The organism is Pseudomonas sp. PVC-5-1 (genome assembly GCF_057444345.1).
The window spans coordinates 3,768,269-3,998,467 of record NZ_CM172024.1; the positions used below are offsets into that span (position 1 = coordinate 3,768,269).

Genomic DNA, 230,199 nt, shown 5'->3' on the forward strand with positions numbered 1-230,199 from the left:
GCTGGTCGGCGCCTTCGACCAGGCCCGTGCCCACGCCGGGGCGCAACCGCGCGTGATCATCTGCGATACCCGCATGGGCAAAGGCGTGCCTTTCCTGGAAAACCGCGACAAGACGCACTTCATTCGCGTCGATGAAAACGAATGGGACCTCGCCCTGAAAGCGCTGGACGCCGGGAGCCAAGCATGAGCACAGTGAACTCACCCAAGAAACGCCTGACCACCTCGGCCATGATCGCCTCGATTGCCGCCGACGGCCAGCCGACCCGCCCTGCCCCGTTCGGCCATGCCCTGGCAAGCCTTGCCGAGCAACGTCAGGATATAGTTGGCCTAAGTGCCGACCTGTCCAAGTACACCGACCTGCACATCTTCGCCAAAGCCCACCCCGAGCGCTTCTATCAAATGGGCATGGCCGAACAGCTACTGATGAGCGCCGCTGCCGGCATGGCACGGGAAGGCATGACCCCCTTTGCCACCACCTATGCGGTGTTCGCCTCCCGTCGGGCCTACGACTTCATCTGCATGGCGATTGCAGAAGAGAACCTCAACGTCAAGATCGTCTGCGGGCTGCCTGGCCTGACCACCGGTTATGGTCCTAGCCACCAGGCCACGGATGACCTGGCCATCTTCCGGGCGATGCCCAACCTGATGATCGTCGACCCCTGTGATGCGCTGGAGATCGAGCAGGCTGTGCCAGCGATCGCCGCCCATCAGGGGCCGGTCTACATGAGGCTGCTGCGCGGCAACGTACCCTTGGTGCTCGATCGCTACGATTACCAGTTCCAGCTGGGCAAGGCACAGGTGCTGCGCGGTGGCCGGGATGTGCTGTTGATTGCCAGCGGCCTCATGACCATGCGCGCGCTGGAGGCTGCCGAGCAGTTGCAAAAGGACGGTGTGGATGTATCGGTGCTGCATGTACCCACCATCAAACCGCTCGATGAACAGACCATTCTCGCCGAGGCACGCAAGCCTGGTCGCCTGGTGGTCACTGCGGAAAACCACTCGATCATAGGGGGCCTGGGCGAAGCTGTGGCCGGCGTACTGCTGCGCAACGGGGTCACACCAACCTTCCGCCAGATCGCGCTACCGGATGCGTTTCTCGATGCAGGGGCACTGCCGACTTTGCATGACCGATACGGGATCTCCACTGACGCTGTGTCGAGGCAGATCAAGGCATGGCTTTGACCGTAGCCGTGGGTCAAACCTGAAGCGCGGCGGATGCAAGCGTGATGGATACCTGGCCCATGGCAGAGGCGCACCGCAGCCCTTGGGATCCAGGCAATGATGAGAAATGCTCCGTAACATTCGATACGGAGCATTTTTTTGGGGCGACGAAACCTGCAGACGCTACCTAACCTCCTGCCACGCTACCGATGAAATTCGCCAGCTCAGCTGTTCGGGGCGCCGCAAAAACCTCGCGTGGATGGCCAGTCTCGTGGACCTTGCCTTGATGCATGAAGACCAGCTTGTCACCGACTTCCCGGGCAAAACGCATTTCGTGGGTGACCATGATCAGGGTCATGCCTTCACTGGCCAGTTGGCGCACCACACCGAGCACTTCGTTGACCAACTCGGGGTCGAGCGCCGAGGTGATCTCGTCGCACAGCAACACCTTTGGCGACATGGCAAGCGCCCGGGCAATCGCCACCCGCTGCTGCTGGCCGCCGGAAAGGCGGTCCGGGTAGGCGTCGAACTTGTCGCCCAGTCCAACCCTGGCGAGCATCTGCTCGGCCAACTGGCGGGCCTCGGCCTTGCCGGCCTTCTTCACCACCTGGGGTGCAAGCATCACGTTCTGGCCCACTGTCAGGTGAGGGAAGAGGTTGAACTGCTGGAACACCATGCCAACCTTCTGCCGCAGCGAGCGCAAGTCGGCGCGGCCGGCATCCAGGTATTCGCCATCCACCTCGATCACCCCATCGCTGATCGACTCCAGGCCGTTGAGGGTACGCAGGAAGGTACTCTTGCCGGAACCGCTACGGCCGATGATGGCGACCACCTCGCCCTCCTCGATCGCCAGGTCGACACCCTTGAGCACATGATTGTCGCCGTAGTACTTGTGCAATGCGGACACTCTAAGCAGGGGCATGCAGCCTCCTCTCCAGGTAACGGGCGCTCAGCGAGAGCGGGTAGCAAAGGACGAAGTAACCCACGGCCACCAGACCGTAGATCAGGAACGGTTCGAAAGTGGCGTTGGCCAACATGCCGCCGGTCTTGGTCAGCTCGGTGAAACCGATGATCGAGGTCACCGCCGTGCCCTTGACCACCTGCACCGAGAACCCGACGGTCGGCGCGACGGCAATGCGCAGGGCCTGGGGCAGGATCACGTGGCGCAACTGCTCCAGACGGCTCATGGCCAGGCTGCCGGAGGCCTCCCACTGGCCATGTGGTATGGACTCGACGCAGCCTCGCCAGATCTCGGCGAGAAAGGCACTGGTGAACAACGTCAAGGCGATGGCCGCCGCCATCCAGGCCGAAACATCGATGCCGAACAGGGCGATGCCGAAAAACACCATGAACAGCTGCATCAGCAGCGGCGTCCCCTGGAACAGCTCGATGTAGCTCCTGGCCGCGCCACGCAGCATCCGGCTATCGGAGATTCGCGCCAACAGCAGCAACAGCCCGGCAATACCACCGCAGACGAACGCCACCAGCGACAGCAGCAAGGTCCATTGCAAACCTGCGAGCAGGTTGCGCACGATGTCCCACAAGGTGAAATCCATTCAGCGTCTCCCCGTCAAAGCGCGCCGGCCGATCCATGCCAGCAGTTGGCGCACCAGGATAGCCATGACCAGGTACAGAGCCGTGGTCAGCAGGTATGTCTCGAAAGCCCGGAAGTTGCGCGACTGGATGAAGTTGGCAGCGAACGACAGTTCTTCTGTGGCGATCTGCGAGCACACCGCCGACCCGAGCATTACGATCACGATCTGGCTCGACAGGGCCGGCCAGACCTTGGCCAGTGCAGGTTGCAGCACCACATGGCGAAAAGCCTCGAAACGACTCATGGCCAATGCCGCCGCAGCCTCCAGTTGCCCTCTGGGAATGGCCTGGATACCCGCCCGAATGATTTCGGTGGAATAGGCCCCAAGGTTGATCACCATGGCCAGTACCGCCGCCTGCCATTCCGTCAACCGAACGCCAAGCGAGGGCAGGCCGAAGAAGATGAAGAACAACTGGACGATGAAGGGCGTGTTGCGGATCAGCTCCACGTAAAGGCCGAACAACGCATCGAAGGGCCGTAGTCGCCAGGCGCGCACCACCGCACCAAGCACACCGATGGCCACCCCGAACAGGGTGCCGATCAACGTCAGCTCCAGCGTGAACACAGCCCCTTCGAGCAGCAGGCCGCCTTGGGCCAGCACCGGGGAAAAGTCAAATTGATAGGCCATGGGTCGGCGACTCCAGGGCCGTTCAAAGGTCGGCCGGCAATGGCTGCTTCAGCCACTTTTCGGCATTGCGGTCGAGGCTGCCGTCGGCCTTGGCCGCATTCAAAGTGGCGTTGACCTTCTCGAGCAAGGCCGGCTCCTGCTTGGCCAGCCCCACGTACACTGGCGAGTCCTTGAGTTTGACCTTCATGACCGGCACCTTGTTCGGGTTCTTCTCGGCAATGACAGCCATTACCACGCTGCCGCTGGCGATCAGCTCGACCTGGCCCGACAGGTAGGCGGCGATGGTCGAGTTGTTGTCCTCGAAGCGCTTGATGACCGCACCCTGAGGGGCGACCGCGGATAACTCCATGTCCTCGATCGAGCCACGCGTGACACTGATGGTCTTGCCGGCAACGGCACCGATATTGTCGATCGACGTCTCGGCCGGCCCGAACACTGCCAGGTAGAACGGTGCGTAGGGGAGGGAAAAATCGATCACCGCTTCCCGCTCCGGGTTCTTGCCCAGGCTGGAAATCACCAGGTCGACCTTTCCGGTAGTGAGGAACGGAATGCGGTTGGTGCTGTTGACCGGGGTCAGCGCCAGCTTGACGCCGAGCCTGTCAGCCAGTAGCTGCGCGGTGTCGATGTCCAGGCCGCGAGGTTTGAGGTCCGGCCCCACCGAGCCGAAGGGAGGGAAGTCCTGGGGTACGGCTACCTTGAGCACGCCCCGGGCAGTGATGTCGGCCAGCGCATCGGCCTGGGCGTGGGAAACGCTCATGACGCCGCCACAAACCAGGGCGGCCAGAAGCAAGGAACGGATGTTTTTCATGGAAAATGCCTCGGGTGCATGCGAAGAAGTTGCCTAGCCCGAAAAGCACAGGCCGTGCCAGCGTTGCCCGGCAGCCCCGGAATACGCTTTCGCCCCTTGGCATCATGCGGTCTTACTGGTCTGAACAGCTAGCGCCTACCCTCTGCCATCGCCCCCCTTTCGTGCAGCCACCTGCCCCGCTGCGTCAGCATGGGGCGATACTTGCCAGGCAACCGGTAAAGCCTTTAAAAAGCGCAGACCCCTTGCCAGCTGGTCTGAACAGATGCTCGACACACTCCCCCGCGCAGTTCCGGAAATCGCCTTGCAGGCTATCCGCAAACTGATCCAGGAAGGCGACTACCAGCCCGGTGATGCCCTGCCCTCCCAACGTGACCTGGCAGAGCAGTTGGGTGTAAGCCGCGCCTCCCTGCGCGAGGCGCTGTCCTCCTTGAGCGCCTTGGGGCTGGTGAGCGTACAACCGGGCAAGGGGGTATTCGTCCAGGCGCCGCCATCCGCCACCGGCTTCTCCTGGCCCTATGCCGAACAGGTATCCGCCGTCGATACCTTCCAACTGCGCTATGCACTCGAAGGGTTCGCCGCCGGCTTGGCGGCGCTGTACCTGACGGCAGCGGACATTGATGCGCTCGAAGCCAATGTCGAGTCGATGCGCCAGGAGCTGCGCGCCGGCAATTTCGAGGCCGCAGCGCGCCTGGACTTCGCCTTTCACCGCCGCCTGCTGGAAGCGAGTGGCAACCACGCCATGCTGCAGGTGATCACCACCAGCCAGGACATTTTCCTGGAGAGCCAGAAGCTGCCTTTCATTCGCCCTGAACGCGCAATGGAGACCTGGCAGGAACACCGCAAGATCCTGCGCCAGCTTGCCCGTGGCAACCAGGCCGGGGCACAGCGTGCAATGCAGGAGCATATCCGCAACGCGGCATCGCGCACGAACGTGGTGTTCCCATGTTGACTAGTTCGCCAAACACCGGAATACCAGGCCTGCCGTGCATGACTGCACACAGCAACATCACCCTCACAGGGTAAGTGGAAAGGTCTCAGCATTGACCTGAATCAATCAAACGCCATAGGCGGTGTTGTAAACAGCACACCAAACATATGGGAATGCAGTTTGATGAGCGAGTCCAACCCGGCAACCAGAATTATCTGCAACAATCTTGAACTGGCCGATCAATTGCGCCAGTTGTTGGCGCCTGTAGCACCCGATTGCGAGGTGCTGAGTACGCCGCGCAATTGCAGCGTCGCCCCTCTTTGCCGCTGGCTCGGTGAAACCCAGTTGGGCTCGGCTGGGCAGATACAGGCTGCCTTGCTGGATGCCACCGAGGTTCTCGAACAGACCCGACACGCCTTCAAATCCCGCGAACTGGGGCTGCTGCGGCGACGCCTGGTTGCATTGCTGGATAAATTGTCGGAAGATCCCCAGTGATGTGAATGTGCCATCACCAGGTTCCGCCCTGCGGGAACCGGCTTTGCCGAGCAGGATAATAGGCCTGAAAGACGAAGCGCCGTGGCAACAAGTTCTTGAGCAGAACTTGTTGCCACGGCGCTTTTTTTTGTTCAGCAAAAAGGAATCTTCTCCAACACCGGGGGATGTGAATGAAGGTGACAAAAGACCTCGAGGAATTACTCAAGCGTATCCGTCTCGACCATGCGGAGATTGTCGAACGCTTTCGCTTTCTCGACTGGAGCGCCGAAGATGCCAGACGACTAGGCGTAGCAGCTCAGTACATGGCCCCGTCCCAGCAAGCTTTCGTCGACCATCTGTACCGTCACCTGGCGGAATTTTCCACGCCGTCCGCGTTGCTTCGCACGCCGGAAGTCACCGCCCGTTTGAAGCAGAGCCAGGCTGAGTATTACCAGCGCTTGTGGAGCGGCCCCTACGATGAAACCTACGTCAACGGCCGCCTGCGCATCGGTGTGATCCATCAGCAGATCGGCCTGGAGCTGAAGTGGTATCTCGGCAGCTATCGGCTTTACCTCGACGACATGCTTGAAAGCGTGTTCGGCGACAGCCCGGATGCCACGCTGTATTCCAGCCTGTTGAAGGCAGTGTTCTTCGACATGACGCTGGCCATCGATACCTACAGTGCGGCCCAGCACAAGGCGCTGGAAGATAGTGAGGCTCGCTTCGCCCGCGCGCTGCGCGGTGCCAACGACGGGCTGTGGGACTGGCATGTCGATCAGGACCGGCTTTACGTTTCAGAGCGTTGGGCCAGCATGCTTGGCCTCAGCCGCGACAGCATCGGCGAGAGCAGTTCCAGTTGGTTCGGTCGCGTGCACCCGGACGACCTGCCGGATTTTCGCCATGCCATCGATGCCCATCTTCAAGGGCAGACATCATCCGTTCACCACGAGTACCGTATCCGTAAGCACAACGGCGACTACATCTGGGTCCTCGTGCGAGGGGTCGCCGAAATGACCAACCCTGGCGAGCTACGCATGGCTGGCTCGCAGTCTGATATCAGTGCACGCAAGGATGCCGAGCAGCGCCTCCAGCATACCGCCCAGCATGACCCGTTGACCGGCCTGGCCAACCGCATCCGGCTTGACGAGCAAATGCAGAAGACCTTCAGGAAGCAGCGCAAGGGCGGTGACTACGAAGCGCTGCTGTTCATCGATCTGGACCGCTTCAAGTTGATCAACGATAGCCTCGGCCACAACGTCGGTGATCGCGTGCTGGTGGAAGTGGCAAGGCGCTTGAAAGAGTCACTGCGCCCCACTGACCAACTGTTCCGCTTCGGCGGAGACGAATTCATCGTTTTGCTTCACGACCTCACCTGCGACCGCGACGCCGAGCAGATATCCCAACGCATCCTCGACAACCTGCACCAACCGCTGCACATGGACGGTCGAACCCTGGTGGTCAGCGCCAGCATCGGCATCGCTCCGTTGCACGACAATGGCAAAGCCCTGGATGTGCTGCAGGCTGCCGACCTTGCCCTCTACCGAGCCAAATCTGCCGGCAAGGCGCGGTACGCCCACTACGACGAAACATTGCAAGATACCGCGCAGCAGCATCTGGAACTGGAATCCGCGCTAGGCCAGGCACTGCAACAGAATGAATTTGAACTGTACTACCAACCGATCTATCACCTGGACCAAGGGACACCTCTGGTGACCGGGGTCGAGGCGCTGTTGCGGTGGCGCCATGGCGAACGCCTGATCTCGCCACTGGAGTTCATCCCTGCGCTGGAGGAATCGGGAGAGATCATCCGCGTCGGCGAATGGGTACTGCGCCAGGCCTGTCGGCAGGCCCGGGCCTGGCAACTGGCCGGGCATGAGCGCCTGCGCTGCTCGGTGAACATTTCCAGCACGCAATTGCAACAAGCCGACTTCACCCTCCGGCTGATCGATATCCTGCAAGAAAGCGGCCTGCCTCCCGCCAGCCTGATCCTGGAGATCACCGAAAGCCAACTGATGCACGACGACATGGACACGCTGGCCTGTCTGCATGAGCTGACCAGCCTTGGTGTTCTGCTGGCGCTGGACGATTTTGGCACGGGTTACTCCTCGCTCGGCTACCTCACGCGCTTTCCGCTGCACATCCTCAAGCTCGACAAGATCTTCATCACCGGCGTTCCTTACGAGAACAAACAGAGCGCGATCAGCCAGGCGATCATCGTTCTCGGCCGTAGCCTCGGCCTGGAAGTAGTGGCCGAAGGCATCGAGAGTTCGGCGCAACTCGAATTCGTGGTCGGTGAAGGCTGCCACTACGCCCAAGGCTACTGGTTCAGCCGGCCACAACCCGCCGCTCAGATACAACACCTGCTCAGCACAGAAGACCGTTTCGAAGGAAGCGCAGTTACCCGGCGCGTACCTGTCAGTTCAGGAGAAAAACAATGAAAACCAATCTTCCGGTCAGTGGTCGTGCCGTCGAATTCAGCGCAAACGCGAACATTCTTTCAACAACCAACCCAAAGGGCGCCATCACTTACGTCAATCCCGACTTCATCAACATCAGCGGATTCAGTGAAGCCGAATTGCTCGGCGTCAATCACAACATCGTGCGCCACCCGGACATGCCGCCAGAAGCTTTTGCGCATATGTGGCAGACACTCAAGGATGGGCGCTCGTGGATGGGGCTGGTAAAAAATCGCTGCAAGAACGGTGACCACTACTGGGTCAGCGCCTATGTCACGCCGATGCAGCGCAATGGCGAAACAGTGGAATACCAATCGGTTCGCACGCTACCGGCCAAAGCGCTGGTGGAGGCTGCTGAACATCTCTATGCACAGTTGCGTAGTGGTAAAAAGACCAACTGCCTGCGTATGTCACGGCTGTCCGTCGGCATGCGCCTGGCACTTGCCAGCACTGGCGTGAACCTGCTGTGCTTTGCTGCCTTGGGCTTGCTGGGTGCGTTGCCCTGGAGCCATGCCGCTTTCTCCATGACGCTATCGAGCTTGCTGCTTGGCGGCGTGTTGCGCTTCAGCCTGCGCCCCCTCGACGCCCTTGCCCGAAAAGCCAGGAATATCGCCGACAATCCGCTGAGCCAGATTCTCTACAGCGGCCGCCGCGACCAGTTTGGCCAGATCGATTTCACCCTGCAAATGCTCGAAGCCGAGACCCGGGCAATAGTCGGACGCATTGCCGATTCGTCCCGCCAGTTGAGCAAGGAAGCCGAAGAGCTTCTGTCTGCAGTGGACAACAACAATTGCGCAACCCTCCGCCAACAGGGGGAAACTGCCCAGGTTGCCAGCGCAATAACCCAGATGGCCAGCAGTGTGCAGGAAGTGGCGCGCAACGCTCAGCTCACCGCCAGCGCCGCGAACCTGGCCAACCAGGAATCCGACCGCGGCCACCAACTGGTCGAGCAGACCCGCCAGCACATTGATAGCCTCGCCAGCGAAGTGCAACAGACCAGCATGGTGATTCATCAACTGGAACAGCATGGCAATGAAATTGACCGCGTACTCGAGGTCATTCAAAGCATCGCCGAACAGACCAACCTGCTTGCCCTCAACGCCGCCATCGAGGCTGCCCGCGCTGGAGAGGCGGGCCGGGGTTTCGCGGTGGTCGCCGACGAGGTGCGCGGGTTGGCTTCGCGGACTCAGCAATCCACTGCTCACATCCAGGGCACCATCGACACCCTGCGGCGTTCCACGGGGGATGCCGTGCTTGCGATGCAGCGCAGTCACAGCAAGGCCGGTGTCAGTGTAGAACAGGCACTGCTGGCTGCCCGGGCGCTGGACGGGATCACCCAGCGCGTAGATGAAATAAGCGGCATGAGCGTGCAGATCGCTGCCGCCGTAGAGGAGCAGAGCGCGGTGGGTGACAGCATCCAGTGCAACCTGGCCGATATCAGTCAAACCACCCAGAAAAGCGTGCACGCCAGCAACCAGAGTCGAACCACTGCCGCCCATGTCGCCAAGCTGGCCGAGCGCCTTCAACTGCTGTCGGCGCAACTTTGGGGGCGCCAGCGCAATGGGTGACCGGTTCGCACCGTACTCCCAAGCCAACCCTCACAAGCCGGCCTGCGTGGTCGGCCCCAGCTTGGGCGACTTCTGCAACAACCCTCGTGGCAACTGGAAACCTTTGAAAGGCTCTTGGGTTATAGGGTTGAAGGCTTTCTGCGCGTTAAGCCTGTAGCGCATCACGCCATCGCCGGTCCTGAAGCTCAGGTCCACGCTGGTCGCCGTGCGCCCATTGAGCGAGCCACGGCTGAGCAAGCGGAACATCGACCAGGGGCCACGGTACTCAAGGCTGCTGCTGTTCCCGTTCTGCCGGAGCAAGGTCAGGTTACTGCGCACCTGCTGCCCCAAGGTATTGGGCCAGACGATACCGGTGATCTGGCTCGGGCCATGGGTGTAGGGAATCAATTGGCCGTCCAGGTCCAGCAAGCTTGTACGCTGGTTGGCACTCAGGCCCAACGGCTCGATGCTGAACTGCACACTCAGGTTGCCGCGCTGATCAAAGAAGGTCTCGCGGATACGATCTGCCCGCTCCAGCTGTTCGAGCACATCACTGCGGATCAGCGACTGCCCCTGCTGGCCGGCCTGCAGGGCTTCGAGGTTATCCCTCAGGAAGACCTTCAGGTATTGATCATGGAACTGCTGCAGCCGCCCCTTCGGCCCGAAGAAGGCCTCAAAGTCGTCCAGCGAGGCGTCGGGAGCTTTCACGACGAAGGGGTAGCGCCCTGCCAGACGCTGCTGGAAGAAGCTGTACACCTCGGCGTCCCAGCGTCGTTCCAACTCGCGCAGGGCTTCGACATTCAGCACCTGTGCTGTTTGATCGGCCATCTTTCTGACCTGGTGGTTGATCGGTTCCGGTAAGCCGGTGGCCACCCGCTGCAGGGTGCCGATGGGGTCTTGCCCTGTCATCGAGAATCGCTGATGCACGGCCTGCAGCGCGGCCTTGCCTCGGTCGGGGCTGTCCTGCACCGCCTTGGCGTAGTCGTGCACGGCTGCGATGGCAGCAAGAGTCTCGTCGTAGTAGCTGGGTTTCTCACCGGTTGCCTGCAACATGGCACTCAGCCCGGCAAAGGCCCGCTGAATGGCCCAGGCCTGTTGTTGATCAGGCCTGCCACTTGTCGGCTGCAACGCTTCGACCTCCCCGGCTGCCTCAGCGACAACGGCTGATGAAAGCGAAGTGTTGTCCCTCACTGTGTCCAACAACCGATGCAGGGGCGCTGCTGGCCCGGTCAACTGCTGCAGGATCGCTACGCCATGATCCAGGTCGTGGAAGTCAGCCACCGAAAAGGCATTCAAGGCACGACGCCAACTGTCAATGAAATCGGCGCTGTACAGGTTACGTAGCCGCTCGCCCAGTGCCTCCCGGTCGGCATCCGAGTAATCGAGCTGGCCACGCTCTCCAAGTGCCCACTGGTCGATCATGGCCATATCTGCAAACCTTTGACTACGTGGTTCGAAGTACTCTTTGAAGCCCTTGGCGGTGAGCATCGGCGCTATCAGGACACCATCGCCCTGCCTGAAGCCAGGAGACGACTGATACACCACATCGAACGCTGGCCCCACCTGATGACGCAGGTCCAGGCCGGCATTCAACTGCTCTCCAGCCTGCTGTTTCAGGCTCGCGTACACCCGCTCTGGCAAAGGTACCTTGCGCAGGACCTGCTGCACCTCTGCAATACGCTGGCGATACTGCGGCAGATCGGTATCGGCATAGGCCAAGGCATACTGCAGGTGCCGCATGAGGTCGCCTTGCAATTGCCCCTGCCCGGGGAACTTCTGTTGCCACTGGCGCGCCATCCAGTCCTCGACCCATTCGGGGCGGCGGCTCTGGCGGTCCTCCAGCATTCGATAAACCCGAAGCGCAGCCATCTGCTGTTCACTGCCCGGCGGCGCAGCGTCCATGGCATCGATCACACCGCTGGCCAAGGCTGGCAGGAAGCGCCTGGAGAGCAAGCTCAGGTAGGCCTCATCGACGCGAGGGCCAATGGCGCGCCCCTGATACAAGCCTAGGTCGGAAACACCCGGCCACGCGGCACGATAGTCGCCAAACACCGACACGGCATCGCGTATCTGGTCCAGCGGTTCCAGCAGGTTGCGTCCGGTGGGGTCCAGACGCTGGTCCACTTCGTGATGACTGTACTCTCTGCTCTTGGCGAGCACGTTGGCGGCCTTGGCGCCATTGATGTCAAAGTAGCGTTGCCAACTGGCGATGGCGACACTGAAGGCCAGCACGCCTACTGCAGACCCCACCCAGAGCAACCGACGTTTGCTGCGCGCTACCTTGATGTTGTCCCCGGCAAGGCCGGCCTCCTGGTAGATGACTCGCCGGAAGGCGTGCTGAATGAAGTAGACCAGCGCCTGCCCCTGCGCCTTGCCTTCACGCAGTGGAAACTCGGTCTTGTACGGCTGTGCCGCCTCACGCACGAACGCATTGAGCATGTCGCCCTGCTGCAAGACCGACGACCAGTACACGCCACGTACCAATGCAGGCGTGGTGAAGCGGTCACTTGCGAGGGTTTCTTTCAGGAAGGCCAACAGTATCGGACGCAGCCCGATCAACTGGGCATGCAACGAGAACAAGCGAACTCGCGACGGCGCACCGGCCAATACATCGAGCCGGTCCACTACCTGTTCAAACAATTGCCTTATCAACCGATCGTAATGATCGCCATATTCATCCAGCCAGGCATCGAACGTGCCGACCGCATCCAGTTTGAAGGTGAAGCCCAGCATGTTTTCCCGCATGGCGGCAGGAAGCCCAGCGTACAGCTGGTCGAAACCGTCCAGCAGATCGAATTTGGCCAGTACCACATACAGCGGCAGGCGCGAGCCCGACTGACTGCTCACTTCATACAACCGCGTGCGTAGCACATGCGCCAAGGCGACACGTTGCTCAGGCGTGCCATGCAGTAGCGCAGGCAGGTCAACGACCAACAGCAAGCCATTTAGTGCTCTCTGGCTTCGGTTACGTACCAGCCAGCCCAGCATGTGTTCCCACAACCTGGCCGAGGTGGCGGGTGGTGCTTTCGACGTGTCTGACTCCTCGGCTGATGAACCTGCCATCGATTCCTGACGGACGAAAGCGCCCGGCGGGTCGATGATCACCGCATCGTTACTGACCCACCAGCCTATCGGATAAGCCAGCACCTGCGCTTGCCTGCCTCGCGCTTGTGCCTTGTCGATGCGGGTCAGGGAAAAACTCTGTTCGGTACGGTCGATGAAGCTGGTCTTGCCGGCCTGTTGGTCGCCCACCACCAGATACCACGGCAGTCGGTACAAGGCACGCCTGCCACCCGCATTGTCCAGATAGCGTGCCAGCCCTTGGTCCAAGGCTTTTTCCTGTGCCTGGACGAAAGGCAACACGTTGTCCAGTTCAGCGTCCACCGCCTGCTTGCGTTCGGCCTGCAAACGGCGAAAACGCCTGCGCAGCACCACAAGCCAGCAGAGTAGCGGCACCAACACCAGCGCCAGGCTGGCCAAACCGCGATGCGCCACGCTAGCCAGCGGCTGCTGCCCGCGCCAGACCCATTGCGGGCCGAGCCACCAGATTGCAACCAGCATCAATGCGGCACCCAGCCCGAGCAGCAGCGGCATGGCCAGGCCAATACGGGCCACCAGGGGCAAGCCCCAACGTTTAAGATGCTTCCACAGTTGATTCATCCTGACTCCCGTTCCTTGTTCCAATCAGCCCTTGATGGACCGTGCACGCGTACTGCTGAAGGTGTTGAAACACCGCAGGCTCCCAGGCGCTGGCGGTGGTTTCCTGCATCGTTCGGGCAACGCCTGCGCACAAGTCCTGGGCCAGCCAGGACACGCCCCGAGCAGCCAGCAGATCAGCCGCGATCACCGTGGTATGGCAGCGCTCACGCAGGCTGCGGAAGTCCGCCTGCATGCCCTGCAGCCTGAGCAACACCGCTTCCACGCCGCTGGTTTCCAGTTGGCAGGCCAGCTCCTCTCGCAACGTGGCGAATTCCTGAGAGGCTGCGTCCGAATCGGATTGCCCTTGTGCCCCCCTGAGCCACGCCAGACATTGGTCATCGACAAATACCTTGCCGTCGCTGAAGCACAACTGCTGCAGCGCGGGCATGCGCTGCACGAACCGCGCGGTTGCAGCGCGAATGGCCTCAGCCACCTCGCCCATCGCCAGCCGCGTGGCAGCGCTCGCTGCCAGAAAGCTGCCGCGAATCCAGTAGGGGCAAGCCGTCACGCTCTTTTCGATCCGCTGCAGCAGGGCCGTGTCGATTGCAGTAGCGGCAATGGCATCTTCATAGTCCCCGGCAATGTCCTGCGGCACCGCCATCAGCTCCGTGCGGTTGCCCTGCCTGGTTTGAGGCGGCGTCTGGATGTGCGCCCACAAGCCGAACCGACGCAACTGGTAGCCAGCAGGATCGTAAGGGTCCTGTTGATTGATCAGCTCGGCCATGGTCAGCATGGCCCTTCGTGATTCGCGCTCGTTGCCCAACGACACACGGGGCGTCGGCGTGGCAATGACCTCGGCCAGTGGCGCAGACTTGAAGGCGTTTGCAGGGGGCTTGTCCGTGGTGGGCTCGGCAAGGCCGTTTGAAAGCTCCGTGTGCTTGCGTAGCAGGCGCTCCAGTTCGCCAAGGGCCGCTTCATCGAGCTGCGCTGCTTCCCGCTGCTGTTGCAGGCGTTGCAGCGCGCCCTGAGCCGCCGCGGCGTGCGCGGGGCTGAACGTGAAGCGGTCCAGGCGCGGCAACGCCACGAGCAAACGGTTAATCATCAGGCCAACCAGCTTGCGCTTGCCGAGGAACCCTTTGGGGCCCGGTTTCGGGTATGCGCTTTCCCAATAGGCTTCGACCATGCCGGCCAGCAGTGCGACGGTAAAACCCCAGCGCTCCCAGCATTGGCTGCGCAGCCAAGCGACACCCAGGTGCGCGACGATGCGCAGGTGCTTGCACTCCTGGCCCAGGTACTGGCGGGACGCTTCTTCGATATAGGCCCAGTCGATGGAAGGCTCCTGCAGCCCACCCAGCTTGACCATTTCCTGGTCAATCGCCTGGTAGGTTTCGTTCTCCACATCGAACAGACCGGCAGGGTTCTGCGCGTCGATGGGGGCAAGCAACCGGGCAATTTCCTGTGCGGTGACCTCTGCTACCAGCGACATGCCTTGCGCGCCTCATCGATGAGTGGGTCCAGCCCCTGAGCGTCGAAAACCAGCCCATCAACGGCTGGGTTGTCGCTCTCGACCTGAATGCGATGGGCCCCGATCAGTGGCTTGATCTGCTCGATGCCCGGCAAGCCCCTGCCAGCGTCAAGCACCTGGCCGTTCTCCGTCACCTGCCAGGGTGTAGCGAGGGTGGAGCCACGCTCCCCCTGCAATCGTACCCTCACCCGGCCGGCATCGATGGGTTGTGCGGTAACCAGTTGCAACCTGGAAATGTTCTGCACACAACTGATCACCAGGTAGGGGTGCGGTGCGACCGAAGCGATTGCGGGCGCCGAGATCATCAGCCCGTCATCCCCTTTTTCGAGGCGAAACGTCAGCTCCTCCGGCGACCGCCCCGCCTCATGGGTCATCACACGACGCAGCGTGGGCGAATCCTGCTCCGGCGCGGACCATTGCAGTTTCGTCACATGTGCCGGGGTGCCAGCGGCCTGGTCGAAACAAGCCAAGCGCTCGACGTTGGAGACGATCTGTGGGCAGTCCCTGGTCTGGCTTGCCAAACTTGGCGCCAGGGAGAGCAACATCGAAAGGCCAACGCCATATGCATAGCGAAGAATCATATTGGCTTTACTCACTCGTAAAATATCGCAACAGTGCCACCCGACTGGCCAGTCACGATTTAATAGCAGTCATCCACACAACTACCGAATAGTGGAGCACCGAAACGAAACAAAGGCTAGTACAGAAAAAATCATATTCACAACCAAATATTTCCTTACACTTTCACGCTCGACGCACAATATTTTTTCGGTGCATGGTTTTTTACACGCACATAGCGAGACTCCAATTACGTTTAAATTTAAACATAACTTTGTAGGACGCTTCCTACATATATCCAAACTTCACGAAGGCTGACATCCATGAATAAAAGCTCAGGCTCCGTTGCACCCAAAGAACGCATAAACATCAAGTACGTACCGGCCACCGACGGCGAACAAGCCGAGGTAGAGCTGCCGCACAAGATGTTGGTACTAGGCGATTTCGGCCTGGAAGATGCCCGCGCGCTGGAAGACCGTTCGATCATGCGAATCGACAAACACAGTTTCAACAATGTGTTGAACGACGCCGATGTCAGCCTCGCCATGTCCGTGCCATCCATGCTCAGCACTGCCCCCGACGCAGAGCTGGCGGTCAACCTCCAGTTCAAGTCCATCAACGATTTCGGGCCAGACAGCATCGCCCGCCAGGTACCGGAGCTGAACAAGCTGCTGGAGCTTCGCGAGGCATTGGTCGCGCTGAAAGGCCCACTGGGCAACGTGCCCACGTTCCGCAAGCAACTGCAGCACCTGCTGAATAACGAACAGGCACGCAAACAACTGGCTGAAGAACTTGACCTGGTGCTCGAGGCGCCAAAAGAAGACTGAGACAACGGAGCGTCCCCATGCCAAAGCAAAACAGCACGACCGTCGCGGTTGAAACAACAACCGAACCACTGAGCAACGCCACCCTGCTCGACCAGATCATGGCAGAAACCAAGTTGGCACCTACTCAAGAGGGCTATCAAGTCGCTCGCCAGGGTGTATCTGCTTTTATCGCCGAAATCCTTAAAAGCCATGACCCTGATCAACTCATCAACAAACATCGTGTCGACCAGATGATCGCTGAACTGGATCGAGTGCTCAGCAAGCAGATGGATGCCATCCTGCATCAACCCGAGTTTCAGCAACTTGAATCCGCGTGGCGCAGCCTCAAACTTTTGGTCGACCGAACCGACTTTCGTGAGAACATCAAGCTTGAAGTCTTGCATGTCAGCAAAGATGACTTGCTCGATGACTTCGAGAATGCCGCCGACATCACTTGCAGCGGCATATACAAGCATGTTTACACCGCAGGTTATGGCCAATTTGGTGGTGAACCCGTTGCTGCGATGGTTGGCAACTACAGCTTCGGCCCCTCTTCTCCCGATATAAAACTGCTGAGTTACATGGCCTCGGTCGGTGCCATGGCACACGCACCTTTTCTCGCGGCGCCCTCTCCTGAGTTCTTCAATCTGAGCAGCTTTGAAGAGCTGCCCAATCTGAAGGAGATCAAGGACATTTTCGCCGGCCCCCGGCATGCCAAGTGGCGTGCGTTCCGCGAAAGCGAGGATGCCCGTCATACCGGGCTGACCGGGCCGCGATTCATGCTCCGCTCTGCCTATCACCCGCAAGAAAACCCGGTCCAGAGCTTCACCTACGACGAGGACATCGCCGGGCGGCACGACAACTATCTGTGGGGCAACTCCGCCTTCCTGCTGGCCAGCTGCATCAATGACAGTTTTGCCCGCTACCGCTGGTGCCCGAACATCATCGGCCCGCAGTCGGGTGGTGCCGTCGAGGACCTGCCGGTGCACCTGTACGAGTCACTGGGTCAGCTGCAGGCCAAGATTCCGACCGAAGTCCTGATCTCCGACCGCAAGGAGTTCGAGCTGGCCGAAGAGGGCTTCATCGCCCTGACCATGCGCAAGGACAGCGACAACGCCGCGTTCTTCTCGGCCAACTCGGTACAGAAGCCGAAGAACTTCCCCAAGACCCCGGAAGGCCTGCAAGCACAAACCAACTACAAGCTCGGCACCCAGCTGCCCTACCTGTTCATCGTCAACCGGCTGGCCCACTACATCAAGGTGCTGCAGCGCGAACAGATCGGTAGCTGGAAAGAGCGCAAGGACCTTGAGTCCGAACTGAACAAATGGATCAGGCAGTACGTCGCCGACCAGGAGAACCCGTCAGCCGATGTGCGCAGCCGTCGCCCATTGCGTGCTGCAAGGGTCGAGGTGTCGGACGTTGCCGGTGACCCGGGCTGGTATCAGGTCTCGCTCGCCGTGCGCCCGCACTTCAAGTACATGGGGGCGAATTTCGAGATCTCACTGGTCGGTCGGCTTGATACCCAATGAGTGGATTTTTCGACCGTTTGGTGACGGATCAACTCGCAAGCCGGGTGCCCTCCAGGCAAGAGAACGCTACCCAGAAGTTCGCCGCCATCAAGCGCCACCTGGAAACGCTGCTCAATGCTCGCCAGGGTTGCTCGCAAAGCAGCCCTGAGCTGGGCCTGAGTGACTTCAACGGGCACGACGCAAGCAGTGGCGACCTGCTGAAACAGGTGAGCGCGGACATCCGCCGCACCATTCAACGCTTTGAGCCGCGTGTGCACGTGCGCGCGCTCAAGGCCGTCCCCGATTGCCATGCCCCGCTGGAACTGCATTTCAGGCTGGACTGCCACGTGCAGGTCAACAACCACACGGAGCAGCTGCAACTGGAGCTGCTGGTCAATGGCCATAACCGCCACACCCGAGTGAGGTGACCTATGTCACTCAAGGACCGATTCAGCGAAGAGTTGCGTTACCTCCATGAACTGGGGAACGACTTCGCCCAGGACAACCCACAACTTGCCCGCCTGCTCGGCAAGGGTGGCAGCGACCCGGATGTCGAACGCCTGATGGAAGCCTTTGCATTCCTCACGGCCAAACTGCGGCTCAAGCTGGAGGACGACCTGCCCGAGCTGACGCACCCCATGCTGCAGTTGCTGTGGCCCAACTACCTGCGGCCCCTGCCGAGCGCCACGATCATCCAGTTCACGCCGCGCAAGCAAGCGCTGAGCCAGTCGCAACCCATCGCCAAAGGCTCGCGGTTGTTCTCCAGCCCCGTGGATGGGGTGCCCTGCGAATTCCGCACCTGCACGGCGGTGGACATTCACCCGTTCGAGATCGAGTCGGTGAACGCTACCCAGACACTCGACAGTTCGGTGGTTCGCATCGGCCTGCAAACCTTGGTCGAGCGGCCGCTGAACACCCTGGGTTGCGCCAGCCTCGACTTTCACCTGAGCGGCGATACCCAAACTGCTCGCACGCTGTACCTGTGGATCGCTCAATACCTCAAGCATGTCTGCGTGACAGTCAATGGTGGGGTACGCCGGCTGCCGGCCAGCAGCATCGTGTTCCCAGGCTTCAGCCCGGACGAAGCGCTGCTGCCTTACCCACAGAACGTCTTTGACGGTTACCGGATCCTGCAGGAGTACTTCGTATTTCCCGAGCGTTTCCACTTCGTCAGCATCACCGGCCTGGAGAAAATCTGGCCTGATCAAGCGACTCAGCGGGTCGGCCTCGAGTTTCACTTCACCCGACAGCTACCGGATTCGCTGCGTGTCGGCAAAGCAGACTTCAGCCTGTTCTGCACCCCGGCGGTGAACCTGCTCAGCCACAGCGCCGAGCCCATCGACCTGTCCAACCGGCCCGCCCAGGTCGAGCTTGTGCCCAGAGGCAAGGAGCGGCACGCCTATGAAATCTTCAGTGTCGATCGGGTCATCAGCACCCGCACCACGACTGACGGAAGTACCGGCGAACACCTGAGAACCTTCCGCCCCTTCGAGTCGTTCGCCCATGAGATCGAGCATGTGCAAGGGCGCACGGCGTTGTACTACCGCTACACACTCGAGGACTCCCTGCGCGGCGATGGCGTCACCCATCGCATCGCTTTCGTGCGCGCCGATGCCAACGCCTACATTGGCGAACTGGAAACAGCGTCCATCGACCTGACCTGCACCAACCGCGACCTGCCGCTGGCGTTGGGTATCGATGACATCAACGTGCTGACCGAGATCACGCCGCCGCTGGCCACCTATACCAACATCCGTGCCCCCACCCGCCCCTACCGGCCGGTGCTGGATGGCCAGTTGCAGTGGGCCCTGATCTCCAACATGTCGCTCAACTACCTGTCGCTGCTCTCGGCCGAGCCGCTGAAAGCGGTCATCCGCGCTTACGACTTCGCGGCCTTGCACGACATCCAGCAGACACGCACCACCCGCAAACGCCTCGATGGCATCCGTGATGTGCAAACAGAGCCGCTGGACTGGCTGATCAAGGGCCAGCCCATTCGTGGCTTGCGCACGCGGCTGAAGCTGGATCAAAGCGCATTCCTCTGCGAAGGCGACCTGTACCTGTTCGGTTGCGTGCTCGCGCACTTCTTCGCCCTGTACGCCAGCATCAATTCCTTCCACCAACTGGAAGTGATCAACACCACCAACAACGAGCACTACACATGGCCAATCCAGACCGGCAAGCAACCGCTGATCTAGCCGACAAGCTGTTCGCCGAGGCGCACCAGTACAACTACTTCCAGTTGCTGGAACGCCTGCACGGCTTGCACGGGGATGACCTGGAACCACGCTGGCCAGATCAGGCCACCCGGCTGAGGGTGCGGCTTGCCAGTGACCCGCGGCTGAGTTTCCCGGTTTCCGACATATACAAGGTCGAACGCATGCCCGGGGAAGCTGACCGCTATCGCGTGTGCACCACCTTCATGGGCTTGCATGGCACCGACTCGCCGTTGCCCACCTATTACCTGGAGCAGGTGGCATACGAGCATGCACAGGGCATCGGTGTGCGGCCGGCGTTCTTCGATTTCTTCAACCACTACCTGCTCAGCTTGCTGCATCGCATCTGGCGTAAATATCGCTACTACATCCGCTTTCAGCCGGGAGCTACCGATGGGTTCTCCCAGTACATCTTTGCCCTGCTCGGGTTGAATGACAGGCAGTTGCGCGGGGACACGGCACTGCCGTGGAGCCGGCTGCTCAGTTTCGCCGGCGTCATTGCCAGCCGCAGCCGTGCGCCGGGCACGGTCGCCGGCATCATCGCCCACTGCTTCGACTTGAAGCAGGTACAGATCCGCGAGTTCGAAACCCGCTCGGTCCCCACTGCCGCCAAGCAACTGGTCAGCCTTGGCCGCAGCAACGGCGAGCTGGGCAGCACCTTCATGGTGGGCAGCCGCACGCGAACACGCAGCAGCAAGTTCACCATCGTGATCAGCGAACTCGACCCAGCGCAATTGCGTGACCTGCTGCCCAGCGGCATCAACTTCGGCCGGTTACGGGCACTGATCGACTTCCTGCTGCGGGATGGCCTGGCCTATGACCTGGAGCTGCGCCTGAAGCAGAACGCACTGCCGCCCTTCTGCCTGCACCGTAGCCTGGGTGCCTACCTGGGCTGGACCAGCTTCGTCGATGACCGTCACGGCCAGAGCAGCCCTGTGGTGCGGTTCCGGGGGCGCTCATGAGCACTTTGACCTTGAGCATCACCAACCTGGATCAGTTGCAACACAACGTCACTGCCCGACATCAGTTCGACTGCACAGGCGGCACCATCGGCAGCGCGAAGGCCACCTGGCGGATCAACGATCGTGAGCAGACCGTTGCACCGATCCATTGCGAGATCCGCTGGATCGAGGGCAGCTTCTGCGTCATCGATCGCTGTCAGCGTACCTACCTGAACGACAGCCTCCACAGCCTGGGGTCGCTTACCGCCAGGCGGCTGCTCGAGGGTGACCAGTTGCGTATTGGCGCCTATCGGCTGCAGGCCCAGCTTGCGCAGGCCGATGCACGCTCACTGGAGGACCTGTTCAGCCCTGAACAGAGAACCCTTGATCACTGGTTGCTGGATGTTCCACCCAAGGCTTCTCACGCCGCTGCAGCCGCCCCCCAGGCTGTCGCGGACATCTGCTCGGCATTCGAACCGGGCATGGGCAACGACCCCTTGGCGGCACTGGACACAGAGGCAGGGCCGGCGCAGCAGAGCCCACTGGAACGCCTGATTTCAGGAGAACGCCCATGATGCGTCCAACATTCGTGGCCGGCCTGCTGACGGCGCTGATCGGGCTCTCGGGTTGCACGTCCCTGAGCAAGATTGGCCAAGTGGTGATGGACCCGTCATTGCCCGTCGGACCGCCCGGGGAACACCCCACCCAGGTCGCGTTCAGCATCAACGCCAGCCCAACGCTCAATGGCAACCCGAACAGCCTTGAGGTCGCGCCCGAGCCCGGGCCGGTTGTGGAGCCCAGCCCTTACGCGGTCAGCCTGAGTGCAGGCGACCCCTACGTGCTGACCGAGAAAGTCGGGGCCTTGTTCGAGTATCTGCTGGAACAGTTCCCGGCCATGTCTCCCGTCGATTTGCCAGTTGACGATGGCGATGATCCGGCGCGCTCTCCCCTGGAAGAAAGTACCCCGGGCAGCTACGACGACCCGACCGTGGTGCTGACCTTGCCGCGCACCACCACCGTGGCCACCGAACCCGTCGCTACGCCCATGGCCGTGAAGATCCTGCAACTACGCGACGACTCTCTCTTGCGCAACAGCGTTTACGAACTGCTGGACAAGGACCCTGCCGAGGCACTGCGCAGCACCTACATACGCGATGACGATTACCTGCTGCGCCCTGGCCAGTTCAAGTTCATCCCCTTTGCGCCCATCGAGCCCGAAACGCGCTTCGTCGCGGTGATCGCCGACTACCGGAACCAGGAAAACGCCACCTGGAGCCAGGTGCTGCGCATTCCGCCCCGCGGGCACCAGATCATCCTGTCGGTGTTGCTCAACGACACGCAGCTCCTGCTCAAGGAGGAAGACTGATGGCGCCTGTAACCCCGCCCTTCTCGCTTACTCACGCTGACATGGAGCGCTCATGAGTTCACGTAATCCTGTCCTGTGGCCGGAAGGCCTGTTCGTCAAACCGCAGCATTTCCAACAGGCCGCCCGTGCCGCCGAAGCGGCCCTGCATCAACGTCTTGGCAGCCTGAACGCAGCCTTCTATGGCTTCAGCGAATTGCAGTTGAACGACGAGTATCTGAGCCTGGGCAAGGTCGCCATCACCCGTGCACGGGGCATCATGCCGGACGGCACGGTGTTCGATATCCCTGCAGACCTGCCACCACCGCCACCGCTGGAAATCGAAGACGACGGCGCGAAGGACAGCGAGATCTACCTGTGCCTGCCGCTGCGCACCGAAGGTGGCCGTGAGGTGAGCTGGCCCGATAACCCCGCCAACTTCCGTTACAGCGCCCAGTCCCTGGAAATCAAGGACACGCACAGCGCCGACGGTGACCTGGTGCAGGTTGACCTGGCGGTGCCCAACCTGCAGCTCAAACGCAAGGCCGACGACAGCAGCGCCTACACCCGCCTGGCCGTGACGCGCATTCTGGAGCGGCGCCCCGATGGCAGCCTGCAACTGGATGAAGGCTTCTATCCCACCAGCGTTTCAGTGCGCGCCGTACCCGCGCTGCAACGGTACCTGGAAGAAATCACCAACTCCCTGCGCGAACGTGCGCGCAACCTCGCCGCCCGCATTGGCGCCTCCGGGCAGTCCGGCATCGCCGACATTCGTGACTTCAACCTGCTGCAGGCCATGAACCGCTGGTGGCCATGCTTCCAGCATCTGGCAAGGCAAGGGCAGACCCACCCCGAACAGTTGTACCTGTGCATGAGCCAGGCCTGTGGCGAGTTCGTGACGTTTACCGACGAGAGCCGGCTGCCGCAGGAATACCCCGCCTATCACCATACCGCGCTGCGCACCTCCTTCAAGCCGCTGGAGGACACGCTACGCCGGGCACTGAGCACGGTGCTGCAACCCCGCGCCGTTTCGCTGCCGCTGGAGACGCTGGAGTACGGCTTGCTGACAACCACGCTGGAGGATCGCCGCCTGATCGACGAAGCCGACTTCATTCTGGCAGTGCGAGCCCACATGCCGCCTCAGACATTGCGTCGAATGTTCGTGCAGAAGGCAAAGGTCGTCTCGCTGGAGTCGTTGAACGAGGTAGTGCCGCTGCAGCTTCCGGGGATTCCACTGGTGCCGCTGCCCGTGGCACCTCGGGATCTGCCCTTCCATGCAGGCTTCACCTACTTCGAGCTGGACCGTCGTTCCCCGGCTTGGGCGGGCATGGAGGCATCCAGTGGCTTCGGTATCCACGTCGCGGGGGAGTTCCCGGGGCTGGAACTGCAGTTCTGGGCGATCAGGAGCGAATGAAATGAAACAAGAAAACAGCCCCCAAACTGATGCCGAACAGGTCGAAAGCGAGCAACTGCACGCGATGCTCGAGGCGTCATTGTCCAACGATTCACCCGCACCGACAGAGGCTGATGGCCCTGAGCGAACGCCAAAGGCAGAGCCGGTGTATGAAGGCTACCCGGCAGACCCAGATTTCCAGCTACGTGGCGGCTACGACAACCTGATGCTGGATGCAGCCGCGCCGCTGTTCGGCCTGGTGATACGCCTGCGCACACTGGATGCCTTGCCCAACATCAAGGAGGTGCACCAGCAGGTGCGCAACCAGATAGAAAACGTACGGGAAGAGATGCGCCAGCACGGCTACGAGCCCGCTCAGTTGCTGGCGTACTCATACGGTCTTTGCCTTTTCATCGATGAAGCTGTCATGGACAGGCCTTGGGGTAAAACCAGCTGCTGGAGCCAGGAACCCCTGCTCAGCATCTTCCACGACGAAACCTGGGGTGGAGAGAAAGTCTTCACCGTACTGTCGCGCCTCATGCAGGAACCCAAACGTTATCAGGACGCGCTGGAGTTCATGTACTTCGCGCTGTGCCTGGGCCTGAAGGGCAAATATGCCATCGCCCCGAAAGGCGAAGAGTCCCTCAACGCATTGATACACCAACTCCACGGGATTATCCGAGAACTGCGCGGCCCGACTCCGGAGACCGTCTGCGACCCGTACACCAACGTCGCCCCAAGCAACTTCCGCATGAACCGGCAATGGCCGTGGTGGAGCCCGTTGGTCATTTCCGCCCTCGCCATGGCGGTGGCCTACGGCATCTACAGCTACCGGCTGCACCTCATTACCACCGAGGTGCTGGAGTCGCTGAACGGCATCTTGCAGCAGTAGCGAGCCCACACACGGCTCACCTGATTTCAAGGAATTAGCGAAGCGTTTGCTTCGTTGACAAGCCCATCGTTCCCGATGGCCACGCCACCCTGGGTGCGCGTGTTTATATCCACATGGACGCAGGAGAAACTGCCATGCCAACACCCGCTTACATCAAGATCATTGGTCAAACTCAAGGCAACATCACTGCTGGCGCATTCACCGCTGAATCCGTCGGCAATGTTTACCAGGAAGGCCATGAAGATGAAATCCTGGTTCAGGAAATCCAGCATGAGGTGACCACGCCTACTGATCCGCAGAACGGCCAACCCACCGGTCAGCGCGTGCACAAGCCGCTCAAGTTCACCAGTTCGCTGAACAAGGCCACGCCTCTGATGTATCAAGCACTGGCCACTGGCGAAATGCTGCCGACCGTTGAAGTCAACTGGTACCGCACTTCAATGGAAGGCAAACAGGAGCACTTCTTCACGACCAAACTCGAAGACGCCACCATCGTCAGCATCAACACCGTGTTACCCCACGCTCAAGACAAGGAGAACGAAAACTACACGCAGCTGATCGAGGTTGCGCTGACCTATCGAAAGATCACTTGGGCGCACGATGTGGCCAATACCGAAGGGTCTGACGACTGGCGCGCACCCGCCGCCTGATATTTACGAATGCTCCGGGTGGGTATACCTGCCCGGACTTTGTATTACTTCAGACGGCGGACAAGGATTGCTTATGCCAAGCCAATCTGATTTGCGTTACAGCTTCCAGCCGCTGGTTGGAAAAGCTGAATTCGAAGTGGTGTCGTTCGAACTCCGAGAGGGGATCAGCATGCCCTTCGAGCTGGAGCTGAAACTCATCAGCTTCGAAAACGATATCGACTTCGGCCACCTGCTCGACAAGCCCGTACTTTTTACCATCTGGGACGGCGAACGCCCGGTGCGCTACGTGCACGGCCTGGTCAGCCGATTCAGCCAGGCTGAAAGTGGCTTCTACCGCACCTACTATCACGCGCTGGTCGAGCCCCAGCTGGCCCGGGCCGACCTGCGCTCGAACTGGCGCATCTTCCAGCAGAAGACCGTTCCGCAAATTCTCGAGCTGATGCTCCAGCGCCAGGGCATCAACCAGTACGAACTGCGCGCCAGCATGGACCATCAGGTCCGCGAGTTCTGCGTTCAGGCCGGCGAGACGGACCTGGCGTTCATCGCCCGCCTGGCTGCTGAAGAAGGCTTCGTCTACCGCTTTGCGCACAGTGAAAAGCTGCACAAGCTGATCATTACCGATCGGCTGCAATCATTCGGGTTGATCAGCCATGGGACCATCAAGGCCGAGGATGACGACGAGGGCTTCTTTGATGCCGACGAGCCTGTAGACCCTGACAGCGTGCTGTATCAAGCCACCGGCGGTGGCGATCAAGCCATGCCGTGCCTTCGCCGCTTGCGCTACAGCGAGCAGGTGCGCACCGCTCGCCAGGTTCAGCGCGACTACACCTTTACCAACCCGGCCTACCGCCAGGAACACAGAGCTGCCGGGCCCTTCCTGGAGCATCAGTCTACAGAGTACGAATTCTTCGATTACCCAGGCCGTTACAAACGCGATGCGGTCGGCAAGCCGTTCACTGAAAACCGAATCACCGCACTCCGCCACGATGTGCGTATTGCCGAGGTTGAGGGTGACGATGTTCGCCTGCAACCGGGCCTGAGCTTCACCCTGACAGGTCACCCACGTGACGACCTCAACGCGCATTGGCGGGTAAACACGGTTACCCACAAAGGCAAACAATTCACCAGCCTGCAGGAAGAAGCCGCTGGCGCAGATGTAAGCACGCACTACGAGCAGACCGCCGTGCTGGTTCCCGGCCGGACCGAATGGCGCCCTGCCCCACTATCAAAACCACGCGTTGATGGCCCGCACATGGCGACCGTGGTCGGCCCGAAGGGAGAAGAGATCTATTGCGATGAGTGGGGCCGGGTGAAGGTCAGCTTTCCCTGGGACCGTGAAAGCCAGAACAACGAGTTCAGCTCCTGCTGGGTGCGCGTGTCGCAAGGCTGGGCCGGTGGCAGCTGGGGCGCGATGGCGATCCCGCGCATCGGCCAGGACGTGATCATCCAGTACGTCAATGGCGACCCCGACCAGCCGATGATTACCGGGCGCACCTATTGCGGTGACCAGCTCCCGCCCTACGACCTGCCCGACCACAAGACCCGCATGACCATCAAGAGCCAGACCCACAAGGGCGATGGTTTCAATGAACTGCGCTTTGAGGACGAACTGGGCAAGGAAGAGGTGTTCATCCATGCCCAGAAGGACCAGAACACCCAGGTCAACAACAACCAGTCTCTCACCGTCGGTGTTGATCGCACCCAGAGCATTGGCCAGGACGAGTCCGTTGCCATCGGCCGCAATCGCCTGCGCGTGGTGAAAGCCAATGACACCCTGAAAGTCGGCGGCGGCAAAAACGACCTCATCGCCGGCGACTACGAGATCGAAGCAGGCAACACCCTGCGACTCAAGTGCGGCAAGACACTGATCGAGATGCAGGCCAACGGCACGCTCAATATCACCTGCGAGACCTTCAACCTCACCGGGCAACAGACCGGACAGATCAACACGCCCGCAGCGAAGCTCGACCTCAACCCTGAGGGCGGAGCGGCGGGTGCCGCAGCGGATGGACGCGATAGCAGTGCACTGAAAGCTGATGTGGATGGGCATTTCAAGTAGCTGCTTGCACTTGCCCGTACGTAAAGACCTCCTGAAAGGACTCCCGCAATGACGGAATACCTGACTCACGACCTGATCCTCAATCTAGGCGAGGAAGCACCTGAAGACCTCACGCTCAACATGCTGCGCTTTCGTGCCCGAGACACCACGTTGGTAATGGCGCGCAGCCCCGTCGCCAATGACAAGACCCTGGACCAAGCCATCGATGACCAACTGCGGATGCTGCGAAAAAAGTCCGGGGCAATGACCATCACACCCACGAAGATCGCGCGTTTGGGGGGCGGTGAACACTCCGTCGAAGCCCGCGAAATGGCCATTGAATTCAAGGTGGGGGACAAGCCCAATTTCCAGCTCCAGGCCGCCTGCATGATTCCAGGTCAGCACCGGCTGCTGGTGATCAACTACAGCAAGCCAAGCCCTTTGAGCAGCGACGACATCGAGCACTGGCGCGCAATCAAACAAAAGCTCCGGTTCACCTGACCCCTTCACCACCCAGGTCAACCTCATTCAGAACTTTTGGAGCTTGTAAGCCATGGCGCAGATCGTTCACGCCGCCCGCATGGGCGATGAAATATTGCATCCGTCCCTGATCGCCGAAATGGTCAGTGCAGTTGCAGAGGCCGTCATTTATGCCGCAGCCACCGCCGCCGTGGCTGCCGCTATCAGCCTGGCCGTTGTCGGTACTGTCGCGACGGGGGGCGCAGCTGGCATCGCCATCGCCGCCGTTGCGGGAGTTGCGGTCGGTGCGATGAGCACCCTTTCGGTCGGTGAAGACCAGACTGTCGGCGATGCCATCTCCCGCTTTTGCGACAGCCTTGGCAACAGCGTGGATGCACCCGACCCCTATGGAAAGATCGAAAGCGGGTCACACAACGTGTTCGTCAACAGCAAGCCCGCCGCTCGCGCAGCCGGTATTACAGGGCCGCCAGGAGGGGGGGCGGCCGACGCAGAGCAAGCAGAGCCTTCGATTCTGGAGAACGTGGGTTCCATGGCCATGGCGGCGGTGCCCTACCTGTTCCCCGTGGTGGGGCTGGGCATGGCGATACGCGACATCTTCAACCCGCCCGTCACCACGCCAAAGGACCCCGGCGCGGAACCCAAAGAGCAGGACAAGATTTCATGCAGCCGCCACCCGCCTTTGCCCGAAAACCATATTGCGCAAGGGTCGGACAAAGTCTTCATCAACGGCCAGCCTGCGGCGCGATCGGGTGACAAGACCACCTGCGATGCCACGATCGATGTGAATGAGAAGGTATCGCCGAATGTGCGCATTGGCGGCGGGACGGCGACGGTTCGGGATATTCGCAATGGCAAGAGCAAGGTTGCGATGTTTACCGGGATCATTGCGGGGATACTCATTTCACGACGTTTTGGGCGCATCAAAGGTTGTAAATTGGGCAACCCCGTTGCGGTCGCCACGGGTAGCAAGTTCCAGGACGGTCCAGAGGATGTTGATTTCAACTTACCTGGCTTGCTGGGAATCCAATGGGCTCGTAGTTACGACAGTAGAGACTTACGCACCGGCGGCCTGTTCGGAAAGGGCTGGAGTGTTCCTTATGAAGTTGAACTGGTCCGCGTCCCGCATCCTGAAGGCGGCGAGTTGTGGATTTACGTCGATGAAGAAGGCAATCGCCTGGAACTCGGGCGCCTGCGCGCCGGCGATGCCTTTGTCAGTGTTGTGGACGGCTTGGCTTTCTTCCAGTTGGAGGATGGCCAAACAGTTGTCGAGGACATTCATGAGGGGCGCTACAAGGTTTTTGATGTCGACCCGCACGAGCCCAGTCGTTCAAGACTAATCAGGCTGAGCGACCGCAATCTCAATTACATAGATGTGCTTTACGACAAACAAGGTCGCCTTCAAGCACTCTATGACAAGTACGGCCAGACGGTTGTCCAGCTTCACTATGATGCTGCGCATACAAGGCGTGTATGCAAGGTGTCGCGGCTCTTCCTGTCAAATAACGGTGAGCCCGCTATCGAGCGGAACGAGCTGCTGGTCAGCTACGGCTATACCGACAGTGGGCAGTTGCAAGAAGTTCTGGATGCAACGGGCCAGGTGGTGCGTAACTTCGGTTATACCGAAGAGGGCTATCTGAAGCGTCACCAACTGGCCAGCGGCGCCGTCCGCGAGTACGAATGGGCACGCTACACCATTCCTGAAAAACGTCCTACACCAAGACGGGCGGACGGAACACCCTATCGCCTGCCGCCTTTGCTTGAGCCGCAACCTGACCACGAATGGCGGGTGGTTCGTCACTGGGGTAGCGATGGGGAGGAGTACAAGTTCGAGTACAACCTCGAAGAAGGCGAAACCCTCGTAACAGACGGACTGGGACGTATAGACCGCTATTTCTGGGGCCCGCTGTACGACGTTTACAAGCATGTCGATGCACTTGGGAACTGCTGGCAAGCAGAGATCGTCGCCGGCCAGTTGGTCAAACGAACTGATCCGCAGGGCGGCGAGTGGGGATACAGCTATGACGATATCGGGCGTCTGATCGAGACACGTGACCCGCTTGGGCGAAGCGAACGCATAAGCTATCTGCGCCACTGGGCTTTGCCCGTTCAGGTCACAGACGGAGCAGGACGTACCCGGCGCTACGGCTACGATGCTCATGGCAATTTGCTGTGGGAGCAGGACCCACTGGGCCGGAGCACACAGTATCAATACAACCCGGAAGGACGTGTTACCCGCGTAACCGATGCCCTCGAAAAGACCAAGCACCTGGGTTGGAACACCCGTGGCCAGTTGCTCAGCTATCGCGACTGCAGCAACAACCAGACGCTGTACCACTACGACTTGCATGGCCGCCTGAGCGAAAGCATCAATGCCCGCGGAGAGCAGACCCACTTCCGCTATGACGCTCGCGGCTATCTCATAGAAAGCGAACGACCCGATGGTCGTATCGACCGCTACGAAGTTGATACCGCCGGCCAGCTGACGCGCTACATCGATCCCGCGCAAAAGATCTTGCAGTTTCGCTATGACCGCAGCGGCCGCCTGGTAAAACGCACCGATGCCATGGGGTACAGCGTGAAGTTTCGCTACGACGCCTATGGTCGCCTGCTGCAACTCACCAACGAGAATGAAGAGTCCTACACGTTTGGCTGGGACAAACTTGACCGCCTGGTGGCACAACAAGATCTGGATGGAAGTGGCCGGATATACGAGTACGACACACTCGACGGTGTCACCAGCCTAACCCATGTCCCCTCTTCATACGAACAGCCACCCCTCTCCGGCAACGCCCCGCCGACACGGGCCACTTCGATTCGCCATGATTTCCAACGTGATGCCGTTGGCCGTCTGCTGAGCAAACGCACCGAGGATGGCATCACCGACTACAGCTACGACACCGCCGACAACCTGTTGTCCATCACGTTCACGGACAACCAGGGTGAGCAACAGCAGCTTGATTACACCTATGACGCGAACGGGCAGTTGCTCAGCGAAACCAACAGTGCCGGGCTGCTGCAATACCGCTATGACGAACTGGGCAATCTGCAGACGTTGACACTGCCTGACCAGCGTCAACTGAACTACCTGCACTACGGCAGTGGGCACCTTCATCAGATCAACCTGAACGGCCGGGTCATCAGTGACTTCGAGCGCGATGCGGTGCACGACGAAGTATTGCGCACCCAGGGAAGCCTGATCACACGTACCCGCTATGACCAGAGCGGGCGACTGAGCAGCAAGGCCATTCACTATCGCGATGCTTCGGTTGAAGTGCTGCCGTTGCTGGAGAAGAGTTACCGCTATGACAACAGAGACAACCTGATTGCTGAGGTATTGACCCAGACCCAACGTAGTAGCTTTGGCGACATTGCAGCTGATGACATCGCGCATCTTGAGCAGATTATTGGCCATTTTCATCGTTCACCTAACACAGGCAAGAGCTACACCGGTAACAACCGTTATGGCTACGACCCGAACGAGCAGCTACAGAGTACTCACCAGTCTCGCCCCAACTGGCGAGCGACACAGGTTGAGGATTTCAAGTACGACAAGGCTGGCAACCTATTCGACGGACCGAAGCTCCACGGCCTGATCAAGCACAACCGTGTGCTGGTCTATCAGGACAAGCGCTACCGCTATGACCGATTTGGGCGTATGTGTGAAAAACGAATCGGCAGCCATCTAGTGCAGCGCTTCGAGTATGACGCCGAGCAGCGGTTGGTATGCGTGGAGCAAGCGCGATACGGGGAGACCGAACGCATTGTGTTCGGCTACGACCCTCTGGGGCGGCGGATCAGCAAGGCGGTGTACAGGCACGGCGAAGCCGAGCCGGTACGCCATACGCTGTTTCACTGGCAGGGGTTGCGGTTACTGCAGGAGGTGCAAAGCGGGCTGCCCAGCCTTTTTGTCCATGCGAGTTTGTACGGCTATGGGCCGTTGGTACGCATAGACGGGAAACCGGGTCAGGAAGACATACAGTATTTCCACACCAACTTGGCCGAGTTGCCCGAGCAGTTGACGGATGAACAGGGCCATACACTCTGGCGCAGTGACTATCAGGGTTCGGGCGCCATACGGGATGAATGGCACAGTCCACGACAAGAGCGTGAGCAGAATCTGAGATACCAAGGGCAATACCTTGACCGAGAGACGGGGCTTCACTACAACACTTTTAGATTCTATGATCCAGATATAGGCAGGTTTACGCAGGTAGACCCCATAGGTTTGGCTGGCGGCATAAATCTTAATATATACGCCCCAAACACACTAACCCATATCGACCCGCTAGGGCTGGCCGTAGAGCAAATTCCATACGGAAGCGGATTAAGTCAAAATGTAATCAACCAAAGAGCTATCGACGGAAACCACACCGCAGCAAAGACAAATTATGCAGCCATCAGATACACTATTAACGACAAGGAGTACGTAGAAGTAATGAGAAATCACGGACCACTCCACTCAGAAGAAAGACTCATCTCAAAATACGCCAACAGGAAAGAGGTGAAAATTATTGAAATATACTCTGAAAGACGACCCTGTACCGGCTGCAATTCTCTTGTGAATCGCTACTCCGCTAAAAACACATACAGCTTCCAATACAGCAGCTCTGGCAGAAGCCTATTGCAGCAAGCCTTGAACAGCATAAAGAAAACCACTTGCCCGTAGGAGAAAAACATGGAGCTTCCTTTCGTGAAATTTCAAGCCCAATACACCAACATGGAAAATGGTGCAATTGATAATTCCGTCGTACTTTCCGACGTACGGAGCAAAGCCTGTCTATTGCCACCCTACAAAAACAACAAAACAGAGTTCTATAATACGCTATACCACATCCCAGCACTGAATAAGCACTTTGCTTTCTTTGGGCACGACTTCACCGGATGTTTCTTTGTCAACAAAGAGGACTCATCCATCGGATACATGTTTGAAAACGACGAGCTGACCAACACTGCATATTGCAACTCCACAATAAATCTCTTCATAACCTTTCACAACCTATTTATAAACCTAATAACTAGAATAATTAGCATTGAAATATTAGATACCGACAAGCAGATCGCCACACTTGAAAAGCTTTATTCCGAGATAGACAGGAGAGCCATGGCTGATGAGAATAACTTTTGGGTCATGCGCCTCTATGAGTTATCAGAAGATTTTTTCCCGCTGGATGACTCGAGAATAAAACTCTACCAATCATTATAGCAAGCACAACTAGCAATCTCACACACGGACAAGTTCGGGGACAAGGCAGTACTTCATAGAGAACTTTTAAACACGAATAGTGTATATGCGAATGGCTCACGCGGAATTTTGGCTCAAGGCGGTGCGACCCCAGACATCGCCGAAAATGGCGCACGACTTTGGGGAATGCAGCCAACAAAACTAGCTCAACCTGACAACCCAGGAAAAACTCTAGCGGAAACAGATGGCAATTACCATGCTGGAAAACATATACATGGGAAATACAACGACAAACAAATATACCAAATTTTACGAAACGCAAAAAAGAAAGGAATCAACTCTATCCGCATCTTGATGCGACATCACAAGACGCATGGAGACAGGGCGATGGAAAAACTTTTACGCATGCGGTGGATAATGAAAATTACAGCCCCCTTCCTACAGAGCCAAATATTAACCCTAAAAGACGAATTTGATCAATACACCACAATGGTCAGACCTACACTTGAAGCATGCAAACTACACGTTACCGAATGGCGACTCTCACTTGGCAAATCCCTAGAATTAATACCGTTTGAACTTATAATCCCCAGCATACTTAATACAAAATTTCGAGCAATTAGCAAACCCACAAAATCAGACTTGAGATCAAAGAACCTAATGAAGTACGGGCTTGACGCTACCGGAGAACCTATCCTATCAATAGGCCGCCTGGACAAGAATATTGATAAATTTGGCGAAATTGTGAGATTCAAATATGACGACCTGATATTAAACTGTCAAATCTTTCCAGTAGACCACAAAAAGGATAGACTCTCATCTATCACCAAAATAATTCACCAAGAAAACATACAATACTATATAACTATAAACCCACCACACAACTGGAGCATTAGAACAGACCTAATCAAACAAGACAAAATACATAGAAGCACGATCATGGCCGCAACTTGGCATCATCAATTAGATTATGATTTTATTTATAACACCGTAGAAAATCTCGAGAAGATCGTCGTCGGAAATCATATACATTGGTCACCCCTATGAAAACTCCGAACAAGTTAGCCCGAGCGCTCAATGAGCAATATATTGACGCCTTAGCGCCGATTTCTCTGACGTCAATTGCCTCAAAGCCAAGGCTTTGCCCTGGTTCGCGGGTACCACAGGCGCACCTCACCCTACAGCGCTCAATAACTGCCGACGCGCCATCGACAGATTCGACAGCGCAAACAATGTCGTCAGTTGCGTCGTATTCTTGGCCAAGCGGCGATAGCGAGACCGAGTATGACGACGAAGGGTTCTACGAAGATAGCGACGGTCAACTCTAGGTTTCATAGCAAAGCGGCGACAGGCTACCAAGTGACGACCTCAACGTATTGGCGGGTGAACCCGGTTGCACACAAAGGCAAACAACTCACCAGCCTGCAGGAAGAAGCCGCCGGCGCAGATGTAAGCACGCGCTACTAACAGACGGCCGTGCTGGTCCCCGGCCGGACCGAATGGCGCCCTGCCCCACTGCCAAAACTACGCGTTGACGGTCCGCACATAGCTACCGTGGTCGGCCCGAAGGGAGAAGAGATCTATTGCGATGAGTGGGGCCGAGTAAAGGTCAGCTTTCCCTGGGACCGTGAAAGCCAGAACAACGAGTTTAGCTCCTGTTGGGGCGGGTATCCTAAGGCTAGGCCGGTAGCTGCTAGGGCTTGATGAAGAGCTCGGAGACCACACCCCACACCTCGTCCGAGTATTCGTAACGCTTAGCCATCACAGAATGCCTTTCCGTCGATGCCGGGGAATTCTGCAAAGTTTCAGCGTTCGGGGCGGTGATTGGGTTATTTGGGATTTCGTACAAAGCCTGGAAAGGCCCGAATGCCCATGGATCCTGATGGATCTGACTGAAACGAAAAAAGACGCCGAAGCGTCTTTTTTCAATGATTTACAGACTTCCAAAGAACCCTGTAAATCTATATTTGGAGCGGGAAACGAGACTCGAACTCGCGACCCCGACCTTGGCAAGGTCGTGCTCTACCAACTGAGCTATTCCCGCGTCGTGATGGGTGCCATTCTAGCGATTTCTAAAACAGCGTCAACCCCTTGATTCAAAAAAACTTTTATTTCTGCTCAGAGCCTTCGCGCAGGTGCGGCCAGGCGGCCAGCAGGTAGTGCACCATCGACCACAGGGTCAGCCCCGCCGCCACCAGCAGCAGCGCGTAACCGAGGATTACCCAAAAGGTCACCGCCGGCGGGTTGCCCAGCAGGATCACCAGCGCCAGCATCTGTGCCGCGGTTTTCCACTTGCCGAGGTTGGACACCGCCACATGCGCCCGCGCGCCCAGCTCGGCCATCCACTCGCGCAGCGCCGAAACCACGATCTCGCGGCCGATGATCACCGCGGCCGGCAGGGTCAGCCAGAAGTTGGCGTGGGTCTGCACCAGCAGCACCAGGGCCACCGCCACCATCAGCTTGTCGGCCACAGGGTCGAGGAAGGCACCGAACGGCGTGCTCTGCTGCAGGCGGCGCGCCAGGTAGCCGTCCAGCCAGTCGGTGGCGGCGGCAACGGCGAACACGCTGCTGGCGGCCATGTAGCTCCAGTGATAGGGCACATAGAACAGCAGGATGAAGATCGGGATGAGCAGGACGCGTAGAACGGTGAGCAGGTTTGGAATATTCATCGGTACGACTGGCCGCAAGTTGAGCCCGCATTCTACTCGCTATGCAGGCTGGCATAAATCGACTCGGCAAGCTTTTTACTGATGCCGGGTGCTTTGGCGATTTCATCGACACTGGCGCGGTTGAGCTCCTGCAGGCCGCCGAAATGTTTCAGCAGGTCGCGCCGGCGCTTGGGCCCTACCCCGGCCACATCCTCCAGGCTGGACACCCGGCGGGCCTTGCCGCGGCGGGCGCGGTGGCCGGTGATGGCGAAACGGTGGGCCTCGTCGCGAATCTGCTGGATCAGGTGCAAGGCCGGTGAGTCGCCCTTGAGGGTGAACTCATGGTGCACGTCGTTCAGGTACAGGGTTTCGAAACCGGCCTTGCGCGTCACGCCCTTGGCCACGCCAAGCAGGGTCAGGTCGCTGAAGCCCAGCTCCTGCATCACGTCACGGGCCATGTTCAGCTGGCCCTTGCCGCCGTCCACCAGCAGCACGTCAGGCAGCTTGCCCTCGCCGTCCTTGATGCGCCCGTAGCGGCGGGTCAGGGCCTGGTGCATGGCGGCGTAGTCGTCACCAGCGGTGACGCCTTCGATGTTGAAGCGGCGGTAGTCGGACTTGAGCGGGCCTTCGGGGCCGAACACCACGCAGCTGGCCACGGTGGCTTCGCCGCTGGAATGGCTGATGTCGTAGCACTCCAGGCGCTGCGGCACCTCGTCCAGGCCCAGCACCTCGGCCAAGGCCTCGAAACGTGCGGCCATGTGCTGGCGGTTGGCCAGGCGGGCATTGAGCGCCTGCTCGGCGTTGGTCACCGCCAGCTGCTGCCAGCGGGCGCGGGTACCGCGTACCCGGTGGCTGATGGTCAGCTCGCGGCCACGCAGGGTCTGCAGGGCTTCGCTGATGGCTGCGAAGTCTTCGTGCACCACGTTGACGATCAGTTCGCCCGGCAGTTCGCGCTCGGCATTGCCCAGGTAGTACTGGGAAAGGAACGCGGCCATCACTTCGGCCACCTCCTCCTCGATGCCTACCTGCGGGAAGAAGTTCTTGCTGCCCAGCACCCGCCCGCCACGCACGCTGATCAGGTGCACGCAGGCGCCACCGGGGTTGACGAAGGCGGCGATAACGTCAACGTCGCCGCTGCCGCCTTCGATGTACTGCTGGTCCTGGACGCGGCGCAGCAAGGCGATCTGGTCGCGCAACTCGGCGGCCTTCTCGAAATTGAGGGCCATGGCGGCCTTCTCCATCTCGGCATTGAGCTCGTTGCCCAGTTGCTGGCTACGCCCTTCGAGGAACATCACCGAGTGGCGCACATCCTCGGCATATTCCTCGGCGGTCACCAGGCCCGTGCAGGGCCCTTTGCAGCGTTTGATCTGATACTGCAGGCATGGCCGGGTGCGGTTGGCGTAGTAGCTGTCTTCGCACTGGCGCACCGAAAAGGCCTTTTGCAGCAGGCTGAGGCTTTCGCGAATGGCGCCGGCGCTGGGGTACGGGCCAAAGTAGCGGCCCTTGGCCTTCTTCGCCCCACGGTGAATGCCCAGCCGCGGAAACTCGCCGTCGGAAAGGAACACGTAGGGGTAGGATTTGTCATCGCGCAGCAGGATGTTGTACGGCGGCCGCCACTCCTTGATCAGGTTCTGCTCCAGCAGCAGCGCCTCGGTTTCGTTGGCGGTGATGGTGGTTTCGACCTGGGCGATGCGGGCTACCAGCGCGGCGGTCTTGGGCGCCAGGCCGGTCTTGCGGAAATAGCTGGCCAGGCGCTTCTTGAGGTTCTTGGCCTTGCCCACGTAAAGCAGCCGGGCTTCGCCGTCGAACATCCGGTAGACGCCCGGGCGACCACTGCAGGTAGCCAGGAATGCGCTGGCATCGAAAACTTGGGACATGAGGTTTTACAGGCTTGCGTCGACCATGCCGTGGCGAACGGCCAGCAAGGTCAGTTCGACGTCGCTGGTGACCGAGAGTTTTTCAAAGATCCGATAACGGTAAGTATTGACGGTCTTGGGCGAGAGGCACAACTTGTCGGAGATGATCTGCACTTTCTGGCAGCCGACGATCATCAGGGCAATCTGGATTTCCCGTTCCGACAAGGCATCGAACGGCGAGCCCTGTGGCTGGAATGGCTTCAGCGCCATCTGCTGGGCAATCTGGGGGCTGATGTAGCGCTGGCCGGCGAAGGCCAGGCGGATGGCCTGGACCATTTCGTCAAGGCCGGCGCCTTTGGTCAGGTAGCCAGCAGCGCCGGCCTGCAACAGGCGCGTGGGGAACGGGTCTTCCTCGCACACGGTCACGGCAACCACCTTGATGTCCGGGTGGCTGCGCAGCAGCTTGCGGGTGGCCTCCAGGCCGCCGATGCCGGGCATTTTCACGTCCATCAGCACCACATCCGGCTTCAGTTCACGGGCCAGCCTGAGCGCCGACTCGCCCGAATCGCCCTCACCCACCACCTGCAGGCCATCGATGTCGGCCAGCATGCGTGTAATACCGGTTCGTACCAGATCGTGATCGTCGACCACTAAGACCCTAATCAAGCACACACCTCGTCAGCAGGGCGATTGGATCCCGCCACCTTAACAAAATTTTTCACGGCGGACCTAACGCATTCCTTCCGTAAGAAACGCCTGACGTTCAACCGTAAGCGGCCTCACTGCCTGCCGGGATTTGTCGTTGTTGGTCAAACGCCGCAACAAGTGCCAGAGTGCTGCCTGATCGTCGCACGACAACTGCCGGAAAGCCCCCAGCAAACCGGACTCATCGGCGCTCAGCCCCTCGAGCGGTGCCGGGGTGCGGATACCGCTGAGCACATAGAGTGCATCCACGCCCCGGGTTGCCAATGCCGCCAGGTAATCGACCCGCGGCGAGCGTTCACCACTCTCGTATTTGCCCTGGGCATTGGGTTCGACCCCACCGATATCGCCAAACACGCGCTGGGTCATCCCCAGACGCTCACGCTCTTCCCGCAGCCGCGGACCGATTCCATTCATGGGGGGCTCCTTATCCCTGATCACACTCATGTACGGCCTACCCGCCTGCAGGCGGCCGTGAACGCCTGAGGTCACTATGCCGATGCTCACCAGTCGCGACAAGCCATCATTGAGCTATTAGTCGATCGCGCGCTGCATGCGCACAAAGCATTCGTCCTCACCCATTTCGACGAAGCCGTGGCGCTGGTAGAGCACACGCGCCGGGTTGCTGCGAAACACCATCAGCCGCAGCAGCGGCAGGTGCCGCTGGCGGGCCCACAGTGCCAACTGCTCCAGCACCCAGCTGCCGACCCCACGCCGACGGTGCTCGGGTAACAGGTGCAACTCGCGGATGAACAGCGCCTGGCGGTCCTGGCTGAGGCTGCAGAAGCCGAGTACCGCGTCGCCTTCGGTCACCAGCCACTGCTCGCGCCAGCCCCAGGCTTCGTCGAAGGCTTCCTCTAGCCATAGCAGGTCATATTCGCGGTAGTACGGCAGCATGGCGCGGCGCGTGAGGTCGCGGGCGAAGGTGCGGTGGGTGTCGTTGGCGGGGGTCAGTTTCAGGGACATCACATTTCGGACTCTTCGGTTTGCCAGGCCCGGCCCTATCGCCGGCAAGCCAGCTCCCACAGGTACAGCGATAGCCTTGAAGGCAGCGCCGTACCTGTGGAGCAACTGTCTTGTGTTGCCTGTTTTGGCCTCATCGCCGGCAAGCCAGCTCCCACTGGTACAGCGATAGCCTTGAAGGCAGCGCCGTACCTGTGGAGCAACTGTCTTGTGTTGCCTGTTTTGGCCTCATCGCCGGCAAGCCAGCTCCCACTGGTACAGCGATAGCCTTGAAGGCAGCGCTGTACCTGTGGAGCAACTGTCTTGTGTTGCCTGTTTTGGCCTCATCGCCGGCAAGCCAGCTCCCACAGGTACAGCGATAGCCTTGAAGGCAGCGCTGTACCTGTGGAGCAACTGTCTTGTGTTGCCTGTTTTGGCCTCATCGCCGGCAAGCCAGCTCCCACAGGTACAGCGATAGCCTTGAAGGCAGCGCTGTACCTGTGGAGCAACTGTCTTGTGTTGCCTGTTTTGGCCTCATCGCCGGCAAGCCAGCTCCCACAGTTACAACGATAGCCTTGAAGGCAGCGCTGTACCTGTGGAGCAACTGTCTTGTGTTGCCTGTTTTGGCCTCATCGCCGGCAAGCCACACACAGGTACAGCGATAGCCTTGAAGGCAGCACCGTACCTGTGGGAGCTGGCTTGCCGGCGATAGGGCCAGCACAACGAATATCAATCATGGGGCATAGCACACGGGCGAACTACCAGGCCCGCGCCGGTCCAGTTCATCTTCCAGCCATTCAGCCAGCACCCGGGCATTGTTGTGCTCGGTATCCTTGCCCGCATAAAGCAATGTCAGCGTGCCCTTTCCGGCCAGGTCCAGCAGCGGGTACCAGTGCTCGGGGTGGGCCGCCAGCTCTTGCTGGTAACGCTGGGTGAAGCCCGCGAAATCCACTTCACCCTGGTGAAACGCCTTGCGCAACTCATCCGAGGGTGCAACTTCGCGCAACCACTGCGCGTGCAGGTCTTCCTTGCGCTTGTTACGCGGCCAAAGGCGATCGACCAGCACGCGCTGGCCGTCGTCTTGCTCAACCGCATCGTAGACACGCTTGCAGCGAATCATGGGTTTCTCCTGCCACTACCGTCCGTCTTGAGCCTAGATAAATCATTGATCGAGGTCACGGCCAGGTTACGAATTGTTTCTATGCTCAAGGCCTTCGGCACCCTTGCCACACCCCAACCGGAGCCATCATGGCAACCCCTTCACTGGCCAGTCTGCCGCAACTGGCCGAACGCGATGCCCGCCCGCAACTTGCCCACAAGCCCGGGCGTGCCACCCTGGTGTTGTTCTTCGGCCTGTTGCTGGCCGGCATTGCCTACACCGCCTGGAGCCTTAAACAGGATGTGACGGCCAGCGGCACGGTAATAACCACGGTCACACCATTCCTGCTGCTGGGCCTGGCGTTGCTGATTGCCCTGGGCTTCGAGTTCGTCAATGGCTTCCATGACACCGCCAACGCAGTGGCCACCGTTATCTACACCCACTCGTTGCCTGCCCCCGTCGCCGTGGTCTGGTCCGGGCTGTGCAACTTCCTCGGCGTGCTGCTTTCCAGTGGCGCGGTGGCGTTCGGCATCATCGCCCTGCTGCCGGTGGAGCTGATTCTGCAGGTCGGCTCCTCGGCCGGCTTCGCCATGGTCTTCGCCCTGCTGCTGGCGGCGATCATCTGGAACCTCGGCACCTGGTGGCTGGGCCTGCCGGCCTCATCCTCGCACACCCTGATCGGTTCGATCATCGGCGTGGGCGTGGCCAATGCCCTGATGCATGGGCGCGACGGCACCAGTGGCGTGGACTGGGCCCAGGCCAGCAAGGTCGGTTATGCCCTGCTGTTCTCGCCACTGCTCGGCTTTGCCTGTGCCGCCCTGTTGCTGCTGGCACTGCGCGCGCTGGTCAAGCGCAAGGCGCTGTACCAGGCGCCGGAAGGCCAGACACCGCCACCGTGGTGGATCCGCGGCGTACTGATCCTGACCTGCACCGGGGTGTCCTTTGCCCACGGCTCCAACGACGGCCAGAAAGGCATGGGCCTGATCATGCTGATTCTGGTTGGCACCCTGCCGATGGCTTACGCATTGAACAAGACCATGCCCAATGAACAGGCCCTGCAGTTTTCCGCGGTCGCCGAGGTAACCCGCCAGGCACTGGCGCGCGGCGCCCCGCAAGCAGCACCGGCCGACCCACGCCAGGTGCTGACCACGTTCATTGCCGAGCCCAAGGCCAACCCGCAACTGATACCGGCGCTGGCGGCGCTGACCGGCATGATCGGCGAAGAGGTCAAAGGTTATGGCTCGCTCAAGCGGGTACCGGCCGAAGCCATGGCCAACGTGCGCAACGACATGTACCTGACCAGCGAAGCCATCCGCCTGCTCGAGAAGAACCAGCTGGTGGTGTTCGATGCAGGCACGCGCCGCCAGGTGCTGCTGTTCAAGACCCAGCTGGACGACGCCACCCGCTACATCCCGCTGTGGGTGAAAGTGGCCGTGGCCATCGCACTGGGGCTGGGCACCATGGTCGGCTGGCGGCGCATCGTGGTGACGGTAGGCGAGAAGATCGGCAAGACCCACCTCAGCTATGCCCAGGGGGCTTCGGCCGAAGTGGTGGCAATGTGCACCATTGGTGCGGCGGACATGTTCGGGTTGCCGGTGTCGACTACCCATGTACTGAGTTCCGGGGTGGCCGGGACCATGGTGGCCAACGGGTCGGGGATTCAGAAGCGCACGCTGGTCAACCTGCTGATGGCCTGGGTGCTGACCTTGCCGGCAGCGATGCTGTTGGCCGGCAGCCTGTACTGGCTGCTGCACCACATCTTCTGAGCCTGAAAACAGTTTCGCCTTCACTGCCCCTATCGCCGGCAAGCCAGCTCCCACAGGAACACCACAGACCTCAAGCCCTGTGCATTACCTGTGGGAGCCGGCTTGCCGGCGATAGGGCCCTTACAGCCAACCTCAACCTGGAATTTTCAGCCCGCGTTGCACGGCCGGCCGCTCGAGGAACGCCGCGAGCACCCGCTGCACTTCCTTGAACTGATCGAAGCCAACCAGGTCTCGGGCGTTGTAACGCTCAACCAGGTTACGCACCCACGGGAAGATCGCGATATCGGCGATGCTGTACTCGTTGACCATCCATTCCCGGCCTTTCAGATGCCGGTCCAGAACACCGAGCAGGCGCTTGGACTCGTTGACATAACGGTCCCGCGGGCGCTTGTCCTCGTATTCCTTGCCAGCAAAGAAATGGAAGAACCCGACCTGGCCAAACATCGGCCCGATCCCACCCATCTGGAACATCAACCACTGCAAGGTCTGGTAACGCTGGGCCGGGTCCTGGCTGAGCAACTGGCCGCTCTTCTCTGCCAGGTACTGCAGGATCGCCCCCGACTCGAACAGCGGCAGCGGCCGGCAGCCAGGGCCATTGGGGTCGAGGATGGCGGGGATCTTGTTGTTGGCGCTGAGCGAGATGAACTCGGGGCTCAGCTGGTCATCGTTGTCGAAGCTGACCTTGTGCGGCTCATAGGCCAGGCCGATCTCTTCAAGCATGATCGACACCTTGACGCCGTTGGGCGTCGGCAACGAATACAGCTGCAGGCGCTCGGGGTGTCTGGCGGGCCACTTGCGGGTAATGGGGAAAGCACTGAGATCGGTCATGATCAACTTTGCCTGGGGAATGAATCTCTCACTCTAGAGACATCCCCGGCCGCTGACCATCACCGACCACTCATCAGCACCGGCGGCTCAGGCCTGGCCGTGGGCCTTGAGCTTGAGCTTTTCGGTATCGACGCGAACGAACACCGAGTCGGCAGTCACTGTCAGCACATCGTCGGCCCAGACTTCGCAGAGCACCCGGGTCTTGCGCCCTACTTCACCTTCCACACGCGCCTTGAGCAACAATTCGACCCCCATGGGCGTGGGCTTGAGGTAGTTCAGGCCAAGGCTGCCAGTGACACAGTCGATGCGCGGCAGGCTGCCCGCTTCGCGACCTTCGTTGCGGTAGTGGTAAGCCATTGCCGTCCAGTTGGAGTGGCAGTCGACCAGCATCGCCAGCAGCCCGCCGTAGACCAGGCCGGGCCAGCCGATGAAGGTGCTGTCGGGCGCGTGCCGGCACACCAGGTGGATGCCGTCGGCGTCCCAATGGCTTTGCAGGTGCAGGCCGCTGGGGTGGGAACAACCGCAGCCGTAGCAAGTGCCGTCGGGTGCGGCGAGGGCCTGGAGGGAAAGGGAGTGGTCGTTCATACGCTTCCTGTGCTTATTGATATGGGGGGGCGCGCAACGCCCCCACATTAAAACAGAAACATCAGGCCGTCTGGGCAACCACCCTGGCGCGCCGCTGGGTCAGCGAAACCAGCAGTATGAACGCGGTCACCCCGGCGGTCATCAGCGTCTCGTAGCGGTAGGCATCGCTGAACAGCATGTAGCCCAGCACCATGACGATGGTGCCGATCACCAGCCAGGTCAGCCATGGGAACAGCCACATCTTCAGCTCCAGCGGCCGCCCTTCGCGCTCGGCACGGGCCCGCATGCGCAGCTGCGAAACGGCAATCACCAGGTACACCAGCAAGGCGATGGCGCCGGTGGTGGACAGCAGGAAGCCGAATACCTTGCCCGGGAACACATAGTTGACGAAGCACCCGGCAAAGCCGGCCAGGGTCGAGAAGATGACCGCCACGGTCGGTACGCCCGAGCCGGAGATACGCTTGGTAACGCTCAGCGCCTGGCCACGGGCGCCCAGCGAATAGAGCATGCGCGACGCAGTGTACAGGCCCGAGTTCATGCAACTGGTCACGGCAACCAGCACCACGATATCCACCAGCAGCTTGGCGCCCGGCACGTTCAGCACTTCCAGCACGCGCTGGAACGAACCTACCGCTTTGAGGCCCGGGTCGTTCCACGCCACAAGCGACACCACAAGGAAGATCGACGCCAGGTAGAAGATGGCGATGCGGTACACAACAAGGTTGGTAGCGCGGCGGATCTTGTCTTTCGGGTTGGCGGTTTCGTCAGCGGCAATGGTGACGATTTCGGCGCCGAAGAACGAGAAGATGGTGATCAGCACGCCACCGAGCACGGTGCCGAAACCGTTGGGCATGAAGCCGCCGTTGTCCCACAACCGGCTGACCCCGGACACCTCGGCCAGCGGCCATACGCCGAATACCGCCAGGCTGCAGACCACGATGAAGGCGATGATCGCCACCACCTTGACCAGCGCGAACCAGTACTCGAAGGCACCGAAATTCTTCACGCTGATCAGGTTGGTACCCGACAGCACCAGCATGATCAGGAAGGCGAACAGCCACGACGGCACGCCAGGGAAGTAGGCATGCAGGATGTCGGCGCCGGCAATGGCCTCGACCGGAATGATCAGTACCCAGAACCACCAGTACAGCCAGCCGATGGTAAAGCCCGCCCAAGGGCCGATGGCTTCGGAGGCATAGGTGGAAAACGAGCCGCTGTTGGGGTTGGCGATGGCCATTTCACCCAGCATGCGCATCACCAGCAAGACCAGCAGACCGGTCATGGCGTAGGAGATGAGGATGGCCGGGCCGGCGGTGGCGATGGCGTTGGAAGAACCGATGAACAGGCCGGCGCCGATGATGCCGGCGATGGAGATCATGGATACCTGACGGGACGTCAGGCCGTGCTGCAGGGAGCGCTGTTTGTTGTTGTTTGGCGAAGCCATGAAGAACCCTCGAATGGGTCGGCCGCAGCGGGGCGGCTGAAGACTGGAGCAGAATTCTTATAAATTTCTGATGTTCGTTTTTGTTGTTTTGCAGATGCCGGAAGCGGGTACTGACCTCCTCTTCGCACGACCGGTTGTAATCGTTGATCCAGGTCAGTATTAATCTATAGGCCGAGGTCAACAAACGACCTTTTCGAAACACATGATTCCGTTATGGAATGAACTCCTTCCTTTTTTGCTCGGTATTTGCCCGTCATGTCCAAACGCCTGATGCCTTCGACCACCGCCCTTCAGTGCTTCGAAGCGGCCGCCCGCCACCTCAGCTTCACCCGCGCGGCCCAGGAACTGCACCTGACCCAGAGCGCCGTCAGCAAGCAGGTGGCGCAGCTCGAGGACATGCTGTCGCACTCGCTGTTCCAGCGCATTCGCCGGCGCCTGCACCTGACCCCGGCTGGCGCGCTGTACCTCACCGAAGTGAACAAGATCCTCACCCAGATCGACATTTCCAGCCGCTACATCCTCAGCTACGGCGACGAGACCGAAGTGCTGCGCATCGCCACCCAGCCCACCTTCGGCGCGCGCTGGCTGGTACCCCGGCTGAAGGGTTTTGGCGACCGCTACCCGCGCATTCACCTGGATATCCGCAATGAGCTGGAGCCGTTCGACCTGGTGCAGGCCAAGGCCGACATTGCGTTTTTCTTCGGCCAGGGCACCTGGCCCGGGGCAACCTGCATCGAACTGTTCAGCGAGGAAGTCGTGCCGGTGTGCAGTCCGCAGCTGCTGGCCAACCACCGGTTCGACAGCGCCCAGGCGCTGACCGAACACCGCCTGTTGCAGTGCGTGTCGCGCCCGGAGGCCTGGCATGAATGGTTCCTGGGGCTGGGGCTGCATAGCCAGAACAGCTACCACGGGCCCCGCTTCGACACGTTCTACCTGTGCATTCGCGCAGCCATTGCCGGCTGCGGCATCGCCCTGATCCCGCGCTACCTGGTGGCCGAAGAGTTGAGCGAGGGCAAGCTGGTGGTGGCCTGGGACCACCCGGTGGCGAGCAATGGCCGGCACTTCATCGCCCATGCCGAGCATGCGGCCGAAGTGCCCAAGGTCAGGGCATTCGTGCAGTGGATTCGGGAGCGGGTGGCCGAGGGGGATTGATTACTTCCTGCACTGGCCCTATCGCCGGCAAGCCAGCTCCCACAAGTACTCCACAGCCATCAAGACCTGTGCCTTACCTGTGGGAGCTGGCTTGCCGGCGATAGGGCCGGAATGGCAGATACAAAAATCAGCCAGTTCACGAATCCAGGGAATGACCGCAATCGAATAATTCGTTTGCGGAATAACCTGCCAACACGCTTGGATAATAAGAAATTCGAACAAAGGTCCGCGTGCCCATGAATCAGGAAAGTATCAGCCAATCCATTGCCATCGTTCACCCGATCACACTTTCCCATGGCCGCAATGCCGAAGTCTGGGACACCGACGGCAAACGTTACATCGACTTCGTCGGTGGTATCGGTGTACTCAACCTGGGCCACTGCAACCCGGCCGTGGTCGAGGCGATCCAGGCCCAGGCCGCTCGCCTTACCCACTACGCCTTCAACGCAGCCCCCCACGGCCCATACCTGGCGCTGATGGAGCAACTGAGCCAGTTCGTACCGGTCAGCTACCCATTGGCCGGCATGCTCACCAACAGCGGCGCGGAAGCTGCAGAAAACGCCCTGAAAGTGGCCCGTGGTGCCACCGGCAAACGCGCCATCATCGCCTTCGACGGCGGCTTCCACGGTCGCACCCTGGCCACCCTGAACCTCAACGGCAAGGTCGCCCCGTACAAGCAGCGGGTCGGTGAACTGCCGGGGCCGGTGTACCACCTGCCCTACCCCAGCGCCGACACCGGGGTTACCTGCGAACAGGCCCTCAAGGCCATGGACCGCCTGTTCAGCGTCGAGCTGGCAGTGGAAGACGTGGCGGCGTTCATCTTCGAGCCGGTGCAGGGCGAAGGCGGCTTCCTCGCCCTTGACCCAGCCTTCGCCCAGGCCCTGCGCCGCTTCTGCGACGAGCGCGGCATCCTGATCATCATCGACGAGATCCAGTCAGGTTTCGGCCGCACCGGCCAGCGCTTCGCCTTCCCGCGCCTGGGTATCGAGCCCGACCTGCTGCTGCTGGCCAAGAGCATTGCTGGCGGCATGCCGCTGGGTGCGGTGGTTGGGCGCAAGGAGTTGATGGCAGCGCTGCCCAAGGGCGGCCTGGGTGGCACCTACTCAGGCAACCCGATCGCCTGCGCAGCGGCCCTGGCCAGCCTGGCGCAGATGACCGACGAGGCCGTCGCTACCTGGGGTGAGCGCCAGGAGCAGGCAATCGTGCGCCGCTTCGAGCATTGGAAGGCCTCGGGACTGAGCCCGTTCATCGGCCGCCTCACCGGCGTCGGCGCGATGCGCGGGATCGAGTTCGTCAATGCCGACGGCAACCCGGCACCGGCGCAACTGGCCAAGGTGATGGAAGCGGCGCGGGCCAAGGGCCTGTTGCTGATGCCCAGCGGCAAGGCGCGGCACATCATCCGCCTGCTGGCACCGCTGACCATCGAGGCCGAAGTGCTCGAGGAGGGCCTGGATATCCTCGAGCAGTGCCTGGCGGAGCTGGGCTCCTGAGAGGAACGGGGGCTTAAAGACCCAGTTCCTGCGGGGTAAGCATGTCGGACTCGAAGGCGATCCAGCCGCCTTCGAGTTCGGCGTGGCCGTTGACGATCGGGCCGTAGTAGGTCAGGCCGTTCTCCAGGGTCACGCAGATGTGCGTGGCGTTCTTTTCGGGGGCTGCGAGCGTACCGACGAAATGCACCTTCTTCAGCCTTTCGGTCACCGCTTCCAGGCCAACGCGCATGTTGGGGTTTTCCGAGGCTTCGGCGTCGCCGCCACGGTCTTCGGCGCTGACGGTGATGGTGGCCATGTACGGGTACTTGGTGCTCAAGCGGGTTACCTCTGTGGGTGTGTAGGCGTATGGGCGCGTAGAGTACGGCAGGTGGTCTCCATTGTCTCTACTGGCCTCTTCGCGGGTAAACCCGCTCCTACAGGGACCGCACATTGCCCAAGGCCTGCGCAGTACCTGTGGGAGCGGGTTTACCCGCGAAGAGGCCGGGCCTGCAAAAGGTGATCTGAAGGGCCCGATCTGTTAGGGTGCCCGCCGATGCACGCCACACCACACGAGGATCCCGAGTGAGCGCCGAAGAACCCCTGATCGCCGACCTGTTCGAGGTCGACAAACGCCTGTCCCTCAAGCCCGTGGTGGACTTCAACAGCTACCTGCGCAACGCCTTCGGCGAAGGCCCGTGCCGTTGCCATCGCTGCACCGAAGGGGGCGACCAAGGCACCTACAGCCACGCCCACACCTTCACCTTCGACGGCCGCCAATGGCACCGCCGCTTTGCCAGCACCTCCGGCAGCGACGTCGCCCAGGCCCTGAAAAAGGCCTGGCTTTCGTACACCAAGGCCGATCTCAACCTGGTCGGCGCACTGGACCTGGCCACTCTCAAGACCTTCACCGAAGCCGCCCTGCACACGCGCCTGCTGGCCCTGCTGCCAGCCAGCGGCCTGGCCCGCGAAGTGGATGGCCAGTGGCAGCTGCAAGCCCAGGCCGACTGACGGCCCGGCGGTAAAGCAGGATTCTCCCGTTCTGCTACCGTGGGAGAATCCGCTCATCCGCAGGTAGTCCGCCATGGCCCGTACAACGCCCATCGAGCTGTACCGCAATATCGGTATCGTCGCCCACGTGGACGCCGGCAAGACCACGACCACCGAGCGGATCCTGTTCTACACCGGGGTCAACCACAAGATGGGCGAAGTGCACGATGGTGCCGCGACCATGGACTGGATGGCCCAGGAGCAGGAGCGCGGTATCACCATCACCTCGGCGGCGACCACTGCCTTCTGGCAGGGCTCGACCAAGCAGTTCGCCCACAAGTATCGCTTCAACATCATTGACACCCCGGGCCACGTCGACTTCACCATCGAGGTGGAGCGCTCGCTGCGCGTGCTCGATGGCGCGGTAGTGGTGTTCAGCGGCGCGGACGGGGTCGAACCGCAGTCCGAGACCGTATGGCGCCAGGCCAACAAGTACCACGTGCCGCGCCTGGCCTACATCAACAAGATGGACCGCCAGGGCGCCGACTTCCTGCGCGTGGTCAAGCAGATCGATCAGCGCCTGGGCCACCATCCGGTGCCGATCCAGCTGGCCATCGGCAGCGAAGAGAACTTCATCGGCCAGATCGACCTGGTGAAGATGAAGGCCATCTACTGGAACGATGCCGACCAAGGCACCAGCTACCGCGAAGAAGACATCCCTGCCGAGCTGCAGGCGCTGGCCGACGAATGGCGCGCGCACATGGTCGAGGCAGCGGCCGAGGCCGATGACGAACTGCTCACCAAGTTTCTCGAAGGCGAAGCGTTAAGCATCGAAGAGATCAAGGCCGGCCTGCGCAAACGCACCTTGAACAACGAGATCGTGCCGACCATTCTAGGCTCGTCGTTCAAGAACAAGGGCGTGCCGCTGATGCTCGACGCGGTCATCGACTACCTGCCCGCCCCGTCGGAGATCCCGGCCATCAAGGGCACCGACCCGGATGACGAAGAAAAGCACCTGGAGCGCCACGCCGACGACAGTGAGCCGTTCTCGGCCCTGGCATTCAAGATCGCCACCGACCCGTTCGTCGGCACCCTGACCTTCGCCCGGGTCTACTCCGGCGTGCTCAGCTCCGGCAACGCGGTGCTCAACTCGGTCAAGGGCAAGAAGGAACGCATCGGCCGCATGGTGCAGATGCATGCCAACCAGCGGGCTGAAATCAAGGATGTGTGCGCCGGCGACATCGCTGCGCTGATCGGCATGAAGGACGTGACCACCGGCGACACCCTGTGCGACATGGACAAGCCGATCATCCTCGAGCGCATGGACTTCCCCGACCCGGTAATTTCCGTGGCGGTGGAGCCAAAGACCAAGGCCGATCAGGAAAAAATGGGCATCGCCCTGGGCAAGCTGGCCCAGGAGGACCCGTCATTCCGCGTGCGCACCGACGAGGAGACCGGCCAGACCATTATCTCGGGCATGGGCGAGTTGCACCTGGACATCATCGTCGACCGCATGCGCCGCGAGTTCAACGTCGAGGCCAACATTGGCAAGCCACAGGTGGCCTACCGAGAGAAAATCCGCAACACCTGCGAGATCGAGGGCCGCTTCGTCCGCCAGTCCGGCGGCCGGGGCCAGTACGGCCACTGCTGGATCCGCTTCGCCCCCGGCGACGAGGGCAAGGAAGGCCTGGAGTTCATCAACGAGATCGTTGGCGGCGTGGTCCCACGCGAATACATCCCGGCTATCCAGAAAGGCATCGAGGAGCAGATGAAGAACGGCGTGCTGGCCGGCTACCCGCTGATCAACCTGAAGGCGGCGGTGTACGACGGCTCGTACCACGATGTCGATTCGAACGAAATGGCCTACAAGATCGCCGCCTCGATGGCCACCAAGCAGCTGTCGCAGAAAGGTGGGGCGGTGTTGCTGGAGCCGGTGATGAAGGTGGAGGTGGTGACCCCGGAGGAGTACCAGGGTGACATCCTCGGCGACCTGAGCCGGCGCCGCGGGATGATCCAGGACGGTGACGAAACGCCGGCCGGCAAGGTGATCCGTGCCGAGGTGCCGCTGGGCGAGATGTTCGGCTACGCCACCTCGATGCGCTCCATGACCCAGGGCCGGGCCAGCTTCTCGATGGAGTTCACCCGTTATGCCGAGGCACCGGCGAGCATTGCCGATGCCATCGTCAAGAAGAACCGCGGGGAGTGATTCGTTCGCCTGTGCTGGCCTCTTCGCGGCTAAAGCCGCTCCCACAGGGAATGCATACCCCCTGTAGGAGCGGCTTTAGCCGCGAAGAGGCCAGCACAGGCACCAACCCTTCTCAGTGCTGCTCCCCAGCCCGCTTCAGCAGCTTCTTGCAGCGCTCGGACAAATGCACCACCCGCAACTGCTTGCCCGCCCTCGCATACCGCTCCCGCAAGGTCTTCAACGCCGCAATCGCCGAATAATCGACAAAGCTCAAATGCTGGCAATCCAGGGTCACCTTGTCCGGGTCGTTAGCCGGGTCGAACTGGTTCAGGAACACCGTAGTCGAGGCAAAGAACAGCGTGCCATGCACCTGGTAATGCTTGCCGTCCTCTGCATCCTCATGGCTGTCGGCATACAGCTCCCGCGCATGCTGCCAGGCAAAGTTCACCGCCGCGATGACGATGCCGAACAGCACGGCCACGGCCAGGTCGGTGAACACGGTGACCACGGTCACCGCGATGATCGCCAGCACATCGCTCAGCGGCACCTTGTGCAGCACCCGCAAAGACGCCCAGGCAAAGGTTTGCTGCGCCACCACGAACATCACCCCGACCAGCGCCGCCAGCGGAATACGCTCGATCAACGGCGACAGGAACAACACGAACAGCAAGACCATAACCCCTGCCACCACCCCCGATAGCCGACCACGGCCATTGGAGCTGAGGTTGATCATGGTCTGGCCGATCATCGCGCAACCACCCATGCCACCGCACAGGCCGGAAACCATGTTGGCCGCGCCCAGCGCCACGCACTCGCGGTCCGGGTAGCCACGGCTCTCGGTGATTTCATCGGTCAGGTTGAGCGTAAGCAGGGTCTCAAGCAGGCCGACCATGGCCATCAGCACCGCATAGGGGGCGATGATCTTGAGGGTCTCGAGGTTCCACGGCACGTCCGGCAGGGCCAGCTGCGGCAGGCCACCGGCGATGCGCGCCATATCGCCCAGGGTGCGTGTGGGCAGGCCAAGCAGGTACACCAGCAAACCAACGCCAAGGATCGCCACCAGCGCTGGCGGCACCGTACGGGTCAACTTCGGCAGCACGTAGACCACCGCCATGGTCAGCGCCACCAGTCCAATCATCAGGTACAGCGGCGTACCGCTGAGCCAGTGCCCGCCCTCCTTGAAGTGTTCCAGTTGGGCCAAGGCGATAACGATGGCCAGGCCGTTGACGAAGCCGAGCATCACCGGGTACGGCACCAACCGCACCAGCTTGCCCAGGCGCAACAAGCCGAACAGGATCATCACCACGCCGCCCAGCAAAACCGTGGCCAGCAGGTACTGCGCACCGTGCTGCACCACCAGCGCAACGATCACCACCGCCATCGAGCCGGCGGCACCGGAAATCATCCCCGGTCGACCACCGAAAAGCGCCGTCAGGGTGCAGATGATGAAGGCGCCATACAGGCCCATCAGCGGGTTCAGGTGAGCCACCAGGGCAAAGGCGATGCACTCGGGCACCAAGGCGAACGAGGTGGTCAGGCCGGCGAGCACGTCGGCGCGAAGTCGGGCGGGTTTCATGGGCATCCTGTGAGGCAATCCGGGCGGACGGTACAAAAACAAGGGGCGCGATGTTACGGAATTTGTCTGACAGCGGCCACCGCTCAAGGGGATCTGTAACGTGAAACCAGCAGAAGCTGGGCAAATTTGCCATCATGAACATTCCACCTGCGGAGATCATGGACATGCCGCTACGCCCCCTATTCGCCGCCTTGCTACTGGCCGCCAGCCTCACTGCCCAGGCCGCCACCGAGGTATTGCCGCTACAACACCGCAGCAGCGCCGAACTGCTGCCCGCCGCCCAGGCATTCATCGGCAAGGACGGCACGGTCAGCGCCTTCGAGAACAAGCTGATCGTCAACGCCAGCCCCGAACGCATCGACGACCTGCGCACCCTGCTGCAACAACTGGATACTGCACCCAAGCGCCTGCTGATCAGCGTCGACAACAGCGACAGCAACTTCCAGGACAACCGTGGCAACGCGCGCGTCATCCACTATGGCACCAGCAACCGTGACGGCGGCATGCAGCAGATTCAGGCCAGCGAAGGCCAGCCGGCGCTGATCCAGATTGGCCAGAGCATCCCGATCACCAGCACCAGCACCGACGGCTACGGGCGCATCCAGAGCAATACCGAATACCGCAACGTGACCCAGGGTTTCTACGTCACCCCCAGCTTGAGTGGCGATACGGTTCGTCTGCAAATAAGCACCAATAATGACCGCATCAGCCAGGAACGTGCTGATGTAGTGAAAGTGCAAAGCACCGACACGACCATCACCGGCAAGCTCGGAGAATGGATCACACTGGCGGGCTACAACCAGCAGAGCCAAGCCGACCGTAGCGCATCAAGCCACAGTTACAGCACCCAACGGGGTGAAAACATGACTTTGCGCGTCAAAGTCGACCTTCTCGACTGATCCCAGGCAATTCAAGGCCTCGACCAAAGGCCTTGAAACTGACTGCCAAGTCGCATTAGACCAAAGATGTAGTAAGTGAAAAAAATCACTACAAAACATTTGACAGGGTCTTTTTCCCAAGGGCATGATGGCCTCGCTCCCGCTAATCAGGGGCCCTGGCAAGGGCCTTCGAGGCGCGCTCCTCCCACCCCTGGAGGCGTCTCGTGTCTATACGGCCCACAAGGCGGTTCGACGGGATTGCGACTGCAACGAAGAAGTTGTCCCGAGGGACGGAAGCGCATCACCGCAGTACTGGCAATCGCGTAGCACCGCAGCAAGGCAACCACGAGCCGACCTGCCGGAGCACCCTTTCGCCTGGCCTGCACACCCTTCCCCTTCGAGCCTTCGCGTTCGCCGCCGCACTCCTGCGAACAGGACAGCCGCCAGCTCCTGATCTGCTCCGAGCATCAGCACAATTACCCCAAGATCGATGCGACGAGGTTTATTTCCATGGCACTGACACGCGAACAGCAAATTGCAGCCCTCGAGAAAGACTGGGCCGAGAACCCGCGCTGGAAAGGCGTGACCCGTACCTACACCGCCGCTGATGTCGTTCGCCTGCGTGGCTCCCTGCAGCCGGAGCACACCCTGGCCCGCCTGGGTGCAGAAAAACTGTGGAAGCTGGTCACCGAAGGTGCCCACCCGTCCTTCCGCCCAGAAAAAGATTTCGTCAACTGCATGGGCGCCCTGACCGGCGGCCAGGCAGTGCAGCAGGTCAAGGCCGGCATCCAGGCCATCTACCTGTCCGGCTGGCAGGTTGCCGCCGACAACAACTCGGCCGAGTCCATGTACCCTGACCAGTCGCTGTACCCGGTCGACTCGGTACCGACCGTGGTCAAGCGCATCAACAACGCCTTCCGCCGCGCCGACCAGATCCAGTGGAAAGCCGGCAAGAACCCGGGCGACGATGGCTACATCGACTACTTCGCACCGATCGTGGCCGACGCCGAAGCCGGTTTCGGTGGCGTACTGAACGCCTACGAGCTGATGAAGAACATGATCGAAGCAGGCGCCGCCGGTGTGCACTTCGAAGACCAGCTGGCCTCGGTGAAAAAATGCGGCCACATGGGTGGCAAGGTACTGGTACCGACCCAGGAAGCCGTGCAAAAGCTGGTGGCCGCGCGCCTGGCAGCTGACGTATCGGGCGTGCCGACCATCATCCTGGCCCGTACCGACGCCAACGCCGCCGACCTGCTGACCAGCGACTGCGACCCTTACGACCAGCCGTTCGTGATTGGCGAGCGCACCCGTGAAGGCTTCTACAAGGTACGCGCCGGCCTCGACCAGGCCATCGCCCGCGGCCTGGCCTACGCGCCGTACGCCGACCTGATCTGGTGCGAAACCGCCAAGCCGGACCTGGACGAAGCCCGCCGCTTCGCCGAAGCGATCAAGAAGGAGTATCCGGACCAGATCCTGTCGTACAACTGCTCGCCTTCCTTCAACTGGAAGAAGAACCTGGACGACGCAACCATCGCCAAGTTCCAGCGCGAGCTGTCGGCAATGGGCTACAAGCACCAGTTCATCACCCTGGCCGGCATCCACAACATGTGGCACGGCATGTTCAACCTGGCGCACGACTACGCCCGCAACGACATGACCGCCTACGTGAAGCTGCAGGAGCAGGAATTTGCTGACGCCAACAAAGGCTACACCTTCGTGGCGCACCAGCAGGAAGTGGGCACTGGCTACTTCGACGACATGACCACCGTGATTCAGGGTGGCGCATCGTCGGTGACTGCACTGACCGGTTCGACCGAGGAAGAGCAGTTCCACTGATAGTGGGTTGCTGTTGAAGAAAGGCCCGAGGCTTGTTGAAGCTCCGGGCCTTTCTTTTTGGTCTGTATCACACCCTTCAAGGACAACAGGTTAGCGCCGAACATGTGGGAGCGGCCTTGCGTCGCGAAAGGGCCGCAAAGCGGCCCCGGCAATCTTGCGATGATGCACAAATCCCGGGGGTGCTTCGCACCCCAATCGCGACGCAAGGCCGCTCCCACAGGAGAAATCGCGCCTGTCGGTAGCACCTCAGTGCTTCATGCCCAGCTCGGCATCATCCATCAGTGCCTTGGCCATCGCGCTCAGATAGTGGGCGGCCCAGATCATCATGGGTTTCTCATCCATCAGGCCGGTGATGGTCAGTTCGCGCACATAGCCCATCAGCTCCGAGGACTGCTCGCGGGCATCCCGACAAGGAATGCCGGGCTCGATGCGGAACAGTGGGTGAGTACCGTTTTCACCTTGGTAGAAGGTGGTTTTGCCGACGGTGAACTGGGTGTCTTCTGTTGTCATTGATCATTCCCCTGAAAACTCTCGACTGCCAGGGCCGGCCTCTTCGCGGGCTCGCCCGCTCCCACAGGTACAGTACAAACCTTGAAGGCTGTGGTGATCCTGTGGGAGCGGGCGTGCCCGCGAAAGGACCGGCCCTGGCAACACATTAATCAGCCCTAGTGTGAAGTCCTGGGCTCTGCGGGCATCTGCACCTGAACCAATGCCGACTCAAGCAAAGCCCGCAGCGCCTCCAGCTCATGCATCGAGGTCATCATCAGGATCGAAGCCGGGGATTTGGGCTGCAGCAGCAAGGCCTGATGCACCACGGTCGCCGCGCACAGCGCGTAGTCGGTGGCCTGGATCAGGGTGTCTTCGAGGGAATGGGGGTTGTGGGGTGGATCGGGGACAACTTTCAGCATGACTCGCTCCTTTCTTTCCTGTTTGGCCACCATCCGCCCGCTGTCAAACGGTTGGGTGGCAGCTATGCGCGGGTTGACAGACCGGTGGAAAGAAAGAAAGACCGGCGCACGCAAGCGTGCCCACACGCACAGCCGCCATTGAGGCAAAGCAAGTGCACCTTCTTTCAATTCCGGCCTGTCAAAGCCGTGTCGTTGATGTGCAACGACACGCCGAGACTAGAGCGCTGCCCCAGCAGCCGCAACGGAAAAAAGGCGACAGGAGTATGTTTGGGAAATGGCCTACATGGAAGGGGACAAATCTGTTTTATGCCGCACTTCGGCAGCGCCTGCACCGGCCTATTCGCGGGTAAACCCACTCCTACATGGACCACCTATCGTTGTAGGAGCGGGTTTACCCGCGAAAGGGCCGGTACAGAAGGAAGCAAAACCCTGGATCAGGTCTATGCTTGAGGCAGCACAGCCGCAAGGACTGCCCATGCTTCGTCCAAGCCACCTGATGATTCTCGCCCTGACCGCCGCCGCCCTCTATATATATGCACTGGCCAGCGACAGCACCCTGCTCGCCCTCCTGGCCAAACCGATCCCGGTACTGACCCTGATCGCCTGGCTGCGCAGCACCCCTGCCACACCTTATCGCCGCTGGATCACCCTCGGCCTGGCCTTCTCGGTACTCGGCGACATCCTGCTGGCCATCCCCGCCGACCTGTTCGTGTTCGGCCTTGCTGCCTTCCTCTGCGCCCACCTGGCCTACCTGCGCGCCTATTGCAGCCAGACCCTGCGCCCAGCCCTGCCCGCACTGCTGCTGAGCGGCATCACCGGCATCACTCTGCTCGGCGTACTGGCCAGCCACGGCCTCGGCCCACTACTGATCCCGGTCGTGCTCTACGCCTTGGCCATCAGCGCCATGCTCTGGCGCGCCCTGGCCTGTGGCGGGCTCGCCGCGCTCGGCGCCTGCCTGTTCGTGCTCTCCGACAGCCTGATCGGTATCGACCGCTTCGTCAGCCCGTTCGCCGCCGCGCCGTACCTGATCATCCTCACCTACTGGCTCGGCCAATGGGCGATCGCTTCATCAGCCAGTCATCGCTCAATCGGTAAAGTATTGACCCAGGGCGGGGCAAGCGGCGTCAGAAGATGCTAGAACAGGCGTTTTTTGCATTTGCAAGTAGGGGGAATCGCCAGATGAACTTTACAAGACACAGAACAACGGAAATATCAGACATCAGATCAAATGATATTAATTATCATTTCGAAACTTGCAATTCGTTACCATTCGCAGGAAACATAATTAACAAAACCGCACGCAATGCCCGAATCTCAAGGCTTTCAGCCAGTTACAAGCGGCTTTTGTACTTAATCCTACGAATAAATTTGCTACAGAAATTTTACTTGCACGGGGTTTACCCATAAAATCAGCGCGATTGATTCAGCTGCGACATTTGGTCACTGCATGTGCGACACCAGGTCGCCGCTCTACACTTATTTCAGACTGCAGAGCTGGGTCTCTGTATAAGGATCTCTAGCATGTCCGATTCGGCAGGACTCATCGCCCACAACTGGGGCTTTGCCATCTTCCTTCTGGGTGTCGTCGGCCTGTGCGCCTTCATGCTCGGCCTGTCCAGCCTGCTCGGTAGCAAGGCCTGGGGCCGCGCCAAGAACGAACCCTTCGAATCCGGCATGCTGCCCGTCGGCAGCGCCCGCCTGCGCCTGTCCGCCAAATTCTATCTGGTCGCGATGCTGTTCGTGATCTTCGATATCGAAGCCCTCTTTCTCTTTGCATGGTCTGTGTCCGTCCGCGAAAGCGGCTGGACCGGATTCGTCGAAGCACTCGTTTTCATAGCAATTCTGTTGGCTGGTCTTGTCTACCTATGGCGCGTCGGGGCACTTGATTGGGCTCCCGAAGGTCGCCGCAAGCGGCAAGCGAAGCTGAAACAATGAGGCTTTGGCATGCAATACAATCTCACCAGAATCGATCCGGATGCGCCCAACGAGCAGTACCCGGTCGGTGAACGGGAAACCGTCACCGATCAACTGCTGGAGGACCAGGTCCACAAGAACATCTTCATGGGCAAGCTTGAAGATGTGCTGCGTGGCGCGGTCAACTGGGGTCGCAAGAACTCCCTCTGGCCGTACAACTTCGGCCTGTCCTGCTGCTACGTGGAAATGACCACGGCCTTCACGGCACCCCACGACATCGCCCGCTTCGGCGCCGAAGTCATCCGGGCATCGCCGCGTCAGGCCGACTTCATGGTCATCGCCGGTACCTGCTTCGTCAAAATGGCGCCGATCATCCAGCGCCTGTACGAGCAGATGCTCGAGCCGAAATGGGTAATCTCCATGGGTTCGTGCGCCAACTCCGGCGGCATGTACGACATCTACTCGGTCGTTCAGGGGGTCGACAAGTTCCTCCCCGTGGACGTCTATGTGCCCGGCTGCCCGCCACGCCCTGAGGCTTTCCTGCAAGGCTTGATGCTGCTGCAGGAGTCGATCGGCCAAGAACGACGCCCGCTTTCCTGGGTTGTTGGTGATCAAGGTATTTACCGTGCCGAGATGCCAGCCCAGAAAGACCTGCGTCGTGAGCAGCGCATTGCAGTAACCAACCTGCGCAGCCCCGACGAAGTCTGATCCAGCGACCTGCCGCCCGCTCCCCTGGAGCCGGCGGCCTGGCTTCATTCTTAACGTTGACCCAAAGCGACCGAGACCATGACAGCGGACAACGCTATTTTCATTCCGCCCTACAAGGCTGACGACCAGGATGTGGTCGTCGAACTGCACAACCGTTTTGGCGCCGAAGCATTCGTCGCCCAGGAAACCCGCACCGGCATGCCCGTGCTGTGGGTCAAGCGCGAGCAGCTCAAGGAAGTGCTCAGCTTCCTGCGCGGCGTAGCCAAGCCCTACAGCATGCTGTACGACCTGCACGGCGTCGACGAGCGCCTGCGCACCCAGCGCCGCGGCCTGCCAGCCGCCGACTTCAGCGTGTTCTACCACCTGCTTTCGATCGAGCGTAACAGCGATGTGATGATCAAGGTGTCGCTCAGCGAAGGCGACCTGAACCTGCCGACCGTGACCGGTATCTGGCCGAACGCCAACTGGTACGAGCGCGAAGTCTGGGACATGTTCGGCATCGACTTTGCCGGCCACCCGCACCTCAGCCGCATCATGATGCCGCCCACCTGGGAAGGCCACCCGCTGCGCAAGGACTACCCGGCCCGCGCCACCGAGTTCGATCCCTACAGCCTGACCCTGGCCAAGCAGCAGCTTGAAGAGGAATCGGCACGCTTCAACCCTGAAGCCTGGGGCATGAAGCGCCAGGGCGCCAACGAGGACTACATGTTCCTCAACCTCGGCCCCAACCACCCTTCCGCGCACGGTGCCTTCCGTATCGTCCTGCAGCTGGACGGTGAAGAGATCGTCGACTGCGTACCGGACATTGGCTACCACCACCGTGGCGCCGAAAAAATGGCCGAACGCCAGTCCTGGCACAGCTTCATCCCCTACACCGACCGTATCGACTACCTCGGCGGGGTAATGAACAACCTGCCGTACGTGCTCGCGGTCGAGAAGCTGGCCGGCATCAAGGTGCCACAGAAGGTCGACACCATCCGCGTGATGCTGGCCGAGTTCTTCCGTATCACCAGCCACCTGCTGTTCCTGGGTACCTACATCCAGGACGTCGGCGCCATGACCCCGGTGTTCTTCACCTTCACCGACCGCCAGCGCGCGTACACCGTGATCGAAGCGATCACCGGTTTCCGCCTGCACCCGGCCTGGTACCGCATCGGTGGCGTTGCCCACGACCTGCCGCGCGGCTGGGACAAGCTGGTCAAGGACTTCGTCGAATGGCTGCCCAAGCGCCTCGACGAGTACGAAAAGGCCGCCCTGCAGAACAGCATCCTCAAGGGCCGTACCATCGGCGTTGCCGCGTACAACACCAAGGAAGCCCTGGCCTGGGGTACCACCGGTGCCGGCCTGCGTGCCACCGGTTGCGACTTCGACCTGCGTAAAGCCCGCCCCTACTCCGGTTACGAGAACTTCGAGTTCGAAGTACCGCTGGCCCACAACGGCGATGCCTACGATCGCTGCATGGTCCGTGTCGAGGAGATGCGCCAGAGTATCCGCATCATCGACCAGTGCCTGCGCAACATGCCGGAAGGCCCGTACAAGGCGGATCACCCGCTGACCACGCCGCCGCCGAAAGAGCGCACCCTGCAGCACATCGAAACCTTGATCACGCACTTCCTGCAAGTCTCGTGGGGCCCGGTCATGCCGGCCAACGAGTCGTTCCAGATGATCGAAGCGACGAAGGGCATCAACAGTTACTACCTGACGAGCGATGGCGGCACCATGAGCTACCGCACCCGGATCCGTACCCCGAGCTACCCGCACCTGCAGCAGATCCCTTCGGTGATCAAAGGCAGCATGGTCGCCGACCTCATTGCGTACCTGGGCAGTATCGACTTCGTTATGGCTGACGTGGACCGCTAAGCATGAACAGCACGCTTATCCAGACAGACCGTTTCGCCCTGAGCGAAACCGAGCGCTCGGCCATCGAGCACGAAATGCATCACTACGAGGACCCGCGCGCGGCGTCCATCGAAGCCCTGAAGATCGTCCAGAAGGAACGTGGCTGGGTGCCGGACGGCGCCATCCACGCCATCGGCGAAGTACTGGGCATCCCGGCCAGCGACGTCGAAGGTGTCGCCACCTTCTACAGCCAGATCTTCCGTCAGCCGGTCGGCCGCCACATCATCCGCGTGTGCGACAGCATGGTCTGCTACATCGGCGGCCATGAATCCGTGGTCAGCCAGATTCAAAGCGAACTGGGCATCGGCCTGGGCCAGACCACCGCCGACGGCCGCTTCACCCTGCTGCCGGTATGCTGCCTGGGCAACTGCGACAAGGCCCCGGCGCTGATGATCGACGACGACACCTTCGGTGACGTGCAGCCGGCTGGCGTTTCCAAATTGCTGGAGGGTTACGTATGACCATTACTTCCTTCGGCCCGGCCAACCGCATCGCGCGCACGGCCGAAACCCACCCGCTGACCTGGCGCCTGCGTGACGACGGCGAGCCGGTCTGGCTTGCCGAGTACGAATCGAAGAACGGCTACGCTGCCGCCCGCAAGGCGCTGGCGCAGATGTCGGCCGACGACATCGTGCAAAGCGTCAAGGACTCCGGCCTCAAGGGCCGCGGTGGTGCAGGCTTCCCCACTGGCGTGAAGTGGGGCCTGATGCCCAAAGACGAATCCATGAACATCCGCTACCTGCTGTGCAACGCGGACGAAATGGAGCCGAATACCTGGAAAGACCGCATGCTGATGGAGCAACAGCCCCATCTGCTGGTCGAGGGCATGCTGATCAGCGCCCGCGCCCTGAAGGCCTACCGTGGCTACATCTTCCTGCGTGGCGAATACACCACCGCAGCGAAGAACCTGAACCGCGCCATCGAGGAAGCCAAGGCCGCCGGCCTGCTGGGCAAGAACATCCTCGGCAGCGGTTTCGATTTCGAGCTGTTCGTGCACACCGGTGCCGGCCGCTACATCTGCGGTGAAGAAACCGCACTGATCAACTCGCTGGAAGGCCGCCGCGCCAACCCGCGCTCCAAGCCGCCCTTCCCTGCCGCCGTGGGCGTGTGGGGCAAGCCGACTTGCGTGAACAACGTCGAAACCCTGTGCAACGTCCCGGCCATCGTCGCCAACGGCAACGACTGGTACAAGTCGCTGGCCCGCGAAGGCAGCGAAGACCACGGCACCAAGCTGATGGGCTTCTCCGGCAAGGTGAAGAACCCGGGTCTGTGGGAACTGCCGTTCGGCGTCACCGCGCGCGAACTGTTCGAAGACTACGCCGGCGGCATGCGCGACGGCTTCAAGCTCAAGTGCTGGCAGCCAGGTGGCGCCGGTACCGGCTTCCTGCTGCCCGAGCACCTCGACGCGCAGATGTACGCCGGCGGCATCGCCAAGGTCGGCACCCGTATGGGTACCGGTCTGGCAATGGCGGTGGACGACAGCATCAACATGGTTTCGCTGCTGCGCAACATGGAAGAGTTCTTCGCCCGCGAATCGTGCGGCTGGTGCACCCCATGCCGTGACGGCCTGCCATGGAGCGTGAAGATGCTGCGCGCACTGGAGAAAGGCCAGGGCCGCGCCGAAGACATCGAGACGCTGCTGGGCCTGGTCAACTTCCTCGGCCCTGGCCGTACCTTCTGTGCTCACGCACCGGGTGCCGTCGAGCCGCTGGGCAGTGCCATCAAATACTTCCGGTCCGAGTTCGAGGCCGGTGTCGCTCCAGCTGCGGCTGGCGATGCCCTGCGCCCCGACCTGGCCAAGCCAATCCAGGCCGGGCCGATCGTGGTCGGCGCATAACAAGATGATTAAGGCGGGTGGTCCGTGCCACTCGCCAGCTTGCCGGCAGGCCCGAGAAATCGTGGCGTGTCGCAAGCTCACCGATTTCCATTAGCCACGCCCGCTCACGCGGGCCAACGAAGAACTTTGAACAATGGCCACTATCCACGTAGACGGCAAAGCGCTCGAAGTCAACGGTGCAGACAACCTGTTACAGGCCTGTCTGTCGCTCGGCCTCGACATCCCTTATTTCTGCTGGCACCCGGCGCTTGGTAGCGTTGGCGCCTGCCGGCAGTGCGCGGTCAAGCAGTACACCGACGAGAACGACACCCGCGGTCGTATCGTCATGTCCTGCATGACCCCTGCCTCCGACGGCACCTGGATCTCCATCGACGATGAAGAGTCCAAGGCGTTCCGCGCCAGCGTCGTCGAATGGCTGATGACCAACCACCCGCACGACTGCCCGGTGTGCGAGGAAGGCGGTCACTGCCACCTGCAGGACATGACGGTAATGACCGGCCACAACGAGCGCCGCTACCGTTTCACCAAGCGTACCCACCAGAACCAGGACCTCGGCCCGTTCATCGCCCATGAGATGAACCGCTGCATCGCCTGCTACCGCTGCGTGCGCTACTACAAGGACTATGCCGGTGGTACCGACCTGGGCGTTTACGGCGCCCACGACAACGTGTACTTCGGCCGCGTCGAAGACGGCGTGCTGGAAAGCGAATTCTCCGGCAACCTGACCGAGGTCTGCCCGACCGGCGTGTTCACCGACAAGACCCACTCCGAGCGCTACAACCGCAAGTGGGACATGCAGTTTGCCCCGAGCATCTGCCACGGCTGCTCCAGCGGCTGCAACATCAGCCCGGGCGAGCGCTACGGCGAACTGCGTCGGGTGGAAAACCGCTTCAACGGCTCGGTAAACCAGTACTTCCTGTGCGACCGTGGCCGCTTCGGCTATGGCTACGTCAACCGCAAGGATCGCCCACGCCAGCCACACCTGGCCGACGGCACCAAGCTGGGCCTGGACGCCGCCCTGGACAAGGCCGCCGACCTGCTGCGCGGCCGTACCATCGTCGGTATCGGCTCGCCACGCGCCAGCCTGGAAAGCAACTACGGCCTGCGTGAGCTGGTCGGTGCCGAGTACTTCTACTCGGGTATGGAAGCCGGCGAACTGGCCCGCGTACGCCTGGCCCTGAACGTGCTGAACAACAGCCCGCTGCCGGTCCCGACCCTGCGCGACATCGAAGACCACGACGCCGTGTTCGTGCTCGGTGAAGACCTGACCCAGACCGCTGCCCGCGTCGCCCTGGCCGTGCGCCAGGCCACCAAGGGCAAGGCCGAGGCCATGGCCGAAGCGATGAAGGTGCAGCCGTGGCTCGACGCCGCCGTGAAGAACATCGGCCAGCACGCGCTGTACCCGCTGTTCATCGCTTCGCTGGCTGAAACCAAGCTGGACGACGTCGCCGAAGAATGCGTGCACGCCGCCCCGGCCGACCTGGCCCGCATCGGTTTCGCCGTGGCCCACGCCATCGACCCGAGCGCCCCTGCCGTCGAAGGCCTGGACGCCGAAGCGAAAGCCCTGGCCCAGCGCATCGCCGACGCGCTGGTCGCGGCCAAGCGCCCACTGGTCGTAGCCGGTACCTCGCTGGCCGACCCCGCGCTGATCGAAGCCGCCGCCAACATCGCCAAGGCGCTGAAGCTGCGCGAGAAGAACGGCTCGCTGAGCCTGGTGGTGCCTGAAGCCAACAGCCTCGGCCTGGCCATGCTCGGTGGCGAGTCGGTCGATGCCGCGCTGGACGCGGTCATCAGTGGCAAGGCCGACGCCATCGTCGTGCTGGAAAACGACCTGTACGCCCGCGTACCGGCCGCCAAGGTCGATGCAGCCCTGGCCGCGGCCAAGGTAGTGATCGTTGCCGACCACTCGAAAACCCCGACTGTCGACCGCGCCCACCTGGTGCTGCCGGCCGCCTCGTTCGCCGAAGGCGACGGTACCCTGGTCAGCCAGGAAGGCCGCGCCCAGCGCTTCTTCCAGGTCTTCGACCCGCAATACCTGGACAGCAGCATCCAGATCCACGAAGGCTGGCGCTGGATGCACGCCCTGCGTGCCACCCTGCTGAACAAGCCGGTCGACTGGACCCAGCTGGACCACGTCACCAGCGCCTGCGCCGAAGCCGCCCCGCAACTGGCCGGCATCGTCAACGCCGCGCCAAGCGCCGCGTTCCGCATCAAGGGCATGAAACTGGCCCGTGAGCCGCTGCGCTACTCCGGCCGTACCGCCATGCGCGCCAACATCAGCGTGCACGAGCCGCGTACTCCGCAAGACAAGGACACCGCGTTCGCCTTCTCCATGGAAGGCTACTCGGGTTCGGCCGAACCGCGTCAGCAAGTGCCGTTCGCCTGGTCGCCGGGCTGGAACTCGCCGCAAGCCTGGAACAAGTTCCAGGACGAGGTCGGTGGCCACCTGCGTGCCGGTGACCCGGGCGTACGCCTGATCGAACCGCAAGGCGACCGCCTGCACTGGTTCAATATAATTCCGGGCGCCTTCAACCCGGCCCGTGGTACCTGGACTGCCGTGCCGTTCTTCCACCTGTTCGGCAGCGAAGAAAGCTCCTCGCGCGCCGCCCCGGTGCAAGAGCGCATCCCGGCAGCCTACGTGGCCCTCGCCAAGTCCGAAGCCGACCGCCTGGGCGTCAACGACGGTGCCCTGCTGAGCCTGAACGTTGCCGGTGTGGCCCTGCGCCTGCCGCTGCGTATCAATGAAGAGCTGGGCGCTGGCCTGGTCGCGTTGCCGAAAGGCCTGGCCGGCATTCCGCCTGCCATCTTCGGTGCATCCGTCGAAGGTCTGCAGGAGGCAGCACAATGAGCTGGTTCACCCCCGAAGTGATCGATGTGATCCTGACCGTGCTGCGGGCCATCGTGGTCCTGCTGGCGGTGGTGGTCTGCGGCGCGCTGCTCAGCTTCGTCGAGCGCCGCCTGCTGGGCTGGTGGCAGGACCGTTACGGTCCGAACCGCGTCGGCCCGTTCGGCATGTTCCAGATCGCTGCCGACATGCTGAAGATGTTCTTCAAGGAAGACTGGAACCCGCCCTTCGTCGACCGCGTGATCTTCACCCTGGCACCGGTAGTGGCCATGAGCGCCCTGCTGATCGCCTTCGTGGTCATCCCGATCACCCCGACCTGGGGCGTCGCCGACCTGAACATCGGCCTGCTGTTCTTCTTCGCCATGGCCGGCCTGTCGGTCTACGCGGTGCTGTTCGCCGGCTGGTCGTCGAACAACAAGTACGCCCTGCTGGGCAGCTTGCGCGCCTCGGCACAGACCGTGTCGTACGAAGTGTTCCTGGGCCTGGCGCTGATGGGCGTGGTGGTGCAGGTGGGTTCGTTCAACATGCGCGACATCGTTGAATACCAAGCCCAGAACCTGTGGTTCATCATTCCGCAGTTCTTCGGCTTCTGCACCTTCTTCATCGCTGGCGTCGCCGTGACTCACCGTCACCCGTTCGACCAGCCAGAAGCGGAACAGGAACTGGCCGACGGCTACCACATCGAGTATGCCGGCATGAAATGGGGCATGTTCTTCGTCGGTGAGTACATCGGCATCATCCTCATCTCGGCACTGCTGGTAACCCTGTTCTTCGGCGGCTGGCACGGCCCGTTCGGCATCCTGCCGCAACTGTCGTTCCTGTGGTTCGCGCTGAAGACCGCGTTCTTCATCATGCTGTTCATCCTGCTGCGCGCCTCGATCCCGCGCCCACGCTATGACCAGGTGATGGACTTCAGCTGGAAGTTCTGCCTGCCGCTGACCCTGATCAATTTGCTGGTGACCGCTGCGATCGTGCTCTACAACACGCCAGCCGTCGCGGCCCAGTGAGGATTTGACCCATGTTCAAGTATATCGGCGACATCGTTAAGGGCACCGGCACCCAGCTGCGCAGCCTGGCAATGGTGTTCTCCCACGGGTTCCGCAAGCGCGACACCCTGCAGTACCCCGAAGAACCCGTGTACCTGCCGCCGCGCTACCGCGGTCGCATCGTCCTCACCCGCGACCCCGATGGCGAGGAGCGCTGCGTAGCGTGCAACCTCTGCGCGGTGGCCTGCCCGGTCGGCTGCATCTCGCTGCAGAAGGCCGAGACCGAGGACGGCCGCTGGTACCCGGAGTTCTTCCGCATCAACTTCTCGCGCTGCATCTTCTGCGGCCTGTGTGAAGAAGCGTGCCCGACCACCGCGATCCAGCTGACTCCGGATTTCGAAATGGCCGAGTTCAAGCGTCAGGACCTGGTGTACGAGAAAGAAGATCTGCTGATCTCCGGCCCCGGCAAGAACCCTGACTACAACTTCTACCGTGTTGCCGGCATGGCAATCGCTGGCAAGCCGAAGGGCTCTGCACAGAACGAAGCCGAGCCGATCAACGTGAAGAGCTTGCTCCCATAAGGACAGAAAGATGGAATTCGCTTTCTACTTCGCATCCGGGATCGCCGTGGTCTCCACCCTTCGGGTGGTGACCGGCACCAACCCCGTGCACGCCTTGCTTTACCTGATCATTTCGCTGATTTCCGTGGCCATGATCTTCTTCGCCCTGGGTGCGCCGTTCGCCGGCGCCCTGGAAGTGATCGCCTACGCCGGCGCCATCATGGTGCTGTTCGTGTTCGTGGTGATGATGCTCAACCTCGGGCCGGCTTCGGTCGCCCAGGAACGGGGCTGGCTCAAGCCCGGTATCTGGGCCGGGCCGGTGATCCTCGCCGCCCTGCTGCTGCTGGAGCTGCTGTACGTGCTGTTCGTCACCCCGAGCGGAGCCGGCATCAGCGGTACCACCGTGGGCCCGAAAGAAGTCGGCATCAGCCTGTTCGGCCCTTACCTGCTGGTGGTCGAACTGGCTTCGATGCTGCTGCTGGCCGCGGCCGTCACCGCCTTCCACCTGGGCCGCAACGAGGCGAAGGAGTAAATCATGGGTGCTATCCCTCTCGAGCATGGTCTGGCGGTCGCCGGCATCCTGTTCTGCTTAGGTCTGGTTGGCCTGATGGTCCGCCGCAACATCCTCTTCGTGCTCATGAGCCTGGAAGTCATGATGAACGCCTCTGCCCTGGCGTTCGTCGTCGCCGGTGCCCGTTGGGTCCAGCCCGACGGCCAGGTGATGTTCATTCTGGTGATCAGCCTGGCAGCCGCCGAGGCCAGTATTGGCCTGGCCATCCTGCTGCAGCTGTATCGCCGCTTCCACACTCTCGACATCGATGCTGCCAGTGAGATGCGCGGATGAACCTTCTCTTCCTGACTTTCGTCTTCCCCCTCGTCGGCTTCCTGCTGCTGTCGTTCTCGCGCGGGCGGTTCTCGGAGAACCTGTCCGCCCTGATCGGCGTCGGCTCGGTAGGCCTTTCGGCCGCCACCGCCGCCTACGTCATCTGGCAATTCAACGTCGCCCCGCCTGAGGGCGGCGCGTACAGCCAGCTGCTGTGGCAGTGGATGTCGGTGGACGGCTTCGCGCCGAACTTCACCCTGTACCTGGACGGCCTGTCGGTCACCATGCTGGGCGTGGTCACCGGTGTCGGCTTCCTGATCCACCTGTTCGCCTCCTGGTACATGCGTGGCGAAGCCGGCTACTCGCGCTTCTTCGCGTACACCAACCTGTTCATCGCCAGCATGCTGTTCCTGGTGCTGGGCGACAACCTGCTGTTCATCTACTTCGGCTGGGAAGGCGTGGGCCTGTGCTCGTACCTGTTGATCGGTTTCTACTACAGCAACCGCAACAACGGTAACGCGGCACTCAAGGCATTCATCGTCACCCGTATCGGCGACGTGTTCATGGCCATCGGCCTGTTCATCCTGTTCGTCCAGCTGGGTACCCTGAACGTGCAGGAACTGCTGGTGCTGGCACCGCAGAAGTTCCAGGCTGGCGACACCTGGATGGTGCTGGCAACCCTGATGCTGCTGGGTGGTGCGGTCGGTAAATCGGCCCAGCTGCCACTGCAGACCTGGCTGGCCGACGCGATGGCCGGCCCTACTCCGGTCTCCGCGCTGATCCACGCGGCAACCATGGTGACCGCGGGCGTGTACCTGATCGCCCGTACCAACGGCCTGTTCCTGCTGGCGCCGGACATCCTGCACCTGGTAGGGGTGGTCGGTGGCGTGACCCTGGTACTGGCCGGCTTCGCCGCGCTGGTGCAGACCGACATCAAGCGTATCCTCGCCTACTCGACCATGAGCCAGATCGGCTACATGTTCCTGGCCCTGGGCGTTGGCGCCTGGGACGCGGCGATCTTCCACCTGATGACCCACGCCTTCTTCAAGGCCCTGCTGTTCCTTGCCTCCGGTGCGGTGATCGTTGCCTGCCACCACGAGCAGGACATCTTCAAGATGGGCGGCCTGTGGAAGAAACTGCCGCTGGCCTACGCCAGCTTCGTGGTCGGTGGCGCTGCCCTGGCTGCCCTGCCGATCGTGACCGTGGGCTTCTACTCCAAGGACGAGATCCTCTGGGAAGCCTTCGCCAGCGGCAACACCGGCCTGCTGTACGCCGGCCTGGTCGGTGCGTTCATGACCTCGCTGTACACCTTCCGCCTGATCTTCATCGCCTTCCACGGCGAAGCCAAGACCGAAGCCCACGCTGGCCACGGCATCAGCCACTGGCTGCCGCTGGGCGTGCTGATCGTGCTGTCGACCTTCGTCGGCGCCTGGATCACCCCGCCGCTGGCAGGTGTGCTGCCTGAAAGCGCCGGCCACGCCGGTGGCGAAGCCAAGCACGCGCTGGAGATCACTTCGGGCGCCATCGCCATCGCCGGTATCCTGCTGTCGGCCCTGCTGTTCCTGGGCAAGCGCCGCTTCGTCAGCGCCGTCGCCAACAGCGGTATCGGTCGTGTCCTGTCGGCCTGGTGGTTCGCCGCCTGGGGCTTCGACTGGATCTACGACAAGCTGTTCGTCAAACCTTACCTGCTGATCAGCCACATCCTGCGCAAGGATCCGGTTGACCGCAGCATCGGCCTGATTCCTCGCCTGGCTCGCGGCGGCCACGTCGCCATGAGCAAGACCGAGACCGGCCAGCTGCGCTGGTACACCGCTTCGATCGCCGTTGGCGCAGTGCTGGTACTCGGCGCTGTGGTAGTGGCCGCGGTATGACCATGAACCTTGCGAACCTTGCGACCCTGCAAAAGGAAACGAACCCGTCATGATTTTGCCTTGGCTGATCCTGATCCCCTTCATCGGCGGCTTCCTGTGCTGGCTGGGTGAGCGCTTCGGCGCCACCCTGCCGCGCTGGATCGCGCTGCTGACCATGTCCCTTCTGCTCGGCATCGGCCTGTGGCTGTGGGGTAACGGCGACTACACCCTGGCCCCCGCTCCGGGCGCCGAGCCTGCCTGGGCCCTGGAATACAAAGTCCAGTGGATCCAGCGTTTCGGCATCAGCATCCACCTGGCCCTCGACGGCCTGTCGCTGCTGATGATCCTGCTCACCGGCCTGCTCGGTGTGCTGTCGGTACTGTGTTCCTGGAAAGAGATCCAGCGTCACGTCGGCTTCTTCCACCTCAACCTGATGTGGATCCTTGGCGGCGTGGTCGGTGTGTTCCTGGCCCTGGACCTGTTCCTGTTCTTCTTCTTCTGGGAAATGATGCTGGTGCCGATGTACTTCCTCATCGCGCTCTGGGGTCACAGTTCGTCGGACGGCAAGAAGACCCGGATCTACGCGGCGACCAAGTTCTTCATCTTCACCCAGGCCAGCGGCCTGATCATGCTGGTGGCGATCCTCGGCCTGGTGCTGGTCAACTACACCAACACCGGCGTGATCACCTTCAACTACAGCGACCTGCTCAAGGCCGAACTGCCAGCCGGTACCGAATACCTGCTGATGCTGGGCTTCTTCATCGCCTTCGCGGTGAAGCTGCCGGTGGTGCCGTTCCACTCCTGGCTGCCTGACGCTCACGCCCAGGCACCGACCGCAGGTTCCGTGGACCTGGCCGGTATCTTGCTGAAGACTGCGGCCTACGGCCTGCTGCGCTTCGCCCTGCCGCTGTTCCCGAACGCTTCGGCCGAGTTTGCGCCAATCGCCATGACCCTGGGCCTGATCGGTATCTTCTACGGTGCCTTCCTGGCCTTTGCGCAAACCGACATCAAGCGCCTGGTCGCCTTCTCCAGCGTCTCGCACATGGGCTTCGTGCTGATCGGTATCTATTCCGGCAGCCAGCAAGCCCTGCAAGGCGCGGTGATCCAGATGCTGGCCCACGGCCTGTCCGCTGCCGCGCTGTTCATCCTGGCCGGCCAGCTGTACGAGCGCTTGCACACCCGTGACATGCGCCAGATGGGTGGCCTGTGGCACCGCATCGCCTACCTGCCAGCCATCAGCCTGTTCTTCGCCGCCGCCTCCCTGGGCCTGCCCGGTACAGGCAACTTCGTCGGCGAGTTCCTGATCCTGATCGGCAGCTTCGCCAGCGTGCCTTGGATCACCGTGATCGCCACCACTGGCCTGGTGTTCGGTTCGGTGTACTCGCTGATCATGATCCACCGCGCCTACTTCGGCCCGGCCAAGACCGACACCGTGCTGGCCGGCATGGACGGACGCGAACTGATCATGGTCCTGGGTCTGGCGGTACTGCTGATCCTGCTGGGCGTGTATCCGCAGCCGTTCCTCGACACCTCTGCCGCCACCATGAGTGGTGTGCAGCAGTGGCTCGGTTCCGCTTTCACTCAACTCGCTTCGGCCCGGTAAGAGCGCTATGGAATTCACCACTCAACACTTCATCGCATTGGCGCCGATGCTGATCACCACCATCACCACGGTGGTGGTGATGCTGGCGATCGCCTGGAAGCGCAACCACTCGCAGACCTTCCTGCTGTCCACCGTGGGCCTCAACCTGGCCCTGCTGTCGATCCTGCCGGCGCTGAAGGTTGCGCCGCTGGCGGTCACCCCGCTGATCACCATCGACAAGTTCGCCTGCCTGTACATGGCGATCATCCTGGTGGCGACGCTGGCCTGCGTCACCCTTGCCCACGCCTACCTCGGCGAAGGCTCCAAGGGTTTCCCGGGCAACCGTGAAGAACTGTACCTGCTGCTGCTGATGTCGGCCCTCGGTGGCCTGGTGCTGGTCAGCGCCAACCACCTGGCCGGCCTGTTCATCGGCCTGGAGCTGCTGTCGGTACCGGTCTATGGCCTGGTGGCGTATGCCTTCTTCAACAAGCGCTCGCTGGAAGCCGGCATCAAGTACATGGTGCTGTCGGCCGCAGGCTCGGCCTTCCTGCTGTTCGGCATGGCCTTGCTGTACGCCGACGCCGGCAGCCTGAGCTTCGACCAGATCGGCAAGGCCCTGGCCGCCACCAGCATGCCAAGCCTGGTGGCCCAGCTGGGCCTGGGCATGATGCTGGTCGGCCTGGCCTTCAAACTGTCGCTGGTACCGTTCCACCTGTGGACCCCGGACGTGTACGAAGGCGCCCCGGCACCGGTCGCCGCCTTCCTGGCAACCGCCAGCAAGGTTGCGGTGTTCGCCGTTGTCGTGCGTCTGTTCATGCTCTCCCCTGCTGCCAGCAGCGGCGCGCTGAGCACCGTACTGGCGGTGATTGCCGTGGCCTCGATCCTGATCGGCAACCTGCTGGCACTGACCCAGAGCAACCTCAAGCGCCTGCTCGGTTACTCGTCCATCGCCCACTTCGGTTACCTGGTCATCGCCCTGGTCGCCAGCAAGGGCCTGGCCCTGGAAGCCATGGGCGTGTACCTGGTCACCTACGTGATCACCAGCCTGGGCGCCTTCGGTGTCATCACCCTGATGTCCTCGCCTTACGGCGGCCGTGACGCCGATGCACTGTACGAGTACCGCGGCCTGTTCTGGCGCCGTCCGTACCTGACTGCGGTACTGACCGTGATGATGCTGTCGCTGGCGGGTATCCCGCTGACTGCCGGCTTCATCGGCAAGTTCTACATCATTGCCACTGGCGTCGAGTCGCACCTGTGGTGGCTGGTCGGTGCCCTGGTGATCGGTAGCGCCATCGGCGTCTACTACTACCTGCGCGTCATGGTCACCCTGTACCTGGTCGAGCCGAACCTGCGTCGCCACGACGCCCCGCTGAAATGGGAACAGCGCACCGGCGGCGTCATGCTGCTGGCCATCGCCATTCTCGCCTTCGTGCTGGGTGTGTACCCGCAACCGCTGCTGGAAATGGTCCAGCAAGCCGGCCTGCAACTGATCGGCTGATCGCCCCGGCAAAACAAGACACCCCGCTTATGCGGGGTGTTTTTTTATCTGCACGCTTTTATCCGTGAGCATGAAGGCTTATTCACCAGGATTGTCCTGGACGGCCCCCGGCAGCGCTGCCTTGCGTAAATCACCGTTGGCCGAAGGCAGGTACACTTCCGGGTTGGGCATGCCGCTGGGCGAGAGCTCATGGGTCATCTCGAACTCGGCACGCACCGACCAGCCACAGGCCTCGTTGGTGCATTGCAAATAGGCGATCCGCAGGAAAATATGACGCCCTTCACTGGTGCGTATACGCATCCGGCTGTGGCAATGCGGGCAAACCAGCTTGTATGTACTCACGGCAAGTACCTGCAAGCATTGTTCGGGCTTACCTTCTGTGAGAATAGTCGTCCGGTTTTGTCAGTATTGGCTGCACATATAGGTGTATTCTTCAGTTTGATGCTTCTCATTGCAGGAATGCTCCTTAAAACGCAGGGCTGTATTCATAACGAGTAGTTTAAGCCCATGGAATATCATTAAACCAGTCATGGATATTAGTTATGAGTACCCACGTACTTGCTTCGGTGCTGACCAGGCTGAAGCTTCTGACCGCTACGGAATCTGACGCCGAGCTGTCCAGAGCGCTCTCGATCAGCCCGCAGACATTGAGCAGCTGGAAGGTGCGCGACAGCATTCCTTATTCACTTTGCATAGACATCGCCAGGCAGTATGCGTGCTCACTGGACTGGCTTCTGCTGGGTGAACCCGAGCGACATCGCGCAGGCCTGGACGACGAAGGCTGGGAACAGGACATGCTCGCGCGCCTGCGCACCCTGTCGCTTGCCGATCGCCAAGCCGTTCTCCTGCTGGTTCAGGACAAGCAACGCATCCAGCAGCTGGAGCGGCAATTGAGCGCGCTGACCAGTCGCTCGCCCAATGCCGGCAGCGGCTAGCCCCGGCGGCGCCAGCGCTGGATGAGTTCACGCGGATCCAGCGTATCCAGCCAGACCATCACCTTGAGGCTGATGGGGATCACCACCACGGCAGCCACGAACCCCGCCATGCCACGGCTCAGCAAGGGCACCAGTGACGAAACCAGCGGCTCGAACAGGTGGCCAACCCCCACGGTCACGAACACCAGCAAGAGTTTCTTGCCCAGCGTCAGGCGCCTGGCCTTGTTGGTGATCAACCGGTCGCGCGCCGCGCTCACCAGCAAAGCCCCCAGCAGCGCGGCGAACAGGACATTGCCATCCACGCCCAGCAACTCCACCAGCGCCGGGGCCAGGCTGTCGAAAACAGATTCTTCAGTCATGGGCAGCCTCTCGGTGTGCGGCGGGCAGGTAGGCGGTCGAGCCCAGGTTACGCATGACCGCGGCTTCGACAAAGCGGATGTAGCACACCTGCAATGCACGCCCGTGGTCATGCCCGGCCACATCCTCGAGGCGCTTGTAGCCCCGCTCTCGCAACACCGCGCGCCAGCGCGCGAATTCGCGTGCCGCGTCGATGGCAGCGCAGCGTGCGGCCACCTCCAGCGCAGCCTCACTGACAGGCCGCTGCAGGTTCAGGCGCTCACGCAGCCTGCCCAGGTCCACCCGTGGCCAGAACGGGTCATGGCAGTCGGCAAAACGCGGTAACCGAGGATCGTTGCCCATGCTTCACCCCCTCACTGCTCGGCCAGCATGCCGTAGCGAATGGCCTTGATCACTGCAGCCACCCGTGTGGGCACATCGAATTTGCGCAGGATGTTCGACACATGGAAGTTCACCGTCGATTCTTTGCATTCCAGGATCTGGCCAATCTCCCACGAGCTCTTTCCGTAGGCACACCACAACAGCACTTGCCGTTCACGTGGCGTCAGGCGAACCGGGGCGTCCGCCAGGGGTTGCTGCGAATGTCGTGCGTTGTCAGTCATGTTTGAACTCCACGGGTGATTGAGCGAGGCATCGCTGCCGGTCTGCAATCACCTTACGAAGCGCGGGTCGCCCAGCTCCATCGCTGCGGCTTGTAAAGAACTTTCGTACAAAACCGTCTGACGAAGGTTGCGCGATATTTGTCGACTTTCCTCGTGCTCCAAGCGGCATTTCGCTCGTCTCAACGCCGTTGTCCATTCGCCTTTCGCCTGGAGTCGTACAATGCGTTGCGTTTTGCCCCCACCATCCTGCCTCGGCCTGCTGGCTGCTTTCGCTGCCTCCCAGCCCGCCCTGGCGGCACCTTCGGTCGAGTTGGGCCAGGTGCTGATCACCGATGAGGAGCAGAACGACCTGACCGCAGCCAGCGAACGCCTGCACGAAGTGCCGGGCGCAAGCAACCTGGTGGACATGCAGCGTGTAGGGCAAGGCCGGGTTGCCAGCAACCAGGATGTACTGGCCTACCAGCCCGGGGTGTTCGCGCAATCGGCGGGCAACGATGGCATCAAACTGTCGATCCGCGGTTCGGGCATCAACCGCGCACCGGGGGCCCACGGTTCCGGGGTGTACACGATGTTCGACGGCCTGCCCCTGACCGGCCCGGGCGGTACGCCCTACGAGCTGTTCGAGCCGCTGTGGCTGAGCCGTGCCGAAGTGCTGCGCGGCGCCAACGGCTTCGACCAGGGTTCCCTCGCCCTGGGCGGTGCGATCAACTACATCACCCACACCGGCTACGACGCCGCGCCGCTGCAGGTGCGCTACGAAGTCGGCAGCCGCGGCTACCAGCATCGGCACATCAGCTCGGGGCAGGTGCTGGGCAACCTCGACTACTACGTGGCCCTGACCGATTCGGAATATGACGGCTACCAGGCGCACAGCAGCGGCAGTGCCAAGGGTGTGGCGGCCAATGTCGGCTACCGCTTCAACCCGAACCTGGAAACCCGCTTCTACCTGCGCTACCGGGAAACCGAGAACGAGTTGGCCGGGCGCCTGACCAAGGAGCAGATCAAGCATCACCCACGCGCGGCCAACCCGGCCTACCTGGCCCGCGACGACAGCCGCCCGCAACCGGGCAGCACCTGGGTGGGCAACAAGACCACCTTCTACCTCGATGACGATGCGCGCCTGGAGGCCGGCCTGGTCTACCACGACTACCCGATGGACCTGCGCGAAGGCCCGATGCGCCTGAAGGTGGCCTATACCGATGTGAGCGGCACCTTGAACTACTTCCGCCGCGACACCCTGTTCGGCCACGAGAGCAAGACCACCGTCGGCTGGCGCACCACCAAGCACCTGCCCAACAGCGGTGCTTCACAGTTCACCCGCAATGGCGACGTGTTCGGTGAGCGCACCCGTGACTTCAGCTACCAGGGTTCGGACACCGTGCTGCATGTGGGCAATGACCTCGAGCTGGTACCGAACCTGTGGCTGACCACTGGCCTGGCGATGATCTATACCCGCCGTGAAAGTGATGTCACCTACCCCGCCGAGGGCGGCAAGGTGAGCATGCATGACTGGGACTACGCGCCACGCCTGGGGTTGCGCTATGACATCAGCCCGGACTTGCAGGTGTACGGCAACCTGAGCCGCTCGGTCGAACCACCCCATCCCTGGGCCCTGATCTGGAGTGCGCCCACAGCCAACCAACCGATCGAGATGCAAAACCAGACGGCCACCACACTGGAAATGGGTGCACGCGGCGAATCGGCATTGGGGCATTGGGACCTGGCGTGGTACTACTCGCAGGTTCGCCATGAATTGCTGGCGGTTGAGATCGTGCAAGGCGCTCCGGCCAAGGAATTCAACGCCAGCGCCACCGTGCATCAAGGCGTGGAAGCCGGCCTCGACAGTACCCTGTGGGAACGCGCCGGTACTGGCAGGCTGAGTTTGCGCCAGGCCTACACCTTCAGTGACTTCCACTACCGCGATGACGACAAGTTCGGCGATAACCGCCTGCCGGGCATCCCCATGCACTACTACCAGGCCGAGTTGCGCTATGACTGGCCGAGCGGTTTCTACGCCGGGGTGAACACGCAGATGGCGTCGAAGGTGCAGGTGGACTACGCCAACAGTTACCACGCCGATGAATATGCCTTGCTCGGCGCACGCCTGGGCTGGGATTCACCGAAGCAGGACTGGCAGACCTGGCTGGACCTGCGCAACCTGACCAACAAGCGCTATGCGGCGACGGTGACACCTGGCTACAACGATGCTGGAAAGGATGAGGCCCGTTCGACGCCGGGCGAAGGCTTTGCCGTGTATGCCGGTGTTTCCTACAGCTTCCGCTAATCCGCTGGGGCCGCTGTGCGGCCCATCACCGGCAAGCCAGCTCCCACACCGACCGCATCGTTCTCAAGCCATGTGAATTTCCTGAAGAAGCAAATCTCCAAAGCCAACGCGGTCGGTGTGGGAGCTGGCTTGCCGGCGATGGGCTGCGCAGCAGCCCCTTTGAAAGCTGACACCGAATGAACAGGCCTCAAACCACCCTGTTCAACTTCACCCAGGAAGCAAACTTGTCGATAAACGCCTGCAAGAACGGCCGGGTCTTGTCATTGAGCTTGCCCGAATCCTCGAACAGGCTAGCCGCGCCGCCAATGTAGGCCTCGGGCATCTGCATGCACGGCATGTCCAGAAACACCAGCGACTGGCGCACGGCATGGTTGGCGCCAAAGCCACCAATGGCCCCCGGCGACACACTGACCACCGCCGCCGGCTTGCCACTCCAGGCGCTTTGCCCGTAGGGCCGCGAACCCACATCGATGGCATTCTTCAGGCCGCCAGGTACCGAGCGGTTGTACTCCGGGGTGACGAACAGCACCGCATCACTGCGGCGGATCTCGTCGCGAAAACGCTTCCACGCTTCCGGCGGTGCTTCGGCCTCGACATCCTCGTTGTACAACGGCAGATCACCAATCTCCACGATCTTCAGGGCAAGGCTGGACGGCGCCAGCTCCGAGAGTGCGCGGGCGACCTTGCGGTTGTAGGAGTCCTTGCGCAAGCTACCGACGACCACCGCTACCGAATACACCTGGCTCATGGCAATTTCCAACCTCTGCTGGGTAAAGGGACGTTGTAGTTATAGATGACCGTTCCTCGGCGCCTTGGTTTTTTTTCCACGGGGCGAAAACTTCCGACGCTGTTACACGGTCTATGCCTGCAGACATTTCCCACGCAATTCAGAGGTTTCCACCCAAATGGCAGCAGTAATGGTCGGCCAATTCCACGCCCGTGACGCCGAAGGCCGCATCTACCCCGTGCACGAGTTCCAGGAGTCGACCCTGCAAACCGACGGCAGCACGCTGGGCGCGCCCATCACCACCTATCGCCTGGCCATCGGCGACAAGGTCAACCATCTGGGTGAAAACCGCTTCGAACTGGCGCGCAGCGGCGTCGAGATCATTCGCATTCCTTGATGCAGTCCACCGTGTAGCGGCCGCTTTCATTCTGCAGGCCGTGCACGTCGGCGACGAAACCTGGGAAGCCCTGGTTGAACGCCCGGGCGAAGGCCAGGTAATCGACTATCGAGCGGGTCGCCTCGGTAAACCGCTCCCCCGGCATGATCAATGGAATACCAGGCGGGTACGGCACCAGCATCACCGCTGCCACCCGCCCCAGCAGCGCCTCGATCGGCACCGCCTCCACCTCACCGCGCACCATCTGGTCATAGGCCCGGGCCGGGCTCACGGCTACCTCCGGCAAGCGCGTGAACAACCGTTTCAGTTGCTTGGCCGTGGCATTGGCGCGGTAGCAGCCATGCAACTGGTCGCACAGGTCGCGCAGGCCCATGCCCTGATAGCGTGAGGCATCGGCAGCCACCACGCTCGGCAGGCAGTTGCTCAGGGCGGTATTGCCGTCATAGTGGCGCTTGAATTCCAGCAACTCGGTGAGCAAGGTGCTCCACTTGCCCTTGGTGATGCCCATGGAGAACAGCACCAGAAAGCTGTACAGGCCGGTTTTCTCCACCACCAGCCCCCGCTCCCAGAGAAACTTGCTGACCACTGCCGCCGGGATACCATGCTCGCCCAGTGCACCGCCCGCGCTCAGGCCCGGCATCACCAGGGTCACCTTCAGCGGGTCGAGCAGCACATAGTCGTCCGCCACTTCGCCAAAGCCGTGCCACTCCGCCCCCGGCTGCAGCAGCCAGTCCTGCGCGGCCAGGCGGTGGATGCCTTCGGCGCTCGGCGGCTGCCAGATGCTGAACCACCAGTCGTCGGCGGCGATGTGCTCGCGCAGGTTGGCCAGGGCACGGCGAAAGCTCAGCGCCTCGTCGAACATTTCTTGCAGCAGCGAACGCCCGGCCGGCCCTTCCATCATGGTCGAGGCCACGTCCAGCGAAGCGAGGATGCTGTACTGCGGCGAGGTCGAGATGTGCATCATGAACGCTTCGTTGAAGCGGTCACGGTCCAGCTGGCGCCTGGCCCCGTCCTGCACATGAATCATCGAGGCCTGGCTGAACGCGGCCAGCAGCTTGTGGGTGGAATGGGTGCTGAACACCAGCGGGCTGTCTGCCGCGCAGGCCGTGCCCATGGCATAGCGCCCGGTGAAGAACTCGTGGAATGCCGCATAGGCGAACCAGGCCTCGTCGAAGTGCAGCACCTCGACACTGGCGCCCAGGGTCTGCTTGATCAAGCCGGCGTGGTAGCACAGGCCGTCGTAGGTGGAGTTGGTCACCACCGCCAGCTTGATGCGCTGCCCGCGATCGCGAGCAAGAGGGTTGGCCTGGATCTTCGCCTGGATCGCCTCGGGGCTGAACTCGCTGAGCGGGATCGGGCCGATGATCCCGAGTTCGTTGCGCTCGGGGCACAGATAGAGGGGAATGGCACCGGTCATGATGATCGCATGCACCACCGACTTGTGGCAGTTGCGGTCCACCAGCACCAGGTCGTCGCGGCCGACCATGGCGTGCCAGACGATCTTGTTGGCCGTGGAGGTGCCGTTGATGACGAAAAAGGTGTGGTCGGCGCCAAAGTTGCGCGCAGCCCTGGCTTCGGCTTCGGCCAAGGGGCCGGTGTGATCGAGCAGCGAGCCCAGCTCCGGCACGGAAACGGACAGGTCCGAGCGTAGGGTGTTTTCCCCGAAGAACTGGTGAAAGGCCTGGCCCACTGGGCTTTTGCGATAGGCCACGCCGCCGCCGTGGCCCGGGGTGTGCCAGGAATAATTGGACTGCGCGGTGTGCTGCACCAGGGCCTTGAAGAACGGCGGCAGCAGGCCGTCCAGGTAGATATGTGCGGCACGCGCCACCTGGCGCGCAAGAAACGGCACGGTGTCTTCGAACAGGTAGAGGATGCCCCGCAACTGGTTGAGCTCGCTCATGGCTTCGGCGGGGGCGTTTTCCAGGGTCACCTGTTCGCCCAAGGCGAAAATCGGCAGGTTGGGGGCGCGCAGCCGGGCCAGGCGGATCAGCTCGGCCATGTTCTGCAGCAGGTGGGTATTCTCGCCGACCCCCTCGGCGGCAATCAGCATGCAGGCCAGGCCATGGTGGGTGGCAGCGACCAGGCAGGCCTCGGCATGGTCGGCGGCGGCGAGGATGGCAAAGCCGTCCTGGCGCAGCTCCTCGGCGATGCCCCGCACACGCTCGCCAGCGACGCTGTCAACCTTGATGGCGCGGTGCACGATGAGGATGGGGAACTTGAGGTCCTTGTACATCAGGTGGCTACCTCCGAAGGACATGGCGTCCATTTCAGGGTAGTAGAACCTGTGTGGTCAGGACCGGTATCGCCTTCAAGACATGCGCAGGATCTGTAGGAGCAGCCTTGTGCTGCGAAGAGGCCATTTCTGCTGAAGAAGATCTGTTGCCCTACCGGCCTCTTCGCAGCACAAGGCTGCTCCTACAGGTACATCACCGGCTTCGGAACTTGTGATGAACCTGTGGGAGCGGGTTCACCCGCGAAAGGGCCGGAGCAAGCGAAAGATCAGCCAGCAGGTGTCTCGGTCAGAGACTGCCACATGGATGGCCCACCCGCCGACTTGGCAATGGCTGCCAGGCGCTCGGCATGCGCCTCCAACTCCTCGGCACTGGCCATGATCACCCGCCCGGGCACACGCCCGGTAATACGGCGAATCTCGCTGCCACCAGCACCCGTCCCTTCATCCCCGGCTTCTGCCCCATGCGCGGCCAGCGACAGGCTGGTCTGGCCACCGGTCATTGCCAGGTAGACGTCAGCCAGCAATTCCGAGTCGAGCAATGCGCCGTGCAGCTCACGGCCCGAATTGTCGATATCGTAGCGTTTGCACAGCGCATCCAGGCTGTTGCGCTGCCCCGGGTGGCGCGCGCGCGCCAGCAGCAGGGTGTCGAGGATGGTGCAGTGCTGCGAAATGTCCGCGCGGTCCTGCTGGCCCAGCAAGGCAAATTCGTTGTTGATGAAGCCAACGTCGAACGCCGCGTTGTGGATGACCAGCGTGGCGCCCTGGATGAACTCGAAGAACTCCTCTGCGACATCGCCAAAGCGTGGCTTGCCGACCAGGAAGGCATCGGTGATGCCGTGGACGTTGATGGCGCCCTCGTCACTCTCGCGGTCTGGCTGCAGGTAGACGTGGAAGTGCCGCCCGGTCAGGCGCCGGCCGATGACCTCGACACAGCCGATCTCGATGATCCGGTGGCCTTCGCTGACCGGCATACCCGTGGTTTCGGTATCGAGAATGACGAACCGTTTATCTTGCTGCTGCTCCACGCGGGGCGCTCCAACTTGCATCAGTTACAAAGGCCGGAATTGTACCCCAGCTCAACGCTTGGCGCGCACTTCATCGACCCCACGGTTGGCCAGCTGGTCGGCGCGTTCGTTGCCGGGGTGGCCGATATGCCCGCGCACCCACTTCCAGGTCACCTTGTGGCGGTTGACCTGCTCATCCAGCTGCTGCCACAGGTCGGCGTTCTTCACCGGCTCCTTGGCCGCGGTTTTCCAGCCGCGCTTCTTCCAGTTGGTCATCCATTCGTTGATGCCCTTCATCACGTACTGCGAGTCGGTGGTCAGCACCACTTCGCATTCGCGCTTCAGCGCCATCAAGCCCTGGATCGCGGCCATCAGTTCCATGCGGTTGTTGGTGGTTTCGCGTTCGCCGCCCCACAGTTCCTTCTCGACGCCCTTGTAGATCATAAGGACGCCCCAGCCGCCAGGGCCAGGGTTGCCCTTGCAGGCACCATCGGTAAACATCTCGACGCTTTCGCTCATGTACCACTCATGTTCAGTGCTTTTCAGTATCCGGGTTGGCCGCCGTGCGGTTGACCTTGGCCAGGGGCAGCGGCAGCAGCTTGCCCATCGGTTCGCGACGCTCCTGGCGCAACGGCCGCAGGCCCACCACCATCTTGCGCGCTACCAGCAGGTACACCCCGCCACCGGAGCTCTGCCAGCCGCCGGCCACCCGTTCCCAGCCCGCCAGGCGTTGCTGCCAGGCCGGTGAGGCAAGCGGCGGACGATAGCACCCGAAGCGGCGTTTCTCCAGCGCGAAGCCCAGCAGGTTGAGCCAGTCGCCCACCCGTGACGGCGAGATGCAACGGGCCTTGCGCAGGGCGCCGTGGCTGAAGAAATGGCGCATGCCCCAGCTGCTCCAGGGGTTGATCCCGACGATCAGCAGGTGCCCGCCAGGGCGCACGGCGCTGGCCGCCTCACGCAGCAAGCCGTGGGGCGAAAGGCAGAAATCCAGGCCATGCTGCAGCACCACCACGTCGGCGGCGTGCTCGCTCAGCGGCCAGGCCTGCTCCTCGCAGACAATCTCCACCCCCGGCAGCGGCGCACCGAGGCGCACGTTGCGCTGCACCTGGGGCGCGCTGGGCGGTGGTTCGGCGCAGGGCCCGTAGTGCACAAGGTACCCCCCGAAGAAGCGCCCGAGCTCTTCTTCCAGCAGTTTTTCCTCCTCCCTGAGCATCAGTTGGCCGAGTGGGCCGTTGAACCACTCACGGGCCAGGCTGATCAGCTTGACCCAGTCCGGGTCGGCCTGGGCAAAGGCTTGGTCGGTCATTGCGCTCTCCCTCGAAGGTTCTCGCACCGCGCCATCGCGGATAAGATGCCTTCATGTGCCACGCTAGGCGAATCGGATCCGCACCATGATACAGATCGATGCTCTCCCCGCTTTCTCCGACAACTACATCTGGTTGTTACAGGATACTGCCAAACGCCGCTGCGCGGTGGTCGATCCGGGTGACGCCGGCCCAGTGGAACGCTGGCTGTCGGCCAACACCGGCTGGGTGCTGAGTGACATCCTGGTCACCCACCACCACAACGACCACGTCGGCGGCGTGGAAAGGCTCAAGCAGCTGACCGGCGCCCGGGTCTGCGGCCCGGCCCAGGAACGCATCCCCTGCCGTGACCTGGCGCTGGACGAAGGTGACCAGGTGACCGTGCTGGGCGTGACCTTCCAGGTGCTGGCCGTGCCCGGCCATACGCTGGGGCATATCGCCTTGTTCAGCGACCAGCCGGCGACGCCGGTGCTGTTCAGTGGCGACACGCTGTTCGCCGCCGGTTGCGGGCGCATGTTCGAAGGCACTCCCGAACAGATGCAGCCAGCCCTCGCCCGCCTGGCAGCCCTGCCAGAGCAGACCGAGGTGTACTGCGCCCACGAATACACCCTGAGCAACCTGCGTTTCGCCAAGGCGGTGGAACCCGAGAACCCGCACGTTCAGCAGCGGTTCGAGGACGTTACCCGTTTGCGTGCCGAAAATCGCATCACATTGCCATCAACGATCGGTCTGGAGCGCCTGACCAACCCCTTTCTGCGCACCTCTGAAACATTAGTTAAACAAAAAGCAGACGAATGGAAGGGACATTCAAACCCCTCGCATGTCGCTGTTTTTGCTGCCTTGAGGTCTTGGAAGGACACCTTCTGATAACCTCAAGATATATCGCAAGCGATGGTCAAAGGTTGACCAGGCCCGGAGCGGTTCCTAGAATCGCCGAAATTTTTCGCCCGGAAACCTGTGTCAGCCGATGTCTTCACGTAGCCGCAGAACCTCTCATTCCGTCGCCCTGACGCGCCTGGCCCAAATCAGTGCGCTGGCCCTGGCCGCCACCTTGGTGGGCTGCCAGAGCACCCGTCAGCTCGACGAATCCGATAGCGTTCGCGCGCACAACTACCAGGCGCGGATCAAGCACAAGCCTTCACCGCTGCTGGTAAAGCCGGCCGAACAGGCACCACAGGACGTGTGGGAACGCATGCGCCAGGGCTTCGCCCTGCAGGACAACATCGACGTCAACCCGCGCATCGAGCAGCAGCGCCTGTGGTTCGCCAGCAATCCAAGCTTCATCGAAAGCGCCGGTGAGCGTGGCAGCCTCTACCTGCACTACATCGTCGAGCGCCTCGAAGAACGCGACATGCCGCTGGAGCTGGCCCTGCTGCCAGCCATCGAAAGCGCCTACAACCCGATGGCCTACTCGCGCGCCCATGCCGCGGGCATGTGGCAGTTCATTCCGTCCACCGGTCGTCACTTCAACCTGCGCCAGACCAACTTCTACGATGGCCGTCGCGACGTGACCGCCTCGACCAACGCCGCACTGGACTACCTCAGCCGCCTGCACGACATGTTCAACGGCGACTGGTTGCTGGCCCTGGCTGCCTACAACGCCGGCGAAGGCACGGTCAGCCGAGCCATCGAGCGCAACGAGCGGCTCGGCCTGCCCACCGACTACTGGAACCTGCCGCTGCCGCAGGAAACCCGCGACTACGTGCCCAAGCTGCTGGCCCTGTCGCAGGTGGTACTCACGCCGCAAGCCTATGGCGTGAACCTGAACCCGATCGCCAACGAACCCTACTTCGAGGCGGTGGCCATCAACGACCGCCTGGACCTGTCGCGGGTAGCGGCCTTCGCCAACATCGACGAAGACGAGCTGATCCAGCTCAACCCGGCATTCAAGAAGCGCATGACCGTGGACGGCCCGCAGCAGCTGCTGGTACCCACTGCCAAGGCGCAGCTGCTGAGCGACAGCCTGTCCAACCTCAAACCCGAGCAGCTGGTCAGCCTGCAGCCGAACAAGGCCGTGTTCGCCCGCGCCGTGGCCGAAGCCAAGGCCCCAGTGGCGGCGCGCAGCTACCGGGTCAAGCGCGGCGACAACCTGGGCGCCATCGCCAAGGCCAACCGCGTTTCGGTCAAGGACATCAAGCGCTGGAACCGTCTCTCCGGCAACAACGTGCGCGCTGGCCAGGTCCTGGCCCTGCGCGGTGGCAGCGCGCCGAGCGCTGCTGGCAATCGGGTAGCCGCCTCCGGGCAGCGCTCCACGCAGTACAAGGTACGCAAAGGCGATTCGCTGTACCTGGTGGCCAAGCGCTTCAACGTGGAAATGAAACACCTCAAGCGCTGGAACCCGCGCAGCGGCCATGCCCTGAAGCCAGGCCAGACCCTGACCGTCTACCTCTCGCATTGATGTAGTTGCAGGGGCTGCTTTGCAGCCCATTCGCGGGCACGCCCGCTCCCACAGGTTTTTCACCGCCATCAAGGCCGGTGTTGTACCTGTGGGAGCGGGCGTGCCCGCGAATGGGCCTGAGAAATACCCACTGGAAAACCCCTGCCCCCTCTCTTTTTCCAACCCCACCAAGCTGTTACTGTACCCCGATCAAAGCCCAACGCCTCTGGATCGGATGCCGACTTGATACGTCCCCTCCTGCTGTCTCTCAGCCTGGCCTTGAGCTTTCCCGCAGCCGCGATGGTGAGCGAAAGCCACGGATACGCGCAGTTCGGCACGCTCAAGTACCCAGCCACATTCACCCATTTCGACTGGGTCAACCCGCAAGCGCCCAAGGGCGGCACCTTGCGGGCGATGGCTTTTGGAACCTTCGACACCCTCAACCCCTACACCTTCAAGGGGTCGAGCCCGATTACCACGCCCAATTTCCAGCAGTACGGCATCAGCGAGCTGAACGAGCCGCTGATGGTCGGCACCGGCCAGTACGACCCGTCCGGCGACGAACCGACCTCCAGCTACGGCCTGATCGCCCGCTCGGTGGAGTACAGCGAGGACCGCAGCTGGGTGGTGTTCAACCTGCGCCCGGAGGCCCGCTGGCATGACGGCAAGCCGATCACCTCGGCAGACGTGGCCTTCTCCTACCGCACGCTGCTCAAGGATGGCCACCCGATCTACCGCACCAACCTGCAGGAAGTGCAGCGGGTGGACATTCTCGGCCCGCTGCGCATCCGCTTCGTGTTCAAGCGCGCCGGCAACCCGCTGCTGATCCTGCGCCTGGGCGAAATGCCGGTGCTGCCCAAGCACTATTGGCAAAAGCGTGACTTCAAGGCCACCACCTTCGAGCCTCCACTGGGCAGCGGCCCTTACCGCATCACCCAGGTCCAGCCTGGGCGCCGGCTGGTGTTCGAACGGGTGAAGAACTACTGGGGCAAGGACCTGGCGGTGAACCGTGGCAAGTACAACTTCAACCGCGTGGAATACGAGTTCTACCGCGACGCCACGGTCGCCTTCGAGGCGTTCAAGGCCGGCGAGTTCGACATCTATATCGAGCACCAGGCGAAGAACTGGGCCAACGGCTACAACTTCCCGGCCGTGCGCCGGGGCGAGGTGATCAAGGCGCAGATCCCGCACCGCATCCCCACGCAAACCCAGGGCCTGTTCATGAACAGCCGCCGGGCCACCTTCAGCGACCCACGGGTACGCCAGGCACTGGGGCTGATGCTCGACTTCGAGTGGACCAACCGCGCGCTGTTCAGCGGCGCCTACCGCCGCTCGACCAGCTACTACCCAAACAGCGAATTCGCCGCCACCGGCCTGCCCACCGGCAAGGAATGGCTGTTGCTGGCACCGTTTCGTGACCAGTTGCCGGCCAGCCTGTTCAGCGAACCCTACAAGGTCAGCCATACCGATGGCCGTGGCATCAACCGCCAGACCCTGCGCCAGGCCCTCGGCCTGCTCGCCGAGGCCGGCTGGAAGCTGAACGGCCAGCGCCTGGTCGACAGCAAGGGCCAGCAGCTGCGCATGGAACTGCTGCTGGTAAACCCCAACCTTGAACGCATCCTGCAACCTTATGTCGAAAACCTGGCCAGCATCGGCATCGATGCGCGCTTGCGTACCGTGGACCGCGCCCAGTACAAACAACGCCTGGACCAGTTCGATTTCGACATGATTCTGATGACCCTGAACCAGACCCTGAGCCCGGGCCTCGAACAGTGGCTGTACTTCCACTCCAGCCAGGCCACCACCAAGGGCAGCAAGAACTATGCTGGGGTCAAGGACCCGGTGGTCGACCATCTGCTCGACACCCTGCTGGCCGCCCGCACCCGCGATGACCAGGTCGCCGCCGCCCGCGCCCTGGACCGCGTGCTCTCATGGCAGTACTACATGATCCCCAACTGGTACCTCGACAATCATCGCCTGGCCTACCGCAACCGGTTCGCCTTCGTCACCACACCGCCCTACACCCTTGGGCTGAACAGCTGGTGGATCAAGACTTCGGAGAAAGCCCAATGACGCCAACGCACCGACTGCGCCGGTTGGCCGGCAGCCTGTTGCTTGCCTGCCTGAGCCTTCCCGCCCTGGCCGCACCGCAACACGCGCTCACTCTGTACGACGAGCCCCCAAAATACCCCGCCGACTTCAAGCACTTTGCCTACGTCAACCCTGACGCACCCAAGGGTGGCACCTTCCGCCAGTCCAGCTTCGGCGGTTTCGACAGCCTCAACCCGTTCATCAACAAGGGCGTGCCGGCCGAGAACATCGGCAGCATCTACGACACCCTGATGCGCCAGAGCCAGGACGAGCCGTTCACCGAGTACGGCCTGGTGGCCGGCAAGATCGAAAAAGCCCCGGACAACAGCTGGGTGCGCTTCTACCTGCGCCCCGAGGCACGCTTCCACGACGGCCACCCGATGCGCGCCGAAGACGTGGTGTTCACCTTCAATGCCCTGATCAAGGACGGCGCGCCGCTGTACCGCCAGTACTATGCCGACGTCGCTGAAGTGGTCGCCGAAGACCCGCTGACGGTGCTGTTCACCTTCAAGCACAAGAACAACCGCGAGCTGCCGCTGATTCTCGGCCAGCTGCCGGTACTGCCCAAGCACTGGTACGAAAGCCGCGAGTTCAACCGCGGCAACCTGGAAATCCCGCTGGGCAGCGGCCCGTACAAGGTTGCCGAGGTCAAGGCCGGGCGCTCGGTGCGCTACGAGCGGGTCAAGGACTACTGGGCCAAGGACCTGCCGATCAACCGCGGCTTCTACAACTTCGACGTGATGACCTTCGACTCCTACCGCGACACCACTGTCGCCCTGGAAGCACTCAAGGCTGGTGCGTTCGACTATGCGCTGGAAGTCAGCGCGAAGAACTGGGCCACCGCCTACAACGTACCCGCCGTGCGCGATGGCCGCCTGATCAAGGAAGAATTGCCCAACGGCAACCCCACGGGCATGCAGGGCTTCATCTTCAACATCCGCCGCCCGGTGTTCCAGGACGTGCGCGTGCGCCAGGCGCTGAGCCTGCTGCTGGACTACGAGTGGACCAACAAGCAGCTGTTCAACGGCGCCTACACCCGCACCGGCAGCTACTTCGAAAACTCGGAAATGGCCGCCCGCGGCCTGCCCAGTCCCAGCGAACTGAAAATCCTCGAACCGCTACGTGGCAAGGTCCCCGAGCAGGTATTCAGCGAAGCCTTCCGCAACCCGGTCAGCGACGGCAGCGGCATGATCCGCGAACAGCAGCGCCAGGCCTACAAGCTGCTGCAGGAAGCCGGCTGGAAAATCGTCGACGACAAGATGGTCGACGCTCAGGGCAAGCCGGTGAGCATCGAGTTCCTGCTGGCACAGACCGAGTTCGAACGCATCCTGCTGCCGTTCAAGCGCAACCTCGCCGACCTTGGCATCGACCTGAACATCCGCCGGGTCGACGTGTCCCAGTACATCACCCGCCTGCGCTCGCGCGACTACGACATGATCGTCGGTGGCTACCCGCAGTCCAACTCGCCGGGTAACGAGCAGCGCGAGTTCTGGTCCAGTGCCGCCGCCGACAACCCCGGCAGCCGCAACTTCATCGGCTTGCGCGACCCTGCCATCGACCAACTGGTGGAACAGCTGATCAATGCCGATTCGCGGCAGAGCCTGATCGACCACTGCCGGGCCCTCGACCGCGTGCTGCTGTGGGGCTACTACGTGATCCCCAACTGGCACATCAAGACCTGGCGCGTGGCCTACTGGAACCACATCGGCCACCCGGACGTCTCGCCCAAGTACGACATCGGCATCGACACCTGGTGGATCAAGCCCGGCGTAACCCCGGCCGTCAGCGAAACCACTGCGGACGAGGCCGAATAACATGCTGGCCTACATCCTGCGCCGCCTGCTGCTGATCATCCCGACCCTGTTCGGCATCCTGATCATCAACTTCATCATCGTCCAGGCCGCCCCCGGCGGCCCGGTCGAGCAGATGATCGCCAAGCTCGAAGGTTTCGAAGGCGCCACCAGCCGCATTGCCGGTGGCGGTGCCGAAGTGTCCGTGGCCGGCTCCAACTACCGGGGCGCCCAGGGCCTGGACCCGGCACTGATCGCCGAGATCGAACGCATGTACGGCTTCGACAAGTCGCCGCCCGAGCGCCTGTGGATCATGATCAAGAACTACGCCCGGCTGGACTTCGGCGACAGCTTCTTCCGCGATGCCAAGGTCATCGACCTGATCATCGAGAAGATGCCTGTGTCAATTTCGCTGGGGCTGTGGAGCACGCTGATCATGTACCTGGTGTCGATCCCGCTGGGCATCGCCAAGGCCGTGCGCCACGGCAGCCATTTCGACGTGTGGACCAGTTCGGCGATCATCGTCGGCTATGCCATCCCGGCGTTCCTGTTCGCCATCCTGCTGATCGTGCTGTTCGCCGGCGGCAGCTACTTCGACTGGTTCCCGCTGCGCGGCCTCACCTCCAACAACTTCGACGAGCTGAGCACCACCGGCAAGGTGCTGGACTACTTCTGGCACCTGGTGCTGCCGATCACCGCGCTGGTCATCGGCAACTTCGCCACCATGACCTTGCTGACCAAGAACAGCTTCCTCGACGAGATCAACAAGCAATACGTGGTCACCGCCAAGGCCAAGGGCCTGAGCCGACCACGGGTGCTCTACGGCCATGTGTTCCGTAACGCCATGCTGCTGGTGATTGCCGGTTTTCCTTCGGCGTTCATCGGCATCTTCTTCACTGGTTCCTTGCTGATCGAAGTGATCTTCAGCCTCGACGGCCTCGGCCTGATGAGTTTCGAAGCGGCCATCAACCGTGACTACCCGGTGGTCTTCGGCACCCTGTTCATCTTCACCCTGCTGGGTCTGGTGGTGAAACTGATCGGCGACCTGACCTACACCCTGGTCGATCCACGCATCGACTTCGCCAGCCGGGAGCACTGACATGGCCTTGTCCCCCCTCAACCGCCGGCGCTTCGAGCGCTTCAAGGCCAACCGCCGTGGCTGGTGGTCGCTGTGGCTGTTCCTGATCCTGTTCGGTCTGAGCCTGGGCGCCGAACTGATCGCCAACGACAAGCCGATTGCCGTGCGCTACGACGGCGAATGGTACTTCCCTGCATTCAAGCGCTACCCGGAAACCACCTTCGGCGGCGAATTCCCGCTGGAAGCCAACTACAAGAGCCCGTACATCCGCGAACTGCTGGAGAAGAAAGACAGCTTCGTGCTGTGGGCACCGATCCCGTTCAGCTACCAGAGCATCAACTACGACCTGCGCGTACCCGCCCCGGCCCCACCGTCGGCGGACAACTGGCTGGGCACCGACGACCAGGGCCGCGACGTGCTGGCACGGGTGATCTACGGCTTCCGCATTTCCGTGCTGTTCGCCCTGACGCTGACCCTGCTCAGTTCCATCGTCGGCGTGATCGCCGGCGCCTTGCAGGGCTTCTATGGCGGCTGGGTCGACCTGGCCGGGCAACGTTTCCTGGAAGTCTGGTCGGGCCTGCCGGTGCTGTACCTGCTGATCATCCTCGCCAGTTTCGTGCAACCCAACTTCTGGTGGTTGCTGGGCATCATGCTGCTGTTCTCGTGGATGAGCCTGGTGGATGTGGTACGCGCCGAGTTCCTGCGCGGGCGCAACCTGGAATACGTACGCGCTGCTCGCGCGTTGGGGATGCGCAACGGCGCGATCATGTACCGGCACATCCTGCCCAACGCCATGATCTCGACCATGACCTTCATGCCGTTCATTCTCACCGGCGCCATCGGCACCCTCACCGCCTTGGACTTCCTCGGTTTCGGCCTGCCGCCGGGCGCACCGTCGCTGGGCGAGCTGGTGGCCCAGGGCAAGTCCAACCTGCAGGCCCCATGGCTGGGCATCAGCGCCTTCGCCGTGCTGGCGCTGATGCTGAGCCTGCTGGTATTCATCGGCGAATCCGCCCGCGATGCCTTCGACCCGAGGAAGTGACATGAGTGAACAGAACCTGATCGAAGTGCGCGACCTGGCGGTGGAGTTCGTCACCGGTGACCAGGCCCACCGCGTTGTGAACGGCATCAGCTTCGACATCCGCAAGGGTGAGACGCTGGCACTGGTGGGCGAGAGTGGCTCGGGCAAATCGGTTACCGCGCACTCGCTCCTGCGCCTGCTGCCCTACCCCCTGGCCCGCCACCCCAGTGGCAGCATCCGCTACGAGGGCAAGGACCTGCTGCAGCAGAACGAGAAGACCATGCAGCGCATTCGCGGCAACCGCATTGCAATGATCTTCCAGGAGCCGATGACCTCGCTGAACCCGTTGCACTGCATCGAGAAGCAGATCAACGAAATCCTCCTGCTGCACAAGGGCCTGACCGGCAAGGAGGCCACGGCGCGCACCCTCGAGCTGCTGGAGATGGTCGGCATTCCCGAGCCACGCAAGCGCCTGAAGGCCTTGCCCCATGAGCTGTCGGGCGGGCAGCGCCAGCGGGTGATGATCGCCATGGCCCTGGCCAACGAGCCGGAACTGCTGATTGCGGATGAGCCGACCACGGCGCTGGACGTGACTGTGCAGTTGAAGATTCTCGAACTGCTCAAGGAACTGCAGGCGCGTCTGGGCATGGCCCTGCTGCTGATCAGCCATGACCTGAACCTGGTGCGACGCATCGCCCACCGTGTGTGCGTGATGCAGCACGGGCAGATTGTCGAGCAGGCCGAATGCGCCAGGTTGTTCAGCGCACCGCAGCACCACTACACGCAGATGCTGATCAATGCCGAACCCAGCGGGCTGCCGGCGCACAACCCGGTGGGCGCGCCATTGCTGGAGGTGGATGACCTCAAGGTGTGGTTCCCGATCAAGAAGGGCCTGCTAAGGCGCACGGTCGACCATGTGAAGGCGGTGGACGGGATCAACTTCAGCTTGCCGCAAGGGCAGACGCTGGGGATTGTCGGCGAGTCCGGGTCGGGCAAGTCGACTTTGGGTTTGGCGATCTTGCGGCTGATCTCCAGCCAGGGCGGCATTCGCTTTCATGGGCAGGATCTGGAAGGGCTGAACCAGAAGGCCGTGCGCCCGTTGCGCCGGGAAATGCAGGTGGTGTTCCAGGACCCGTTCGGCAGCCTGAGCCCGCGCATGTGCGTGGAGGACATTGTCGGCGAAGGGTTGCGCATCCACCGCATCGGCACGGCGCAGGAACAGGAAGCGGCAATTATTGCGGCCCTGGAGGAAGTGGGGCTGGACCCACGCACGCGGCATCGCTATCCGCACGAGTTTTCCGGTGGGCAGCGCCAGCGCATTGCCATTGCCCGAGCGTTGGTATTGAAGCCGGCGCTGATCCTGCTGGATGAACCTACGTCGGCGCTGGACCGCACGGTGCAGCGGCAGGTGGTGGAGTTGCTGCGCAATCTGCAGCAGAAATACAACCTGACCTACCTGTTCATCAGCCATGACCTGGCGGTGGTCAAGGCATTGAGCCACCAGTTGATGGTGATCAAGCATGGGCATGTGGTGGAGCAAGGGGATGCACAGGCGATCTTCCATGCGCCGCAGCATCCGTATACCCGGCAGTTGCTGGAGGCGGCGTTCTTGGAAGTGGATGCGGCTAGTTAGCTTTGGGGGGCTGCTGCGCAGCCCATCGCCGGCAAGCCAGCTCCCACCCCGACCTCGCCGGCTTCAAGCCATGCGCTATCCCTGTGGGAGCTGGCTTGCCGGCGATGGGCCGCAAAGCGGCCCGCTTTCGGCGAGGTAAAAAACAGACTTATCCCCTTCCTTGTAGGCCATTCCCAATCCTCGCCGAACCCAAGACTTGCACCAAGGCTGATCAATATGTCGCCAGGGCCGGCCCTTTCGCGGGCACGCCCGCTCCCACAGAGCCACCTACAGGCTTCAAGACTTGCGCAGTACCTGTGGGAGCGGGCGTGCCCGCGAAGAGGCCGGTCCAGGCACTCGAGAATTTTCAGGGGCTTCAAAATGACTACGGAATCCACCCAATTCACTGTCGAGAAGCCGATGATGATCTGGGCTGCCCACTGCCTGAGTGCGATGGCCAAAGCGCTAATGGATCTGGCACCAGCTGGCCTAGGCTGATGCAGCTCAGAGCCGGCCCAACAACTCCTGCCGCTCGCGCCAGATCTCCTGTACAAAGGGGTCGGTCACCCCATACAGCCCATGCCCCCGACGCATGATCAGGTTAGCGGCCAGCAGTTCGTTGGCAACCGGCTGTATCTCTTCGACACGCACTTCACACCCCACAGACTTCGAATACTCGGCCGCCGCTTCGTTGGAGAACACCCCACGCGCATCGCCTTCGACCGATGCGATCCGGGCAATCTTAAAAAAGAGGTTTTGCAAGTCCTGCGCAGCCCGTAGAAAAACAGCCCTGATCTCAGGCCGATATCCAGGGCGGACGGTTTCAACAACTGCCTGGCCATGTCGGCAGCCAATTCACGGCGCGGGAAGATGTCGATCATGGCTTTATTGAAAATTATTGAATACCAAGAATTATTGGCAGCGAATAATTTAATGTAACGGTGTACAGGCAGGTCGGCTCGAAAGCCATCATCAAATTTTCTGACAACAATCGTCTTCCATCATCAGCCAGATCGGGCATAAATTCTCCACCGTCAACCCCAGCAGCAACGGTAGAGCCCCATGTCCAGCCCACACCACCAGCCCGCCTCCCCTGCCCTGACCACGCTGATCCAGCGCTCCGGCCTGCCCAGCCCTGCGCTCAGCGAAGCCCAGGCACATGCCGTGCTGCAAACGCACTACGGCATTGCCGGCAACCTCTCGGCATTGGGCAGCCAACAGGACCTGAACTTCCGAGTAGACGCTCCACAAGGCCGTTTCGTGCTCAAGGCCTGCCACGGCAGCTACGCCCAGGTGGAACTGGAGGCCCAGCACGCGGCCCTGGCCTACCTGCGCGAACAGGGCTTGCCTGTGCCCGCCGTGCGCCCGGCTAGCGATGGCCAGATGCTGCTGGCGTTGGAAATAGACGGGCAACCGTTGCGCATGCGCCTGCTCGACTACATCGAAGGCCAGCCACTGACCCGCCTCAAGCACATGGAGCCACGCCTGATGGCCGAACTCGGCGGGCTCTGCGCGCGGCTGGACAAGGCCCTGGCCACTTTCGACCACCCGGGCCTGACGCGCACCCTGCAATGGGACCCGCAACATGCCCAGGCACTGATCCAGCACCTGCTGCCCGTGCTGGGCAACGCCGAGCAACGCGCCCGTATCGAACGGGCCACCCAGCTGGCCGCCGAGCACCTGGCGCCGCTGGTCGACCAGCTGCCAAGCCAGGCCGTGCACCTGGACATCACCGACGACAACGCCGTCTGGGCCCGCGATGTCGAGCGCCAGTGGCAGTTGCAAGGGGTGATCGATTTCGGCGACCTGTTGCGCACATGGCGCATCGCCGACCTGTCGGTGACCTGCGCCGCATTGTTGCACCACGCCGAGGGCGACCCGCTGCGCATCCTGCCGGCCGTGAGTGCCTACCAGGCGCTCAACCCGCTGAGCGAAGCCGAACTGCGGGCGCTGTGGCCACTGGTGCTCAACCGCGCCGCCGTGCTGGTGCTGAGCAGCGAACAGCAACTCACCGTCGACCCCGGCAACCAGTACACCCGCGACAACATCGCCCATGAATGGGAAATCTTCGACACTGCCACCGCCGTACCTTTCGCATTGATGGAAGCGGCCATCCTGCAAGCTGCGGGCTTGCAGCCAGCCACGCCGGACCTGAGCGGCTGCGCCCTTCTGCTCCCTGAACTGGATCGGCAGGCAGTGACGCGCGTCGATCTGGGCGTGCTCAGCGTGCATTGCGAGGCGGGCAACTGGGAGCAACCGGGCTTCGACCAGCACCTGCTGACCACGCAACAGGCCCCGGCCTGCAGCCTGCACGGGCAGTATCGCCTGTCGCAAACCCATATCGATCGCCCCGAAGAGCCTGCCACCTGTGCCCTGGGCGTCGAGCTGCATGTACCCAACGGCAGCCTGGTGCAAGCGCCAGATGCCGGCACCTGGCAGCGCCATGGCGACGGCCGTGGCTGCCTGCGCAGCGCGCACTGGGCGTTGTGGCTGCAAGGCCTGGAAGACGCGCCTGCAGATGGCCAGGCCGTGGAAAAAGGCCAGTCGCTGGGCAGCAGTTGTGGCTTCCTCAGCGTGCAACTGTGCCTGGATAGCGGCATCCAGCCGCCGTTCTTCGCCACCCCATCCCAGGCAACCGCCTGGCTGGCCCTGTGCCCGTCGCCAGCTGCGTTGCTGGGCTTCGACTGCAATGCCGAGCCGCTGCCCGACCCACAGGCCCTGCTGGCCCGCCGCGACGCCAGCTTCGCCCGCTCGCAGAAGCACTACTACGCGCAACCGCCTCACATCGAACGCGGCTGGCGCAACTACCTGATCGACATGCAGGGCCGCTCTTACCTCGACATGCTCAACAACGTCGCGGTGCTGGGCCACGGCCATCCGCGCATGGTCGCCGAGTCGGCACGGCAGTGGTCGCTGCTGAACACCAACTCGCGCTTCCACTACGCGGCCATCACCGAGTTCTCCGAACGCCTGCTGGAGTTGGCACCCGAAGGCTTCGACCGGGTGTTCATGGTCAACAGCGGTACCGAAGCCAACGACCTGGCGATTCGCCTGGCCTGGGCCTACAGCGGCGGGCGCGACCTGCTCAGCGTGCTGGAGGCCTACCACGGCTGGTCGGTGGCCACCGATGCCATTTCCACTTCCATCGCCGACAACCCGCAGGCCCTGGAAACCCGCCCGGACTGGGTGCACCCGGTCGAGGCGCCGAACACCTTCCGCGGCCGCTTCCGTGGCGCCGACAGCGCCACTCACTACCTGCGCGACGTCGACGCCAAGCTGGCCGACCTCGACGCCCGTGGCCGCCAGTTGGCGGGCATCATCTGCGAACCGGTGTACGGTAATGCCGGTGGTATTTCGTTGCCGGCGGGTTACCTGCGCGACGCCTATGCCAAGGTCCGCGCCCGGGGCGGTGTGTGCATCGCCGACGAGGTACAGGTCGGCTATGGCCGCCTGGGCGAGTACTTCTGGGGCTTCGAGGAACAGGGCGTGGTGCCCGACATCATCACAATGGCCAAGGGCATGGGCAACGGCCAGCCACTGGGCGTAGTCATCACCCGTCGCGAGATCGCCGAAGCGCTGGAGGCCGAGGGCTACTTCTTCTCCTCGGCCGGCGGCAGCCCGGTCAGCTGCCGCATCGGCATGGCGGTGCTGGATGTGATGCAGGAAGAAGGCCTGTGGGACAACGCGCGCGATACCGGGCGCTATTTCAAGGCGCGCCTGCAGGCACTGGTCGACAAGCACCTACTGGCCGGCGCGGCGCATGGTTCGGGCTTCTACCTGGGGCTGGAACTGGTGCGCGACCGCGCAACGCTGGAACCGGCAACCGAGGAAACCATGGCCCTGTGCAACCGCCTGCGTGACCTGGGCATCTTCATGCAGCCGACCGGTGATTACCTGAACATCCTCAAGATCAAGCCGCCGATGTGCACCACCCGGGCGAGCGTGGACTACTTTGTCGACAGCATTGATCGGGTGCTCTCCGAAGACCTGTAAAGAATTGCGAAGCTGGCCGAGGAGTGTTCATACTTTTCGGCCACAACGCTTCCTCGTCATCAGGTTTACTGACAATGGCCTTTACCAGCGACTCCCTGGCAATCTTCCTCGCGGTGCTGGAGGCAGGCTCGTTCTCTGCCGCCGCGCGCAAGCTGGGGCGTGTGCCTTCGGCCGTGAGCATGGCCATCGCCCAGCTGGAGGCAGAGCTGGACCTGGTGCTGTTCGACCGGGCCACGCGCAAAGCCTTGCCCACCAGTGCCGCACTGGCCCTGGAGCCCCAGGCCAGGCAGGTGATCTGCCAGCTCAACCTGCTCGATGCCCAGGCCCTGCAACTGCACAAGGGGCTGGAAAAGCGCCTGACCATCGCCATGGCCCCCGAGCTGCAGACCGGCCGCTGGAGCCAGCCGCTGGAAACCCTCGCCCAGGAATTTCCCAGCCTGGAAATCGAAGTACGCTCGGCCACCCAGGCCGAAGCCATCCGCCTGCTGCATGACGGTAGCGTGCAACTGGCACTGGTCTTCGAAAGGCCTGGCATCGACGAGCGCGAGTCATTCCTGGAAGCCGGCAGCCAGTTGCTGGTGGCCGTCGCCTCCCCCCGCCATCCGGCCGGGCAGAACAGCGGCACGCCGCTGCCGGAAGAGACTTTCGCCGAACAGCGGCAGATCATTGTGGCATCGGGCAAGGCCACCGGGTCGGACCCACGCATGGTGCTGTCGCGGCGCATCTGGCTGACCGATAGCTACCTGGCCACGCTGGACCTGGTGCAATCGGGCCTTGGTTGGGCCTACCTGCCGCAGCCTTTGGTCGAGCCGTTGATTGCTTCGGGCGCGCTGGCGGAGGTGCGTTTCGACAACATGGCCAGCCGATTGCGCTTGTGGGTGGACATCATCTGGGTCAAGTCGCGCCCGTTGGGCCTGGGCGCGCGGCGTTACCTTGACGTGATGCGCCAATGCTTTGAAACAGAATCCCCGAGGTCCTGAGCGATACGACTGCCTCGTCCGACAGCGAAAAATCCTACAGCTGGTTAGGAAGCCGATAACTACCTGCAGCATTGATTCCCCGTTAGGTTTCTGCTCGCCATCAAGAAGAAAAGGAACTTCTCATGTCGAGCCAGTCCACGCAGGGCTACGTGCAGTCGGTCGATCACTTCGCCAACCAGCAGCGCCAACCAGAAGAAACCCTCTACCTTTTACTGGACCCATTCGCCGGCTGCCCGCCTGAGCACCCGCTGGCCATCGCTGCCCTCAGCAAAGCGCTGGGTAGTGATGCCGTAACGCGCATCGACTGCAGCCTCCTGGTGCAGGATCCTGAGTGCTGGCCAGCTCTGGTGCGGCTCGCCGAACCCAGCGATACGCCCACAGCCCTTGCCCTATTAAGCGCGACCTGCGCCGCTCGTGAATCGGCAGCTACCTGGCACTACGTGTGTGGCTGGCTGATCAGCGATCAACCCGCCGACCTCATCGCCCAGCACATCAGCCAGCAGTGTCAGGTGCTGCGTCAACCAGAACCGCACGGTATCACCGCCTGGTTCGAACCCGTGCGGCTGGCGCTGCTACGCACGACCCTGAAAAACGCAGGCGAAGTCCTCGGGCCTGTTCGCAGCTGGCTACATCCCGATGGTTCTGGCAGTTGCGAGGTATTCGAGCGAGAACCCATGGCTGGCGAACTGGCCGTCCCCGAGGCCGTAAGGGCGACCCAGCACGTCGCACCGCAGATCATTCAACTGCTCGGTGCCTGGCATCGCCTGAGTGCCGTGCAGCATCCCCATGCACCCTGGCACTTCGCAGGTTCCTCAGGCTTGCCGGAAAACGCCCCCACCCATGCCATGAACCTGATCCTCAAGGCGTTCAAGCAGGGCCTGCGCGACCGCGCCGATATCCAGTGCATGAGCCTGCACATGCTCATGATCCACCCACTGCTCCTTCAGCACCCGACCATCCAGCATGAGGTGGAAAGGGCAGCGGCCGGCGAGCAGCGCCTGGCGGACCGCTTCGCCAGCTACGACGACTGCACCTGGTCGCACATCGTCGCCGGCCTGCCGAAGGCAAGGAGTTACCCATGAGCATCAGCAAAGCCATCCACATCGCCATGCAGGAAGAGATCCCCAACACCTACGGCACTTGCAATGCCTGCGAACGCTCCGGCCTGCCGATTCTACTGCTGCGCGAGGCCTACGCCCCACGCCCGGACACAGGGCGCCCCTATCGCCTGGCAGACGACAGCGAAATCATCTTCCACCCGATGCACACCGACCAATTGCGCCTTTTGCGCCAGGGTTATGTCTACGTACTGCTCGACCAGGAAATCTGGCAGGCCTACGAGGTGGCGGCGGAAGGTACCTTGCGGCGCTTCCCGGTGTCGCAGATGCCCTTTGGGCCACCCAGGTCGTTACCCAAGGTATGCGCCACCGAAGGCCACGATGTGATCGCCTCGTTCATCAACATCGATACCCTGCTCTACCGCAAGGCCTGGATCGCCTTCGCCAACGACCCCTGGCCCCGTGCGGTACTCGACCGCTATCGGCAAGGCATCGCCGACAGTGACCCGGGCACCCTCGCCCGCTTCGTCGAGGTGGACCTGAACACCGCACGCAACGACCCTGCCAGCCTCGGCATCGCCATGACCGACAGCTTCCGCTTCGGCCTGGAACAGGTGCTGGAGTTCTCGACCTTTTCCTCTGCCAGGTTTACCAGCGTTCATGGCTTTTACAGCCGCCTGGGCCGCTGGCATGAAACCCGCACGCATGTGCGCAATGTCATCCAGCAGGAACAACTGCCCAATGGCGTGCTGGCGCTGACACTGCCCGACCCGGTCGGCATGGTCATGGAGCTCAACGCGCAACGCACTGGCTGGGTGCAGGCCCTGCAGGAATGGCGGGCGCAGCCGCAGCGGCACTTCGAATACTTCACCTCGCAAGCACTACTGGGCATCCGCGAATTGCACGCGGCCATGGCGGCCGTGCAAGGTGCCGAGGACGCGCAGCGGGAAGCCCGGCAGGTCGAGCAGTGGAACGACAGCCCGATCGCGGCCAAGGCGTATCTGCCGCCGGTGGACATCGACGCGCAGACCGAACGCAACACCGCGCGCAAGCAGCAGGACGCCCGCGAGCGGCTGGAAGAGCGTTACGACGAAAGCGCCCGCGCCGCGTTCCAGGCCGATTACGACCGCGAACTGAAAAACTGGCAGTCGATGATCGACCAGGTTGGCGATCTGTATGCGCGGCACTATGCCAAGCGGGCGTTTCAGCAGATCGGCTACTACGACTATGACGCGACCTCCCCCGTTTCGGTGGAGTACTTCATCCAGATGATGGCCGCCTGCCTGGCCGGCGGGCCCACTGAAACCTTGCCGCAGGAGGGTCAGCCGCTCGGGATCACCCAGCATATCTGGCAGCAGCTGCTGGAAGACGACCGCAGCCTGTTGTACCAGGCACTGCTGGCCAAGAATCAGAAGCTGATGCAGCAGGTGGCCAGCGCGCTGTCCGGGGACGACTTCGGCAAGGTGTACGACATCATCAAGGGCATCGCCGGTACCGCCGATGGCCAGCTGTTGATGATCAAGCCAATACAGGATGCCGTTGGCCAGTTGCTGGCCGCGACCAACAGCGCCGGGAATGCGCTCAGCCAGCACCTGAGTGAACGGACCAAGACCCTGATCGGTCATGTGCATCGCTCGGCGTTTGCACTCTTCGCCGGGCAGCAGGTGACCCCACTGCGGGTGTCGCTGACAGTGGGCGAGTACATGAGCCTGCTCAACGAGGCCCTGGAGGCGCGGACCGATGCGTTTCTGCAGCAGGTAGACAAGCAGTTCCGTGACCCACTGGGCCGCAAGGTGCGGGCCATGGTGCTGAGTGGCGCGATCAATATTGCGGCAGCGGGTAACCGTAGCCAGATGATCGAGGTGATGCTCTGGACGTTGGAAAGTGCTGAAAGATTACAGGCGCGGCTGGTGCAGTTGCGCGAAGGTGCAGCCGGTGGCGTCGGGGCGCTGGTACGCAATGTTGCGATTGGTGCGGGTACGCTGCGTGCGCAGGTTACGAGTGGTTTGAAGATCAGTTCTACGGCCGCGCAAAGCGTGGCAAGCGATGCGATGCGCAGCCTGCGGGATGCTGCAGCGAGTAGCGGAAGCGTCGGGCTGCTATTTGCCTTGGGCAGCATGTGGTTCCATCAGGACAGCCTGGGCAAGAACTATCGAGCGTTGCAAGAGACGCATCAGGACAACCCGGAGGCGCTTGCGGCGATCTGGTCTTCCTCCCTGGGTTTGTTGGGGGCGAGTGTGGAGGCGGCAGGACTGGCTGTTGCAGTCATACGCCCGAAGATACCGTGGCCCGGAACAGTGACGACAACGTCTTTGGGAACCGGTATTGCTCGATACGGCGCCGGCATTGCGGGAATAGCTGGAATGATGGATGGGGCACAGTACCTGTTCGCCAGCCTGCGTACTCATAAGCGCGGAGATTTAACGTCAGCAGATGAATACAGGACTGCGGGCATAATGGCTGGCGCTTCCGCCATTGCAGGTGTACTTGGAGCTTTCGGCCCCGCCACATTATTTGGCCCAATCGGTATAGCTATCATTCTAGGACTGGCCGCCTATGCAATAGCTTCCGAGGCAAAGCAAAATGAATCCTCTCCAACAGAGCTTTGGGCTCGTCAAAGCAGATGGGGATTATCTGAAGACAACCGTCTCTGGACCGAAGCCAAGCATCTTGACACTGCAATTGGTGCTTTGAATGCGGCAGCAATTGGCGTTCAAGCCGAGATTTCCATAAGGACTCAACTCACCAATCATACGAACATGCAGACTTCCGAACCAAAAGGGATGATCATCGGCAACGAGCCTGCAACACCCGCAGAATACACACTTAATTATTACTTCCTCTTACCTAAATACGCCGAGGGTACATCTCGCCATGAGTGGCATTTAAGCATTCATCGTACTGGCGCTCAAAGAGAAATCATTACCGTATCGGGTGATAGTAGTCCGACTAACCAATTGCAGATCAGCCTACCAAAGGGAAAAGGAGTCTTCGGCCACATTGACAACCCACAGCCTTTGGTGCGTTTCAACAACAAGAACAGTACGTTGACCATACAGGGGACTCTGCCTTTGCTGGTAGATCATCACATCAACGCCATTGAATTTAGCCTGCGTTACTGGCCAGACAAGCAGGACGAACTTGGGCATGCCCATGTAACAATAACAGAAAACTACATGCACAGCTTGGAGCCCCTGACAAAATGGCCCGACCCTTATTAAATCCTGCCTGCCCGGGCTGGAAGGAAGACCTCCCCGCCCCTTACACAGTCAACTCAATAGAAAAATATATGGGCAATCAAATACCTAACCATCAGTGCATGACTTACTTAGAGATTCCGCGACAAAGCGTATCATCACGAGGGGTGATTTCAGCCTTTGCCTTCCTCTTGTGCATACTTTTCGCCTTTAGCCTTTACATGATGACACTTACGCTCGACCCCCGAAATTTTGAATCGCTGCTGCTCTCAATATCTGAAATCTTCCTGGTTACCTGGCTGGTTACTATAGGCCTTCGCATGGATATTTCTCCACCTCGCGACGAACCCATAAGGTTCAACCGTGCACGCCAGAAAATCTACGCCTACAACTTCAAACGCCAATGGTGGAACCCCTTCGACAAAGGCAAGGTTGTGCCGGTCAGTTACGACTGGTCCCAAGTCCGCGCCGAGCGCTGGTCACAAACCGGCGCCCTGCCAAACGGTGGGGTCATTTTCAAATGGGGTGTCATGCTGTCCATCGTCGCGCCGGGCACGAACAACGTCATCGACCGTTTTCACCTGAGCACCATGGGTGCCGACCAGCATGCCTGGGCCTACATCTGCACCTACATGCAGGAAGGCCCCTCAGCCCTGCCACCACCCGGCCCACCCAAGGATCACAACGATGTGCTCTGGTGTGAGTTCGCCCTGCGCCTGGCACCCCGAGTAGAGTGGCCAGCGGAAATGGATCTGGAGTCGAGAACCGCCCCCTGAGCTTACTGTCTTGCGCTGCTTGCTCTGGCCCCATCGCCGGCATGCCAGCTCTCATAGAACTGCACATGACTCATTGAATTAGCAGGGACTCTGTGGGAGCGGCTTCAGCCGCGAACACCGGCGCAGCCGGTGCCATGCACCGCGTTGGATTCTTCGCGGCTAAAGCCGCTCCCACAGGGTACGCGGGCCGCTTGCGAATTCAGTTTTCTACGCGACAACGCAGCCCAAAGGGCTGGGCAATCTCTCTTAGACTGCACATGACTCATTGAATTAGCAGGGACCCTGTGGGAGCGGGCATGCCCGCGAACACCGGCGCAGCCGGTGCCATGCATCGCGCTGGATTCTTCGCGGGCACGCCCGCTCCCACAGGGGTTACATGGTCGGCGCCACCAACCTGTACCCCACCCCTGGCTCGGTGATGATGAACCGCGGCGCCGTGGGGTCATCTCCCAGCTTCTGCCGCAGATGCCCGACCACTATCCGCAGGTAATGGGTGTCATCCACATGGGTAGGCCCCCAGATATCCTTGAGCAACTGCTGCTGGGTAATCACCCGCCCCGGGTGCCCGGCCAGTTGCGCCAGCAGCGCATACTCCTTGCGGGTCAGCGCCACTTCCACGCCATCCAGGGTCACCCGGCGAAAAGCAAAGTCCACCATCAGCGGCCCAAAACTGGCCGCCACTTCCGAGCCACCTGCCTGCGGCACCTGGCGCAGCAAGGCGCGCACCCGCGCCAGAAACTCCTGGATGCCGAACGGCTTGGTCACATAGTCGTTGGCTCCACCATCCAGCGCATCGACCTTCTGCACTTCACTGGCGCGCACCGACAACACCAGCACCGGCACCGCGCTCCATTCGCGCAGGTCACGCAGTACCTGCTGGCCGTCCATGTCCGGCAGGCCCAGGTCGAGTACCACCAGGTCCGGCTTGCCCAGCGCCGCCTGGGCGAGCCCTTCCGCGCCGGTGGCGGCCTCGAGCACCTTGTAGCCTTGCGAGGCCAGGCTTATGCGCAGGAACTTGCGGATCTGCGGTTCATCGTCGATGACCAGGAGGGTGGCGGACTGACTCATGGGGTTTCGCTTTCGGTTTCAGGTTGAGGGGGCAGCGGCAAGCATAAAGTGATGCTGGTGCCCTGGCCATCGATGCCTTCGCCCACCAGGATCTGGCCGCCATGGGCGCCGATCATGCCCTGGCAGATCGCCAGGCCCAGGCCGGTGCCCTGCCCGCCGCGGTCGCCGCGAGCGGCGGTGTAGAACATGTCGAAGATCTTCTCACGGTCTTCCACGGGAATGCCGGGGCCCTGGTCGCTGACGGCGAAACACAACCGGGCGTCCTGCACCGACACCTGCAGCTCCAGCCGGCCATTGGCTGGCGAGAAGCGCGCGGCATTTTCCAGCACGTTGACCAGCGCCTGCTCGATCAACGCCGCATGCACGAACAGCAACGGCAGCTCGGCCGGCACGTCGGTGTGCACGCGCAGTGGTGCCAGCACCGCGCGCAGGCGGTTGAGCGCGCTGCCGACGATGTCGGCCGGGGCCACCCAGTCGCGGGCCAGCTTGAGGCCGCCGTGGCCCAGGCGGGTCATGTCGAGCAGGTTCTGGATGTAGCGGTCGAGGCGTTCGGCCTCGTTGCGGGTGCCCTCCAGCAGTTCGCGGCGGTCGGCGGCGGAGATCGCCTCGCCCAGCGCCAGCAGGCTGTCGATGCTACCGCGCATGGCGGTCAGCGGGGTACGCAAGTCATGGGAAACGGACGCGAGCAAGGCGCTGCGCAGCTGCTCGGTTTCGCCATGCAGCCGCGCGGCCTCCAGCTGTTCGGCCAGCCGGGCGCGGGCCAGGGCCTGGGCCAGTGGTTGACCAAGGGCGGTGAGCAGGCGCCGGCGCGGGTCGCTGAGCGGCTGGCCGGAGCGTGAGCGCACACCAAGCAATGCCAGGGGCTGCTCATCCACCGCCAGTGGCCACCACCACCAGCGGCCATTGGGCAGGGTGTCGCTGCCATGACCGGCGGCCTGGCCGTGCTGCCAGGCCCATTCTGCAGCGGCGCGTTCGTTATCGCTGAAAGCATGGGCTTCGCCGCTGACCACCTGCAACTGGCCTTCGACATTGCGCTCCAGCAGGCACACCTGCATGTCCTGCCAACCGTCCAGGTGCTGGCCGGCGGCGTTGAACACCGCCTGGCGGTCGGTGGCCACGGTCAGCCGGCGCGACAGGTCGAGCAACTGGCTGGTCTGCGCCTGGGTCTCGCGCAGCGCCTGCAACTGGCGGCGCTGGCGGGCGGCCAGGTTGCCGGTGAGCGCGGCCATCAACAGGAAGAACACCAGGGTCAGCACGTCTTCTTCGCGCTGGATCCTGAACGACAGGTTGGGCGGGATGAACAGGAAGTCGTAGGTCAGGAACGACAGCACCGCGCAGGCCAGCGCAGGCCCCAGGCTGCTGCGCACTGCCACCAGCAACACCGCGGCCAGGAACACCAGCGATATGTTGGGCAGCGCCAGCACACTCGACACCGCCCAGGCCAGGCCTGCGGCCATGACCGTGGCCAGCAGCGCCAGCAGGTAATGGCGCCAGACCCACACCCGTCGTACCGCCGAACGCGGCGCTTGCGGCTGCGCGTCGCGGTCCAGCACGTTGATTTCCAGGCCGTGGCTTTCGCGCAGCAGCCGCGCGGCCACACCGGCACCGAACAGGCGCCGGCGCAGGCGGTCGCGGGACTGCCCGACCAGCACCAGACTGGCCCGCCGTTCGGCGGCATGCTGGATCAGTGTGCGCACCACTTCGCCGGCACGCAGCAGTACCACCTCTCCACCCAGGCGTTCGGCCAGTTGCTGGGCAGCTTGCAGACGCTGGCGTGCGGTTTCGTCGCGCAGGCGGCCGTTGTCCACGTGCACCAGGCTCCAGGGCAGGTGGCGGCGTTGCGCCACGCGGCTGGCATGACGCACCAAACGTTCCGCCTGGTCGTCGCCATCCACGCCCACCAGCAAGCGCCCACGCAGGGCCGGGGCTTCCTGGCCGCGCTGGCGATAGCCGTGGGCCAGGTCGGCATCCACCTGGGCAGCGGCGGTCTGCATGGCCAGCTCGCGCAGGGCGGTAAGGTTGGTTTGCGAGAAGAACGCATCGATGGCGGCCCGCGCCTGCTCGGGCACGTACACCTTGCCTTCGCGCAGACGTTCGAGCAGCTCGCGGGGTGGCAGGTCGATCAGCACCAGCTCGAAGGCTTCCTGCAGCACCCAGTCCGGAAGGGTTTCGCGCACTTGCACGCCAGTAATGTCGCGGACCTTGTCGTTGAGGCTTTCCAGGTGCTGGACGTTGACCGTGGTGTACACATCGATGCCGGCGGCCAGCAGTTCCTGTACGTCCTGCCAGCGTTTGGCGTGGCGGCTGCCGGGCGCATTGGTGTGGGCCAGTTCGTCGACCAGCACCAGGGCCGGCGCGGTCTTGAGAAGGCCGTCAAGGTCCATTTCCTCGAGCGTTACGCCGCGGTACTGGCTGCGCAGCAGGGGCTGCTGCTGAAGGCCAGCGAGCAATACCTCGGTTTCGGCACGGCCATGGGTTTCGACCACCCCGGCCAGCACCTGCACGCCCTGGCGTTGCTGGGCGTGGGCGGCCTGGAGCATGGCGAAGGTCTTGCCGACGCCGGGGGCGGCGCCAAGGAACACCTTCAACCGCCCCCGGCCGCTTCGCGGGAGGGTAGCCAACAGCGCGTCTGCGCGGGCGGAGTCACTCATCTTTCATCCTTTGGTGTGGCGGCGTCCTGCAGCCTCTTTTGGGCCTGCTTCGCAGGCTTGCCCGCTCCCACAGGGTGATCGCAATACTCGGAAGCTGCGCTGTACCTGTGGGAGCGGGCAAGCCCGGGAAGGGCCGCAAAGCGGCCCCCATATCAGTGGCCCAGATGCTCAAGTGCCTGGTTCAAGGCCAGCACATTGACCACCGGCGGGCCGATCAATGGGTGGAGGGTGGCCTCTTCCAGCAAGCCTTGCAAGCGCTCCACCGGCAACTGCCGTGCCGCCGCCACCCGAGGGATCTGGTAGGCCACGGCCTCCGGCGGCAGGTGCGGGTCGAGGCCGCTGCCCGAGGTGGTGAGCAGCGCCTGGGGCACCGGCCCCTGCTGCGCCTGGTACAACGCAGCCGCATCGCCCTTGACCCGCTCGGCCAGCGCCGGGTTGCTCGGCGACAGGTTGCTGGCGCTGCTGGCCACGGTGGCGTAGGCGCCTGCCGATGGCCGCGCGTGGAACCAGCCATCGCCCTGGAAATCCTGGGCAATCAGCGCCGAACCGCGCACCTGGCCTTGGTCATCGCGCACCAGGCTGCCATTGGCCTGGCTGGGGAAAGCCACCTGGGCAATACCGGTCACCACCAGCGGATACAGCGCGCCGGTCACCAGGGTCATCAACAGGGCCAGGCTCAATGCCGGGCGTACATAAGCATTCATGGTGGCCTCCTCAGACCAGGTGCAGGGCATTGAGCAGCAGATCGATCAGTTTGATCCCGGCAAACGGCACGACAATGCCGCCCAGCCCGTAGATCAGCAGGTTGCGCCGCAGCAGGTGCGCCGCACTGGCCGCCTGCACCCGCACGCCGCGCAGCGCCAGCGGGATCAGCACGATAATGATCAGCGCGTTGAACACGATGGCCGACAGAATCGCACTCTGCGGGCTGGCCAGGTGCATCAGGTTGAGCACGCCCAACTGCGGGTAGATGGCGGCGAACAGCGCCGGGAGGATGGCGAAATACTTGGCCACATCATTGGCGATGGAGAAGGTGGTCAGCGCGCCGCGGGTCACCAACAACTCCTTGCCGACCTGCACCACATCCAGCAGCTTGGTCGGATCACTGTCGAGGTCGACCATGTTGGCTGCCTCGCGCGCCGCCTGGGTACCGTCGTTCATGGCCATGCCCACGTCAGCCTGGGCCAGTGCCGGGGCGTCGTTGGCGCCATCGCCGCACATGGCCACCAGGCGGCCGTCGTTCTGCTCCTGGCGGATGCGCGCCAGCTTCTTCTCCGGCGTGGCCTCGGCCAGCACGTCATCCACGCCGGCCTCGGCAGCGATGGCGGCGGCGGTCAGCGGGTTGTCGCCGGTCACCATCACCGTGCGAATGCCCAGCTTGCGCAGCTCGGCAAAGCGCTCGCGAATGCCGGGTTTGACCACATCCTTGAGGTGGATCACGCCAAGCAGGCGCTTGTCCAGGCACACCAGCAGCGGTGTACCGCCGCTCTGGGCAATACGCTCCACTTCACGGGCCAGTGCCGGTGGCATTTCCAGGCGTTGCATGCCGACGAACGCCAGTACGGCATCGACAGCGCCCTTGCGGTAGCGGTGTTGCTGGAAGTCGATCCCCGACAGGCGCGTCTCGGCGCTGAAAGCCACGGCCTCGAACTGGCCGGCGGACGGTTCGACAAAATCATGCAGCTGGCGCAGATACTCGACGATCGACTTGCCCTCGGCGGTGTCGTCCGCCAGCGAGGCCAGCAAGGCGCCCTCCCCCAGCTCGCGGGCGGTGATGCCCGGTGCCACGTGCAGCGCACTGCAGCGGCGGTTGCCGAAGGTAATGGTGCCAGTCTTGTCGAGCATCAGCGTGTGCACGTCACCGGCTGCCTCCACCGCCCGGCCCGAGCGGGCGATGACGTTCAGCCGCACCAGCCGGTCCATGCCGGCAATGCCGATGGCCGACAGCAGGCCGCCGATGGTGGTGGGGATCAGCGTTACCAGTAATGCGGCGAGAAAGATCAGCGGCAGGCTGCCACCGACAAAGTGGGCGAACGGCTGCAGGGTCACCACCACGATCAGGAAGATCAGGGTCAGGCCGATCAGCAGGATGTCGAGGGCGATCTCGTTGGGCGTCTTCTGCCGCTTGGCGCCCTCGACCAGGGCAATCATGCGGTCGAGGGTCGATTCGCCCGGGTTGCTGGTGATGCGGATCAACAACCAGTCTGAGACCAGCCGGGTATTGCCGGTCACCGCTGAGCGATCGCCGCCGGACTCGCGGATCACCGGCGCGGACTCGCCGGTAATGGCGGCCTCGTTGACCGCAGCGATACCTTCAAGCACCTCGCCGTCACCGGGAATCATTTCACCAGCTACCACGCGCACCACGTCGTCCTTGCGCAGCGCGCTGGCCGCTACGGTTTCGTAGCTGCCATCACGCTTGCGACGCTGGGCGGTAAGCCCTTGGCTGCCAGCCTTGAGGCTGTCGGCGCGGGCCTTGCCACGGCCTTCGGCCAGGGCCTCGGCAAAGTTGGCGAACAGCACGGTGAACCACAGCCACAGGGCGATCTGCACGGCCACACCGGTGCTCACACCGCTGCCGGGAGCGAAACACAGGACGGTGGTCAGTACCGCAGTCAGGGCGACCACCAGCATCACCGGCGAGCGCTTGAGTTGGCGCGGGTCGAGCTTGACGAATGCCTGCACCAGCGCCGGGCGCCACAATGCGGCGAAACGGGTCTGATCCTTGGCACTTTGCCGGGCTTTTACTTCAGCAATGGGCATGTTCATGGTCGGTCCTCAAAAACCCAGACTCAAATGTTCGGCGATCGGCCCAAGGGCCAGGGTCGGCAGGAAGGTCAGGCCACCGACCAGCAGGATGGTGACCAGCAGCAGGCTGGTGAACAGCGGGCCATGGGTGGGGAAGCTGTTAAGCCCCTGGGGCGCGCTTTTCTTCGCCGCCAGGCTGCCGGCCAGCGCCAGTACCGGCAGGATGTAGCCGAAGCGGCCGATGAGCATGGCCAGGCCGATCATCAGGTTGTGGTACACCGTGTTGGCACCAAAGCCGGCAAAGGCCGAGCCGTTGTTGGCCGTGCCCGACGTATAGGCATACAGCAGCTGGCTGAAGCCATGCGCACCCGGGTTGCTGACCGCACCTGCCGGGCCTGGCAGGCTGGCGGCAATGGCGCCGAGCACCAACACGCCGACCGGCATCACCAGCAGGGTCGCCACCAGCAACTGCACCTCGCGGGCCTGCAGTTTCTTGCCCAGGTATTCCGGGGTGCGGCCGATCATCAGCCCGGCCAGGAACACCGCGATCAATACGAACAGCAGCATGCCGTAAAGCCCTGCACCGACGCCGCCGAAGATCACCTCACCGACCATCATGTTGACCATCGCCACCATGCCGGTTAGCGGGTTGAGGCTGTCGTGCATGGCATTGACCGAACCGTTGGAGGCAGAGGTGGTAGTCACTGTCCACAGCACCGAACCGGTGGTGCCGAAGCGGGTTTCCTTGCCCTCCATCGGGGCGCTTTGCTGTACCTGCACGCTCTCGAGGGCCGGGTTGGGCTGGTACTCGGACCACAATGCCGTGCTGCCGCCGATCAGGAACAGGGCCAGCATGCAGGCGAGGATTGCGCGGCTCTGGCGCAGGTCCTTCACGTAGTGGCCAAAGGTGAACACCAGCGCCACCGGAATGAGGATGATCGAGGCCACCTCGAACAGGTTGCTCCAGGCCGTGGGGTTTTCGAACGGGTGCGCCGAGTTGACCCCGAAGAAGCCACCGCCGTTGGTACCCAGTTGCTTGATGGCGATCTGGCTGGCGGCCGGGCCCAGCGGGATGGTCTGCTCGGTGCCTTGCAGGGTGACCGCGTGGGCGTAGTCGGCCAAGGTTTGCGGTACGCCCTGCCATACCAGCAGCAACGCCAGCAACAGGCACAGCGGTAGCAAGCCGTAGAGGGTGGCGCGGGTCATGTCGACCCAGAAGTTGCCTAGCGTCGTGGCGCTGCGCCGTGCGATGCCGCGGCACAGGGCGACCAGCACGGCCAGGCCGGTGGCGGCGCTGACGAAGTTCTGCACGGTCAGGCCGAGCATCTGGCTCAGGTAGCTGACCGACGCCTCACCGCTGTAGGCCTGCCAGTTGGTGTTGGTGACGAAGCTGACCGCGGTATTGAACGCCAGCGACCATTCCTGGCCGGGTAGATGCTGCGGGTTGAATGGCAGGTAGCCCTGCAACAGCAGCACGGCGAACAGCAGCAGGAACCCGGCCAGGTTGAAGGCCAGCAGAGCCAAGGTGTACTGCTGCCAGTTCTGTTCCTGGCTGGCGCGCACGCCCGCCAGCCGGTAGCAGGCTTGCTCGACCGGGCCCAGCACGGGCGACAGCCAGGTGCGCTGGCCTTCCATGACCTTGAAGTAGAACCGCCCGAGCCAGGGTGCAGGTAGCAGCACGATGGCGAAAAATGCCAACAGCAAGGCGAAGTCGTAACTGTGCATGGCCACTCCCTAGCTGCGATCGGCGCGCAGCAGCGCCACCAGCAGATAAAACGCCAATGCCACTGCCAGCAGCAGTGACAGCCCGTCGAGCATGTTCATGTGTGGTTCTCCCCGTGGTGCGGCTTGGGCCGCTTTGGGGAAATTGTCCGAGCGAGGGGCGTAAAGGGGCGAGACTGGGAGGTGGGGATGGCGATAAAGAAGGCGTAAAGATCGGGAGTTGAGGTTGCCTGAACCGGCCTCTTCGCGGGTAAACCCGCTCCTACAGGGACCGCACCGCTCTCCCGGGCTGTGGAGATCCTTGTGGGAGCGGGTTCACCCGCGAAGAGGCCAGTACAGGTTTACTGCTGAGGCGGCTGCGGGACGGCGTTGCGGCTCCAGTCCAGCAGCAGGCTGTAGCCGACCGCCAGCAAGGTCGGCCCGATGAACAGGCCAATGAAGCCAAAGGCGATCAAACCGCCGAATACCCCCAGCAGCACGATCACCAGCGGCAGGTTGCCGCCACGGCTGATCAGGTACGGTTTGAGCACGTTGTCCACGCCACTGATGATGAAGGTGCCCCAGGCTCCCAGGAACACCGCCATGCCGTATTCGCCTTTCCATACCAGCCAGCCGGTGGCCGGAATCCATGCCAGTGGCGGGCCCATGGGGATCAGGCTGAGCATGAAGGTCACCAGGCCCAGCACAATGGCCCCGGGCACACCGGCAATCAGGAAGCCGATCAATGCAAGCACGCCTTGCGCGGCGGCTGTACCGATCACCCCGTTGACCACCCGCTGCACCGTACCGGCGACCAGCTCCAGGTAGTACTCGGCACGGTCGCCCATCAGGCGGTGCAGCAAGCGCAGGACGAACGCCGACAAGCGCGGGCCATCGCGGTAGAAGAAGAACACGAATACCAGGCTGAGGGTCAGCTCCAGCACGCCGCTGCCGATCTGCGCGCTGCGCGCCAGCAACCAGTTGCCCACCTGCCCCAGGTGCGGCTTGACCGAGGCCAGCAAGGCCGCGCCCTGCTGGTCCAGCGATTGCCACCAGCTGACCAGGCGCTCGCCAACCAACGGGATGCCACCCAGCCACGCCGGAGCATCGGGCAGGCCGTCCACCTGCACGTCACGCACGAACGCCGTCGCATCGCGAATGTGGTCGGCCAGGTTGAACCCCAGCCACACCAGCGGCAGCGCCACGATCAGGATCCAGGCAGTGGTCAGCAGGCTGGCCGCCAGGGTTTCGCGCCCTCCCAGCGCACGCGTCAGCAAGCGCATCAACGGCCAGCTGGCAAAGGCCAGGATGGCGCCCCACAACAGCGCTGAAATGAAAGGTGCCATCACCCACAGGCCGGCACCCAGCAGCGCCAGCAGCAGAATCTGGACCAGCAAGCGGTCATTGTTAGCCATGGTGGTGCTCGTTCAACGGATCAGTTCAAGGTGCAGGCCGTCGGTAGGTGCACTACCGACTTCGAGGCGGCCATTGCGCACGCCCGCCTTGACCAGCGCCTCGCGCCAGGCTTCAGCCTGGGCCCCACTGAGGCTGGCACGCAGGGTGCTGTCGAGGTTCAGGCTACGGGCCAGCAGGTTCGCCCAGGCGTCTTGCGGCGCGGCCAGGTCAGGGTAGTCGAGCTTGCCGGTGTCGCGCATTTCGCGCAGCACCGTGGCGGCGGTCGGCAGCAGTTCGCCCAGCGGGCTGCCGGCGACGAACTCTTCCACGTGCAGGTAGGCGCGGCGGTTGCCGCGGGTGACACTGTACAGCGCGACCAGGGTGTCGGCCTGCTCCGCCGAGCGGCGCAGCAGGATGAACGCCTGCTGCTCGTCGCCGCCGTTGAGGCGGGCATTGCCGAACACATCATTGGCCCACAGGCTGGCCTCGCCGCAATCGCGCCCCTGGCACCAGAACAGCGGGTAGCCGCCGTCGCGCTGCAGTGCTTCGCGAGCGCTGGTGAAGGCTTCGCGAGCAGTACGCTCGACCGGCAGTTCGTAGGTTACCGAGCTGACCTGGCCACGGCTTTCGACCTTGTCCTCGACCCGCAGGCGGCCGCTGATCTTGCGCAGCGGGCCCATAGGGTAGACGCGCTCCTGCTCCACGGCCGGGCGCTGGTCGACCACCTTGGCGTCCACTGGTACCGGCAGGCTGCCGGCCCACAAAACGGGGCTGGCGAACACCAGGCAGGCAGCGAAGGCATTACGGATGGCAACAGGCGCGCTCATTGGCGAACCAGGCGGCGCTCAGCGCCGAGGTGAAGCTCCAGGATGTCTGGCAGTTGCATGGTTGTCTCCCTGTTCAACCCGCCAAGCCTCGACACTTGTCCGGTGCAAGTCAAGCAAAGCCAAAGAAGCGATTGAAACAGTCTGCGACAAGGGCCGCGCCCTGCTCATCGTTCAGGTGCAGGTGATGGCCACCGGGCAGCGTCACCTGCTCAAAGGGTAGCTGCTCCAGCAACCCTGTGTGGCGCGCCAGCATGCCGTCGGCAGCCACCACCAGGCGCGCCGAGCAACTTACCCGGCGCACGTAGGCCATGGCCTGGGCCTCGCTCAGGCGCACTGGCGAAGGCAGGGTCAGGCGGCTGTCGCTGCGCCAGCTGTAACCGCCGGGCACCGGCATCAAGCCACGCTGGGCCAGCAGCTCGGCCGCCTCACGGCTGACCGCGACCATGCCTTTCATGCGTGCCTGCACGCCCTGCTCCAGTGTGGTGTATACCGACTTGCGCTTGCCATCCAGGCGCAACTGGGCCAGCAGTGCCATGCCCAGCCGCTCCCCGGCGTCCTGCTCGGCGCCGGTCGGCGGAATGACCCCGTCGATCAGGGCCAGATGGCTGACCCGCTCCGGCAACGCGCCAGCCAGCTGCACCGAAATGATTGCCCCCAGCGAATGGCCCAGCAGGGCAAAACGTTGCCAACCCAGCTGCTCGGCCACCCGCAGCACGTCATGGGCGTAGTCGGCCAGGGCATAGCCGGCACCGAGCGGCCGGTGCTCGGAGTAACCATGCCCGGCCAGGTCCAGGGCGACGATGCGCAGGCCTTTCAGATGCGGCGCCAGGCGGGCGAAGCTGTTGGCGTTATCCAGCCAGCCATGCAGGGCGATTACCGGCAGCCCATCCTCGGGGCCGAACAGGTGCGCCGCCAGTTCGATATGACCCAGGCTCAGGCGGATCTCCTCGACCTGCGCGCTCATGCCTGGCTCCAGCGGTCGAACAGGCCCTTGATCAGGCTGGCGGTGTCGGTTGGTCGCTCAAGCGGGAACATGTGCCCACCCGGCACGCTGTGGTATTCGCCCCTGGGCATGCCACGCACGGCCAGCGTGTGGTGGCGGCGAATGACGTTGCTGCGCTCGCCGCGGACCATGGCCAGCGGCACCTGCAACTGCCGCGCGGGCGCAGGGCTGGTATGCGGGATGCTGCGGTAGATGCTGATTTCCGTGGCCGGGTCGAAGCGCAACTGCAGCCCCTGCTCCATCGCCTGCAGGCCGTGCTCTATGTAGGCATCGAGGCAGTCGGGGTCGAAATGGCGGAACAGTGACTTGCCGGCGAAATAGTCCCGGGCACTGTCGCGGTCATTGAAGGTTTCGCGGCGCCCCAGGGTGCGGCCAGCCGGGGTGATACGGTCAATGAAGCCGAAGCGCTTGGCGGTGCGCAGCAGCCACTGGTCGGCGCGGGTGAGCACCGGAGAGTCGAGCATCACCACGCCGCGATAATACTCGGGGCAGCGCAAGGCTGCGTGCAGGTGCAACACTCCGCCCAGCGAATGGCCGACGCCCCATACCGGCTGGTCTTGCCGAGCCAGGTGGTGCAGCAGTTCATCGACCAGGCTCTGCCAGTTGTCGTCCACCGGAAAGCGCGGATCGTGGCCGTGCTGGGCCAGGTGCTGCACTTGGTAGTCCGGTGCCAGGGCGGCGAACAGCTTGCCGTAGGTGGCCGACGGGAAACCGTTGGCATGGGCGAAGAAGATCTGCTGCGACATGGCGCCGGGTCCGGATGCGAGATGATGGCCCATTGTCGGTATCGCGGGGCAGTTCGGCAACGTCCGGAAAGGTCATCGGCGAGGGCTATCAGGTCAGGCTTGTGGGCGCGGGCACTGCCTGTAGGAGCAGCCTTGTGCTGCGAAGAGGCCATAACTGCCGGAGAAGAGCTATTGCCCTACTGGCCTCTTCGCAGCACAAGGCTGCTCCTACAGGAAACCGAGATAGCCTGAGAACTCAGGCCGGCGAGTTGATCGCCCGAAGGGTCATCAACCCAGCCAGCGGCCAGTCCCCTTCCAGCTCCGCCAGGCTTGCAGTGCTCATGCCCGCCGGTTGCTGCTGGTGGCCATGCTGCAACGCCCCTACCAAGGTACCCACCAGCGGCTGATGGCTGACCAGCAGCACATGCTCCAGGCCCAGGCGCTCGATTTCACCGATAACCTGCTGCACATCACTGTCAGGCGTCAGCCAGGGCACGGTGCAAACCGGCTCGGCGAAGCCCAGGGTGTCATGCACCAGGGCGGCCGTTTGCTGGGCGCGCACGTAAGGGCTGGCGATGATCGCCTGCAGCGGCTGGCCCAGCAGGCGGGCGGCGCTATGCAGCACCTGTTCGCGACCATGGGCGGTCAGCCGGCGCTCGGCATCGCTGTTGGCCCGCGGCTCGGCTTCGCCGTGGCGCAGAACCCACAGCTTCACAGCTTGGGCTCCTCGTCACGCACCGGGTGCGGGGCCGGGGCCACCGCATGCGGCGCCTCGCCTTCCGGGGCACGCGGTGCCGGCCAGTCGGCGAACGGCCAGGGCTTCTGGTCGCTGTGGAAGCTGCCGAAGCGGCCGATCTGCGCCAGGTACTGGCTCAGGCTGTCGCCGAAGTTCATCAGGCTGGCGCTGGGGGCGCCGTACACCAGGCGGTAGATCAGTTGTACCAGCACCAGGCCACCGAGCAACAGCTCGGCCAGCTGCCAGACCACCAGGAACACCAGCATCCACAGGGCCCGCAGGATGATCGACTCGCGCTGGGCGCGTTCGGGCGTATCGTTCATGTGTTGCTCCTTGCTGTTGTCAGAGCCGCTCGAGGCTCAGTTGAAACCGCTGATGGAAATGAAATCGACATCGGTCTTCGGCTCGGCACGCATCAGGTGCTCGATCACCTGGTTCAGCGTGCGGCCTTCGAACAGGATGGCATGCAGGCCAGCCACCAGCGGCATGTACACCTGCACTTCCTGCGCCTTGGCCTTGAGCACCTTGAGGGTATTGACGCCTTCGGCCACTTCGCCCAGGCGGCTGACCGCCTGCTCCAGGCTCAGGCCCTGGCCCAGCGCGTGGCCGACCTGGTAGTTGCGGCTCTTTGGCGAGGAGCAGGTGACGATCAGGTCACCGACACCGGCCAGGCCGAGGAAAGTCATGGGGTTGGCCCCCTGGCTGACGGCGAAGCGGGTCATCTCGGCCAGGGCGCGGGTAATCAGCATGCTCTTGGTGTTCTCGCCCATGCCCAGGGCCACCGCCATGCCAGCGATGATGGCGTAGACGTTCTTCAGCGCCCCGCCCAGCTCGACGCCAAACCGGTCGGCACTGGCGTAGACGCGGAAGGTACGCCCATGCAGCACGGCCTGCACCTGCTGGCACAGTTTTTCGTCCTCGCTGGCGACCACCGTGGCGGTCAGCGCATGTTCGGCGATTTCACGGGCCAGGTTGGGGCCGGACAGCACGCCGATGCGCGCCTCGGGGGCGATTTCCTCGAGGATCTGGCTCATCAGCTTGAAGCTTTGCGCTTCGATGCCCTTGGTCAGGCTGACCAGGCCCTTGCCGCGCAGCAACTCGGCATGCGGAGCCAGCACGCTACGCAAGGCGCTCGATGGCAGGGCGACGAAAATCAGCTCGCTGGCCTGCAGAGTGGCCAGTAGGTCGCTGACCGGCTCGACGCCGTCGTGCAAGCGGATGCCCTTGAGGTAGCGCGGATTCTCGCGATTGACGCGCATGGCCTCAGCCTGTTCCGGGTCGCGCATCCATTGGCGCACCGGCACACCGTTTTCTGCCAGCAGGTTCGCCACGGCGGTGCCGAAGCTGCCGCCTCCCAGAACTGCAACAGGTTGCTGTTCAGTCATATCCAATCCGTTAAAGCCAAAAGTTAAGTGGCGACCCAGCCATTATACGGCTCGCCTGCTACAGAACCAGTGTCAGTACCGGCCCTTTCGCGGGCACGCCCGCTCCCACAGGGGATAGCGCAGTCCTTCAGAGCGGCGCCGCACCTGTGGGAGCGGGCGTGCCCGCGAAAGGGCTCGACAGGTAGAGCAGATCACTGGCAAAACCCCCACGGTCGGTTACCATGCCTGTTTCAATCCTGATACAAGGCCGCTTTGTGTTCCCTGGCACGCCCTCGTACCCGCGCCTGCTCATACTGACTGCCCTGCTCGGCGGCCCGGCCGTGGCCGATGACCTGTTCATCGACAACGCGGACCTGCCGCAGGTTCTGACCGCCACGCGCCTGAAACAATCCCCCGCCGCAGTCCCGGGTAGCATGACCGTGCTCGACAGCGAGCTGATCCGCGCCAGCGGTGCCCGTGACATCCCCGAGCTGCTGCGCCTGGTGCCGGGCATGATGGTGGGCTACAACGCCGGCAACCAACCCACGGTCAACTACCACGGCAGCAACGTCAACGATGCCCGACGCATGCAGGTGCTGATCGATGGCCGTTCGGTGTACCGCGCCGGCCTGGCCACGGTGGACTGGAGCGACATCCCCCTGGCCATGGAGGATATCGAGCGCATCGAGGTGTTCCGCGGCCCCAACACGGTCAGCTACGGCGCCAACGCGCTGATGGCAGTGGTCAACATCCTTACCCGCAACCCTGCCGACAGCCATGGCACGCGGCTGAAGATGACCCGCGGCCAGGACGGCATCAACGATTTCTACGCCAGCCACGGCTTCGGCTGGGATGGTGGCGACATGCGCCTGTCGCTGTCAGGCCAGCAGGACGATGGCTTCGACGAGAACCAGTTCGGCCAGGACTACCGCGACAGCCGCCGGCTGACCCGCTTCAATATCAACGCCAGCCACAGCCTGGCACACGACCAGACCCTGGAATGGCAACTTGCTGCGAAGGAAGGCAGCAACCAGCGGCCTTATACCTACCAGCCGGTGTTCGCCAAATACGAAGCCGGTAACAACGCTGACGTCAGTGCCAAGGACTACGCCGGCTCATTGCGCTGGACCAAGGACTTCAGTTCTGAGCACAGCCTGTATATCCAAGGCTCTGCCCAACATTTCGACCGTCAGCAGGTGTGGCGTGCCTGTGACGCTTTGCAGTCGTTCAGCCCGGAATTGACCCAGCTCTGGCAAATGAACCCCGATTTCGCCGAAAAAGTGGCGCGCGGCATTGCTACCGGCGCGCCACTTTCGACCAACGATCCCGTCATGAGAGGGCTTCTGGAGAAGGTCCAGCAGCAATGGGCGAACGGTGGCAAGCAGCAGGTCTGCGGCGACGTCGACCAGAGCACCCGCGAAACCCGCTACGACCTGGAAATCCAGGACACCCTGAGCCTGACCGACAGCCTGCGCCTGCTCAGCGGCATGAACTACCGCTATGATCGTGCCGACTCGCAGACCTACTTCAATGGCAGCATCGACGACCAGACCTGGCGCCTGTTCGGCCAGCTGGAGTGGCGCGCCGACGAACACTGGATCCTGCAGGGTGGTGCCATGTTCGAGGACTCGCGCCTGTCTGGCAGCTCGCTGACCCCACGCGTGGCGGTCAACTACCTGATCACCCCGCGCCATGGCCTGCGTGCAGTGTATTCCGAGGCAGTGCGCTCGCCAGACATGTTCGAGAACAACGTCAACTGGAGCTACACGGTCAAGAACCTGACCCCCAACGCCTTTGGCCTGCAAAACGGCGAATACTTCGTCAAGACCCGCGGCCCGGGCGACCTCGACCAGGAACGCATGCGCTCGCGCGAACTCGGCTACAACGGCTACTTCAGCGACATCGACCTGAACATGGATGTGAAGCTGTTCTATGACGAGATCACCGGCATGATCAGCGAGCCCCTGAAGAACAACCAATACATCGCCAGCAATGCCAACAAGGCCCGTTTCAGCGGCAGCGAGGCGCAACTGGACTGGCGCCCGACCCTGCGCGACCGCCTGCGGGTGACCTACGCCTACGTGGATGCATGGGCCAGCAACCCCGCCGACCGCCGCCTCAGCGCGCGCAACAGCGGCTCGGCCGGATGGATGCGCGAGTGGGGTGCCGGTTGGTCGAGCGCGCTGTTCTATTACGGCGACGATGCGCTCAACCAGTACCGCTACGAGCGCCTGGACCTGCGCCTGGCCAAGCGTTTCCGGGTGCATGGCAGCAACCTGGAGCTGGCGGCGCTGTGGCAACAGCGCCTGGACGATGAGCCGACCACGGCAATCCAGAACCGCTACGACAGCCGCCACCGCCTGAGCGTCAGCGCGGAGCTGGAGTTCTGATGGCCCTGCTGCTGCGCCTGTTGCTGTTGTGCCTGTGGCCGATGGGGCCGCTGTTCGCCAGCGAAATCCTGTTGGTAGGCGCGGAAGACCAGCCTGGCATTCGCAGTTTCGTCGCCGCGCTGGAAAGCCGCCGGCCGCACGACCATGTACATTTCCAGACCACCGACGACCTGCCACGTCCGGGCAAGCTCAAGGCTGACCAGCGCCTGATCCTGCTGGACAACGCCGCACTGGAATGGCGCCTCGCGGAAACTGCCGGCCCGCCGGCCCTGGCCATGAGGGTCAGCCGGGTACAGGCTGAACAGCGCCTGGGAAAGTCGCGGCCCGCGTTCCTCACGCTGCTGTGGAGCGATCCGCCGCTGGGCCGGCAGTTGCGCCTGGCGCGCTATCTGCTGCCGCAGGCCCAGCGCATTGGTGTGCTGTACGGTGAGCACAGCAGCTTTCTGCTCGAAGAGCTGCGCCACGCCGCCCGCGCGCTGGACCTGGAGATCATTGCCCAGGACTGGCCCGACCCGCGCGACAGCCGCCCTTTACAACACTTGTTGGCCAACAGTGACGTGCTGCTAGGCCTGGACGATGCCGACCTGTACAACTCCAAGACTGCGAAAAACCTGCTGTTGAGCAGCTATGGCCGGCAGATGGCGCTGATCGGCCCGAACGCCGGGTTCGTCCGCGCCGGCGCCCTGGCCAGCACCTTCAGCAACCAGGACGATTGGCTGGCGGTGCTCGACCAGTTGCTCGACCAGCCACCGGCGCGCTGGCCACGCAGCCTGTACCCGGTACGCTTCGGCGTCAGCGGCAACCAGCAGGTGGCGCGCGCCCTGGGCCTTGAACCGATCGATCCGAACGCCGCCGCCAAGGCCCTGGCCGAAGGAGAACCCACCCCATGAGCAAGCGCCTGAGCTGGGACATCCACACCCGCACCCAGATCATCAGCCTCGGCCCTGCCCTGCTGCTGACCTTGCTGCTGATCAGTTTCTTCACCTTCGTGCGTATCCAGGACCTGCGCCAGGAACTGAACCACACTGGGCAACTGATCGCCAACCAGCTGGCGCCAGCCTCGGAATACGGGGTGATCTCGGGCAACAACGAAGTGCTCGAGGGCCTGATGCGCGCCACGCTCAGCATCCCCCACGTGCGCTTCCTCGAGGTGCAGGACAGCCGCAACCACATACTGGTCTATGTGGAGCAGTCCGACGAAAGTGCCAACCGCGCGCAGCGCGTCGAAGTGTTCCAGGCGCCCATCCGCCTGCAGCAGATCCGCCTGGACAGCGACTTCCTGCAACAGGGCAAAGCCACCACCCCGGCCATCGGCGACGATTACCTGGGCCGGGTCATCGTCGGCATGTCCGATGACGCCTTCAGCCAGCGCCAGCAGGAAATCGTGATCAAGGCCGGCATCCTCGCGCTGTTCGCCCTGCTGTTCACCTTCCTGCTGGCGCGCCGCCTGGCCCTGAGCCTGGCCAAGCCGATCAGCGACATGGGCCATGCGGTCAAGGCCATCCAGCAGGGCGAGTACCACACCCTGTTGCCGGTGGTCGATGACAGCGAACTGGGCCATCTGGCACGCCACATCAATAACCTGGCCCATGCCCTGGCGCAGGCCAGCAATGAACAGAAGCAGGCGATTGCCGAGCTTATCCAGGCCCGCGAGGAGGCCGAACAGGCCAACCGCGCCAAATCGGATTTCCTCGCGATGATGAGCCACGAGCTGCGCACGCCGATGAATGGCGTGCTGGGCATGCTGCAGTTGCTGGAAACCACGCAGTTGAACAGCGAGCAGGCCGAGTACACCGCGGTGGCCAGCGAATCCACCGGGCACCTGCTCAAGGTCATCAACGACATCCTCGACTTCTCGCGCATCGAACGCGCCGCGCTGCAACTGGAACACATCGACTTCAACCTGGGCGAACTGATCACCAGCAGCGTCCAGTCGTTCCAGCACAGCGCCCAACAGCGCGGCCTTGCCCTGCACCTGCAAATGCCGGCGGGTATCGAGCAGCTGCAGGTGAACGGCGACCCCACGCGCATCCGCCAGATCCTGCTTAACCTGGTCGGCAACGCGCTGAAATTCACCGAACGCGGCCAGGTTCAGGTCGAGGCGCGCTGGCAGGTGCTGGACCGCCAACTGATCTGGCTGACCTGCAGTGTGCGCGACACCGGTATCGGCATCGACAACGAACGCCTGGAAATGATGTTTGTCGCCTTCCAGCAGGCCGACAGCTCGATTTCCCGCCGCTATGGCGGCACCGGGCTGGGGCTGTCGATCGCCCGCACCCTGGCCGAACGCATGGGCGGCAAGCTGCGTGGCGAAAGCCGTGAGGGCCTGGGCTCGACCTTCACCTTGGAGATGCCTCTGGCCCTGGCCAGCCCTGCCCCGCTCTCGCTGACGCAGCCAAGCGCTGCGCCACCGGCGGTGGCCGACAATGATCAGGTGCTGCTGGTAGAGGACAATCCGGTCAACCAAAGTGTCATCGAAGCCATGCTGCGTAGCCTGGGGCTAGCGGTATGCACGGCCGAGGACGGCCTGGAGGCGGTAGAACGGGTCAGCCGGCAGCGTTTTGCCGCCGTGCTGATGGACTGCCGCCTGCCGCACCTGGACGGCTATGAAGCCACCCGGCGTATCCGCCAGCTGCCCAACGGCGCCAGGCTACCGATCATCGCCCTGACCGCCAACGCCTTGCAGGGCGACCGCGAGCGTTGCATGGCGGCCGGCATGGACGACTACCTGAGCAAACCCTTGCGCCGCACCGAACTGCAGCGTGTGCTGCAGCGCTGGCTACCCGGTCAGACAACCGCGACTGGCGATAAATGCTAAAGTGCGGCAGTCTTAAACACTGGACAGGACCTTCATCGGACCTGAAAATAGACGTTTCAGTGCACACCTGTACTTCTTTCACCGGGTGCACTGTGACTTTCACCACAACGCAATAGTCTACCTGTAGGCTGCCGCCCCGAACGCGATGCGTATCGGGCCGGCCGGGAAGATTCATCCCCTGCCGCAGGGGGTTATTGAGGAGCTCGCATGACCAAACAACACGCCTTTACTCGGGAAGACCTGCTGCGCTGCAGTCGCGGTGAGCTGTTCGGCCCAGGTAATGCGCAACTGCCCGCGCCGAACATGCTGATGGTCGATCGCATCACCCATATCAGCGAAGAAGGCGGCAAGTACGGCAAAGGTGAATTGGTCGCCGAGCTGGATATCAATCCGGACCTGTGGTTCTTCGCCTGCCACTTCGAAGGCGACCCGGTAATGCCGGGCTGCCTGGGCCTCGATGCCATGTGGCAGCTGGTAGGTTTCTTCCTCGGCTGGCAGGGCCTGCCAGGCCGCGGGCGCGCCCTGGGTTCGGGCGAGGTGAAGTTCTTCGGCCAGGTACTGCCGGAAGCCAAGAAAGTCACTTACAACATTCACATCAAGCGCGTCCTGAAGGGCAAGCTGAACATGGCCATCGCCGATGGCTCGGTCAGCGTCGACGGCCGCGAGATCTACACTGCCGAAGGCCTGCGGGTCGGCGTGTTCACCTCCACTGACAATTTCTAAGGGTTATTCGCATGCGCCGCGTCGTTATCACTGGTCTGGGCATCGTATCGTGCCTGGGCAATGACAAAGCTACCGTCACCGAAAACCTGCGCAACAGCCGTCCGGGTATCCGTTACAACCCGGAATACAAGGAAATGGGGCTGCGTAGCCAGGTTTCCGGGTCCATCGACCTCAACCTCGAAGAACTGATCGACCGCAAGGTCTACCGCTTCGTCGGCCACGCTGCTGCCTACGCCTACCTGGCGATGCAGGATGCGATCAAGGACGCCGGCCTGACCGAAGAGCAGGTTTCCAACCCGCGTACCGGCCTGGTGGCGGGCTCCGGCGGCGCCTCGACCCTGAACCAGATGGAAGCGCTGGACACCCTGCGTGAGAAAGGCGTCAAGCGCGTCGGCCCATACCGCGTTACCCGCACCATGGGCAGCACCGTTTCGGCGTGCCTGGCTACCCCGTTCAAGATCAAGGGTATCAACTACTCGATCTCCTCGGCCTGCGCCACTTCGGCACACTGCATCGGCACCGCCCTGGAGCAGATCCAGTGGGGCAAGCAGGACATCGTCTTCGCCGGTGGCGGTGAAGAAGAGCACTGGAGCCAGTCGTTCCTGTTCGATGCCATGGGCGCCCTGTCGACCAAGCGCAACGAAACCCCGGAACAGGCCTCGCGCGCCTACGACGCCGACCGTGATGGCTTCGTCATCGCTGGCGGTGGCGGCATGGTGGTGGTCGAGGAGCTGGAACACGCCCTGGCCCGTGGCGCCAAGATCTACGCGGAAATCGTCGGCTACGGCGCCACTTCCGACGGCTACGACATGGTTGCCCCGAGCGGCGAAGGTGCTATCCGCTGCATGCAGCAGGCGCTGTCGACCGTCGACACTCCTATCGATTACCTGAACACCCACGGCACCTCGACCCCGGTCGGTGACGTTGCCGAGATCAAGGGCGTTCGCGCCGTGTTCGGCGACAAGGCACCGAAAATCAGCTCGACCAAGAGCCTGTCGGGCCACTCGCTGGGCGCTGCCGGCGTACACGAGGCGATCTACTGCCTGCTGATGATGGAAAACAACTTCATCGCCGGCTCCGCCAACATCGACGAGCTGGACCCGGAGGTCGCCGACCTGCCGATCCTGCGCAAGACCGAAGAAAACGCCAAGATCGACACGGTCATGAGCAACAGCTTCGGCTTCGGCGGCACCAACGCCACCCTGGTGCTCAAGCGCTGGGAAGGCAAGTAAGACGCTACTGCGGTAAACGAAAACGCCCCGACTGGTTCGGGGCGTTTTCATTTGTGTTGCCTGTACCGGCCTCTTCGCGGGCGCGCCCGCTCCCACAGGTACAGCACCGGTTTCAAGAGCAGCGCGGCCCCTGTGGGAGCGGGTTTACCCGCGAAAGGGCCGGCACAGGCGAAATACTATTGCTTGGGCAACACATCCAGAAAATTCTCCCTGGCCACCTTGTTGGCAACTTGTTCCGGCAATGCATCCAGAAACGGCCTGAACCCGCGCATCTGCTCCCCAAGGCTACCAAACCGCCCCACCACATCCGAACCCAGCATGAACCGCTCCGGGAATTTCTCGACCAGTGCCAGCCACTCCTTGCGCGGTACACCCTGGCCATCCAGCAGATAGGGTTTCAGCACGCTCCACGACAAATCGACATACAGGTTCGGGTAATCCTCCAGCAACCGCGTCAGCACCGGCAGCAGAAAGTCCATTTGCGCCTGGTGCCGGTGAATCTCCATGCTGCTGCCGGCGTGCGCCCAGATGAACCGCGTGTGCGGGTGATTGCGCAGCGGCTCTTCGATCTCCGCCAGGTACAGCGGGTTGTGCTCGCGCTTGGAGGTGATGTTGGAATGCAGCAGCACCGGCAGGTCGCGCTCGGCCGCCATGTGGTAGATACGCGCCATGGCTTCGTTGTTGGCGCGCGGCGTGTCACCGCTGGTCAGAGCAGTCAGGTCATCGTGGCGGGTGAACACCTCGCCAATGCCCTGCCACAGCCCCGGATGCAGATCGAGCATGCGCTCGATATGGCTGGCGGCGTTCTTGTCCACCGGATTGAAGCCGGCCAGGAACGGATGAAAGCGCTTGCGCTGCTCGTCGGGCAGTTGCTGTAGCGCCGCCGCCACGTAGGTATCGGTGGCGCTGTACCAGTAGGCTTCGGCGTCATCCCCAGCGTAATAGCGTGGGCGCTTGGGCTCGTCTTCGTGCCACTTCTTGGCCACCGGCACGCCGGAAATCATCGACTGCTCGATACCGGCGGCATCCATGGCCTTGATCAGCGCAGGCATGCCTTCGCTTTCCTGGAAGAAGTCGACGTAGTGCAGGTGGGCATCACTGTAGCGGTAGTCGCGTGCCTGCGCCGCTTGGCACAGCCAGGTGGATAACAGCACGCAGGCCAACGCTCTCACGATCATGATGATGCTTCCTTTTCCGGGTATCAGATCTCTAGACCGGCCGGCCTGCGAGACGGTTCAGCCGGGGCGGGCAAACCGCTATGCTTGGGGCATTTCCACCTTGCCTGGAGCCTTCCCATGAGCAGCCCCCTGGTCATCCGCCCACGTGCCGAATCGGTCGAGGGCCAGCCGATCCTGCGCCCGCTGCCATCGGCCCAGTGTCGCAGCGTCGGCCCGTTCGTGTTTTTCGACCACATGCTCGAAACCGACTATGCCCCGGGGCATGGTATGGACATCCGCCAGCACCCGCATATCGGCCTGTCGACCCTTACCTACCTGTTCGAAGGGGCAATCCTGCACAAGGACAGCCTCGGCTCGGCGCAGCGGGTGCTGCCGGGCGACGTCAGCTGGATGACCGCAGGCAGCGGCGTGGCCCATGTCGAGCGTACTCCTGAAGATGCCCTGGCCCATGGCTCACGCCTGCACGGGCTGCAGGTATGGCTGGCATCGCCACGCGAGCAGGAACAAGGCCCGGCAAGCTACAGCCATCACCCGGCGGCGAGCCTGCCGGTCAGCGACAGCCTGGGGGTGCGCATCTGCATGATTGCCGGCAGCGGGTTCTGCCTGGAATCGCCGGTGCCGGTGCTCTCCCCTACCCTTTACGCGCATGTGCGGATGCAACCGGCAACCACGCTATTGGTGCCGAACGAGCATGTGCAGCGGGCGCTGTACCTGCTTGATGGTGAGCTGAGGATGAACGATGAGGAGGTGGAACCGTGCAGCCTGGTGGTCCTGCCGGAGGGCGAAGAGGTGACGCTGTATGCGGAGAGTGAGTGCCAGCTGGTGCTGATTGGTGGCGCGCCACTGGATGGGCCGCGGCGGATGAACTGGAACTTTGTCTCCAGTGACGTGGAACTGATCGAACAGGCCCGGGCCAAATGGGCTGCAGGGGACTGGCCGGTGGTGCCGGGGGAAACCTCCAGAATCGAGTTGCCGCGTTAATTGGGGCCGCTTTGCGGCCCTTCGCGGGCTTGCCCGCTCCCACTGGGACGGCGTTGCACTTACGGGCAGTTCCGTACCTGTGGGAGCGGGCAAGCCCGCGAAGGGCTGCGCAGCAGCCCCAATGCGCCATCAGCGCTGGAACACTTCGGTCAGCAGGTTATGCATCGAGCGGAACGCCCGCTCAGAGGTACGCCGGTCATACTGCATCTTGCCCGGCACATTGGCACTCGGGTCGGTAAACGAGTGCACCGCGCCGCCATAGCACAGCAATTGCCAGTCAACCTTGGCCGCGTTCATCTCCTCCTCGAACGCCGGCAACTGCTCCTTCGGCACCAGTGGATCGGAAGCGCCGTGCAGCACCAGCACCGAGCCCTTGATGCGCTTGGCATCTTCCGGATTCGGCGTGTCCAGGGTGCCATGGAACGACACCGCCGCACGCAAATCGGCGCCAGTACGGGCCAGCTCAAGTGCACAGCAGCCACCAAAGCAGAAACCGAACGTGCCGACCTTGCCCGGCTCCAGCAGCGCCTTCGACTGCCCCACCAGTTGCGCCAAGGCTTCCTGCATGCGCTTGCGCAGCTCGCCTCGGTCATTCTTCAACGGCATCATCGCCGCGCCGGCCTCGTCGGCATTGGACGGACGCACCGATTGCCCGTACAGGTCGGCAATCAGCACTACATAGCCCTTCTCGGCCACTTCCTTGGCGATGCGCTCGGCACCTTCGCCGATACCCATCCAGTTCGGCGCCATCACCAGACCTGGCCGCCCCAGCGCGCCCGGCTCGTATACCAGGCGGCTTTCATACGCCTTGCCGGACAGGTGATAGACCAGCGATTCGACGATTACTTTGCTCATCAAGCACTCCTTTGGCACTCGTCATCAATATGCTCGCCATGAAAAAAGCCCGCCGAAGCGGGCTTTCCTATGCATCAACTCAAGCAGACAGTTCGACCAGCAGCTTGTTCAGGCGACGAACGTAAGCCGCCGGGTCCTTCAAGCTGTCACCGGCCGCCAGGGCCGCCTGATCGAACAGGATGTGCGACAGCTCGGCGAAGCGGTCTTCGCTCTGCTCGTTGTCCAGCTTCTCGATCAGCGGGTGGGTCGGGTTGAACTCGAAGATCGGCTTGGACTCCGGCACCTTCTGCCCGCTGGCTTCGAGGATCTGGCGCATCTGCAGGCCCAGGTCCTGCTCACCGATGGCCAGGATCGCCGGCGAGTCGGTCAGGCGGTGCGACACGCGCACTTCGGCCACGCTGTCACCCAGCGCGCCCTTCAGGCGCTCGACCAGGCCTTCCTTGTCCTTGGCGACTTCTTCCTGGGCCTTCTTGTCTTCTTCCGAGTCCAGCTTGCCCAGGTCCAGGTCGCCACGGGCGACGTCGACAAAGGCCTTGCCGTCGAACTCGTTCAGGTAGCTCATCAGCCACTCGTCGATACGATCGGTCAGCAGCAGCACTTCGATGCCTTTCTTGCGGAAGACTTCCAGGTGCGGGCTGTTCTTGACCTGCGCGTACGACTCGCCGGTGAGGTAGTAGATCTTGTCCTGGCCTTCTTTGACGCGAGCCAGGTAGTCGGCCAGGGCGACGCTCTGCTCGCCGCTGTCATCCTGGGTGGAAGCGAAGCGCAGCAGGCCGGCGATCTTTTCCTTGTTGGCGAAGTCTTCGGCCGGGCCTTCCTTCAGCACCTGACCGAAGTTCTTCCAGAAGCCCTTGTACTGCTCGGGCTCGTTCTTCGCCAGCTTCTCCAGCATGTCCAGCACGCGCTTGGTCAGCGCGGTCTTCATCGAGTCGATGATCGGGTCTTTCTGCAGGATTTCACGCGACACGTTCAGCGACAGGTCGTTGGAGTCGACCACACCCTTGATGAAGCGCAGGTACAGCGGCAGGAACGATTCGGCCTGGTCCATGATGAACACGCGCTGCACGTACAGCTTCAGGCCGCGTGGCGCTTCGCGCTGGTACAGGTCGAACGGCGCGCGGGCGGGCACGTACAGCAGCGAGTTGTATTCGAGCTTGCCTTCTACTTTGTTGTGGCTCCAGGCCAGCGGGTTTTCGAAGTCATGGCCGATGTGCTTGTAGAACTCCTGGTATTCCTCGTCCTTGATTTCGGTACGCGGACGGGTCCACAGGGCGCTGGCACGGTTGACGGTTTCCCACTCTTCGGCCGGCTGCTCTTCGCCTTCGGCGGTAGCTTGCTCTTTCAGCAGCTGGATCGGCATGGCGATGTGGTCGGAGTACTTCTTGACCACGTTGCGCAGGCGCCAGCCATCGGCGAACTCCTGCTCGCCCTTCTTCAGGTGCAGGACGATGCGGGTGCCGCGCTGAGGCTTGTCGATGGTAGCGACTTCGAACTCACCTTCGCCCTTCGACGACCAGTGCACGCCTTCAGCGGCCGGCTGGCCGGCACGGCGGCTGTACACGTCGACCTTGTCGGCAACGATGAACGCGGAGTAGAAGCCCACACCGAACTGACCGATCAGGTGCGAGTCCTTCTTCTGGTCACCGGTGAGGTTCTTCATGAAGTCGGCAGTGCCGGACTTGGCGATGGTACCCAGGTGGGCGATGACGTCTTCGCGGCTCATGCCGATGCCGTTGTCCTCGAGGGTCACGGTACCGGCGTCCTTGTCGAAGCTCAGGCGAATCTTCAGGTCGGCGTCGCCTTCGAACAGCTCTGGCTTGGCCAGGGCCTCGAAACGCAGCTTGTCGGCGGCGTCGGAGGCGTTGGAGATCAATTCACGCAGGAAGATCTCCTTGTTCGAATACAGGGAATGGATCATGAGGTGCAGCAGCTGCTTTACCTCGGTCTGGAAGCCCAGCGTTTCTTTTTGAGTCTCCACACTCATGGTCTTCAAAACTCCGATCTGATGGCAGTTGACGCCTGGCGGCCAGATTGGCCAGCGTTTAGCGGCGGATGTCATGCAGATGGGGGCTGCCCGGATGATTTCAAGGGCTTTTCCGGTTCGATCTTGAAATGGGCGCGAGCCGTGGCGATCGGCGACTGCCTGTCCCCCTGCCAGGCGGTGATGGCCACATTGGTCACTCGCCGACCCTGGCGCCAAAGCTGGCACTGGGCGTAGGTATCGCGAAAGTGCCCGGCGCGCAGGTAATCGATGGAAAAGTCGATGATCTTCGGAATGCTTGCGCTCTCGCTGAAGATCAGCAGGTACAGCGCTGCCGACAGTTCCATGAAGCCCGCGATCACCCCGCCGTGGATGGCCGGCAGCAGCGGGTTGCCGATGTTGTCCTGGTTGGCCGGCAGGCGGAACAGCAGGTCATCGCCCTGACGCTCGCATTCAATGCCGATCAGGCCGGCATAGGGGATCAGCGCCAGCAAGGGCCGATAGTCTCCCACCGCATGAGCAGCGTTGAGCTGTTGGCGAACATTGTGCGGAATCATGCTCCGCCCTCCTTCAGGCTGTTGCCGAAGCGGATGCCACCCTTGATCTCCTGGCCCAGGCGCATGAACGTGCCCACCACCTGGCAGATAGGCTGGGCGGGGTCATCCTGATAGGCCGTGCCACGGGTGAAGATCACATCGCGGGTGACTCGGTAGCATTGGGCGTGGCCGTAGATGTCCTTGCCGGCCTCGGCCGGGTGCATGTAGTCGATGCGCAGGTCCAGTGTCGGGCACACCTCGAAGCGCGGCAGCACGCACAGCGTGGCCATGCCGCAGGTGGTGTCCATCAGCGTGGTCAGCGCGCCGCCATGCACGGCGCCGGTCTGCGGGTTGCCGACGATGGCCGCAGACCATGGCAGCACCAGGGTCATGCCATCGGCATTGGTTTGCACCACACGCATTTGCAGCAACTGACAATGTTTCAGGGCCGAGAGAAAGCGCTCGGCCATGGCCATCAAGGTTGAATCGCTCATTGGCTGTTTCCCTGCGCATTGCCGCATCGGCATAAAATCGTTAAAAAGTCTATATAGAACGGGGCGTTATATATGTGTAATCTTCGCGGAACTTATTCCGCATAGTTGCACTCGAAGGAACAAGTCACTTATTTCACCAAGGAGAAACACCCCCATGCGTAAACCTTTTGCTTTTGCTCTGATGCTGGCTGCTGCCATGGGCCTGGCTGCTTGCGATAAAGCGAGCGAAGACAAAGCCCAGGACGCACAGCAACACGCCGAGCAAGCCCAGGAAAAAGCGGGCGAAGCTCAGGATAAGATGAACGAGGCTGCCAAGGAAAACGCCGAAGCCGCCAAAGATCAGGCCGAAGCCGAGCAGAAGGCCGCCGAAGAAGCCGCTCCGGCTACTCCGGCTCCGGAAGCCGCTCCTGCTGCTCCAGCCGAACCTGCCAAGCAGTAATCGGCTAAAACAAAAAAAACCCGACATTGTCGGGTTTTTTTGTGCCTGAAACTTAAGGGTTAAACGTTTCAGGTTCCTGGTGCGGTGTTTTCCCTGGCAGGTTCGATCGAAATACTTTCGGTAGGTGTGAACACCATCACATCCAATACATCCGAATGGAACTCGCGGCGGTACAGAATCAGCACTACTCCGACACTCATGACCATGAATAACCATGGGCTGATGAACCAGCTCAACATGGCCATGCCGAAGTAATAGGAACGCAGGCCCAGGTTGAACTGGTTGGCGGCAAGCGACAGCACCCGCGCCGCCCGCGAGGCGAATGCCTTGCGTTCAAGCTCATTGACCAGCCGTTCACCGATCATCGGCGCCGAACCCACCAGCACTGCCGCGAAGTTGTATTGGCGCATGCACCAGCTGAAGGTGAAAAAGGCATAGACAAAAACCATGGCCAGGCACAGCAGCTTGATCTCCGACATGCCCTGGGAGGTCTGCTGCACCAGCGGCAGGTCGGCCAGCAGCGACAGCGCCCGGTCGGAAGCCCCGAGCACGGTGAGGATACCGGCGAGGATGATCAGGGTGCTGGAGGCGAAGAACGAGGCGTTGCGCTCGAGGTTGCCGATCACGCTGGCATCGGCAATGCGGTTGTCGCGCAGCAGCATGCGGCGCATCCAGTCTTCGCGATACAGGTGCAGCACGCTGGCCAGGCACGCGGTGTCGCGGCCCTTCCAGATGGCATAGCGGGTGTAACCGCCCCAGCACAGGGCGAACCAGATGATGGCCAAAAGGTTGTTGAAGTTGCTTTGGATGAAGTTCATGCACGGTTCCCGGGAGGGCCAGATACCTGAAGGATAGGGACCGGATTTCGACGCTGGCAAGCGGCAAAAGGCACACATCCATCCTGATATTTGCACTGCTCATCCCGGCCTCTTCGCGGGCACGCCCGCTCCCACAGGTACAGCGCCAATTCTGAGGTTTGCGCTTGACCTGTGGGAGCGGGCCCGCGAAGAGGCCGGTACAAGCAAACAAAAAGCCCCGCATCCTTTCAGATACGGGGCTCTTGAGTTTCCACCCTTGGCGAGCACCCTTCGGCTTGTGGCCGGTGCCGCCCTCAGGCTTCGACTATCAGGCCAGCGCTTCGCGCGGCTTGCCGAGCATGCGGTCGCAGGCCACGGCGCCAACCAGGGTCACCACCGAAGGCACCAGCCAGGCCAGGCCCTGGTCGCTCAGCGGTAGGTGGGCCATGAAGTCCGGCAGCACGTGGGCAATGCTGCTGCCCTTGATCGCATCGACCATGCCGAACAGCAGCGATACCAGCATCACCGGTGCCAGGATGCGGGTTGGCGAATTCCACAGGTCCTTCACGAAGCTCAGCCCGACCACCACGATGCACGGCGGGTAGATCGCCGTAAGCACCGGGATCGAGAACATGATCAGCTTGGTCAGGCCGAGATTGGAGATCAACAGCGAGAAGCCCGCCAGGATCACCACCAGAGCGCGGTACGACAGCGGCAGGATCTGGCTGAAGTACTCGGCGCAGGCACAGGTCAGGCCAACGGCGGTCACCAGGCAGGCCAGCGCGATCAGCACGGCGAGGAAACCGCTGCCCAGCGAACCGAAGGTGTGCTGCACGTAGGCATGCAGTACCGCCGCACCGTTGGTAGCGTCAGCCGCGATCTCGTGGCTGGTTGCACCCAGTCGGAACAGGCTGATGTACACCAGGGCCAGACCGACGCCGGCGATCAGGCCGGCAATGATGGCATAGCGGGTGATCAGTTTCGGCGACTCGACACCGCGCGAGCGGATGGCGTTGACGATGACGATACCGAACACCAGGGCACCCAGGGTGTCCATGGTCAGGTAACCATCGGAGAAGCCCTTGGAGAACGCTGCGGCGGCATAGGCCGGCTGCGCGTCACCAATGGTGCCGGCAGGCAGCGCGAAGGCGGCGATGCCCAGCACCGCCAGGGCGATGATCTTCAACGGCGCCAGGAAGCGGCCCACAGTGTCGAGCAGCTTGCCCGGGTACATCGACACGGCCAGTACCACGAGGAAGTACACCAGGCTGTAGATGAACAGCGCCAGCGGGCTTTCGCCGGTCAGCGGCGCAACGCCCACTTCGAACGATACGGTCGCGGTGCGCGGGGTGGCGAACAGCGGGCCGACCGACAGGTAGCACACGGCCGCCAGCAGGCCACCGAAGAACTTGCCGATCGGGCTGCTCAGGGCATCCATGCCGCCGCCGACCTTGGCCAGGGCGACCACGGTGATGACCGGCAGGCCAACGGCCGTAACCAGGAAGCCAAGGGCCGCCATCCATACGTGCGGGCCAGACTGCAGACCGACGATAGGCGGGAAGATGATGTTGCCAGCGCCCACGAAAAGCGCAAACGTCATAAAGCCAAGCGCCAGGATATCCTGGCCTTTGAGAACTTTCATTTAAGGTAGTACCACACTGCTGAAATCGGGATTCGAGAGGGGATTTCCCTTTGGATGAGGGGAAATGCTGCCCGGCTTGATAGGCCAGACCCGTTTAGCGTGTCGTTCCCTTTTGGGGTACGGGCACAGAGTGAGCGCGTAATGTAACTGTTTTGTCAGTCAAACGCACTGGCACAGTACTGCTTGTCCGATGTGCGTACATGTTTGTCGTCTGTGCGACCGAGGACAGCGAGAATTATCCTCGAATTGAAACATTCGTCTGCGTGAAAATTCCTATCAAACCCATCGAAAAATCCATGTTGCCTGTACCGGCCTCTTCGCGGGCTTGCCCGCTCCCACAGGCGATCACCACAGCCCCGGAAAGTGGAGATCTCATGTGGGAGCGGGCAAGCCCGCGAAGAGGCCGGCACAGGAATTCCCCCCAGAAACGACAAAGGCCACCCGAAGGTGGCCTCTGTGCGCGTGGGGGGTGTAGCAGTATTACTTCTTGACTTCCCAGCCAGTCAGCTCGGCCAGGGCCTTGCCGATGTCAGCCAGGGAACGCACGGTCTTCACACCAGCGTCCTGCAGGGCCGCGAACTTCTCGTCCGCAGTACCCTTGCCGCCGGAGATGATGGCGCCAGCGTGGCCCATGCGCTTGCCCGCAGGTGCGGTAACACCAGCGATGTAGGAAACGACAGGCTTGGTGACGTTGGCCTTGATGTAGGCCGCAGCTTCTTCTTCAGCCGAACCGCCGATCTCACCGATCATGACGATCGCTTCGGTCTTCGGGTCTTCCTGGAACAGCTTCAGGATGTCGATGAAGTTGGAGCCCGGGATCGGGTCACCGCCGATGCCGACGCAGGTCGACTGGCCGAAGCCGGCGTCGGTGGTCTGCTTCACAGCTTCGTAGGTCAGGGTGCCGGAACGCGAAACGATACCGACCTTGCCTGGCAGGTGGATGTGGCCTGGCATGATGCCGATCTTGCACTCGCCCGGGGTGATGACACCTGGGCAGTTAGGGCCGATCAGGGTCACGCCCAGCTCGTCGCACTTGACCTTGGCATCCAGCATGTCCAGGGTAGGAATGCCTTCGGTGATGCACACGATCAGCTTGATGCCGCCGAAGGCAGCTTCCAGGATCGAGTCCTTGCAGAAAGGAGCCGGAACGTAGATGACCGAAGCGTCAGCGCCGGTAGCTTCCACAGCTTCTTTCACAGTGTTGAACACTGGCAGGCCCAGGTGGGTGGTGCCACCCTTGCCTGGGGTTACGCCGCCGACCATCTTGGTGCCATAGGCGATGGCCTGTTCGGAGTGGAAAGTACCCTGCGAGCCGGTGAAGCCCTGGCAGATGACTTTGGTGTCTTTATTGATCAGGACGCTCATTACTTGCCCTCCGCAGCTTTGACAACTTGTTGAGCAGCGTCGGTCAGGCTGGTTGCCGCAATGATGTTCAAACCGCTTTCTGCCAGTACTTTAGCGCCCAGTTCGGCGTTGTTGCCTTCAAGGCGAACGACAACCGGAACTTTCACGCCGACTTCTTTCACTGCACCGATGATGCCTTCGGCAATCATGTCGCAGCGAACGATGCCGCCGAAGATGTTGACCAGAACGGCCGCGACATTGCTGTCGGACAGAATGATCTTGAACGCTTCGGTAACGCGCTCTTTGGTAGCACCACCGCCAACGTCGAGGAAGTTGGCCGGCTTGCCGCCGTGCAGGTTGACGATGTCCATGGTACCCATGGCCAGGCCGGCACCGTTGACCATGCAGCCGATGTTGCCTTCGAGGGCAACGTAGTTCAGTTCGAACTTGGCAGCGTGGGCTTCACGGGCGTCGTCCTGCGACGGGTCGTGGAAGGTTTTCAGCTTCGGCTGACGGTACATGGCGTTGGCGTCGATGTTGATCTTGGCATCGAGGCAGTGCAGGTCGCCGTCGGCCTTGATCACCAGCGGGTTCACTTCCAGCAGGGCCAGGTCGTGATCCTTGAACAGCTTGGCCAGACCAACGAAGATCTTGGCGAACTGTTGAACTTGCTTGCCTTCCAGGCCCAGCTGGAATGCCAGCTCGCGACCCTGGAACGGCTGAGCGCCGACCAGCGGGTCGATGGTGGCCTTGAGGATCTTCTCAGGCGTTTCGTGAGCGACTTTCTCGATGTCCACGCCACCTTCGGTGGAAGCCATGAACACGATACGGCGGCTCGAGCGATCGACTACAGCGCCCAGGTACAGCTCTTTGGCGATGTCAGTGCAGGATTCGACCAGAATCTTGGAGACGGGTTGACCGTTGGCATCGGTCTGGTAGGTAACCAGATTCTTGCCCAACCACTGTGCAGCGAACGCCTTGGCGTCTTCTTTGCTGCGAACCAGCTTGACGCCGCCCGCCTTACCGCGACCACCCGCGTGAACCTGGGCTTTTACCACCCACTCGTTCCCGCCGATCTTGTCGCAGGCTTCTGCAGCTTGCTCAGGGGTATCGACAGCGAAACCCTTGGAAACTGGCAGGCCGTACTCAGCGAACAGCTGCTTACCCTGATACTCGTGAAGATTCATGCTTTTTACCGTCTTCGTTAGGTACTGCGCTTCGGCGCTGCGCCATCACTGGCGCCGCACCACCTGTGACCGTTGACCCCGGGTTTTCCCGTGTGATCCGGTCCGGCGGACTTTCCGCGGTGAGTCATGCACGCAAGACTCACGACGGGCAGCCCGCCGTGGTTTCTTATAATTAACGCTTCTTACGGTTGGCCACGTGAATGGCGCCGCCATTCACTGCCAGCGCTGCTTCATGCAACGCTTCGGACAGGGTCGGATGGCTGAAGACCATCATGCCCAGATCCTCGGCACTGGTGCCGAATTCCATTGCGATTGCGCCCTGCTGCACCAGTTCGGCAGCCGATGGGCCAATCACGTGCACACCCAGGACGCGGTCGGTCTTGGCATCGGCGATGACCTTGACGAAACCACCGGTGTCGTTGGCAGCCATCGCACGGCCGCTGGCCGCGAACGGGAAGGTGCCCACGTTAACCTCAACGCCCTCGGCCTTCAAGGCCTGTTCGGTCTTGCCGACCCACGCGATTTCCGGGTGGGTGTAGATGACCGACGGAATCAGGTCGTAGTTCATCTGGGCCTTGTGGCCCTTGATGCGCTCGACCACCATGATGCCCTCTTCCGAGGCCTTGTGGGCCAGCATCATGCCGCGCACCACGTCACCGATGGCGTACACGCCAGGCACGCTGGTAGCGCAGTAGTCGTCGACGAAGATGTAGCCACGCTCATCGATGGTCACACCGCTGTCGGCAGCCAGCAGGTCGGTGGTCACCGGGCGACGGCCGACCGCGACGATCAGCTTGTCGAAGGTGATCTTCTGCTCGCCGTTGGCGTCGGTGTAGGTCACTTCGACTTCGTTGCCGTTGACTTTCGAGCCGGTGACGCGCGCACCCAGCTTGATGTCCAGGCCTTGCTTGGTCAGGGTCTTCTGGGCTTCTTTCGACACGGCGGTGTCGGCAGCCATCAGGAAGGTGTCCAGGGCTTCCAGGACGGTGACTTCAGCACCCAGGCGAGCCCATACCGAGCCCAGCTCCAGGCCGATCACGCCAGCACCGATAACGCCCAGGCGCTTCGGCACGGCCTGGAATTCCAGGGCGCCGGTGGAGTCGACGATGACGTTCTGGTCGACCGGAGCCGGTGGAATGTCGATCGGGCGCGAGCCGGAAGCCAGGATCACGTTCTCGGCTTCGATGACTTCGGTGGTGCCGTCAGCCTTGGTGACTTCGACTTTCTTGCCGGCCAGCAGCTTGCCGTGGCCCTGGATCGAAGTAACGCCGTTGGCCTTGAACAGGGTGGCAACGCCACCGGTCAGGTTCTTGACGATGCCAGCCTTGCGGCCAACCATCGCGGCGACGTCCATCTTCACTTCACCAGTGGAGATACCGTGGACGTTGAAGCTCTCTTTGGCTTCCTTGTACTTCCAGGAGCTGTCCAGCAGCGCCTTGGAAGGAATGCAACCTACGTTCAGGCAGGTGCCGCCCAGGGCCAGCTTGCCCTCGGCGTCGGTGTACTTCTCGATACAGGCAGTCTTCAGACCAAGTTGTGCGGCCTTGATGGCAGCAACATAGCCGCCAGGACCTGCACCAATCACCACTACGTCGAATTTCTGGGTCATAAAAGATTCCTTATCAGCTACAAGCTACAAGCCGCGGACCGCGCGGCATGGCTTCCTGCGAAGCCAGGGCCGGCACGGTACGCAGCCAGAGGGTTAGATGTCCAGCAGCAGGCGAGACGGATCTTCCAGCAGGTTCTTGATGGTGACCAGGAAGGTTACCGCTTCCTTGCCGTCGATCAGGCGGTGATCGTACGACAGCGCCAGGTACATCATCGGGCGAATCACAACCTGACCATTGATGGCCATCGGGCGCTGGATGATGTTGTGCATGCCGAGAATGGCAGCCTGCGGCGGGTTGACGATCGGGGTCGACATCATCGAACCGAAGGTACCACCGTTGGTGATGGTGAAGGTGCCGCCAGTCATCTCTTCGATGGCCAGCTTGCCATCACGAGCCTTCTTGCCGAAGGTGGCGATGCCGTTCTCGATTTCCGCCAGGCTCATCGACTCGGCGTTACGCAGTACCGGTACCACCAGGCCACGGTCGCTGGACACGGCTACGCCGACGTCGGCGTAGCCGTGGTAGACGATGTCGTTGCCATCGATCGAGGCGTTGACAGCCGGGAAGCGCTTCAGGGCTTCGGTGGCAGCCTTGACGAAGAACGACATGAAGCCCAGGCGCACGCCGTTGTGGGTCTTCTCGAACAGGTCCTTGTACTTCGAACGCAGGGCCATGACTTCGGTCATGTCGACTTCGTTGAAGGTGGTCAGCATGGCCATGCTCGACTGGGCTTCGACCAGACGCTCGGCGATCTTGGCGCGCAGGCGGGTCATTGGCACGCGCTTCTCGGTGCGGTCGCCAGCGGCAACGACAACCGGGGCAGCAGCGGCAGCGGCGGCAGGCTTGGCAGCTGCAGCAGGCGCCGACTTCTTGTTGGCGACGGCAGCGACGACGTCTTCCTTGGTGATGCGACCACCTTTGCCGGTGCCGGCAACGGCAGCCAGGTCGATGCCGTTCTCTTCAGCCAGCTTGCGCGCGGCCGGGGCGGCAACCGGGTCTTCTTCGCCAGCGTCGGCAGCAGCGGCAGCCGGGGCAGCAGCGGCCGGGGCGGCAGCTGGTGCAGCGGCGGCAGCACCGCCTTCAACGATCGAACCCAGTACTTCGTCGGACAGGACGGTGTCGCCCTCGCCCTTGACGATGGCGCCCAGCACGCCGTCGGCGGTGGCCAGTACTTCCAGGACGACCTTGTCGGTCTCGATGTCGACGATCAGCTCGTCACGCTTGACGGCATCGCCCGGCTGCTTGTGCCAGGTGGCAACGGTGCCATCGGCAACCGATTCCGGGAAGGTTGGGGCTTTGATCTCGATAGCCATTATCTGTGTTTCCTTAAATTCGGTTTCAGGTGCGCGAAGGCATTAAACAGTGAAGGCGTCTTGCAGCAGTTTTTCCTGCTGTTCGGCGTGCTTCGATGCGTAACCACAGGCTGGCGCGGCGGAAGCGTCGCGGCCGGCGTATTCCAGGACCAGTGCCTTGTTGTGGCGGCCCAGGATACGGCGCATGTGGTGCTGGCTGCTGTACCAGGCGCCCTGGTTCATCGGCTCTTCCTGACACCAGACCGCATGCTTGAGGTTGGTGTAAGGCGCCAGGATTTCGACCAGGTCGTCCTCAGGGAACGGATACAGCTGCTCGATACGCACGATGGCGATGTCTTCGCGGCCTTCGGCACGGCGTTTTTCCAGCAGGTCGTAGTAAACCTTGCCGCCGCACAGGACAAGGCGTTCGACCTTGGCCGGATCGAGGCTGTCGATTTCCGGGATCACGGTCTGGAACGAGCCTTCTGCCAGGTCTTCCAGGGTCGAGATGGCCAGCTTGTGGCGCAGCAGCGACTTCGGCGTCAGCACGATCAGCGGCTTGCGCAGCGGACGGATGACCTGGCGACGCAGCAGGTGGTAGATCTGGGCCGGGGTGGTCGGTACGCAGACCTGGATGTTGTGCTCGGCGCACAGCTGCAGGTAACGCTCCAGGCGCGCGGAGGAGTGCTCCGGGCCCTGCCCTTCATAACCGTGTGGCAGCAGCATGGTCAGACCGCACAGACGGCCCCACTTGTGCTCGCCGCTGGTGATGAACTGGTCGATCACCACTTGCGCACCGTTGGCGAAGTCACCGAACTGGGCTTCCCAGATCACCAGCGCGTTCGGCGTGGTGGTCGAGTAGCCGTATTCGAAGGCCAGTACCGCTTCTTCCGACAGGAAGGAGTCGTACAGTTCGAACTGAGGCTGGCCCGGGAACAGGTTCTTCAGCGGTACGTAGGTGCTGGCGTCCTTCTGGTTGTGCAGCACCGCGTGACGGTGCGAGAAGGTGCCACGGCCGATGTCCTGGCCGGTCATGCGGATCGGGTGACCTTCGAACTGCAGGGTGGCGTAGGCCATGGTCTCTGCATAACCCCAGTTGATCGGCAAGCCACCGGCCTGCATCTTCTGGCGGTCTTCGTAGATCTTGGCGACCTGGCGCTGGACGACGAAACCTTCCGGGATCTCCAGCAGCTTGGCCGACAGTTCCTGCAGGGTCTTGAGGTCGAAGCGGGTATCGTGACGCGCGGTCCAGGCATGGCCCAGATACGGACGCCAGTCGACGAACAGCTCGCGGTTCGGCTCCTTGACCAGGCTCTTCACCACGTGCAGGCCGTTGTCCAGCGCGTTGCGGTACTCGTCGATCTTGGCCTGGGCGCGTTCGGCATCGATGCGGCCGGCCTGGATCAGTGCCTCAGCGTACAGTTCACGCGTGGTGCGCTGCTTGCTGATCTGCTGGTACATCAAAGGCTGGGTGCCGTTCGGCTCGTCGGCCTCGTTGTGGCCGCGGCGGCGGTAGCAGACCAGGTCGATGACCACGTCACGCTTGAACTGCATGCGGTAGTCGATGGCCAGCTGGGTCACGAACAGCACGGCTTCCGGGTCGTCGCCGTTCACGTGCAGGATCGGCGCCTGGATCATCTTGGCAACGTCGGTGGCGTACTCGGTGGAGCGCGCGTCCAGCGGGTTGCTGATGGTGAAACCAACCTGGTTGTTGATCACGATGTGCACGGTGCCGCCGGTCTTGAAACCGCGGGTCTGCGACATCTGGAAGGTTTCCATGACCACGCCCTGGCCGGCGAATGCTGCGTCGCCGTGGATCGAGATCGGCAGTACCTTGTCGCCAACGGTGTCGTTGCGGCGGTCCTGACGGGCGCGCACCGAACCCTCGACCACTGGCGAGACGATTTCCAGGTGGGACGGGTTGAACGCCATGGCCAGGTGCACTTCGCCACCCGGGGTCATCACGTTCGAGGAGAAGCCCTGGTGATACTTGACGTCACCGGAGCCCAGCTCGTTCATCTTCTTGCCTTCGAACTCGTCGAACAGCTCGCGCGGGTTCTTGCCGAAGGTGTTGACCAGAACGTTCAGGCGGCCACGGTGGGCCATGCCGATCACGACTTCCTTGGTGCCGTAGGAACCGGAGCGCTGGATCATCTCGTCCAGCATCGGGATCAGGCTTTCGCCGCCCTCGAGGCCGAAACGCTTGGTGCCCGGGTACTTGGTGCCCAGATATTTCTCAAGGCCTTCACCGGCGGTCACGCGCTCGAGCAGGTGGGCCTGCACGTCAGCGGAAAACTCCGGACGGCCGCGCACGCTTTCCAGACGCTGCTGGAACCAGCTGCGCTGCTCGGAATCGACGATATGGGTGAACTCGGCGCCAATGGTGCGACAATATGTCTTCTGGAGCGCCTCGAAGATCTCGCGTAGGCTCGCCTCCTCTTTGCCGATGAACAGGTCGCCGGCACGGAAGGTCGTATCAAGATCGGCATTGGTCAAGCCGTAGTGATTGATCGACAGGTCTACGGGCGCAGGACGCTGCCACAACCCCAACGGGTCGAGCTTGGCAGCCTGATGGCCGCGCATACGATAGGCCTGGATCAGTCGCAGAACTTCAACCTGCTTCTTCTCGTGTTCACTGCTCACGCTCCCGGCGGATACCGGTTGGGCGCGGCGCTGGTTCTTTGCCAGCAGTACGAAATGGTCGCGGATTGTCGAGTGCGATACATCGGTAGCGGTGCTGCCGTCGGCGGGCAACTTCTGGAAGTAGGTGCGCCACTCTTCTGGCACAGCGTTAGGGTCGTGCAGGTAGAGCTCATAAAGCTCTTCCACATATGCAGCGTTACCACCTGAAAGGTGGGCGCTTTCCCACATGCGCTGCATCACGCTTTCTTGCATGCTTGGTCACCCTCGGTTAGGGGACTGATCGGCGAGAGCCACAGCAAACCTGGAAAAGTCCGAATACAGCGACTGAACCACGCCACTTGGATCCTGCTGATTTTCCGGGTACCAGCCCGGAAGCCCCTGCTGGTCTCATATCTTCATAGGTAATGAACGCAGGCTTTGTGGGCCCTTGTTCGGGTTTTACCTCAGTGCGGGCTCACCACCCGCACCTCGGCTTACTGCAGGTACAACTCTTTGTATCAGGTGCCGCTTTGCAGCAGCATGTTACGTACGTGGCCGATTGCCTTGGTCGGGTTCAGACCTTTCGGGCAAACGTTGACGCAGTTCATGATCCCGCGGCAGCGGAATACGCTGAACGGGTCATCCAGGGACGCCAGGCGCTCCTGGGTCTTGGTGTCACGGCTGTCGGCCAGGAAGCGATAGGCCTGCAGCAGTGCGGCGGGGCCCAGGAACTTGTCCGGGTTCCACCAGAACGACGGGCAGGAGGTCGAGCAGCAAGCGCACAGGATGCACTCGTACAGGCCGTCCAGCTTGTCGCGGTCTTCCGGCGACTGCAGGCGCTCGATGGCCGGTGCCGGGGTGTCGTTCTGCAGGAACGGCTTCACCTTCTCGTACTGCTTGTAGAAGATGCTCATGTCGACGACCAGGTCACGAATGACCGGCAGGCCCGGCAGCGGACGCAGAATCAGCTTGTTGCCCTTCACCACCGCCGACAACGGGGTGATGCAGGCCAGGCCGTTCTTGCCGTTGATGTTCATGCCATCGGAACCGCAAACGCCTTCACGGCACGAGCGACGATAGGAGAAACCTTCGTCCTGTTCCTTGATCAGTGCCAGCACGTCCAGAACCATCAGATCCTTGCCGCCGGTATCGACCTGGAAGGTCTGCATTTTCGGCGCCGAATCGGTGTCCGGGTTGTAACGATAAACTTCGACTTGCAACATAGCGGCCACCCTTAGTAAGTCCGGACTTTTGGTTCGAAGGCTGGAACAGTCTTCGGCGCAAAGTTGACGCCACGCTTGGCGACGCGCTTCTCACCCGGGTAGTACAGGGTGTGGCACAGCCAGTTTTCGTCGTCACGGTCTTCGTAGTCTTCACGGGCGTGAGCGCCGCGGGACTCTTTACGGGCTTCTGCCGCGATGGCGGTAGCTTCGGCGACTTCCAGCAGGTTCTGCAGCTCCAGCGCTTCGATACGCGCGGTGTTGAAGGCCTGGGACTTGTCGTTGATCTTGACGTTGGCGATACGGTCACGCAGACCGGCCAGCTGCTCGATACCCTTCTGCATGTATTCGCCAGTACGGAATACACCGAAGTAGTTCTGCATGCAGCTCTGCAGCTCGCGCTTCAGGCTGGCAACGTCTTCACCGGTGGTGCGCTCGTTCAGCTTGTTCAGGCGGTTCAGGGCAACATCGACGTCGGTGTCGCTGGCGTCGCGGTATTCCACGCCTTCGGTCAGCGCCTTCTCCAGGTGCAGGCCGGCAGCACGGCCGAACACCACCAGGTCGAGCAGCGAGTTGCCGCCCAGGCGGTTGGCACCGTGAACAGATACGCACGCCACTTCACCTACGGCGAACAGGCCCGGGATGATGTGGTCGTTGCCTTCGGCGTCCATGGTAATGGCCTGGCCATGAATGTTGGTGGCAACGCCGCCCATCATGTAGTGGCAGGTCGGGATGACCGGTACCGGCGCGACCACAGGGTCGACGTGGGCGAAGGTCTTGGACAGCTCGCAGATACCTGGCAGGCGGCTGTGCAGCACTTCCTCGCCCAGGTGGTCCAGCTTCAGCAGTACGTGGTCCTTGTTCGGGCCCACGCCGTTGCCGGCGATGATTTCCTTGACCATGGAACGGGCGACCACGTCGCGACCGGCCAGGTCTTTCGCGTTCGGCGCGTAACGCTCCATGAAGCGCTCGCCGTGGGCGTTGATCAGGTAGCCACCCTCACCGCGGCAACCTTCGGTGACCAGTACACCGGCGCCGGCGATGCCGGTCGGGTGGAACTGCCACATTTCGATGTCCTGCACCGGCACGCCGGCACGCAGGGCCATGCCCACGCCGTCACCGGTGTTGATCAGGGCGTTGGTGGTGGAGGCGTAGATACGGCCGGCACCGCCAGTTGCCAGCACGGTGGCCTTGGACTTGATGTACAGGGTCTCGCCGGTTTCGATGCAGATCGCGATCACGCCAACGAATGCGCCGTCCTGGTTCTTCACCAAGTCAACTGCGTAGTACTCGTTGAGGAAGGTGGTGCCGGCTTTCAGGTTGCCCTGGTACAGGGTGTGCAGCAGCGCGTGACCGGTACGGTCGGAAGCGGCGCAGGTACGGGCAGCCTGGCCACCCTTGCCGAAGTCCTTGGACTGGCCACCGAACGGACGCTGGTAGATGCGACCGGTTTCGGTACGCGAGAACGGCAGGCCCATGTGGTCCAGCTCGAAGACCGCAGCCGGGCCTTCCTGACACATGTATTCGATAGCGTCCTGGTCACCGATGTAGTCGGAGCCCTTGACGGTATCGTACATGTGCCAGCGCCAGTCGTCGTTCGGGTCGGCCGAAGCGATGGCGCAGGTGATGCCACCCTGGGCAGATACAGTGTGCGAACGGGTCGGGAAGACCTTGGTGACTACGGCAGTCTTGTGGCCGCCTTGAGCCAACTGCAGCGCAGCGCGCATGCCGGCGCCGCCGCCACCGATGATGATGGCGTCGAAGGAAATGGTTGGAATGCTAGCCATGGATCAGATACCCCAGAGAATCTGCACACCCCAGACGAAGTAAGCGAACATCGCAACGCCGCATACCGCCTGGAACAGGAAACGAATCGCAGTTGCCGACTTGCCGAACGACATAGGCGTCAGGTAGTCGGTCGCAATGGTCCACATGCCGACCCAGGCGTGAGCGCCCAGGGCAACGAGGGCCAGCAGACTGAAGATCCGCATCGCGTTGTTGGAGAACAGACCATGCCACTGGGTGTAGTCGATGCCTGGGTGGGCGACCACGTAGCCGATCAGGAAGAGGAAGTAAGCCGCGAGAACGACCGCAGAAACGCGCTGCGCCATCCAGTCATAGAGGCCCGAACGCGACAGGTTCGTGACATTGGTTACCATACCCAAACTCCCACCAGAACGATCAGCACCACGGAGATGACGATCACGATTTTCGAGCCCAGCTTGCCGCCTTCCAGCGTCTCACCGATGCCCATGTCCATGATCAGGTGACGAACACCTGCCACGAGGTGATAAAGCAGGGCGGACAGCAGGCCCCAGGTCACGAATTTGGCCAGCGGGCTGGTCAGACACGCCTTCACCTCACCAAAGCCTTCCTCGGAACCCAGCGACTTGCCCAGTGCATAAAGCATGATGGCAAGGCCGAGGAACAGGATGACGCCGGAGATACGATGCAGGATGGACGTGTACGCAGTGACGGGGAGCTTGATGGTCCTTAGGTCTAGGTTTACAGGTCGTTGGCTTTTCACGGCTTTTTTCACACTGAAGAGCCCCTAGCGAATCAGGGCAAAGTTGTTGGTAAGTGTACTGGTCAGGTACCCACCACCCAGGGAACGGCGACCCCCAGCAGTTCGGGCTTGCAAGCCCCTGGCGGTCGGGTTGCGAGTATAGACAGTTAGGCTGCTTATGACAACGTGACGGGGTAGCCCAAATAGCGCATTGCCTTTAGCGCACAAAAGGCGTAAATGGGCGAGAATTTCGCGAAAAATCAGGCCTCAATGCCTGTTTCAACAAGCCTTTAGGCAAATTGACATCTGAATTTATCCCTCTATAGTGGTGCGGGCCCTGCGTGGGGGGTCTGTCTGATGATTTCAAGCATTAATAGGAGGCCACATGGCTGACAAAAAAGCGCAGTTGGTCATCGAGGGCGCTGCCCCCGTCGAGCTGCCCATTTTAACCGGCACCGTTGGTCCTGATGTAATCGACGTCCGCGGGTTGGGGGCCACTGGTCACTTCACCTTCGACCCTGGTTTCATGGCGACTGCCTCGTGCGAGTCGAAGATCACCTACATTGACGGCGACAAAGGTATCCTGCTGCACCGCGGCTACCCGATCGAACAGCTCGCTGAAAAATCCGACTACCTCGAAACCTGCTACCTGCTGCTCAACGGCGAACTGCCGAATGCCGAGCAGAAGGCCCAGTTCGTCAGCACCGTGAAGAACCACACCATGGTTCATGAGCAGCTGAAGTCCTTCTTCAACGGCTTCCGCCGCGACGCCCACCCGATGGCGGTGATGTGCGGCGTGGTTGGCGCCCTGTCGGCGTTCTATCACGACTCCCTGGACATCAATAACCCGCAACACCGCGAAATTTCCGCGGTGCGCCTGGTCGCCAAGATGCCGACCCTGGCCGCGATGGTTTACAAGTACTCCATGGGCCAGCCGATGATGTACCCGCGCAACGACCTGTCGTACGCGGAAAACTTCCTGCACATGATGTTCAACACCCCGTGCGAGATCAAACCGATCAGCCCGGTGCTGGCCAAGGCGATGGACCGGATCTTCATCCTCCACGCCGACCACGAGCAGAACGCCTCCACCTCCACCGTTCGTCTGGCCGGTTCGTCGGGTGCCAACCCGTTCGCCTGCATCGCCGCCGGTATCGCCGCACTGTGGGGCCCGGCCCACGGCGGTGCGAACGAAGCGGTACTGACCATGCTCGATGAAATCGGCGATGTCTCGAACATCGACAAGTTCATCGCCAAGGCCAAGGACAAGAACGACCCGTTCAAGCTCATGGGCTTCGGTCACCGCGTGTACAAAAACCGCGACCCGCGCGCCACCGTGATGAAGCAGACCTGCGACGAAGTCCTGCGCGAGCTGGGCATCAAGAACGACCCGCAGCTGGAACTGGCCATGCGCCTGGAAGAGATCGCCCTGACCGATCCGTACTTCATCGAGCGCTCGCTGTACCCGAACGTCGACTTCTACTCGGGGATCATCCTCAAGGCAATCGGCATTCCGACCAGCATGTTCACCGTGATCTTCGCCCTGGCACGTACCGTGGGCTGGATCTCGCACTGGAAAGAAATGCTCTCCAGCCCGTACAAAATCGGCCGCCCGCGCCAGCTGTACACCGGCGAGCAGAAGCGCGACATCGTTGCGCTGCAGGACCGCAAGTAAGCTTCCATAGCCGAACGCAAAAAGGCTGCCCTCGGGCAGCCTTTTTTATTCATCATGCGCTGGTCTCTTCGCGGGCTTGCCCGCGAAGAGACCGGGACAGGCGACCCAAAAGCCTCAGTTTTTCTCAGCCCGCTCCCGCAACCCTTTCAGGGTATTGAACGGCGCATCCACCACGAACTTGTTGGCCACCATCGCCGGCACGCTGCCACCCGGCTCGGTGTGCACCTGATAGGTCACTTCCGTGCTGTCGCCCTTGGGCACCAGCTTCCAGAAGCCTTCGACCTTCGCCACCCGCACAAAGCCCTTCTCTTCCGGGATATAGGTCGGCTCTTCCTTCAGGTTGCGCACCAGGCTGCCATCAGCCTCCTTCACAGTAGTCACATGCAACACCGAGTCCCGCGGCGTCACCGGCCATGGCGTATTGAACTGGGTGTAGGTCCAGCTCTGGTCACCTTCGTGCTTGAGCAGCTTCTGCGACTTGCATTCGTGAATCCATGCACAAGCCCCGACCACGTCCTCCTGCAACGCCTGCACTTTGGCCAGCGGCGCCTTGATCACCGTGACACCTTGATAGGCCTTGTACTTCGAACCGGCCACTTCGCTAAGGGAAACCTTGATCCCCTCCTCGTCCTTGGCCACCTGCCAGTTTTCGGCCCAGGCCGCAGGCGACAGCAGAACACCCATGCCACACAGCAGAGCAATACGCTTGAACGATCTCATCATGTTTATCCTTGTTTTCGAAGATCCAGCCTGTCACGCCGCCGTCATTTGCTCCCACCAGCCGAGAATCCTTATGGCCTCATCGCGATCACTGCCACACACCTCGACATCCGCCTTGAAACCACCACACACCGCAGGCCGTTCGGGCTTGCCGAACAGGTCGCAGAGGTTGTCGACAGTCAGGTGCAGGCAGCGCTCGCCAGCCGGCTTGCCATTGGGCATGCGCGGCATCGCGGAGGTGATGGACGGGGCGATGCAGCAGGCACCACAGCCCTCACGGCAGTTCATGGCTATTCACCAAAATAAGGACTCCCTGGAACAAAACGGGACGAACGCCCCTGGATAGTAACCGCTCAAACAGACGTTTGAAATTGCTGGCACGATGAAATCTGCCATGACCCGGCAGTCAGTTCGCCAGCTACTGGCGGTACTCGAAATCGATGGCCGCCCCTTCCACTTCCCGACGGCTGTCATTGCGTAGCTGCAGCTGCATTTCATTGCTGATCAACCGGCCATTGAGCTGGAACGGGCTGTCGCTGGTCTCCGGCTTTTCAGTGAACATGGGGGGCAGTAGAGGTTTGCGACGCTGTATCGGCGACAGGCTGCCCACACTTGGCTCAAGGTTATCGACCATCTCGGCCGGCAGGCTGAGGTCGAGCTTTGCCTTGGGTAGCGGCTTGGCAACCTCCTTGCTCACCTGCTTGCGCGCCGGCCTGGCCTTGCTGTTACCGGCTTTTTTTGCTGGTTGCGTGTGCGCTGGCCTGGCTCCGGCCTTCTGCACCGGCTTGGCCTTCTGCACCGGCTTGGCCGCCTGCGCCTGGCCTGCCGGCTGCGCAGCCTGGGCAACACCAGCCAGGCTGCAGAGCGGTACAAGGCACAAGATCAGGGCAAAACGGCGCAGAGCATTCATGGCAAATGGACAGACTGGCAGGAAAAGTGCGTATGCTCCCTGTTCCACAGGCGCGTGGCAAGCCTATAAAAATGCCGCCGCTGGCTCCCGACACAATTGCTGGGCAAGCAAACCGAGAGTGATCACCGCGCGCTCGGCTTCCTTGTTCCACGGTATACCGCAATTAAGGCGGATGCAGTGGTTGAATTGCTCGGTGTTACTGAAGATTAGCCCCGGCGCAATACTGATGCCCTGCTCCAGCGCACGCACATGCAGCTCCTGGGTGTTGACCCGCCCCGGCAGGCTCACCCACAGGATGAAACCGCCCGTCGGCCGGGTCATCTGGGTACCCTCGGGGAAGTGTTGCTGCACCGCCAGCTGGTAGGCACTGAGGTTCTTGCGGTACTCCTGGCGGATGTAACGCAGGTGCCGGTCGTAGCCGCCATTCTCCAGGTAGGCCGCCACACCCATCTGCGTCACGCTGCAGGCCGAGTGGGTGGTGAAGGTTTGCAGGCGCTGGATCTCGTCCTGATAGCGCCCGGCGATCATCCAGCCAACGCGCACGCCGGGGGACAGGGTCTTGGAAAAACTCGAGCAATAGATCACCCTGTCCAGCCGGTCGAATGCCTTGAGCGCCTTGGTCTTGCCCTGCTCGAACATCAGCTCGCCATAGATGTCATCCTCGACGATCTGGATATCGAAGTCCGACGCCAGGCGCAGCAACTGTTTCTGCCGCTCTTCCGGCACAGTGCCACCCAGCGGATTGCTGAGGCGCGCGGTCAGGACCAGGGCCTTGATCGACCACTGGTTGGCCGCCAGTTGCAGCGCCTCGAGGCTGATGCCGGTGGACGGGTCGCTGGGGATCTCGATCACCTTCAGGCCCAGCAGGTCGGCCAGTTGCAGCAGACCGTAATAGGTGGGCGATTCGGCCGCGATCAGGTCGCCTGGACGAGTCAGCACGCGCAGCGACATCTGCAGCGCATCGACACAGCCATGGGTCACGATCACTTCACGCGGGTCGACCAGTACACCGGCATCACGCATGCGAATGGCGATCTGCCGGCGCAGCGGCTCGAAGCCGGGGCTGAACATGTAGCTGAAGGCACGCGGGCTGTGGAAGCGCGTCACCTTGGCAATCTGCTGGTGCAATGCACGGACCGGCAGGTAGTCGACATGCGGCACAGCGGCGCCGAACGGGAACACGCCATCACGGCGAGCCTCGGTCAGTACCTGCTGGATGATACTGGCGCGGGTGACCAGGCCGGGGCGCTCCACGCGGGCGATGTCCGGGGTCTGCGCGGTCAGGGCCGGGGTCTGGTGCACGTAGTAGCCGGACTGCGGCCGCGCACGAATCAGCCCCTGGTCCTCGAGATTGGCATAGGCCTGCAGCACCGTGGCATGGCTGACATTGAGCTGGGCGCTCATCTTGCGCACGGAGGGCACCCGCTCGCCTGGCTGGTAGACACCACGACGGATGTCATCGGCCAGTTGCTGGGCGATACGCTGGTACAACAGCAGGTTGGTCATGGCTGGCTCTCGACGCGCGGACGGGCTCGTTGTTCTTGTGTCTGACGGTAGAGGATACCGTAACAGTTGCAAAGTGTACTGGGACAGATCGCAGGATAGTCAACAATACAGTTGCGTGACAGCCATGGAAACGATCAAGCCCGGGTAGCCCGACGAAAAGCGGGGCCGCTTCGCAGCCCATCGCCGGCAAGCCAGCTCCCACCTTGATGCATTGACCTCAAGCCCTGTTCATCACCTGTGGGAGCTGGCTTGCCTGCGATGGGCCGCAAAGCGGCCCCTTTCACATGATTCAGCGTGCTGGCGCCAGCTTGCCTTTGTCATCGGAGAACACGATCTCCACCCGACGGTTCTGCGCCCTGCCCCGCTCCGAGGCATTGGCCTCGATCGGGTACTGGTCGCCATACCCCTCGACCTGCAGGCGCTTCTCGTCGATGCCCAGGTCTACCAGCATGTCGGCCACGGCCTGCGCCCGGTCACGCGACAGCTTCAGGTTGTCCTCGGCCGGGCCGGTGCTGTCGGTATAGCCCTCGATCCGAACCACCCGGCGCGGGTTGAGCTGGAGGAACTGCACCAGCTTGAGCACGGTACGGCTGGCCGAGTTCTTCAGGTCGGCACGACCGGTGTCGAACAGCACGTCCCCCAGGGTCATCACCAGACCACGGTCGGCCTGCTCCGAGGCCAGCGCGGCGATCTGCGACTCGACCCACTTGCCCTGCTGCTGAACACTGGCCAGCTTGGCCTCGCGCAGGGCCAGCTGCAGGCGCTGGCGCTCCAGGTCGAGCTTGGCCTGGCGCTCCTGGTTCAACGCCAGCTTGGCATGCTCGCTGGCAATTTCGCTGTAGCGCTGGCTCAGGTAGGCGTAATGGCGCACGTCGGCACCGGTGCCGATGTAGCTGGACAGGCGCTCGGCACGGGCCAGCGACTCGCCTGCGCGAATCACGTCGCGCGGCGCGCTGCGCAGCACATTGGAATCATCCTTGACCTTCTGGAAAGCTGCAGTGGCATCATCCAGCGCTGCGCTGCTGCGCTGGCTGGCGCAACCTTGCAAACCTGCCGCCAGCGCCAGCACTGCCAGCGCGGCCAATGGCATGCGACGGATCATGGCTGCACCTCCAACTGTTTGCGCAGGCGCTGGACCCGCGACTGCAGCAGTTGCAGCTGCTCTTCGCTCTTCTGGTTCAGTACCTGGGCCTCGGCCAGGCGCGCATCCAGCTCGGCCTGCTCGGCACGCATGCGCGCATCGCGGTAGTCTTCGGTGAGCATGTTGGTCTTGGCCCGGGCCAGCTTGTCTTCAGCCAGCTTGAGCGCATCGACCTGCTCGGTGGCACCGACGGCCCTGGCCTGCTCCAGCGCCTGTTCGGAGATGCGCATCTGCTCGTTAGGGGCCGGATCGTTGGCGCAGCCAGCCAGGCCGAGCACGGCCAGGGCAAGGATTAGTGGTTGGGTTCTCACGCAATCTTCCTAGTGTTTGGGGGCGTCCGACGGCACCTGCAGCTGCGCTTTCCAGCGCTCGACATTACGTTGCAGCACGGCCTCGGATGCTCCGGAGATCGGCAATTCTGTCAGTTTTTTCGCCAATTGCCCACGCAGCCAGCTGTCATTGCAGGCCGAATTGTGCGACAGCGCCAGGTACAGGCCCGGCCGATCCACCGGCAGGCCGCGGGCGATCAGGTCATTGCTCATGCCCAGGCTCTGGGCCATGGCCATGCCCGAATAGCGGCCAGCGAGCACATAATCCACCTGGCCGAGCACCAGCTTCTGGAATGCCTGGGTCAGGTTCTGTGCCAGCACCAGCTTCAGCTGGGCCTTGGCGAAAGCGGTAAAGGCCGGGGTAAGCCGCGCGCGCTCGGACAAACTGCCTTGGTACTGGGCCAGGTCAGCCGGGCCCTCGAAGGCCAGTGTGGCGTCGTGGCGCGTCCACACCAGGTATTCGTTGAGCTGCAGGGGTGGATGGATGTAGTCCAGCGCGGTCAGTTGCTCCACCTGCATGGGGGTGTCGAGCAGCAGGTCCATCCGCCCGCTACGTACTTCTTCCAGCGCCTGGTCACGACGGCCGGCGCTCAGCACCTCAACTTTCACACCCAGCTCGCCAGCCACCTGGCGCAGCAGGTCGACGTTGGCGCCGATCAGGTGTTTCGGGTCGTTGGGGTCCTGCCATGAATAGGGCGGTGAATCAGGGCTGCCGGTTGCCACCAGGCGTTCACACTTGCCCGCCGCCATGGCCAGCGGCGAAACCAGCACCGCCATGCATGCCAGCACCCCGCCTGCTTTACGCAGCACCATTGCTCACTCCTTGTACAGACCAAAAAAAACCCGGCCCCTGTACAAGGGCCGGGTTCTTTATAAGTGAAGCAGGCGGATCAGACCAGCTTTTCCAGCTCCGGAACCGCTTCGAACAGGTCAGCGACCAGGCCGTAGTCGGCTACCTGGAAGATCGGCGCTTCTTCGTCCTTGTTGATCGCCACGATCACCTTGGAATCCTTCATACCGGCCAGGTGCTGGATCGCGCCGGAGATACCGACGGCGATGTACAGCTGTGGCGCGACGATCTTGCCGGTCTGACCGACCTGCATGTCGTTCGGCACGAAGCCGGCGTCGACTGCGGCGCGCGAAGCACCGACGGCAGCGCCGAGCTTGTCGGCCAGGCTGTACAGGTGTTTGAAGTTGTCACCGTTGCCCATGCCACGGCCGCCGGAAACGACGATCTTGGCAGCGGTCAGCTCTGGGCGGTCGGACTTGGCCAGCTCTTCGCCAACGAAGGCCGAGATGCCAGCGTTGTGCGCAGCGCCAACGGCTTCGATGGCAGCCGAACCACCTTCGGCGGCCACGGCGTCGAAGCCGGTGGTACGCACGGTGATGACCTTGATGGCAGCGCTCGATTGCACGGTGGCAATGGCGTTACCAGCATAGATCGGGCGCTTGAAGGTGTCGGCGGACTCGACCGAGATGATCTCGGAGATCTGGTCCACGTCCAGCAGCGCGGCAACGCGCGGCAGGATGTTCTTGCCGTTGGTGGTGGCCGGCGCCAGCACGTGGCTGTAACCCTTGGCCAGCTCGACGATCAGCGGCGCAACGTTTTCTGGCAGGACGTGGGCGTAGGCAGCGTTATCTGCAACCAGCACCTTGGCCACGCCAGCGATCTTGGCTGCGGACTCGGCAACGCCGCCCACGTTCTGGCCAGCGACCAGCACGTGCACATCACCACCGATCTTGGCGGCAGCAGCAACAGTGTTCAGGGTGGCCGGGGCTACGGCACCGTTCTCGTATTCAGCGACAACCAGGATAGTCATTTAGATTACCTTCGCTTCGTTCTTCAGCTTCTCGACCAGTTCGGCCACCGATTTGACCTTGATGCCAGCGCTGCGGGCAGCCGGGGCTTCAACCTTCAGGGTCTTGTTGGTGGAGGCGAGGGAAACGCCCAGCGCGTCTGGAGTAACAGTCTCCAGCGGCTTCTTCTTGGCCTTCATGATGTTCGGCAGCGACGCGTAGCGCGGTTCGTTCAGGCGCAGGTCGGTAGTGACGATGGCTGGCAGGTTCAGTGCAACGGTCTGCAGGCCGCCGTCGATTTCACGGGTGACGTTCAGCTTGTCGCCAGCCACTTCGACCTTGGAGGCGAAGGTGCCCTGGGCGAAGCCGGTCAGCGCAGCCAGCATCTGGCCGGTCTGGTTGTTGTCACTGTCGATGGCCTGCTTGCCGAGGATGACCAGCTGCGGCTGCTCTTTGTCGACAACGGCTTTCAGCGCCTTGGCCACGGCCAGGGAATTCAGTTCGTCAGCGGCTTCGACCAGGATGGCACGGTCGGCACCCAGTGCCAGGGCAGTACGCAGTTGCTCCTGGGCAGTGGTCGGGCCGACGGAAACGACGACGATCTCGGACGCGACGCCCTTTTCCTTCAGGCGTACGGCTTCTTCCACGGCGATTTCGCAGAAGGGGTTCATGGACATCTTGACGTTAGCAAGGTCGACGCCGGAGTTGTCCGCCTTGACGCGAACCTTGACGTTGTAGTCGACCACTCGTTTGACAGCTACAAGAACCTTCATGGATTCCTCGTTACTCTCCGGTGAATAGATAGTCGCCAGGGGCAGAGCCCTGCGATGCGCGTGGGTACAAGGGCACCTCTAAAAACGTACCGGGAGGCGGTAACTTCACAGTGACCGAACAGTCTTGTCCGGACTCTTGCGACAAATACTCACGGGTCATTTCCTGTCGTGGCGTGTAAACTCCACTACAAACCGGCCAAAGGCCGCAAAACCCTGCTCCACACCTGGTCTTTAGAGGTGTACCTGCGCCCGGCTGCAAGCCTACGGCGAACGTAAAACCGCTCGTATCTTGACCGTAACACCCAATCCGGTCAATACGGCAAATCGGTCACCCTCCAGCCGCGTTCCTGTGATTTTACTGGCCTGCGGCAAATTCAAACAAACGTTTGTATTGGACCCGCCAAGTGGTGTAGATATAATGCGCGGCCAAGACAAAACGGTGTAGTCCGTCATTTGCCCAGCTACAGTTCCGCCGTTGCGTAGAACCGCTGCGAATGCCCCGCGCACCCATAAGACAAAGCAACAGCACGAGCCTTGATGAGTAGGAGAGAACCAGTGGAACGCGAATACATGGAATTCGACGTGGTCATCGTCGGCGCCGGCCCGGCGGGCCTGTCCGCCGCCTGCCGCCTGAAGCAGAAGGCCGCCGAAGCCGGTAGCGAAATCAGCGTCTGCGTGGTGGAAAAAGGCTCTGAAGTCGGCGCCCACATCCTCTCCGGCGCGGTGTTCGAACCCCGTGCCCTGAACGAGCTGTTCCCCGACTGGAAAGAGCTCGGCGCGCCGCTGAACACCGAAGTGAAGCGTGACGACATCTACGTGCTCAAGGATGCAGGCAGTTCGACCAAGGTGCCTGACCTGTTCGTGCCCAAGACCATGCACAACCAGGGTAACTACATCATCTCCCTGGGCAACCTGTGCCGCTGGCTGGCCCAGCAGGCCGAGAACCTGGGCGTGGAAGTCTACCCGGGCTTCGCCGCCCAGGAAGCGCTGTTCGATGAAAACGGAGTGGTGCGCGGCATTGTCACCGGCGACATGGGTGTGGACCGTGAAGGCAACCCGAAAGACGGCATGTACACCCCTGGCATGGAGCTGCGTGGCAAGTACACCCTGTTCGCCGAAGGTTGCCGTGGCCACATCGGCAAGCAGCTGATCAAGCGCTTCAACCTGGATAGCGAAGCCGACGTCCAGCACTACGGCATCGGCCTGAAGGAAATCTGGGAAATCGACCCGGCCAAGCACGAGCAGGGCCTGGTGGTGCACACCGCTGGCTGGCCGCTGGACGTCATGGCCAAGGACAACACTGGTGGTTCGTTCCTCTATCACCTGGAAAACAACCAGGTGGTGGTCGGCCTGATCGTCGACCTGTCCTACGCCAACCCGTACCTGTCGCCGTTCGACGAGTTCCAGCGTCTCAAGCACCACCCGGTGATGGCGCAATACCTCGAAGGCGGCAAGCGCATCAGCTACGGTGCCCGTGCCATCTGCAAGGGCGGCTTCAACTCGCTGCCGAAAATGGTCTTCAACGGCGGCGCGCTGATCGGCTGCGACCTGGGCACCCTGAACTTCGCCAAGATCAAGGGCAGCCACACCGCAATGAAGTCCGGCATGCTCGCCGCCGAAGCGGTGGCTGATGCACTGATCGCCGGCAGCGAAGGCGGTGACCAGCTCAACGGTTACGTCAGCGCCTTCAAGGCCAGCTGGCTTTACGAAGAACTGTTCGCCAGCCGCAACTTCGGCCCGGCCATGCACAAGTTCGGCCCGCTGCTGGGCGCGGCATTCAACTATGTGGACCAGAACTGGTTCGGCGGCAAGCTGCCGTTCACCCTGCACGACACCAAGCCGGACTACGCCTGCCTGAAGCTGGCGGCCGAGTCGCAGAAGATCGATTACCCGAAACCGGACGGCAAGCTCAGCTTCGACAAGCTCAGCTCGGTATTCCTCTCCAGCACCAACCACGAAGAGGAACAGCCCTGCCACCTGAAGCTGACCGACCCGAACGTGCCGATCGCCAGCAACCTGCCGCTGTACGACGAGCCGGCCCAGCGCTACTGCCCCGCAGGCGTGTACGAAGTGGTCACTCAGGAAGACGGCAGCAAGCGCTTCCAGATCAACGCGCAGAACTGCGTGCACTGCAAGACCTGCGACATCAAGGACCCGGCCCAGAACATCACCTGGATCACCCCTGAAGGCGCTGGCGGGCCGAACTACCCGAACATGTAAGGCCCCTGCCCTGCGCTAACGAAAAGCCCCCGGTTCTCACGAGCCGGGGGCTTTTTGTTTTACCTGTACCGACCTCATCGCCGGCAAGCCAGCTCCCACCTCGACCGCATCGACCTCGAGCCATGCGCTATCCCTGTGGGAGCAACTGTCTTGCTCAAATTCTAAAAGTTGGCGCGATCCCCTGTGGGAGCTGGCTTGCCGGCGATGAGGCCAGAACAGACAACAGAAAACTATTTTTCACCACACATTACCGGCATCGGCTCCGCGGCAAACGCCAATGGCTCCCGACGCCCGAAATACAAGGCCGTCAGCAACCCCACCGTGCCCATGACAAGACAAAAGCCGACACACACCCACGGACTCCACGGCATCAGCGCAATCAGCGCCAGCGGCGTGGTGCTGGCCCAAAGCGCGTAGGCCACGTTATAGGTGAAGGAGATGCCCGACACGCGGATCTCGGCCGGGAACAACCCGACCATCACTGACGGCACCACGCCCACCACGCCGCAGGACAGGCCCGCCAGCGCATAGGCCAGCCAGGTCACGCCCCACTGTCCCACCAGACTGGCATACAACGCGCCGATGCCCACCGGCAGCAACAGGCTGTAGAACATCAGTGCGCGCCAGGCGCCTGCACGGTCGACCAGCAGCCCGGCCAGCACGCAGCCGATGTTGAGGAAGACGATGCCCACGCTGCTAAGGGCAAAGGTGTGCCCGGCACTCATGCCGAAGCGCTGCTGCATCACTGTCGGAGTAATCACCACCAGCACCACCACGGCGGAAGTCAGCACGCAGGTCAGCAGCGCCGCCGGGATCAATGCCCGGCGGTGTTCGCCCAGCACCCGCCGCAGCGGGAAGCTCACCGGCTGCTCCTGGCGCGCACGCAGGGCGAGGAACACCGGTGTTTCGCTGAGCCAACGACGCAACCACACGCCGATCACGCCGAATACCCCGCCGAGCAGGAACGGGTAGCGCCAGGCATAGTCGAGGATTTCTTGCGGGGTGAACACTTGCGCCAGCAAGGTCGCGGTCAATGCCCCCAGCAGATAGCCAAAGGTCAAGCCGGCCTGCAGGAAGCCCAGGGCATAACCGCGCCGCCCGGCTGGCGCGTGCTCGGCGACGAAGGTCCAGGCACTCGGCACCTCGCCGCCCACCGCCGCGCCCTGCAAGATACGCAGTGCCAGCAGGATCAGCGGTGCAGCGTAGCCGATGTCGGCGTAGGTCGGCATCACCCCGATCAACAGGCACGGCAGGGCCATCATCAGGATGCTCAGGCTGAAGACCCGCTTGCGTCCCAGGTGGTCGGCGAAGTGCGCCATAAGGATGCCGCCCAGCGGCCGCGCCAGGTAGCCGGTGACAAAGATTCCGAAGCTTTGCAGCAGGCGCAGCCACTCGGGCATCTCGGGCGGGAAGAACAACTGGCTTAGGGTCAGCGCAAAGAATACGAAGATGATGAAATCGTAGATCTCCAGCGCGCCGCCCAACGCCGCCAGGCCCAGGGTCCGGTGGTCGCCGCGGCTGAACCGTGGCGGGCGAGCGGTATCGATGGCAGTCATGGCAGGGTCCGCAAATCGGCAAAGGGCAAGAGGATAGCAAATAGCTGCCCCCTTGCCCCGCCCGCTGCGGCTTTAGCGGTTGAACATGGTATTGACGAAATTGGCCTTCGGCCGTGGCCGCGCCGTGGCAGCCGGCATGGCGCCCGGCAGCGGTAGCCTGCCGACCTGCAGCGGCGAATCGATGATCGCCATGAATGCCTCCAGTGCCTCGTTGTCGGGCACCTGGGGCAAGCTCATGCTGACGGCCTGGCGCTCGGCCTGCGGCACCAACGGCACTTGCAACTGGTTGGAGTGATAAAGCAGGGCATGCTGGATCTGCGTGCTGACGCGACAGAAGCGCGCCAGATCGACCCCGACATGACTGGCCAGCTCGATATTGCCCAATAGCAGGTGGAAAGGCTGCAAGGCACTCAGCACCAGGCGCTGCAGCTCCTCGAAGCTTTCCACTGGCGCTATCCGGTAGTAGCCCAGGCCGTTGAGCAGCCGCTCCAGTTGCAGGCGCTGGCAGGGGTGTGCATCGGCGATGAGGATGCGCAGGGTCTTGTTGGCCATGGTGGGACCTGGGCAGTTGGGTAATGGTTAGGCTCCATGACCATACTGCGCCAGTAACGGCTGCTGCCTAGGCTACGCCTGGCAGGGGTCTTCTTTGATAGAAGTCGGGAAAACCGTGGAAATCAAGTGATCGACTGACGGAATTTTCATCTGCCTTCAACCCGGCGATCACGATTCCCACTCGCGCATGCGCACACGACAGTGCTTCATGGCGTTGACGATGTGCTTTTCCACCAGGCTGCGGGAAATACCCAGGTGCTCGGCAATCTGCTGGTGTGACAAGCCTTCGAGCTTGCGCAGCAGGAAGCAGTCGCGGCAGACCTTGCTCAGCTCATCCAGGGCACGCTGCATCAGCGCCAGGCGCTGGTCGAGCTGCATGTCATGGGTCGGCGCCGGGGCGTGCCAGCGCTCGTCGTTGTCCAGCACCTCCAGTGGCTCGGCCTGGCGTACCTGATGCCGCCGGTGGCGGTCGACCACCAGGTTGAGCGCGGTGCGGTAAAGGAAGGCACGCGGGTGCTCGATGCGCTCGGCGTCGGTGCGTTCCAGCACCCGCAGGTAGGCATCGTGCGCCACGTCTTCGGCGGCCTGACGATTGCCCAGGCGCGCGGAAAGGAAGCCCACCAGTTCGCGATAGTAATGTTCCACGACGTTACCTGAGATCGTCCTGCCAGCCTATGCCAGAAAGCCCTTTCAGGCAGCAACGCGGGACCGAGTGATGTCAACGTGCGATCTTACAAATTATAATTATTCTCAGCAACATGGGTATGTCTTGGGAGGTTTCGCGCCTGTGAAATCGAGCGCCGCCCGCGCGGCGCATCGCCGGCAAGCCAGCTCCCACATCTGTTTCGGGCCAGTATTGCCTGCACCAATGCGCGCGACCGCCTTGTTGGCTCGACACGATATCGAGGTGTACGCCAAGAGGGGCGCGCGCCGGGGGCTCAGGAAAGACTGGCCCGAAACAAATGTGGGAGCTGGCTTGCCGGCGATGCGCCGCGCGGGCGGCGCTCGATTTCACAGGCGCCACAACCCTGTCGCCATGCACCTGTCAGCCCCTGCCCAATATTCGCTAAATCCCCTCCTGCCGCTTTCGTCTATCTGGCACCCACTCGGCTGGATGTCTGCATGAGACCTTTAACCAACACCCGTCGCCGGCTCCTGCTCAGCGGCCTGGGCCTGCTCGGCCTGAGCAGCCTGCTGGCCTGGAAGGCCCTGCCCTACGGCGCACAGCCGCTCAGCACGGTTGCCGTGACCCGCGCCGACATCGAAAGCAGCGTTACCGCACTGGGCACCCTGCAACCAAGGCGCTACGTGGACGTCGGTGCCCAGGCATCGGGGCAGATCCACACCCTGCATGTGGAGGTCGGCGACACGGTGCGCAAAGGCCAGCTGCTGGTCGAGATCGACCCTTCGACCCAGCAGGCCCGGCTGGATGCCGGCCGTTTCTCGATCGACAACCTCAAGGCCCAGCTGGCCGAACAACGCGCTCAGTTCCAACTGGCCCGGCAGCAGCTCAAACGCCAACGGGAGCTGGCCGCCGCTGGCGCCACCCGTGACGAGGACGTGCAAACGGCCGCCGCACAGCTGAAGGTCACCCAGGCGCGCATCGACATGTTCCAAGCGCAGATCCGCCAGGCCCAGGCCAGCCTGCGCAGCGACGAGGCCGAGCTGGGCTACACGCGCATCTACGCGCCGATGGACGGCACGGTAGTGGCGGTGGATGCCCGTGAGGGGCAAACCCTCAATGCCCAACAACAAACCCCGTTGATCCTGCGCATCGCCAAGCTCTCGCCGATGACCGTGTGGGCCCAGGTGTCGGAGGCCGACATCGGCAAGGTCACCTCGGGCATGACCGCCTACTTCACCACCCTGGCCGGCGGCAAGCGCCGCTGGACGAGCACCGTGCGGCAAGTGCTGCCGATCCCTCCCAAGCCACTGGAGCAGGCCAGCCAGGGCGGCGGCAGCCCGGCCAGCGTCAGCAATGGCAGTGCCGGCAGCCAGGTGGTGCAGTACAGCGTGCTGCTGGATGTCGACAACCCGGACGGCGCCCTGATGGCCGAGATGACCACGCAGGTGTTCTTTGTCGCCGGCAAAGCCAGCCAGGTGCTGACCGTACCACTGGCCGCGCTGGACGACGGCGATGGCCTGCGCCTGGCGCATGTGCTGACCCGCGACGGCAAGGTGGAACAGCGCCAGATACGCACCGGCCTCAGCGACCGCCTGCGCGTGCAGGTGCTGGACGGCCTGAACGAAGGCGAACGCCTGGTGATAGGCGCCCCTGGCGTCAGCGGAGGTTGAATGAGCACACCCCTGATCGAGCTGGTCGACATCCGTAAATCCTACGGCGGCATCGAAACGCCCAAGGTCGATATCCTTCATGGCATCAGCTTGCGCATCCATCCCGGCGAGTTCGTCGCCATCGTCGGCGCCTCTGGCTCCGGCAAATCGACCTTGATGAATATCCTCGGCTGCCTCGACCGCCCCACTTCTGGCAGCTACCGCTTCGCCGGCAAGGATGTGGCCGAACTGGGCAGCGACGAACTGGCCTGGCTGCGCCGCGAGGCATTCGGCTTCGTGTTCCAGGGCTACCACCTGATCCCCTCGGGCTCGGCCCAGGAAAACGTCGAAATGCCGGCCATCTATGCCGGCATCGCGGCCAACGAACGCCACGCTCGTGCCAGCGCCCTGCTCGGCCGCCTGGGCCTGGCCAACCGCACTGGCAACCGCCCGCACCAGTTGTCTGGCGGCCAGCAACAACGGGTGTCGATTGCTCGGGCGTTGATGAATGGCGGCCATATCATCCTCGCCGACGAACCCACCGGCGCCCTCGACAGCCACAGCGGCACCGAAGTGATGGCGTTGCTCGACGAGCTGGCCAGCCAGGGCCACGTGATCATCCTGATCACCCATGACCGCAACGTGGCGGCGCGGGCGCAGCGCGTGATCGAAATTCGCGACGGCCTGATCATCAGCGATTCGGCCGCCGAAAAGCCCATGGTCGAAAACAGTCGCGGGCTACAGGCCGACCAGCTGCGCCAGCGCCTGGACCATGGCGCAACCTTGCACGGGGCATGGAAAGGTGAATTGTTCGAAGCCCTGCAGGCGGCCTGGCGGGTGATGTGGGTCAACCGCTTCCGCACCGCCCTGACCCTGCTGGGGATCGTCATCGGCGTGGCCTCGGTGGTGGTGATGCTGGCAGTGGGCGAAGGCAGCAAGCGCCAGGTCATGGCGCAGATGGCAGCCTTCGGCTCGAACATCCTCTACCTGAACGGCAAGCCGGCGAGCCTGGGCGAGCAGGCCGGCACCATCACCCTCGACGATGTCGCTGCCATCGGCCAACTGCCGCAGGTCAAGCACGTGATGCCGGTGATCGGCGAAAAGATGATGGTGCGCCACGGCAACAACAGCCAGCGGTTCTATGTGGGTGGCAACAACACCGGGTTCCCCGAAATTTTCAACTGGCCGGCGGTGCAAGGCAGCTTCTACAGCGATGCCGATGAAGCCAACGCTGCCGCGGTGGCGGTGATCGGCCAGAAAGTGCGGGAAAAGATGCTCGACCCTGGGCGCGACCCGCTGGGGCAGTACCTGTTGATCGGCAATGTGCCGTTCCAGGTGGTCGGTATCCTGGCCGGCAAGGGCGCCAGCTCTGGCGACCAGGACAGCGACGGGCGCATCGTGGTGCCCTACTCCGCCGCAGCCATCCGCCTGTTCGGCCAGCGTGACCCGGACTACATCGCCGTTGCCGCCCTGGACTCCACGCGTGTCAACGAAGCCGAAGCGGCCATCGACAAGCTGCTGCGCCAGCGCCACAACGGCCGCCAGGACTTCGAGCTGACCAATGACGCGGCGCTGATCCAGGCCGAGGCGCGCACGCAGAACAGCCTGTCGCTGATGCTGGGGGCGATCGCCGCGATCTCGCTGCTGGTGGGTGGCATCGGCGTGATGAACATCATGTTGATGACCGTGCGCGAGCGCACCCGTGAAATCGGTATCCGCATGGCCACCGGCGCGCGCCAGCGCGACATCCTGCGGCAATTCCTCAGCGAGGCGGTGATGCTGTCGATGGTCGGCGGCCTGGCCGGCATCGTCCTGGCCCTGGCCATCGGTGGCGGCCTGATGCTGGCCGAAGTGGCGGTGGCCTTTGCCCTGCCTGCCATGCTCGGCGCCTTCGCCTGTGCTGTCGTCACCGGCATCGTGTTCGGCTTCATGCCAGCGCGCAAGGCCGCTCGCCTCGACCCGGTCAAAGCCCTTACCAGCGAATAACCCATGACTCTGCCTAGCCGCATCAGCCTGTTGCCCCTGTGCGTATGCCTCGCCGCCTGCAGCACGCCGCAAACACCCGCCAGCGGTATTGCCGCGCCATCTGCCTGGCAAGGCGAGGCCGCATCACCCTCGGCCCAACTGCCAACGACGCAGTGGTGGCAAGCCTTCGCCAGCCGCGAACTCGACCGCCTGGTGCAGCACGCCCTGCACAATGCCCACGACCTGGCTGCTGCCACGGCACGGGTACGCCAGGCCCAGGCCCGCGCAGTCATCGCCGGCGCGCCGCTGCTACCGGAGCTGAAGCTGGGCCTGGATGGTAGCCGCCAACGCCTGCTGCACGGTGACGGCTACGACCAGCTGGATGTCAGCCGCAGCGAACCCACCAGCACCTCGTTCGACATGCAGCTCAGCGCCAGCTACGAAATCGACTTCTGGGGTGGCCTGCGAGCGACCCGTGACAGCGCCCTGCGCAGCCTGGATGCCAGCCGCTTCGACCGCCAGACCGTGGAGCTGACCCTGGTCAGCGCGGTGGCCGACAGTTACCTGCAGGGCCTGGCTTTGCAGGAACAGTTGCGCATTGCCCGCCTCAACCTGCGCAATGCCAAGGACGTGCTGGGCCTGGTCGAGGCACGCCAGCGCAGCGGTTCCGCCACGCGCCTGGAACTGGCCCAGCAGCGCAGTCTGGTGGCCGCGCAGCAACGTCAGTTGCCGTTACTGGAACAGAAGTGGCAAGACAGCCGGGTCACCCTGGCAACCCTGCTCGGCGACCCGGTGCAGTCGCTGCCCACCAGCCAGGACGCGATCAACACCCTGCAATGGCCCGCCATTGGCAGCGGCGTGCCCAGCGAGCTGCTCACCCGCCGCCCGGACATTGCCGCAGCAGAAGCTCGGCTCGCCGCCGCCAGCGCCAATGTGCAGGTCGCCCGCGCCGCCATGCTGCCCAAGCTCACCCTCGGGGCCAACCTGGGGGCTGGCGCCAATACCTTTGCCCATTTGTTCGACAGCTCCTACTACACCCTCACCAGCGGCCTGGTCGCGCCGGTCTTCAACAACGGCCGCCTGCGCGCCGCCCGTGAACTGGCGGAGGCTGAACAGGCAGAGTTGCTGGAGACCTACCGCAGCAGCATCCTGGCCGGTTTTGCCGATGTCGAAAAGGCGCTCAATGCGATCCAGGGCGTGGACCGCCAGCGGCAGTGGCAGGATGAAGAAGTGGCGCAGGCGCGGCTGGCATTCGACCTGGCGCAGCAGCGTTATGGCGCGGGAGCGGAGACGCTGTTGAGCGTGCTGGAGACCCAGCGCACCTTGTATGTGGCGCAGGACCAGCAGGCCCAACTGCGCCTGGCCCGGTTGCAGGGTAGCGTGGCGTTGTACAAGGCATTGGGGGGTGGCTGGGTGGTCAGCCAGTAGGGTCACCTGTACCGGCCTATCGCCAGCAAGCCAGCTCCCACAGGATCTGCGCCGGGGTCAAGACATGCGCTGTACCTGTGGGAACCGGCTTGCCGGCGATAGGGCCGGTACAGGCAGCGACTAATTCCGCACCTTCAGGTTGCGCGCATACCACGGCCGCTGCGGTACCTTGGGCCGCAGCTTGTCGAGCAGGTCGTCATCGCTGTAGATGATGCGCAACGCCAGCTTCATGGTCTCCGGGTCCATCTCTACACTGCGCCCGGGCCGCAAACCCGGCACCGTCGAGCAGCCATGGGTATCCGGCCCCAGCCACGGGTCGGCCACCTCCACCCAGCGCCCTGGCGCAAACCATGGCACACCATTGACTTCCAGGCGCCGTACCTCGCCCGGGTGCAGCCGCTCATGGGCGTGGAACCAGTCCTCGATGCGGTCGTCGATCCAGCCATGAAAGTGCCAGAACACCGGGTTCACATGGGATGAAAACGGGTCACCGAGAAAATCGTTCTGTTCGGCGAACCAGCGTTCGGCAAAATCATCCGGCGTGCGCGCCGTCGGCACCGGCATGCCGTTGGAGGGGTCGCGCGGCACCGATGCCCAGCGCATGTGCAGCCAGTCGTGCAGGCCCAGCTCCACTTCCGAACCGAACTGGCCCAGGGTCAAGGTGCTCAGGTACTCCGGGTCGGTGTAGCGTGACTCCCAGACCTGGAAGTTGCCATGGAAGGTACCCGGCGTCTTGATGTCGCGCACCCACTGGGTGTATTCCGCATCACCGCTGGCCAGCCAGGTGGGCGGCAGGGCATTGCCGTCATGGTTGTCGAAGTAGCGGGCGAATCCGGCCCGGTCGCGCTCCAGTTCCGGCTGCGGCAACGGGAAGCGCGTCCATGACGGCAAGTCCTGCAAGGCACGGGCCCTGCCAAGCATGTGCCGGTGCATGAATAAAAAGTCTTCTCCCGAGCCGTTGCGGTCCTTGTGCCGGCCCCGCGCGTCACGCTCACGATCACGTGGTCCGGGCTGCCAGCCCAGGCCACGCAGGGCGCCCTGCTTGTCCTTGCCCAGCTTGTGCCATTTGTCCCGCGACGAGTGCCACAGCTGGTGGAACAGGCGATGCTCCGGGGTGGTCAGCCAGGCCAACAACTGCGGGTTCAGCGGGGTACGCTCGCGCGCCTCGGGGAAGGTGCGCTTCAAGGCCAGGAACTGGTTGTCCTCCACAGGCAAAGTCAGCGCGCGGTCCAGGCGTGCAATGCGCCCGTTGAGGGTGGCCGGCCCGGCGTTGCCGAACCGGCCCCAGACCTCGTCGAGCACGATATGGCATTCATAGCGGGCCTGGGCCGAAAACAGGCGCCAGCGCAGGGTGCCCGGTTTGTCCGCCAGCAGGTCGCCTATCACGCGGTAGCGCGGCTCATCCTGCCCACGCAGGCGCTCGGGAGTATCCAGGTAGCCGCGCAGGGCGCGTCCGCTGGTTGCCACATCCAGGAACAGCTCCAGTTCACTCGTGGGTAGGCCGTCCAGCCCCGCATCCTTGCCCAGCAGCGTCCAGCGCCAGATGCCGCGCAGGGTATCGCCCAACTGCTGCAGGCGGGTATCGGCCAACTCGACGACGGCCTCGCCAGGGGTTTCCGGGAATTCCTCGGCGGCACGCTGGCGCTGCACATACAGCGCCCCCAGCGCACCGGGCACCACCACACCCGTCAGTGCCACACCGGCGATGAAACCGCGTCGGGAAATCGTCATTGCATACCTGTGCATTCATTGCGGCCATGGAGCACGGCCCGTCCAAGGCTAGAACGTTGCGCGGCAGGCGAAATTTAGCGGCGCTCCGGCTGCATTCGGGGCTGCTGCGCAGCCCAATCGCCGGCAAGCCAGCTCCCACAGGGATTGCACATGGCTTAAGGCCAATGCGCTCGAGGTGGGAGCTGGCTTGCCGGCGATTGGGCCGCATGGTGGCCCCCGACAGGCGCTAAATTTCTCGGCTGCGAGCTCGTTCACTGCAGGTAGCGGCGGCCTCTGTGCCCATCCCTCGACGGTGAACCTACTGAGACCAAGATGACGACTCCACGCTGGAAGAAAGCCCTGTTTATCAGCCTGGCCGCGGCGGCTGCCGCTGGCGCCGGGTTTGCCGCCTGGCACTACTTCGCGACACCCGCCGGCTATTCCAGGGAGGTGACCCGCCAGGCCAACGACCTGCAGGAACGCATCATCTCGTTCGACAGCCATGTCACCCTGCCGCTGACCTTCGGCACCGAAGGCAGTGAGGCCGACAAGGATGGCGATGGCCGCTTCGACCTGGCCAAGGCCGCACGCGGGCGTTTGTCCGGCGCGGCCCTGACCATCTTCGCCTGGCCAGAGTCCTGGACCGGAGATGGCGGCCCGCACCGCCCGACCCCAGGCTTCGTCGAAGCCGCCCGCCACACCCAGGAGGTGCGCTACAACGCCATCACCGCCATGGTCCGCGACTTCCCGCAGCAGGTGGGTATTGCCTATACCCCGCAAGACATGCGGCGCCTGCACGGCGAAGGCAAGTTCGCGGTGTTCCTCAGCATGCTCAACGCCTATGCGCTGGGCGATGACATCGACCAGCTCGACCGCTGGGCCGCGCGCGGCGTGCGCATGTTCGGCTTCAGCTATGTGGGCAACAACAGCTGGGCCGACTCCTCGCGTCCGCTGCCGTTCTTCAATGACACCGCCGATGCCCTGGACGGCCTGTCGCCGCTCGGCAAGCGCGCCGTGCAGCGGCTGAACGACCTGGGCGTGATCATCGATGTGTCGCAAATGTCCAGCAAGGCGCTGGCCCAGGCCGTTGCCCTCAGCCGCGCGCCGGTGGTGGCCTCGCACTCGGTGCCACGGGCGATGGTCGACATCAGGCGCAACCTCTCCGACAAGGAGCTGCAGCTGATCAAGGACAGCGGCGGCGTGGTCCAGCTGGTGGCCTTCTCCACCTACCTCAAGCCCTTGAGCAGCAAGACCCAGGACAAACTCAACGCCCTGCGCGCCCGCTACGACCTGCCGCCACTGGTCAACCTCGACTACGCACTGATGCCAGGTGACCCGGTGATTGCCGGCTGGCCCGAGCAGAAGGTCGGCCAATATGCCAACGCGCTGTACGGCATTCTCGAGGAAGAACCGCCAGCCACGCTCAAGGACTATGGCGACGCCATCGACTACACCGTGCGCAAGATCGGCATCGATCATGTCGGCCTGAGCTCGGACTTCAACGAAGGCGGTGGCATCGACGGTTGGCAAAACGCCAGTGAAGCACGCAACGTCACCGCCGAACTGATCAGCCGCGGCTACTCCGAAGCAGATATCGCCAAGCTCTGGGGCGGCAACTTCCTGCGGGTGTGGGAGCAGGTGCAGCGCGCCGCGCAACCTGTCGCCACCTCATCCCCCTGACCCTTGCGAGCCATTTGATGAACGATCGTCGCACCTTTCTCAAGCAGGCCGGCCTGCTTGCGGCCGCCCTGCCCCTCACAGGCCCACTGCTGCCTGCCGCCCAAGCGGCGGCTGCGCAACCTGCAACCGCCAGCGACTGGGCCGGGTTTCGCAACCTGTTCGAGCTGGACCCGGCGTACGCGCACTTTGCCAACTTCCTGATCACCTCGCACCCAAGGCCCGTGCGCGAAGCCATCGAGGCGCTGCGCGCCCGCTTCGACCGCCACCCGGCCCGCATGGTCGACTGGGACAGCCAATCGGAGTGGAAGCACGAGGCCGCCGTGCGTGAATGGGCAGCCCGCTACCTCGAAGTGACGCCCCGGCAAATTGCCCTGACCGGCAGCACCACCGAAGGCCTGGGGCTGATCTATGGCGGGCTGAAGATTGCCCCGGGGCAGGAAATTCTCACCACCGTGCACGAGCATTCGGCCGCCCGCCATACCATGGGCTTTCGCACCACGCGCGATGGCACACCGGTGCACCGGTTGCGCCTGTTCGACGACCCCGCCAAGGTCAACAGCGACCAGGTACTGGCCACCATCGCGGTGGCCATCGGGCCGAAAACACGGGTACTGGGCATGACCTGGGTGCACTCGGGCAGTGGCGTGAAACTGCCCGTGGGCGAGATCGGCGCGCTGGTGCGCGAGGTCAATCGCCAGCGTGACGAGCAGGACCAGATCATCTACGTGATCGACGGTGTGCATGGCTTTGGCGTCGAAGACATGCGTTTTGCCGATCTCAACTGCGACTACTTCATCGCCGGCACGCACAAGTGGATGTTCGGGCCGCGGGGTACCGGGATCATCTGCGCGGCGTCCACCGAACTGAAGCAGCTGAACCCGACCATTGCCACGTTTTCCGAGAACGAGGATTTTGCCACAGTGATGACGCCCGGGGGTTACCACGCGTTCGAGCACCGCTGGGCATTGGGCAAGGCGTTCGAGCTGCACCTGCAATTGGGCAAGGCGGCGGTGCAGGCGCGGATTCATGGGCTTAATGGCTATCTCAGGCAGCGGCTTGAGGCGCTGCCGGGGGTCGAGCTGGTGACACCGCGCAGCACGCAGTATTCGGCGGGGTTCACCTTCTTCCGGGTCACGGGGCAGGATGCTGACGAGGTGGCCCGGTATCTCAACAGCCAGCGCATCGTGGTCGATGCGGTGTCCCGGGATGTCGGGCCGGTGGTGCGGACGGCGCCTGGGCTGTTGAATACCGAGGCGGAGATCGAGCGATTGGTGGATATTCTGAAGCGCTACCTGCGCGCTTGATGGTTGCCAGTACCGGCCCTATCGCCGGCAAGCCGGCTCCCACAGGTACTGCACATGACTTGAAGTCGGTGCGGTCGGGGTGGGAGCTGGCTTGCCGGCGATAGGGGCGCAACGCGCCCCCGGCGAGCTCAAGTCAGGATTGGCCACCGACCCACTTCAACCACTCCCCGACATCCCGGTAAATCCCCTCCACCTGCCCCACAATCCCCGACATGCGCAAGAAGTCATGGGTCAACCCCTCCACCCGGGCAAAGGTCACCGCCGTCCCACCCGCCACCAGCCAGTCACGATAGGCCACGCCCTCATCATGCAACGGGTCATACTCGGCCACGAACAGGCAAGCCGGCGCCAATGGCTCGCGCAGCGTCGACAGCAACGGCGATACCCGCCAGTCAAGGCGCTGCTCGCGCTGCGGCGCATAGTGCTGGTAGAACCACTCCAGGGTAGGCGTCTCCAGCAGGTAACCCTCGGCATGCTCGCGATGGGACTCACGCCAGCAGGAGATATCGGTCACCGGGTAGAACAGCAACTGTGCCAGCGGCTTGAACGCCAGCGCCTCGGGCTGCTCCACTGCCGTAATGGCCAGCACCGCCGCCAGGCTGGCGCCCACGCTGTCCCCTGCCAGCACCACCCGGCGGTTGTCCAGGCCCAGCGAGGCCGCCTGCTCAGCGAGCCAGTTGGCGGCGTCCAGTACATCGTGCAGGGCCTTCGGGAACTGCTGCTCCGGCGCCAGCCGGTAGTCCGCCGCCAGCACCGCGAACTCGCCCAGGGCCGCCAGGCGACGGCACACCGAGTCATGCGAATCGAGGCTGCCGACCACGTAGCCGCCGCCATGCAGGTACAGGATCACTGGCTGCAAGGCAGCTCCAGCATTGCCCTGGCGGTACAGGCGAGCAGCCAGGCGGGTACCGTCGCGCGCGGTAATCTGCAGCTCGCTGGCCGTGACGTTGCCGGGCGGGCTCGGGTCGAGTACCTGCGAGCTGCCTTCGAACTCGGCACGGGCCTGGGCCACGTCCATCGCGTGCATGGGCAGGCTCCTGCCCGTCAGCCGGCCAAATTCGACCAGTTCCAGAAATGCCGCCAGATCAGGGTGCAGTGCCATGTGGGTTCCTTGGGTGAACAATGTGACTCGAGCCTCCCTACGGGACGTAGCAGCACACCGAAAAATTACCCGCCCACACGGCTAAATCGTTGGTGCAGGCACTCGTTATCCCAGCACAACGAAAGACCGCCAGAGGCATACCGTGGACCTTCAGAGCATCCTCAGCAAACTGTTCGCCAACGCCCATGCCGTGGGCATCGAAGGCGTTTTCCAGTTCGTCTTCGGCCAGGACCGGGCCTTCTGGTCGGAGGTGCGCGACAGCAGCCGCACCGGTGCCGGCCGGCACAGCGCCCCGGACGTCACCATCGAGGTGGCCGAGCGTGACTTCCTCGGCATCATGGGCGGCACCGCCAACGTCGAAGAACTGTTCGCCAGCGCCCGCCTGAAGATCAGCGGCAACATGGGTTTGGCCACCCTGCTGCCGCAGATCATCAGCAACGCCCGGCGCGGCGCGCCGGCGACCAAGGTGTCGATGAACCAACGCTACCCGACACCGGCACGCCTCAGCGAACGGGTGTCGGCCGCGCAACCGGTGCAGCGCGAGGTGGCACGCATTGCCCGCGCCGACATGCCGCTGGCGCGCTTCCAGGGCGAATACCTGGCGCACGGCACGCCGGTGGTCATCAGCGATGCCCTGCAGGACTGGCCGCTGTTCACCATGGGCCGCGAAGCTTCGCTGGAGCATTTCGCCGAACTGCAGGGCATCACCCGGCACGGCGACTACGTGAAGAAGACCTTCTCCACCGACCGCGACTTCCGTTCCACTTCCATGGCCGACTTCATCGCCTCGCTGGACACCCCTGCCAAACCCGGCGAAACCCCGGCCTACATGGGCAACAACATCGTGCCGGAAAAGCTGCTGACGCTGATTCGCTACCCGCAGTACTTCGCCCGCGAGAAGTTCATTGCGCCGCGCATCTGGATCGGCCCCAAGGGCACACTGACGCCATTGCACCGCGACGACACCGACAACCTGTTCGCACAGGTATGGGGGCAGAAGTCGTTCATCCTTGCCGCGCCGCACTATCGCCCGGCCCTGGGTACCTGGTCGACCAGCCCCAAGGGCGGCCTGGACGGCTGCGACTTCAACCCCGACGCCCCGGACTACCAGCGCTTCCCGGCGGCGCGCGAGGTGCCGTTCCTGCGCGTGGTGCTGCAGGCCGGTGACCTGTTGTTCCTGCCCGAAGGGTGGTTCCACCAGGTGGAGTCTGTGACCACCTCGCTGTCGGTGAACTTCTGGGTGAATTCCGGGCGCGGCTGGTAGCCGGGATTGCCAGGGGGCGCTTTGCCCCCCTATCGCCGGCAAGCCGGCTCCCACAGGTACAGCGCAAGCCTTTCGGTCGGCGCAGTCCCTGTGGGAGCCGGCTTGCCGGCGATAGGGCCGCGCAGCGGCCCCAGGCAATCGATCAGACCGCCGCGATCAACGCCTCGGCAAAGCGCTGCGCGACCTCATCGATCTGCTCGCCACTGATGATCAACGGCGGCAGGAAGCGCACCACCGCCCCATGCCGCCCACCGAGCTCCAGGATCAGCCCGCGCTTGAGGCACTCGCGCTGCACCTTCGCCGCCAACTCACGGTTGGCCGCCGGATGCCCAAGCGCATCCCGCTGGCCTTGCGGATCCACCAGTTCCACCCCAAGCATCAGCCCACGCCCGCGAATATCACCCAACTGCGGATAGTCCCGCTGCAACTGCTGCAGGTGCTGGCGCAGGCGCTGGCCCATGGCCTCGGCATGCTCTGCCAGGCGATGCTCGACCAGGTAATCGATCACTGCCGAGCCCGCCGCCATGGCCATCTGGTTACCACGGAAAGTGCCGGCGTGGGCGCCCGGCTTCCAGGTGTCCAGCCAGTCGCGGTACACCACCACCGCCAGCGGCAGGCTGCCGCCAATGGCCTTGGACAAGGTGACCACATCCGGGATGATGCCGGCATGCTCGAAGGCGAACATGCGCCCGGTACGGGCGAAACCGCTCTGGATCTCATCGACGATCAACGCCACGCCGGCCTGCTCGGTGATACGGCGTACACCCTTGAGCCACTCGATATCGGCCGGAATCACCCCGCCCTCGCCCTGCACCACCTCGAGGATCACCGCCGCTGGCAGCGGCACGCCGCTTTCCGGGTCGAGCAGCAGGGTTTCCAGGTAATGCAGGTTGGCCCTGACCCCGGCTTCGCCGCCCAAGCCGAACGGGCAACGGTAGTCGTAGGGGTACGGCATGAACTGCACACCGTTGCCGAGCAAGGCACCCAGCGGCTGCTTCGGCCCATGGCTGCCCATCAGGCTCAGCGCCCCCTGGCTCATGCCATGGTAGGCGCCCTGGAAGGCCAGCACGGTGCTGCGGCCGGTGGCAGTGCGCACCAGCTTCAGCGATGCTTCCACCGCATCGGTACCGGTCGGGCCGCAGAACTGGACCTTGGCTTCACGGCGTAACGCCTCGGGCAGCACGCCGAACAGGTCCTGGACGAAGCGGTCCTTGACCGGCGTGGTCAGGTCCAGGGTGTGCAGTGGCAGTTCATCGGCCAGTACCCGCTGGATCGCCTCGACCACCACCGGGTGGTTGTGGCCCAGCGCCAGAGTGCCGGCGCCGGCCAGGCAGTCGATGAACTGGCGGCCTTCGACATCCTCCACATGGATGCCACGGGCGCGCTTGAGTGCCAGGGGGATGCGCCGCGGGTAGCTGCGGGCGTTGGACTCCTGTTGTTGCTGGCGTTGCAGCAAGGGTGAATCGGTGAACTCGTACAAGGCACGCGGCGCGCTGGCCGGCGGGACCTGGGCAAGGCAGGAAGCGGTGGACATGGGTGAATCCTCGCAAGCAAGCGAAAGTGCGGGTGTTCGTCGCTTGGAAAACGCTTGAGTGCGGGGAGGATTTAGCGGTTGTTACTGTATTTTACTCTGCCTGTGCCGGCCCTTTCGCGGGCTTGCCCGCTCCCACAGGGATCGCATGCATCTCAGACCCTGTGCAGTACCTGTGGGAGCGGGCAAGCCCGCGAAAGGGCCGGCACAGACAGTGAAGATCAGCTGGCCGAGCGCGCCGGCACTTGCAACAACACCCGCAACCCATCACTGCGGCTGTCGAACTTCAGGCTACCGGCACAACGCTGCACGATCGCCTGCACGATCGCCAGCCCCAGCCCGCATCCACCACTCTGCCCGTTACGCCAGAAGCGCTCGGTCAGGTGCTCCAGGTCCGCCTCGGCAATCCCCGGCCCATGGTCGCGCACCATGAAGCCCACCTGGCCGTCAGCCATCTGCACCTCGAGCTCCACCGCCTCGTCGCCGCCATGGCGCAAGGCGTTGTCCAGCAGGTTGCGCAGCGCCGCCACCGCCAACGGCGCAGGCATGCCCAGGTAGATCTGCGTAGCGGCTTCAGGCAAACGCAGCACGATGCGCCGGTTGTCACCGCCGCCGGCATCCTGCACCGCTTGCCGGGCCACCTGCTCGGCGCTGCACTGCACGCCATCCTCGAACGACAGGCTGCCCTCCACCCGCGCCAGCATCAACAACTGCTCCAGCGTGCGGTGCATGCGGTCGGCGCCCTGCTCGGCATGTTCCAGCGCCTGCTCGCGCACGGCGCCATCGGTCATCCGCGCCACCTGCAGGTGGGTCTTGATCGCCGTCAGCGGGCTGCGCAGTTCATGCGCGGCATCGTCGGTCAGGCGCCGCTCACGCTCGATGGTCTGGGCAATGCGCAGGAACAGCTGGTTCTGGGTTTCCAGCAACGGTTGCAGTTCGCTGGGCATGCCCGCCACCTGCAGCGGCTCGACGCTGTCCGCGCGCCGGCGGCGCAGGGCATCGCGCATGCGGTTGAGCGGCTCCAGGCCCTTGCCCAGGCCGATCCACAACAACCCCAGGCTGCCAAGCAGGGCCATCAGCACCGGCGCCGAGGCTGCCAGCAGGATCGACTGGTTCAGCGCCTCGCGCTCCATGTGCCGGTCGGCGGTGGTGATACGCACATCGCCATGGTTGTAGGTGAAGGTGCGCCACAGCGCGTCGTCGATGGTCTGGTCACGGAAACCGCTGCGTTCATCGTCCATGACGCCATCGTGCTTGTGGTTGCTGGCGAGAATCTCGCCACGCAGCGAGCTGACCTGGCAGGCCATGCCGTCCGGCACGCTGAACTGGTCGGCGGAAAAGTGCGCCTCCCCACCCTTGGCGGTCAGGGGCTGCGGCAGCTGGTCGATCAGCCCGGCGACCATGCGCGCCGAAGCCACCAGGCGCTGGTCGAGGGAGAACATCATCTGCTGACGCAGGTCGCGCAGCATCCACGCGGCGGCCAGCGCCCAGATGATCACGAAGGCGCTGCCCAGGATCAGGCTCAGGCGTACCCGCAAGCTCATGATGCCGCCTCCTCCGGCGCTTGCGCCGGGCCCAGCCGGTAGCCCAGGCCGCGCACGGTCTCGACGATGCCGTTGCCCAGCTTGCGCCGCAGATGGTGGATATGCACGTTCAGGGCATTGCTCTCGACTTCGTCGCTGAAGCCGTACACGCAGTCTTTGAGCTGCTCGCTGGACAGCACCCGCCCGGGGTTCTGCAGCAGCGCCTGGAGCAATGCCTGTTCACGCCGGGACAGGTCGACCGGCTGGCCGGCCAGGGTTGCCTCGCAGCTGCTCGGGTCGTAGCGCAGCGGGCCGTGTTCGATCACATTCACCGCCCGCCCGGCCACCCGCCGCAGCAGGGTGTGCAGGCGAGCAGCCAGCTCGCGCAGGTCGAACGGCTTGAGCAGGTAATCGTCGGCGCCGGCCTGCAGGCCATCGACCCGGTCGGTGACCGCATCACGGGCAGTGAGCACCAGCACTGGCAGCGTCTCGCCTTTCTCGCGCAGGCGGCGCAACAGCTTCAGGCCGTCTTCGTCGGGCAGGCCAAGGTCGAGAATCATCACGTCGAACTGCGCGGCCTGCAGCATTGCCCGTGCATCGGCGGCGTTGCCCACACGGTCCACGGTCAGGCCCTGGGCGGTAAGGCCGGCGCAGATGCCGGCGGCGATCAGGTCGTCGTCCTCGCAGAGCAGAACGTGCATGGTGGGGCTCCCGGAATGGTGTAGCTGGCATTGCACCTTGGGCGGATTAAGGGGGGATTATGGACCTTTTGTGGGGGATTAGGGATGTGTGGCGCCTGCGGCAACGAGCGCCGCGCAATTGCCACATGCTCCCGGGAGCGACAAACATTTGAAGCCCCACCCAAGGCACACCCCGACAGCCTAACTCCGCCGAACACGCCGGAAACGAAGTCGCATTTTCCTACAACTGGCTCAGAAACTTCCGATCCGAATCCATGATGGGATTTCCCCCTGCACACGCTGTCAGGGAGACACCTCATGTACCTGGATTACCTCGTGCCCTCCTGGCACGAGATCGAGTCACGTGTCATCCAGTCGAGGCACAAAAAGTAGCCATAGAAAAAACCAAAAATCACATGCTGGTAACAGCCGCACTGCACAACCCAGACCTTGTAGCAGGAGGCAGAGACGCGATATCAGACTTTGGAGATCGCCAAGTCAACTCAATAATTGGCCCACAATGGAAAACAAAGATACCGAACTTAAAAAAGGCCGCCGAAACAGTGCCGCCGAACCTTAGAAACTCAACACGCATGAATGTAAAATTACATAAATGCTAAAACAAGGAAATTCAAGTGGATAAAATTTTTGCCAGATTCATTGAAAATTTCGGCCCACCAATCGACCGCCGGGAAGTACCCCCATCAACAATCGATCGATATAGAGACAAGCTTCCTCCCAAGCTTCTGGAATACTGGTCCGAACATGGATGGTCGGGCTATGGCGAAGGTATATTCTGGCTGGTCAACCCACAAGAATATGACGCCGTGGTTTCCTACTGGATTGCAGGCACGACACTTGGCTCGCACGACAACTATCACTTGATTGCACGGAGCGCGTTCGGCGACCTGTACCTATGGGGCGAAAAATCCGGCTTTTCATTAAAAATCACGAGCATTAGCTCTCGATACGTCTTTCATAAGACCGACTTTACAAAAGAACAATTCAACACCGAACTTCAAGGCTTTATCCTATCAAGAAAGGTCGACTCAAATGATTTCAACGACCTTTTCAATCCCGCCAAAGAAAAGCTTGGCAGACTTAAACATGACGAGATGTACGGCTTTTTCCCCGCACTCTTGCTGGGTGGCTCTGACTCCCTGCAGCACCTTCAAAAGGTCAGCGCCATTGAGCACTTGGTCTTTCTCGCGCAACTGACAGACCTGCAACCTTACCCCTTCTCCAAGCAACCAGATTGATGCTGCAGCCATTCACTTATCTTTTCTCAATGAACAATGCAGTAGCACTATCACGGACCAAGCGCCGTCAGGCGCTTGGCACCTGTACATGATGGGCACGGTCAAGGCTTTAGTGGCCGCTCTGTGGCTTGTTGCTTTCGGCGGCAAGCACCGAGGCGAATCCATGTCGCGACTATTCAGTCATCACCCTACCCCATTGACGCCGGCCCACCTCTTCGCCGCCATGTTCACCTGAACTTCGCCGAACCTACCGGAAACGAAGTCGCATTTTCCTACAACCGGCTCAGAAACTTCCGAATCGAATCCATGGTGAGATTTTCCCCTGCACACGCTGTCAGGGAGACACCTCATGTACCTGGATTACCTCGTGCCCTCCTGGCACGAGATCGAGTCACGTGTCATCGCCATGGTGGGCTACCAAAGCGGTGGCCAGTTCCGCACCAGCCTCAATGAAGAAGTCGCCTCGCTAGGCCTCAACCTGCGCCGGATCGAAGCCGTCCGCACAGCCTTCTACCACGCCGAATGGCAGGCGGCGCACATGCTGCGCCAGCGCTTCGCCGACCTCGACATCAACAGCATCGTCGACGAACTGCTGATGGTCGTACGGCAGATGGCGATGATCGTCGCCGGCAGCACCATTACCGGTGGCCTGCTTGGCGCGGGGGTTGGCGCATTCGCCGGCGGCGCCGGAACCATTCCGTTCGCCGGCGCGGGCGCGGCCATGGGCCTCAAGGTCAGTGGCTGGATCCTCGGCGCGCTGGGGCTGGCCTCCATCGCCGAGTTCTTCATCGAGGGCTTGCCGCGTATCGGCGAGTACTACGTCGACGGCATTCGCTTCGCTTGGGAAGGCACCTGCGGCAATGAAGGCACGGGCCCGTTCTGCCGGGACGACCCCTATGCGATATCCCGGGCCACGCATCAGATTGCCCAAGGTCATGTGGAGGTCGTGCTGCTGTTGCTGGGGGCGATCGTGTCGTACCTCACCCGCGGCCGCGGCGATGCCCGGGTGCTGGCCCAGGAAATGGCGGCCAGCCGCAAAGGTGCGCGGCTGGGGCAATGGATGCTCAAGCATGAAGAAGGGTTGAAGCAACGGCCGGACCTGCAGGTGCCGGAGCGGCGCAAGGGGGTGGTGGGTGAGCCGCAACCGATGCAGCCTGATCGGCCGGCAGGGAAAGACAAGGAGCCCTCGACAGGGAAGCCCGGTAGCATGCCGTTGCATACCGTGGCGTGCTTCAAGGCCGACAAATTGCCACCCGCCAAGCATGGCGAGTTTGAACGGCAGTTGAAGGGGCAGCAGGATGGGTTGAACCGGCTGACGGTTGAGGAGTTTTTAGAAAACGTTGCTAACCCGATCAAGCGAGATCCGCGCGCAGCCAAACTGGCGAGAAGAAGGCTACAGCGTGACCTCGAAATTCGACTACACGAAGAACTACTGGAAACAATGAGCCCTCATGAAGCCAAAGTACTTGCGGCAAGAAAAGCCAAGGAGACGATGAGCACCTTGGCCGCGCTTCACAACCCGGATCTGATCGCAGGAGGCAAGGATGTGATTACCGATTTCGGCGACAGGCAAGTCAACTCCACAATTGGGCCGCAGTGGAAATCAAAAGTCGATAGTCTTAAACGTGCCGCTGAAAACGCTCAGAGCTTTGGCAGAAAACCTATATTTCTGAATGTAAAGCTACACAAGTGCTAATGGAGAAATGCTATGGATGATGTGTATTCGATATTTTTGGAGTCCATAGGAGAGCCGATGTTTCGGCAGGAAGTCCCACCCACAAGCATTGATCGGTACCGAGACATACTGCCTGAGCAATTACTTGAGCTCTGGGCAGAGCATGGTTGGTGCGGATATGGCGAAGGAATCTTCTGGCTGGTTAATCCTCAAGAGTACGAAGGCGTGCTCGCCAACTGGCTTGATAATTCGGAGCTCAAGGAAAGCGATACATACCATGTTATTGCACGTAGTGCCTTTGGTGACTTGTACCTATGGGGCAAGAGAACAGGGCCGTCCCTTTGCATCTTCAGCAATGTTTCTCGATACACACATGATCCGGTAGAGCGACTGCCACAGGCAATGAATCGAGCTTTCCAGGCTTTCCTCTTGTCACTAGACCGAGAATATCTTGACTTCGACGACCTATTTGAAGCAGCAAGAAAAAAATTAGGCAATCTTAACCACGATGAGATCTATGGTTTTACACCGACACTACTCTTCGGAGGAAGGCCTAATCTTGACCACATTGAAAAACTCAAAGCCACAGAGCATCTGACATTTCTATCTCAGGTTGAAAAACTACAACCCTATACGCTCTCGGACATTTAGCAATGGGCTCCCACGCAGCCAAACATCGATCCATGCAGACTTCCGCAAAGTCCAGGAACAATTCGAGCATTGGCCTCAGTGGAAAAGCAGCATAGACGGGTTCAGACGGGCCGCCGAAGAGATGGCTGGTACAGATGGTGGCTCCGGCCTTTTGAATGTGAAACTGCACAAGTTCTGAAACATCTGGAGGTCATCGTATGGACGAAGCATTTTCCGTATTTATTGAGGAAGTCGGTGAACCTATGCATAGCCAAGAGGTGCCTGCATCGACCATTGACCATTATCGAGGAAAGCTACCGGATAAACTTCTACAGTATTGGATCGAGCACGGATGGTGCGGGTACGGTGACGGCATGTTTTGGACCGTGAACCCACAAGAGTATGAGGGCGTGGTTGCATCCATACTTGAGAGTGCAAACCTAGAGAAGCACGACAGATTTCATCTCATTGCCCGCGGAGCCTTTGGTGATCTTTATCTGTTTGGTGAAGAAACGGGATTCTCACTAAAAATTGCAACGCATATTGGCCGTTATGTTGGGAGAACACATGAATTGACAGCAATTGACATGGACAGGCAAGTGCAAAATTTTTTCGCCTGCAGAGATTTGGATTCGAATGATTTTGATGAAATGTTTGAGCCTGCCAAGAAGAACCTCGGCATACTAGGGCCGGATGAGATGTACGGTTTTGTTCCAGCATTGGTGTTTGGCGGCCCAATTCGTTTCGAAAATCTTGAGAAGCTGAAAGCAATTGAACATCTTGTACTGCTTTCTCAGCTTTGCAGCATCGAGCCCTATAGCTTTTCCGACTTCTAAACACTTAAAAAAGGACTTAATCAAATGGACGTCATATTCAGCATCTTCCTCGAAACCTTCGGAGACCCCGTCGGCCACCAACCAGTACCGCCCTCTGCCCTCGATCATTACCAAGGCAAACTCCCCAACCGTCTCCTGGGATACTGGCAAGAGCACGGCTGGTGCGGCTACGGCGGTGGGCTGTTCTGGCTGGTAAACCCTCAGGATTACGAAGACGTAGTAGCGTATCGGCTGTCAGGCACGCACTTCGAAGCACGCGACACTTATCACCTCATCGCCCGTAGCGCTTTTGGCGACCTGTACCTGTGGGGCGAGAACACCGGCTCGGTGCTGACCATTGCGGCGTACCATTCCCGTTACCTCGATGGCGCCCACAGCTCAGGCGACGAAGAGCGGGACAACAAGATCCACGGCCTGCTCATGTGGCTGATGACCGAATGCATCTATTTCGACGACCTGTTCGAGCCCGCCAGGGAACGGCTCGGCACGTTGGCCGCAGACGAAATGTATGGCTTTGTTCCTGCCTTGATGCTGGGAGGGTCAGACAGCGTCGAGCGGCTTGAAAAGCTCAAGGCGGTAGAGCATCTGGTACTGCTCGCCCAACTGAGCGAGCTTCAACCCTATGAGCTGGCTGACGAAGAAGATGAATAGGCCCTGACAAGCGCGTTCACCGGTGCACCGCATCAGGCCTGTCGACATCCAGCAGCACACCGGTATCCGGCACTTCTACCCTGACACAACTCGCCGGGTTGGCCTTGACCACCGAACGCGCCCCTTCATCGCCTGTCAGGCACGCAAGCTCCGGCCAGAAATCGCGCCCGAACAGCACAGGGTGCCCTTGCTGCCCTTCATGGCAAGGCAACACGATGGTCGACGCGCTGGCCCTGGAAGCCAGCCGGGCAAGGGTTGCCTGCTCCAGCCAGGGCATGTCACCCAACAGAATCGCTACTGCCTGCGCCTCACTGTCGGCCAGCGAGGCGGCGCCGGCCGCCAGGCTATGGCCCATGCCCAATGCGAAGTCCGGGCTGGAGATGACCCGGCACCCCGCAGGCAGCCCCAGATCCACGCCCCGCTCCCCCTCGCGCAACACCACCCGCACATCGTCGAACACTGCACAGGCCCGCTCCACGCTGTGCACCAGCAAGCTGCGACCATCAACCAACAGCGCCCGACGCTTGTCAGCCCCGAAACGCACGCTGCTGCCAGCAGCCAATATCAGTGCAACCACACTCACAGCGCCACCCGCTCGATACCATTGCGCACGCGAAGGATATCGGCCAGCACCGCCAAAGCGATCTCGGCCGGGGTCTTGCTGCCCAGGTTGAGGCCGATCGGGGCGTGGATGCGGCCCAGTTCGACCTCGCCCAGGCCACCGATCCGCCGCAGGCGTTCACGGCGCTTGTCGGAAGTCGCCCGGGAGCCCATCACACCGATATAGAACGCCTCGGTGCGCACCGCTTCGAGCATGGCCAGGTCATCGATCTTCGGGTCGTGGGTCAGCGCCACCACCGCGGTGTCGGCATGGCAACCGCCATGGGCGATGAACTCCGATGGCAGCTCACGACGCACCTCGATGCCATCCAGCCGCACGCCGTCGAGCACTTCGTCACGCGGCTCGCAGAGGATGACTTCGAAGCCCATGCCCTTGCCGAACTCGGCACAGAAATGCGCGACGCTGGAGTACCCGGCCAAGAGCAGACGCTGGGCGGCCCCCACACGCAAGCGTACACAGGCACTTTCACGCTGCACACGCGGCCCCTGGCGGTGGTCATCGGCAAGCAGGCGCATGCCCTCGGGCAGGCTCACTTCACGCAGCACACGGCGCTGGCCCTGCAATGCGCTTTCCAGCTCACGCAGGTGCGCCTGTACCTCGCATTCGGCCGGCAGGTTCTCCACCAGCACTTCCAGCACGCCGCCACACGGCAGGCGGATGCTCGAACGCGAGTCGCTGCCATCGCCATAACGCACGATGGCCACCGGTTCGGGAAACTCCCCCCGGCCCACGCGCTCGAGAAAGTCGTCCTCGACGCAACCACCGGACAGCGAACCCAGCCACTGCCCGCTGGTGTTCACCGCCAGCAGCGAACCCGGCGCACGGGGCGCCGAGCCGTAGGTGGCGAGTACCGTGCACAACCACACCCGCTGGCCGCCGCACGACCACTGCAACGCCTGGCGGACCACCTGTAGATCGAGATGCTGCACCCTTTACTCCGCCTTCAGCTCGGCGAGCTGCTGTACGCTCAGGTCACCGGGCAATCCACCCCAGGCCTGGCGCAGGTAGTTGACCATATCCGCCACCTGCTGGTCATCGAGCTTGTCGGCAAAGCCCGGCATCGGCTGCATGCGCTCGAAGCCGGTGAACTGCTGTTCACGAATGCCTTCGAGGACCACCTTGACCAGGTTGCGCGAGTCGGCCTGGCGTAGCACCGTGTTTCCGCGCATGGCCACGGCGATGTGCGGCTTGCCCTCGCCGTCCACCCCATGGCAGCCGGCGCAGACGTTCAGGTATTGCTGGCGGCCGCGCCTGGCGCTGTCGCTCATCTGCTCCAGTGCCACCGCCTGAATGGCCTTGGCCGGCGGTGGCTGGTCGCCCAGCAGGTAGGTGGCCATGGCCGCCAGGTCGGCATCCTCCAGGTGCTGGGTGCTGTGGTGCACCACCGGGAACATTTCGTTGAACATGCTGCCCTGAGCACTGATGCCGTGCTTGAGGAAGGTGGTCAGGTCCGGCTGGGTCCAGCCGCGCTCGGCCAGATCCTGGGCCAGCAGGCTCGGGGCCAGGTAGCCACCCAGCAGGCCGCCGCTCAGGCGCTGGTCTTGCTGCAACGCACCGATCGGGTTGCGCGGGGTATGGCACTCGCCGCAGTGGCCCATGACTTCGACCATGTACTGCCCACGCTGCCAGGCCGGGCTTTTGCCCTCGGTCGGCTGCAACTGCACGCTTTTACCGTACAGCATGTTCCAGCCGCTAAGCCCCTGGCGCACGTTGAACGGAAAGCGCAACGCAGTCTGCGGTGCCGGGCGGTTGATTGGCGGCACGGTCATCAGGTAGGCGAGGATCGCGTCCGAATCTTCGCGCTTGATCAGGTGGTACGAGGTGTACGGCATCGCCGGGTAGAGGTTGGCGCCGTCCTTGCGCTTGCCCTCGGTTACCGCGGCGAAGAATTCGTCAGCGCTGTAGTTGCCGATGCCGTACTGCTTGTCCGGGGTGATGTTGCTGCCGTAAATGGTGCCGAACGGCGAATGGATCGGCAGGCCGCCGGCGTACGGCGCACCGCCTTCAGCGGTGTGGCAGGCCATGCAGTCGGCCGCGCGGGCCAGGTATTCACCGCGCTTGACCTGCGCCTGGTCGGCCGCCTGGGCAAGCGAGGTAACGGCAAGGCCGAGAGCCAGCGCCAGTGCGCTACGAACAAGACCCATGCTCAACCCTCCTTGACCAGGCCGAGGTCGTTGAGCACCGTACGGGTGGCGTCGTAGTAACGCACGTAGCCGGTGCAACGGCAGATGTGGTGGCCCAGGCTCGCCTCGATGCGATCCTCCACCTCGCTCTTCTTCAGCGGCTGGCGCTGGGCGGTTTCCACCAGCACCGTGGCGGCATTGACGAAGCCCGGCGCGCAGTAGCTGCACTGGAAGGCGAACAGGTCGACGAACTTCTGCTGGATCGGGTTCAGCGTGAGGTTGCCGGCCTCGTCCTGTTTGGCATGGCCCTCGATGGTGCGGACCTTCTTGCCCTCGAAGTAATGCGCGCCGGTAATGCAAGTACGCACCTCCTCGCTGGTGCCGTCGGGGTTGTCGACGATCACCACGCAGGCGTGGCAGATGCCCTGGCCGCAGCCCAGGCGCGAGCCGGTGAGGTTCTGGTGTTCGTGCAGGTAGTCGATCATCGCCAGGTCGTCGGGGACCTCGACCGGGCCGACCGGTTGACCATTGAGGGTCAGTTGCAGTGGACGGTTAGCCATTGAGGGCCTCCTTGATACGGGCTGGGGTGATGGGGAGATCGCGAACGCGCTTGCCGATGGCATGCGCGACAGCATTGCCGATGGCCCCCACGACCGGGATCATCACCACCTCGGCAATGCCCTTGGACGGGTCGGTCGGTGACAGCGGCGGTAGGATTTCACTGGTCTGCTGCCAGACCGCCACGTCGCGCGCATGCGGCAGGCGGTAGCGGTTGAAGTTCCAGTCGCCCTCCCCGGGCCCGCCCTCGTACAACGGCATTTCTTCGGTCAAGGCATGGCCGATGCCCATGGCGATACCGCCCTCGAGCTGGCCCTTGACCAATTCCGGCACCAGCACCCGGCCGCACTCGACCCAGCTGTGATGGTTGAGTACCTGCACTTCGTGAGTGCCCTTGTTCACCTTGACTTCGACAATGGTCGCCACCGGGCTGTAGTAGGTGACCATGGCGTTGTTCAGCTGAGTGTCGGGGTAGGCGGCGTTCTGCCGGTCGAGCAGGTGGTAGCCGTGGCTGCTCATCTGCGCCTTCTTGGCGCTCACCGCGCCATCGCCGTATTTGACTGCCACCGCATCGAGCGGGAAGCGTTCGCGCACGCCATCGATGACGAAGTCGGCCTCGGCCCAGCTCCAGCGGTTGAAGCCGTGCACGCTGACGCCGGTGACCAGGCCCATGTCATGGGCCTTTTGGGCCAGCTGGGCGAACGGGATCGGTGACAGGCCGTTGCCGGTCAGCTCACCGTTGACCCATACCGCATTCTCGCGGCGCACCACCAGCGGGTTGGCCTGGCCGCCGTACGGGCCCTGGCGCCAGATGGCCATGGCCGCCGGCCACAGACCGTGGTTGAACAGCACGCGTGCCGCTTCGCGGGTGGCATGGCTGAAGTAGAAGGCCGAGTTGGTTGCCGACGACGGCGAAGCGAGCTTGCCGACCCAACGCGGGTTGCGCAGCGCGGCGTCCTGCTCGGGCTGGCTGATCAGGTACGGGTTGCCGCTGGTGGTCAGCTGCAGCTCCGGCCATTCGGTGACCGCGGTCTTCACCTCGTCGGCCGAGCGGCCAAGGAAATCGCTGACAACCAGAGCCTGGGAGGTGGACATGCCGGTACCCAGCTCGGTGCCGATGTGGCGCAGGCTGATGCGCCCGTCGCGGCTGAACTCGATGCTGGCCATGGGGGCTTCGGAGCCGGTGCCGAAGTCTTTCTGGCAGATGGCAAAGCCCACGCCATACCAGTGGTCCGGGTCCTTGGCATCCATCTGCTGCTTGCGCGTGTCGCGGTTGCGCCACCAGTCGTGCACGGCGGCCTTGTCGAGAATCTCGTACAGGCGCAGAGCGCCGGCCGGGACCGCGCCCTGGGTGTTCTTCATGCCCGACTTCAGCGCGTTGGCGCGGCGCAGGTCGATGGCATCGACGCCCAGGCGCCCGGCGATCTCATCCACCATCATTTCGGTGGCGGCCATGGTCTGCAGCGTGCCGTAGCCACGCATGGACCCGGCCTCGACGCCACGGGAATGATAGGCAGTGACCGACAGATCATTCTGCGGCATGTAGTAGATCGACTGCGCCGCCGTGGCGCCGACCGCCGCCACCGAGGGGCTGTAGTTGATACGCCCGCCGCCGTCGCAAGTCATGTCGGCGCGGAAGATCTTGAAACTGTTGTCCTTCTTGTCCACCGCCAACTGGTAGCGGATATCGAAGGCATGGCGCTTGATACCGCTCTGAAACTGCTCGTAGCGGTCGTTGGCCAGGCGGATCGGCACACCGGCGCCATACAGCGCGGCCACGGCGGCGTAGAAGACGAAGATGTTGTTGTCTTTCGAGCCGTAGCCCACGGTATAGCCCGGGTGCATGTTCAGCGTGTTCAGGGCGAAGCGCGACGGCTTGATCATGTGCACGCATTCCTGCGCCACTTCGAACGGGCACTGGGTCGCCACCACAAAGTGCAGCGTGCCGCTGGCCGGGTCGTACCAGCCGTTGCCGTTGTCCGGCTCCAGGGCGGCCGGCTCGATGGACGGCGTCTTGTAGCGCTCGTCGAACACCAGCCAGTCCTCGGGCGGGTTGTCCAGCTGCTCGGCCATGCGCTTGGCATGGAACAGGCCCTGCTCGGTCAGGTCGCCATGCTGGTTGGGCTGCTTCGACCACACCGGCTTGCGGTTGAGGATGGTAGGGAAAAGCATGGAATTCTTCAGGCTGGAGAATTCATCGTCGCCGAACGGTGTGGCACCGCCCACGCGCACGAAGCGGAAGCTGCCGTAGGGGTCGCGCTGGTACAGCGGCGCCTGGGCGCCATAGCGGATCGCCTGGTCATTGAACTGCAGCTTGCGCTTGGCCTGACGGAAGCGCTCGAAGTCGTGCCAGATCAGAATCGCCACCGGGTGGCCGATGAACATAGGCACCTTGCCGGGCGGCAGCAGCGGGTCGGGCGAGTGGGCCTCGGGCCAGGCGATGCCGTCCTTTTCCAGGTCGGCAGCGGTGACGATGCGGTCCGGCTGCAGGTCGGCGCCAAGCAGGCTGAGGTCATGGCCGGCATAGATACGATCGGCCTTGGTCGCCTTGAGCAGCAGCGCATGGCCCTGTTGTGCGGGCCAGCCGGGCATGTCCTTGGCGCGGATGTCGCGAGCGAACACCTTGTCGCCGCACACCTTGGACAAGGCATCGTTACGGAAACGTGCCTTGCCATCATGGTTCATCCACTTCTGCGGCGAGGTGGTGACGCGTTCCTCCATCAGCGCGGCGAATGCCTGGCTGCCGAGCGGCGCCATGGTCACGCCGACACCAGCGATCAGGCCGCCTTGCAGGAAGGCGCGCCGGGAAATATCACGGTTGGACATGCTTGATCCTCTGGGCAGCAGGGGTACTGCCCTTTTTTTTGATTCTGGTACTAGCCTGAAAAGCTGACCCATGCGTCAACTTTACAGCAATTGTGTTGGCGCAGGCAAAGTCAAGTCGACAATATGTCGCGACATGCCTGGGATCTGGGGCGGAATTTGCTCTGGGGCTGGTAGGCGTTCGTCTTAGGATTTTCGGCGCTTGGGAGACCGAGCGCCGCCCGCGCGGCGCTTCGCAGCACAAGGCTGCTCCTACATCTGTTTCGGGCCAGTAACGCCTGTGCCAGTGCACGCGACCGCCTTGTTCGTACAACGCGATATCGAGACATGCGCCAAAGCGTTCGCGCACAGACCTCATAGGAATAATTGGCCCGAAACAGATGTAGGAGCAGCCTTGTGCTGCGAAGCGCCGCGCGGGCGGCGCTCGATCTCCCAGGCGCAGACAATCCCACGGCAAACACCTGCAAGCCCTGATGCGCCCCCCCTGACCAAAAACCAGAGTTAACCTTGGGTTAATCGACCCAAGCCAGCATGACCCCTTTCAACGTACTGCCAAGGCGAAGACATGCGCGTCCTCCTGCTCTTCCTGACACTACTGCTGGCCGGCCCATTGCAGGCCAACCCGTTCGATGTCAAACCGGACTTCCTGCCGGTCAACCAGGCCTTCGTGCTTACCCACGACCGCCAGGCCGACGGCCAGATGCGCCTGTTCTTCCAGATCCAGCCTGGCTACTACCTGTATCAGAAACGCCTGAAGTTCGACGGCCTGCCTGCCGAACAGCACCCGCAACTGCCGGCCGCTCTCAACCACCACGACGAGTTCTTCGGCGACAGTGCGGTGTACCGCGACCAGCTCGAACTGCTGCTTCCGGCCGATGCTCAGGGTCAACTGCGACTGGGTTGGCAGGGTTGTGCCGACGCCGGCCTGTGCTACCCGCCGCAAACCACGTTGGTCGATCTGGGTGGCAGTGTGGCGCCGGCGGCCGAACAAGCCAGTGACCAGGCCCTGGCCAGCGACCTGCAAAAAGGCCACCTGGCCTGGAGCCTGCTTGCGTTCTTCGGCCTGGGCCTGTTGCTGGCCTTTACCCCCTGCTCGCTGCCGATGCTGCCGATCCTCGCCGGGCTGGTGCTGGGCAATGGCGCCAGCGCCCGGCGCGGCTGGATACTGGCCGGGGTCTATGTACTGAGCATGGCCCTGGTGTATGCCGCCCTGGGCGTGGTCGCCGCGCTGCTGGGTGCCAGCCTGCAGGCCTGGCTGCAGCAACCCTGGCTGCTGGGCAGCCTGGCGGGGCTGTTCGTGCTGCTGGCCCTGCCGATGTTCGGCGCCTTCGAACTGCAACTGCCCGCCGCCGTGCGTGACCGCCTCGACCGCGCCGGGCAAGGCACCCGTGGCGGCAACCTGTATGGCGCGGCGCTACTCGGCGCGCTGTCCGGCCTGCTGATGGGCCCGTGCATGACCGCGCCGTTGGCCGGCGCGCTGCTGTACATCGCCCAGAGCGGCGACGTGCTGCAGGGGGCGCTGGTGCTGTTCAGCCTCGGCCTGGGCATGGGCGTGCCGCTGCTGTTGCTGGTAACCCTGGGCAACCGCTACCTGCCCCGCCCGGGCGCCTGGATGAACCGGGTCAAGGGCGTGTTCGGCTTCGTGTTCCTGGGCATGGCGCTATACACCTTGCGCAGCCTGCTGCCCGCAGCATTGCTGCTGGCCCTGAGCGGCGCCTTGCTGATTGCCCTGGCCTGGGCTGCCTGGCCGGCCCTGCAGCGGTTGCCGGCGTTGCGCGCCTTGCCACTGCTGGGTGCCCTGTGGGGCGGCCTGCTGCTGGTGGGGGCGGCAGCCGGTGGCGACGACCTCTGGCAGCCGCTGCGCCCGTTCGCCGGTAGCGGCGCTACGCCGGCCACCGACCAGCACACCGAGGACGCCTTCGTCACCGTCAGCCGCCCCGAAGACCTGCAACGCGAACTGGATGCGGCCAAGGCCCGTGGCCAGTGGGTGATGCTCGACTACTATGCCGATTGGTGCGTGTCGTGCAAGGTCATGGAAAAACAGGTGTTCGCCCGCAGCGACGTGCAGGCCGGCCTGGCCGGTGTGCACCTGCTGCGCCTGGACGTGACCGCCGACACCCCAGCCAGCCAGGCCTTGCTGCAGCGCTACCAGGTACCCGGCCCGCCCAGCATCATCTGGGTCGGCCCGGAAGGCGACGAACGCCGCGCGCGGCGCATCACCGGTGAAGTGGATGCGGCCGCCTTCCTGCAACACTGGACCCAGACCAGGAGCCAAGGCTGATGCTGACCGTAACCCTCGGGCCACTGACCATGGCTCTCAACCATCTGCTGATGCTCACCGCCCTGGTGATCGCCAGCATGGTCGGCTGGTGGGTCGCCCGGCGTGGCGGCGAGAGCCCGGAATCGGCACTGTTCAACCTGTTCCTGATCGGCCTGCTGTGCGCACGCGCAGGCTTCGTGCTGGCGTACTGGCCGATGTACCAGGACGACCCGCTGCAGATCATCGATATCCGTGATGGCGGCTTCCTGTTCTGGTCGGGCCTTGCCGGCATCGTGCTCGGCGCCCTGTGGCAGGGCTGGCGCCATCCGGGCCTGCGCCGCCCGCTGGGCTGGGCGCTGTTCAGCGGTGCGCTGTTCTGGGGCCTGGCCAGCCTCGGGGGCCACCTGTACAGCAAGGGCACCGAACTGCCCGATTTAAGCCTGCGCAAGGCCAACGGCCAATCCGTGGCGTTGCACAGCTACCGCGGCAAACCGCTGGTCATCAACATCTGGGCTACCTGGTGCCCACCCTGCCGACGCGAAATGCCGGTGCTGCAACAGGCGCAAAGCGCTTACCCGCACGTGACCTTTCTGTTCGTCAACCAGGGCGAGACCCCGGAAAACGTCAGCACCTTCCTCGCCACCACCGGCCTGAGCCTGACCCACGTGCTGTTCGACGGCACCGGCCTGCTGGCCCAGCGCGTCGGCTCCATGGCCCTGCCCACCACCCTGTTCTACGACGCCGACGGGCGCCTGGTCGGCAGCCATCTGGGCGAGCTGTCCCGGGCCAGCCTGCGCCACGCCCTGGAGCCTTTCGACCGGGCCACCTCGCCCGCCCCTGCCGCACAAGGAAACTGACATGCGACTGACTGCACTGCTGCCCCTGTCCCTGGCTCTGCTAGCTGCCCCCGCCCTGCAGGCCGAAGAGTTGCCCAAGGCGATTGCGCAACTGCAAGCCAAGGGCGCCGTGATCAAAGGCAGCTTCGACGCCCCCAACGGCCTGCGCGGGTATGCCGCCGAGTACCAGAACAACGGCCTGGCGCTGTACCTCACCCCTGACGGCAAGCATGTACTGGTTGGCAGCCTGTTCGACGAACAGGGCAACGACCTCAGTGCCGAGCCGCTGAAAAAGCTGGTGTATGCGCCGATGAGCAAGGAAATCTGGGCGAAGATGGAGAAAACCTCCTGGATCGCTGACGGCAAGGACGATGCACCGCGCAAGGTGTACCTGTTCAGCGACCCCAACTGCCCGTACTGCAACATGTTCTGGGAGCAGGCACGGCCGTGGGTGGAGTCGGGCAAGGTGCAGTTGCGCCATATCATGGTCGGCATCATCCGCGAGGACAGCCCGGGCAAGTCGGCGGCGCTGCTGGCGGCCAAAGACCCGGCCAAGGCACTGCACGAGCATGAAAAAGCAGGCAAGGCCAGCAAGTTGAAGGCACTGGAGCAGGTGCCGGAGGCGGTGCAGCAAAAGCTGGCGGCGAACATGGCGCTGATGGAAGAAATGGGCTTGCAGGCGACCCCGGCGATCTTCTATCAGGATGACCAGGGCAACCTGCAGAGCCAGCAAGGCGCGCCGCGGCCGGAGTTGCTTGGGAAGATTCTCGGCAAGCGCTGATGTGAAATCGCCGGACGCAATTGTCCGAACGTGTTCGGGCCTCTTCGCGGGTAATCCCTCTGCCACAGGCTCATCGATGCAGGCATACCGAAGAAATTCGCGATTATTCCTACAACTGTGGGCCATTCAGTGCTTTACGTATTCCAGCGTTAATGCGACTAATTTCATCATCAGAGTCCGACTCCGATGATGTGTCGCACGAAGGTAATCTCGTTCGCTGAGCCTCCCGGAATTTTCTGCTGGCCTGGATATCACGGATAAGTTGGTCCCTCGCGCCATCAGGACGTGATTGGGGAGGGAGCGTTATATCTGGTCTTTTCACCAAAAGCTCATGGGAGTGGCCAAGGGCCGGGCCGACAGTGCCCTCAAGCGCGGCATCGACTAGTTGTCCAGGATGACCCAGCGAACGCTCGATCTTTTGGAAGGCTGGCCTGGTCATACGGTAAAGGTGTTTATTGGCTCTTGAAAATGCGCCAGCGCTTCTCAGGTCTAGATATCTGACGATTCTGGAGAATATGTCGGGTTCATTTATGGAAGTAATGGAAGTGGCCGATTGCGATATCTGAGCGGAAGGATGTAGCATGCGTTTCATTTGGCCGCTGGGGTCGACGTTATTGACGGGATCGCAACTGCAATAGCTGTACGCATTTATCCCCCCCTTTCCAAACGGGCTCAACCTGTCAGGCGAGATGAATCGCATCATGGCGGGGTTGAATGATCGATAGCCGTTGCCTAGTGCATAGCCGCCCGAAACCAGAGCGAATGCTTCGCCATTGAAGCCAAGTAATGTGAGTGATGACGGTAGTTTCGGGTCATGGCCGTAAGCAGAGTATGCGTGATGCTCCCCTTTGTCAGTTTCCTGCACCGACAGTACCGAGGCCTTTGCGTCTGTCGCGAACAAACCGTATGCCTCACCGCCAGCGACTCGTTGCTCGGCCAAAGGCAGATCAGGCGTGCGAAAAACGGCGCGATGCCGGTCATCATGCTTCAACGTTATGAGCTTATCCCCTTGGTAGAAGACAAACGACCTGCTCGATGAACTGTTCATGATTGAAGCCCCTGATGTCCGGAGTGAATAGAGTACACTGCTACCCACTGTGAGCCCCTTGCAGAGATTGGGGGACTGGTAGAAATAGGTGGTATACCGCGATGGTTTTTTGTCCATCAACCCATCAATGATATATCCCATACGTACCCCATCAACGCGGGGGGCTGGTCACGGGCATCCTAATAAGGAAGGTCGACACTGCATCCCGGCCAGAGTAGCTTGGGAAGATTCTTGGCAAGCGCTGATTACCCGGTTGCCTGTTCCGGCTTGCCGGCGAAAGGGGCGCAAAGCGCCCCCTGCTTTCAATAGCCCTTCGAGCTCCGCCATCAGGTCACTGAACCGGTCAACCTTGTCGTCTTCCAGCGCACTGCCCTGCAGGCCCCGCGAGGCCCTCTGCGTAGCCAGCAGCGAATGCCCGCCCAGTTCGAAGAAGTTGTCGTGCCCCCAACCCACTCGGCCTTGAGCACTTCGGCCCAAAATCCTGCCATTACTTCCTCCGGCTCGTTGCGCGGTATCTGGTAGGCCTGGCTGTGCTCCCACAGGTACTGCGCCAAACCTCGAGAACAACGCCATATCTGTAGGAGCGGCCTTGTGTCGCGAAAGGGCCGCATAGCGGCCCCAGAGTTGCTGCATAAAAGCTGAAATTGCTGGGGCTGCCGTGCAGCCCTTTCGCGACACAAGGCCGCTCCTACAAGGGGCGATGCAGGCCTCACTTGCTCTGGTCACAACCCCTCCAGCTCGTCCTTGAGCACATCGGCCCAGATGCCAGCCAATGGCCAAGCTTACATTTGGCAACACTAAGTTATACCACCTAAAGCGACGAACACTTTTCCGAACCGATCATCGGGAAACAACGCTCGGCGATCAAATATATAACAATCCCACAACAACTTCAGATCCGCCCTACAAAAAACAGAAGTCTTTTTCACCCCCATGATCAGTGAACAGATCGCGATCAGACATACCCTTCAGATAGACCCCACAATACCAACTGCAATTCAAACAACCAGATTACACCCCGCCAACACATCACCTCCATCAAACTTGACGTACATGCAGCGTGAATATAAAACCTTACCCCCTGCATTCGCGAAGACACTAAAGGCGAGAAAAATGAACAAAAAGCCATACCCCATAACGCGAACAAAACAGATCCTCATGATCACCAAGGTGTTGATCCTGGAACACCTGCGAGAACCCACTGCGTTGCTGTGGACAGCGGTGGCGCCTTGCTTGATGTTCATACTACTGAGGCAAAGCCGTTCCCTTGCAGCGTCACCAGACTCTCTCTATATATCCTCTGCTGCGTGGTTCTACGCCTACATCGCTGCAAACGTTGCCTTCTTCGGCCTCGGCTTTTATCTAATCGGGCGACGAGAAAGTGGCTTCGTCCGGTCATTCATTTACCAACGCGAGGCAATTGCACTTTTCCTCATATCGCACGCCGTCAGCTACACATTGGTCAGTGTCGTGTACTCTAGCTTTTTCTACTTCATCTCCAAGCCTCTATACGGTTCCTACTCGCTATCAGAACTCCTGTACCTTACAGCCGCGTTCTATACGAGTTACCTGATATTCTCCTCCATCGGCTTGGCGATCGCAGCGATGCCCATCAAATTCAGCACAGCCGGCACGCTATTTTCGCTTCTTTCATTCCTGATGTTACTTTCCGGCTATTTGGGTACCACACAAGACGAACTGGCCCACTGGTCAACGTTGATCAACCCCTTGCACCTGAGCACAAGAATAATTACCGGAGAGATACCACTCACCATTAGTTTTCTGACAGCTTTTGCCATTTCAACAGCGGGACTCTATGCAACAGGAAAGCTATTCAGAATCCACCCCATATGGAGCCGCTATTAAAATGCACCTTCTCACCATCAAAAACCTGGACTTCTCATACAACAGCAGCCCTCTTTTACAAAACATCACGTTACAGTTGAAAAAAGGAGAGGCCGTAGGCGTACTGGGCAGTAACGGAGCAGGAAAGACCACGCTTTTCGACCTGATCTGCAACATCAGAAAACCAAGCAACGGCACAATCATAAATTCATCCAGACAGCAGGCTTATCTGACTCAAGTACTGACACCACCGCCCTTGCTCAGGATGAGCGAAGTCTACCAACTGATTACACATTTAAACTCCAGATCAGCACCGGATCACTGCGAGGTGCTTTCACGCCTCTCTGAATGGTCACCTTCCCTGTCGAAACGGTATGCTGAAATCTACAAGAAAAAGGCATCTACTTGCAGCTATGGCGAAGTCCGGAGTTTTGTCACACTGACGCTACTGCTAATGGGCAGTGACCTGATCATCCTCGACGAGCCGACTGCGGGGGTAGACCCAGAATTCAGACACCACATATGGCTAGGTATAAAAAACGCGTGCAAAAACGGGGCTAGTGTTTTGATTTCATCTCACTATACCGAGGAAATTGCCACAAACTGCCATCGTTTCTACATGCTCGCTCATCAACACCTCGAGCCATTTGAGAATGCTCATGAGTTTCTCGCTCGCTACCATGCGAACTCTTATGATGAAGCATTCATCAATGCGTCGATGTCGTTGGAAGAAATCGGGGCCGTATCATGACGGCGAAGAACCGTGGGAAAGATGGGCTTGCAGGTATGGCACCGGCTGCGCCGGTGTTCGCGGGCATGCCCGCTCCCACAGGTGCAGCGCCAAACCTCGAGAACAACGCCGTATCTGTAGGAGCGGCCTTGTGTCGCGAAAGGGCCGCATAGCGGCCCCAGCAATTTCAACTCTTGTGCACCTGCTCAGGTCACAACCCCTCCAGCTCGGCCATCAGGTCACTGAGCCGGTCGACCTTGTCGTCATCCAGCACACTGCCCTGCAGCCCCTGCACATACACCGCCAGTTCCTCCACCGTGCTGCACTCGAACATCGCCCGCAGCGGCACGTTCAGTTGCAGCTGCTTCTGCATCCGCGAGGCGATTTGCGTGGCCAGCAGCGAATGCCCGCCCAGCTCGAAGAAGTTGTCGTGCACCCCGACCCGCTCGGCCTTGAGCACATCCGCCCAGATACCGGCCAGTACCTCTTCCAGCTCATTGCGCGGCGCCTGGTAGGCCTGGCTGTGCTGGCCACCGACGTCGATGGCTGGCAGGGCCTTGCGGTCGAGCTTGCCGTTGGCGTTGTGCGGCAGGCTGTCGAACCAGCCCCAGTGCAGTGGCACCATGTACTCCGGCAACTCGGCACGCAGGCGCAGCTTGAGCTGTTCCAGCAACGCAGCGTCGGCTGCAACGCCTTGATGCGCCACCAGGTAACCCACCAGGTGCTTGCCATTGACGCCCTCCTGCACGCCAACGGCAGCGTCGCGGATCTCCGGCTGTTCGTGCAGGCGGGCTTCGATTTCGCCCAGTTCGATGCGGTAGCCGCGAATCTTCACCTGATGGTCGATGCGCCCGACATACTCCAGCACCCCGTCCGGGCGCTGCCGCGCCAGGTCGCCAGTGCGATACAGGCGTTCGCCCGGTGCACCATGAGGATGGGGAATGAACGCCAGCGCTGTGCGCACCGGGTCGCCGACATAGCCACGGCCCACGCCGGTGCCGGCCACGCACAACTCACCTGTCGCACCCAGTGGCACCAGTGCCTGGTCCTCGCCGTACAGGTACAGGCGGTTGTTGTCGGTCGGCGTGCCGATCGGCAAGTAACTGCCACGGGTCGAGGCGGCATCGACGCGGAAGAACGCCACGTCATCGGAGCACTCCGCCGGGCCGTAGGCGTTGACCAGGCCGATCTGCGGGTAGCGCTGCAGCCACTGCGCCGCCAGCTCCGGTGGCATGGCTTCGCCGGTCGGCAGCATCCAGCGCAGGCCATCGAGGGCCTGGTGGTCGTTGGCCAGCATGCCCTGGATCAGCGACGGCACGCTCTCCAGCACGCTGATGCCGGTGGCCTGCACATGCGCCAGCAGGCCCTGCGGGTCATGGGCGATGGCGTTCGGCACGATCTCCACCCTGGCGCCGAACAGCGGCGCGGCAAGGAACTGCCACACCGAAATGTCAAAGCTCTGCGAGGCCGTCTGGGCGATCACGTCGTGCTCGCCGAGCGCCAGGTACGGCACCTTGCTCAGCTGGTTGTTGAGCATGCCGCGCTGCTCGACCATCACCCCCTTCGGCAGGCCGGTGGAGCCTGAGGTGTAGATCACATAGGCGAGGTTATCCGGCCCGCTGTGAATGCCGGGGTTGTGGCTGGCCACCGGGCTGGCCTGGATGTCTTCCCAGACCAGCAGCTGCGGCCGTGCCGCCAACGCAAGCTGGTCCAGCAACTGCCGCCCTTGCCCGGCACAGGCCGCGCTGCACACCAGCACGGGTGTACGGCTGAGCTGGATGATGCTTTGCAGACGCGCCGCCGGCAGGCCCGGGTCCAGTGGCAGGTAGCCGGCGCCGGCCTTGAAGCTGCCGACGATCATGCCCAGCAGCGGTAGCCCACGCTCGGCCAGCAGTGCCACCGGCTGGTCCACGTTCACACCCGCCGCGATCAAGGCATGGCCCAGACGGTTGGCCGCCAGATTCAAGCCGGCGTAGTCGTAGGATGCGTCCAGGCAGCGGGCCACGGTACGTTGCGGATGCGCGGCCACCTGCGCCTCGAACTGCGCGATGTAACTCTGTTCCAACGGATAGGCGCGCGCGGTGCGGTTGCAGTCTTCCAGCAGGAAGCGCTGCTCTTCCGCACCCAGCAACGGCAGTGCGCTCATCTCCCCTTCAAAGCCTTGCACCAGCGCCAGCAGCAGGCGCTTGAACTCGGCCAGCAGGCGCTCGACGGTCGGGTAGTCGAAGTAGCGCTGGTCGAACGACAGGTGCAGGCCAAGGTCATCGCCCGGGTAGCACACTGCGGTCAGTGGGAAGTTGGTGTGGGTACGGCCCGAGTCGGAGCTGGCATTCAGGTGCTGGGCGTGGTCGAGCACGGCGGTTTCCACCGGCGCGTTCTCGAACACGAACAGGCTGTCGAACAGCGGCTGGCCCTTGGGTAGTTCGCTGCATTCCTGGATCGCCACCAGCGGCAGGTATTCATACTCGCGCAGCTCCATGTTGTGCTCCAACAGGCCTTGCAACCACTGCCGCACACTGCAGCGCTCACCCGCCACCGGCAATTGCACGCGCAGGGCGACGCTGTTGATGAACAGGCCGACGGTACGCTGCATCTGCGGCATGCTCACCGGGCGCCCGGCCACGGTCACGCCAAAGGCCACGTCGCGGTCGCCACTGTAGCGCGCCAGCACCAGTGCCCAGGCCGCCTGGGCGAAGGTGTTGACGGTGAGCTGGTGGGCCTGGGCCAGTTCGCGCAGGCGCACGCCGTCGCTCACCGCCAGGCGGGTGTAACAGTCGCCGACGATCATGCCGCTACCGGCATGGTCGTGGCGCAGCGGGCGGTCGCTGGGGATGGTGGTGGCGCGTTCGAAGCCGGCCAGGTTGGCCTGCCACCAGGCTCGCGCGTCGTCCAGGCCTTGGCGTTGCAGCCAGCCGATGTAGTCGCGGTAGCGCGGTGGCGCAGGCAAGCGGGCCTGGCGCCCCTCGCCGAGGGCCTGGTAGATCTCGAAGAAATCGTTCATCAGCAGCGAACGGCACCAGGCATCGATGAGGATGTGGTGGTTGCTCATCATGAACCAGTAGCGCTCGTCGGCCACACGCACCAGGCGCAGGTGGAACGGCGCCTCGCTGAGCAGCGCGAAACCAGCCTCGCGTTCCTGCTTGTGCAGGGCCTGCAGGCGCTGCTCCTGGGCGTCGTCGTCGAGGCCACGCCAGTCCTGATAGTCCACCGGCATGTTGCCCGGTTTGTGGATGATCTGCAGCATCGCCTCGCCGGTGTTCCAGCTGAACGATGCGCGTAGCGCCTCGTGGCGTGCCACCACCGCCTGCCACGCCTGTGCGAAGCGTTCGGGGTCGAGCGCGCTGTTGATGCGGTAGCGGTCCTGCATGTAGTAAAGGCCGGTGCCCGGCTCCAGCAGGGTGTGCAACAGCATGCCCTCCTGCATCGGCGTCAGCGGGTAGACGTCCTCGATCTGCGCGGCCGGTACCGGCAGCGCGTCGATCTGCGCCTGGGTCAGGTGCGCCAGCGGGAAGTCCGATTCCGTGAAACTGCCGTTGCCATCAGCCAGGCAATGCTCGACCAGCGCCAGCAGCTCCTGACGATAGGCCTCGGCCAGGCAGGCGATGGTCCGCTCGTCGTAGCGTTCGGCACTGAAGGTCCAGCGCAGTTGCAGGGCACCGCCATACACCTGGCCATCGACACTCAGCCAGTTGGGCAGCGGTGCATCGAGGTCGTGGGCCAGGCCGGCCGGGGCGTCCAGCGGCTGGAACAGGGCTGTGCTGTCGAACTGCTGGTCGAACTGGCCCAGGTAGTTGAAGGTGATGCGTGCCTGCGGCAGGGCCGCCATCTGCTCACGCACTGCCGTATCGGCCAGGTAGCGCAGCACGCCATAACCCAGCCCTTTGTGCGGCACCTGGCGCAGTTGCTCCTTGATGCGCTTGATCGAGCCTGCCCGCGCTGCATCGTCCTCGCCTGGCAGCGGGCGCAGGCTCAGCGGGTAGGCGTTGGTGAACCAGCCGACGCTGCGGGTCAAGTCCATGTCTTCGAACAGCCCGTCACGGCCATGGCCCTCAAGCTGTACCAGCACTTCTTCATCGCCGCTCCAGCGGCACAGGGCACGCGCCAGCGCGGTCAGCAGCAGGTCGTTGACCTGGGTGTGATAGGCCGCCGGGGCCTGCTGCAGCAACTGCCGGGTCTGCTCCACATCCAGGCCGATGGCCAGGGTACGGGCATGGCAGTGCAGGTTGCCGCCCTGCGGGTGATCGCATGGCAGTTCGCGGCGCACGCCGCCCAACTGGCCTTGCCACCAGCCCAGCTCGTCGCGCAGCGAATCACTGCCGGCATAGCTGGCCAGGCGTGCGGCCCAGTCGCCCATGGCGTGGGTCTTGGCCGGCAGCGGCTGGCCTCGGTACAGCGCCTGAAGGTCTTCCAGCAGCACGCGCCACGACACGCCATCGACCACCAGGTGATGGATAGCCAGCAACAGGCGCTGGCCGCCCTGCCCGTCATTAACCAGCAAGGCGCGCAACAGTGGGCCCTGTTCCAGGTCGAGGCTGCGTTGCAAATCGGTGTACAGCGGTTGGCAATCGGCGAAGTCGGCGACCGTGGCTGTCCACAGCAATTGCCCGGTGGCAAGCGAAGCATATTCGGCCTGCCAGCGGCCCTGGGCCTGGCCGAAGCGCAGGCGCAGGCTGTCGTGGTGCTGCACCAGGGCGGCCAAGGCTCGCTCCAGTCCCCCCTCATCCAGCGGCTTGCGTGCCTCCAGCAGAACAGCCTGGTTCCAGTGCTGCGGCTGTGGCACTTCACTGTCGAAGAACCAGTGCTGGATCGGCGTGAGGCCGGCCTGGCCCTGGCGCTGGCCCTGTTCGATGCTGCTGGCGGCTTCGCTGCGCTGAACGATGGCGGCCAGGGTCTGGATGGTCTGATGCTGGAACAGGTCGCGCGGGGTGAACTGCAAGCCGGCCTGACGAGCCCGGCTGACTACCTGGATCGACAGGATCGAGTCGCCGCCCAGTTCGAAGAAGTTGTCCTGCACGCCGACCCGGGCAACGTTGAGCACGTCGCGCCAGATCTGCGCCAGTTGGGCTTCCACCTCGTTGCCAGGCGCCTGGTACTGCTGGCGTGCCTGTTCCAGGTCCGGCAGCGGCAGCGCACGGCGGTCGAGCTTGCCGTTGCCCATCAGCGGCAGGCTGTCGAGCAGCACCAGGTGCGCCGGCACCATGTAGTCCGGCAGGTGCTGGCGGGCATCGGCTTTCACCGCGTCGCGCAGCAGGCCCTGGGCCTCGCTGTCGGCAGCGGCCTGCCCGCACACCAGGTAACCCACCAGTTGCTTGCCGCCCGGCAGGTCGAGGGCCAGAACTACAGCCTCGTCGACATCGGCATGCGCCTGCAGGCGGCTTTCGATTTCGCCCAGCTCGATACGGAAACCGCGAATCTTCACTTGCTGGTCGGCGCGGCCGACGTACTCGACCAGGCCATCGCTGCCCAGGCGCACCAGGTCACCGGTGCGATACAGGCGCCCGCCTTCGCTGCCGAACGGGTCGGCGACGAAGCGCTCGGCGCTTAGGCCTGGGCGGTCGTGGTAACCCTGGGCCAGGCCGGCACCGCCGACATACAGCTCGCCAATACCGCCTTGCGGCAACAGGGCAAGGTCTTCATCGAGGATGTAGGCCGTGCGGCTACCGATGACACGGCCGATCGGCACGTTGCCCAGCTCTGCCGGCAGCGTCTGTGGTGCCAGGCAGGCCAGCGGCATGACCACGGTTTCGGTCGGCCCGTAGGCGTTGAAGAACTGCTGCGGCGCGAAGGCCTGGCGGATGCGCTGCAGGTGTTCGCCGGTCAGCGCCTCACCACCGGTAATGACCAGGCGCACTGGCAACTGCTCGCCCTGCCCGGCCAGGTACTGCGCCAACTGGCTGCCGTAGCTTGGCGTGAAGCCAAGAATGCTCACCTGCTGCTCACGCACCAGCTGGCAGATGTCTTCGGCGCCCCACTGCCCCTGGGCACGCAGTACCACGCGGGCGCCACACAGCAGCGGAACCCACAGGCGTTCGCTGGCGGCGTCGAAATTGATCGAATAGAAGTGCAGCTCGCAGTCATCGCCGCGCATACCGAACGCGTCGATCACCGCCTGGCAATGCATGGCGAACTCGCCGTGGCTGACTACCACGCCCTTGGGCTTGCCGGTGGAACCGGAGGTGTAGATCAGGTAGGCCTGGTTCTGCGGCAGGTTGAGGTTGTCCAGCGGCGCATCGCTGTAGGCCGACAGGCTGGCGCTGTCGTCTTCCAGGCTCCAGTGCGCCACGCCTTCGGGCAACTGCCCCAGGGTTTGCAGCAGCGCGCGCTGGCTTAGCAGCAGGCCGATGCGGCTGTCTTCGATCATGTAGCGCAGGCGGTCGAGCGGGTATTCGGGGTCGAGCGGCACGTAGGCGCCACCGGCCTTGAGGATGGCCAGCAGGCCGACGACCATTTCCAGCGAACGCTCCAGCGCCAGGCCCACGCGCACCTGCGGGCCGACGCCACGCTCGCGCAGGGCGCGGGCCAGGCGGTTGGCCTGCTGGTCGAGTTCGGCATAGGTCATGTGCCGGCCGGCGAAGGTCAACGCGCCAGCGTGTGGCGTGCGCGCAGCCTGGGCGGCGAACAGGCCGTGCACGGTCTGGTCGAGAGCGAGACCCTGCTCGCCCTGCAACTGGCCCGCCAGCACCTGCTGCTCGGCGCTGCTCAGCATCGGCAGCTCGCACAGGCGCTGTTGCGGGTTGTCGAGCAGGCCCGCCAGCAATTGCTGCCAGTGCTCGGCCATGCGTGCGATGCGTGGTTCGTCGAACAGGTCACGGCTGTAGGTCAGGCAGCAACCCAGGCGGCCGTCGAGGTCGGTCACCTCCAGGTACAGGTCGAACTTGGTGGCGCTGGCGTCGTTGACCAGGTAATCCACCTGCATGCCGGCAAGCTGGCGGCTTTGCTGGAAGGCCCAGCGCTGCACGTTGCACATCACCTGGAACAGCGGGTTGTAGGCGCTGCTGCGCGGTGGCTGCAGGGCTTCCACCAGCTGGTCGAACGGCAGGTCCTGGTGCGACTGGCCTTCGATGGCAACCTGGCGTACCTGCTCCAGCAACTGTGCGGCGCTCATCTGGCCGTCCAGCTCGCAACGCAGCACCTGGGTGTTGAGGAACGCGCCAATCAGCCCTTCGCTTTCCGGGCGGATGCGGTTGGCCACCGGCGCGCCAATGCGCAGGTCACGCTGGCCGCTGTAGCGGTGCAGCAAGGCGGCCAGGGTGGCAGTCATGGTCATGAACAGGGTCAGGCCGCGCTGGCTGTTGAAGGCATGCACGCGGGCAACCAGCGCCGGGTCGAGCTCGAAGCGGTACAGCTCGCCACGGTGGCTCTGCACTGCCGGGCGCGGGCGGTCGGCAGGCAACGCCAGCACCGGGTGCTCATCGCCCAGGCGGGCCTGCCAGTAGGCCAGCTGGCGGGCGCCCTCGCCGCTTTCCAGCCATTGCCGTTGCCACACGCTGTAGTCCAGATACTGCACCGGCAGCGGCGCCAGCGGCGATTCGCGGTCATCGACGAAGGCCTCGTACAGCTCGCCCAGTTCGCGGGCGAAGATGTCCATGGCCCAGCCCTCGGTGACGATATGGTGCAGGGTCAGCACGAAGAAATGCTCGCGCTCTTCGGCTTTGACCAGGCAGGCACGCAGCAGCGGGCCGCGCTCCAGGTCGAACGGCTGGTGCGCCTGGTCGTCGGCCAGTTGTTGCAGGCGTTGTTGGCGGGCATCGGCGGGCAAGGCGCTGAAGTCTTGCCAGTCGAGGTGCAGGCTGCTGTCTTCGGCCACGCACTGATACGGCACGCCATCGATGCTGGGGAAGGTGGTGCGCAGGGTTTCGTGGCGCACCACCAGCGCCTGCAGCGCACGTTCGAAGGCATCCACATGCAGGGTGCCGCGCAAGCGCGCCATGCCGCCGACGTTGTACGCCGGGCTGCCCGGCTCCATTTGCCAGAGGAACCACATGCGCTGCTGCGAGTACGACAGCGGCACCGCCTGGCGGCGGTCGACGCGGGTGATTGTGCCTTGCAGGTTGCGCTCACCGGCAGCACGAATACGCGTGATCTCGGCACAGAAGGCGCCCAGCTCGCTGGCGTCGAACAGGGCCTTGAGCGGCAGCTCGACATCGCAGGCCTGACGCGTGCGCGAGACAATTTGAGTGGCCAGCAGCGAATGGCCGCCGAGGGCGAAGAAGTCGTCCTGCAGGCCGATGCGCGGCAAGTTCAGCACCTCGCGCCAGATGGCGGCGACCTGCTGCTGCAACTCGGTTTGCGGCTCGACGTGCTGCCGCTGCTGCCACACCGGGGCCGGCAACGCCTTGCGGTCGACCTTGCCGCTGGGGCCCAGTGGCATCTGCGCCAGCGGGATGAGTTGTGCCGGCACCATGTAGGCCGGTAGTTGTTCAGCCAGCACCGTCAGCAATGCATCAGGCTGGGCGCTGCCACTGTAGTAGCCGACCAGTTGCGCACCTACGGCATCCTTGTGAATCAGCACCAGCGCCTGTTCGACCCCCGCTTGCGCCAGCAGGCAGGCCTGGACTTCCTCGGGCTCGACACGGAAGCCACGCACCTTGAGCTGCTGGTCGAGGCGACCAAGGTATTCCAGCGCCGCGGTCTGCACCTGCCAGCGGGCGCGGTCGCCACTGCGGTACAGGCGCTCGCCATTGCCGTCGGCCCGGGGCACGAAGCGCTCGGCGGTGAGGCCCGGACGGCCCAGGTAGCCACGGGCCAGGCCTGCACCGCCGAGGTACAGCTCGCCCGGCACACTGGGGGCGGTCAGTTCCAGCTCGTCGTCCAGCACACGGCACAGCACATTGCCCAGCGGGCGGCCGATCGGCGAGCGTTCGCCATCGGTGGCCTGGCAGTGCCAGTGGGTGACGTTGATGGCGGTTTCGGTCGGGCCATAGCGGTTGTGCAACTGCACCTGTGGCAGCACCTGCAGCACGCGGTCACGCAGTGCCGCGGACAGCGCTTCGCCACCGGAGAACAGCCGGCGCAGGCTGCCGCAGGCACCCGCCTGCGGCTCCTGGACGAACACCTGCAACAGCGGCGGCACGAAGTGCAGCGTGGTCACGCCATGGGCCTGCACCAACGCGGCGATGCGCTGCGGGTCGCGGTGCTCGCCAGAGCCGGCGAGCACCAGCTTGCAACCGGTCACCAGTGGCCAGAAGCATTCCCACACCGAAACGTCGAAGCTGATCGGCGCCTTCTGCATCAGCACGTCGCTGTCGTCCAGCACATAGCTGGCCTGCATCCATTGCAGGCGCTCGGCCAGTGCCGCGTGGGTATTGCCCACGCCCTTGGGCTGGCCGGTGGAGCCGGAGGTGTAGATCACATAGGCCAGGTTGTCGCCATGCAGATGCAACCCGGGGGCATGGCTTGGCCAGCTGTCCAGGTGCAGCTGGTCGAGGGCGATGGCGCTGACGCCATCAACCTGTGGCAGCTTGCCCAGCAGGCTGCTGTGGCTCAGCAACAGGCCAGCGTTGCAGTCGGCGAGCATGTAGGCCAGGCGCTCGGCCGGGTAATCGACGTCCAGCGGCACATAGGCACCACCGGCCTTGAGAATGGCCAGCAGGCCCACCAGCAGCTGCGGCGAACGCTCGATGGCGATGGCCACGCAAGTGTCTGGGCCCACGCCTTTGTCACGCAGGTAGTGGGCCAGACGGTTGGCTTGCTGGTGCAACTCGGCGTAATCCAGGCTGCCACCGTCCCACACCAGGGCGGTGCGCTGCGGGGTCAGGCGTGCCTGTTCATTGAGCTGCTCGACCAGCAGGCGCTGCGGCGGCGCAGCGGGTGCCTCGCCCCAGCTCAGCAGTTGCGCGCGGCCAGGCTCGTCGAGCAGTTGCACCTCGCCCAGCGCCCGCTGCGGCCCGGCACACACCTGCTCGAGCAGGGCCAACAGGTGCTGGGCCAGGCGCTTGACGGTACTGGCATCGAACAATTCGGCGGCATAGTCGAAGGCCAGGCTCAGGCGGCCCTGGTGGTCTTCTTCACTGTGCAGCTGCAAGTCGAACTTGGCTTCGCGACTGTGCCACGGCAGCTCTTCGGCCAGCAGGCCCGGCAGGCGGCGCAGCGCAGACAGGTCACGTTGCTGGTGGTTGAACATGACCTGGAACAGGCCTTGCTCGCGAGCCTCGGGCAGGGCTTCGAGCAGTTGCTCGAACGGCAGGTCCTGGTTGGCCTGGGCATCCAGGGTTGCCTGGCGCACCTGGGCCAACAACTGGTCGAACGGCAGGCGGCCATCGAGTTGCGCACGCAGTACCTGGGTGTTGATGAAGAAGCCGACCATGCCTTGGGTTTCCAGGCGCGGGCGGTTGGCGTTGGGCACGCCGACACGGATATCGGCCTGGCCACTGTAGCGGTGCAACAGCGCCTGCCAGCCGGCCAGCAGTACCATGAACAGGCTGGCCTGCTGTTCGCGGGCCAGGCCCTTGAGCGCTTCGGTGAGCCTGGCCGGTACCTTGAGGTTGAAGCGGGCGGCGCGGTGGCCGCGCTGGCTGGTGCGCGGGTGGTCGGTGCACAGGTCGAGCACCGGCAGATCATCCCCCAGACGCGCCTGCCAGTACTGCAGCTGACGCTCGGCTTCGCCTGCGGCCAGCCACTGTCGCTGCCAGGTGCCGTAGTCGGCATAACCCAGGGTCAGCGGTGCCAGGTTGGCCTCAAGGCCCTGGCAGTGGGCGGCGTACAGTTTGGCGAATTCGTCGAGCAGGATGTTCAGCGACCAGCCGTCGGCGACGATATGGTGCAGGGTCACCCACAGTTGATGGTGTTCATCGTCCAGGCGCGCCAGGGTCACCCGCAGCAACGGCCCCCGGGTCAGGTCGAACGGCTGGCGAGCTTCGGTTTCACGTTGGGCGGCGACCTGTTCGGCGGCCTGGCCTTCGAGGTCCAGGCGGCGAAGGTCGAACGGCTGCTGCGCCAGGACGCGCTGCAGGGCCTGGCCGTTCTCTTCGGCAAACAGGGTACGCAGCGATTCATGGCGCGCCACCAGCGCCTGGAAGGCTGCTTCCAGGGCGTTTTCGTCCAGCTCACCACGCAACTGCAGGCCGGCTGGGATGTTGTAGGCTGCCGATTGCGGGTCCAACTGCCATAGCAACCACAGGCGGTTTTGCGCCAGCGACTGGGGCAGCGCCTGGTTGCGTTCCAGGGTGGCGATGGCGCCGACCCGGCAACCGCCTTCGGCGATGATCGCGGCCACGGCCTTGGCGTAGTCAGCCAGTATCGGCGCCTCGAACAGGGTGCGCAGGCCCAGGTCGATGGCCAGTTCATCGGCCAGGCGTGCGGTGGCATGGGTGGCGGCGATGGAGTTGCCGCCCAGCAGCAGGAAGTGGTCGTCTGCCGCCACCGCCTCGACCTTGAGAATGTCGCGCCACACATCGGCGATGCGCGCCTGCAGTTCATCGCCTGCGCCCACTGAAGCAACGGGCTCGTTCACCTCAGGGAAGCGGGCGTAGCAGTCCAGGCTGCCATCGTCCATGCGCAGGCGGCAGGCCGAACGCTGCAGCTTGCCGCTGGAGGTCTTGGGCAGCGCACCCGGGTTCAGCAGCAGGACCACGGCCGGTGCCTGGCGGCAGGCGTCGGCGATCACCTGGCGCAGGGTCTTGATCAGCGCCTGGGGCTTGATCGCCTTCTGCACGTTGCGGCTGATTTCCACCGCCACGCCAATGCCCTCCTCGCCTTGCTGCTCGACGGCGAACACTGCCACCCGGCCTTTGCGCAGCACCTCCACTTCGCGCTCGAGGGTCTTTTCCAGGTCCTGCGGGTACAGGTTCTGCCCGCGCACGATGAGCATGTCCTTCAGGCGACCGGTGACGAACACTTCGCCTTCGCGCATGAAGCCCAGGTCGCCGGTACGCAGCCAGGTCTGGCCGCCCATCTCGACGAAGGTGCGGGCGCTGGCCTCGGGGTTGCGCCAGTAGCCCAGGGCGATGCTCGGGCCGGCGGCCCAGATCTCGCCCACCTGGTTGTCGCCCAGCACCTGCAGGCGTTGTGGTTCGACAATGCGCACGGCATGCCCGGGCTGCGGGTAGCCACAGCTCATCAGCACACTGCCCTTGCCAGGCTCCGCACGGTTGGCGGCGAAGGCTTCGGCGTCCAGCTCCAGCGCGGCGATGCCCTGGCCACGGCGACTACCGCTGACGAACAGGGTCGCCTCGGCCAGGCCGTAGCTGGCGAAGAAGCTCTGCGGGTCGAAGCCGCAGGCCTGGAACTTGTCGGCAAAGGCCGCCAGGCTGTCCTGGCGGATCGGCTCGGAGCCGGAATAGGCCACCCGCCAGCGGCTGAGGTCGAGCCCGGCCAGGGATGCCTCGCTGACCCGCTCGCTGCACAACCGGTAAGCAAAGTCGGGGCCGCCGCTGATGGTGCCGCCGTATTCGCTGATGGCCTGCAACCAGCGCAGCGGCCGGGCCAGGAAGTAGCCCGGCGACATCAGCACACAGGGCACGCCGCTGAAAATCGGCTGCAGCAGGCCGCCGATCAGGCCCATGTCGTGGTACAGCGGCAGCCAGCTGACGATCACATCGTCTGGGTTGAGGTCGATGCCAAAGCCTTGGCGGATCAGTTGTTCGTTGGCCACCAGGTTGCCATGGCTGACCTGCACGCCCTTGGGCAGTGCTGTGGAGCCGGAGGTGTATTGCAGGAAGGCGATGTCATCACCCTTGAGCGCGGGTTCGCGCCAGTTTGCAGCCAGTGCCGGGTCCAGGCCATCCACCGCCAGCAGCTCGGGGGCGTTGGCCGCTGTCAGGGCCTCCAGGCCCTGCAGGCTGTCGCGCAGGGCCGCGACGGTCAGCAGCAGGCGCGGCTCGGCGTCGTCGATGATCGACAGCAAGCGCTGCTGGTGGTGCTGGCGCGCGGACTCCGGCGGGTAGGCCGGCACCGCAATCACGCCGGCATACAGGCAGCCGAAGAATGCCGCCACATAGTCTGGCCCGCTGGGGAACAACAGCACTGCGCGGTCGCCGAAACCGGCCCGGCTTTGCAAGGCAGCAGCGATGGTGCGTGCGCGCTGGTCGAGGTCCCGGTAGCTGAGCACGGCCTGCTCGCCGGGAGCGTCGGCCAGAAAGCGCAAGGCGACTTTGTCCGGGGTCTGCACGGCGCGCTGCGCCAGGGCCTGGACCAGCGAGAGCGGGAGTTCGAAGGCGTCCGTCATGGGGTGTTCCTGCCAGTGTCTGGTTGGGTCGGGCCGGCTGCTGCGCGAACGTGGGCGTAGCGGCATGTGGCGGCCTGAGGTGTACACAGGGGGACGGATGGGCGGGGGGAGAAATTAGCGGTGGTGAGGCTTTGGGGGCACGTGAGGGTTGCCAGGTGTTTGCCTTGAGAAATGTTGCGCCTGACATGCACCCAGCCATCTCTGCGCTTTAGAACTGAAACCACATGAAACCAATTACATTTCGCATTTGACAATCATTATCATTCTGAATAGCTTGTCGCCCGTCGTAGGAAGCTTCCCAAATTTGGGTGCGTCCTTTCCCCTCTGTGACAAGGTGATTTCCATGGCGGAACAACTATCCACAAGTAAGTGCGATTCACCATTACTGCAGGCCTTCGTCGACAACCGCAGCATTCTGGTCAAGATCGCTGCCCGCATCACCGGCTGCCGATCGCGCGCCGAAGATGTGGTGCAGGACGCCTTTTTCCGGCTCAGCGCCGCCCCGCAGATCACATCGTCGTTCAAGGCGCAGCTGAGCTACCTGTTCCAGATCGTGCGCAACCTGGCCATCGACCACTACCGCAAGCAGGCCATGGAGCTGAAATACTCCGGCAGCGAGGAGGAAGGCCTGAACGTGGTCGTGCAAAACGCCTCCCCCGAAGCCACCCACATCAACCTTGCCGCGCTGGATGACATTGCCGAGGCGCTGAACGAACTGCCCCAGCGCACCCGCTATGCCTTCGAGATGTACCGCCTGCATGGCGTGCCGCAGAAGGACATTGCCAAGGAGCTGGGAGTGTCGCCGACGCTGGTCAACTTCATGATCCGCGATGCGCTGGTGCATTGCCGCAAGACGGCCAGTCGGCAGGCCTGATCAGGCAGAGTCTGCTTCTTCGCGGGCACGCCCGCTCCCACAGATACCCACAGTGCTGACAGCCAGTGGAGATCCTGTAGGAGCGGGCTTGCCCGCGAAGAAGCCACCCCGATATCAAGCCAGTTTGCAACGATCGAAAAACCGTTCCCGCCCCAGAATCATCAACGCCGCACGCTTGTGCGGGAAGTCGAACTCCTTGTCGCAATGGAAGCACTGGTCGTGCATGTAGCCGATCATCTTGCCGTTGTCGGCACGCGGCTCGGCCACCACCCGCTGGGTGCGTGGGTCATCCAGGAACAGGTAGTGCACCAGCGCCGATAGCCAGCTGGCCACCTTGTGCGGCCCGCGGTGGCTCTCCTCCCCCACCAGCATGTGGATGCCACGGTCGTAGTCATCGGCCGGGTAGAACGGCGCAATGCGGTCTTCCTTGGCCCAGTACGCCTCGAAGTAGGCAAACGGCTGGTCATCGAAGCAACCGATCAGCGTCAGGGCATGCGGGTCGGCCTCGAGCTTGCCCAGGTATTCGCGATGCTGCGCAAGGGTGCCACCCTCCTGCCAGAACGCCTCCACCCGCGGGTTGTTCTGCCAGCGGTTGAAGCGCTCCAGGTCATGCTCGATCTCCAAGGTACGCAGCGATACCCAACTGCCCAGGCGCGTATCGAAGCGCCGGTACACCTCGCCACGAGGCTTGGGCGCGCGGCGTGGGTGGCGCTTGCCGTTGCTGATCTGCATCTGCTGTGGGTAGGCCACGCTGGCCGACTCGCCCAGCCACGGCTGTGGCAGCTGCCAGAACAGCGCCCGCTCGCACAGGTATTGGCCAGGCTGCTCGCCGGCCAGCAGCAGGCCACTGGTCAATGCCTGAGGCAATGGCTCGGGCAGGTGCCAGGCAAGACGCTGGCAGGCCGCATCGCGGGCCAGCAGCCAATAACAGGCGGCCCACAAGGCCACATAGGGGCGCTCGGGGCACAGCCGCTCGAGGTGGACATGCAGAGTAGCACCCATCTCCAGGCGCAACTGGATCAACGCGCGGCCTTCGAGGGACAGGCTCAGCCAGCTGTCCCCCTCCTCGGCACTGAGGCTGCGCCAGCGTGGCGCTGACTGGGGCTGTGATGCGGCATCGAACGGCATGGGCTTGACTCACGGCAATGAAGAAAAGGCTCACTGCTGAGAACGTTGCCGCATCACGGGAATTTAGTCGCGCGGGGCCGCTACCGTGATGCGGTAGGGCTCGAAGATGCGCGCCAGCTCGCCACTGTCGCGCAGGGCCCGCAGCAGCGCCGCGAACGACTGCTCGCCGATGGGCGCCCCCGGGCGCAGCAAGGCGTAGTGGTGGTAGACCTGGTCAATGCGCTGCGAGGACACCAACTGCTCCCGGCTGGCCGGGTTGCGCTCCAGGAAATCGCTGAGATAGGAACGCGTGACCAGGGCGATGTCGGCGCGGCCTGCCTGCACCATCAGCAGGTTGCTGTCGTGGGAGTAGGTCAGGGTCGCGTTGTAGGCGGTGCGCAGGTATTCGGGGTCGGAGTTGAAGCCGGCGAACGCATAGTGATAGCCATTGAACAACGCCAGGCGCTTGCCGTTCAAGTCGTCGAAGTAATGCGGGTCACCGCCATTGGCTTGGCGAGCGACGAACACCTCGGCGTCTTCCAGGCCCATGTCCACGGTCTTGTGGGGAATCTGCTGCCAGCCCCATTGCGGGTTCTCGAAAATGGCCATGTCGGTACGGCCTTGCTGGAAGTCGCCGAAACGCCGCTGAATGGACGTGGGTACCAGAACGAAGCGGTAGTGCTGCTGCGCGCGGTTGAGCGCGTCGACCAACTGCGGCAGAAGACCGGTGTCGGCACCCTGCTCCGGGCGCACGGTGTAGGGCGGAAAATGCGCCGCGCCAATCTTCACTTCAACGGTACTTGCCGCCCATGCCGGCACCGCCAGCCAGAACACGGCCAGCAGCATCAGGGAAGACAGGGCCTTCAGGCCGGTCGCTGGAGTCAAGACGGACACTCATCACGGTTCATGCCGGGGTCCGCCTAAGCTAGGCGTTTTCCGGGCCGGACACAACTGCCGGTTAGTGGCCCTTTGCGCCAAAGCTGCGGGCAAACTGCCAGGGGATGCCGGATGCCCGGAGTTTCGCTACGCTCTAGCAGGATCTGCAAGGGAGCCTGGTATGGGCCACTGGTTGGTGATCGACCTGGAAGCCACCACCGACGATGGTGGGTGGCCGGTCACAGAGATGGAAGTCATTGAAATCGGCGCAAGCCTGGTTACCCGCGATGGCCGCGAGGTCGACCACTTCCAGCGCTTCGTGAAGCCTCGGCGGCGGCCGCAGCTGACCCCGTTCTGCCGTGAGCTGACCCACATCAGCCAGGCCAGCGTGGACAGTGCCGCGTCGTTCCGCGAGGTATGGGCAAGCTTCGAGCGCTGGCTCGGGCACCACCGCGGGCAGCTTCAGGCCTGGGTCAGCTGGGGCGACTACGACCGCCAGCAGTTGCACCAGGAGTGGCAGCAGCATGGGCTGGACAGCCTGCTGCGGACCCTGCCGCACATCAACCTCAAGCAACGCTTCGCCAAGGCCCGCCACCTGCAGCGCCCCGCTGGGCTGAACGGTGCACTGCAGCTGGCCGGCATGCACTTTTGCGGGCAGCAGCACCGGGCCCTGGAAGATGCGCGCAATACCGCGCGGCTGCTGCCGTTGAGCCTGCCGGCAGACGCTACCTGAAAGCAGATGACGGAGCCGGTGGGCTTGGGCATACTGGCCAGCCCTTTTTCATCCCCCCTTTTCAGGAGTCGCCCATGTTCCAGGTCAACGAGTACTTCAACGGCACCGTCAAGTCGATCGCATTCGCGGGCGAAGAAGGCCCGGCCACTGTCGGTGTGATGGCCCCGGGCGAATACGAGTTCGGCACTGCCAAGCGCGAGATCATGCACGTGGTTTCGGGTGCGCTGACCGTGAAGCTGCCAGGTAGCGACAACTGGGAAACCTTCAACGCCGGTGACAAGTTCAATGTGGCCGCCGACAGCAAGTTCCAGCTGAAGGTGGCGGTGGATACTGCCTACCTGTGCGAGTACCGTGACTAAGCGGTAGCCTGTACCGGCCTCTTCGCGGGCATGCCCGCTCCTACAGGTTCACTACAAGCTGCGGGCCTGTGCAGTACCTGTGGGAGCGGGCAAGCCCGCGAAGAATCCAGCACTAATCTTTTAGGAAAGCTGCAACCTTCTCAGCCGCCGCCTGCAAGTGCTGCTCATGGCTGAACCCCGAGGCCTTCAGCGGCTTCAGGTCATGGTCCCCCGCCACCAGCCAGCTCACCTCGATCGCCGGCGATAACGCATACCCTGCCACCGCCTCGCGGTTACCCAGTGCATCCCGCTCGCCCTGCACGATCAACGTCGGCGTCTTCAATTCGGCCAGGTGCTCGACCCGTGGCTTTTCCGGTTTGCCCACCGCATAGAACGGATAGCCCAGGCACACCAGTGCATCCGCTTCCAGTTCATCGGCCAGCAAGCTGGCCATGCGCCCGCCCATGGATTTGCCACCCACCGCCAATTTGCCCGCGACCAAAGGTCGCACCTGCCGGTACACCTCGCGCCAGCATTCCAGCAACACCTTCTGCGGGTTCGGCGGCCGCTTGCCGCCGGCAACCCTGCGCTCGGCCATGTACGGGAACTCGAAGCGCACTACCGCTACCCCAAGCGCCGCAAGCCTTTGCGCCATTTCGTCCATGAACCCGCTGTCCATCGGCGCACCTGCGCCATGAGCCAGGATCAGGCAGCCCTTGTAGCCGTCCTTGCCCCGAACATGCGGGGGATCGCAGCGCAAGCCTGGGACATTTCCGACCTTCGCCCATTGATCCCCGTCAATACCGGCACTTTGCCCATTAATCATGCTTGCCTCGCTGTAAAGCCTGCCAAATAACCGTGGATGGGAACCCATACATGAACACAACCAGCAGTACCGCCTATAACTACAAGGTGGTCCGCCAATTCGCCATCATGACGGTGGTGTGGGGAATCGTCGGGATGGGGCTCGGCGTCTTCATCGCCGCCCAGCTCGCCTGGCCCTCCCTCAACTTCGACCTCCCCTGGACCAGCTTCGGCCGCCTGCGCCCCCTGCATACCAATGCGGTGATCTTCGCCTTCGGCGGCTGTGCGCTGTTCGCCACCTCCTATTATTCGGTGCAACGTACCTGCCAGACCACCCTGTTCGCACCGGGCCTGGCCGCGTTCACCTTCTGGGGCTGGCAACTGGTGATCCTGCTGGCGGCCATCAGCCTGCCGCTGGGTTACACCAGCTCCAAGGAATACGCCGAACTGGAATGGCCGATCGACATCCTGATCACCATCGTCTGGGTGAGCTACGCCATCGTGTTCTTCGGCACGCTGATGAAGCGCAACACCAAGCACATCTACGTCGGTAACTGGTTCTTCGGCGGCTTCATCCTCACCGTGGCGATGCTGCACGTCGTCAACAACCTGGAACTGCCGGTCAGCCTGACCAAGTCCTACTCGGTCTATGCCGGTGCCACCGATGCCATGGTGCAGTGGTGGTATGGCCACAACGCCGTGGGCTTCTTCCTGACCGCAGGCTTCCTGGGGATGATGTACTACTACGTGCCCAAGCAGGCCGAACGCCCGGTGTATTCCTATCGCCTGTCGATCGTGCACTTCTGGGCGCTGATCACCCTGTACATCTGGGCCGGCCCGCACCACCTGCACTACACCGCCCTGCCAGACTGGGCGCAGTCGCTGGGCATGGTGATGTCGCTGATCCTGCTGGCACCAAGCTGGGGCGGCATGATCAACGGCATGATGACCCTGTCCGGCGCCTGGCACAAACTGCGCAGCGACCCGATCCTGCGTTTCCTGGTGGTGTCGCTGGCGTTCTACGGCATGTCCACCTTCGAAGGCCCGATGATGGCCATCAAGACGGTCAACGCCCTGTCCCACTACACTGACTGGACCATCGGCCACGTGCACGCCGGCGCCCTCGGCTGGGTGGCGATGATCTCGATCGGCGCGCTGTACCACACCATCCCGAAAGTGTTCGGCAAGGAGCGCATGTACAGCATCGGCCTGATCAACGCGCACTTCTGGCTGGCCACCATCGGCACCGTGCTGTACATCGCCTCGATGTGGGTCAACGGCATCGCCCAGGGCCTGATGTGGCGCGCGGTCAACAGCGACGGCACGCTCACCTACTCGTTCGTGGAAACCCTGGTGGCCAGCCACCCAGGCTTCATCGTGCGCTTCGTCGGCGGTGCGATCTTCCTCAGCGGCATGTTCCTGATGGCCTGGAACACCTGGCGCACCGTGCGTTCGCCGGCGCTCGATGTCGCCCCTGCGAACGCCCAGCTGGCTTGAGGAGACCTGCCTGATGAAACATGAAGTCATCGAGAAAAACGTCGGCCTGCTGGCCCTGCTGATGGTGTTCGCCGTCAGCATCGGCGGCCTGACCCAGATCGTCCCGTTGTTCTTCCAGGACGTCACCAACAAGCCGGTGGAAGGCATGAAGCCCTACACCGCGCTGCAGCTGGAAGGCCGCGATATCTACATCCGCGAAGGCTGCGTGGGCTGCCATTCGCAGATGATCCGCCCGTTCCGCGCCGAAACCGAGCGCTATGGCCACTACTCGGTGGCTGGTGAAAGCGTGTGGGACCATCCGTTCCTGTGGGGCTCCAAGCGCACCGGGCCGGACCTGGCCCGGGTCGGTGGCCGCTACTCGGACGACTGGCACCGTGCGCACCTGTACAACCCGCGCAACGTGGTACCGGAGTCGAAGATGCCATCGTACCCATGGCTGGTCGCCCAGCAGGTCGACAACAGCCATACCGACACCAAGATGCGCACCCTGCGCACCCTGGGCGTGCCGTACACCGACGACGACATCGCCGGGGCCCGCGATGCGGTCAAGGGCAAGACCGAAATGGATGCCCTGGTCGCCTACCTGCAGGTGCTCGGCACCGCGATCAAGAACAAGAGGTGAATGCGATGGGAATGGACATCGGCATGATCCGCGGCCTGGGCACACTGGTGGTGATGATCGCCTTCATCGGCCTCACCCTGTGGGTATTCAACCGCCGCCGCGACCGTGATTTCGCCGAAGCGCGCCTGCTGCCCTTCGTCGACGACCGCCTGCCCTCTGCCGGACAGGAACCTGCTGCAAAAAGGAGTAACGGGCAATGACCACCTTCTGGAGTACGTACATCTGCGTACTGACCATCGGTAGCCTGATTGGCCTGACCTGGCTGCTGCTCGCCACCCGCAAGGGCCAGAGCAACAACACCACCGACCAGACCATGGGCCACAGCTTCGACGGCATCGAGGAATACGACAACCCGCTGCCCAAGTGGTGGTTCTGGCTGTTCGTCGGCACCCTGGTGTTCTCGGTCGGCTACCTGATCCTCTACCCGGGCCTGGGCAACTGGAAGGGCATCCTGCCGGGCTATGAAAATGGCTGGACCGGCGCCAACGAATGGCAGAAGGAAATGGACAAGGCCGACGCAAAATTCGGCCCGATCTTTGCCAAGTACGCCGCCATGCCCGTGGAAGAAGTGGCCAAGGACCCGCAGGCACTGAAGATGGGCAGCCGCCTGTTCGCCTCCAACTGCTCGGTTTGCCATGGCTCGGATGCCAAGGGTGCCTATGGTTTCCCCAACCTCACCGACAAGGACTGGCGCTGGGGCGGCGAAGCGGAAACCATCAAGGCGTCGATCATGAACGGTCGTCACGGCGTGATGCCGGCCTGGGCCGAAGTGATCGGCGAGCAGGGCGTGGCGGATGTGGCCGCGTTCGTGCTCACCAACCTCGATGGCCGCAGCCTGCCGGAAGGGGTCAAGGCTGACGCCGCCAAGGGCAAGGAGATCTTTGCCGGCAACTGCGTGGCCTGCCACGGGCCTGAAGGCAAAGGCACCCCGGCCATGGGCGCACCAGACCTGACTCACCCGCAGGCGTTCATCTACGGATCGAGCTTTGCCCAGCTGCAGCAGACCATTCGCTATGGTCGCCAGGGTCAGATGCCGGCGCAGGCGGAGATCCAGGGCAACGACAAGGTGCACCTGCTGGCGGCGTATGTGTATAGCCTGTCGCAGGATCAAGCTTCGCCAGACCTGACTGCCAAGTAACACCCATTCGCGGGCTCGCCCGTTCCCACAGGTTAACCACAGATTTCAAGCATTGTGGTGAACCTGTGGGAGCGGGCAAGCCCGCGAAGGGCTGCAAAGCAGCCCCTCTCCCCGCTCTACCCCTCCTTGCACCCCCTCCGAACAGAACTAAGCTTGTTGCCTCAGTGGGCCTCGCTCCGAAAGGACCGAAGCAGACGCGGCGCGTAGCCTGTCGCCGTCCCGATAAAAAGCTTGACCGAACGATCAGAAAAAGGCGAAAAACGGTACACATTACAAATATTTATTTGTGTACAATCGTCCAGACCCGATCGCTGCGGGACATCAGTGAACGGGCTCGGGCACGGGTCGGCGTACCAAAGTTGCGTTGCGGTAACCCCGGTGGTTATCAATACTGGCGCCGATTTTTCGACCAACAAGAACATCAAAACCGTGGAACCTTAGCAATGAGCACAGCAATCAGTCCGACTGCTTATAACTATAAGGTCGTCCGCCAGTTCGCCATCATGACGGTGGTCTGGGGGATCCTTGGCATGGGCCTCGGCGTCTTCATCGCCTCACAGCTGGTATGGCCGCAACTGAACCTGGACCTGCCCTGGACCAGCTTCGGCCGCCTGCGCCCGCTGCATACCAACCTGGTGATCTTCGCCTTCGGGGGCTGTGCGCTGTTCGGCACCAGCTACTACGTGGTGCAGCGCACCTGCCAGACCCGGCTGATCTCCGACAGCATGGCCGCCTTCACCTTCTGGGGTTGGCAGGCGGTGATCGTCGGGGCGCTGATCACCCTGCCGATGGGCTACACCACCACCAAGGAGTACGCCGAGCTCGAGTGGCCGCTGGCGATCCTGCTGGCCATCGTCTGGGTCACCTACGGGTTGGTGTTCTTCGGCACCATCGTCAAGCGCAAGACCAAGCATATCTATGTCGGCAACTGGTTCTACGGCGCCTTCATCGTGGTTACCGCGATGCTGCACATCGTCAACCACATCTCGCTGCCGGTAAGCCTGTTCAAGTCGTACTCGGCCTACTCCGGCGCCACCGACGCGATGATCCAGTGGTGGTACGGCCACAACGCCGTGGGCTTCTTCCTCACCACCGGCTTCCTGGGGATGATGTACTACTTCGTACCCAAGCAGGCCGAACGCCCGATCTACTCGTATCGCCTGTCTATCGTGCACTTCTGGGCACTGATCACCCTGTACATCTGGGCTGGCCCGCACCACCTGCACTACACCGCCCTGCCAGACTGGGCACAGTCGCTGGGCATGGTCATGTCGATCATCCTGCTGGCGCCAAGCTGGGGCGGCATGATCAACGGCATGATGACCCTGTCCGGTGCCTGGCACAAACTGCGCACCGACCCGATCCTGCGCTTCCTGGTGGTGTCGCTGGCGTTCTACGGCATGTCCACCTTCGAAGGCCCGATGATGGCCATCAAGACCGTGAACTCGCTGTCGCACTACACCGACTGGACCATCGGCCACGTTCACGCCGGCGCCCTCGGCTGGGTAGCGATGATCTCGATCGGCGCCGTGTACCACATGATCCCGCGCCTGTATGGCCGCGAGCAGATGCACAGCGTCGGCCTGATCAACGCGCACTTCTGGCTGGCCACCATCGGTACCGTGCTGTACATCGCCTCGATGTGGGTAAACGGCATCACCCAGGGCCTGATGTGGCGCGCCATCAACGATGACGGCACCCTCACCTACTCCTTCGTCGAAGCCCTGCAGGCCAGCCACCCTGGCTATATCGTCCGCGCCCTGGGCGGTGCGTTCTTCGCCACCGGCATGCTGCTGATGGCCTACAACGTGTTCCGTACCGTACGTGCCGCCAACCCGGCACAGGCTGAGGAAGCCGCCAAGATCGTCGTCGTGGGAGCGCACTGATGAAGCATGAAGCCGTCGAGAAGAACATAGGCCTGCTGGCCTTCTTCATGGTCATCGCCGTGAGCGTCGGTGGCCTGACCCAGATCGTCCCGCTGTTTTTCCAGGACGTCACCAACAAACCCGTGGAAGGCATGAAGCCGCGCACCGCGCTGGAGCTTGAAGGCCGCGATATCTACATCCGCGAAGGCTGCGTGGGTTGCCACTCGCAGATGATCCGCCCGTTCCGTGCCGAAACCGAGCGCTACGGCCATTACTCGGTGGCCGGCGAGAGCGTGTGGGACCACCCGTTCCTGTGGGGCTCCAAGCGTACCGGGCCGGACCTGGCGCGGGTCGGTGGCCGCTACTCCGATGACTGGCACCGTGCGCACCTGTACAACCCGCGCAACGTGGTACCGGAATCGAAGATGCCGTCGTACCCGTGGCTGGTCGAGCACAAGCTCGACGGCAAGGACACCGCGAAGAAGATGGAAGTGCTGCGCACCCTCGGCGTGCCATACACCGACGCCGACATCGCCGGGGCCCGCGACGCGGTCAAGGGCAAGACCGAAATGGACGCCATCGTCGCGTACCTGCAGGGTCTTGGCACCATCATCAAGAGCAAACGGTGACGCTGATGGATATCGGGATGATTCGCGGCCTGGGCACCGTCGTGGTGATGGTGGCATTCGTGGGCCTGGCGCTGTGGGTGTTCAACCCACGGCGCAAGAAGGACTTCGACGAAGCGACCCAACTGCCCTTCGCGGATGACCCCGAGGCCTGCCGCCACGTCGAGCAAGAGCACGCAAAAGCTTCTGGGAGCAAAAAACAATGACAACCTTCTGGAGTCTGTACGTTACCGTCCTGACCCTGGGCACCATCTTCTCGTTGACCTGGCTGCTGCTGTCGACCCGCAAGGGCCAGCGCGAAGAGGTCACCGACGAAACCGTCGGGCATGCCTTCGATGGCATCGAGGAGTACGACAACCCACTGCCGAAATGGTGGTTCTGGCTGTTCGTCGGCACCATCGTCTTCGCCCTCGGCTACCTGGTGCTGTACCCGGGCCTGGGCAACTGGAAAGGCGTCCTGCCAGGCTACTCATACCTGGATAACGACAAACAGACCGAGTTTTCCAACGGCCAGCCGGGCTGGACCGGCGTGCACGAGTGGGAAAAGGAAATGGCCAAGGCCGACGCCCGCTTCGGGCCGATCTTCGCCAAGTTCGCCGCCATGCCCATCACCGAGGTGGCCAAGGACCCGCAGGCCCTGAAGATGGGCGCGCGGCTGTTCGCCTCCAACTGCTCGGTATGCCACGGCTCCGACGCCAAGGGTGCCTATGGTTTCCCCAATCTTACCGACAACGACTGGCGCTGGGGCGGCGAGCCGGACACCATCAAGGCAACCATCATGGGCGGCCGCCACGGCGTGATGCCGGCCTGGGCCGAAGTGATCGGCGAGCAGGGCGTGGCCGACGTGGCTGCGTTCGTGGTCAGCAAGCTCGATGGCCGCACCCTGCCAGAGGGCGTGAAAGCCGATGCCGAAAACGGTCAGAAGATCTTCGCCGCCAACTGCGTGGCCTGCCACGGCCCCGAGGGCAAGGGCACGCCAGCCATGGGCGCGCCGAACCTGACCCATCCGCAGGCGTTCATCTACGGCTCGAGCTTTGCCCAGTTGCAACAGACCATCCGCTACGGTCGCCAGGGGCAGATGCCGGCCCAGGAGCAGCTGCAAGGGAATGACAAGGTGCACTTGCTGGCGGCTTATGTGTACAGCCTGTCGCAGCAGGCCGAACCGGCCAAGGCCGAGTAAGGCAGGCCCGGCCTCTTCGCGGGCTTGCCCGCTCCCACAGGTTCGCCACCAGTCTTGAGGTTGGTGTTATCCCTGTGGGAGCGGGCAAGCCCGCGAAGAGGCCGGCAAAGACACAGCATTTCTTGCAGGCTGATGACCTGGATCAATTGACACCTGCCATAACACGATTCATACCACGAACCCAACGCGACTAAAGGTCGCAGTGCAGCCCCGTACTGCCATCAGCGGCGTATCATGGGCCGCAGAGCGCTAGCAGATTGCGCGAGACTGCGGCCGGCATGCACTGGCTGCGGCACTTCTCCACTGCCGTGGGACTTGATGATGAGCAAGCAAATTCCGGTACATGATGTCACCCCGCCTGCCAACAAAGGGAAGGATTCCGTCGACCTCTACGCCTCCCGGGAAAAGATCTACACCCGCGCTTTCACCGGCCTGTTCCGACGCCTGCGCATGGTCGGCGGGGCTGTGCTGTTCCTGCTGTACTTCGGCACGGTGTGGTTGAACTGGGGCGGCCACCAGGCCGTGTGGTGGAACCTGCCCGAACGCAAGTTCTACATCTTCGGCGCCACCATCTGGCCGCAAGACTTCATATTGCTCTCGGGCATCCTCATCGTTGCCGCCTTCGGCCTGTTCTTCATCACCGTGTTCGCCGGCCGGGTGTGGTGCGGCTACACCTGCCCGCAAAGCGTGTGGACATGGATTTTCATGTGGTGCGAGAAGGTCACCGAGGGCGACCGCAACCAGCGCATGAAGCTCGACAAAGCCCCCATGAGCGGCAACAAGTTCCTGCGCAAGTTCGCCAAGCACAGCCTGTGGCTGCTGATCGGTTTCGTCACCGGCATGACCTTCGTCGGCTATTTCTCGCCGATCCGTGAACTGGCCATCGAATTCTTTACCGGCCAGGCCGACGGCTGGGCCTACTTCTGGGTCGGCTTCTTCACCCTCGCCACCTACGGCAACGCCGGCTGGCTGCGCGAGCAGGTGTGCGTGTACATGTGCCCCTACGCGCGCTTCCAGAGCGTGATGTTCGACAAAGACACGCTGATTGTTTCCTACGACCCGCGTCGTGGCGAAACCCGCGGCCCGCGCAAAAAGGACCTGGACTACAAGGCCGCGGGCCTGGGCGACTGTATCGACTGCACCATGTGCGTGCAGGTCTGCCCCACCGGCATCGATATCCGTGACGGCCTGCAGATCGAGTGCATCGGCTGCGCCGCATGCATCGATGCCTGTGACAACATCATGGACAAGATGAATTACCCAAGGGGGCTGATCAGCTACACCACCGAGCACAACCTGTCCGGGCAGAAGACCCACATGCTGCGCCCGCGCCTGATCGGGTATGCCGTGGTACTGCTGGTGATGATGGTCGGCCTGGCCACCGCCTTCGCCACCCGTTCGCTGGTCGGTTTCGACGTCAGCAAGGACCGCGTGCTGTACCGCGAGAACGCCCAGGGCCGGATCGAGAACGTGTATAGCCTGAAGGTGATGAACAAGGACCAGCGTGACCACGTCTACGTGCTGGACGCCACCGGCCTGCCGGGCCTGAAGCTTGAAGGCCAGCGCGAGATCCGCGTGGACGCTGGTGATATCGTCAGCCTGCCGGTGCAGCTGTCGATCGCGCCCGAGAAACTGCCATCGACCACCAACGAAATTACCTTCATCCTCAAGAGCGCCGATGACAGCGACGCCCAGGTTGAAGCCAAGAGCCGCTTCATCGGCCCACAGATCCGCTAAGAGAGATAACCCACAATGCCTGCCACCGCCGCCAGCCCCTGGTACAAGCACCTCTGGCCCTGGATCATCATCGGCATTCTCGCCACCTCGGTGTGCCTGAGCCTGACCATGGTCAGCATCGCCGTGCACAACCCGGACAACCTGGTGAACGACAACTACTACGAGGCTGGCAAGGGCATCAACCGCTCGCTGGACCGAGAACTGCTGGCGCAGACGCTGGGCCTGAAGGCCGGCGTGCACCTGGACGAGCTGACCGGCGAAGTGGACGTGCGCCTGACCGGCAACAGCGACCCGCAGAGCCTGGAGCTGAACCTGATCTCGCCAACCCAGCCGGAGAAAGACCGCAAGGTGCTGCTGAGCCGGGTCGAGGCTGGGCGCTATGTGGGGCAGCTGGAGGACAAGGTTGACGGGCGGCGCTTCGTTGAACTGCTGGGTAGCGAAGGTGGCCAGGTTTGGCGCTTGTTCGAGGAGGAAAAGGTCGAGCATGGTGTGACCTTGCAGCTGGGTGATGAAGCACTGCAAGGTGCCGAGCACCAATAATCGCACCTCCGCCGCTCCTTGTAGGAGCGGGTTTACCCGCGAATGCGTCAAACCTGAAAACATCATTGCCTGATCTGACGCATTCGCGGGTAAACCCGCTCCCACAGGTGCCGTGCCCAACCCAGCCGATTTGTTTAAGGCAATGATGTGATGACCCAGCCCACCCCCTGCTACCACTGCGCAATGCCCGTCCCCGCCGGCAGCCGCTTCAACGCCGTGGTCCTCGGTGAGCCCCGGCAGTTCTGCTGCCCCGGCTGCCAGGCAGTGGCCGAGTCGATCGTCGCCGGTGGCCTGGAACACTACTACCAGCACCGCAGCGACAACAGCGCCAACCCCGAGGCCCTGCCCAAGCAGCTACAGGACGAACTGGCCCTCTACGACCGCAGCGACGTACAGCAAACCTTCGTTCGCCATGCTGGCGACCTGGCCGAGACCACCCTGCTGGTCGAAGGCATCAGCTGCGCCGCCTGCGGCTGGCTGATCGAAAAGCACCTGCGCAACCTGCCCGGCGTCGCCGAGGCGCGCCTGAACCTGTCCAACCACCGCCTGCTGCTGAACTGGGATGACAAGCAACAGCCGCTCTCGCGCCTGCTCGCCGAGCTGCGCCAGATCGGCTACGCCGCCCACCCCTATCAGCCCGACCAGGCCGCCGAGCAACTGGCCCGCGAGAACCGCAGCGCCCTGCGCCGCCTGGGCGTGGCCGGGCTGCTGTGGTTCCAGGCGATGATGGCAACCATGGCCACCTGGCCGGAATTCAACATCGACCTGTCGCCCGAACTGCACACCATTCTGCGCTGGGTGGCGCTGTTTCTCACCATCCCCATCGTGTTCTACAGCTGCGCACCGTTCTTCAAGGGCGCGGCACGCGACCTGCGTACCCGCCACCTGACCATGGACGTTTCGGTGTCGCTGGCCATTGGCCTGGCCTTTGGCGCCGGCATCTGGACCGCCATCACCGGCAGCGGCGAGCTGTATTTCGACACCGTGGGCATGTTCGCGCTGTTCCTGCTAACTGGCCGCTACCTGGAGCGCCGCGCCCGCGAACGCACCGCCGCGGCCACTGCGCAGCTGGTCAACCTGCTGCCGGCCTCGTGCCTGCGCCTGGACGCCGTCGGCCGCAGCGAACGTATCCTGCTCAGCGAACTGCAGCGCGGTGACACGGTGCAGGTGCTGCCAGGCGCGGTAATCCCCGCCGACGGGCGCATCGTCGAAGGCCGCTCCAGCGTCGATGAATCGTTGCTGACCGGTGAATACCTGCCGCAACCACGGCGGGTCGGCGAGCGGGTCACGGGCGGTACCCTGAACGTCGAAAGCACCCTGAACGTGGAAGTCGAAGCCCTCGGCCACGACTCGCGGTTGTCGGCCATCGTCCGCCTGCTGGAACGCGCCCAGACCGAAAAACCCCGCCTGGCCGAAATCGCCGACCGGGCCTCGCAGTGGTTCCTGCTGTTCTCGCTGCTGGCCGCCGCGGCCATCGGCCTGTGGTGGTGGCACCTGGACCCGACGCGGGCGTTCTGGATCGTGCTGGCCATGCTGGTAGCGACCTGCCCTTGCGCGCTCTCCCTGGCCACGCCAACGGCGCTTACCGCAGCCACTGGCACGTTGCACAAGCTCGGCCTGCTGGTGACCCGTGGACATGTGCTGGAAGGCCTGAACCAGATCGACACGGTGATTTTCGACAAGACCGGCACGCTGACCGAAGGCCGCCTGACCTTGCGCAGCATTCGACCGCTCGGCAGCCTGCCCGCCGACCGCTGCCTGGCCTTGGCCGCAGCGCTGGAGAACCGCTCCGAACACCCCATCGCCCGTGCATTCGGCCGCACCGCCACGCCTGCTGACGACGTGCAGACCGTGCCGGGCCTGGGCCTGGAAGGGTTGGTCGAAGGCCAGCGCCTGCGCATTGGCCAGGCCACCTTCGTCTGCGCCTTGAGCGGCGCGGAAATCCCTGGCGTGCCAGAGCCGCGCGGCCAGTGGCTGCTGCTGGGCGACCGCCAGGGCCCGCTGGCCTGGTTCGGCCTGGACGACCGCCTGCGCGACGATGCCCCTGCCCTGCTGGCGGCCTGCAAGGCCCGTGGCTGGCGCACGCTGCTGCTGTCGGGCGACAGCTCGCCGATGGTTGCCGAAGTGGCCGCGCAGCTGGGCATCGACCAGGCCATCGGCGGCCTGCGCCCGGACGACAAACTGGACCGGCTGAAGGCGCTGCAGGCGGCCGGGCGCAAGGTGCTGATGCTGGGTGACGGGGTCAACGACGTGCCGGTACTGGCCGCCGCGGACATCAGCATCGCCATGGGCAGCGCCACCGACCTGGCCAAGACCAGCGCCGACGCCGTGCTGCTGTCCAACCGCCTGCAGGCGCTGGTACAGGCCTTCGAGCTGGCCCGCCGCACCCGCCGCAACATCCTCGAAAACCTGCTGTGGGCGACCCTGTATAATGGCCTGATGTTGCCGTTCGCCGCGCTCGGCTGGATCACCCCGGTATGGGCAGCCATCGGCATGTCGGTCAGTTCGCTGATCGTGGTGCTCAATGCCCTGCGCCTGACCCGCCTGCCCCCGGCATCGGGTTTGCCATCGACCGAAGCGCCCCTGCCTGGGAGGAAGTCGCCATGCCCGCCCTCTATGTCATGATCCCCGCGGCCCTGCTGCTGGTCGGCGTGGCCGTGTACATCTTCTTCTGGGCGGTGGACAGCGGCCAGTACGACGACCTGGAAAGCCCTGCCCACAGCATCCTGTTCGACGACCAGGACCCGCGCCATCAGGCGGCGGTGAAGCCTGACGACAGCAAGGCCGACACCGACAAGGAAAACCCGCCCCGTGCCTGACCTGCTGCCCCTGCTGGGCTCGGCGTTGATCCTCGGTTTGCTCGGCGGCGGCCACTGCCTGGGCATGTGCGGCGGCCTGATGGGCGCGCTGACCCTTGCCATCCCGCCTGAACAACGTGGTCGGCGCATGCGCCTGCTGCTCGTGTACAACCTTGGCCGCATTCTCAGTTATGCCTGTGCCGGCCTGCTGCTGGGCCTGGCCGGCTGGGCCGTGGCCAGCAGCCCGGCGGCGCTGGCACTGCGGCTGGTGGCGGCGCTGCTGTTGATCGCCATGGGGCTGTACCTGGCCGGCTGGTGGAGCGGGCTGACCCGCATCGAGGCGCTGGGCCGGGGACTGTGGCGGCATATTCAGCCAGTGGCGTCGCGCTTGCTACCGGTATCCAGCATGCCCCGGGCGTTGCTGCTGGGGGCGCTATGGGGGTGGCTACCATGCGGCCTTGTTTACAGCACCCTGCTGTGGGCGGCCAGTCAGGGCAATGCCGGGTACAGCGCGGCGCTGATGCTGGCGTTCGGCGTGGGGACCTGGCCGGTGTTGCTGGCCACGGGGCTGGCGGCTGAGCGAGTAAACAGGTTGTTGAAACGGCGCAGCGTGCGGGTGGCTGGCGGGGTGCTGGTGATGCTGTTTGGTATCTGGACCATGCCGGGGCCGCATCAGCACTGGTTGATGGGGCATTGAGGGGGCTGCTGTGCAGCCCAATCGCCGGCAAGCCAGCTCCCACAGGTACTGCACAAGGCTTGAGGCTTGCACGGCCCCTGTGGGAGCTGGCTTGCCGGCGATTGGGCCGCACGGCGGCCCCCGTTTGCACCGCCGATTCCCCTTGATACAAATCAACACAGGTTCCTACAGACGGCCATAGACTCCGGGGCACTGCTGCTCTTTCCGGGGACCGCCCTCATGCTCGACGACCTTCGTTGGGATACCGACCTGATCCGCCGTTACGACCTGGCCGGACCACGCTACACCTCTTACCCGACCGCCGTGCAACTGCACAGCGAAGTGGGCTCGTTCGACCTGCTCCACGCCCTGCGCGAGAGCCGTCGGGCCGCGCGCCCGCTGTCGCTGTACGTGCATGTGCCGTTCTGCGCCAACATCTGCTACTACTGCGCCTGCAACAAGGTCATCACCAAGGACCGCGGCCGCGCCGCGCCCTACCTGCAGCGCCTGGAGCAGGAAATCCAGCTGATCGCCTGCCACCTCGACCCTAAACAGCGTGTCGAGCAGCTGCATTTCGGCGGCGGTACGCCAACTTTCCTCAGCCATGTGGAACTGCGCCAGCTGATGGCCAACCTGCGCCAGCACTTCCACCTGCTGGACGACGACTCCGGCGACTATGGCATCGAGATCGACCCGCGCGAAGCCGACTGGTCGACCATGGGCCTGCTCCGCGAGCAGGGTTTCAACCGCGTCAGCCTGGGCGTGCAGGACCTCGACCCGGCCGTGCAGCGCGCGGTCAACCGCCTGCAGAGCCTGGAGCAGACCCGCACCCTGATCGAAGCCGCGCGCACCTTGCAGTTCCGCTCGATCAACCTCGACCTGATCTACGGCCTGCCCAAGCAAACCCCGGAAGGCTTTGCCCGCACCGTCGAAGAAGTGATCCGCCTGCAACCCGACCGCCTGTCGGTGTTCAACTACGCCCACCTGCCCGAGCGCTTCATGCCGCAACGGCGCATCGACAGCAATGACCTGCCCAGCGCAGCCGCCAAACTGGAGATGCTGCACGCCACCATCGACCAGCTGACCGCCGCCGGCTACCGCTACATCGGCATGGACCACTTCGCCCTGCCCGACGACGAGCTGGCCGTCGCCCAGGAAGAAGGCACCCTGCAGCGCAACTTCCAGGGCTACACCACCCATGGGCACTGCGACCTGATCGGCCTGGGCGTGTCGGCCATCAGCCAGATCGGCGACCTGTACTGCCAGAACAGCAGCGACCTCAACACCTACCAGGAGAGCCTGTCCAACGCCCAGCTGGCCACCCAGCGCGGCCTGCTGTGCAACCACGACGACCGCATACGCCGGGCGGTGATCCAGCAGCTGATCTGCCATTTCGAGCTGGATTTCGAGCCGATCGAACAGGCCTTCACCATCGATTTTCGCGGCTACTTCAACGACCTCTGGCCAGAACTGCTGACCTTGCAGCGCGACGGCCTGATCCGCCTGGACGACAAAGGCATCCGCATCCTGCCGGCCGGCCGCCTGCTGGCGCGCTCGGTATGCATGGTGTTCGACGCCTACCTGGCGATGCACAACCGCCAGCGCTTCTCGCGGGTGATCTGAACCGAGTCGTTCAACCGCATGGACAAAGTTCCTTGCCAGGCACACCATGGGCACAGCGAAGGCCCCGGCGCACACCCGCCGGGGCCGGGCCAGCTCGCACCACAACAGCGCACGCTGGCCTACAACCTATGCCGTGAGTTACCCTTACGTCTTATGTGTGCTTTCCCACAAGGATCGAATGAAAATGTCCGAGCCAGTCAAACTGCGCCCACACAACCAGGCCCATTGCAAGGACTGCAGCCTGGCCCCCCTGTGCCTGCCTCTGTCGCTCAACCTGGAAGACATGGATGCACTGGATGAAATCGTCAAACGTGGGCGGCCGTTGAAAAAAGGCGAGTTTCTGTTCCGCCAGGGCGACAATTTCGGCTCGGTCTACGCGGTACGTTCCGGCGCGCTGAAAACCTTCAGCCTCAGCGACAGCGGCGAAGAGCAGATCACCGGCTTCCACCTGCCCAGCGAGCTGGTCGGCCTGTCGGGCATGGACACCGAAGCCTACCCGGTGTCGGCCCAGGCCCAGGAAACTACCTCGGTGTGCGAAATCCCGTTCGAACGCCTCGACGAGCTGTCGGTGCAGCTACCGCAGCTACGCCGCCAACTGATGCGGGTAATGAGCCGGGAAATCCGCGACGACCAGCAGATGATGCTGCTGCTGTCGAAAAAGACCGCCGACGAGCGTATTGCCACCTTCCTGGTCAACCTGTCGGCACGCTTCCGCGCCCGCGGCTATTCGGCCAACCAGTTCCGCCTGAGCATGTCGCGCAACGAAATCGGCAACTACCTGGGCCTGGCGGTGGAAACCGTGTCACGGGTGTTCACCCGCTTCCAGCAGAATGGCCTGATCCGCGCCGAAGGCAAGGAAGTGCACATTCTCGACCCGATCCAGCTGTGCGCGCTGGCCGGCGGAGCAATGGAGGCCTGAGTCCTGCGTTTAGCGGGTATACTTGGGCATTCGTTTTCCCAGGATACCCGCAACAATGCACAGCGACGCCTTCGACCTCAAAGCCCTGATCCGCCCGGTAGTGGACTTCCCCAAACCGGGCGTGATCTTCCGCGATATCACCCCGCTGTTCCAGTCGCCGCGCGGGCTGCGCTATGTAGCCGACCAGTTCATCGAGCGCTACGTCGAAGCCGAGTTCAGCCACATCGGTGCCATGGATGCCCGGGGCTTCCTGATCGGCTCGATCATCGCACACCAACTGAACAAGCCGCTGATCCTGTTCCGCAAGCAGGGCAAGCTGCCGGCTGATGTGCTGAGCGAGGGTTACCAGACCGAGTACGGCGAAGCCTTCCTGGAAGTGCATGCCGACAGCCTGTGCGAAGGGGATTCGGTGTTGATCTTCGATGACCTGATTGCTACGGGCGGTACGCTGCTGGCAGCGGCCAACCTGGTGCGCCGGACCGGTGCGCAGGTGTTCGAGGCGGCAGCGATCATCGATCTGCCGGAGCTGGACGGGTCGCGCCGGCTGCAGGCGGCCGGGGTACCGACTTTCTGCCTGACCGAGTTTTCTCTTAGCGAGTACTGAGTTGGGTTTTGGGGCTGCTTTGCAGCCCATCGCGACACAAGGCCGCTCCTACAGGGACCGCGAATACCTGAATATTGCGCGGTGCCTGTAGGAGCGGCCTTGTGTCGCGATGGGCCGCAAAGCGGCCCCAACAATTCTGAATCAGAGCGAAATCGGCCGACGCCCCGCAAACGCATGGGCCAAGGTCCCACCATCCACCAGCTCCAGCTCGCCGCCCAGCGGCACGCCATGGGCAATCCGCGACGCCACCAGGCCCTTCTCGCTCAGCAACTGGGCAATGTAATGCGCCGTCGCCTCCCCTTCCACCGTCGGGTTGGTCGCCAGGATCACCTCGGTGAAGGTGCCCTGCTCCTCGATCCGCGCCATCAGCTGCGGAATCCCGATCGCCTCAGGCCCCAACCCGTCCAGCGGCGACAAGTGGCCCTTGAGCACGAAATAGCGACCACGGTAGCCGGTCTGCTCCACTGCATACACATCGGTCGGCCCTTCGACCACACACAACTGGGTATCGTCACGGCGCGTGTCGGCGCATTGCGGGCACAGCTCCTGCTCGGTCAGGGTGCGGCACTGACGGCAATGCCCAACCCCTTCCATGGCCTGGGTCAAGGCCTGTGCCAGGCGCAGGCCGCCGCTGCGGTCACGTTCGAGCAATTGCAGGGCCATGCGCTGGGCGGTTTTCTGGCCAACACCCGGGAGAATACGCAGGGCATCGATCAGTTGGCGGATGAGTGGGCTGAAGCTCATGGGAAAGGCCTGACAAATCAATAAGAGGCGGTTTATACCCAGCGGGGGCAGTGGCGTCAAATCAGCCATGCGCACATTGCAAGGCTTGCGCGGTCCCTGTAGGAGCGGCCTTGTGTCGCGATGGGGCGCGAAGCGGCCCCAGGTTATCAGCTTCGCAGCATGGATTGCCGGGGCTGCTGCGCAGCCCTTTCGCGACACAAGGCCGCTCCTACAAAGACCGCGCAGGCTGCAGGAACGCACAAAAAAACCGCCGCTGGTATCAGCGGCGGTTTTCGGTAACGCAAATGCCCTTAGAACGGCATCTTGAAGCCCGGCGGCAGCTGCATGCCGGCGGTCATGCTGCCCATCTTGTCCTGGCTGTTCTGCTCGACCTTGCGCACGGCGTCGTTCAGTGCCGCGGCGATCAGGTCTTCCAGCACTTCCTTGTCGTCTTCATCAGTCGACATCAGGCTCTGGTCGATGCTGACACGCTTGACGTCGTGACGACCGGTCATCACCACGCTCACCAGGCCACCACCGGACTGGCCGGTGACTTCGGCGTTGGCCAGTTCTTCCTGCATCTTCTGCATCTTTTCCTGCATCTGCTGGGCCTGCTTCATCAGGCCGGCCATGCCACCTTTCATCATGGGGGTATACCTCGATTGGGTCATGTGATGCGGCCCGGCACCGGGCCGGCCGCATGGTTATCCGTTACTGGCCCTGATTAACCAGGGCTTCTACAGGCTCAATAGTATCCTGCCGCACCTTGGCGCCGAACAACTTGATCATCTGCTGGATCAACGGATCCTGCTCGATCGAGGTGACTGCGTCCTGCTGGCGCTCGGCGCGTTTGCGCGCCGCCGCCTGGGCCGGGGTTTCCTGCTCGGGCAGGATCAGCTCGATGCGCAGGTTCAGCGTGCGCCCCAGGTGCTGGTTGAGCGCTTCGTTAAGGCGCCGTTGCTGGGTGGCGTTGAACAGCGCACCCTGGCCAGGGTCCAGGTGCAGCAACCAGTCGTCGCCATCGACGGCAATCAACGTACAGTTTGCCGCGATGTTGCCTGTCATCCCGGATACAGGCAACTGTGGGAATAATTCCAGCCATTGCAGGGCCAGGCCGGTGGCCGGCTTGGCTGCGGGCAGCGGTTCGGCTGCCGGCTTGGGTGCTTCTTCCTGGACGTGTTCGGCCAGTTCGTCCAGGTAGCTGAAGCCGACCGGGTCGCTTTCGCCGCCGTAATAGTCTTCGTCCAAGGGCGGTTCATCGTCGCGGTCCATACCCACGGCGGCATAGGCGGACGGGTCGAAGGGTGGCTCGTCGTCGTGCGCCGGGGCGGCAGGTGCCGGCGTGGGCGCAGCGGCCGGTGCAGGAGCCGGCGCAGGCTCGGCCATTACCGGTGCGGGCGTAGGCGCAGGCTCTTCCCATGGCAGGTCAACCACCTCTGCCACGGGTTCTGGTACTGGCTCAGGTTCACTGACCGGGGCAGGCTCAGCTGCCACCACAGGCTCGACTACCGGCTGTGGCGCTGGTTCGACCGGTGCGGGCGCCGGCACTTGCTGCTCGGCAACCGGTGCAACCGGCGCCACGACAGCAGCGGCCGGCGGCGCCACGGCAACCGCCGGCGCTGCCACCGGTGTTGCAGGATCAGCTGTGGCCTGGCTGATCCCCATTGGCTTTAGTACCGGCTTCGGCGCGTCGTCGGTGTCGGCGGGGCGGAACGCCAGCATGCGCAGCAGGACCATTTCGAAGCCGCCGCGCGGGTCCGGCGCAAGTGGCAGGTCACGGCGGCCGATCAGGCCCATCTGGTAATAGAACTGCACGTCCTCGGCTGGCAATGCCGAGGCCAGTGCCAGCACCCGCTCACGGTCGCCCTGGCCGTTGTCCACCGCTTCCGGCAGCGCCTGGGCAATGGCCACGCGGTGCAGCACATTGAGCATCTCGGCCAGCACGCCAGCCCAGTCCGGGCCCTGCTCGGCCAGGTTGCGCACGGCCTCGAGCAAGGCCCGGGCATCGCCTTCGAGCAGCGCCTGCAGCACCCCGTAGACTTGGCCATGATCAAGGCTGCCGAGCATAGCCCGCACATCGGCGGCCAGTACCTTGCCTTCGCCAAAGGCGATGGCCTGGTCGGTCAGGCTCATGGCGTCGCGCATCGAACCATCGGCCGCGCGCCCCAGCAGCCACAGGGCATCCGGCTCGAACGGCACGTTCTCGGCGGCCAGAACATGGCTGAGGTGCTCGACCACCCGCTCCGGGCTCATGTTCTTCAGCGAGAACTGCAGACAGCGCGACAGGATGGTGGCCGGCAGTTTCTGCGGGTCAGTGGTGGCGAGGATGAACTTGACGTAGGGCGGTGGCTCTTCCAGCGTCTTGAGCAAGGCGTTGAACGAGTGAGTCGAGAGCATGTGCACTTCGTCGATCAGGTAGACCTTGAAGCGCCCACGGCTCGGCGCGTACTGCACGTTATCGAGCAGTTCGCGGGTGTCCTCGACCTTGGTGCGGCTGGCGGCGTCGATCTCGATCAGGTCGACGAAACGGCCTTCGTCGATCTCCCGGCACACCGAGCAGGTGCCGCAGGGCGTGGAGGTGATGCCGGTTTCGCAGTTCAGGCACTTGGCGATGATACGGGCAATGGTGGTCTTGCCCACACCCCGGGTACCAGTGAACAGATAGGCATGGTGCAGGCGCTGGTTGTCCAAGGCATTGATCAAGGCCTTGAGCACATGGGTCTGGCCGACCATTTCGCGGAACGAGCGCGGACGCCATTTACGTGCAAGAACCTGATAACTCATCGAAAAACCATCGCAGCCTGATCGAGCGGAAGATCGCTAATGCTAGCGGAGCGGGGGCAAAATTGCACCCTGCGCAAGTCGTCTAAGCTTTGAAACTGGCGCGCCATCCAGGGAGGATTGCCTTTGCGAAGACTGCTGGCCCTGTTGCTGCTGTGGAGCACCTACAACCAGGCTGAACAGCCCGTGGTGCGTTTTTCTGTCGCCGAGAGCTGGAGCATGCCGCTGGTGCGCATCGAAGGCGACCAGCCGGTGGAAGGCATGCTGTACGACCTGATGCAGGCCTTGGCCAAGGAAGTGGGCATCCGTCCTGAATACCACGTCATGGCCCGCCTGCGCCTGCAGGAGGCGATGAACAGCGGTGATATCGATGTGCGCTGCTATGTCAGCACCCAGTGGTTCAATGACCGGCCAGGGGATTTTGTCTGGAGCATTCCATTGCTGCACCAGCGAGACCTGCTGGTAGGCCGCGCTGGCGACAGTACTCCGCTGCCCCCGGAACAACTGCCTGCCCAGACCATCGGCACAGTGCTTGGCTACACCTATTCGACCTTGCAACCGCTGCTCGACCAGGGCCGCCTGCACCGCGAGGACAGCCGCAGCCAGTTGCTGGTGCTGCAGAAGCTGCAAGCCGGGCGCTATCGGC

Annotated in this window: 189 protein-coding genes, 1 tRNA gene and 7 pseudogenes (2 of these 197 only partly in view); 105 read left to right on the plus strand and 92 right to left on the minus strand. The window is 62.8% G+C overall.

Going from position 1 to position 230,199, the window contains the following annotated elements:
* On the plus strand, positions 1-187 hold the 3' end of the coding sequence (locus AC2T3R_RS17325; RefSeq protein WP_486744011.1) for a transketolase. 662 nt of this gene lie to the left of the window's left edge; 187 of the gene's 849 nt are visible here — the last part of the coding sequence; the start codon falls outside the window, past its left edge; it ends in the stop codon at positions 185-187.
* Positions 184-1,182 (plus strand): transketolase family protein, encoded by a 999-nt coding sequence (locus AC2T3R_RS17330; protein ID WP_015271019.1) that lies wholly within the window; start codon positions 184-186, stop codon positions 1,180-1,182. Before AC2T3R_RS17325 ends, AC2T3R_RS17330 begins: the two co-directional genes overlap by 4 nt.
* A 166-nt stretch (positions 1,183-1,348) precedes the next feature.
* Here AC2T3R_RS17330 and AC2T3R_RS17335 read toward each other — a convergent pair whose 3' ends face one another.
* Genes AC2T3R_RS17335 through AC2T3R_RS17350 form a run of 4 tightly spaced genes read right to left on the minus strand, consistent with a single transcriptional unit; the run spans position 1,349 to position 4,191 of the window.
* Positions 1,349-2,083 carry an amino acid ABC transporter ATP-binding protein gene (locus tag AC2T3R_RS17335; RefSeq protein WP_015271020.1) on the minus strand — a complete coding sequence of 245 codons (735 nt, stop codon included), beginning with the start codon at positions 2,081-2,083 and terminating at the stop codon, positions 1,349-1,351.
* On the minus strand, positions 2,070-2,717 hold the full coding sequence (locus tag AC2T3R_RS17340) for an amino acid ABC transporter permease (RefSeq protein ID WP_013973354.1): 648 nt from the start codon (positions 2,715-2,717) through the stop codon (positions 2,070-2,072). The genes AC2T3R_RS17335 and AC2T3R_RS17340 overlap by 14 nt, the downstream gene beginning before the upstream one ends.
* A complete protein-coding gene (locus tag AC2T3R_RS17345) occupies positions 2,718-3,383 on the minus strand; it encodes an amino acid ABC transporter permease (protein ID WP_003258372.1) in 666 nt (221 codons plus the stop codon).
* Between the two features lie 22 nt (positions 3,384-3,405).
* Positions 3,406-4,191 (minus strand): transporter substrate-binding domain-containing protein, encoded by a 786-nt coding sequence (locus AC2T3R_RS17350; protein WP_486744012.1) that lies wholly within the window; start codon positions 4,189-4,191, stop codon positions 3,406-3,408.
* 262 nt (positions 4,192-4,453) lie between these two features.
* Here AC2T3R_RS17350 and AC2T3R_RS17355 point away from each other — a divergent pair, with 262 nt between their 5' ends.
* The 4 genes from AC2T3R_RS17355 (at position 4,454) to AC2T3R_RS17370 (ending at position 9,617) form a co-directional block, all read left to right on the plus strand.
* Positions 4,454-5,140, plus strand: coding sequence for a FadR/GntR family transcriptional regulator (locus tag AC2T3R_RS17355; protein ID WP_013973356.1), 687 nt, complete (start codon positions 4,454-4,456; stop codon positions 5,138-5,140).
* A 162-nt stretch (positions 5,141-5,302) separates the two neighbouring features.
* Positions 5,303-5,614 (plus strand): hypothetical protein, encoded by a 312-nt coding sequence (locus AC2T3R_RS17360; RefSeq protein ID WP_486744013.1) that lies wholly within the window; start codon positions 5,303-5,305, stop codon positions 5,612-5,614.
* Positions 5,615-5,784: 170 nt separating this feature from the next.
* A complete protein-coding gene (locus AC2T3R_RS17365) occupies positions 5,785-8,031 on the plus strand; it encodes a putative bifunctional diguanylate cyclase/phosphodiesterase (RefSeq protein ID WP_486744014.1) in 2,247 nt (748 codons plus the stop codon).
* A complete protein-coding gene (locus tag AC2T3R_RS17370; protein WP_486744015.1) occupies positions 8,028-9,617 on the plus strand; it encodes a methyl-accepting chemotaxis protein in 1,590 nt (529 codons plus the stop codon). The genes AC2T3R_RS17365 and AC2T3R_RS17370 overlap by 4 nt, the downstream gene beginning before the upstream one ends.
* 30 nt (positions 9,618-9,647) lie before the next feature.
* On the opposite strand, the gene tssM is transcribed toward AC2T3R_RS17370, so the two are convergent.
* The 3 genes from tssM to vasI are packed head-to-tail and all read right to left on the minus strand — an operon-like array spanning position 9,648 to position 15,281.
* Entirely contained in the window at positions 9,648-13,256 is a 3,609-nt protein-coding gene (tssM, locus tag AC2T3R_RS17375; RefSeq protein ID WP_486744016.1) for a type VI secretion system membrane subunit TssM, read from the minus strand.
* Positions 13,231-14,721 (minus strand): type VI secretion system protein TssA, encoded by a 1,491-nt coding sequence (tssA, locus tag AC2T3R_RS17380; RefSeq protein WP_486744017.1) that lies wholly within the window; start codon positions 14,719-14,721, stop codon positions 13,231-13,233. Before tssA ends, tssM begins: the two co-directional genes overlap by 26 nt.
* On the minus strand, positions 14,709-15,281 hold the full coding sequence (gene vasI, locus AC2T3R_RS17385; protein WP_410952589.1) for a type VI secretion system-associated protein VasI: 573 nt from the start codon (positions 15,279-15,281) through the stop codon (positions 14,709-14,711). Before vasI ends, tssA begins: the two co-directional genes overlap by 13 nt.
* 360 nt (positions 15,282-15,641) lie before the next feature.
* On the opposite strand from vasI, the gene tssB reads away from it, so the two are divergent.
* The 15 genes from tssB (at position 15,642) to AC2T3R_RS17460 (ending at position 33,813) form a co-directional block, all read left to right on the plus strand.
* Positions 15,642-16,145: a type VI secretion system contractile sheath small subunit gene (tssB, locus tag AC2T3R_RS17390; RefSeq protein WP_486744018.1), complete on the plus strand. Its 504-nt coding sequence runs from the start codon at positions 15,642-15,644 to the stop codon at positions 16,143-16,145.
* A gap of 17 nt (positions 16,146-16,162) precedes the next feature.
* On the plus strand, positions 16,163-17,653 hold the full coding sequence (tssC, locus tag AC2T3R_RS17395; protein WP_486744019.1) for a type VI secretion system contractile sheath large subunit: 1,491 nt from the start codon (positions 16,163-16,165) through the stop codon (positions 17,651-17,653).
* A complete protein-coding gene (gene tssE, locus AC2T3R_RS17400) occupies positions 17,650-18,060 on the plus strand; it encodes a type VI secretion system baseplate subunit TssE (RefSeq protein WP_025339895.1) in 411 nt (136 codons plus the stop codon). The genes tssC and tssE overlap by 4 nt, the downstream gene beginning before the upstream one ends.
* 3 nt (positions 18,061-18,063) lie before the next feature.
* Complete coding sequence (gene tssF / locus AC2T3R_RS17405; protein ID WP_054572469.1) at positions 18,064-19,830, plus strand: type VI secretion system baseplate subunit TssF; 1,767 nt, start codon at positions 18,064-18,066, stop codon at positions 19,828-19,830.
* Positions 19,794-20,810 carry a type VI secretion system baseplate subunit TssG gene (gene tssG / locus AC2T3R_RS17410; RefSeq protein ID WP_054572468.1) on the plus strand — a complete coding sequence of 339 codons (1,017 nt, stop codon included), beginning with the start codon at positions 19,794-19,796 and terminating at the stop codon, positions 20,808-20,810. Before tssF ends, tssG begins: the two co-directional genes overlap by 37 nt.
* Positions 20,807-21,364, plus strand: coding sequence for an FHA domain-containing protein (locus tag AC2T3R_RS17415; protein WP_085720508.1), 558 nt, complete (start codon positions 20,807-20,809; stop codon positions 21,362-21,364). The genes tssG and AC2T3R_RS17415 overlap by 4 nt, the downstream gene beginning before the upstream one ends.
* The gene (tssJ, locus tag AC2T3R_RS17420; protein WP_486744020.1) at positions 21,361-22,155 is read left to right on the plus strand and encodes a type VI secretion system lipoprotein TssJ; all 795 of its coding nucleotides are present in this window, start codon (positions 21,361-21,363) and stop codon (positions 22,153-22,155) included. Before AC2T3R_RS17415 ends, tssJ begins: the two co-directional genes overlap by 4 nt.
* Before the next feature lie 52 nt (positions 22,156-22,207).
* Entirely contained in the window at positions 22,208-23,545 is a 1,338-nt protein-coding gene (gene tssK / locus AC2T3R_RS17425; protein WP_054572465.1) for a type VI secretion system baseplate subunit TssK, read from the plus strand.
* A gap of 1 nt (position 23,546) precedes the next feature.
* Positions 23,547-24,416, plus strand: a complete 870-nt coding sequence (gene icmH / locus AC2T3R_RS17430) for a type IVB secretion system protein IcmH/DotU (protein ID WP_486744021.1) — start codon at positions 23,547-23,549, stop codon at positions 24,414-24,416.
* Positions 24,417-24,550: 134 nt separating this feature from the next.
* Positions 24,551-25,066 carry an Hcp family type VI secretion system effector gene (locus tag AC2T3R_RS17435; RefSeq protein ID WP_025339902.1) on the plus strand — a complete coding sequence of 172 codons (516 nt, stop codon included), beginning with the start codon at positions 24,551-24,553 and terminating at the stop codon, positions 25,064-25,066.
* 73 nt (positions 25,067-25,139) lie between these two features.
* Complete coding sequence (locus tag AC2T3R_RS17440) at positions 25,140-27,125, plus strand: type VI secretion system Vgr family protein (protein WP_486744022.1); 1,986 nt, start codon at positions 25,140-25,142, stop codon at positions 27,123-27,125.
* Positions 27,126-27,173: 48 nt separating this feature from the next.
* The gene (locus AC2T3R_RS17445) at positions 27,174-27,605 is read left to right on the plus strand and encodes a DcrB-related protein (protein ID WP_054572461.1); all 432 of its coding nucleotides are present in this window, start codon (positions 27,174-27,176) and stop codon (positions 27,603-27,605) included.
* 52 nt (positions 27,606-27,657) lie between these two features.
* On the plus strand, positions 27,658-32,250 hold the full coding sequence (locus tag AC2T3R_RS17450; protein ID WP_486744023.1) for an RHS repeat-associated core domain-containing protein: 4,593 nt from the start codon (positions 27,658-27,660) through the stop codon (positions 32,248-32,250).
* Between the two features lie 9 nt (positions 32,251-32,259).
* On the plus strand, positions 32,260-32,787 hold the full coding sequence (locus AC2T3R_RS17455) for a hypothetical protein (RefSeq protein WP_015271034.1): 528 nt from the start codon (positions 32,260-32,262) through the stop codon (positions 32,785-32,787).
* 165 nt (positions 32,788-32,952) lie between these two features.
* Positions 32,953-33,813 (plus strand): hypothetical protein, encoded by an 861-nt coding sequence (locus AC2T3R_RS17460; RefSeq protein ID WP_486744024.1) that lies wholly within the window; start codon positions 32,953-32,955, stop codon positions 33,811-33,813.
* 126 nt (positions 33,814-33,939) lie between these two features.
* Here AC2T3R_RS17460 and AC2T3R_RS17465 read toward each other — a convergent pair.
* Positions 33,940-34,044, minus strand: a pseudogene (locus AC2T3R_RS17465) (IS5/IS1182 family transposase); the annotation flags it as partial.
* Positions 34,045-34,121: 77 nt separating this feature from the next.
* Here AC2T3R_RS17465 and AC2T3R_RS17470 point away from each other — a divergent pair.
* Positions 34,122-34,428: pseudogene (locus tag AC2T3R_RS17470) on the plus strand (type VI secretion system Vgr family protein); the annotation flags it as partial.
* Positions 34,429-34,734: 306 nt separating this feature from the next.
* Here the strand turns inward: AC2T3R_RS17470 and AC2T3R_RS17475 are convergent.
* From AC2T3R_RS17475 to AC2T3R_RS17505, 7 genes are all read right to left on the minus strand, one after another.
* Positions 34,735-34,810 (minus strand) — tRNA-Gly (locus tag AC2T3R_RS17475).
* A gap of 64 nt (positions 34,811-34,874) precedes the next feature.
* Positions 34,875-35,435: a CDP-diacylglycerol--glycerol-3-phosphate 3-phosphatidyltransferase gene (gene pgsA, locus AC2T3R_RS17480; protein ID WP_025339908.1), complete on the minus strand. Its 561-nt coding sequence runs from the start codon at positions 35,433-35,435 to the stop codon at positions 34,875-34,877.
* Positions 35,436-35,467: 32 nt separating this feature from the next.
* Positions 35,468-37,291 (minus strand): excinuclease ABC subunit UvrC, encoded by a 1,824-nt coding sequence (gene uvrC / locus AC2T3R_RS17485; RefSeq protein ID WP_013973365.1) that lies wholly within the window; start codon positions 37,289-37,291, stop codon positions 35,468-35,470.
* A 6-nt stretch (positions 37,292-37,297) separates the two neighbouring features.
* Positions 37,298-37,936 carry a response regulator transcription factor GacA gene (gacA, locus tag AC2T3R_RS17490; protein WP_015271036.1) on the minus strand — a complete coding sequence of 213 codons (639 nt, stop codon included), beginning with the start codon at positions 37,934-37,936 and terminating at the stop codon, positions 37,298-37,300.
* A gap of 63 nt (positions 37,937-37,999) precedes the next feature.
* Positions 38,000-38,389, minus strand: coding sequence for a helix-turn-helix domain-containing protein (locus tag AC2T3R_RS17495; RefSeq protein WP_247846222.1), 390 nt, complete (start codon positions 38,387-38,389; stop codon positions 38,000-38,002).
* A 117-nt stretch (positions 38,390-38,506) separates the two neighbouring features.
* Positions 38,507-38,938, minus strand: coding sequence for a GNAT family N-acetyltransferase (locus tag AC2T3R_RS17500; RefSeq protein WP_486744025.1), 432 nt, complete (start codon positions 38,936-38,938; stop codon positions 38,507-38,509).
* 709 nt (positions 38,939-39,647) lie between these two features.
* The gene (locus AC2T3R_RS17505; RefSeq protein WP_486744026.1) at positions 39,648-40,034 is read right to left on the minus strand and encodes a DUF488 domain-containing protein; all 387 of its coding nucleotides are present in this window, start codon (positions 40,032-40,034) and stop codon (positions 39,648-39,650) included.
* A gap of 128 nt (positions 40,035-40,162) precedes the next feature.
* On the opposite strand from AC2T3R_RS17505, the gene AC2T3R_RS17510 reads away from it, so the two are divergent.
* Positions 40,163-41,779 carry an inorganic phosphate transporter gene (locus tag AC2T3R_RS17510; protein ID WP_486744027.1) on the plus strand — a complete coding sequence of 539 codons (1,617 nt, stop codon included), beginning with the start codon at positions 40,163-40,165 and terminating at the stop codon, positions 41,777-41,779.
* A 132-nt stretch (positions 41,780-41,911) separates the two neighbouring features.
* Here the strand turns inward: AC2T3R_RS17510 and AC2T3R_RS17515 are convergent, their stop codons facing one another.
* The 3 genes from AC2T3R_RS17515 to AC2T3R_RS17525 all read right to left on the minus strand — a co-directional run bounded on the left by AC2T3R_RS17515 (position 41,912) and on the right by AC2T3R_RS17525 (position 44,636).
* Positions 41,912-42,607: a glutathione S-transferase N-terminal domain-containing protein gene (locus AC2T3R_RS17515; RefSeq protein ID WP_486744028.1), complete on the minus strand. Its 696-nt coding sequence runs from the start codon at positions 42,605-42,607 to the stop codon at positions 41,912-41,914.
* Between the two features lie 87 nt (positions 42,608-42,694).
* A complete protein-coding gene (locus tag AC2T3R_RS17520) occupies positions 42,695-43,192 on the minus strand; it encodes a PaaI family thioesterase (protein ID WP_015271042.1) in 498 nt (165 codons plus the stop codon).
* 61 nt (positions 43,193-43,253) lie between these two features.
* Positions 43,254-44,636, minus strand: a complete 1,383-nt coding sequence (locus AC2T3R_RS17525; protein WP_054572495.1) for an amino acid permease — start codon at positions 44,634-44,636, stop codon at positions 43,254-43,256.
* A 255-nt stretch (positions 44,637-44,891) separates the two neighbouring features.
* On the opposite strand from AC2T3R_RS17525, the gene gcvA reads away from it, so the two are divergent.
* Both gcvA and AC2T3R_RS17535 read left to right on the plus strand, forming a co-directional pair.
* On the plus strand, positions 44,892-45,788 hold the full coding sequence (gene gcvA, locus AC2T3R_RS17530; protein ID WP_015271044.1) for a transcriptional regulator GcvA: 897 nt from the start codon (positions 44,892-44,894) through the stop codon (positions 45,786-45,788).
* A 236-nt stretch (positions 45,789-46,024) separates the two neighbouring features.
* Positions 46,025-47,278, plus strand: a complete 1,254-nt coding sequence (locus AC2T3R_RS17535; protein WP_486744029.1) for a 2-aminoadipate transaminase — start codon at positions 46,025-46,027, stop codon at positions 47,276-47,278.
* Positions 47,279-47,291: 13 nt separating this feature from the next.
* On the opposite strand, the gene AC2T3R_RS17540 is transcribed toward AC2T3R_RS17535, so the two are convergent.
* On the minus strand, positions 47,292-47,594 hold the full coding sequence (locus AC2T3R_RS17540) for a hypothetical protein (RefSeq protein WP_486744030.1): 303 nt from the start codon (positions 47,592-47,594) through the stop codon (positions 47,292-47,294).
* Positions 47,595-47,839: 245 nt separating this feature from the next.
* On the opposite strand from AC2T3R_RS17540, the gene AC2T3R_RS17545 reads away from it, so the two are divergent.
* Positions 47,840-48,265, plus strand: a complete 426-nt coding sequence (locus AC2T3R_RS17545; protein ID WP_015271047.1) for a hypothetical protein — start codon at positions 47,840-47,842, stop codon at positions 48,263-48,265.
* A gap of 73 nt (positions 48,266-48,338) precedes the next feature.
* Positions 48,339-50,450: an elongation factor G gene (gene fusA / locus AC2T3R_RS17550; RefSeq protein WP_054572494.1), complete on the plus strand. Its 2,112-nt coding sequence runs from the start codon at positions 48,339-48,341 to the stop codon at positions 50,448-50,450.
* A 112-nt stretch (positions 50,451-50,562) separates the two neighbouring features.
* Here fusA and AC2T3R_RS17555 read toward each other — a convergent pair whose 3' ends face one another.
* Positions 50,563-52,005 carry a SulP family inorganic anion transporter gene (locus AC2T3R_RS17555; RefSeq protein ID WP_486744031.1) on the minus strand — a complete coding sequence of 481 codons (1,443 nt, stop codon included), beginning with the start codon at positions 52,003-52,005 and terminating at the stop codon, positions 50,563-50,565.
* A gap of 164 nt (positions 52,006-52,169) precedes the next feature.
* Here AC2T3R_RS17555 and AC2T3R_RS17560 point away from each other — a divergent pair, with 164 nt between their 5' ends.
* Entirely contained in the window at positions 52,170-52,904 is a 735-nt protein-coding gene (locus AC2T3R_RS17560) for a secretin N-terminal domain-containing protein (RefSeq protein WP_486744032.1), read from the plus strand.
* Positions 52,905-53,393: 489 nt separating this feature from the next.
* Positions 53,394-54,719: an isocitrate lyase gene (gene aceA / locus AC2T3R_RS17565; RefSeq protein WP_013973380.1), complete on the plus strand. Its 1,326-nt coding sequence runs from the start codon at positions 53,394-53,396 to the stop codon at positions 54,717-54,719.
* A gap of 246 nt (positions 54,720-54,965) precedes the next feature.
* On the opposite strand, the gene AC2T3R_RS17570 is transcribed toward aceA, so the two are convergent.
* Together AC2T3R_RS17570 and AC2T3R_RS17575 are read right to left on the minus strand one after the other, a co-directional pair.
* Positions 54,966-55,229 carry a DUF3077 domain-containing protein gene (locus AC2T3R_RS17570; protein ID WP_023660664.1) on the minus strand — a complete coding sequence of 88 codons (264 nt, stop codon included), beginning with the start codon at positions 55,227-55,229 and terminating at the stop codon, positions 54,966-54,968.
* Positions 55,230-55,384: 155 nt separating this feature from the next.
* Complete coding sequence (locus tag AC2T3R_RS17575; RefSeq protein WP_023660665.1) at positions 55,385-55,627, minus strand: hypothetical protein; 243 nt, start codon at positions 55,625-55,627, stop codon at positions 55,385-55,387.
* A gap of 475 nt (positions 55,628-56,102) precedes the next feature.
* On the opposite strand from AC2T3R_RS17575, the gene AC2T3R_RS17580 reads away from it, so the two are divergent.
* From AC2T3R_RS17580 to nuoN, 14 genes are all read left to right on the plus strand, one after another.
* Complete coding sequence (locus AC2T3R_RS17580) at positions 56,103-56,765, plus strand: lysoplasmalogenase (protein ID WP_410952599.1); 663 nt, start codon at positions 56,103-56,105, stop codon at positions 56,763-56,765.
* Between the two features lie 383 nt (positions 56,766-57,148).
* Positions 57,149-57,562 carry an NADH-quinone oxidoreductase subunit A gene (locus AC2T3R_RS17585; protein ID WP_003251427.1) on the plus strand — a complete coding sequence of 138 codons (414 nt, stop codon included), beginning with the start codon at positions 57,149-57,151 and terminating at the stop codon, positions 57,560-57,562.
* Between the two features lie 9 nt (positions 57,563-57,571).
* Positions 57,572-58,249, plus strand: coding sequence for a NuoB/complex I 20 kDa subunit family protein (locus AC2T3R_RS17590; RefSeq protein WP_003251429.1), 678 nt, complete (start codon positions 57,572-57,574; stop codon positions 58,247-58,249).
* Between the two features lie 78 nt (positions 58,250-58,327).
* Positions 58,328-60,109 (plus strand): NADH-quinone oxidoreductase subunit C/D, encoded by a 1,782-nt coding sequence (gene nuoC, locus AC2T3R_RS17595; protein WP_013973384.1) that lies wholly within the window; start codon positions 58,328-58,330, stop codon positions 60,107-60,109.
* Positions 60,110-60,111: 2 nt separating this feature from the next.
* A complete protein-coding gene (gene nuoE / locus AC2T3R_RS17600) occupies positions 60,112-60,609 on the plus strand; it encodes an NADH-quinone oxidoreductase subunit NuoE (protein WP_003251433.1) in 498 nt (165 codons plus the stop codon).
* Positions 60,606-61,985, plus strand: a complete 1,380-nt coding sequence (gene nuoF, locus AC2T3R_RS17605) for an NADH-quinone oxidoreductase subunit NuoF (RefSeq protein WP_015271053.1) — start codon at positions 60,606-60,608, stop codon at positions 61,983-61,985. The genes nuoE and nuoF overlap by 4 nt, the downstream gene beginning before the upstream one ends.
* A gap of 133 nt (positions 61,986-62,118) precedes the next feature.
* Entirely contained in the window at positions 62,119-64,833 is a 2,715-nt protein-coding gene (gene nuoG / locus AC2T3R_RS17610) for an NADH-quinone oxidoreductase subunit NuoG (RefSeq protein ID WP_486744033.1), read from the plus strand.
* Positions 64,830-65,837, plus strand: a complete 1,008-nt coding sequence (gene nuoH, locus AC2T3R_RS17615) for an NADH-quinone oxidoreductase subunit NuoH (RefSeq protein ID WP_003251440.1) — start codon at positions 64,830-64,832, stop codon at positions 65,835-65,837. The genes nuoG and nuoH overlap by 4 nt, the downstream gene beginning before the upstream one ends.
* An 11-nt stretch (positions 65,838-65,848) precedes the next feature.
* Positions 65,849-66,397, plus strand: a complete 549-nt coding sequence (gene nuoI / locus AC2T3R_RS17620; protein ID WP_003251442.1) for an NADH-quinone oxidoreductase subunit NuoI — start codon at positions 65,849-65,851, stop codon at positions 66,395-66,397.
* 10 nt (positions 66,398-66,407) lie between these two features.
* Positions 66,408-66,908, plus strand: coding sequence for an NADH-quinone oxidoreductase subunit J (gene nuoJ, locus AC2T3R_RS17625; RefSeq protein ID WP_003261007.1), 501 nt, complete (start codon positions 66,408-66,410; stop codon positions 66,906-66,908).
* A gap of 3 nt (positions 66,909-66,911) precedes the next feature.
* Entirely contained in the window at positions 66,912-67,220 is a 309-nt protein-coding gene (gene nuoK, locus AC2T3R_RS17630) for an NADH-quinone oxidoreductase subunit NuoK (RefSeq protein ID WP_003251446.1), read from the plus strand.
* Positions 67,217-69,070: an NADH-quinone oxidoreductase subunit L gene (gene nuoL, locus AC2T3R_RS17635; protein WP_013973388.1), complete on the plus strand. Its 1,854-nt coding sequence runs from the start codon at positions 67,217-67,219 to the stop codon at positions 69,068-69,070. Before nuoK ends, nuoL begins: the two co-directional genes overlap by 4 nt.
* Positions 69,071-69,119: 49 nt before the next feature.
* The gene (gene nuoM, locus AC2T3R_RS17640; RefSeq protein WP_015271056.1) at positions 69,120-70,652 is read left to right on the plus strand and encodes an NADH-quinone oxidoreductase subunit M; all 1,533 of its coding nucleotides are present in this window, start codon (positions 69,120-69,122) and stop codon (positions 70,650-70,652) included.
* 7 nt (positions 70,653-70,659) lie between these two features.
* Positions 70,660-72,129 (plus strand): NADH-quinone oxidoreductase subunit NuoN, encoded by a 1,470-nt coding sequence (gene nuoN / locus AC2T3R_RS17645; protein WP_013973390.1) that lies wholly within the window; start codon positions 70,660-70,662, stop codon positions 72,127-72,129.
* A 78-nt stretch (positions 72,130-72,207) separates the two neighbouring features.
* Here nuoN and AC2T3R_RS17650 read toward each other — a convergent pair whose 3' ends face one another.
* Entirely contained in the window at positions 72,208-72,471 is a 264-nt protein-coding gene (locus tag AC2T3R_RS17650; protein ID WP_023662582.1) for an Ogr/Delta-like zinc finger protein, read from the minus strand.
* A gap of 200 nt (positions 72,472-72,671) precedes the next feature.
* Here AC2T3R_RS17650 and AC2T3R_RS17655 point away from each other — a divergent pair, with 200 nt between their 5' ends.
* Positions 72,672-73,064, plus strand: a complete 393-nt coding sequence (locus AC2T3R_RS17655) for a helix-turn-helix domain-containing protein (protein WP_367244543.1) — start codon at positions 72,672-72,674, stop codon at positions 73,062-73,064.
* Here AC2T3R_RS17655 and AC2T3R_RS17660 read toward each other — a convergent pair.
* The 3 genes from AC2T3R_RS17660 to AC2T3R_RS17670 are packed head-to-tail and all read right to left on the minus strand — an operon-like array spanning position 73,061 to position 74,023.
* A complete protein-coding gene (locus AC2T3R_RS17660) occupies positions 73,061-73,423 on the minus strand; it encodes a hypothetical protein (protein WP_410952600.1) in 363 nt (120 codons plus the stop codon). The two genes, AC2T3R_RS17655 and AC2T3R_RS17660, sit on opposite strands and share 4 nt — an antisense overlap.
* Positions 73,416-73,763: a head completion/stabilization protein gene (locus tag AC2T3R_RS17665; RefSeq protein WP_486744034.1), complete on the minus strand. Its 348-nt coding sequence runs from the start codon at positions 73,761-73,763 to the stop codon at positions 73,416-73,418. The genes AC2T3R_RS17660 and AC2T3R_RS17665 overlap by 8 nt, the downstream gene beginning before the upstream one ends.
* A gap of 11 nt (positions 73,764-73,774) precedes the next feature.
* Positions 73,775-74,023 carry a helix-turn-helix domain-containing protein gene (locus tag AC2T3R_RS17670; RefSeq protein WP_003261017.1) on the minus strand — a complete coding sequence of 83 codons (249 nt, stop codon included), beginning with the start codon at positions 74,021-74,023 and terminating at the stop codon, positions 73,775-73,777.
* 220 nt (positions 74,024-74,243) lie between these two features.
* Between AC2T3R_RS17670 and AC2T3R_RS17675 the strand changes: the two genes are divergently transcribed.
* Positions 74,244-76,307, plus strand: a complete 2,064-nt coding sequence (locus AC2T3R_RS17675) for a TonB-dependent receptor family protein (protein WP_486744035.1) — start codon at positions 74,244-74,246, stop codon at positions 76,305-76,307.
* A gap of 187 nt (positions 76,308-76,494) precedes the next feature.
* Here AC2T3R_RS17675 and chrR read toward each other — a convergent pair whose 3' ends face one another.
* Entirely contained in the window at positions 76,495-77,055 is a 561-nt protein-coding gene (chrR, locus tag AC2T3R_RS17680; RefSeq protein WP_486744036.1) for a class I chromate reductase ChrR, read from the minus strand.
* 157 nt (positions 77,056-77,212) lie between these two features.
* Here chrR and AC2T3R_RS17685 point away from each other — a divergent pair, with 157 nt between their 5' ends.
* Positions 77,213-77,431, plus strand: coding sequence for a hypothetical protein (locus AC2T3R_RS17685; RefSeq protein WP_003261019.1), 219 nt, complete (start codon positions 77,213-77,215; stop codon positions 77,429-77,431).
* Here AC2T3R_RS17685 and AC2T3R_RS17690 read toward each other — a convergent pair.
* The 4 genes from AC2T3R_RS17690 to AC2T3R_RS17705 all read right to left on the minus strand — a co-directional run bounded on the left by AC2T3R_RS17690 (position 77,415) and on the right by AC2T3R_RS17705 (position 81,974).
* The gene (locus AC2T3R_RS17690; RefSeq protein WP_367070331.1) at positions 77,415-79,664 is read right to left on the minus strand and encodes an Orn/Lys/Arg family decarboxylase; all 2,250 of its coding nucleotides are present in this window, start codon (positions 79,662-79,664) and stop codon (positions 77,415-77,417) included. The genes AC2T3R_RS17685 and AC2T3R_RS17690 overlap by 17 nt on opposite strands.
* Positions 79,665-79,930: 266 nt before the next feature.
* A complete protein-coding gene (gene dnaQ / locus AC2T3R_RS17695) occupies positions 79,931-80,689 on the minus strand; it encodes a DNA polymerase III subunit epsilon (protein ID WP_410952602.1) in 759 nt (252 codons plus the stop codon).
* Between the two features lie 51 nt (positions 80,690-80,740).
* Positions 80,741-81,187 (minus strand): ribonuclease HI, encoded by a 447-nt coding sequence (gene rnhA / locus AC2T3R_RS17700; RefSeq protein ID WP_003261021.1) that lies wholly within the window; start codon positions 81,185-81,187, stop codon positions 80,741-80,743.
* 13 nt (positions 81,188-81,200) lie between these two features.
* The gene (locus AC2T3R_RS17705) at positions 81,201-81,974 is read right to left on the minus strand and encodes a class I SAM-dependent methyltransferase (protein WP_013973399.1); all 774 of its coding nucleotides are present in this window, start codon (positions 81,972-81,974) and stop codon (positions 81,201-81,203) included.
* Positions 81,975-82,059: 85 nt separating this feature from the next.
* On the opposite strand from AC2T3R_RS17705, the gene gloB reads away from it, so the two are divergent.
* From gloB to AC2T3R_RS17745, 8 genes and pseudogenes are all read left to right on the plus strand, one after another.
* Entirely contained in the window at positions 82,060-82,839 is a 780-nt protein-coding gene (gloB, locus tag AC2T3R_RS17710; RefSeq protein ID WP_410952603.1) for a hydroxyacylglutathione hydrolase, read from the plus strand.
* 100 nt (positions 82,840-82,939) lie between these two features.
* Positions 82,940-84,370, plus strand: coding sequence for a lytic transglycosylase domain-containing protein (locus AC2T3R_RS17715; protein ID WP_013973401.1), 1,431 nt, complete (start codon positions 82,940-82,942; stop codon positions 84,368-84,370).
* 222 nt (positions 84,371-84,592) lie between these two features.
* Complete coding sequence (locus AC2T3R_RS17720) at positions 84,593-86,422, plus strand: extracellular solute-binding protein (RefSeq protein ID WP_024087409.1); 1,830 nt, start codon at positions 84,593-84,595, stop codon at positions 86,420-86,422.
* Positions 86,419-88,254: an extracellular solute-binding protein gene (locus AC2T3R_RS17725; RefSeq protein ID WP_410952604.1), complete on the plus strand. Its 1,836-nt coding sequence runs from the start codon at positions 86,419-86,421 to the stop codon at positions 88,252-88,254. The genes AC2T3R_RS17720 and AC2T3R_RS17725 overlap by 4 nt, the downstream gene beginning before the upstream one ends.
* A 1-nt stretch (position 88,255) precedes the next feature.
* Entirely contained in the window at positions 88,256-89,329 is a 1,074-nt protein-coding gene (locus tag AC2T3R_RS17730) for a microcin C ABC transporter permease YejB (RefSeq protein ID WP_009686399.1), read from the plus strand.
* Between the two features lies 1 nt (position 89,330).
* On the plus strand, positions 89,331-90,350 hold the full coding sequence (locus AC2T3R_RS17735; protein ID WP_013973404.1) for an ABC transporter permease: 1,020 nt from the start codon (positions 89,331-89,333) through the stop codon (positions 90,348-90,350).
* A gap of 1 nt (position 90,351) precedes the next feature.
* The gene (locus AC2T3R_RS17740) at positions 90,352-91,962 is read left to right on the plus strand and encodes an ABC transporter ATP-binding protein (protein WP_038409989.1); all 1,611 of its coding nucleotides are present in this window, start codon (positions 90,352-90,354) and stop codon (positions 91,960-91,962) included.
* Positions 91,963-92,346: 384 nt separating this feature from the next.
* Positions 92,347-92,439, plus strand: a pseudogene (locus tag AC2T3R_RS17745) (DUF3077 domain-containing protein); the annotation flags it as partial.
* Positions 92,440-92,445: 6 nt separating this feature from the next.
* Here AC2T3R_RS17745 and AC2T3R_RS17750 read toward each other — a convergent pair.
* A pseudogene (locus tag AC2T3R_RS17750) lies at positions 92,446-92,676 on the minus strand (ATP-binding protein); the annotation flags it as partial.
* 327 nt (positions 92,677-93,003) lie between these two features.
* On the opposite strand from AC2T3R_RS17750, the gene AC2T3R_RS17755 reads away from it, so the two are divergent.
* The 5 genes from AC2T3R_RS17755 (at position 93,004) to AC2T3R_RS17775 (ending at position 101,945) form a co-directional block, all read left to right on the plus strand.
* Positions 93,004-95,934 carry an aminotransferase gene (locus AC2T3R_RS17755; protein ID WP_486744037.1) on the plus strand — a complete coding sequence of 977 codons (2,931 nt, stop codon included), beginning with the start codon at positions 93,004-93,006 and terminating at the stop codon, positions 95,932-95,934.
* Between the two features lie 74 nt (positions 95,935-96,008).
* A complete protein-coding gene (locus AC2T3R_RS17760) occupies positions 96,009-96,914 on the plus strand; it encodes a LysR family transcriptional regulator (protein ID WP_013973410.1) in 906 nt (301 codons plus the stop codon).
* 122 nt (positions 96,915-97,036) lie between these two features.
* Positions 97,037-97,996 carry a hypothetical protein gene (locus tag AC2T3R_RS17765; protein ID WP_486744038.1) on the plus strand — a complete coding sequence of 320 codons (960 nt, stop codon included), beginning with the start codon at positions 97,037-97,039 and terminating at the stop codon, positions 97,994-97,996.
* Positions 97,993-101,193 carry a T6SS effector BTH_I2691 family protein gene (locus AC2T3R_RS17770; RefSeq protein WP_486744039.1) on the plus strand — a complete coding sequence of 1,067 codons (3,201 nt, stop codon included), beginning with the start codon at positions 97,993-97,995 and terminating at the stop codon, positions 101,191-101,193. The genes AC2T3R_RS17765 and AC2T3R_RS17770 overlap by 4 nt, the downstream gene beginning before the upstream one ends.
* Positions 101,175-101,945 carry a DUF6708 domain-containing protein gene (locus tag AC2T3R_RS17775; protein ID WP_410953608.1) on the plus strand — a complete coding sequence of 257 codons (771 nt, stop codon included), beginning with the start codon at positions 101,175-101,177 and terminating at the stop codon, positions 101,943-101,945. The genes AC2T3R_RS17770 and AC2T3R_RS17775 overlap by 19 nt, the downstream gene beginning before the upstream one ends.
* A gap of 372 nt (positions 101,946-102,317) precedes the next feature.
* Here AC2T3R_RS17775 and AC2T3R_RS17780 read toward each other — a convergent pair whose 3' ends face one another.
* The 13 genes from AC2T3R_RS17780 to AC2T3R_RS17840 form a co-directional block, all read right to left on the minus strand.
* Positions 102,318-103,013, minus strand: coding sequence for a response regulator (locus AC2T3R_RS17780; protein WP_013973414.1), 696 nt, complete (start codon positions 103,011-103,013; stop codon positions 102,318-102,320).
* Positions 103,010-105,664 (minus strand): DUF4118 domain-containing protein, encoded by a 2,655-nt coding sequence (locus AC2T3R_RS17785; protein WP_486744040.1) that lies wholly within the window; start codon positions 105,662-105,664, stop codon positions 103,010-103,012. The genes AC2T3R_RS17780 and AC2T3R_RS17785 overlap by 4 nt, the downstream gene beginning before the upstream one ends.
* Before the next feature lie 152 nt (positions 105,665-105,816).
* The gene (kdpC, locus tag AC2T3R_RS17790) at positions 105,817-106,368 is read right to left on the minus strand and encodes a potassium-transporting ATPase subunit KdpC (RefSeq protein WP_410953606.1); all 552 of its coding nucleotides are present in this window, start codon (positions 106,366-106,368) and stop codon (positions 105,817-105,819) included.
* Between the two features lie 10 nt (positions 106,369-106,378).
* Entirely contained in the window at positions 106,379-108,433 is a 2,055-nt protein-coding gene (kdpB, locus tag AC2T3R_RS17795; RefSeq protein WP_367245290.1) for a potassium-transporting ATPase subunit KdpB, read from the minus strand.
* Between the two features lie 9 nt (positions 108,434-108,442).
* Positions 108,443-110,137, minus strand: coding sequence for a potassium-transporting ATPase subunit KdpA (gene kdpA / locus AC2T3R_RS17800; RefSeq protein WP_486744041.1), 1,695 nt, complete (start codon positions 110,135-110,137; stop codon positions 108,443-108,445).
* Positions 110,138-110,146: 9 nt separating this feature from the next.
* Positions 110,147-110,236 (minus strand): K(+)-transporting ATPase subunit F, encoded by a 90-nt coding sequence (kdpF, locus tag AC2T3R_RS17805; RefSeq protein WP_003251485.1) that lies wholly within the window; start codon positions 110,234-110,236, stop codon positions 110,147-110,149.
* Between the two features lie 239 nt (positions 110,237-110,475).
* A complete protein-coding gene (locus AC2T3R_RS17810) occupies positions 110,476-111,528 on the minus strand; it encodes an AI-2E family transporter (RefSeq protein ID WP_013973419.1) in 1,053 nt (350 codons plus the stop codon).
* A 12-nt stretch (positions 111,529-111,540) separates the two neighbouring features.
* Entirely contained in the window at positions 111,541-112,335 is a 795-nt protein-coding gene (locus tag AC2T3R_RS17815; RefSeq protein WP_023661209.1) for a DUF4892 domain-containing protein, read from the minus strand.
* A gap of 109 nt (positions 112,336-112,444) precedes the next feature.
* Positions 112,445-113,299 carry an alpha/beta hydrolase gene (locus AC2T3R_RS17820; RefSeq protein ID WP_486744042.1) on the minus strand — a complete coding sequence of 285 codons (855 nt, stop codon included), beginning with the start codon at positions 113,297-113,299 and terminating at the stop codon, positions 112,445-112,447.
* Positions 113,296-114,084 carry an alpha/beta fold hydrolase gene (locus tag AC2T3R_RS17825; protein ID WP_015271083.1) on the minus strand — a complete coding sequence of 263 codons (789 nt, stop codon included), beginning with the start codon at positions 114,082-114,084 and terminating at the stop codon, positions 113,296-113,298. The genes AC2T3R_RS17820 and AC2T3R_RS17825 overlap by 4 nt, the downstream gene beginning before the upstream one ends.
* Positions 114,085-114,319: 235 nt before the next feature.
* Complete coding sequence (gene sixA, locus AC2T3R_RS17830) at positions 114,320-114,778, minus strand: phosphohistidine phosphatase SixA (RefSeq protein ID WP_410953603.1); 459 nt, start codon at positions 114,776-114,778, stop codon at positions 114,320-114,322.
* Positions 114,775-115,122, minus strand: a complete 348-nt coding sequence (locus tag AC2T3R_RS17835; RefSeq protein ID WP_013973424.1) for a DUF4389 domain-containing protein — start codon at positions 115,120-115,122, stop codon at positions 114,775-114,777. The genes sixA and AC2T3R_RS17835 overlap by 4 nt, the downstream gene beginning before the upstream one ends.
* Positions 115,123-115,158: 36 nt before the next feature.
* Positions 115,159-116,184 carry an NAD(P)H-dependent glycerol-3-phosphate dehydrogenase gene (locus AC2T3R_RS17840; protein WP_013973425.1) on the minus strand — a complete coding sequence of 342 codons (1,026 nt, stop codon included), beginning with the start codon at positions 116,182-116,184 and terminating at the stop codon, positions 115,159-115,161.
* 221 nt (positions 116,185-116,405) lie between these two features.
* Here AC2T3R_RS17840 and AC2T3R_RS17845 point away from each other — a divergent pair, with 221 nt between their 5' ends.
* The 5 genes from AC2T3R_RS17845 (at position 116,406) to fabB (ending at position 123,326) form a co-directional block, all read left to right on the plus strand.
* Positions 116,406-118,553 carry a TonB-dependent receptor plug domain-containing protein gene (locus tag AC2T3R_RS17845; RefSeq protein ID WP_486744043.1) on the plus strand — a complete coding sequence of 716 codons (2,148 nt, stop codon included), beginning with the start codon at positions 116,406-116,408 and terminating at the stop codon, positions 118,551-118,553.
* Positions 118,553-119,443 (plus strand): ABC transporter substrate-binding protein, encoded by an 891-nt coding sequence (locus tag AC2T3R_RS17850; protein ID WP_486744044.1) that lies wholly within the window; start codon positions 118,553-118,555, stop codon positions 119,441-119,443. The genes AC2T3R_RS17845 and AC2T3R_RS17850 overlap by 1 nt, the downstream gene beginning before the upstream one ends.
* On the plus strand, positions 119,440-121,371 hold the full coding sequence (locus tag AC2T3R_RS17855; protein ID WP_041505758.1) for an ATP-binding protein: 1,932 nt from the start codon (positions 119,440-119,442) through the stop codon (positions 121,369-121,371). Before AC2T3R_RS17850 ends, AC2T3R_RS17855 begins: the two co-directional genes overlap by 4 nt.
* A gap of 207 nt (positions 121,372-121,578) precedes the next feature.
* Positions 121,579-122,094, plus strand: a complete 516-nt coding sequence (gene fabA, locus AC2T3R_RS17860; protein ID WP_003251509.1) for a 3-hydroxyacyl-[acyl-carrier-protein] dehydratase FabA — start codon at positions 121,579-121,581, stop codon at positions 122,092-122,094.
* Positions 122,095-122,105: 11 nt separating this feature from the next.
* Positions 122,106-123,326 carry a beta-ketoacyl-ACP synthase I gene (gene fabB / locus AC2T3R_RS17865; RefSeq protein ID WP_013973429.1) on the plus strand — a complete coding sequence of 407 codons (1,221 nt, stop codon included), beginning with the start codon at positions 122,106-122,108 and terminating at the stop codon, positions 123,324-123,326.
* Between the two features lie 176 nt (positions 123,327-123,502).
* Here fabB and AC2T3R_RS17870 read toward each other — a convergent pair whose 3' ends face one another.
* Positions 123,503-124,504 carry an amidohydrolase family protein gene (locus AC2T3R_RS17870; RefSeq protein ID WP_486744045.1) on the minus strand — a complete coding sequence of 334 codons (1,002 nt, stop codon included), beginning with the start codon at positions 124,502-124,504 and terminating at the stop codon, positions 123,503-123,505.
* Positions 124,505-124,621: 117 nt separating this feature from the next.
* On the opposite strand from AC2T3R_RS17870, the gene AC2T3R_RS17875 reads away from it, so the two are divergent.
* Positions 124,622-125,485, plus strand: a complete 864-nt coding sequence (locus AC2T3R_RS17875; protein ID WP_486744046.1) for a pirin family protein — start codon at positions 124,622-124,624, stop codon at positions 125,483-125,485.
* A gap of 129 nt (positions 125,486-125,614) precedes the next feature.
* Here AC2T3R_RS17875 and AC2T3R_RS17880 read toward each other — a convergent pair whose 3' ends face one another.
* The 4 genes from AC2T3R_RS17880 to AC2T3R_RS17895 all read right to left on the minus strand — a co-directional run bounded on the left by AC2T3R_RS17880 (position 125,615) and on the right by AC2T3R_RS17895 (position 129,351).
* Complete coding sequence (locus AC2T3R_RS17880) at positions 125,615-126,340, minus strand: dienelactone hydrolase family protein (protein ID WP_410953599.1); 726 nt, start codon at positions 126,338-126,340, stop codon at positions 125,615-125,617.
* 79 nt (positions 126,341-126,419) lie between these two features.
* Positions 126,420-128,324 carry a molecular chaperone HtpG gene (gene htpG / locus AC2T3R_RS17885; RefSeq protein ID WP_023661535.1) on the minus strand — a complete coding sequence of 635 codons (1,905 nt, stop codon included), beginning with the start codon at positions 128,322-128,324 and terminating at the stop codon, positions 126,420-126,422.
* A gap of 71 nt (positions 128,325-128,395) precedes the next feature.
* Complete coding sequence (locus tag AC2T3R_RS17890; protein WP_015271092.1) at positions 128,396-128,878, minus strand: PaaI family thioesterase; 483 nt, start codon at positions 128,876-128,878, stop codon at positions 128,396-128,398.
* A complete protein-coding gene (locus AC2T3R_RS17895) occupies positions 128,875-129,351 on the minus strand; it encodes a PaaI family thioesterase (protein ID WP_486744047.1) in 477 nt (158 codons plus the stop codon). Before AC2T3R_RS17895 ends, AC2T3R_RS17890 begins: the two co-directional genes overlap by 4 nt.
* 154 nt (positions 129,352-129,505) lie before the next feature.
* Here AC2T3R_RS17895 and AC2T3R_RS17900 point away from each other — a divergent pair, with 154 nt between their 5' ends.
* Entirely contained in the window at positions 129,506-129,790 is a 285-nt protein-coding gene (locus AC2T3R_RS17900) for a hypothetical protein (RefSeq protein WP_023661534.1), read from the plus strand.
* 68 nt (positions 129,791-129,858) lie between these two features.
* Here AC2T3R_RS17900 and AC2T3R_RS17905 read toward each other — a convergent pair whose 3' ends face one another.
* From AC2T3R_RS17905 to sdhC, 11 genes are all read right to left on the minus strand, one after another.
* Complete coding sequence (locus tag AC2T3R_RS17905) at positions 129,859-130,608, minus strand: DUF599 domain-containing protein (RefSeq protein ID WP_013973437.1); 750 nt, start codon at positions 130,606-130,608, stop codon at positions 129,859-129,861.
* Positions 130,609-130,915: 307 nt separating this feature from the next.
* Complete coding sequence (brnQ, locus tag AC2T3R_RS17910; RefSeq protein WP_486744048.1) at positions 130,916-132,229, minus strand: branched-chain amino acid transport system II carrier protein; 1,314 nt, start codon at positions 132,227-132,229, stop codon at positions 130,916-130,918.
* A 480-nt stretch (positions 132,230-132,709) separates the two neighbouring features.
* Positions 132,710-133,594 carry a succinate--CoA ligase subunit alpha gene (gene sucD / locus AC2T3R_RS17915; protein ID WP_004376004.1) on the minus strand — a complete coding sequence of 295 codons (885 nt, stop codon included), beginning with the start codon at positions 133,592-133,594 and terminating at the stop codon, positions 132,710-132,712.
* Positions 133,594-134,760 (minus strand): ADP-forming succinate--CoA ligase subunit beta, encoded by a 1,167-nt coding sequence (sucC, locus tag AC2T3R_RS17920; protein WP_003254205.1) that lies wholly within the window; start codon positions 134,758-134,760, stop codon positions 133,594-133,596. Before sucC ends, sucD begins: the two co-directional genes overlap by 1 nt.
* Positions 134,761-134,932: 172 nt before the next feature.
* The gene (lpdA, locus tag AC2T3R_RS17925; RefSeq protein ID WP_013973439.1) at positions 134,933-136,369 is read right to left on the minus strand and encodes a dihydrolipoyl dehydrogenase; all 1,437 of its coding nucleotides are present in this window, start codon (positions 136,367-136,369) and stop codon (positions 134,933-134,935) included.
* Between the two features lie 93 nt (positions 136,370-136,462).
* Positions 136,463-137,683 (minus strand): 2-oxoglutarate dehydrogenase complex dihydrolipoyllysine-residue succinyltransferase, encoded by a 1,221-nt coding sequence (gene odhB / locus AC2T3R_RS17930; RefSeq protein ID WP_013973440.1) that lies wholly within the window; start codon positions 137,681-137,683, stop codon positions 136,463-136,465.
* Between the two features lie 42 nt (positions 137,684-137,725).
* Positions 137,726-140,557, minus strand: a complete 2,832-nt coding sequence (locus AC2T3R_RS17935) for a 2-oxoglutarate dehydrogenase E1 component (RefSeq protein ID WP_013973441.1) — start codon at positions 140,555-140,557, stop codon at positions 137,726-137,728.
* Positions 140,558-140,802: 245 nt separating this feature from the next.
* The gene (locus AC2T3R_RS17940; RefSeq protein WP_011534752.1) at positions 140,803-141,507 is read right to left on the minus strand and encodes a succinate dehydrogenase iron-sulfur subunit; all 705 of its coding nucleotides are present in this window, start codon (positions 141,505-141,507) and stop codon (positions 140,803-140,805) included.
* 11 nt (positions 141,508-141,518) lie between these two features.
* Positions 141,519-143,291, minus strand: a complete 1,773-nt coding sequence (gene sdhA / locus AC2T3R_RS17945) for a succinate dehydrogenase flavoprotein subunit (RefSeq protein ID WP_013973442.1) — start codon at positions 143,289-143,291, stop codon at positions 141,519-141,521.
* Between the two features lie 3 nt (positions 143,292-143,294).
* Complete coding sequence (sdhD, locus tag AC2T3R_RS17950; RefSeq protein ID WP_003254214.1) at positions 143,295-143,663, minus strand: succinate dehydrogenase, hydrophobic membrane anchor protein; 369 nt, start codon at positions 143,661-143,663, stop codon at positions 143,295-143,297.
* On the minus strand, positions 143,657-144,043 hold the full coding sequence (sdhC, locus tag AC2T3R_RS17955; RefSeq protein WP_012315350.1) for a succinate dehydrogenase, cytochrome b556 subunit: 387 nt from the start codon (positions 144,041-144,043) through the stop codon (positions 143,657-143,659). The genes sdhD and sdhC overlap by 7 nt, the downstream gene beginning before the upstream one ends.
* 352 nt (positions 144,044-144,395) lie before the next feature.
* On the opposite strand from sdhC, the gene gltA reads away from it, so the two are divergent.
* Positions 144,396-145,685 (plus strand): citrate synthase, encoded by a 1,290-nt coding sequence (gltA, locus tag AC2T3R_RS17960; protein WP_013973445.1) that lies wholly within the window; start codon positions 144,396-144,398, stop codon positions 145,683-145,685.
* A 114-nt stretch (positions 145,686-145,799) separates the two neighbouring features.
* Here the strand turns inward: gltA and AC2T3R_RS17965 are convergent, their stop codons facing one another.
* From AC2T3R_RS17965 to AC2T3R_RS18005, 9 genes are all read right to left on the minus strand, one after another.
* Complete coding sequence (locus AC2T3R_RS17965) at positions 145,800-146,405, minus strand: START domain-containing protein (RefSeq protein WP_123085867.1); 606 nt, start codon at positions 146,403-146,405, stop codon at positions 145,800-145,802.
* A gap of 33 nt (positions 146,406-146,438) precedes the next feature.
* Positions 146,439-146,693, minus strand: coding sequence for a YkgJ family cysteine cluster protein (locus AC2T3R_RS17970; RefSeq protein WP_025339973.1), 255 nt, complete (start codon positions 146,691-146,693; stop codon positions 146,439-146,441).
* Positions 146,694-146,823: 130 nt separating this feature from the next.
* Positions 146,824-147,315: a hypothetical protein gene (locus AC2T3R_RS17975; protein WP_486744049.1), complete on the minus strand. Its 492-nt coding sequence runs from the start codon at positions 147,313-147,315 to the stop codon at positions 146,824-146,826.
* A gap of 63 nt (positions 147,316-147,378) precedes the next feature.
* Positions 147,379-148,821, minus strand: a complete 1,443-nt coding sequence (locus AC2T3R_RS17980; RefSeq protein WP_013973449.1) for an aminotransferase-like domain-containing protein — start codon at positions 148,819-148,821, stop codon at positions 147,379-147,381.
* A 289-nt stretch (positions 148,822-149,110) separates the two neighbouring features.
* Entirely contained in the window at positions 149,111-149,923 is an 813-nt protein-coding gene (locus AC2T3R_RS17985) for an OmpA family protein (RefSeq protein WP_015271099.1), read from the minus strand.
* Positions 149,920-150,273 carry a DUF4398 domain-containing protein gene (locus AC2T3R_RS17990; protein ID WP_013973451.1) on the minus strand — a complete coding sequence of 118 codons (354 nt, stop codon included), beginning with the start codon at positions 150,271-150,273 and terminating at the stop codon, positions 149,920-149,922. The genes AC2T3R_RS17985 and AC2T3R_RS17990 overlap by 4 nt, the downstream gene beginning before the upstream one ends.
* A 9-nt stretch (positions 150,274-150,282) precedes the next feature.
* Positions 150,283-151,104 (minus strand): substrate-binding periplasmic protein, encoded by an 822-nt coding sequence (locus tag AC2T3R_RS17995; protein ID WP_486744050.1) that lies wholly within the window; start codon positions 151,102-151,104, stop codon positions 150,283-150,285.
* Positions 151,105-151,181: 77 nt separating this feature from the next.
* The gene (locus AC2T3R_RS18000) at positions 151,182-152,111 is read right to left on the minus strand and encodes an electron transfer flavoprotein subunit alpha/FixB family protein (RefSeq protein ID WP_013973453.1); all 930 of its coding nucleotides are present in this window, start codon (positions 152,109-152,111) and stop codon (positions 151,182-151,184) included.
* Positions 152,112-152,861 (minus strand): electron transfer flavoprotein subunit beta/FixA family protein, encoded by a 750-nt coding sequence (locus AC2T3R_RS18005; protein ID WP_025339979.1) that lies wholly within the window; start codon positions 152,859-152,861, stop codon positions 152,112-152,114.
* A gap of 537 nt (positions 152,862-153,398) precedes the next feature.
* On the opposite strand from AC2T3R_RS18005, the gene AC2T3R_RS18010 reads away from it, so the two are divergent.
* Positions 153,399-155,081, plus strand: a complete 1,683-nt coding sequence (locus AC2T3R_RS18010) for an electron transfer flavoprotein-ubiquinone oxidoreductase (protein ID WP_486744051.1) — start codon at positions 153,399-153,401, stop codon at positions 155,079-155,081.
* A 230-nt stretch (positions 155,082-155,311) separates the two neighbouring features.
* Here the strand turns inward: AC2T3R_RS18010 and AC2T3R_RS18015 are convergent, their stop codons facing one another.
* The 3 genes from AC2T3R_RS18015 to AC2T3R_RS18025 all read right to left on the minus strand — a co-directional run bounded on the left by AC2T3R_RS18015 (position 155,312) and on the right by AC2T3R_RS18025 (position 157,834).
* Positions 155,312-156,637 carry an MFS transporter gene (locus AC2T3R_RS18015; protein ID WP_039615139.1) on the minus strand — a complete coding sequence of 442 codons (1,326 nt, stop codon included), beginning with the start codon at positions 156,635-156,637 and terminating at the stop codon, positions 155,312-155,314.
* Positions 156,638-156,709: 72 nt separating this feature from the next.
* On the minus strand, positions 156,710-157,189 hold the full coding sequence (locus tag AC2T3R_RS18020) for a histidine kinase (protein WP_410953499.1): 480 nt from the start codon (positions 157,187-157,189) through the stop codon (positions 156,710-156,712).
* Between the two features lie 168 nt (positions 157,190-157,357).
* Positions 157,358-157,834 carry a sigma-70 family RNA polymerase sigma factor gene (locus AC2T3R_RS18025; RefSeq protein ID WP_486744052.1) on the minus strand — a complete coding sequence of 159 codons (477 nt, stop codon included), beginning with the start codon at positions 157,832-157,834 and terminating at the stop codon, positions 157,358-157,360.
* Positions 157,835-158,311: 477 nt separating this feature from the next.
* Between AC2T3R_RS18025 and AC2T3R_RS18030 the strand changes: the two genes are divergently transcribed.
* Genes AC2T3R_RS18030 through AC2T3R_RS18040 form a run of 3 tightly spaced genes read left to right on the plus strand, consistent with a single transcriptional unit; the run spans position 158,312 to position 162,856 of the window.
* The gene (locus tag AC2T3R_RS18030; RefSeq protein ID WP_486744053.1) at positions 158,312-159,484 is read left to right on the plus strand and encodes an efflux RND transporter periplasmic adaptor subunit; all 1,173 of its coding nucleotides are present in this window, start codon (positions 158,312-158,314) and stop codon (positions 159,482-159,484) included.
* Entirely contained in the window at positions 159,485-161,449 is a 1,965-nt protein-coding gene (locus AC2T3R_RS18035) for a MacB family efflux pump subunit (RefSeq protein WP_486744054.1), read from the plus strand.
* A 3-nt stretch (positions 161,450-161,452) separates the two neighbouring features.
* The gene (locus AC2T3R_RS18040; RefSeq protein ID WP_486744055.1) at positions 161,453-162,856 is read left to right on the plus strand and encodes an efflux transporter outer membrane subunit; all 1,404 of its coding nucleotides are present in this window, start codon (positions 161,453-161,455) and stop codon (positions 162,854-162,856) included.
* Positions 162,857-162,976: 120 nt separating this feature from the next.
* Here the strand turns inward: AC2T3R_RS18040 and pvdP are convergent, their stop codons facing one another.
* Positions 162,977-164,587 (minus strand): pyoverdine maturation tyrosinase PvdP, encoded by a 1,611-nt coding sequence (gene pvdP / locus AC2T3R_RS18045; protein ID WP_486744056.1) that lies wholly within the window; start codon positions 164,585-164,587, stop codon positions 162,977-162,979.
* 312 nt (positions 164,588-164,899) lie between these two features.
* Here pvdP and pvdM point away from each other — a divergent pair, with 312 nt between their 5' ends.
* Positions 164,900-166,246, plus strand: a complete 1,347-nt coding sequence (pvdM, locus tag AC2T3R_RS18050; RefSeq protein ID WP_061551077.1) for a pyoverdine-tailoring dipeptidase-like protein PvdM — start codon at positions 164,900-164,902, stop codon at positions 166,244-166,246.
* A 17-nt stretch (positions 166,247-166,263) separates the two neighbouring features.
* Positions 166,264-167,550, plus strand: coding sequence for a pyoverdine-tailoring periplasmic protein PvdN (pvdN, locus tag AC2T3R_RS18055; protein ID WP_486744057.1), 1,287 nt, complete (start codon positions 166,264-166,266; stop codon positions 167,548-167,550).
* Between the two features lie 133 nt (positions 167,551-167,683).
* Here the strand turns inward: pvdN and AC2T3R_RS18060 are convergent, their stop codons facing one another.
* Positions 167,684-168,652 (minus strand): alpha/beta hydrolase, encoded by a 969-nt coding sequence (locus AC2T3R_RS18060; protein WP_410953492.1) that lies wholly within the window; start codon positions 168,650-168,652, stop codon positions 167,684-167,686.
* A gap of 142 nt (positions 168,653-168,794) precedes the next feature.
* On the opposite strand from AC2T3R_RS18060, the gene AC2T3R_RS18065 reads away from it, so the two are divergent.
* Positions 168,795-169,916, plus strand: coding sequence for a cupin-like domain-containing protein (locus AC2T3R_RS18065; RefSeq protein ID WP_486744058.1), 1,122 nt, complete (start codon positions 168,795-168,797; stop codon positions 169,914-169,916).
* Positions 169,917-170,058: 142 nt separating this feature from the next.
* On the opposite strand, the gene AC2T3R_RS18070 is transcribed toward AC2T3R_RS18065, so the two are convergent.
* The 3 genes from AC2T3R_RS18070 to AC2T3R_RS18080 form a co-directional block, all read right to left on the minus strand.
* Positions 170,059-171,450, minus strand: coding sequence for an aspartate aminotransferase family protein (locus AC2T3R_RS18070; protein WP_410953490.1), 1,392 nt, complete (start codon positions 171,448-171,450; stop codon positions 170,059-170,061).
* Between the two features lie 218 nt (positions 171,451-171,668).
* Positions 171,669-172,991, minus strand: a complete 1,323-nt coding sequence (locus tag AC2T3R_RS18075; RefSeq protein ID WP_085691602.1) for an ATP-binding protein — start codon at positions 172,989-172,991, stop codon at positions 171,669-171,671.
* Positions 172,988-173,671, minus strand: coding sequence for a response regulator (locus AC2T3R_RS18080; protein ID WP_013973469.1), 684 nt, complete (start codon positions 173,669-173,671; stop codon positions 172,988-172,990). Before AC2T3R_RS18080 ends, AC2T3R_RS18075 begins: the two co-directional genes overlap by 4 nt.
* Positions 173,672-174,006: 335 nt before the next feature.
* Here AC2T3R_RS18080 and AC2T3R_RS18085 point away from each other — a divergent pair.
* The 6 genes and pseudogenes from AC2T3R_RS18085 to AC2T3R_RS18110 form a co-directional block, all read left to right on the plus strand.
* Positions 174,007-174,270: pseudogene (locus tag AC2T3R_RS18085) on the plus strand (polymorphic toxin type 15 domain-containing protein); the annotation flags it as partial.
* Positions 174,271-174,285: 15 nt separating this feature from the next.
* Positions 174,286-174,909, plus strand: a complete 624-nt coding sequence (locus tag AC2T3R_RS18090) for a GAD-like domain-containing protein (protein WP_367245277.1) — start codon at positions 174,286-174,288, stop codon at positions 174,907-174,909.
* 349 nt (positions 174,910-175,258) lie between these two features.
* Positions 175,259-176,605 carry a DUF6861 domain-containing protein gene (locus tag AC2T3R_RS18095; protein ID WP_486744059.1) on the plus strand — a complete coding sequence of 449 codons (1,347 nt, stop codon included), beginning with the start codon at positions 175,259-175,261 and terminating at the stop codon, positions 176,603-176,605.
* A gap of 12 nt (positions 176,606-176,617) precedes the next feature.
* Positions 176,618-177,235 carry a GAD-like domain-containing protein gene (locus AC2T3R_RS18100; protein WP_410953248.1) on the plus strand — a complete coding sequence of 206 codons (618 nt, stop codon included), beginning with the start codon at positions 176,618-176,620 and terminating at the stop codon, positions 177,233-177,235.
* A 197-nt stretch (positions 177,236-177,432) separates the two neighbouring features.
* Positions 177,433-178,050 (plus strand): GAD-like domain-containing protein, encoded by a 618-nt coding sequence (locus AC2T3R_RS18105; RefSeq protein WP_486744060.1) that lies wholly within the window; start codon positions 177,433-177,435, stop codon positions 178,048-178,050.
* Positions 178,051-178,074: 24 nt separating this feature from the next.
* Positions 178,075-178,701 (plus strand): GAD-like domain-containing protein, encoded by a 627-nt coding sequence (locus AC2T3R_RS18110; RefSeq protein WP_486744061.1) that lies wholly within the window; start codon positions 178,075-178,077, stop codon positions 178,699-178,701.
* Between the two features lie 16 nt (positions 178,702-178,717).
* Here AC2T3R_RS18110 and AC2T3R_RS18115 read toward each other — a convergent pair whose 3' ends face one another.
* The 5 genes from AC2T3R_RS18115 to AC2T3R_RS18135 are packed head-to-tail and all read right to left on the minus strand — an operon-like array spanning position 178,718 to position 184,830.
* The gene (locus tag AC2T3R_RS18115; RefSeq protein WP_486744062.1) at positions 178,718-179,284 is read right to left on the minus strand and encodes a nucleotidyltransferase family protein; all 567 of its coding nucleotides are present in this window, start codon (positions 179,282-179,284) and stop codon (positions 178,718-178,720) included.
* Positions 179,281-180,252 (minus strand): XdhC family protein, encoded by a 972-nt coding sequence (locus AC2T3R_RS18120; RefSeq protein WP_486744063.1) that lies wholly within the window; start codon positions 180,250-180,252, stop codon positions 179,281-179,283. Before AC2T3R_RS18120 ends, AC2T3R_RS18115 begins: the two co-directional genes overlap by 4 nt.
* 3 nt (positions 180,253-180,255) lie before the next feature.
* Positions 180,256-181,467, minus strand: coding sequence for a cytochrome c (locus tag AC2T3R_RS18125; protein WP_486744064.1), 1,212 nt, complete (start codon positions 181,465-181,467; stop codon positions 180,256-180,258).
* A gap of 2 nt (positions 181,468-181,469) precedes the next feature.
* Positions 181,470-182,006, minus strand: coding sequence for a (2Fe-2S)-binding protein (locus tag AC2T3R_RS18130; RefSeq protein WP_013973477.1), 537 nt, complete (start codon positions 182,004-182,006; stop codon positions 181,470-181,472).
* Positions 181,999-184,830 (minus strand): xanthine dehydrogenase family protein molybdopterin-binding subunit, encoded by a 2,832-nt coding sequence (locus AC2T3R_RS18135; protein ID WP_486744065.1) that lies wholly within the window; start codon positions 184,828-184,830, stop codon positions 181,999-182,001. The genes AC2T3R_RS18130 and AC2T3R_RS18135 overlap by 8 nt, the downstream gene beginning before the upstream one ends.
* Before the next feature lie 562 nt (positions 184,831-185,392).
* Between AC2T3R_RS18135 and dsbD the strand changes: the two genes are divergently transcribed.
* From dsbD to dsbG, 3 genes are read left to right on the plus strand one after another with little or no spacing between them, the layout of a single operon-like run.
* Positions 185,393-187,108 (plus strand): protein-disulfide reductase DsbD, encoded by a 1,716-nt coding sequence (dsbD, locus tag AC2T3R_RS18140; protein WP_486744066.1) that lies wholly within the window; start codon positions 185,393-185,395, stop codon positions 187,106-187,108.
* The gene (locus tag AC2T3R_RS18145; RefSeq protein ID WP_486744067.1) at positions 187,108-187,944 is read left to right on the plus strand and encodes a TlpA family protein disulfide reductase; all 837 of its coding nucleotides are present in this window, start codon (positions 187,108-187,110) and stop codon (positions 187,942-187,944) included. Before dsbD ends, AC2T3R_RS18145 begins: the two co-directional genes overlap by 1 nt.
* A 1-nt stretch (position 187,945) precedes the next feature.
* Positions 187,946-188,704, plus strand: coding sequence for a thiol:disulfide interchange protein DsbG (gene dsbG / locus AC2T3R_RS18150; RefSeq protein ID WP_486744068.1), 759 nt, complete (start codon positions 187,946-187,948; stop codon positions 188,702-188,704).
* A 109-nt stretch (positions 188,705-188,813) separates the two neighbouring features.
* Here the strand turns inward: dsbG and AC2T3R_RS18155 are convergent, their stop codons facing one another.
* On the minus strand, positions 188,814-189,752 hold the full coding sequence (locus AC2T3R_RS18155) for an RHS repeat-associated core domain-containing protein (protein ID WP_486744069.1): 939 nt from the start codon (positions 189,750-189,752) through the stop codon (positions 188,814-188,816).
* Between the two features lie 168 nt (positions 189,753-189,920).
* Positions 189,921-190,282, minus strand: a pseudogene (locus AC2T3R_RS18160) (phosphopantetheine-binding protein); the annotation flags it as partial.
* A 583-nt stretch (positions 190,283-190,865) separates the two neighbouring features.
* Between AC2T3R_RS18160 and AC2T3R_RS18165 the strand changes: the two are divergent.
* Both AC2T3R_RS18165 and AC2T3R_RS18170 read left to right on the plus strand, forming a co-directional pair.
* A complete protein-coding gene (locus tag AC2T3R_RS18165; RefSeq protein ID WP_486744070.1) occupies positions 190,866-191,618 on the plus strand; it encodes a hypothetical protein in 753 nt (250 codons plus the stop codon).
* Between the two features lies 1 nt (position 191,619).
* Entirely contained in the window at positions 191,620-192,348 is a 729-nt protein-coding gene (locus tag AC2T3R_RS18170; RefSeq protein WP_486744071.1) for an ATP-binding cassette domain-containing protein, read from the plus strand.
* Between the two features lie 190 nt (positions 192,349-192,538).
* On the opposite strand, the gene AC2T3R_RS18175 is transcribed toward AC2T3R_RS18170, so the two are convergent.
* Complete coding sequence (locus AC2T3R_RS18175) at positions 192,539-205,492, minus strand: non-ribosomal peptide synthetase (protein WP_486744072.1); 12,954 nt, start codon at positions 205,490-205,492, stop codon at positions 192,539-192,541.
* Positions 205,493-205,835: 343 nt separating this feature from the next.
* Between AC2T3R_RS18175 and AC2T3R_RS18180 the strand changes: the two genes are divergently transcribed.
* Positions 205,836-206,366: an RNA polymerase factor sigma-70 gene (locus AC2T3R_RS18180; protein ID WP_015271130.1), complete on the plus strand. Its 531-nt coding sequence runs from the start codon at positions 205,836-205,838 to the stop codon at positions 206,364-206,366.
* A gap of 114 nt (positions 206,367-206,480) precedes the next feature.
* Here AC2T3R_RS18180 and AC2T3R_RS18185 read toward each other — a convergent pair whose 3' ends face one another.
* Together AC2T3R_RS18185 and AC2T3R_RS18190 are read right to left on the minus strand one after the other, a co-directional pair.
* Positions 206,481-207,494, minus strand: a complete 1,014-nt coding sequence (locus tag AC2T3R_RS18185) for a GNAT family N-acetyltransferase (RefSeq protein WP_015271131.1) — start codon at positions 207,492-207,494, stop codon at positions 206,481-206,483.
* A 63-nt stretch (positions 207,495-207,557) separates the two neighbouring features.
* A complete protein-coding gene (locus tag AC2T3R_RS18190) occupies positions 207,558-208,358 on the minus strand; it encodes a substrate-binding periplasmic protein (RefSeq protein WP_486745294.1) in 801 nt (266 codons plus the stop codon).
* A 172-nt stretch (positions 208,359-208,530) separates the two neighbouring features.
* On the opposite strand from AC2T3R_RS18190, the gene AC2T3R_RS18195 reads away from it, so the two are divergent.
* Both AC2T3R_RS18195 and ppnP read left to right on the plus strand, forming a co-directional pair.
* Positions 208,531-209,082, plus strand: coding sequence for a 3'-5' exonuclease (locus AC2T3R_RS18195; protein ID WP_003259919.1), 552 nt, complete (start codon positions 208,531-208,533; stop codon positions 209,080-209,082).
* Between the two features lie 74 nt (positions 209,083-209,156).
* The gene (gene ppnP, locus AC2T3R_RS18200; RefSeq protein WP_033699336.1) at positions 209,157-209,441 is read left to right on the plus strand and encodes a pyrimidine/purine nucleoside phosphorylase; all 285 of its coding nucleotides are present in this window, start codon (positions 209,157-209,159) and stop codon (positions 209,439-209,441) included.
* Between the two features lie 112 nt (positions 209,442-209,553).
* On the opposite strand, the gene AC2T3R_RS18205 is transcribed toward ppnP, so the two are convergent.
* Positions 209,554-210,246 (minus strand): alpha/beta family hydrolase, encoded by a 693-nt coding sequence (locus AC2T3R_RS18205; protein ID WP_025340007.1) that lies wholly within the window; start codon positions 210,244-210,246, stop codon positions 209,554-209,556.
* Between the two features lie 50 nt (positions 210,247-210,296).
* Between AC2T3R_RS18205 and ccoN (AC2T3R_RS18210) the strand changes: the two genes are divergently transcribed.
* The 16 genes from ccoN (AC2T3R_RS18210) to AC2T3R_RS18285 all read left to right on the plus strand — a co-directional run bounded on the left by ccoN (AC2T3R_RS18210) (position 210,297) and on the right by AC2T3R_RS18285 (position 226,049).
* Positions 210,297-211,721: a cytochrome-c oxidase, cbb3-type subunit I gene (ccoN, locus tag AC2T3R_RS18210; RefSeq protein ID WP_013973491.1), complete on the plus strand. Its 1,425-nt coding sequence runs from the start codon at positions 210,297-210,299 to the stop codon at positions 211,719-211,721.
* A 13-nt stretch (positions 211,722-211,734) separates the two neighbouring features.
* Positions 211,735-212,343, plus strand: a complete 609-nt coding sequence (gene ccoO / locus AC2T3R_RS18215; protein WP_013973492.1) for a cytochrome-c oxidase, cbb3-type subunit II — start codon at positions 211,735-211,737, stop codon at positions 212,341-212,343.
* 5 nt (positions 212,344-212,348) lie between these two features.
* Positions 212,349-212,543, plus strand: coding sequence for a cbb3-type cytochrome oxidase subunit 3 (locus AC2T3R_RS18220; RefSeq protein WP_023661030.1), 195 nt, complete (start codon positions 212,349-212,351; stop codon positions 212,541-212,543).
* The gene (gene ccoP, locus AC2T3R_RS18225; protein WP_075045873.1) at positions 212,540-213,481 is read left to right on the plus strand and encodes a cytochrome-c oxidase, cbb3-type subunit III; all 942 of its coding nucleotides are present in this window, start codon (positions 212,540-212,542) and stop codon (positions 213,479-213,481) included. Before AC2T3R_RS18220 ends, ccoP (AC2T3R_RS18225) begins: the two co-directional genes overlap by 4 nt.
* Positions 213,482-213,924: 443 nt before the next feature.
* Positions 213,925-215,367 (plus strand): cytochrome-c oxidase, cbb3-type subunit I, encoded by a 1,443-nt coding sequence (gene ccoN, locus AC2T3R_RS18230; protein WP_015271137.1) that lies wholly within the window; start codon positions 213,925-213,927, stop codon positions 215,365-215,367.
* Entirely contained in the window at positions 215,367-215,975 is a 609-nt protein-coding gene (ccoO, locus tag AC2T3R_RS18235; RefSeq protein WP_013973496.1) for a cytochrome-c oxidase, cbb3-type subunit II, read from the plus strand. The genes ccoN (AC2T3R_RS18230) and ccoO (AC2T3R_RS18235) overlap by 1 nt, the downstream gene beginning before the upstream one ends.
* Positions 215,976-215,980: 5 nt before the next feature.
* Positions 215,981-216,178, plus strand: coding sequence for a CcoQ/FixQ family Cbb3-type cytochrome c oxidase assembly chaperone (locus AC2T3R_RS18240; RefSeq protein WP_015271138.1), 198 nt, complete (start codon positions 215,981-215,983; stop codon positions 216,176-216,178).
* Positions 216,175-217,152 carry a cytochrome-c oxidase, cbb3-type subunit III gene (gene ccoP, locus AC2T3R_RS18245; RefSeq protein ID WP_486744073.1) on the plus strand — a complete coding sequence of 326 codons (978 nt, stop codon included), beginning with the start codon at positions 216,175-216,177 and terminating at the stop codon, positions 217,150-217,152. The genes AC2T3R_RS18240 and ccoP (AC2T3R_RS18245) overlap by 4 nt, the downstream gene beginning before the upstream one ends.
* Before the next feature lie 321 nt (positions 217,153-217,473).
* A complete protein-coding gene (ccoG, locus tag AC2T3R_RS18250; RefSeq protein ID WP_367245357.1) occupies positions 217,474-218,889 on the plus strand; it encodes a cytochrome c oxidase accessory protein CcoG in 1,416 nt (471 codons plus the stop codon).
* A gap of 15 nt (positions 218,890-218,904) precedes the next feature.
* On the plus strand, positions 218,905-219,429 hold the full coding sequence (locus tag AC2T3R_RS18255) for a FixH family protein (RefSeq protein ID WP_003259657.1): 525 nt from the start codon (positions 218,905-218,907) through the stop codon (positions 219,427-219,429).
* 150 nt (positions 219,430-219,579) lie between these two features.
* On the plus strand, positions 219,580-222,054 hold the full coding sequence (locus AC2T3R_RS18260) for a heavy metal translocating P-type ATPase (protein WP_486744074.1): 2,475 nt from the start codon (positions 219,580-219,582) through the stop codon (positions 222,052-222,054).
* Positions 222,033-222,248: a cbb3-type cytochrome oxidase assembly protein CcoS gene (gene ccoS / locus AC2T3R_RS18265; RefSeq protein ID WP_013973501.1), complete on the plus strand. Its 216-nt coding sequence runs from the start codon at positions 222,033-222,035 to the stop codon at positions 222,246-222,248. The genes AC2T3R_RS18260 and ccoS overlap by 22 nt, the downstream gene beginning before the upstream one ends.
* The gene (locus AC2T3R_RS18270; RefSeq protein WP_486744075.1) at positions 222,241-222,924 is read left to right on the plus strand and encodes a sulfite exporter TauE/SafE family protein; all 684 of its coding nucleotides are present in this window, start codon (positions 222,241-222,243) and stop codon (positions 222,922-222,924) included. Before ccoS ends, AC2T3R_RS18270 begins: the two co-directional genes overlap by 8 nt.
* Positions 222,925-223,143: 219 nt before the next feature.
* A complete protein-coding gene (hemN, locus tag AC2T3R_RS18275) occupies positions 223,144-224,526 on the plus strand; it encodes an oxygen-independent coproporphyrinogen III oxidase (RefSeq protein ID WP_486744076.1) in 1,383 nt (460 codons plus the stop codon).
* Between the two features lie 184 nt (positions 224,527-224,710).
* Entirely contained in the window at positions 224,711-225,445 is a 735-nt protein-coding gene (gene fnrA / locus AC2T3R_RS18280) for a Crp/Fnr family transcriptional regulator FnrA (protein ID WP_015271145.1), read from the plus strand.
* 55 nt (positions 225,446-225,500) lie between these two features.
* Positions 225,501-226,049, plus strand: coding sequence for an adenine phosphoribosyltransferase (locus AC2T3R_RS18285; protein WP_009683910.1), 549 nt, complete (start codon positions 225,501-225,503; stop codon positions 226,047-226,049).
* Positions 226,050-226,190: 141 nt separating this feature from the next.
* On the opposite strand, the gene recR is transcribed toward AC2T3R_RS18285, so the two are convergent.
* From recR to dnaX, 3 genes are all read right to left on the minus strand, one after another.
* A complete protein-coding gene (gene recR, locus AC2T3R_RS18290) occupies positions 226,191-226,793 on the minus strand; it encodes a recombination mediator RecR (RefSeq protein ID WP_003259670.1) in 603 nt (200 codons plus the stop codon).
* Positions 226,794-227,083: 290 nt separating this feature from the next.
* Positions 227,084-227,419: a YbaB/EbfC family nucleoid-associated protein gene (locus tag AC2T3R_RS18295; RefSeq protein WP_003259671.1), complete on the minus strand. Its 336-nt coding sequence runs from the start codon at positions 227,417-227,419 to the stop codon at positions 227,084-227,086.
* A 64-nt stretch (positions 227,420-227,483) separates the two neighbouring features.
* Complete coding sequence (gene dnaX / locus AC2T3R_RS18300) at positions 227,484-229,556, minus strand: DNA polymerase III subunit gamma/tau (RefSeq protein ID WP_486744077.1); 2,073 nt, start codon at positions 229,554-229,556, stop codon at positions 227,484-227,486.
* A 123-nt stretch (positions 229,557-229,679) separates the two neighbouring features.
* Between dnaX and AC2T3R_RS18305 the strand changes: the two are divergent.
* Positions 229,680-230,199, plus strand: a pseudogene (locus tag AC2T3R_RS18305) (substrate-binding periplasmic protein) (its annotated part continues 245 nt past the right edge of the window); the annotation flags it as partial.

What these genes read in the sequence shown, in the direction of transcription:
- AC2T3R_RS17370 (WP_486744015.1), top strand. Translation starts at nt 8,028, where the DNA reads ATGAAAACCAATCTTCCGGTCAGTGGTCGTGCCGTCGAATTCAGCGCA.
- AC2T3R_RS17935 (WP_013973441.1), bottom strand. Translation starts at nt 140,557, where the DNA reads ATGCAAGAAAGCGTGATGCAGCGCATGTGGGAAAGCGCCCACCTTTCA.
- AC2T3R_RS17505 (WP_486744026.1), bottom strand. Translation starts at nt 40,034, where the DNA reads ATGATTCGCTGCAAGCGTGTCTACGATGCGGTTGAGCAAGACGACGGC.
- AC2T3R_RS18220 (WP_023661030.1), top strand. Translation starts at nt 212,349, where the DNA reads ATGGGAATGGACATCGGCATGATCCGCGGCCTGGGCACACTGGTGGTG.
- AC2T3R_RS18000 (WP_013973453.1), bottom strand. Translation starts at nt 152,111, where the DNA reads ATGACTATCCTGGTTGTCGCTGAATACGAGAACGGTGCCGTAGCCCCG.
- AC2T3R_RS18130 (WP_013973477.1), bottom strand. Translation starts at nt 182,006, where the DNA reads ATGGCTAACCGTCCACTGCAACTGACCCTCAATGGTCAACCGGTCGGC.
- AC2T3R_RS17660 (WP_410952600.1), bottom strand. Translation starts at nt 73,423, where the DNA reads ATGACTGAAGAATCTGTTTTCGACAGCCTGGCCCCGGCGCTGGTGGAG.
- AC2T3R_RS17525 (WP_054572495.1), bottom strand. Translation starts at nt 44,636, where the DNA reads ATGGCTTCGCCAAACAACAACAAACAGCGCTCCCTGCAGCACGGCCTG.
- tssB (WP_486744018.1), top strand. Translation starts at nt 15,642, where the DNA reads ATGAATAAAAGCTCAGGCTCCGTTGCACCCAAAGAACGCATAAACATC.
- nuoC (WP_013973384.1), top strand. Translation starts at nt 58,328, where the DNA reads ATGACAGCGGACAACGCTATTTTCATTCCGCCCTACAAGGCTGACGAC.
- fusA (WP_054572494.1), top strand. Translation starts at nt 48,339, where the DNA reads ATGGCCCGTACAACGCCCATCGAGCTGTACCGCAATATCGGTATCGTC.
- AC2T3R_RS17905 (WP_013973437.1), bottom strand. Translation starts at nt 130,608, where the DNA reads ATGAACTTCATCCAAAGCAACTTCAACAACCTTTTGGCCATCATCTGG.
- AC2T3R_RS18100 (WP_410953248.1), top strand. Translation starts at nt 176,618, where the DNA reads ATGGATGATGTGTATTCGATATTTTTGGAGTCCATAGGAGAGCCGATG.
- nuoI (WP_003251442.1), top strand. Translation starts at nt 65,849, where the DNA reads ATGTTCAAGTATATCGGCGACATCGTTAAGGGCACCGGCACCCAGCTG.
- AC2T3R_RS17665 (WP_486744034.1), bottom strand. Translation starts at nt 73,763, where the DNA reads ATGGGCAACGATCCTCGGTTACCGCGTTTTGCCGACTGCCATGACCCG.
- AC2T3R_RS17760 (WP_013973410.1), top strand. Translation starts at nt 96,009, where the DNA reads ATGGCCTTTACCAGCGACTCCCTGGCAATCTTCCTCGCGGTGCTGGAG.
- AC2T3R_RS17975 (WP_486744049.1), bottom strand. Translation starts at nt 147,315, where the DNA reads ATGAATGCTCTGCGCCGTTTTGCCCTGATCTTGTGCCTTGTACCGCTC.
- AC2T3R_RS17780 (WP_013973414.1), bottom strand. Translation starts at nt 103,013, where the DNA reads ATGAGTCAGTCCGCCACCCTCCTGGTCATCGACGATGAACCGCAGATC.
- AC2T3R_RS17755 (WP_486744037.1), top strand. Translation starts at nt 93,004, where the DNA reads ATGTCCAGCCCACACCACCAGCCCGCCTCCCCTGCCCTGACCACGCTG.
- sdhA (WP_013973442.1), bottom strand. Translation starts at nt 143,291, where the DNA reads ATGGCTAGCATTCCAACCATTTCCTTCGACGCCATCATCATCGGTGGC.
- AC2T3R_RS17365 (WP_486744014.1), top strand. Translation starts at nt 5,785, where the DNA reads ATGAAGGTGACAAAAGACCTCGAGGAATTACTCAAGCGTATCCGTCTC.
- AC2T3R_RS17435 (WP_025339902.1), top strand. Translation starts at nt 24,551, where the DNA reads ATGCCAACACCCGCTTACATCAAGATCATTGGTCAAACTCAAGGCAAC.
- AC2T3R_RS18255 (WP_003259657.1), top strand. Translation starts at nt 218,905, where the DNA reads ATGCCTGCCACCGCCGCCAGCCCCTGGTACAAGCACCTCTGGCCCTGG.
- AC2T3R_RS18285 (WP_009683910.1), top strand. Translation starts at nt 225,501, where the DNA reads ATGCACAGCGACGCCTTCGACCTCAAAGCCCTGATCCGCCCGGTAGTG.
- AC2T3R_RS17845 (WP_486744043.1), top strand. Translation starts at nt 116,406, where the DNA reads ATGCCTGTTTCAATCCTGATACAAGGCCGCTTTGTGTTCCCTGGCACG.
- kdpC (WP_410953606.1), bottom strand. Translation starts at nt 106,368, where the DNA reads ATGAATGCTTATGTACGCCCGGCATTGAGCCTGGCCCTGTTGATGACC.
- AC2T3R_RS17820 (WP_486744042.1), bottom strand. Translation starts at nt 113,299, where the DNA reads ATGAGCGCGCAGGTCGAGGAGATCCGCCTGAGCCTGGGTCATATCGAA.
- nuoN (WP_013973390.1), top strand. Translation starts at nt 70,660, where the DNA reads ATGGAATTCACCACTCAACACTTCATCGCATTGGCGCCGATGCTGATC.
- AC2T3R_RS17520 (WP_015271042.1), bottom strand. Translation starts at nt 43,192, where the DNA reads ATGAACGACCACTCCCTTTCCCTCCAGGCCCTCGCCGCACCCGACGGC.
- AC2T3R_RS18075 (WP_085691602.1), bottom strand. Translation starts at nt 172,991, where the DNA reads ATGAGCTTGCGGGTACGCCTGAGCCTGATCCTGGGCAGCGCCTTCGTG.
- AC2T3R_RS17355 (WP_013973356.1), top strand. Translation starts at nt 4,454, where the DNA reads ATGCTCGACACACTCCCCCGCGCAGTTCCGGAAATCGCCTTGCAGGCT.
- ccoN (WP_015271137.1), top strand. Translation starts at nt 213,925, where the DNA reads ATGAGCACAGCAATCAGTCCGACTGCTTATAACTATAAGGTCGTCCGC.
- pvdN (WP_486744057.1), top strand. Translation starts at nt 166,264, where the DNA reads ATGAACGATCGTCGCACCTTTCTCAAGCAGGCCGGCCTGCTTGCGGCC.
- AC2T3R_RS17870 (WP_486744045.1), bottom strand. Translation starts at nt 124,504, where the DNA reads ATGATCGTGAGAGCGTTGGCCTGCGTGCTGTTATCCACCTGGCTGTGC.
- AC2T3R_RS17895 (WP_486744047.1), bottom strand. Translation starts at nt 129,351, where the DNA reads ATGAGCGATTCAACCTTGATGGCCATGGCCGAGCGCTTTCTCTCGGCC.
- sucC (WP_003254205.1), bottom strand. Translation starts at nt 134,760, where the DNA reads ATGAATCTTCACGAGTATCAGGGTAAGCAGCTGTTCGCTGAGTACGGC.
- AC2T3R_RS17995 (WP_486744050.1), bottom strand. Translation starts at nt 151,104, where the DNA reads ATGGTGCTGCGTAAAGCAGGCGGGGTGCTGGCATGCATGGCGGTGCTG.
- AC2T3R_RS17570 (WP_023660664.1), bottom strand. Translation starts at nt 55,229, where the DNA reads ATGACAACAGAAGACACCCAGTTCACCGTCGGCAAAACCACCTTCTAC.
- AC2T3R_RS17825 (WP_015271083.1), bottom strand. Translation starts at nt 114,084, where the DNA reads ATGTCGCAGCAGATCTTCTTCGCCCATGCCAACGGTTTCCCGTCGGCC.
- AC2T3R_RS18205 (WP_025340007.1), bottom strand. Translation starts at nt 210,246, where the DNA reads ATGATTAATGGGCAAAGTGCCGGTATTGACGGGGATCAATGGGCGAAG.
- odhB (WP_013973440.1), bottom strand. Translation starts at nt 137,683, where the DNA reads ATGGCTATCGAGATCAAAGCCCCAACCTTCCCGGAATCGGTTGCCGAT.
- AC2T3R_RS17810 (WP_013973419.1), bottom strand. Translation starts at nt 111,528, where the DNA reads ATGGCTAACAATGACCGCTTGCTGGTCCAGATTCTGCTGCTGGCGCTG.
- AC2T3R_RS17880 (WP_410953599.1), bottom strand. Translation starts at nt 126,340, where the DNA reads ATGAGCAAAGTAATCGTCGAATCGCTGGTCTATCACCTGTCCGGCAAG.
- AC2T3R_RS17510 (WP_486744027.1), top strand. Translation starts at nt 40,163, where the DNA reads ATGGCAACCCCTTCACTGGCCAGTCTGCCGCAACTGGCCGAACGCGAT.
- icmH (WP_486744021.1), top strand. Translation starts at nt 23,547, where the DNA reads ATGAAACAAGAAAACAGCCCCCAAACTGATGCCGAACAGGTCGAAAGC.
- nuoF (WP_015271053.1), top strand. Translation starts at nt 60,606, where the DNA reads ATGACCATTACTTCCTTCGGCCCGGCCAACCGCATCGCGCGCACGGCC.
- AC2T3R_RS17730 (WP_009686399.1), top strand. Translation starts at nt 88,256, where the DNA reads ATGCTGGCCTACATCCTGCGCCGCCTGCTGCTGATCATCCCGACCCTG.
- AC2T3R_RS17495 (WP_247846222.1), bottom strand. Translation starts at nt 38,389, where the DNA reads ATGAATGGAATCGGTCCGCGGCTGCGGGAAGAGCGTGAGCGTCTGGGG.
- AC2T3R_RS18145 (WP_486744067.1), top strand. Translation starts at nt 187,108, where the DNA reads ATGCTGACCGTAACCCTCGGGCCACTGACCATGGCTCTCAACCATCTG.
- AC2T3R_RS17440 (WP_486744022.1), top strand. Translation starts at nt 25,140, where the DNA reads ATGCCAAGCCAATCTGATTTGCGTTACAGCTTCCAGCCGCTGGTTGGA.
- sdhD (WP_003254214.1), bottom strand. Translation starts at nt 143,663, where the DNA reads ATGGTAACCAATGTCACGAACCTGTCGCGTTCGGGCCTCTATGACTGG.
- AC2T3R_RS17890 (WP_015271092.1), bottom strand. Translation starts at nt 128,878, where the DNA reads ATGATTCCGCACAATGTTCGCCAACAGCTCAACGCTGCTCATGCGGTG.
- dsbG (WP_486744068.1), top strand. Translation starts at nt 187,946, where the DNA reads ATGCGACTGACTGCACTGCTGCCCCTGTCCCTGGCTCTGCTAGCTGCC.
- nuoG (WP_486744033.1), top strand. Translation starts at nt 62,119, where the DNA reads ATGGCCACTATCCACGTAGACGGCAAAGCGCTCGAAGTCAACGGTGCA.
- AC2T3R_RS17330 (WP_015271019.1), top strand. Translation starts at nt 184, where the DNA reads ATGAGCACAGTGAACTCACCCAAGAAACGCCTGACCACCTCGGCCATG.
- AC2T3R_RS18195 (WP_003259919.1), top strand. Translation starts at nt 208,531, where the DNA reads ATGGGCCACTGGTTGGTGATCGACCTGGAAGCCACCACCGACGATGGT.
- AC2T3R_RS17985 (WP_015271099.1), bottom strand. Translation starts at nt 149,923, where the DNA reads ATGATCCGTCGCATGCCATTGGCCGCGCTGGCAGTGCTGGCGCTGGCG.
- AC2T3R_RS17655 (WP_367244543.1), top strand. Translation starts at nt 72,672, where the DNA reads ATGAGTACCCACGTACTTGCTTCGGTGCTGACCAGGCTGAAGCTTCTG.
- ccoS (WP_013973501.1), top strand. Translation starts at nt 222,033, where the DNA reads ATGCCCGCCCTCTATGTCATGATCCCCGCGGCCCTGCTGCTGGTCGGC.
- fabA (WP_003251509.1), top strand. Translation starts at nt 121,579, where the DNA reads ATGACCAAACAACACGCCTTTACTCGGGAAGACCTGCTGCGCTGCAGT.
- uvrC (WP_013973365.1), bottom strand. Translation starts at nt 37,291, where the DNA reads ATGTCCCAAGTTTTCGATGCCAGCGCATTCCTGGCTACCTGCAGTGGT.
- AC2T3R_RS17450 (WP_486744023.1), top strand. Translation starts at nt 27,658, where the DNA reads ATGGCGCAGATCGTTCACGCCGCCCGCATGGGCGATGAAATATTGCAT.
- AC2T3R_RS17715 (WP_013973401.1), top strand. Translation starts at nt 82,940, where the DNA reads ATGTCTTCACGTAGCCGCAGAACCTCTCATTCCGTCGCCCTGACGCGC.
- tssK (WP_054572465.1), top strand. Translation starts at nt 22,208, where the DNA reads ATGAGTTCACGTAATCCTGTCCTGTGGCCGGAAGGCCTGTTCGTCAAA.
- htpG (WP_023661535.1), bottom strand. Translation starts at nt 128,324, where the DNA reads ATGAGTGTGGAGACTCAAAAAGAAACGCTGGGCTTCCAGACCGAGGTA.
- AC2T3R_RS17875 (WP_486744046.1), top strand. Translation starts at nt 124,622, where the DNA reads ATGAGCAGCCCCCTGGTCATCCGCCCACGTGCCGAATCGGTCGAGGGC.
- AC2T3R_RS18035 (WP_486744054.1), top strand. Translation starts at nt 159,485, where the DNA reads ATGAGCACACCCCTGATCGAGCTGGTCGACATCCGTAAATCCTACGGC.
- AC2T3R_RS18260 (WP_486744074.1), top strand. Translation starts at nt 219,580, where the DNA reads ATGACCCAGCCCACCCCCTGCTACCACTGCGCAATGCCCGTCCCCGCC.
- tssC (WP_486744019.1), top strand. Translation starts at nt 16,163, where the DNA reads ATGCCAAAGCAAAACAGCACGACCGTCGCGGTTGAAACAACAACCGAA.
- AC2T3R_RS17515 (WP_486744028.1), bottom strand. Translation starts at nt 42,607, where the DNA reads ATGACCGATCTCAGTGCTTTCCCCATTACCCGCAAGTGGCCCGCCAGA.
- AC2T3R_RS17350 (WP_486744012.1), bottom strand. Translation starts at nt 4,191, where the DNA reads ATGAAAAACATCCGTTCCTTGCTTCTGGCCGCCCTGGTTTGTGGCGGC.
- nuoE (WP_003251433.1), top strand. Translation starts at nt 60,112, where the DNA reads ATGAACAGCACGCTTATCCAGACAGACCGTTTCGCCCTGAGCGAAACC.
- AC2T3R_RS18170 (WP_486744071.1), top strand. Translation starts at nt 191,620, where the DNA reads ATGCACCTTCTCACCATCAAAAACCTGGACTTCTCATACAACAGCAGC.
- AC2T3R_RS17970 (WP_025339973.1), bottom strand. Translation starts at nt 146,693, where the DNA reads ATGAACTGCCGTGAGGGCTGTGGTGCCTGCTGCATCGCCCCGTCCATC.
- AC2T3R_RS18010 (WP_486744051.1), top strand. Translation starts at nt 153,399, where the DNA reads ATGAGTAGGAGAGAACCAGTGGAACGCGAATACATGGAATTCGACGTG.
- AC2T3R_RS17535 (WP_486744029.1), top strand. Translation starts at nt 46,025, where the DNA reads ATGAATCAGGAAAGTATCAGCCAATCCATTGCCATCGTTCACCCGATC.
- AC2T3R_RS17590 (WP_003251429.1), top strand. Translation starts at nt 57,572, where the DNA reads ATGCAATACAATCTCACCAGAATCGATCCGGATGCGCCCAACGAGCAG.
- nuoL (WP_013973388.1), top strand. Translation starts at nt 67,217, where the DNA reads ATGAACCTTCTCTTCCTGACTTTCGTCTTCCCCCTCGTCGGCTTCCTG.
- AC2T3R_RS17900 (WP_023661534.1), top strand. Translation starts at nt 129,506, where the DNA reads ATGCGTAAACCTTTTGCTTTTGCTCTGATGCTGGCTGCTGCCATGGGC.
- AC2T3R_RS17415 (WP_085720508.1), top strand. Translation starts at nt 20,807, where the DNA reads ATGAGCACTTTGACCTTGAGCATCACCAACCTGGATCAGTTGCAACAC.
- AC2T3R_RS17770 (WP_486744039.1), top strand. Translation starts at nt 97,993, where the DNA reads ATGAGCATCAGCAAAGCCATCCACATCGCCATGCAGGAAGAGATCCCC.
- tssM (WP_486744016.1), bottom strand. Translation starts at nt 13,256, where the DNA reads ATGAATCAACTGTGGAAGCATCTTAAACGTTGGGGCTTGCCCCTGGTG.
- AC2T3R_RS17460 (WP_486744024.1), top strand. Translation starts at nt 32,953, where the DNA reads ATGCAGCCAACAAAACTAGCTCAACCTGACAACCCAGGAAAAACTCTA.
- AC2T3R_RS17685 (WP_003261019.1), top strand. Translation starts at nt 77,213, where the DNA reads ATGGCAGCAGTAATGGTCGGCCAATTCCACGCCCGTGACGCCGAAGGC.
- AC2T3R_RS17560 (WP_486744032.1), top strand. Translation starts at nt 52,170, where the DNA reads ATGCCGCTACGCCCCCTATTCGCCGCCTTGCTACTGGCCGCCAGCCTC.
- AC2T3R_RS17815 (WP_023661209.1), bottom strand. Translation starts at nt 112,335, where the DNA reads ATGAGCGCGCCTGTTGCCATCCGTAATGCCTTCGCTGCCTGCCTGGTG.
- AC2T3R_RS18060 (WP_410953492.1), bottom strand. Translation starts at nt 168,652, where the DNA reads ATGGCACTGCACCCTGATCTGGCGGCATTTCTGGAACTGGTCGAATTT.
- gloB (WP_410952603.1), top strand. Translation starts at nt 82,060, where the DNA reads ATGATACAGATCGATGCTCTCCCCGCTTTCTCCGACAACTACATCTGG.
- AC2T3R_RS18080 (WP_013973469.1), bottom strand. Translation starts at nt 173,671, where the DNA reads ATGCACGTTCTGCTCTGCGAGGACGACGACCTGATCGCCGCCGGCATC.
- AC2T3R_RS17840 (WP_013973425.1), bottom strand. Translation starts at nt 116,184, where the DNA reads ATGACTGAACAGCAACCTGTTGCAGTTCTGGGAGGCGGCAGCTTCGGC.
- AC2T3R_RS17690 (WP_367070331.1), bottom strand. Translation starts at nt 79,664, where the DNA reads ATGTACAAGGACCTCAAGTTCCCCATCCTCATCGTGCACCGCGCCATC.
- AC2T3R_RS18295 (WP_003259671.1), bottom strand. Translation starts at nt 227,419, where the DNA reads ATGATGAAAGGTGGCATGGCCGGCCTGATGAAGCAGGCCCAGCAGATG.
- pgsA (WP_025339908.1), bottom strand. Translation starts at nt 35,435, where the DNA reads ATGAATATTCCAAACCTGCTCACCGTTCTACGCGTCCTGCTCATCCCG.
- AC2T3R_RS17765 (WP_486744038.1), top strand. Translation starts at nt 97,037, where the DNA reads ATGTCGAGCCAGTCCACGCAGGGCTACGTGCAGTCGGTCGATCACTTC.
- brnQ (WP_486744048.1), bottom strand. Translation starts at nt 132,229, where the DNA reads ATGAAAGTTCTCAAAGGCCAGGATATCCTGGCGCTTGGCTTTATGACG.
- AC2T3R_RS17965 (WP_123085867.1), bottom strand. Translation starts at nt 146,405, where the DNA reads ATGAGATCGTTCAAGCGTATTGCTCTGCTGTGTGGCATGGGTGTTCTG.
- AC2T3R_RS17940 (WP_011534752.1), bottom strand. Translation starts at nt 141,507, where the DNA reads ATGTTGCAAGTCGAAGTTTATCGTTACAACCCGGACACCGATTCGGCG.
- hemN (WP_486744076.1), top strand. Translation starts at nt 223,144, where the DNA reads ATGCTCGACGACCTTCGTTGGGATACCGACCTGATCCGCCGTTACGAC.
- AC2T3R_RS17580 (WP_410952599.1), top strand. Translation starts at nt 56,103, where the DNA reads ATGCTTCGTCCAAGCCACCTGATGATTCTCGCCCTGACCGCCGCCGCC.
- AC2T3R_RS17775 (WP_410953608.1), top strand. Translation starts at nt 101,175, where the DNA reads ATGGCCCGACCCTTATTAAATCCTGCCTGCCCGGGCTGGAAGGAAGAC.
- pvdM (WP_061551077.1), top strand. Translation starts at nt 164,900, where the DNA reads ATGACGACTCCACGCTGGAAGAAAGCCCTGTTTATCAGCCTGGCCGCG.
- chrR (WP_486744036.1), bottom strand. Translation starts at nt 77,055, where the DNA reads ATGAGCCAGGTGTATTCGGTAGCGGTGGTCGTCGGTAGCTTGCGCAAG.
- AC2T3R_RS18070 (WP_410953490.1), bottom strand. Translation starts at nt 171,450, where the DNA reads ATGTCCACCGCTTCCTGCCTTGCCCAGGTCCCGCCGGCCAGCGCGCCG.
- kdpF (WP_003251485.1), bottom strand. Translation starts at nt 110,236, where the DNA reads ATGAACATGCTCGACGGGCTGTCACTGCTGCTGGCAGTGGCATTGGCG.
- ccoP (WP_486744073.1), top strand. Translation starts at nt 216,175, where the DNA reads ATGACAACCTTCTGGAGTCTGTACGTTACCGTCCTGACCCTGGGCACC.
- ccoP (WP_075045873.1), top strand. Translation starts at nt 212,540, where the DNA reads ATGACCACCTTCTGGAGTACGTACATCTGCGTACTGACCATCGGTAGC.
- AC2T3R_RS18005 (WP_025339979.1), bottom strand. Translation starts at nt 152,861, where the DNA reads ATGAAGGTTCTTGTAGCTGTCAAACGAGTGGTCGACTACAACGTCAAG.
- AC2T3R_RS18185 (WP_015271131.1), bottom strand. Translation starts at nt 207,494, where the DNA reads ATGCCGTTCGATGCCGCATCACAGCCCCAGTCAGCGCCACGCTGGCGC.
- AC2T3R_RS18040 (WP_486744055.1), top strand. Translation starts at nt 161,453, where the DNA reads ATGACTCTGCCTAGCCGCATCAGCCTGTTGCCCCTGTGCGTATGCCTC.
- tssA (WP_486744017.1), bottom strand. Translation starts at nt 14,721, where the DNA reads ATGTCGCTGGTAGCAGAGGTCACCGCACAGGAAATTGCCCGGTTGCTT.
- AC2T3R_RS17455 (WP_015271034.1), top strand. Translation starts at nt 32,260, where the DNA reads ATGGAGCTTCCTTTCGTGAAATTTCAAGCCCAATACACCAACATGGAA.
- AC2T3R_RS17735 (WP_013973404.1), top strand. Translation starts at nt 89,331, where the DNA reads ATGGCCTTGTCCCCCCTCAACCGCCGGCGCTTCGAGCGCTTCAAGGCC.
- ccoG (WP_367245357.1), top strand. Translation starts at nt 217,474, where the DNA reads ATGAGCAAGCAAATTCCGGTACATGATGTCACCCCGCCTGCCAACAAA.
- lpdA (WP_013973439.1), bottom strand. Translation starts at nt 136,369, where the DNA reads ATGACCCAGAAATTCGACGTAGTGGTGATTGGTGCAGGTCCTGGCGGC.
- AC2T3R_RS17345 (WP_003258372.1), bottom strand. Translation starts at nt 3,383, where the DNA reads ATGGCCTATCAATTTGACTTTTCCCCGGTGCTGGCCCAAGGCGGCCTG.
- kdpB (WP_367245290.1), bottom strand. Translation starts at nt 108,433, where the DNA reads ATGAACATGCCCATTGCTGAAGTAAAAGCCCGGCAAAGTGCCAAGGAT.
- AC2T3R_RS18125 (WP_486744064.1), bottom strand. Translation starts at nt 181,467, where the DNA reads ATGGGTCTTGTTCGTAGCGCACTGGCGCTGGCTCTCGGCCTTGCCGTT.
- AC2T3R_RS17335 (WP_015271020.1), bottom strand. Translation starts at nt 2,083, where the DNA reads ATGCCCCTGCTTAGAGTGTCCGCATTGCACAAGTACTACGGCGACAAT.
- dnaX (WP_486744077.1), bottom strand. Translation starts at nt 229,556, where the DNA reads ATGAGTTATCAGGTTCTTGCACGTAAATGGCGTCCGCGCTCGTTCCGC.
- AC2T3R_RS17785 (WP_486744040.1), bottom strand. Translation starts at nt 105,664, where the DNA reads ATGAGTGACTCCGCCCGCGCAGACGCGCTGTTGGCTACCCTCCCGCGA.
- fabB (WP_013973429.1), top strand. Translation starts at nt 122,106, where the DNA reads ATGCGCCGCGTCGTTATCACTGGTCTGGGCATCGTATCGTGCCTGGGC.
- nuoJ (WP_003261007.1), top strand. Translation starts at nt 66,408, where the DNA reads ATGGAATTCGCTTTCTACTTCGCATCCGGGATCGCCGTGGTCTCCACC.
- AC2T3R_RS17360 (WP_486744013.1), top strand. Translation starts at nt 5,303, where the DNA reads ATGAGCGAGTCCAACCCGGCAACCAGAATTATCTGCAACAATCTTGAA.
- gltA (WP_013973445.1), top strand. Translation starts at nt 144,396, where the DNA reads ATGGCTGACAAAAAAGCGCAGTTGGTCATCGAGGGCGCTGCCCCCGTC.
- fnrA (WP_015271145.1), top strand. Translation starts at nt 224,711, where the DNA reads ATGTCCGAGCCAGTCAAACTGCGCCCACACAACCAGGCCCATTGCAAG.
- AC2T3R_RS18175 (WP_486744072.1), bottom strand. Translation starts at nt 205,492, where the DNA reads ATGACGGACGCCTTCGAACTCCCGCTCTCGCTGGTCCAGGCCCTGGCG.
- ccoO (WP_013973496.1), top strand. Translation starts at nt 215,367, where the DNA reads ATGAAGCATGAAGCCGTCGAGAAGAACATAGGCCTGCTGGCCTTCTTC.
- tssE (WP_025339895.1), top strand. Translation starts at nt 17,650, where the DNA reads ATGAGTGGATTTTTCGACCGTTTGGTGACGGATCAACTCGCAAGCCGG.
- AC2T3R_RS17980 (WP_013973449.1), bottom strand. Translation starts at nt 148,821, where the DNA reads ATGACCAACCTGCTGTTGTACCAGCGTATCGCCCAGCAACTGGCCGAT.
- nuoM (WP_015271056.1), top strand. Translation starts at nt 69,120, where the DNA reads ATGATTTTGCCTTGGCTGATCCTGATCCCCTTCATCGGCGGCTTCCTG.
- kdpA (WP_486744041.1), bottom strand. Translation starts at nt 110,137, where the DNA reads ATGCACAGTTACGACTTCGCCTTGCTGTTGGCATTTTTCGCCATCGTG.
- tssG (WP_054572468.1), top strand. Translation starts at nt 19,794, where the DNA reads ATGGCCAATCCAGACCGGCAAGCAACCGCTGATCTAGCCGACAAGCTG.
- AC2T3R_RS18135 (WP_486744065.1), bottom strand. Translation starts at nt 184,830, where the DNA reads ATGTCCAACCGTGATATTTCCCGGCGCGCCTTCCTGCAAGGCGGCCTG.
- aceA (WP_013973380.1), top strand. Translation starts at nt 53,394, where the DNA reads ATGGCACTGACACGCGAACAGCAAATTGCAGCCCTCGAGAAAGACTGG.
- AC2T3R_RS17585 (WP_003251427.1), top strand. Translation starts at nt 57,149, where the DNA reads ATGTCCGATTCGGCAGGACTCATCGCCCACAACTGGGGCTTTGCCATC.
- AC2T3R_RS17725 (WP_410952604.1), top strand. Translation starts at nt 86,419, where the DNA reads ATGACGCCAACGCACCGACTGCGCCGGTTGGCCGGCAGCCTGTTGCTT.
- AC2T3R_RS18030 (WP_486744053.1), top strand. Translation starts at nt 158,312, where the DNA reads ATGAGACCTTTAACCAACACCCGTCGCCGGCTCCTGCTCAGCGGCCTG.
- nuoK (WP_003251446.1), top strand. Translation starts at nt 66,912, where the DNA reads ATGGGTGCTATCCCTCTCGAGCATGGTCTGGCGGTCGCCGGCATCCTG.
- AC2T3R_RS18180 (WP_015271130.1), top strand. Translation starts at nt 205,836, where the DNA reads ATGGCGGAACAACTATCCACAAGTAAGTGCGATTCACCATTACTGCAG.
- AC2T3R_RS17575 (WP_023660665.1), bottom strand. Translation starts at nt 55,627, where the DNA reads ATGCTGAAAGTTGTCCCCGATCCACCCCACAACCCCCATTCCCTCGAA.
- tssJ (WP_486744020.1), top strand. Translation starts at nt 21,361, where the DNA reads ATGATGCGTCCAACATTCGTGGCCGGCCTGCTGACGGCGCTGATCGGG.
- gcvA (WP_015271044.1), top strand. Translation starts at nt 44,892, where the DNA reads ATGTCCAAACGCCTGATGCCTTCGACCACCGCCCTTCAGTGCTTCGAA.
- AC2T3R_RS18105 (WP_486744060.1), top strand. Translation starts at nt 177,433, where the DNA reads ATGGACGAAGCATTTTCCGTATTTATTGAGGAAGTCGGTGAACCTATG.
- AC2T3R_RS18015 (WP_039615139.1), bottom strand. Translation starts at nt 156,637, where the DNA reads ATGACTGCCATCGATACCGCTCGCCCGCCACGGTTCAGCCGCGGCGAC.
- AC2T3R_RS17675 (WP_486744035.1), top strand. Translation starts at nt 74,244, where the DNA reads ATGCGTTGCGTTTTGCCCCCACCATCCTGCCTCGGCCTGCTGGCTGCT.
- AC2T3R_RS17670 (WP_003261017.1), bottom strand. Translation starts at nt 74,023, where the DNA reads ATGACTGACAACGCACGACATTCGCAGCAACCCCTGGCGGACGCCCCG.
- AC2T3R_RS18165 (WP_486744070.1), top strand. Translation starts at nt 190,866, where the DNA reads ATGAACAAAAAGCCATACCCCATAACGCGAACAAAACAGATCCTCATG.
- AC2T3R_RS17705 (WP_013973399.1), bottom strand. Translation starts at nt 81,974, where the DNA reads ATGACCGACCAAGCCTTTGCCCAGGCCGACCCGGACTGGGTCAAGCTG.
- AC2T3R_RS17555 (WP_486744031.1), bottom strand. Translation starts at nt 52,005, where the DNA reads ATGAAACCCGCCCGACTTCGCGCCGACGTGCTCGCCGGCCTGACCACC.
- rnhA (WP_003261021.1), bottom strand. Translation starts at nt 81,187, where the DNA reads ATGAGCGAAAGCGTCGAGATGTTTACCGATGGTGCCTGCAAGGGCAAC.
- recR (WP_003259670.1), bottom strand. Translation starts at nt 226,793, where the DNA reads ATGAGCTTCAGCCCACTCATCCGCCAACTGATCGATGCCCTGCGTATT.
- AC2T3R_RS18110 (WP_486744061.1), top strand. Translation starts at nt 178,075, where the DNA reads ATGGACGTCATATTCAGCATCTTCCTCGAAACCTTCGGAGACCCCGTC.
- AC2T3R_RS17500 (WP_486744025.1), bottom strand. Translation starts at nt 38,938, where the DNA reads ATGTCCCTGAAACTGACCCCCGCCAACGACACCCACCGCACCTTCGCC.
- AC2T3R_RS17445 (WP_054572461.1), top strand. Translation starts at nt 27,174, where the DNA reads ATGACGGAATACCTGACTCACGACCTGATCCTCAATCTAGGCGAGGAA.
- AC2T3R_RS17740 (WP_038409989.1), top strand. Translation starts at nt 90,352, where the DNA reads ATGAGTGAACAGAACCTGATCGAAGTGCGCGACCTGGCGGTGGAGTTC.
- tssF (WP_054572469.1), top strand. Translation starts at nt 18,064, where the DNA reads ATGTCACTCAAGGACCGATTCAGCGAAGAGTTGCGTTACCTCCATGAA.
- sucD (WP_004376004.1), bottom strand. Translation starts at nt 133,594, where the DNA reads ATGAGCGTCCTGATCAATAAAGACACCAAAGTCATCTGCCAGGGCTTC.
- ccoO (WP_013973492.1), top strand. Translation starts at nt 211,735, where the DNA reads ATGAAACATGAAGTCATCGAGAAAAACGTCGGCCTGCTGGCCCTGCTG.
- AC2T3R_RS18020 (WP_410953499.1), bottom strand. Translation starts at nt 157,189, where the DNA reads ATGGCCAACAAGACCCTGCGCATCCTCATCGCCGATGCACACCCCTGC.
- AC2T3R_RS17850 (WP_486744044.1), top strand. Translation starts at nt 118,553, where the DNA reads ATGGCCCTGCTGCTGCGCCTGTTGCTGTTGTGCCTGTGGCCGATGGGG.
- AC2T3R_RS17835 (WP_013973424.1), bottom strand. Translation starts at nt 115,122, where the DNA reads ATGAACGATACGCCCGAACGCGCCCAGCGCGAGTCGATCATCCTGCGG.
- pvdP (WP_486744056.1), bottom strand. Translation starts at nt 164,587, where the DNA reads ATGACGATTTCCCGACGCGGTTTCATCGCCGGTGTGGCACTGACGGGT.
- ppnP (WP_033699336.1), top strand. Translation starts at nt 209,157, where the DNA reads ATGTTCCAGGTCAACGAGTACTTCAACGGCACCGTCAAGTCGATCGCA.
- ccoN (WP_013973491.1), top strand. Translation starts at nt 210,297, where the DNA reads ATGAACACAACCAGCAGTACCGCCTATAACTACAAGGTGGTCCGCCAA.
- nuoH (WP_003251440.1), top strand. Translation starts at nt 64,830, where the DNA reads ATGAGCTGGTTCACCCCCGAAGTGATCGATGTGATCCTGACCGTGCTG.
- AC2T3R_RS18095 (WP_486744059.1), top strand. Translation starts at nt 175,259, where the DNA reads ATGTACCTGGATTACCTCGTGCCCTCCTGGCACGAGATCGAGTCACGT.
- AC2T3R_RS18155 (WP_486744069.1), bottom strand. Translation starts at nt 189,752, where the DNA reads ATGAACAGTTCATCGAGCAGGTCGTTTGTCTTCTACCAAGGGGATAAG.
- AC2T3R_RS17340 (WP_013973354.1), bottom strand. Translation starts at nt 2,717, where the DNA reads ATGGATTTCACCTTGTGGGACATCGTGCGCAACCTGCTCGCAGGTTTG.
- dsbD (WP_486744066.1), top strand. Translation starts at nt 185,393, where the DNA reads ATGCGCGTCCTCCTGCTCTTCCTGACACTACTGCTGGCCGGCCCATTG.
- AC2T3R_RS18240 (WP_015271138.1), top strand. Translation starts at nt 215,981, where the DNA reads ATGGATATCGGGATGATTCGCGGCCTGGGCACCGTCGTGGTGATGGTG.
- AC2T3R_RS17855 (WP_041505758.1), top strand. Translation starts at nt 119,440, where the DNA reads ATGAGCAAGCGCCTGAGCTGGGACATCCACACCCGCACCCAGATCATC.